The sequence below is a fragment of the Sphingorhabdus sp. 109 genome, assembly GCF_902506555.1.
Lineage (GTDB): Bacteria > Pseudomonadota > Alphaproteobacteria > Sphingomonadales > Sphingomonadaceae > Parasphingorhabdus.
The window spans coordinates 1,240,619-1,471,304 of sequence record NZ_LR732707.1 but is presented as its reverse complement, the minus strand read 5'-3'; the positions used below and the strand labels follow the sequence as shown (position 1 = coordinate 1,471,304).

The window sequence follows — 230,686 nt, the reverse complement described above, 5'->3', positions numbered from 1 at the left end:
CGGTGTCCCATATTCCGGTCAAAGTTGATCTGTCACTCGAGCCGAACAGCTACCGGATATCGATCGGAGGACTGGTGCTGGGTGAAGGCGTAGCCTGGCCTGACGAGATTTTGGCGGTCGATGACGGCGACGTGGAAACACCTATCGCAGGCCGTGCCTGCAAAGATCCGACCTTCGGAATGGATGCCGTCTGGATAGCAGCGAGACAGCGGACCTTGGCCCTCGCCAAGGGTTATCTGGTGGTGGATGCACCCACCGCCATAGCAACCCAATTACACGACATTGCGCAACGCCATGCGGCAAAATTGTTCGGTGCAGATGACGTGCAGCAATTGCTTGATTTCGTTGGACAATCATCGCCGAAACTGGCGGATAAACTTGCCGGCGAATTGCTGTCCCGGGACAAGATTACGACGATTTGCCGCGCCCTTCTCGCTGAGAATATTCCGGTCAAAGATTTTGGCCGAATATCCCTTGCGATGGTGCGGGCATGCGAGTCGCACAGCGATGCCGCCCGTATAGCAGAGGCGGTCCGGGCGGAGATCGGCGACCTGATTGTCGGGAACCTCGTGCCGGCCTGTCTTCCTCTGCCCGTTATGACGATGGATGCCTCGCTTGATGCCATGCTCGTGAAGGCGCTCAAGGCCGGTCAGGGTGAAAGCTATCCCCTTGACCCGCGCCTGGCGCGGCAAATCATCGATGGAGTGCATGTTGCCATTGACGCCTTGCCTCGGTGCGTACGCCATATTGCCCTGATCTGCTCACCGACGGTGCGCAAGCCGCTCAGCGCGTTGTTGAGACCGCGGTTCCCGGACCTAGCGATATTGTCCGACGCCGAGTTGCCGGAGCGCAAAACGGTCGAGGTCTTCGCCAAAATCGGCGTTCCGCCATCCAGCCGGACGATGGCTGCCACCAGCGCAAATCAATTTTAACGACCAAGGGAACAGGATATGTTGAAAACAGAAAGCCGTACGTCGCAATCTTATGGGGCCTTGCAAATAGACGAGAACCGGCTGATTGCAGAAAACCATTCTCTGGTCACGAAAATTGCCTGGCAGGTCAAGTCATTTGCACCCGACCAGATGGAGATTGAGGACCTGATCCAGGTTGGTCTTGTCGCCATGGTGGAAGCGGCAAAAAAATATGTGGATCAAGGACATAGCTTTAGCACTTATCTATATGTCCGCGTTCGTGGGGCGATGATCGATAGCCTGAGATCAACCTGCAATTTGCGCAGAACAACGGTCGACTGGCAGAAGAAAGTCAGGCGCTGCCGGGCCCAATTGCTGCAGGAACTGGGCCATGAACCAAGCGATTCAGAGCTGGCGCGCGCGCTGAAAATGGACGCAAGGGATTTCCGCAAAAATGCCGACCGGGCGATTGCTGTCCATGTCGGGTCGCTCGACGAAATTTACAGCGATTCAAGCAGCTGGTTCGTCGATGAGGAAGAGGACCAGCACGAAAAGCTGGAAAAGTCGCAAATGGCCGCCTTATTGTCTTCGAAACTGAAGCAGTTAAACGAGCGGGAGCAATTGGTGCTCAATTGCTATTTCGTCGAGGAGCTGCAGCTTGATGAAATCGGAGCGATTCTTGATGTATCCGCGGTACGCATCTGCCAGATCAAAAAGCGCGCATTGGAAAAGTTGCAAGCCGCAATGACCGCGGCGTGAGCATCACGCGATCGATCCTCTGCGGCTTTCCGGACCCGAACATGTCGGAGTCCCGACAGCCGACCTTGGGAAATGTCGGTTTTTCGACAGACGTGATGGATTTCCGACATCGGTTTTGACAGTAATAGGCGAATATCGGTAAATTCATAACTGGCACGCCTCTTGCTGATTATGATATTGAACGTCGGATTTCGGTTCGGTTGTTCAGTCGACAATATGAAGAAACGGCGATCGTCATATCGCGTTGAAGCCTGGTCTGGTCACTGGATTGCAACGAACGGACGATCTGCTGGCGATGGATGACATTATTCCGTCGCGCCACCACTACTCGTCTTCTGCCTGGCAAATATCCCCCGATAAAAGCAAGGCAGAAGGCGAGTTTGGTGGTTATTTTTTCTCTCTCATAGTCGGTCTGATCTTGCTTTCCCCAAATTTATACCGCCGCCGGCCCGTGCTACGGCTTGAGGGGCCCGCGCATCGTTCGGCAGGAAGAAGCGGAAACGGAGCAAATCTCCTCTATATCTGGCGAAAATTCGCTTGGTGCCGCCTGCGGAATGGTGACGGCAGATTTCCTGGATAAACTAACTTAATCCGCCGCCTTATCCGCCGTTATAAATTCTGAGAAAGTCGAGGATGTAAAAGCGTGCAAACGGTCTTTGCCGGTTGGGGGACGGTTGCGCTATTGTCTTATCCCCGGTGGACTCTCCGATTTGACGCCCAATACATTCAACTGTGGACCAGCACTTTTCCTTTCGACGACTATGAAAATTGTTCGGGAAAGCCATCAATATGACGTTTTCATGCCGCAATCCTCACACCGCAGGAAACAGGGGTTTCGCGAAGACAGGCAGTGCGTCGGCGACGGACTCTTATTGTCGGGCTGCAGGGCTGCTGGAGGAGCTGGGCGAGATTCTGGGCCTGATCACGGAAAGTGCCCGCCGCAGTGAGAAATCGGCCGTTATTCGCAACCGAACGATTGCTCGAAATTTGTTGGATGCGCTCGATGAGGAGCTGAAATTCGAACTGGCAGGCGACCTTTCGCAGACCTTGCGGATCATCTACTGCGAGGCGGCAAAGCGCATTCGATTGGAAGAATTGGAAGCATATATCGAACGGATGGAATCGGCGCGCGAAATGATTCTGGAGATCGAGAAAGCGTGGGGTGAGATCGCCGGACCAAGCCGGTCATAGTCGAGGCCAGTTAGGCTGAGATCGAACAAACAGCAGATTTATCAGTAGTTTGCTGGATATTATGCTTGCGCATCTTGTCGATCAGCGTGGTTCTCTTGATATTTATCGAGCGTGCGGCCTGCGAAACGACTCCGCGTGAACTGTCCAGGGCTGCCATGATTATCCGGCGCTCTTCATGCTGCAGGTGAACATTGAGATCCCGGACGATCGTTTCGCGCGGAGCGTCATGGGGGGCGGGCGCTTCGCCATGAAGAGCGGCGGATGAATCCTGAACCGCATTTTCGGACTGATGCGGTTGCGGGATGGCGCGCTCGGCCAGACAGGGCGCGATGTTGGACTGGATTAGCTTGGCCACATCTTCTGCCAGCACCTGTTCGCCGGAGAAGAAAACGCAGGCCCGTTCGACGGCATTGCGCAATTCGCGCACATTGCCCGGCCAGTCATATCGCTGCATCCGTGCGAATGCTTCGGCCGTGAACACGGGGAGAGGGCAGCTATCTGGCTGGTTTTTCAGGAAATGGTCTACCAGCGCCGGAATATCTTCCAGACGCTCGTTGAGCGCCGGCACCTCGATCGGCACGACACAGAGACGATAATAGAGATCTTCGCGAAACGCCTTGCTCCTGATGGAGTCCGACAGATTTTTATGCGTCGCGGTGATCACTCTGATATCGACCGCAATGTCGCGGTTTCCGCCCACCCGATTGACGATCCGGGTTTCCAGAACGCGCAGCAGTTTTACCTGCATGTCGATCGGCATGTCGCCAATTTCGTCAAGGAAGATAGTGCCACCGCTGGCCTGTTCAAACAGCCCGACGTGGCGGCTCACAGCGCCAGTAAAACTGCCCTTTTCGTGGCCAAAAAGTTCCGATTCTATCAATTGTTCGGGCATTGCACCGCAATTGACGGCAATATTGGATGCGTTTTTCCGGTCCGAAATAGCGTGGATGGCTTCGGCAACGACTTCTTTGCCGGCGCCGGAAGGTCCGGTGATCATGATCGAGCTGTTGCAGCGGCCGGCGAAGCTGACGATCGAACGCAACTGTTGCATCTTCGGACTGTCGCCGATCAGCTTCGCAGCAAGCATTGTCTCAATTTTTGAATCGGTCATTGAACTACCCAGATAACAATACGCATATCTCCCCGAAGATTTCGGGGGGAAGATGGTTCGAAGATCCCGCAATCGTCGAACCGTCACCTGGTACGGTCTGAAATGGACAAGGAACCTTAAATAAGGGTTAATGGATCCTTGCGGCATGGACGCTGTTCGTCATCGGGCAGTGTGCCAGGCCAAAAGATCCGGGACTGCGCCGGACCGGAAGCATAGCGGCGCGTTGCTATATTGTTCAGAAGGAAGCGCTATACAGCAGCTTTTCGATCTTGGCTTGGCACGCTTGGGAAACGGCAACGAATACCATGCGATTATCGGCCGGATTGGAGGATTTCTGGAGCAGTCCCTGTTCAACCATGACATTGATATAGCGCATGGCGGTTGTCATCGGAATGCCGGAACTATGCGCGATTGCCGACACGGTCACCGGCTGGTCCTTGAGGCCGCAAATATATATGTCGAGACACATATTCCAGCAGGAGTCGGTAAAAAGCCCGTTTCCGGTATCCAGCATGCCGGATTTCAATCGGCCCCATTGCAGAAATTGTTCGGCACGTTCGACCAGATTAACACCACCCGTACCCTTGCCTTTGCCGTTATTTCCCTGACCGGGGAGATCACGAAATTCCGAGACCCTCTTGTCCAGATTATCAAGTTTCTGGTTCGCCTGATCTATTGTCAAGCGAAGCTCAGCCAATTCAGCTTCGACACTATCCATTGATATTACGCTGCAATATTAGAGTTCTCCGGTCCTGACTGTCTCAAGAAAGAAAATATTTGATCGGTTCTTTTCTCACCTATCACTGCACTTGAATATTCTTTCAACGTAGCAAAATCGCCGAGAGTGGTAACATGATTTTTCAGTCTATCCACGGAGTGGCTACGCTGTCAACTTGACCGTTCCCGCAGGTCCCGCCATTTTACATATTCTATATTTTTGGTGTTTGGACTGGTTATCTCCCGATAATCGGGTGCTTGTACCGCCGCTGACAGGGCTGGATGTCACAGACAGGAATATATCCGGTCGGGTCAGGAGATATAGATGGAAATGCGGCTGCGTCCTCCCGTATGTCCGGTCGGCGGAAACCGGATTGTCGTCGGGCCGTTGCCACAAAACCGATCCCGCTCCGAATTATCGAGAAACCGCTCTTATTTTTTGACGGGATCGGCCGTCTCTAATCTTATGATATCAAAATCGAGCAAATCCATGCGCAATGGGAAGCGTTTGCTGTTCGAGGCCGAAGCCGCGCGCCAGTTTGCCCTGGACCGTTATGACATCGTCGACACGCCTGAAGAAGAGCGTTTCGATCATATCACTATGGTGATGAAACAGACGCTTGATGCCCCTTTTGCGGGAATTGCATTCATGGATGGCGACCGGCTGTGGTTTAAATCCAAAGCCGGCGTGACTGCGAACGAAATACCAAGAGATATAGCATTCTGCGATTTTGCCATCGCCCGGCAGGGGGTTACGATCATTCAGGATGCCTTGCAGGATGAACGCTTCCGCGAAAATCCTGTAGTGACCAGCAGCCCGTTCCTGCGCAGCTATATCGGCGTCCCGCTGATGACGCCCGACGGCTATAATATCGGGACATTGTTTGCGATTGATATTGTTCCCCGCCGATATGACGATGCCAAGGTCGAGCGGATCAGGCAGCTTGCAGAGCTGGTCATCCATGAACTGGAATTACGGCAGCAGTCTGAAAAGGACCGGCTCACCGGTGCGATGTCGCGTAGCGGTTTCGGTTTGGAAATGCAGAAGGCAATGTCTCTGCACGAACGTCAGGGCGTGAAGAGCACGATCGTGATTTTTGACGTGGATCTGGACAAAACCGCCAGCAAGCGCTTCGGCCATCCTTCCGGCAATGCGCTGCTGAAATCCATCATCCGGCCTCTGGTCCGGCGTTTGCGCCGGTCCGACCACATTGGCCGGCTGGGCGGGACGCAGTTCGCGGTGCTCCTGACCTATACTGTCGAAGCGCAGGCACGCGAGGCGTCGGAAAAAATGCGGAAGGAAGCGGAACTGGCCGATCGTGCGACATATGTCGATGTGGCCTTTTGCGAGGTTACTCCAGCGATGGGGGCCTGGGATGACTGGCTTGATCAGGCCAGTCTGAAACTGCTTGCTGCAAAAGGGACGGGGCGGATCGACACGGACGAAACGCCGGTCAGGCGGTATAATATGGCAGGGGGTGCCGGCTAAAAAGAGAAGGCTGGGCAGGGCGATGAAGGCCTTGCATTGCGAGGCCTGCTGCGCCCCGTACCCGAACGGGCCAGGATTGTCCTGTCTCCCTGCACCGTGCGATAGTTTGGTTGCCAATTTCCGGCAGGCATGCCAGTCTGAACCGAAGAGGAAATGGCTGATAAAGGAACCAAATATGGCAACCGCGATCCCCAAAGAAGAAACCGCGATGGGCGTTGGACCGGGATTTTCGATCCCCGACCCGCATGATATACCCAGTCTCAAGGGCAAGGTGTCCGATGTCGAGTGGCAATTGCGCTGCGATCTCGCAGCGACATACCGGCTGTGTGCGATGCACGCCTGGACGGATCTTGTATTCACCCATATTTCCGCACGCCTGCCCGACGAGGATGGTGAAGAGCGGTTCCTGATCAATCCTTATGGTGTGCTGTTTGACGAAATGACGGCATCTGCACTGGTCAAGATCGATCTCGAGGGCAATATCAAGCAGGATACGCCCTATTTCATCAATCCCGCCGGCTTTACCATTCACAGCGCGGTGCACAGCGCCCGAGAGGATGCGGGATGCGTTATCCATGTGCATACGCCTTATGGTATTGCGGTGTCCGTCCAGAAGGCGGGGCTCCGCCGCTACACCCAGTTTGCCATGCAGGTCCATGATGATCTGGCCTATCATGACTATGAAGGCATTGCTCTCGATCTCGACGAGCGGGACCGGCTGATCAACGATCTCGGCGAGAGAAACCTGCTGATCCTGCGCAACCACGGTACCCTGACCGTTGGCGAGAATTGCGCGATCGCCTTTCTCCGCATGTATATTCTCGAAAATGCCTGCAAGACGCAGATATTGGCGCAATCGGTTGGCGGTGAAGAGCATCTGCACGAGGACAGCGAAGACATGGGGCATCGCGTGTTCCAGCAGGCTTCTCCGGCGTTCCAGAGAGGACTGGGCGACAATTTGATCTGGCCGGGCCTGATGCGCAAGCTGAAGCGTAGCAACCCGGGGCATGACCACTAGGTCTCGTCGCCCGGATCCTCCGCGCTAAAGGTCGAAGGGCAGTCGGGAGAGTATCTCGACCTGCTTGGCCGCGAAAACGGCGGAACCCAGTTCCTGTTTCTTCTCTTTCAGGAAGAGGTCGCGCTTGCGGACCATATCGATGATCGGGTCATGAAAATGATGGACGGCGGCGGTCAGCCAGTCGTTGACCAGGGGGTCGCCCGGTGCGCCGGTCATGTTGAAACTGTGTAGCCGGGAAGCAATCGCTTCGGCCGGCATCATATATTCGTAGGTCACCCAATAGTTGGTCGTGAACCAGGTCAGCGGCATGCCATCCAGGCCGAAGTTCAGGGCACCGAAATGGACTACGCCTTGAGTTTTCTTGCCATTGGGCAGTCTGGCCGGGGGCTGGTAATAGGGTTCGACACCATCAAACATGTCGAGCGGCAGGAACATGTGAAAATGGCCATGCTCGCCGTCTTCGCGCTCTTCCGGCTTGTGCGCATGGTAGAACCAGCGCGACTTGTTGCCGGGCGCGATACAATCCCCTTTGGGATAATGCTGATATTGAACGAAAGGGGCGTCTGCCGGCACCACTCTGGGTACTAGCGAGACGCCCTCACTGGCTATCTGGCCGGTAAGCTCAAACAGCCTTTCTAATGCATTTTCCAATGCGAAATAAGCTGAGCTTACTCGGCAACTTCTTCTTCAGCTACAGCTTCTTCAGCTTCGCCGGTAGCTTCTTCAACAGCTTCTGCAGCAGCACAGGTTGCTTCTTCAGCAGCACAGGTTGCTTCTTCAGCGGCACAGGTAGCTTCTTCAGCAGCGCATTCAGCAACAGCAGCAGCATCGTCAGCCTGTTCTGCACAAGCAGAAAGAGCAGGAACAGCGAGTGCCAGGCCGCCAGCAACAGCAAGCATTTTGCGGAAGTTTGTTTCGGTAGTCATTTATAATATCCCCTTTGGATGAACTAGACTTGCCCCTTTATCTGGAAAGATACGGGCATGGCAAGTCTATTTCGTAAATATTGCATTAATCCGCTATATTGGCAGTCCATTGTCCTGTTTCGGGATGCGAACGGGTGTAAATCGGTTGTTTCCGCTGGATAATTTGACGTTCCTAACGCTCGCTGCCGCGAATCTTTCCCCATTGCCTGGCGACAGTATAGCCGAGATAACCGGTGCCGAAGAGCGCATAGAGCGGCTCCGGTATGCCGGAAAGATAAGCATTCATGCCGGCTGCAATATCGCGCGCCGCATCGGGACGGAATGCCGCGAGCAGCCCCATAGGAATGGACCAGAGCAACAGCAGATACATGACATAGAGGAAGCTGGGTCGTGCGCGGCTGGTCCATGGATCGGATGACCGGGCCTCGGCCAATATTGCCGACATTTGTACGCGGACTTCCTCCAGTTCCTGGCTGCCTTCCAGTTTCAGCAGTTCCAGCTTGGCCCGGTCGCGGGCCTCCTTGTCGGGGATGATCCTGTCGATGATGTTCGATACCGGACCGATGAGGGAAGAGAGAATAGACATTGTACGGATTTCCTTTCGATATTTCAGAGGGATATTTCTGTTGCAATGGCGGCCGGGAGGGGCCGAACCTGACAAACTTTACACTGTTAAAGGCAAAGCTGTTTCCGCCAGGGTTCAGCCGATCCGGTTGGCCAGCCAGCCGTATAGAAAAGCCTCGTTGGCCGGACGGTTTTCCGCCAGCGTGATATAGCGGGCGCCTTGCAGGGCATCGATCGCCTTGCGCAGCACGGTTTCGCCCTGGCGCCCGCGCTTGCGGAGAAACGCGTCGAGCGCGGCCAGAGTCTTGGCGCCGATCACGCGGTCTACGGCCAGATCGTCAAAGTCGCTGCCGTTGCGATTGAGCGCATTCAGAGCGCGCTGCAGGAAAGCGGTGGCGGTCGCTATTCCCATGTTGATCCCGGTGTCGAACAGTTCGGCCGCGATCCGCGGCGCGCGCTGCGCGATCTTGTCAAAGCCGGGGCGGTGCCAATATTTGCGCTTGTAGATAGCCGCTGCCTGCGCCCGCGGGAAATGCCGCATGCTGCCGGCATAGCCATGCGCGCGCGCCACCGCTTCGGTCACCCCCCATCGCGTGGGACCGCCGCGGTCGGCAGGATGATCGGAATAGCCGCCTTCCAGACTGATGACCTCGTCAATCAGCCGGTCGATGTCGTGCATGTCGGACATGGGAAATCTCCTTTCGGTTCGAAAGACTGATATATAACCTATCTGGTTAGTTGTAGGAAAGCACGCATTGCGGCATTCCGTCGGCTCAGGAAAGCAAGTCTCTGTCAGGATGCTTTCTGGCGCGCTTGTTTCTGCTTCTACGCAATATTGCGTATCGCGCCGAATTTGTTCGTGGTTCACATTGGCTGCATGACCTGGAAAACAATCCGCCTCGAACTGGCCCGAACCGCTGACCATCCCGACGGGTCGTCAGCCCATGCATATGTCTTTCGCGTTCCTCTGGATGATCAGGGGTTTATCGAGCCGAAAGCGCTGGCAAAGGCCGAGAAGCGGCCTGTCGTGCGGCGTTTCTGGCCGGGCGAAGCCGACCAGAGCGGGGTTGTGATAGCCTCGTCCAAGGGATGGGTATTTTCCTACAAGGTCGGTGACGAGGATGACGAAGCCATTTTCCGGCTCAAGGATCATCCGCTGAAAGTCGGTGAATATCTGACGATCACGGAAACCGACGGCAGCGAACTGCCGTTTCGCGTTGTCAGCTGCCATGAATAGGCGGGCGACTGAGCTGAGGAGAGTTGAAATGCTGACAAAATTGAAACTGGCCGGACTGGCTTCCGCCGCGCTGCTATCGCTGGCTCTTGCCAGCAGTCCTGCCGCAGCAGAATGTATGGTGGACAGCGCGCCGCCGGCGGATCCGTTCGCACCATATCAGGAAACAGGCGCGATCATACACAAGGAAAGCGGCTTTCTGTTCCCGGCAAGCATCGCCGGCTTTCGCCGCCAATGTGCAATGACCACCGATTTTTCCGGGAATAATTTCGAGATCGCTTATCTGCGCGACATAGACGATCATGAGATCGCGATCAGGATCGCGATCATCCATCTGGAAGAGCTGACCGCGCAGGACCATTATCAGATCGTGAAGCCGGATCTGTTGTCGCAATATTCCAGCGCTGCAGTTCTGTCCGAGGGGGACTATTTCGTCTCCGGCCGCCCCGATATCGCAGCCTATCAGGGCATTTTCGACGGCGACAAGGACAGTGTGCCCTGGCATTTCAGCGTGACAGCGCTCGACTATGGCTATTGGGACGCGCGGTTGACGGCTTCCTATCCGCTGGAAATCGATAGCGCCGCGCAAGAGGCGATCATGGAACTGATCACCGCCTTCCAGTGGCAGACGCCTGCTGCCGAGACGGCGGCAGCCGCAGCGCCGTGACCCGTATTGCGGTGATTGACGGTCATCCCGATCCGGCCCCCGGCCGTTTCGGTCATGCCATTGTCTCCGCTTATGCCGATGCAGCCCGTGCCGCCGGTCACGATGTGCGGGTGATCCGGCTGGCCGGCCAGAATATTCCGATCCTCGAAAGCCGCAAGCAATGGCTCGAAGAGGATGTTCCCGAAGCCGTCCGGCCGGGGCAGGATGCGATCAAATGGGCCGAGCATATCGTCTTCTACTATCCGCTCTGGATGGGCGACATGCCGGCCTTGCTCAAGGCGTTTATCGAACAGGCCTTTCGCCCCAATTTCGCGCTCGATTACGGGGTTGAAGGCAGCAAGCAATTGCCGAAAAAACTGCTCCGCGGCCGTTCGGCGCGGCTGATTGTCAGCATGGGCATGCCGGCGCTTTTCTACCGCGCCTATTTCGCTGCGCACAGCGTCCGCAGTTTCGAACGGAACATTCTCAAGCTCACCGGGATCGCTCCGGTCACCACGTCGCTGATCGGAAATGTCGACAGCAGCGAGCGGCACCGGGCGCGCTGGCTCAAGCGGATTGCCACCCATGGCGCGGCCGGAAACTGAGCGGAAGCTTCTATCCGTATAAACCCGTATACAGGGTCCGGCGGGGTGCCGCTACGCTCCTTCCCAAGACATTCTACCAAAGCGAATGAACAGGAAACAGGAGACCGATTATGAAATCCGTGCTGCTATATATTGCCGATGATGCAGGGCTGGAGGCCCGGCTTCAGGCGGCACTTGATCTGACCCGTTCGCTCGGTGGCCATCTCCACTGTCTGCGCGCCAATCCCTACAGTTCACAGGTCGCCTTTGACGGCGTGACCGGCATGTCGGTGATGTATGATGTCAGCGAAATGACCCGCGAGCAGGACCGGAAGCTTCGCGCCGAGATCGAGAAGCGTCTGGCGGGAGAGGATGTGTCCTGGGATTATCGTGAGGAATATGTTGATCCGTCCCGCGGCCTGTCGAAAAATTCCGCGCTGGTCGATATCATCGTCCTGAGTTCGGCCGGAGGCAACAAGGAAAATGCGCTGCCGCTTGGCATATTGGGCGATGTTCTCCTCAACACGACAACGCCGGTCGTGGTGCAGCCGGACAATGTGCAGAAATTTGATGCCTGCGGTCCAGCGCTTGTCGCCTGGAACGGGAGTTTCGAAGCCGGGAACGCCCTGCGCGCCGCCGTGCCGTTGCTCAAAATGTCGAGCGATGTTCATATCCTGACCGTCGAGGAGGACAAGGATCACGATCTGCCACAGCTCGCGGCGTCGGAATATCTGGCCTATCATGGCATCAAATCCGAAATTCACAGCCCCCCGCCGGGCAGGGACTCTGTGGAAGCCACTTTACTGGCAGAAGCGCAAAAAAGAAATGCGGACTATCTGGTGATGGGGGCTTATGGCCATAGCCGCGCGCGCGAGTTTCTGTTCGGCGGAGTCACGCGCAGTCTTTTCAAGAACAGTCCCGTCCCGCTGGTTGTGTCACACTGAATGTGTTCTTCTCCCGCCACTGACAATTCAAATTTCCTTATGGCAATGCGCGCATCTTGTGTAGGGTCCGACCGCTCGCAATCGGCGACCGGACGGACAGGGGAAAGACAAAGCAAGTGCGCGAAACGATCGTTCAAGGCACGGACCGGGCATTCCATCCGGATATTGTCCTGTCCGCCTTCCCGCATTTCGTCATGATAGTCGATCGCAACCTGCAGCCTATCAATTGCAGCGCGGTCGGGCTGAAGATATTCGGTGTGTCCAGCCTTGCAGATCTGCCGGATGGTGCGCCTGCCGCCTGTGTGGCACCGGACCACCGCCCGCTGTTCGAAAGCCGGATGGATAGCGCGTTTGCTTCCAGCACCGTCGACCCGTTCGACGTGTCGCTGCAACTGCCGGACGGCCGGCGGATATATGCGGAATGCAATATCGCTGGTCTGTCCAGTCCGCAGGGCGAGATAGATGCCGTGATGGTCACATTCCAGGACGTGACAGCGCTGCGGAACACGAAAAGCAAGCTGGATCAGGCCAATTCGATCTTGCGATCGATCCTGACGACGATTCCCGACGCTATGGTGGTGATTGACGAGGCCGGAATGATCAGTTCGTTCAGTGCGACGGCTGAAAAAATGTTTGGCTATGAACAGCAAGAGATCATCGGGCAGAATGTCAAGCTGCTGATGCCCGAACCCTATCGGGCGGCGCATGACGGCTATATCGAACGCTATCTCGAAACCGAAGAGAAGCGGATAATCGGCATCGGCCGGACAGTCGTCGGATGCCGGAAAGACGGCACGACCTTCCCGCTGCAACTGGAAGTCGGCGAAGCGAAAATCGGCGACGAACGGTATTTTACCGGCTTCATCATCGATCTGACCGAAAAAACCCAGACCGAGGCGGAGTTGCAGTCGCTGCAGCAGGATCTGGCCCATGCCTCGCGGCTCAGCGCGGTAGGAACTCTCGCATCCTCTCTGGCGCATGAAATCAACCAGCCATTGACCGCGATAGCCAATTATCTGTCGGCCGCGCGCGACATGATGGATGGCGATCTGACCGAGAACCGGGAGTTTTTCCTCGAGGCGCTGCAGGAAAGCGTGTCCGAGAGCCTGCGCGCCGGTACGATCGTCCGGCGGCTGCGGGAATTTGTCTCGCGCGGGGAGATCAACCGGCGGATTTTGTCGATTTCCCAGGTGGTGGAAGATGCGACCGTATTGGGCATGATCGGCGCGCAGGAACGGGGCGTGAAATTCTCCATCGATATCGCGCCGGACACCAGTTATGTGTTTGCCGATCGCGTGCAGATTCAGCAGGTGATGGTCAATCTGATGCGCAACGGCATCGAGGCAATGACCGACAGCGCCGAGAAAAAACTGCATATCGGCGTTCGGTCCATCGACGACGCGCGGCTGGAAATTGCCGTATCGGATAGCGGGTCCGGCATTGACGAGGAACTGGGAGAACGGATTTTCGACCCCTTTGCCAGCACCAAGGGAACCGGTATGGGACTGGGGCTTTCGATCTGCCGGACAATCATCGAGGCGCATGGCGGAACCATTACTGTGGAACCCAATCCGGAAGGCGGAACGATCTTCCGGATCACATTGGAAAAAGCGGAACGGGAGCAGAATGATGAGCAGTGAGCGGCTGGTCTATATTGTCGATGATGATGATTCCGTCCGGCGGTCGGCGGCATTCATGTTGCGGCACGCCGGGTTCAAGGTCGAACCGGTCGAGTCCGGCGTTGCCTTTCTGAAAATGGCAAAAGGCGCACAGCGAGGCTGTGTTTTGCTGGATGTGCGCATGCCGGAAATGGACGGGCTGCAGGTGCAGCAGCAGATGATCAAGGACGGCATCGACATGCCGGTGGTGATTCTCACCGGCCATGGTGATATCGAAATTGCGGTTCAGGCGATGCGGGCCGGAGCGGTCAACTTTCTCGAAAAGCCCTATGAGAAAGAAGCTCTGATCGCCGCTATGGAAGAGGCGTTCGTGCGGCTGGCAGACAGAGATCTGAAGGAAATGGCGGCTTCCGAAGCGAATGTCAGGCTGGCCTGCCTGACCGGAAGGGAACGGGATGTGCTCAATGGCCTATTGGCCGGACTGCCCAACAAGACCATTGCCTATGATCTCGGCATCTCGCCGCGAACGGTTGAAATCTATCGCGCCAACATGATGGAAAAACTGCGGGTACGCAGTCTGGCCGAAGCCTTGCGGATCGGTTTTGCGGCCGAACGCATTGAGGATCACGATCCTCCGGTCGATAGCTGAGCTCAGCTTTTCGAATTTTTTTTGCGCGAAAGGCAGGCGTGGCAGGGCTGCGCGCAATCCTTGTCGCCATTGTCCCGGTTCACGGGAATGGAAATATCGCGCACGGTTCCATCGGCAGAACATAGTTTGAATGTCATTACCTCCGGATTGGCCGCCAGCGGCGTGGCGGCCATCGGCAAGGCGACGGCGATAATCGCATAGCGGCTCAATCGGGATATCCTGATGCGGCCTATCATGATGGCTCGTCTTCCTCGTCGATCAGCACCCGCTGCGCCGCGCCGTCCAGATCCTCGAACTGGTCGTTGCGCATCGCCCAGAAGAAAAAGCCCAGACCGCATAGCCCCATCAATAGAGCCACCGGAATCAGGATCGCCAGGCCGCTCATTTTGCTGAGCCGTTCAGACGCAGGGCGTTGCCGACGACGATCAGGGAGGACAAGGACATGGCGATGGCGGCGATCAGCGGCGTAACCATCCCGGTCAGCGCCAATGGCACGGCGATGATATTATAGCCGATAGCCAAAGCAAAATTCTGGTGGACGATCTGCATGGTCCGGCGCGCCACCGTTACCGACAGCGCTACCGGCATCAGCGAAGCGCTGGTGAAGACCGCATCGGCGGCCTGCTGGCCGACGTCGCTCGCCGAGCCCGGCGCAATCGAGACATGGGCCGCAGCGAGGGCAGGGCCGTCGTTAAGCCCGTCACCGACCATCAGCACCTTGTGGCCGCTGTCGGACAGCCGCGTAATCGCTTCGACCTTGTCCTGTGGCGAAACCCCGGCCTTAGCTGCTAGGCCCAGCGCATCTGCAACACGTGAAACGGAGCCGATATTGTCACCGGAAATTATCGAGGCGGGCAGTCCGAGGGCTTGCAGTCTCGCCAGCGCAGCCGCTGCGTCCGGCCGGATCTCATCCTTCAGATGGAGGATCACTGTGTCGCTACCCACGCTTAGCTGGCTGGACAGATGATCCGCGGATTTCTCTGGTTTCCCGAGCATTACCGGCTGGCCGTCCCAGCGCGCCTTCATGCCTTCACCCGGCACTTCCTCTACATCGTCCAGCCTGGCCGGAATGATGTTTTCCGCCTGCAAGGCCGTGCGTATTGCTTTGCTGATCGGGTGATGGCTGGCCTGGGCGAGAGCGAGGGCAATTTGCTTCTGGTTGAGGCTCAGATCATCGAGATTGACCGGCACCGGATGACCCAGTGTCAACGTGCCGGTCTTGTCGAACAGTGCATAATCGGCTTCTGCCAGACGCTCCAGCGCGCTCCCGTCCTTCACCATCACGCCCTTGCGCAGTAGAGCACCCGAGGCGACGACTTGCGCTGCCGGTACCGCGAGCCCTAGCGCACAGGGGCAGGTGATGATCAGCACGGCGACCGCAATGAGCAGCGACTGGTGCCAGCCGGCGCCGACAATCATCCAATAGGCAAAGGCGAGCAGCGCGAGGCTGTGGACCGCAGGCGCATAATAGCGCGCGGCGCGGTCGGCAATGCGCACATAGAAGGAGCGGTGTTGACCGGCTTCATCCATCAATCGGGCAATGTCCGACAGGCTGGTGTCCTCGCCGGTGGCCGTGACCCGTACGACCACGGGTGAAGACAGATTCAATGTGCCAGCCAGCACCAGGTCACCTTCGCCTTTCGGCTGCGCTTCGCTCTCGCCGGTCATCAGCGAGCAGTCAAAGCTGCTGCTTCCTTTCTCGATCACCCCGTCGGCGGCAAGATTGCTACCGGCTGCGACCATCATCCGCATGCCCGGACGCAGGTCTCTGGTGGCCACCCATTGGGTCGACCCGTCATCTATCAGCACCATCGCGCCCGGGGCCGTCTGTTTCAGCAACGCGCCGATACCTTTGCGCGCGCGATCGCGCATCATGCCGTCCAGCACCCGCCCGGCGAGCAGGAAGAACAGCAGCATGACCGCGCCGTCGAAATAGGCGTGGGCACCGCCGGTAGCGGTCTCGTACAGGCTCAGGCCAGTGGCCAGCAAAATGCCGATCGAGATTGGCACATCCATATTGGTCCGGCCGTAGCGCAGTGCCATTGCTGCCGATGCAAAAAACGGGCGGCCCGAATACGCGATCACCGGAACGGCAATCAGGGCGGACAGCCAGTGGAACAGATCACGGGTCACGCCGGTCGCGCCGGACCAGACGCTGACCGACAGCAGCATGATATTCATCATACCGAAACCGGCGACAGCGAGCGCGCGGATCAGTTTGTCGGTGCTGCCCTTCTCCTCGGAGAGGGGATTGTCGGCGAGAATCTGGGCTTCGAACCCGAGCGCCTCGATTTTCTGCTTCAGCTGGTCTTCAGCCAGCTCGGGCAGATGCGAAATGGCGACTTGCTTGGTCGAAAAATTGACCCGTGACGAGAGGATGCCCGGTTCGCCGTTCAGACCGTTCTCGATCTTCGCTATGCACCCGGCGCAGCGGATCGCCGGTACAGCGAAGCGCGAAATGACCGCTTGCGTCTGGGCGTCGCCGAGGGGCGTGATCGCGTTCATCGGATATCCCGCACCACACGCATATCGTTGTCACCCCGTGAGATGATGATCTTCATTTTCCAGCGACCCTCCGGAATCGGCTGGACGCTGCGATAATCTCCGGCTGCGCTCTGGAAAAAGTCGATTTCAAAAGGATCGGTACGGCCGACAGGATGCTCCGCAAGGGCGGTAATTGTAGCGCCCTGCAGGGGTGTGCCATCGACGCTGCTGACGGTGAGGCTGGCCCTGTCTTCCTGCCGGACGGCCGGGGATACGGTCCAGCCGTGCGCTTGCTGCTTTCTGGCCTGCTCCAGCCAGTCGTTATATTTCTGGCTGGCGACATAGCTGTTATCGACGATCGTGCCGCTGAACGTCGAAAGGGCTGACCGCGCCATGAACAGGTTCACGCCCACCACCACCGCAAAAAAGGCGACGATCATCGCGGTGGCGTGATAGCCGGTAAATTTTTTCGTCACGCTTTCTTGCCCGCTCATTCGCCTGTCTCCGGTCGTTCGAAAAATACTTCGTCAACATCGTTCGCTTCGGCATCATCCGCGGCGGTCACGGTCAGGGCAAAGTCTTCCCGCACCGGACCTTCGCCTGGCGCCGCAACATAGAGGCGCAGCCGCGCGACGCTGTCGGCGGGAACCTTGGTGACCAGGGTCTTGCCCGCACCGTCGCGGGATCCGGCGTTTGACCACATCACCGCGCCCTTGAGCTCGGTCATGCCGATGACCATGTCGCGCGGACGGTTCTCCATATTGCGCAGATTGATCGTATAGCTGTTGCGGACATGGCCGTCGGCCAGCTGGACATAGACCGGGTTGCGGTCGTGATTGGCGCTGATATCGATGCGCGTCCGGTTGCCGACCGCGAACAGCATCGCCAGTCCGATCGCGCCCCAGATCGAGAAATAGAGGAGCGTGCGCGGCCGGAACAAGGTCTTGAGCACCGGATTATGGGCCTTGCCGGCTTTTTCCAGTTCGGCGTCTTCCAGCGTCGCATAGTCGATCAGGCCGCGCGGGCGGTTGACCTTCTCCATCACGGAATCGCAGGCGTCGATGCACAAGGCGCAGGTGATGCAGCCGATTTGCGGCCCCTCGCGAATGTCGATACCGGTCGGGCAGACCGCGACGCACTGGTTGCAGTCAATGCAGTCGCCAAAGCTGCCCGGCTGGGCCTCTGCCTTTTTCACGCTGCCGCGTGGTTCGCCGCGCCATTCCTTATAGGTGACGGTCAGCGATTTTTCGTCCATCATCGCGGTCTGAATGCGCGGCCAGGGGCACATGTAGATGCACACCTGCTCGCGCATGAAGCCACCGAAGATGAAGGTGGTGAGGGTGAGCACGCCGACCGTGGCATAAGCGACAAAGGCGGCCTCACCGGTCCAGAAGTCGACGGCCAGCGTGGGCGCATCGGCAAAATACATGATCCAGGCACCACCGGTCCAGAAGGCGATGAACAGCCAGACCGACCATTTTGCCAGGCGCTTGCCGATTTTCTTTGGCCCCCAGGGCGCGTCCTGCAGCTTGAACTGGGCGTTGCGATCGCCGTCGATGGCGCGCTCGACATGCTGAAACAGGTCGGTCCAGACGGTTTGCGGGCAGGAATAGCCGCACCAGGCGCGGCCGACGGCCGAGGTGACCAGGAACAGCCCGATGCCCGCCATCACCAGCATGCCGGCGACATAATAAAATTCATGCGGCCAGATCTCGATGCCGAACATATAGAAGCGCCGGTTGGCCAGATCGACCAGCACCGCCTGATCGGGAGCATAGGGCCCGCGGTCCCAGCGGATCCACGGCGTGATATAATAGATGGCGAGGGTGATCGCCATGATCACCCATTTCAGCCGCCGAAATTTGCCGTTTACCGCCTTGGGAAAGACGCTCTTGCGCGATTCATAGAGTTTCAGCTCGGGATCGAGAACTTCGTCAGGACTGCTCATCACCGTCACTTTCGACCGGTGTTGTCGCCGTTGCCTCTAGCGCCGGCAGCTTTTCACCGCCACCAAGCGAGTAGACATAGGCCGCCAGCATACGGATCGTCGCGCTATCCAGTCGCTGTCCCCAGCGCGGCATCACGCCGTAACGGCTGTTGGTGATCGTGTTGGTCAGCGACGCGCGGTCGAGACCATAGAGACTGATCGCATCGGTCAGATTGGGCGCGCCTTGCGTGCGGTCGCCGGTCCCATCGGAGCCGTGGCAGATCGCGCAATTCGCTTCGAACAGCATCGCTCCGCGGGTGGCCGCAGCGCTCTGCTTCTCCCGGCCCGCGAGGACGCGGACATGGGACACCAGATCCTGGATTTCGGTCGGCTGCAATATCCCGTCGCGTCCGAAGGCCGGCATTTGCGAGAAGCGCGTCTGTTCGTGGTCCGGGTTACGAATGCCGTGGATCAGCGTGTATTCTATGGCTTCCAGATCGCCGCCCCACAGCCAGTCGTCGTCGTTCAGATTGGGATAGCCCGCCGAACCGGCAGCACCGGAACCGTGACACTGGACGCAGTGGACCTTGAATGCCGACCGGCCGCCTTCGACGGCCTGTTGCATCAGTTCCGGACTACCGTGCAGCTTGCGGATATCGGTCGATACCAGCGCCTGCCGGATCGGCTCGAGTTCCCGTTCGCGAGCCGAAACGGCCTGTGCATATTCGCCGCGGCTGCTCCAGCCGAGCAGGCCTTCGCTGGCCGAATGTATCATCGGGATTGCGGGGTAGAGGATGACATAGCCAATCGCCCATATGATTGTGGCGTACAGGGTCCACAGCCACCAGCGCGGCATCGGTGTGTCGAGTTCCTCGATACCATCCCATTCGTGTCCGACGGTTTCGGTGCCGGTTGGTTTGTCGACGCGTTTGTTCTCAGACATCTGTTTTGTCCTCGTCAAAAATCATATGGGCGGCTTCTTCGTGGTTGCGGCCGGCTCCCGGGCGGAAAGTCCATCCCACCAGCGTCAGAAACACCAGGGTCATGAACAGCAGGCCCCAGCTGTCGGCGAAATGACGCAGCGCTTCATAGTTCATCGGGCCTGCTCCTGTGCTTCGCCCGCCTCGAAATCGACCAATGTGCCGATCATCTGCAGATAGGCCACCAGTGCGTCCATTTCCGTCAGCTTGTCGGGGTTGCCGTCAAAGTCGCGGATCTGCACCTTGGGATAGCGCTTTTCGAACTCTGCCGAACTTGCCATCGGGTCGGCCTGGGTCAGCAGATCTTCATTGGCCTTCTCGATTGCCTCTTCGCTATAGGGAACGCCGACCCGGGTCAGGGCGCGCAGATGGGCGCTCATGTCACCGGGTTCCAGCTCTTTCTCGGCGAGAAAGGCATAAGGCGGCATGATCGATTCCGGCACCACGGCGCGCGGGTCTTTCAGATGCTGGACATGCCATTCGTCCGAATAGCGGCCGCCCACCCGGGCCAGATCCGGTCCGGTGCGTTTGGATCCCCACTGGAACGGATGGTCATACATCGATTCTGCTGCCAGCGAATAATGGCCATAGCGTTCGACCTCGTCCCGGAACGGCCGGATCATTTGGCTGTGACAGGTATAGCAGCCTTCGCGGACGTAGATATTGCGGCCCGCCTGCTCGAGCGGCGTATAGGGGCGCACACCTTCAACTTCCTCGACCGTATTGTCGATCCAGAACAGCGGCGCGATCTCGACAATGCCGCCGATCATCACCGTTACCAGCGCCAGAACCGCCAGCAGCGTGATGTTGCGCTCGATCTTTTTGTGCTTTTGCGTGAGTGTGGTCATGTTTCTGTCTCCCTCACTCTGCCGGTGCCGCGACCAGCGGCTTGTCGGCGGCTTCGTCATAAGGCGTTTGGGTCATGGGCTTTTCGTCCCGGACCCGGCCGGCAAGAGTCATCCAGACGTTGTAGACCATGACAACAGCGCCAGCGAGATAGAGCAGGCCGCCGGTTGCGCGGATCATATACATCGGGAACATCGCCGAGACGACTTCGCTGAAGGCGTAGACGAGATAGCCGTCATCGCCATATTCGCGCCACATCAGACCCTGCATGATGCCGGCAACCCACATCGAGGCGGCGTAGAGAACGATGCCGATGGTCGCGAGCCAGAAATGCCAGTTCACCATGCGCAGGCTGTACAGGCGCGGATGGCCCCAGAGGCGCGGCACCATGTAATAGAGCGCGGCAAAGGTGATCATGCCGTTCCAGCCGAGCGCACCGCTGTGCACATGGCCGATGGTCCAGTCGGTATAGTGCGACAGGCTGTTGACGGCCTTGATCGACATCATCGGGCCCTCGAAGGTGCTCATGCCATAAAAGGCGAGGGCAAGGACCATCATCCGGATGATCGGATCGGTGCGGATCTTGTCCCAGGCGCCGTTCAGCGTCATCAGGCCGTTGATCATGCCGCCCCAGCTCGGCATCCACAGGACGATCGAGAAAACCATGCCCAGCGTCTGCGCCCAGTCGGGCAGCGCGGTATAGTGGAGATGGTGCGGACCAGCCCAGATATAGAGGAAGATCAGCGACCAGAAGTGGATGATCGACAGACGGTAGCTGTAGACCGGTCGTTCCGCCTGTTTCGGCACGAAATAATACATCATGCCGAGGAAGCCCGCGGTCAGGAAAAATCCGACCGCATTATGGCCGTACCACCATTGGGTGAGCGCATCCTGGACACCGGAGAAAGCGCTATAGCTTTTCGCGCCGAGCAGGCTGACCGGTATGGTCAGGCCATTGACCACGTGCAGCATGGCGACGGTCAGGATGAAGCTGAGGAAAAACCAGTTGGCGACATAAATATGTGGCTCGGACCGTTTGACGATGGTGCCGATATAGACAACCGCATAGCTGACCCAGACGATGGTCAGCCAGAGATCGACATACCATTCCGGCTCGGCATATTCCCGCGACTGGGTGACGCCCATCAGATAGCCGGTGGCGGCCAGCACGATGAACAGCTGGTAGCCCCAGAAAACGAAACGGGCGAGGCGGGGGAAGGCCAGCCTCGCCCTGCAGGTGCGCTGGACGACGTAAAAGCTCGTCGCAATCAGCGCATTGCCTCCGAAAGCGAAAATAACGGCAGAGGTGTGGAGCGGACGCAGGCGTCCGAAGGTGGTATACTCCAGCCCCAGATTGAGCACGGGAAAGGCCAGTTGCAGGGCGATATACAGACCGACGGCAAAGCCGGCCATGCCCCAGAACAGGGTAGCAATAACGCCCCAGCGGACCGGATCATCATCATATTTCCCGGGATCAGCGGGCGCCCTTAATATCCCGCGCCCGATGGCGGCATAATCAGCTTTGCTGATCGTCACCCATAGCGCGATCAGGCAGGCGGTCATGATAATGCCCATATGTACGGCGAAGCCGCCATCGGCGGCCATTACCATGGCAATGAATGATAAAAATACGAGCGCCAGCCATCCGCCGGCTTTCCCTAGTAAACTGTCCATAACGTCCTTCCCCGTTGTGTGGGAATGGCGCTACCAGCCAGTCGTGTCCGGCAATATAGGTAGAGTTACGTAGGCCGGAAAACTTTCCCGGCCAGGCGCCTAGCCGCGCATGAGATTGGCCCAGACGGGCAGATGATCGGAGGCTTTGCGCGCCGCCGGACTGTCATGCACGCCGGCGCCGGTGCAATCGAAACTGCCGGAATGCATGATCCGGTCGAGCGTGGCAATCGGGCTGCGTGAATGAAAGCTGCGCCCGCAATCGACCATATCGAACGCCTTGCCGAAATCCTTCAGGCAACCGCCGGCTGCGCTCCATTCGTTGAGATCCCCCATCAGCACCACCGGCACCTCGCGTTCCTTTTCCTGTGCGAGCTTGATGATGGCTGCGGCTTGCCGCCGGCGCCACAGTCCGGACAGATCGAGATGCATGCCGAAAACCGCGAGCTGCTGGCCCGCCAGTTCACAATGCGCCATGATCGCTCCGCGCGGTTCGAGACAGGGGATGTGCATGATATCATGCGCAATCACTTCGGCGGAATTGCGGACAAGTATCGCATTGCCGTGCCAGCCCATCGAATCGGTCTGCACGTCGAGCGGAATCGCGCGATAGTCGCTGTGCATTTCCAGCAACTTCTCCGGTATCGCGGCGGCGCGTGCTCCAAAGCGGCGATCCGCCTCCTGTAGCGCGATGATATCGGCGTCTATCTCGTTCAGGACATCGATGATACGGCCCGGATTGCGCCGGCGGTCCGTACCGATGCCCTTGTGAATATTATAGCTTGCGACCTTCAGCATGAGGCGTGTGATGCCGTTTCAGAAAGGATTGATGCTATAGCCCTGCTGTTGCAGCAAGGCATGGGCGGTCATCGCGGACAGGGACATTTTTACGCCCGGCAGCAGGTCGGCAATGCTGATGCCATGGGCGGCCGCGCTCTGGCCGCAGAGATAAAATTCTACACCATGTTGCTGCAACCGGGCGATGGCGGCGGCGCTGGCATTGGTTCTGCCATCCTTGTGCGCCCCGAAAAATTCCTGGCTGGTGAGATCGAAGGACGCACCGCCATGGACGACGATGGCAAGACGGATATTTTCCTGCGGAACGCCGGCGGCGACATGCATGTTGATGAAGCGGGCGGCGCTTTCAATCGTGCGGTTGATCTTGTCCGGTTCGGCCGCCGCTGACACGTCAAAGGCTATGGCAAAACGGGTTTCGGCGGACACGGGCTCGCTCTGCTGGACCGGTGCGGTCGGCCCGAATGTCTCGAATACCGGTCCGGTCTTGAAATTCTCCATCTGTGCGGCGGCGGGATAGCCCATCGTCAATAGAGGCAGCAGGATCGTCAGTCGTTTCTTGTACATTGTCATTCCCTTGAAAATTTCCTTTCGCACCGATCTCGCGCCGCTGTCAGAAACCGATCGCCTGACTGTCTTTCCGCATCTCCGTCGCACCGGTATAGACACCGCTTTCCGGATCCCGGCTGATCGCCTGATAGCCACCAAACATGATTCCGTCGTCAACGGTTTTGACGATATGACCCATGGCTTGGAGCCGTTCGACGGTTTCTGCCGAAATGCCCGGTTCGACATGGACTATACCCAGAAGATCGGCGTCGGTTCCCGCCAGATCGTCGGTGGGCTGGCGGCCGCCATCATGGTTGAGCCGCGCCGCGTCGCCCGCTTCCTGCAGGTTCATGCCATAGTCGACCATGTTGATCATCACCTGGACATGGCCCTGCGGCTGCATGCCGCCGCCCATCAGGCCAAAAGACATGAAGGGTTTTCCATCCTTCTTCATGAAGGCCGGGATGATCGTCTGGAACGGCCGCTTGCCGGGCGCGTAGGCATTGGCATGACCGGCATCGAGCGAATAGAGCTCGCCGCGGTCCTGAAACATGAAGCCGAGCCCGTCGGCAACGAGACCGCTGCCCATGCCGCGATAATTGGACTGGATCAGCGAGACCATCATGCCGTCCTTGTCGGCAACGGTGAGATAGGTCGTGTCGCCTTCGCCTTCCAGCTTGGGCTCGCCCGGGCCGAATTCTGCCGTGGCTTTTGCCGGGTCGATCAGCGCAAAGCGCTCCTTGCCATAATCATCCGACAGCAGCCATTCCAGCGGGGCAGGGGAGGCCTCCGGATCGGCGTAGAAGCGCGCGACATCTTCAAAGGCCAGCCGTTTGGCTTCGGTAATATAATGCAGCACCTCGGCGCTGCCACGCGGCCATTGGGCGAGATCGACATTTTTCAGGATATTCGCCATCTGCAGCGCCGCGAAGCCCTGCGAATTGGGCGGCAGTTCGCACAGTTCATAGCCTTTGCGATAGGAAACGCAGCCGGGTTCGACCCACAGGCTGCTGTGCGCGGCAAAATCCTCGTAGCGGAGATTGCCGCCAATCCGCTTGAAATAGCTGTCGATGGTCTTGGCAATGTCGCCCTTGTAGAAGGCATCACGCCCTCCGGCGGCGATTTTGCTCAACGTATTGCCGAGATCGGGGTTTTTGAAAATCTCGCCGGCCTTGGGTGCGCCTTGTTTGAAATAGGTGGCCCGCGCATTGTCGAAATCACCGATCATATCGAGGCTTTGTTCAAACCGCTCCAGGTTGCGTTCGAGATAATGACCGATCACCGGCGCGACCGGATGGCCCTCGTTGGCATAGGATATGGTCGGCGCAAGGATATCGGCCATGCTCAGCTTGCCGAACTTGCCGTGCATTTCGAACCAGGCGTCGACGGTGCCGGGAACGGTGACCGGCATCGGGCCGAATGGCGGTATGGTCTTGCGGCCTTTGAGCTGCTTGATAAACTGTTTGTAGCTGGTCCCCATGGAGCTTTTGCCGGAGCCGTTCAGGCCATAGAGTTTCTGCGTCTCCGGATCCCAGATGATCGCGAACAGATCACCGCCAATGCCGTTGCCAGTCGGCTCCATCAGGCCCAGCGCCGCATTGGCCGCAATCGCCGCATCGACCGCGGAGCCGCCTTTCTTGAGAATGTCGATGGCGATCTGGCTGGCCAGCGGATGGGCCGTCGCCGCCATACCATGCTGGGCATGGACCGGGCTGCGTGACCAGATCGCTCCAACCGGCCGCCCGCCCGCGCCGATCTCCAGTGCAGGCTTCTCCGGAGCCGCTGGTTCCTGCGCGGCGGCTGGACAGAATGTGAAGGCTGCCAGGGTCATGGCGGAGAGAATCAGGTGGCGCATAATTTCATCCATCTCACTGAAAGATTTCCGCTATCATTGGCGGGTTGTCATGCCCGCCACTCTAGACACTATGCCTATAGCATCAAGCCGGAACTGTGGTGAAATCACCAGTCGCGCCAAGCGAACGCTCCGGGGGCGTTCAATTCCTGTAGAAGCCACGTGATTTTCCGGTTTGCAATCGCGCGACATTAACCTCATAACGCTATCGAGGGGTGGCAAGATCGGGGGATTATATGTCATTGAAAGTGATTGGTGCCGGACCGGGTAGAACGGCGACCTTCTCGATGAAATTTGCGCTAGAGCATATTGGTTACGGTCCCTGCTACCATATGGTTGAAGTGTTCCGGAACGCCCGGCGCACTATCCCGCTGTGGCAGAATGTGGTCGACGGCAAGCCGGACTGGGACAGCATTTTTGCCGGGTATAGCTCTGTTACCGATAATCCGGCCTGTGTCTATTGGCGCGAGCTGGCCGCATTCTATCCGGAAGCGAAGGTCGTGCTGACCGTGCGGGATGCTGATGCCTGGGTTGAGTCCTGCAACGAGACGATCAATTCCCAGCGCATGCTCGCTTCTCTTGAGGGCAGCGACCTGCTGCAGATGCTGCAAGGCACCTATTTGCGGCAATTTGGCGAGCATATGAATGATCCCGCATGGATGGCTGACTGGTACCGCTCGTATAACGAGGAGGTGATCAATAATATCCCGTCCGACCGTTTGCTCGTATTCCATCCGAAGGACGGATGGGAACCCTTGTGCGATTTCCTGGGCGTGCCCGTTCCGCCGGAACCCTTTCCGCGGGTCAACAGCCGCGACGAACTTGGCGGCGCATCGGATGAACAGGGGGGCTTGCCCGCTGATCCCGAGCAGCTGGAGATCTTCGCCGGAGGGTATATCGACGAGCTTCGCCGGAAGGCGTTTGCGTGAGTGTCGTCGCGGCCAGCGAACCAGTCGACTGTTTCTGACCGGTCGTTGCGGGCCCCGTGTTGCCCGCACCATCGCCACGAAATCGGCAATATGGCCGAACCAGATCATCACAACGCTTGACTTAATCGCGGAACCACCTATGTTGCATCGCAGCAAGGGCGGCAATATCGATTGACCGTCTGGCGGAAGTTCTGCGTGAGAGGTGGCAAGATCATCTCGAACCTATCGCCTTCATTGCTTCTTTCTTTCCGGCAGCCTGATCACGCGGGTCGTCTTAACAGACGGCGAACACGCGTATAGCTTCCATGCTGTGCGCTGGACACTTGCTGCTATTACAAGGTATATACTATTGACCAAATTTTCTGATTTCGCACTGGCGGAACCTATTCAAAAACGCGTGGCCGAAGGCGGCTACACCACTCCGTCCCCGATCCAGCAGCAAGCCATTCCCCCGGCGCTGGAAGGCAAGGACATTCTTGGAATCGCGCAGACCGGAACCGGCAAGACCGCCGCGTTCTCGCTGCCGTCGATCCATCATTTGCTGAACAACAAGAAACGTGCCGGCCGCTTTGAATGCCGGATGCTGGTGCTCGCGCCGACCCGGGAACTGGCCCGCCAGATTGCCGACAGTATGATCGGCTATTCCAAGGGTCTGGGCCTTTACGTGACCTCGGCTTTTGGCGGCGTGCCGATCAACCGGCAGAAACGCGTGCTCGAACGCGGCGTCGACGTATTGGTGGCAACGCCCGGCCGTCTGCTTGACCTGGTCGACCAGCGCTATCTGAATCTCAGCAAGGTCGAAATTCTGGTACTCGACGAAGCCGACCAGATGCTGGACCTCGGCTTCATCGTACCGCTGAAGAAGATTGTGCCGTTGCTGCCCAAACAGCGCCAGAGCCTGTTCTTTTCGGCGACCATGCCGAAGACGATCTCGCAACTGGCCGACCAGTTTCTGACCAACCCTGTACAGGTGTCTGTTGCGCCGCAGTCGACGACCGCCGAGCGGGTCGACCAGAAGGTCACCTATATCAATCAGGACGACAAACAGCGTTTGCTGAAGGATTTCATCAACAAGGAGAATCCCGACCATATGCTGGTCTTCACCCAGACCAAACATGGCGCCGACAAGGTTGTGAAGAATCTGATGGCGGTCGGGATCCATTCTGCCGCGATCCACGGCAACAAGAGCCAGCCTCAGCGCGAGCGCGCCCTGGGTGACTTCAAAAAGGGCAAAATCAACATTCTTGTTGCCACCGATATTGCCGCGCGCGGTATTGATGTCGACGGTGTTTCCCATGTGATCAACTTCGATATGCCCAATGTGTCGGAACAATATGTTCACCGTATTGGCCGGACGGCGCGGGCAGGGGCGAGCGGCATTTCCTATTCGCTGGTCGCACCCGACGAGCGCCAGTTCCTGCGCGATGTGGTCAAGCTGACCGGTGTGAAGCCGGAGGTGATCGCTCTGCCGGAAGGCTATGACGAACCGCCACGCGAAGAAGTCGCGCCGCGGATATACGGTCAGAAGCCCAAGAAATATGGCGCAAAACCGACGCGCAGCGGACCACCGAAAAACAAGCATAGCTCCCGCAAGGGACGTCCGGGTGTCGGCGGTTCAGGTCGTGGTGGCCCGGGTTCGGCTGCGAAGAGCGACGGACCGAAGCACTGGAACAATGGTGCAAAGTCGTTCAAACGCCGTCAGGCGCGCAAGGCCGACGCCTAGGCTAATCCGAGATCAGCGCCTTGCTTTGTGCAAGCGCGCTGATTTCCTGATCATCCATATCCAGCCAATCCCGAAGCGCGGCGACATTATGTTCGCCGCGCTTTGCGGTTCTGGCATTGCTGTCTATGCCGCTTTTCGATTTCGAGAAACGATAGGGGGACTGGATGGTGCGGCGTGGATTTCCGACATCATCGGTCACATCGACGACCACACCATTCGCTCTCACGCTGGGCTGGTCGTAGATTGCAGGCCCAAAGGGATGGACTTCGCCCCAGGCGAGATTGAGCCGGTCGAGCGTGGCGGTGAGCGCCGCAAAGCTCTCATGCCCCAGGATATGCTGCTCCATGGTCTCGCGCCTTAACCGAACCTTGGTTTCAATATCCGCTCCCTCCGGGGTCGGGTCGGCAAGGCCACCGCGGGTCGAGAACATCACCCACATCCATTTCATATCGCCGGTGATCAGTATCTTCCGGTTTTCGGGTGCATCCCAGACGCTATTTTCTTCCGGTTTCGGCCATGCGTCCTCTAGTGCCCAGTAGGCATAATCGTCGACGGAATGGAGCACGTTGATCATCGCCAGATCGATATGCTGTCCTTCGCCTGTCTTGTCCCTGACGCGCAAGGCGGCAAGAATGGCCACGATACCGTGGAGCGAGCTATAGCTGTCTGCAACCGCAAGCTGGATATCGGTAGCTTGCCCGCCGCTCATTTCCTGCTGTCGCGCAATCAATCCGGTTTCGGCATGCAGCACGGGCGCATAGGCCGCCTTGTTCCGGTCCGGTCCGGTTTGGCCATAGCCCGAAATGGACAGCATGATCAGCCCGGGATTGACCTTCGAGAGGTCCTCCCAACCAATCCCGAATTTGTCCATCACGCCCGGGCGGAAATTTTCGGCAACGATATCGGCCTCGGCGGCCAGCTTGAGAATCAGCGCGCGCGCACCATCGGCTTTGAGGTCGATACAGATATTCCGTTTGCCGATATTCTGTTGCAGATAATAGCCGCTGGCTCCTTCTACGGGATTTCCGAGCTTGCGCGTGACATCGCCTTCCGGCGGCTCGATCTTGAGCACTTCTGCGCCAAGATCCGACAGCATGCGTGTGGCATAAGGTCCCGCAACCACGCGCGTAAAATCAAGGACTTTCAGCCCCGCTAACGGAAAATCTGCCATATTTGCCTGACGTTATAGCTTCATCTGCTGTTTCATTGTCTTTTCTGTACCCGCGCCATAAGGGGGAAGGAAACCAGCAATTTTGGCAATATTGATCTTCGGCTGGCGGAAGACGGCTTTCGCATGGCTGAATTCCTTGAAGCCGTCCGGACCGGTGTAGGCACCCATGCCGGAAGGTCCGATACCGCCGAAGGGCAGATCATGCTGGGCAACGTGGAAAACCACGTCATTGACGGTGACACCGCCGGAAATGGTCCGGTCCAGCACCTTGCGCTTGTCGCTTTCGGTGTCACCGAAATAATAAAGACCGAGCGGCCGGTCATGGTCGTTCACATAGTCGATCACTTCATCGAGATTGCGATAGGTCTTGACCGGCAGCACCGGACCGAAAATTTCTTCCTGCATCACGCGCATGTCGTCATTGACATTCTGCAGCACGGTTAGCGGCATCTTGTTGCTGTTGGTATTGGAGAAATCCTCGTCACCGGGATTGATGACGGTCTGCTTCGCGCCTTTTTTGACGGCATCGTCGATCAGCCCCTGCAGACGTTCCTTGTGCCGGCCGTTGATTACCGATGTATAGTCGTCATTGCCGATCAGGGTCGGATATTGTTCCGCGACATTGGAGGCAATGCCTTCGACAATCGCTTCTTCCTTATCCTGCGGCACCAACAGATAGTCGGGTGCCAGACAAATCTGTCCGGCATTCATCATCTTGCCCATGGCGATCCGCTGGGTTGATTTCTCGATATCGGCGTCCGGTCCGATGATGGTCGGCGACTTGCCACCCAGTTCCAGTGTCACCGGTGTCAGATTCTGTGCCGCGGCTGCCATCACATGTTTGGCGATCCCCCCACCGCCGGTAAAGATCAGGTGATCCCAGGGGATTTCGGAGAAGGCCTTGCCGGTATCCGGCCCGCCGGTGATTACGGTCATCTCCTCCGGCGCGAAATATTCGGCCACCAGCTTCTTTACCAGTTCGCCGGTTTCCGGCGTAAATTCGGAAAATTTTATCATGACCCGGTTGCCTGCACCAAAGGCGCCGATCGCTGGATCAAAGGCGAGATTGATCGGGAAGTTCCACGGAGAAATCACGCCGACCACGCCCTTGGGCTGATATTCGACCTGGCCGCTGGCTCCGAGCAAACCGAGCGGGAAATCCATTTTCCGCTTCTCGGGGCGCATCCATTTTTTCAGATTTTTCTTGTGATCCTTGGCATGGCCGACGATCGACATCAGGTCGGTCATCACGGTCTGGACGCTGCTGCGATGGCCGAAGTCGTTCGACACCGCCTGGCAAAGCGCATCCTGATTTTCGATGATCATCTTGGCAGTACGGTTGATCCGGTCCATCCGGGTCTCAAAGCTGACAGGCAGTTCGGCGTGAAACGCATCGCGTTGCGCCTGAAAAAGCTTCATGATTTCGTCTTTGCTGACTTCGCCGGCTGCTGCTTCCAATGCTTCCATATCTGCTCTCCAAAGGGCAGGGCTTCAACGCCCCGTCCCGTTCCATTTCAATTGGCCACTTAAACTATGTTTTTGGCGGCTTGTCGAGAGCGAAGCGTTTATTTTGCCAGTGCCTCGATGGCTGCGGCAGTGGCGACAAGCTGCCTGGCCTGCTTGAGGTGGAGCAATTCGGTCATTTTGCCGTCGACAACAATCACGCCCTTACCGGCATTGACCGGATCCCTGAACGCGGCGATGATTGCCTCGGCTTCGGCAAGGGCCTCTGCTTGCGGGGCAAAGATGCGGTTGGCGGTTTCTATCTGCACCGGATGGATTAGCGATTTGCCGTCAAATCCCAGTCTCCGGGCTTCCAGACATTCTGCTTCGAGACCGTCCGGATCGTTGAAATCATTATAGACGCTGTCGATCACTTCGATACCATAGGCGCGGGCAGCAATGACGGTCTGGGTCATGACCGAAGCAAAATTGGCGCGGTCGTGATCGGCATGCATCTCTTTGGCCAGATCATTGAAGCCCATGACAAAGCCGGTCAGCCGTTTCTGTGTCCCGAGCGCGGCAATTTGTGGCAGGTTGAGAATGGCGAGCGGCATTTCGATCATCGCCCAGAGTTTGCTGTTCCGCGCGGCGTCATATTCATCCATCAGATCGCTGATGGTCACGATATCTTCGGCAGACAGGATTTTTGGCACCAGCACCGCGTCGGCCCCGCTGCGGCAGGCTTTCTTGAGGTCCTGCGCAAACCAGGGGGTGTCGGTGGCGTTGATCCGCACGACCAGTTCCCGGTTGCCATAGGCACCGGACTGCAGGGCCGCGCAGGCTTGTTCGCGCGCGTCGTCCTTGGCATCCGGCGCAACGGCATCCTCGAGATCGAAGATAATCGTGTCGGCGGCGAGGCTTTTTGCCTTCTCCAGCGCCCGGCTGTTGGAAGCAGGCATGTAGAGGCAGGAACGGCGGGGGCGATAATTGGTCTGGGTCATGCTCCTTCCGTATCATCTCACCTGCCAGACGCAAAGCCAGTTATTCCGGAGATATATACGCTTTGTTAACCATAGGCTTTTAGGACATTTTTAACCGAATAATCCGGCGTGCGAAAACGGCCGAAAACCAGAGGAACCGGCGTCTTATGAAGCTGATTATCCAGATCCCCTGCTTTAACGAAGCGGAAAGCCTGCCCGAGACCCTGGTGGCGCTGCCGCGACAGATTGACGGTATCGACACAATCGAAATCCTGATCATCGATGATGGTAGCACCGATAATACCAGTGATGTCGCAACCCGCTTCGGGGTGCATCATATTGTGCGGCACCGGACCAATCGCGGTCTTGCCGCCGCATTCCAGTCCGGTATCAACCGGGCGCTGGCCGAAGGCGCCGATATCATCGTCAACACCGACGCCGACAACCAATATGAAGGCCGGGACATCGGCAAGCTGGTTGCGCCGGTTCTGGCCGGTGATGCCGATATTGTTGTCGGCGACCGCGGTGTCCGGAACAATGCGCATTTCGGTCCGTTCAAACGGCTGCTGCAGAGGTTCGGCAGCGCGACGGTCAAGAGACTATCCAACACCCATATTACCGATGCGGTCAGCGGATTTCGTGCGATCAGCCGGGCTGCGGCGCAGAAAATCAATATCACATCCAGCTTTTCCTATACCACGGAAATGCTGATCCAGGCCGGTCGGAAACGGATGGCAATCGTCTCCGTTCCGATCCGCACCAATGGCGCGGTCCGCCCGTCACGTCTGTTCAAGTCGGTGCCGCAATTCATCACCAATACCGGCGCGACCATGATCCGCTCCTATGCGATGTATAATCCGCTAAAGGTTTTTGTGCTGGCTGGAGCTGTCTCCGCGCTGATCGGGGTGACGCCGATTATCCGCTTCCTCTATTTCTATGCAATCGGAGAGGGCGGCGGACATATCCAGTCGCTGGTGATCGGCGGCTCGCTCATCGTTCTGGGCGTTGTCGCAATCATGTTCGGCGCCGTCGCTGATCTGGTCGGCCGCAACCGTCAGCTGCTGGAGCAGACGCTGGAGAGACTGCATAAGCTGGAGGACAAGCTGGACGGCAAGACCGGCTTCATTAAGCCCGTCAAGACAGATATTGAGAAAGATATGCTGGCCGAGCAAAAGCGGGCCTGACATGGCTTCGATGCTCTTGGATATTCCCTATTGGCGCACGCGGTCCCAGCCGATACGAGACTGGTTGCAACGCCATCGCAAGCCACTCACTCTGGTGGCGGGTGTCATTTTCTTTGCCGGTATCATCTGGTCGCTCCGTGACTTGCGGCTCGGATTGGATGATATCGCATGGGGACCGCTGGCGCTGCTGGCCTTCGTTCTTGTGCCCTTTTCGCTTCTGTACGGCGGGACCGGGTTGCAGCTTCTTGCCAAGGTCGCTGGATTGAAAATGACCGCATCCTTTGCTTTTCGCCGGTCCGCTCTGGCTCAGCTCGCCGAGATATTGCCGATACCCGGCGGTGCGATAGTGCGTGCCGGAGCCCTGATGTCTGTTGGCGCGAAGGTCGGGGAGGGGGCTGTTCTGGTCCTCGCGGCGGCGTTTCTCTGGATTGCCATCGCGGCTTCGGGTGCCGGAATTGCCATTTATGCCAATGGTGAGAACTGGGGGTGGGCGATTATATTGTCCGGTACCATGGTCACCGCGACCATTCTGATCTGGATCGGCAATCGGGCTGGCTGGATCGGGGCATTGCAAATTCTGGCCCATCGGCTCTTTGGAATCGCGCTTACCGCGCTGCGGGTCGTTTGTGCTTTTGCGGTCATCGGAACAATTCTACCCTTTGAAAGCGGCCTGCTCTTCGCCTTCGCGACGATCGCCGGGTCTGCCGCCGCCATCGCACCGGCCGGGCTTGGCATCAGCGAGATTTTTTCAGCGGCTCTGGCCCCGGTCGTTTCGATTCCTCCTGCGACGGCATTTCTGGCCGTTGCCATGAACCGCATGGTCGGGTTGTCCGTCACCGCCTTGTTCGTACTGCTCACCGGCGGCGGCAAGCCCGAGCCAGGAGGCGAAGCCGTTGAGTAAAGATCTTGTTTTCATCGCTTCAGGCGGACGGACCGGCACCCAGTTCCTCGGCGATCTTCTGGCGACGATCATCGAGGATTGCTGGTCGGAACATGAAGCCGACATGTTCGCCGGATTTAACGCCAAATCCTGGCAACGGATCCAGGATTTCGGACTATGGCATATGGTCATTGGCCGGGCACTCGGCCAGACCGGGCTACGTGTGGCCGGCACGAAGTTCCTCACCGGTGAGGCTGATATCAGCAAACTGGCGGAAAAACTCCGTCGCCAGCGATCGTCTTATCATGCCCGGATCGACGAGAATCTGGTCATAGAAAGTTACTGGCGCTGGTGGATGTTCTCCGGTGAAATGGCACAAATCTGGCCAGGAGCAAAGACGATCGGGATCATTCGGGACCCGAAAAGCTGGATCAGTTCCTGGCTGGCACATGACAAGTCCCATTCGGGGACGCCCTGGACATATTATTTCCCTCCGGGGCCGATTACACCGGCCAGAATAGGGGATGCGGAATGGACGAAACGCTGGAACAGCCTCAGCCCGGTTGGCCGTTTGGCATGGGAATGGCGTGAAATTTACCGGCGTATCGACGCGGCGGCGCAGTCTGCCGATAATACGATGATATTCCGTTTTGAAGATCTGTTTGATCGGGAAACGGGTGCGATGGAACGACTGGTGACATTCGCGTCCTCGCACGGCGGCAGACAATATCATACCGGCAATGTGGACGATATCATGCCATCGGTCCGCAATGCGAGCAGCAACCGGAAGGATGCGTGGAAAAGCTGGTCCAACCAGGACAAGGCTATCGTTGACGAGCTTTGCGGCCCGTGGATGGATAAATATGGCTATGCACAGATGGCCATCGCTTCACCGGTCAGGGAATCTTCCCTTGCTCTGTGATATTTGCCAGCCCAGCCTGTGGATCGAGATCGCCCGATGAATATTGTCCCTGAGCAAAATGCTGAAAGCGCAAAACAGAGATACCTCATTTTAGGCGTCCTGATTGCAATTGTGTGCTGCCAGATCTGGCTGATCTTCCAGAAAGCGATAAACTGGGACGAGTTTCTCCACTTCGGACAGATATACGAACTCGCCGACGGTCGGCTCAGTGGCAGTTTGCAATCCCTGCATGTACGGTTGTTTGGCTGGGCAGCGATGGCCGCCGAGAACGTGATCACGCAAATCCAGATTGCCCGAATCGCCATGCTGGCTTGCGTGTTGTTTACGACCGGATGTATTGTGCTTCTATCTCGGCGGCTGGTTGATGGTGAAACAGCCCTGTTGTCCGGGCTGGTCTATCTGACCGCAGGTTTTGTCTTTACAAACGCCTTTACCTACCGCCCCGATCCGGTTGCGGCGGCCGCCCTGATGGGGGCACTTTCTCTGCTGGTTTTCGGTTCATTTTCCTGGAAACGTGTCATTCTGTCGGGCCTGCTCGTCGGTCTCGCGGGGGCGCTTACGATTAAAAGCGTATTCTACGCGCCGTGCTTTGCCGCCGTTGCATATCTGCAGTGGCGCGACACCACCGATGGCCGGTTCCATATCGTTTATCGGTCGACGGCGGTGCTGGTCGTAGCCATGTTTGCGTTTGCGCTGATCGTCGGGTTGCACGGATCAAATCTGCCAGCGGCTTCAACCCAGGGGAGCAGTCTGGGTGGCAAGATAGACAGTTTCCTGCGCTTCTTCGAGTTTGAGCAGATACGATATGTTCTTGCGGAGATGGCTCTGGCCCCGCTGCTGACTCTCGGCCTCATCCTGCTTGTTCCGGTCGCGAGCGGATTGCCGAGAAACATCAAAATCCTGTTGTTGGGCCTGTGCGGGCCATTGCTTTGCATCCTGTTTTACCGCAACACATTCCCCTATTTCTTTACATTCCTGCTGCCACCGGTTTGCGTAGCAATCACGCCGGTGCTGGCACAGCTGGTGAGGCGCTATGGCTTCTTGCCTGTCATAATCTTCAGTCTGTTTGGTCCGGCATTCCTGCTGGCGAACGAGCCCTATGGCACCCTCGAACGGCAGCGGGCAACGATCAGCGAGATTGAGCGCCTGTTCCCCGAACCGACATCTTATCTGTCCTATTCCAGCTATATGCCGGAATATCCGCGCCAATTCCGATCCCTTATCTCCGGGGTCGCTCTGGGTCGCTATTGGCAGGAGCGCGAGGGTCAGATCGCCCGGGATACAGAAGACGGCCGGATCGCCTTTGTCATCGCGACCGGCGATGCGCTTGATCAGGTCTATCAGACTGACGGACCAGCCCCGCTGTTGCCCGCCAGCGATGTAGCGGCGCTGCGCAGCAATTTTCTGCGCTACAGCGATACGATTTTTATCGCGGGCAAAAACGTCTGCTCACAGGGGGAAGAGCAAGAATTGCGCATATTCCGCAGCGGGGTCTATTCGGTCGATGGGGGCGATCTTGTCATCGACGGCCGACATATCGCCGATCAGCATAGTGTTTCGCTCACCGCAGGAACGCATCTGGCGGGCCCTGTACAGGGCGGCTGCGTCAAATTATGGGCGCTCGATCATGTTCCGGAACTGCCGGAAGATTTTCCGGAAGGACCGATAGCGGGAGGATTTTGATCGTGCGCGCAAAACCAGAGGAACACGATGTCCGCTTCATCACCCGAAAATGGGCGCCGGCCATGGGTGGGATGGAAACCTATTGTCTTCGCCTGACGGAAGAACTCGGCAAAACCCACCGGCTGGACATAATCGCTCTGCCCGGACAAGCCGATGGCGCTGTTCCGTCAGTGGGTGCGCTGATCGGTTTCGGCGTAAAGACCGCGGTCCGTCTGCTTTTCGCCAGACCGGCGAAAATCGTGCATCTGGGCGACGTCGCGATCTGGCCGCTGGGTTGGATCGCATCGTTGCGCCATCCGCAGAGCCGCGTCATATTGTCGGCGCACGGTTCGGACCTGAATCTAGCGACAAAGAATAATCTCCCGGGCAGGCTTTATGCGGCCTATGTCAAAACCGGTGCCCGGATGATGCGCCGGTCACGGTTGATCGCCAACAGCACGTGGATCGCCGAACTGGCGGAGCAATTGGGCTTTGCGAATGTAGACAAGGTCGCGCTCGCCACGGATATGCGCTCCGATAATGTCACTTATGCGCATAACGGATGTCTGTTTTTTGCCGGCCGGATTACGCCCAGCAAAGGTTTGTCCTTCGTCGTCAACGAGGTGCTGGCGCGGATGGAATCTCCACCGGGAATAAGGGTTGCGGGCACAATCTGGGATGAAAAGGAGGCGCAGACGCTGGATTCGCCTCTGGTCGAATATCTGGGCAAGCTCGTACCCGAAAAGCTGATGGCGGAATATGGACAAGCCATGGCTGTCATCGTGCCCAGTCTGGGCAAGGAAGGTTTCGGACTGGTAGCCGCCGAAGCTGCCGCTTGCGGGGCTGTTGTCATTGCGTCCGATCATAGCGGTCTGGCAGAGGTGGTTACGCCCGATATTGGCCTGGTCGCAGATATTGATTCGCCGGATCAGTGGATCGCGGCGATCGAGAAAGTTCGCTCCTGGACAAGCGGCAAACGTGCTGCCTACACCCGGGATGCGCAGTCAGTGGCCAGCGCGCGCTACAACTGGGACCGGGTAGCCGAGGAAACGGTGGCGGTTTACGAAAAAGCCTGAGTCGACTGTTCAGCTGGCCAGTCGGAGCCCGCTGACCGCGTCCCGGTTGTCCGGCTGGTCCGGCCAGATTCCGCGCGTGTCATAGACGACCTTGTCGGCGCGCTCGTCGAGCGGGATCGATTTGAACATGTCGTGATCGGTAAGCGTGATCATGATCGGGCAGTTTTCCAGCGCCTGGTCGATGTCGATCAGTTCCGCGCCGGTGCCCTCGAACGCGGCTGGCAGTTCGCTGGCATAGGGCTCGACGATCTTTATCCTGCCGCCATAGCGCCGCGCCAGTTTGGCGGCGATCTTCAGGGCAGGGCTCTCGCGGAAATCATCGATATTCGCTTTGAACGCCAGACCGAAACAGGCGACGGCAACCCCGGGCAATTCGTCGATCAGCAGCGAAGCCTGTTCGAGGACATGGCCGGTCTTGCCGTCATTCACATCGCGAGCGATGCGGATCAACGGCGACTGTTCGGGTGCGCTGTGGATGATGAACCAGGGGTCGACCGCGATACAATGGCCGCCGACGCCGGGACCGGGTTGCAGAATGTTGACCCGAGGGTGACGGTTGGCGAGGCGGATAACTTCCCACACATCCAGATCCATATGATCGGCGATGATCGACAGCTCGTTGGCGAAGGCAATATTGACATCGCGATAGCTATTCTCGACCAATTTCGTCATTTCGGCGGCGCGCGCCGATGTTGTCACCAGTTCGCCGCGCACGAAGCGGCGGTAAAATCCGAGTGCCTTGCGCGCGCACCGCGGCGTGATACCACCGATGCTGCGGTCATTCTGGATCAGTTCCTCGAGTATCTTGCCCGGCAGCACCCGTTCAGGGCAGTAGGCGATGGCGATATCGGGTATCTCGTTGGACAGGCCGGGAATTTTCAGGTCCGGACGCAATTTCGCGATCAGGTCCCGCATCTTCTCGGTGGTACCGACGGGGCACGTAGACTCCAGAATCACGGTGTCACCCGCTTTCAGCGCCGCGGCGATATTGGTGGCCGCTTCCATCACATAGCTGGTGTCCGGGATATGGTCGGCGCCAAAAGGCGTCGGGACGGCGATCACAAAGACATCGGACGGTTCGACAAGCAGCGAGGCGCGCAGCGTGCCGCGCGAAACAACGCCTTGTACCAGTCCGTCCAGATCCACTTCCTCGATATGGATGCGACCCGAATTGATCGTTTCGACGACCTGTTCGTTGACGTCGATGCCGAGCACCGGGCATCCTGAACGGGCGATAACGGCAGCGGTTGGCAGGCCAATATAGCCGAGACCCATGACGCAGACGCTTGGTTTTTCTTCCGATAACATATGAGAGGCCACTCCACAGTGCGCCGATCCGGCGCGTTTTCTGCCGATTGCCTAGCCAATCATTGTAAATATTTAGGAAATATACGGATGGCCTGAAAAATATTCAGGTGGCAAGGCTGTCTTCGATTATGTCGGCAATCTGCCGGCTGGCCGTGCCGTCGCCAAAGGGATTGTGGGCCCGTGCCATGGCGAGATAATGCGCCTCGTCATCCAGAAGCCTGCTCGCTTCCGCTACCAGCACCGCTTCATCGGTTCCGACCAGCTTGGCGGTACCGGCCTCGACGCCTTCCGGCCGCTCGGTTGTGTCGCGCATCACCAGCACCGGTTTGCCGAGCGCCGGCGCCTCTTCCTGTACACCGCCGCTGTCGGTCATCATGAAGTGGCAATGGTTGAGCAGGCTGACAAAATTCGGATAGTCAAGCGGCTCGATCATCGCGACATTGTCAAGGCCGTCCAGGGCATCCTGCATGATCGTGCGGACTTTCGGATTGAGATGCACCGGAAAAATCAGCGCAACATCGTTTCGCTTCGCGATTGTCCGGAGCGCGCTGGCAATATTGGTCAGTCCGTCGCCCAGATTTTCCCGCCGATGGCTGGTTACACCGATGATTTTCCGATCGCAAAATTTTTCATATAACTCGGCAAGACTCTGGCCCAGGCTATCGGAATCTTTATATTTTTTGACGGTGGCTAGAAGCGCATCAATCACGGTATTGCCGGTGATATATATCTGATCCGCCGGAATATTCTCTTTTGCCAGAGCGTCGGCGGATGTCTTCGTCGGGGCGAAATGCTGATCGGCAATCGTGCCGATGATCTTGCGGTTTACCTCTTCCGGCCAGGGATGATAGATATTGTAACTGCGCAGGCCCGCTTCGACATGGCTGACGGGAATCTGGCGATAATAAGCGGCCAGCGCGCCGCACATTGCGGTGGCCGTATCGCCCTGGACCACGACCCGCTGCGGCTTTGTCTCGTCCAGTATCTGGCCGATCCCCGACAAAAGCCTGCCGGTAAGATCGTCGAGGTTCTGGTTGGCCTTCATCAAATCGAGGTCGAAGTCCGGGCGGATATCGGCAATATCCATCACCTGGTCGAGCATTTCCCGGTGCTGGGCGGTTACGCAGGTCACGGTTTCCAGACCGGTTCGTCCGGACAATGCCTGAACCACAGGAAACAATTTGATGGCTTCCGGTCTGGTGCCGAAAACGGTCAATATTTTGGGTTTTCTCATCGTCTCTTTTGTCATTCCGGCTGCCTAAACGCGTTTGGCTAAAATTTTCATAATGATATCATCTGCGATAATCGTTGACCCCGATCTCCGGCTAGCCCAATCGCGTGATGATGGATTGGTTTGAAATCAAAAACTGGCTGGAACTGTCAACCGGACTGCCGCGCGATTCGCTGCATATTTACGCGGGCATCGGGGTTCAGCTGGCTGCGGCCCTCGTCTGTCGGCGATCGCTGGCTAGTCCGGTGCCATGGCTGTTCGTCGCGGTCGCGGCTTTTGCCAATGAATTTTATGATTTTAGTCAGATCGACGCCCCGCAGGATCGGAAGATTTCCTACATTGACGAAGCGGTCAGCGATATCTGGAATACATTGCTGTTGCCGACATTATTTTTGATGATCGCGCGGTTCTGGCCGGATTGGCTGACCGGTAAGGCCGATGGCGACAGAAACTAGCGCTTGGCAGGCAGGGTAGGAATGCCTGACCCGTCTAGTCTTCGGCCTCAACCGTCTGCGCAATCTCTTTGACATTTTGCGACTGGCCGCGCGGCAGGATCATGACTTTATTGCCGTGGGTTACAATGATCAGGTCATTCACGCCGTGAACCGCAACCTGGATGTCTTCGCTGTGAATCAGATTGTTGCCGGAATCGATAGCCACCGCATTGCCGACGATCGCGTTTGAATGTTCGTCCTTGTTCGAGATGTCGAAAAGGGCATCCCAGCTTCCCACATCCGACCAGCCGGGATTGACGGGGGTCACCGCCACTTTGTCCGCCCTTTCCATGATTGCATAGTCGATGGAGTCGGACGGGGCCGAGGCAAATGCATCCCGATCGGGATAGCAAATATCCCCGTCGCTTTGGTGCCTGTCCATGGCAGACCGGCAGGCGGCGAGAATTTCCGGAGCATATTGTTCCATCGCCGCCAGATAGCTGTCGGCTCGGAACAGGAATATCCCGGCGTTCCAGTGATAGCCGCCTTCCGCCAGCATTTTTTCCGCATTTTCCCGGTTCGGTTTTTCGACAAATTTTCTGGCCGACAGGCTTCTGGCGCTGCCGACAATTCTGTCGCCCTGCTTGATATATCCATATCCGGTCGCCGGGCCGGTGGCTTCGATACCGAATGTCACCAGCCAGCGGGATTGCGCAACCGGTATCGAGGCAATCACGGATTTGCGGAAGGCTGCGAGATTTTCGATCATATGGTCGCTCGGCATCACCAGCAACAGATCCGTCGGATTTTCAGCCGACAGCGCGGCGAGGGCGATCGCAGGAGCGGTATTGCGAGGGCAGGGCTCGAGGATGATATCGCCGGACATCACGCCGACTTCCTGCATCTGGTCCCGGAGAAGTTCGATATGGCTGGCAGAACCCACGATGACCGGATTGCGGTACAGGCTCTGGTCCGCACAGCGCTGGAGGGTCAGTTGAAACATGCTCAGCGGGCCGAACAGGTTGAGAAACTGCTTCGGCTTTTCCGGGGTCGAAAGCGGCCATAGCCTTGTGCCGGAACCACCGGACAGGATGACGGGCGTTATCAGCGGATTTGAATGCATGGTCACTATCTCAACCTGTCACGCAGGCGATGAGGGTTTTTTTGTTTTTGGCCAGATCAATATCGGAATAATGCGCACAGATGCCGCATTCTCCCGCCTTGATAAGCTTGCCGCGGACGGTAACGGAACCTTCCAGCGGAATGACCTGCCATTCCTTGCTTGCGGTCTCCGCAACGATCCCATCGTCTGTGCCGATAATCTGAAACAGTCCGATCGGGGCATTGCTGATGAAGCTGCCGGTCTCGTCAGGCGCAATCTCGCTTGCATATTTCATGTCATAAGGGGCCAACTTGGCCACGCCGATCGCTTCGTCCAGATGCAGTTCGCGTGGCCGGCCATAGTCATACATACGGTATGTGATATCCACGTTTCGCTGGACTTCGACAAGTGAAATTCCCGGGCCGATGGCGTGGATCGTACCGGCCGGCACATGGAAAAAATCTCCCTTCTTGACCGGCTTCCAGTCAAGAAGTTGTTCAATCTCGCCCAATATTGCCGCAGTTTTCAATTTGGTCGCGCTGACGCTTTTCTTCAATCCAAGGCCGAGAATGGCATCCGGTTCCGCGTCTAGGATATACCAGCATTCGTCTTTGCCATGGGGAAACCCGACCCTGCGCGCCTGCCGGTCATTGGGGTGGACCTGAACGGACAGTTTTTCGCTGGTGAACAGATATTTCACCAGCAACTGCGGCGAGATACCCTTTGGCGCTTCATACCAGATTTCGCCAATCTTCTTGCCGTTCCCGCCATTGAATATGTCGGGCAGGCCTTCCTGCCCCCAAGGCTTCTCGACAAATTTTCTCTTCAGCTTCATATTCTGAAATTAGCGCTCACTGGTTTCAATCGATACTCGCATCCACGGGATCTGTTTGCGCAAATTCGAGTGGATTGTAAATGGCTCGCAAGGTGTCCGCTACGTTTCTGTTGCTGACCAAGGCGGATGTCTTTCGGAATTTTCCGGCCCAAAGACAGTTTGATCTGCATAATTTCAGGTTTCTGGCTGGTTGGGCAGAGAGGCACTGCCGTCTTTTGGATAACAGAATATTAGTTGCTTTAAGTTGTTGGCTAAACAGCGCCTGTTGGGTAAATGCCTGTTTCGGCGTTGCAGCTTCAAGAATCCAAAAGCCAGCTTTGAGAGCCACATGATCGAGAATGTCACAGCCGTCATAACGTCGTTGCTGGAAAGAATAGCCCAGCTGTCACGATGGAAAAAAAGAGCAATCGTACTTTTGCTGGACGTCTTGCTTTGCGTGCAGTCGATCTGGATCGCTTATTCCCTGCGCATCGGTGTCTGGGTCTTGTGGGATATCGCCATTCAGAAAACCGTGCTGGTCTGCCTGTTGCTGATGATCCCGATTTTTATTCTGAGTGGCGTATATAATGCCATTTTCCGCTATGCCGGTACCGGCATGATGCGAACATTGGTGCGTGCATTCGCATTCTATTCAGTGGTGACGGCCATTGCATTTGCGGTTGCCGGAATGGACGGTGTGCCACGGACCATCGGGCTCATCCAGCCAGTGGTATTTTTCATCCTTGTCGGCTTTTCCAGGGTCGCCGGACGCTATCTCATGGTCGATATCCTCGGCCGGAACAGGTTCGCCGGTGTGGTAAGAAACGTACTGATCTACGGAGCAGGCAGTGCCGGCCAGCAATTAGCGGCATCAATGCGGTCGGAACCCGCCATGCGGCTTCGCGGCTATATTGATGACGATCACCGGCTGAATGGACAGCGGCTGGATGGCGACAAGGTCTTCTGGAGCGGTCATCTTCCTGATCTGATCCGCAAATATGAAATCACCGACATTCTGCTCGCCCTGCCGCGGATCAGCCGGAGAAAGCGCCGGGCAATCGTCGACCAGGTCCGCGAGTTCACGGTGCATGTCCAGACATTGCCGAACATGCAGGAAATAATCTCCGGAAAAATCGCCTTCAGTGATATTCGCGAACTGGAAATTGAAGATTTGCTCGGACGTGAACCGGTCAAGCCCAATGAACTGCTGTTCGGGCGGACGATTGTCGGAAAGACGGTATTGGTTACGGGGGCCGGTGGATCAATCGGGGGTGAGTTGTGCCGGCAGATCGCGAGATCGGGTGCCCGTCGCCTGGTGATGCTGGATATCTCCGAATTCGCGCTTTATGAAATCGAGAAGGAACTGAAAAAACTCGTTGCCAGTCAGGCTGCGGTGAATCTGGAACTGATCCCCGTTCTCGGTTCGGTCGTCGATACCAAAAGGCTGGATGAAATACTCGGCCTGTGGAAGCCTGACACCGTTTTCCATGCCGCCGCTTACAAGCATGTACCGCTGGTCGAGGCCAATCCTATCGAAGGCATCCGCAACAATATATTGGGAACAAAAGCTCTGGCTGCCGCTGCAAAAGCTACCAAGGTCAAGGATTTCATCCTGATCAGCACCGACAAGGCTGTGCGCCCGACCAATGTCATGGGGGCGACCAAGCGGGCTGCCGAACAGATAGTCCAGAATTTTGCCGACGGTGCAGACGACACCAGATTCTCCATGGTGCGTTTCGGCAATGTCCTGGGCTCCAGCGGCTCCGTCGTACCGCTTTTCCGCAAGCAGATCGAGCAGGGCGGCCCGATCACCCTGACCGATCGCAAAGTCACCCGCTATTTCATGACCATCCCCGAGGCGGCGCAACTGGTGATCCAGGCGGCCGGCATGGCCAAGGGCGGAGAAGTTTTTGTGCTGGACATGGGCAAGCTGGTGAAAATCCAAGACCTTGCCGAAACATTGGTGCGGCTCTCCGGTTTGACGGTTCGCAACGAGACCAATCCCGACGGCGATATTGAAATTGTCGAAGTGGGGCTACGCCCCGGCGAAAAGCTCTATGAAGAGCTGATCATCGGCAACGACCCGCAAAAAACCCTGCATCCGCGGATTATGAAAGCGCATGAAACATTTCTTTCTCAGGACATGCTGGACGCGCTGATCGATGACCTGCTGGATTGTCGTGATCCCGACCGTGCGATTGACACTCTAAAGTCGCTGGTGCCGGAATTTGACCACGGCCGGGACAATGAGGGCAATCTGGACAAGGCGTCCTGATCCCGGAACGAGTGATTAGTCGACGCTGATAATCTCGTGACCGCTCAATCAGTTTTCCAGTCGCCCGAACGGCACGACCCGGTTCCGCACATCATGGCCGATTTCCGCCCGCCCGAGATAGGGGACTGCGTTGCCTTGGGCCCATCGATTTACAATTTCTTCGGGATTCTCGCCAAACGGACGATCATTCTCGGGAATGTCGTCAACGCGTCCCAATTTTATTCCGGCAAGGCCCTGATCCGCAAGATTGCTGCACAAATGAAACATGGCGCGATCAAAGGCGTAGAGATATTCCGATATTTCCTCGATAATCAGGATATGATCCCGCAGATCCGGCATCAGCCTTGTTCCGGTCATCATGGCGAGCGTGATCAGATTGAACGCGACGTGATTCTGGCCGCTGATCAGGCCGGGTTCGATCGCATCCGGCTTTCCGTGCACGATCCAGTCAAGCGCTCTCCTAACGGCGACCTCGCCGCCGGACCTGCCAATGTCGGATGGCATCGGGCCATGCGCGACGTTGCCGATGCCGGCGCGATAGAGTGCGCCAAGCATATTGCCGGCATCGCTATATCCGAGATAGATCTTGTCACTGGCAATATCGTTCAGCCGGTTGACTGCGGCCTCCGCGATTCGGGCCGCGCCATAGCCGCCCCGGACGAACCATATGGCATCTATACCCGGATCATTGGCCAAAGCGACGAAACTGTCGGTCCGTTCTCTGTCGCTGCCGGCGAAATGTCCTTGCGTGAAAAAACATTGCTCATGGAACAATAGTTCCGCCTGCGGGTGGCTTTGCGCCGCAAGCGCGAGGACGCGATCAGCGGCGTCCCTGGTGAAAGGGGTTGATGGCGCACAAATGCCGATGCGGACTGGTCGGGAGATCGATTTTGTTCCTTGCGCCATTGCCAAACAGATGGAGAAGCAATAGCGCGAAAAAATGACCGAAGACAAATCCTATTATTTTTGCGGAATCGGTGGTTCCGGCATGTTGCCACTGGCAATGATCGTCAAAGCAGCGGGGGCGCAGGTCGCCGGATCGGACCGGGCTTTGGACCAAGGCCGATTGGCGGACAAATTCCGGTGGTTGCAGGACAGGGGGATCAAACTGTTTCAACAAGACGGCAGCGGTCTTGGCGAAGGCAGCCAGATACTGATTGCTTCCGCAGCCATTGAAGAAACCGTGCCCGATGTTGCGCGGGCGACGGCTCTGGGGTGCAAGCGTATGACCCGGGCGGAATTGCTGGCAGAGCATTTCAATGCCATGGCGAGCAGCATCGCCGTGGGCGGCACCAGCGGGAAATCCACGGTTACCGGGATGATCGGCTGGATATTGACCGAAGCCGGCCGCGATCCGACCATCATGAACGGGGCGGTGATGAAAAATTTCGCCAATGATGATGCGCCCTTCACCAGTTCCCGCGTCGGGAGGAGCGCGCTTATGGTCAGCGAAGTCGACGAAAGCGACGGTTCCATCGCATTGTTCCATCCCGAAGTCGCGGTGCTCAACAATGTCAGCCTTGATCACAAGAGCCTGGAAGAACTGAGAATATTGTTTGGTAATTTTGTCGCTAAGTCGCGCCATGCAATCTGGAACCATGATGACGCGGAATCGCAGGCTCTGATGGACGGGCTTGTGCTGCCGGACAGCAGCAGCTTCGGATTTCTCGAGGGTGCGGATTATCGGGCGGAACACGTCGAGGAAAAACCGCTCGGCAGCACTTTTATATTGCGTAATGGCGGTACCGACCATGCGGTATCCCTACAGGTGCCCGGACGGCATAATATCGCCAATGCCTTGGCAGCGATCGCGGCAGGTTGTGCGATCGGGGTGCCGGTGGCAACGGCGATATCGGCGATCGGCACGTTTCAGGGACTGGCCAGGCGTTTCGATATTGTGGGGAGCGCGGGGGGCGTCACCGTGATCGATGATTTCGGTCACAATCCGGACAAGATCGCTGCCACGCTCAGGACATTGAAGGCGTTTCCCGGCCGGGTCATAGCCTTTTTCCAGCCGCACGGTTTTGGACCGATACGGAAAATGGGGGCAGAACTGGCATCGGTTTTTGCCGAATATCTTGATGGTGACGACCGCGTCATTCTGTGTGATCCGGTTTATTTTGGCGGTACGGTCGACCGGTCGCTGGGTAGCGAAACAATTGTCAACGCCATAAATGCGGCTGGCGGCAGAGCGGAATATATTCCGGTTCGCGAGGATTGCGGTGACCGAATGGCGGAACTCGCCGAATCAGGAGATAGAATCGTCATCATGGGGGCCCGCGATGACACGTTGCACGGCTTTGCCGAGTCGATCCTGGCAAAAAGCGCCCGGAAATGATCTGGCTTTCAGACCGAGAAACGCGGGGCTTGGCAAATTCAGCCAGCGGTTTTTGTCTCGACCGGATATCTCCCCTTGTCGGCAGACCGGCGCGTAGCAACCACTACCGCTATCCTGCACCGGTGCAGAGCCAGTGATGGTGTAGCGAACGCTATTGGCCTTTTCCCGCGGCCGTTGATGTTGTATATTCAGCCATATCGCGAGTCATATGGCCATAATCCTGTGACACACGCCTTTTTCGATCCCGAGTAACCGTATCACAAGGCAAATATTTGCGAGGATTTTGTTAACTATTGTGTAAAAAGAGTTAATCTTTCCGACCTGTTATCTTAAGCATCTTGCAAAAAACCCATTTTTACAGTGACTTAAAAATCTGCTACCGTAACATTGTGTAACTTTAGCCGTGTCTAACTGCTTTTTCCGGCCGTGCTCCGTCACAAAGGATAGGCAAGTGGGGCAATACGGCTTTTTGCCTGTGGTAACCCAATCAAGCGCCACAGTTGCCCCGGCACTGGTGCGATATTCTGGTCAATATCGCACCGATTGTTCCTGATGGAGCGGGTAGACATTCTATCCGCTCCATCATCGGACAAGCGTCTGTCGGGCTCCCTCTTGCAAACCAATAGGTGAGATGCGTGATGCAGGTAGGTGGTTCGATAATGTGGAAAGTGAAAGCCGATTTTTCTCGGTTGTTCCGCTCTTCCGAATTGCTCTCACTCTCTATTCTTGCAATCATGATACTGATCATATTGCCCGCTCTCGCTTCTGAAGCTTTTGCCACAGACCCGGCATCCGGCCCGCAAACCGGCCGCGCTACGGCGGTGGCTTCTGCCCGGGTTGTCAAACCATTCACCATGACTTCTGTGATGCAGGACACCCCTGATTCAGCGAATGCGGCGATAATGGTCTCGCACAGCACGAGTTTTCGGAATTGTGAAATTCTATTGGGTGCTGATGCCGGCAGAAGTCCCGGGGAATCCTGCGAGCTCCGTCTGGTCGAATTGCACTGAGCGGTCAAACAAGGGGAATGGTTATGTCGGTAAAAATATGGGGGCGGTAACCTTAATCTTCCGCTCAAACAGCAGTAAACAGGATATAACGGGATAAGATGATGCAGATACCGAGTGCGAAATACAGGTCTTCAGCGGTCCAGAGCGACCGTCGGACCATTCGCGCTACCGCCAGGCCTGGCGCCTTGCCATGTGCGATCGCGCTGGCCCTGGTCGCTGTTCCCCTGCCGGCTTTTGCCGAAGCCGAACCGAGCGAAAATGTCGCCATTGCACTGTCCAGCAATATCGTCGGCGGTCCAGCCGACAACCGCGGGACGAACGTTGCTCTTCCGGGATCGGTAATGGATTTTTTCGTATCGGTCAGCGGCCCGGGACAGCACGGAACGCCAGCGGCATCCTTTGCGGTTACCGACAAGGTCCCCGAACATCTTACCCTGTTCGTCGGTGATCTTGATCAGGCCGGAGCCGGTCCTGCGGTGTTCAACGACCATGACAGCGGTTTGAAATTCAGCTTTGCCGGTCTCTCCAGCGCCGAGGATTCGATCGAGTTCTCGAACGATGGCGGCAAAACATTCGACTATGTCCCGGTCGCCGACAGTGACGGCTTTGATGCGGCGGTCACGCATATCAAATTCCGGCCGACCGGCGCCCTCCTGCCGGCGGCAGGAAAATATGAACGGTTCTCCCTACGTTACCGAATGAAGGTCAAGTAAATGACAAATATGATCGAATCTGGAGCTTCCCCATCTTCATCTTTTCCATCGGATAATATCGTTGTGGAAGAGGATCGCAGAAAACAGGAGCGGCATATTGCAATGCTGCGGCTTGCCAAGATCAAGGGAGCAGCCGGTGAAGGCTGGGGGTTCATCAAGAATCTGTCCGCAACAGGCATGATGGTCGAGGTCCATCCCAATTTCGAACTGGGCGATACGGTTTCCGCCATGCTGACCGAAGAACAGGAACTGACCGGCACCGTGCGCTGGCGCAAGGAGGCCCTTGCCGGCGTCGAATTTTCCTCACCGATCGACATTGCCACTGTGCTGACAAAACCCAATGAGTCCAAACAGGGCCGGGTTGCGCGGCTGCCAAGGATCGAAATGAAGCATCCGATCAATATTTACCAGGGATCGCGCCTGATCCATGGCGATATTTGCGATATTTCTCCTGCCGGAATCTGCATCAGAACAGATCATGTTTTCGAAACCGGCAAGAATCTTCGGCTGTCGGTCCCCGAACTACTGGATATTAACGGTACGGTTCGCTGGCAATCGGGCGCGCGCGTCGGAATCGTATTCTCACGGCGGCTGCCGCTGGATGACCTGATGGTCTGGTTGTCCACCTTTTACCGGGCGACACGTGTCGATAGCGATGATCTTGCAGATCTCAGCAAGGATACTCAAAAAAACGGTTCGGGCGAAACGGCGGCCGATCGTCTGCCCTACAAGGTTATCGGACATGATGATCTCGGCAAGGAAATCCTGATCGACACGCTGGATTCGGCAACCGAAGCCCTGACCCAGTTCAAAGCGACGTCGAAATTTTTCTATCGGGTCAGTATCCGCAATGCGGATAATGAAGAATTGTCGATCGGCACAATCGTTTTGCGGGCATTTGACGAAGAACGGGCAGCGGCGAAGGCATAGCCGGATCTGTTCGTTCAGGCTGCGTCATCGCTCTATTCGAACGCTGGAATGGTCCTGATCTTAGCCAAAATAATGAGTGAAGGCCCGGGTGATTTGGTCTGAAATTTCCGCAGCGCTGTCCGGGAAAGTTCGGAGAACATTTATTCTCGGCTCAATCCCTGTCGATAATATCCGGGCCTGGATGCGCCTGGCTTCGCTTTCACTGCCCAGATGATGGAAAACGGTCATGGCCGCGATCAGGGCCAATGGGCTATGCTGTGAAAACTGAGCAAGTCTGCGCGACAGCGACAGCGCTTCCTCTTCCAGCCCCAGATTGAATGCGGCGTAAGTCTGCGTGGTTTCTGCCTCAAACCGCATGGGACAGTTTGGACTCAGTTTTATAGCCAGCTTGGCCGATTTATAGGCAGCGGAAAAGTCACCCTTCAACATCAGGGAAACCGCCTGTGAATTATAGGCTTCGGCATAGTTTGGACAAAATGAGATTGCTTTCTCATAATGGTCCAGCGCGCTGTCGATGTTGCCCGAAACCCGTTCCGCGCGGCCGTTGACGAGATGGGCAAAAGGATCGAGCGGGTCACAGCGCAATGCCTGCTCTCCCGACGTCAGCATATTCCGGATTGCGGCATCCTGGTCTCCACCGCGCGCAAGGTGGAAAAGCCCCAGACCATGAATATAGGCGGTGGCGGCATGCGCGCGCGCGAATGTCGGTGCTTGCGCACGGGCGAATTCGAAATGATCGAGGGCCTGTTTCAAGTCCATCTTCGCTCCGTTTACGCTCGACATGCCGAGGTGATAGGCCTCCCATCCGGTAAGTTGATCGGGAGCCCTCAACTTCGCATAGGATGCTTCGGTATCGCTGATCGACAGGTCGATTGCCGTGATAATATCCCGCACCATCTGCGCCCGCATTACGTGGATGTCGGCAAGCGGTGCCTCATAGCGTTCGGCCCAGACGACGCGATGTTGTCTTGTCTCGGTCAACTCGACCCCGACCAGCATTTGACGTCCGATCAGTTCAATCCAGCCGGTCAGCACATAGTCCACATCAAGCTCTCTGCGCATTGTTTCAAGGTCAGGGAGATTGGCCTCAAACCGGAAACTGGAGGCGCGGGCTATAACGAATAGCCAGCGCAACTGCGACAGGGCGGTCGTAATATCGGCCGGCAAGGCTTCGGACAGTCCGGCATGTTCATTCATTTTACCGATCTTGCAAAGCGGCAGCACAGCCACGACGGGGGGCTTGCCTGCTTTTTCGGTCAACGCGTCCGACACCAGCGGTCGTGATTGCGCTATATCCTGTCCCACCTTTAATGCGTGCGTTTCGACACGGGTAACAAAGCGGAAACCCCGTCCATAGACAGTCTGAATCACATGTTGCTCATGACCGCTATCGCCGAGAATGCGGCGTAGTGCCTTGATCTGGCTGGACAAGGCGCTGTCCGAGATGGAGCGGTTGTTCCAGAGTTGCCGGACCAGTTCCTCTTTCCGGACCAGTTTCCCGTGGTTGCGTACAAGTATCCCCAAAATGGCGAGAGCTTGGGGTTGTATCAGGAGTTTCTCCCCCCTACGGAGCAGCTCGAACCGTTCGGTATCAAGCTCAAAATGCAGGAAACGATATTTCATGTCATTGCTTCAATTTTCATCCTCCATGCCCGAATCCAGACTCTATCCAGATTTGATGGTTTGAAATTTCCTCCCGCCCAAGCTATGTTACAATTAGTTACACCTATCATGTGGGGCCGTCTTGCATCCCCAGATTGCCATTGCCCGTAGATTGAATCAGGGGAGGACATAAATACCATTATGGACGATTCCTCTGCATTACAATTATGTCTGGAACGCGATCGGTTGTTGAGTGATCCTGAATTTGTTCGCGCACCGAGCATGTCCAAATTGTTGCGATATCTGGTCGACTATAAACTGTCCGGAAACAGCGTCCCGCTCAAAAGCTATACGATTGCGACCGAAGCGCTTGGCCGTGATGCCGATTTTGATACCCAGACGGATAGCTATCCGCGTGTGCAAATGGGGCGCCTGCGGCGTATGCTCGATAGTTTCTATTTGCGGAAAGGCGGAGAAAACCGGCTGTCCATACCCCCGCAAAAATATGAAATCATGCTGGAGCCCAATATTACCCCTTCCGGCGATCAGGATAACCTGATCGGCGAGGGCACAAATTCGTCCACAGTCGATGGCAGGCCGTCAATGCGCGCGGATACCGACGCCGGTCCATCAAATGGAAAAGGTGCGGACGGGCCATGGGTCTGGAACAGGGGACTGTTAGCCATTCTGGCTGTGGTCGTGCTGTTGGTCGGAAGCAGTATTCTGACATATTATCTGTCCACCGGTCGGACTGGCAGCGAGATTGCCTATCCGCGTTTGGCACTGGATATGGCGGATGGCCCTGCCGGTGCGGGGCGATCACAATTTTCCGAATCCGTCGGCAATCAGCTGGTTCGCGGCCTGAACGGATTTGGTGGAATACGGATTTTCGAAGAGCAGGCTGGCGAATCCGGAATGTCCGATTATCTGCTCCGGCTGCACTTCCTTGAAGCGGCAGAAGACAAAATCGGTTTGCGTTTGCTGGATCAGCAGAGCGGCGAGATATTATGGTCGAGGGAGCTGGATACCGTTGATGACGACGCGTTCAGGCTAGAATTGGATCAGGCCATTATCGCATTGGCAGGACCGAATGGGAAAATTGCCCAGACCGAAATATCCAGGCTGGGAAATGATTATTCGGCGGGATATCCCTGCCTGCTGCAGTTTGATCTTTTTATCCGCTACCGTGATCCGGAAAAGCGTGCGCCCCTGCAGAAATGCCTGCAGAAATCGGTAGTGCTGTTCCCCACCGATGCCCATGTTCTGAGCGTGGCTGCCTTTGCCCTGAATATGGCGGAACGCTTCAACACTAACCCCGCAGCCCGAAGCGCTGGAATGTTGCTGGCCCGGAGGGCGGAAGCATTGGACCACAACAGTCCTGCGGCGAATTTTGCTGTAGCGCAGTCTGCCTTTTTTGCCGGTGATTGTGCAACCGGCGTGGCCTGGGGCAAGAAGGCCGTTGCATTGAATCCACTGAATTCCCGGATCATCGGATATCTCGGTCTTTATATGATCGGCTGTGATAACCCGGAAGGTGAGGACTATGCTGCACGAGCGCTGAAGCTGGATCCCAATGCGGATCTGTCGATCGCAGCGGCTGTCGCCCTGCAAATGCTGAAACGGGGGGAAGCATCGGCAGCCCGCAAACTGACCAGCGAATATATGGCGTCCTCGCCCCGCAAGGAACCGGCGCTCGAACTGGCCTATATGTTGTCTTCGGCTATGCTGGGCGAAAAAACAGAGGCGCGACGGGTCTGGAAAACCATGGCCGCGGACTACGGGCTGACAGAAAACAGCCCGCCGCGGGAAATGCTTCAAAAATGGATCGACAGTCCCACGCTGATCAATGAGATACTGGTGATTATCAACCGTTCGGGCATGTTCAAAAATAACGGTAGCTAAGCCGAAGCCTGTTTCTTCTGTCGCCCGCAAACTTTCGGGACATGTGAATCCACCCCGGATTGGCATCAAAAGCCATTGCTGTTTTCAATTGCAAAAAGATATCGAATTTATTGGTTCGATTTGTTACTAACCCCGTCACGTCAAATCAATGCTATTTGGCTTGCGTTTAGGAAAGCGGCTCCGAACGACAGAAGGACATGTAATGCAAGAAATACTATTGGCGTATTTTCCTTATTTTCTGGCGTTTGTTCTGCTTCTGGTGATTGCCTATCTGTGGCTACGATTGCGAAATGTCCGCGCTGATTTAACGACGGCAAGGCTCGACCTCAACCGGTGTCAGCTAACACTGGAAATTTCGGAAGACGTTGGACGCTTCGGTTCCTGGCACCTCGATGCGGCAACAAATATCGTGAAATGGTCGGATTATGTTTTCGACATGCATGAGCGCCGTCACTCGCTCGGCAATCCGATGCTTGAAAATGCCATTGACTACTATCACCCGGATGATCGTTCCATGGTAGAGGAAGCCGTTGCACGTTCTTTGGATGAAGGCGCGGATTTTGAATTTCGCGCGCGCATCCTGACCGAAAATGGTAACGAGCTTCCGGTGCTGGCCAGAGGCACATGCCAGATTGGCGGAAACGGAGCAGTTCTCGGGATTTTCGGTTGTTTTGTGGATCTGAGCACACCCGAAGAGCGGCAATACGCATGATATCCGGCATTTGATCGCGACCTTGTCGCAACCATCCTATGAAATATGCGTATATAGGGGCACAGCATATCGCTTGCGGCCAGATAATTTTTCCGGTTATGTTACCGTATCTTGAGGAGGAGATTTGCGAAACTTAACCGAAGCGGAAAAGCTCCAGCTCTGTTTGGAGCGCGATCGGCTGTTGTGCAGTTCCGAATTCGCCCGCTCTCCGACCATGAGCAAACTGCTTCGTTTTCTAGTCGATCACAAGTTGCGGGAAGACGGCAAGCCCTTGACGGCATATGCCGTAGCCGTCGATGCGCTTGGCCGCGATGACAGTTTCGATACCCAGATTGACAGCTATCCGCGCGTCCAGATCGGCCGGCTGCGGCGTATGCTTGACCATTTTTATCTGCGCGAGAATTGCGCAAACCGGCTGTATATTCCCTATCATAATTACGAGATCATTCTGGGGGCCAACGAGGCATCGGGCAGCGAGTCCGAAGGCGCAGAGCCCGAAGGGCAACCGGCGAAAAAGCCTGTACCAAAAAGCCGGCGGACCCAAGATATGTTTGGCAGACGGGTGGAGCGACACGCATTTGTACCGGAAAGCCCTGCCGAGCGGCAGGGACCGGTCAGTCGGCGATATATCTGGACGATTTTCGCTGTGTTTCTCCTGTTGGCCACTGCGGGAATATTCTATTTCCAGAAGAGCGACAGCAAAGCTGGCGTCGCTATTGGCTATCCCGCGATTATCGTGAAAGCGACCGACGGGCCCACCAATCCTGCCTCCCGCGCCAGATTGGAAGCCATTCACAGTCATCTGGTCGGAGCACTGGGAAAATTCGACCAGATTCGTGTATTCAACGAGACGGCCGAGCCATCCGTCGGATCGCGATATCTGCTCGAGTCCTCGAACCTCAATGATTCTGCCCGCCCGGTGCAGCTTCGTCTCGTCGACAGCGTTACCAGAGAGGTGATCTGGTCGAGCAGGATAGGAAATTCGAGCGATCAGGAACGCGCCGCAGAGCTCAACCAGGCCGTAATTGCTATGGCCGGTCCTTACGGTAAAATTGCCCAGCACGAACGGTCCAAATATCGTGTCGATTTTACGCCCGGCTATCCGTGCCTGCTGCAATTTCATCAATATATGCGCTACCGCGACGAGGCGGTGCTACCACGAGTATTGCAGTGCATGAATGAATCGGCGAAACAATTTCCGAATGACTCCTATTTGATGAGCGTGCTGGCATCGGCCAAGAATATCGCGGAGAAACAGGGCTTAGCCGATACGATAGAAGGCAGGCGTGATGAATTTGCAGCCAAGGCCGCAAAAATTGACAGCAACAGCGCATCAGCCACTTTCGCCGTGGCGCAGAGCGCATTCTACAAGGGCGATTGCCGCAGGGGTGTCTTGTGGGGAGAGCGCGCGGTTGGTCTGAATCCGCTGAATTCCCGGATCATGGGTTATCTGGGCATGTATATGCTCGCCTGCGACATGCCGGAAGGGGAAGCCTATGCGGATCAGGCCTTGCGGATGGATCCTAATGCAGAGCTGGCCATTGCGGCGACCGTAGCGATGCGTCAGTTGCGGCGCGGCGATGCACAGGCTGCACAGAAATTGTCCTTGAAATATCTCGATTCGATGCCGGGCGCCGCCGTGGGACTGGAGATCAGTTTCATATTGTCATCGGCGATGCTCGGTGAAAAGGATGAAGCGCGGAGGGTGTGGCGGCAGTTGGCAGAACGTTCCGGCTATCCCGCAACCGCTGCACCGGCTGATGTACTGCAAAAATTGATTTCGGACCCGGACATATTGCGCAAGCTCGTGGCCGACTTCGAGGCTGCGGCGCTCTACTAGACGGATCGCGATCGCGGTCGCCGCAAGGTCATTCGCAGACGATAGGCCGTGGCTAGAGAAAGACTAATGCGCGACGACCAGCGGAACCGGGCAATCCCAGAATAGGTTGCGCGTTACCCCGCCGAACAGGAATTCCCTTGCCCGGCTATGGCCATAGGCACCCATCACCATATAGCTGGCGTTCAACGTATCAATTGTCGACAGCAATATCGCGTGGACCGAGGATTTCTCGGCGGCAAGTTCGTGAATCCGAGACTTGATGCCATGTCTCGACAGATATTCCGATGCCTCCAGAGGGGGCAGGTCGTGCTGCTTCTCTTCCTCGACGACGACGATGTGCACATCGTTCGCCAGCCTGAGCAGCGGCACGGCGGCACGCAATGCATTGCCGGCTTCGAAGCTGCCGTTCCAGGCGATGATGGCGGAACCGGCTGCATCGAATTTCTGCACGCTGTCGGGCTGCACGACGACGGGGACATTGCAGTTGAAGATCACATCACCCAGAAGGCCGAACGGCAGGGTGTTGTCCTTTATTCCGCTGCACGAACTGAGCACCATGATGTCGGTCAGTGCCGAATTGCGGGCAAGGCCACGGGCCGGTTCCGCATTGGCTTCCTGATAGTCCCAGGGCACATCTTCACCGGTGAGCCGTTTTTCCATTTCGGTTTTCAGCAACAAATCGGACTCGCTCGCATATTTGCTGATATCATACATGACAGACATTCCGGTAACGCCGTCAAATGCCATTTGTGGTCTGTAAGGATCCGGGCGCAGGCAATGGAGATGTCCCTCCAGCGCGCGGGTGAGATCCAGTGCCGCCTGATAGCGGGCTTCTAGCCCGGAATCATCGTTGATATAAAGAAGCACGGATTTCATCTTGTCTCTCCCTTGTTGACCTTCCCGCTGCAATTGCAAGAAACAGCGAAGGCAAGCCATCCGTAGTGTTACCTAGCGGCAGCATGAAATTCCTCGCCCAGATATACATGCCGCACCAACTTGTTCTCCAGCATTGCCTGCGGCGTACCTTCAAAAACAATACGCCCCTCGTGCAGAACATAGACCCGGTCCAGAATATCGACCATTTCCCGCACATTCTGGTCGGTGATCAATATGCCGACATCATGGCTTTCCAGATTGGCAATCATCGCCTTGATATCCTTGACCGACATCGGATCAATGCCGGCAAAGGGTTCATCGAACAGCATGATGGCCGGGCTGGCTGCCATCGCCCGGGCAATTTCACAGCGGCGTCTTTCACCGCCCGACAACGCGCGTGCCGGTACCTGACGGACATAGTCTATATGAAACTCCTGCAGCAGGTCATCCAGCTTCTGCGCCCGGGCGACGGGATCCGGGACGACCGCTTCGAGTACGGTCATGATATTCTGTTCGACCGTGAGGCCTCTGAAAATCGAGGATTCCTGCGGCAAATATCCCAGGCCACGAAGCGCACGCCGGTCGAGTGACAGTCCGGTTATGTCCTCGCCATCAAGGAAAATATGGCCGGAATTGATCCGAAGCAATCCGAGGATCGAATAGAATGTCACGGTCTTGCCGGCCCCGTCCCGTCCAAGCAGACCCACAACCTCGGAAGGCCCGACTTCAAACGATATGTCGCTCAGGACCGTTTTTTTGCCAAATTTCTTGTTGATCGAGACAACCGAAAGGCCATGCTGTTCACACGACCTTGCTCGGTCTGGTTGAGACAGGATGGATGGAAGAATATGTTTCAAAGTCCTGCGTGATCCCGATTGGAAAGCCTTTAGATAAGCGGCGACGGGATGCGGCTACATCAGGGAGTGTACGTATCCTGCCGTGGCCCTCCGGTGCATGGCTCGGGAGAAGCGGCAACCAGACGCGACGGCCGGCCAGTTCATTCGGCCGTCATAGTCCGTTGGCAAGTTCGTCCCTGAATTTCGGATGGGCGAGGCCGATCAGAGCGTCGGCGCGCTGGTTCAGCGATTTTCCCTTCAGGTCTGCCGATCCATATTCGGTTACCACGATATGCGTGTCGTTGCGCGGCGTAGTCACTGGTCCGTCCAGTCTGGGAACGATGCGGGAGATGGTGCCGTTGCAGGCGATGGACTGGCAGGCGATGATCGACTTGCCGCCTTTGGACGCTGTCGCACCACGAACAAAGTCCAGCTGACCGCCCGAACCGCTATATTGCCGCCCCATCAAATGTTCCGAATTGCACGCGCCGCCAAGGTCGATCTGCAGGGTCGCATTTACCGACACCACATTTCGGTTTTTCGCGATATGGCGCGGATCGTTGACAATATTCACCGGGGCGCTGTGCATCGCCGGATTGTCATCGAGAAAATCGTAGAAAGGCTTGTCCCCCATAGCGAAGGTGAAGACGCTGCGGCCACGATAGGTGGTCTTGGCCTGATTGGTGACGGCGCCACACTGGATGAGGCTGGCGAGGGCAGGGGTCATCAATTCGGTATGGATTCCCAGATCCCGGCGGTCCTGCAACAAGGCGCAAACAGCGCCGGGAAGTGCGCCGATGCCCATCTGGAGACAGGCTCCGTCGTCAATCATGTCGGCGATGGTGGCTGCTACCCTTGCCTCTTGCGGTGACATATCGGGTGCATGGACCTCGGCCAGAGGCGCGCGATTCTCCACAATGGCATCGATTTCGGAAATGTGCAGAAGCGAGGCGCCGAATACCCGCGGCATATTCGGATTAACCTCGACCACGAGCTTTTTCGCGCTGCGCGCCGCGGCAGTGGAATAGTCGTTGCTGGTGCCAAAAGTGAACCAGCCATGTTTGTCCATCGGCGACACGGTCGTCACAAACAGATCGAGCGGAACCTCTTTTTCGAACAGTCGCGGGGAATCGCTGAAGGCGACCGGCACAAATTCGATCGGGCTTTTCTTGCCGGGCTCCTGGGTGCTTAGCAATTGGCGCTCGATCGAGCTCAGAAACATGCAGCGCGGGCGTATCCGGCCGAGCAGGTCGGGTCGCAATACCGTTGCGCCGGCATGGTCCATCGAATGGAAATACCAGAGTTTGATATCGTCGATATCACCCCTGATTGCCATGTCCGCCAGTGCGCCCAGCAGCGCAGGCGGTTCTGCGGTGGCCATTCCCATGGCAATATGCGCTCCGGAGTGTAATCCCTGCACGGCCCCGTCGGCATTCGTCAGGCGGGATTGGTAGGCCTCAATATGCGTCATATCCTACACCCCGGCTGAAGGAATAACATGGATTGGCAATGGGGGCTTTGCGTAGCGCAAGTCCGGGCGAGACTATCGACCGCGCAGCTCTCAAACTTCATGCGCGGCCAGCATCTTTGCCAGTGGTTCCGCTGCATCCGGTCCAAAATCCTTGGCGATTTCGGCAAGCAATCGCGCGCTCGTCTCGGGCCCGAGATGCTTGCGGATTACGCCCAGCGCGCGCGGCGCGGCAACCAGAATTATGCCTTCTTTTGTTCCCGACATGAGTTGCTCGACCCGCTGGGCCATTTCCGACACAAACCGGTCCTCTTCCTGCTGTTGCAGATCGGTTTGCTCATGGGCACCGCGGCTGGGAGACTTGCTCTGGAAACTGCGGCCCGGCTTGTCGGTGCCGAGTTCCGAAGTGCGCAGGGAAGGGTTTTTATGTTCCTCGATCAGCTCCAGTACCGGGGCGAAAGCTTCGCCACGATTCTTGAACATCGCCATGCGAGAGCCATCCACGGCGATCACCCTGCAATCCTTGCGCACCAGCATTTCATTCTCCCATCAACTTGTCGGCTGCAAACTTTCTAGGAAGCAGAAACCCCGCGGACGATAGGTATTGTTACGGACCGGCGACGGGTCTTACGAATAATTACGTAACGACAAATGGCAGAAATTTGCCGACAATCACGCATTGTCCGCCGCTATCGCGGTAATATCAGGAGTATCGATCATGACGGTTCACAAAAACATCGCGAAACCCGTCGCCCGTATGACGGCGATGCTTATGACATTGTTGCTCCTCGCCTGTGCTACCGCAACGCCCTACCAGCCGCAAATCCCGGGGCAGCGTGTTTCCGGCGGCTATTCGGAAGAGCGCATTGATGAAACCCATTTTCGCGTGCGATTTGCCGGCAATACCCTGACTGCACGCGATACGGTCGAAGGCTATCTTCTGTACCGGGCAGCGGAACTCACGATCCAGAACGGCTATGACTGGTTCCGGATTACTGATCATACAACGGAGACCGATCGTCACACGTATGTCGAGCGCTTCCCCCGCTACCAGCCTTATTACGGATCTCGCTATCTGAACTGGCGTCCGCACTGGCGCTATTATCGAGGCGGTGTCTGGTCGACGTGGCATCCCTACGGTCGCGATCCGTTCTGGTCCTTTGACACCGATGTGCGGACGGTCGAGCGGTTCGAAGCTGAGGCGGAAATCGTGATGGCCCGGGGGTCGATGCCTGCCAATGCTGCACGCGCTTTTGATGCAAGCAAGGTTCTCGCGGACCTCGGACCTTCGATCAAATGGCCTGACGAGAAATAGCAAAGCCGCCCGCCGCTGATCGCGCGAGAATGATCTGCAAGCTATATACGCGAATGGGCTGGATGCAATTCTGCCGGGCCTGTGCTGCCAGCGTCAGAGAATTTGCTGCTGCCGAGCGTAGACGGTGGGGATTGCCAGGCGCGCGTTACACCTTGTCGGCATAAAGCAGGCGGCCGGGTCCCAGACGCTCCAATATGACCGGCAGATCGCTTTCGGAAAAGGCAAAGCAGCCTTGGCTGCGGCCCAACTTTCCGTGGGATTCGACCATTTCCGGTTCTGCATACCAGGCGCCGTGGATCACGATAGCGCGCGGTTCGGCCATATTGTTGCTCGGGTCGAGACCCTTCAGCCGACGGGACGTGCCATGTTTCCCGACATAGCTTTCGCTGGTCATATAACTGCCGCCGGAAGACGCTTCCGATCCCGGAACATTGGAAAATTCCTGAAGCCATCCGGTATGCTTGGGGTCGGACCCCTTGCCATGGGCAACGAGAAAAGACTGGATAGCCCCGCTCGCCATGTCGACGATATGGAATCTTTCTTTCGCAGAATGCAGCGAATAATCGGCAATCCCGATCCGGTCGGTGTGCAAAAGGGATGACTCGTGGACCGCCATGGCCTGTTTTGCGCGATCAATCAGCGCGATCGAACCGTTACGCGCAATGTTTTTCGGGCGCGCCGGTATGGATGTTAAAGTCCTGCTGGCGGCCTGGGATCGGCTGCCAAGCCCATAAGCCGCGCCGGTCAGGCCAACCAGTCCGCCAGCGATAAAATTTCTTCTGTTCATCCTTCATGCATAGCATATTATTCCTGTACCCGGGATTAAGTATCAATACTTATTGTTTCGCCCGCCGACAGCCGGAAGAGAGACTGGATGAAAATATGCATAGCATTACTGAGCGGATTTCTGTTTGCTTCCGCCGCATTGGCCCAGTCCGCCGATCAGCGGGCAGATGATCCGCAAAATCATCTGATCTGGACCGAATCGCAAATCATCCAGTTGCAACAACTGGTCGATACGCGTGCATCCGAGGCGCTGGCACATTGTAGCATCAGCGATTTCAGTCAGCCGAATTCCGCAAGCGATCCTTATCGGCGGTCACGGCTCGCATCGGTCGCTGCGAATGAACTGATGCAGGCCTATCTCGAGGGATGTTCTCCGGCCTCCGCCCGGGCGAAATGGCATAGCGGCAGCGATGACCGCTATATCGACACACAGCAATTGCTGATGAAGGCTCTGCTGCATGATGATCTGGCCGGTTATTTTGACGCGCTCCGTCCGCGCAATCCGCATTACAAGGCGCTTCGCGCGGCTTATTCGACCGAAAGCGATGAGGAAAAGCGGGCGACCCTGGCGGTGAATTTGGAACGCTGGCGCTGGATGCGGCTGGTGATGGGCGAGAAATATCTGCTGGTGAATGCCGCCAGTTTCGAGGTCACTTTGTGGGAGAATGACCGAGCGATAAAAAGCTGGCCGGTGATCGTCGGCAAGACCACATCGCCGACGCCGGTTTTTGAAGCCACGGTCAGTGGCGTCATTCTCAATCCCTGGTGGGAAATTCCGACATCCATTGTTGCAGAGGGCATCGGCTCTCTGGTCCGCAACAACCCGGCTGCGGCACGGCGGAAAGGCTATGTCGTCCAGAACGGGCGCTACCGTCAACGGCCGGGGCCGGGCAACGCGCTGGGACAGATGAAGCTGGTCATGCCCAATCCCTATAGCATCTATTTGCACGACACGCCGAACAAGGAGCGGTTTAGCGAAGCCGTACGTACGTTCAGTCACGGGTGCATCCGGGTGGGCAATGCGATTGATCTGGACAAGACCTTGCTCGAGGGCAGCGCGACGCCGGCGCAGGTTGACGCAATATTGGCGAGCCGGAAGACGACCAAATTGTCGCTTCTCAAACCGATCCCGGTCTATATCGCCTATTTCACTGCCGAGGCAGGAGAAGGTGGTTCGATACGCTATTTTCCCGACGTCTATAAGCGCGACAGTCTGAAACTGGCGCAGAACGAACCACGTCTGGATTGTGCTGCATAACGAGTCCTGGCGGTCAGGCGCCGATAGGATCCGGTAAGGCCACAACCGACCCATAAATCTGTCCGTCCGGGTTCAGGCGCGGGCCCAGCGGCCATAGTCCGTGGTTCCTTATAATAACCGTCTTTGTCATCTTTCTATCTGTTCTTGTAACAAGCCTGCGGCGTCGGGCTGGCCTATCCGATTTTCATATTCAATGGATTTACAGGGGGCCTGAATGCGCTTTTCCAAAACGGTCGCGATCTCGACAATTGCGTTGAACACTTGCTTGCTGGCTTCCGCGCCTGCCGCTGCGCAAAGCGATCAACTTGTCAAAACTGCTATGGAACAATTGGACGCGGGGAAGGCTGAAACCGCCTATGCCGAACTCAAGGCTCGCGAAGATGATCGAGCGGGAGAACCGGACTATGATCTCGCCCTGGGGCTGGCCGCCCTCGAAAGCGGTCGCTATGGCGATGCGATCATCGCATTCCAGCGGATATTGGCAACGCAACCGGAGAATGCGCGCGCTCAAGCGGAACTCGCACGCGCTTATGCTGCGGCCGGTGACATAGACACGGCGCGTGCGGAATTCGCAACCGTCCGCGGCGATCTTTCCATTCCCGACCCGGTGCGCAACCGGATCGATGGCCTAGTCCGGACACTGGATCAGCAGATCGCCGGCGGCCCTTCGGAGATTACCGGCTATCTCGATGTGGAAGGCGGTTACGACAGCAATATCAACACCGCAACCGATGCGATTTCGATCACATTGCCGCTTTTTGCCTTTCTCGGGCCGGCAACATTAAACGGTGCCGCGCGAGAACAGGATGCCGGATTTTACCAGATTCAAGGCGGACTATCCGGCTCTACCCCGCTGAGCCGTCAGACGCGTCTGTTCGGCTCCGTTCTGGGAAACTGGCGTGACAATGTCGACACGCGTTTCGTCGACCAAGCATCGGCGGTCGGTACGGTAGGCGTCTCTCATAGCCTGGCCAAGGGCGACGTGATTTCCCTTTCCGGACAAGGGCAGCGATTCTGGCTCGGGCATAGCGGTTATCGCACCAGCATCGGTGGAGATGTTCGCTATACCAAGCGGCTCTCGGGCAATCGCGCCTTGTCGGTCAGCGGGCAATATTTCCGGCTGAACTATGATGGCAACCCACTGCAGGATGCAGAGCGTTTCTCCGGCAATATCACTTATGCCGATGACAGGATTTATGGTGGCATCGGTGGCGGCAAGGAAGATACTCGCCGTCCCGGAGCGGACCAGCTCAGCTATGGCTTTTTCAGTGCCCAGATGGGCGGCGAATTCGGTCTGGGCGCAAAAGCGGCGATTATCGCCGGCGCCAGCGTGGAACATCGTAACTATGATGCCAGTGACCCGCTGTTTCTCAAAGGTCGCAAGGATATGCAATATGATGCGTCGCTGGGGGTCCGGTACAGATTCACCGAAACGCTGAGCGTCCGACCCCGCGCGACCTATACCCGCAACGACAGCAATATCGGCCTGTACGACTATGACCGCTGGACCGCCTCGGTAGGCTTGCGCCTGAGCTTCTAATTTCAACAGAATTTTTCGGGAGACATATCATGACCCATGACAATCAGAGAAATACCAGCTTGCTGACCGACGCTAAACTGGCTGGTGCCAGCGCGCTGGTCACGACCCTCGCGGCCTTGCTCATCCCCTGTTCCCCGGTATGGAGCGCGGAAATGGTTTTTGCTTCCGCCGATGCCGGTAATCCATCGGTACAAAATGGAGGGGGCGAGCAACAGATTTCGTCTGGCACGGTGCAACTGAAGCTTGATGACGGGAGCATGATAAGCATCGTCGGTCCTGCCAGCTATTCGATCGATGCCAAGGGGCAGCTGAAAATAGCAAGCGGCAGTTTTACCGCATCTGCGCCCAAAGGCGGGACTTCCATGCCGATCCTGGTGGGGAATGGAAGCCAGCTTTCGTTGCGCTCCGGCAGCGGTGGCAGTGGAAAAATCGCCGCGGACGGGAGCTTTTCCGGCTTTCCGCTATCCGGATCGATGCAAATCAGCAGCAACGGTCGCAGCCGCAATTTCAGTGCGGGCAATGCATTTCGTGCCAGCGCGGGATCGGGACCTGCCGCTGTGGTAACCGCTGGCGTCCAACCCAATCGCAGCGGCGGACGAACCGCTTTGCAGCAGGTCCGGCGGGCCCAGACAGCAGCAGCCCAATATCTTGCAAACGCCAGCCAGACCACCCCGACATCGCTCGGATTTGCCGGCGTGTCACAAACCCAGAATTTCACACCCGGAACGTTGCAGTCCGCGACAACGCCAAGCCAGATTCAGGCGCTTGTCCAGGCCCAGACCGGAGCGATCGACCCAGCGCTCGCCGTGCAAATCATTCTCGATATTTTGACAGCGAGCGGAAGCGGCAGTCTTAACTCGTATAGCGGGCTGACTCCCGCCCAGATTCAGGCCTTCTTGCTCAATCTGCAAACCTATGGCGTGCCATCGGCCATTTCCCAGTTCCAGCTGGAAGAATTTCTGCGGGCGCTGGGGGCTGCCGGCTATACGATCACCGGTATTACCGGCAGTGGTCCGAGCTTCGGCTCGCTGGCAGACCTGCTGGCGCTGGTTGCTGCCGGCGGTACGATCCCGCCCGGCGATCCGACCGTGCAGGCGCTGATCGATATTCTGTTTGCCAACGCCTTCCCGGCGGGTCTCGATCCGGACGAGCTGGCACGCCTGTTCCGGCTGGCCGGATATACGGTTCCCCCACAGTTTGGCGGTAACACGGGGGGTGGCACGCCGACACCGTCGCCGACGCCTACACCGCCTCCGGTGTTGGTGGATTCGGACGGGATCCGGCCGGATAACAGCCGCGGCGATATCAATCTCGCTTTTGCCAAAATCACGGAGACCGGCCAGGATAGTCAGGTCACCCTGATCTTTGAAGGCGATGAATTTGTCGGCTACCGGCTCCGCAGTGGATTTGAAATCAAGTTTGCCGATCGAGATGAAATCGAAAAAGGCGGGGATCAGGGTATCATCGGCTGGTCGCGCCTCGCAGGCGGGACAAAGCTATTTGGCGCGCAGCGGGGTCCCGATAGCGGCGACCATTTTGTCTATGGCGTGCCGATGATCAATCCGCCATCGGGCGGTCTTCTGACTTATGACCTGATCGGCTATACCAGTCCGACGCTGCGCGACGACAGCATCGCACCCGGCACGTTTGACGGAAAATTCTCGGTCAACTTCGGTACCGCGCAAATTCGGGCAGGGCTCGAAGCGACGATATCGATATCCGACTCTGTTTATCAGGTATCTTCGGCGGGCGGTGTGCTGGCGCCGAGCATTTCTGTGCTGAGCGACGGCCGGTTCAATGGTACAATCGATCTGGAGGACGGCCTGGGTATAGCTTGCAACGTCGGTGATTGCCGTTTTGTCTATAACGGATTCCTCGCCGGTGACGGCGCCAGCCATGCGGGTTTTGCTTATACGATCCGCGATGATGCGCTCGACGTCTTCAAGTGGATTGACGGCAGCGCCGCCTTTGCCAAAGGAGACAATAGCGGCAGGACGCCCAATCCGATCACGAAGACTTTCCGCGGTGTCCGGATTGACGAGAGCTTCAGCCAGCCTGTGGCCGGCGACTTTGCTTCGGCAATCGGGGTTTCTGCGAATTTCATGACCCGTGGAGAAATACAGGGCGATGGTCAGGCTACCCGAATCTCCGGCTATGTCGATGGTGTATCGACCAACAAGTCGGCTCTGTCCGAGGTCAGGGTCGAGACCGGAATCGGCGGTACATTCCGCAATATCGGAACGGCCAAGAATGTCGACAATGGCGGGCTTGGCAATGTGTTGGGCTGGACCCGCTGGGCAGATGGTGAATATGACAATATCGATGGCGGCAAGCGGGTGCTGTCCGGCAGCGAATCCATCCATTATATTTACGGCGAACGCACCACCGGCATCTTGCCCACCGGTCGTGCGGAATATGCCGTAGGCGGCGGGACGCGTCCGACCCGGGTCGACGGACTGGGTGATCCGGGCTCATTTGAAGGCGAGATCGCGATCGATTTTGCGACCCTTAAAATGGGATGGGATACGGTGATTGGCATGGGCAATGACCGGTTTAATTTTCTTTCGGCCGGTGGCCTCGACGATCTGTCGATTGATGTCGTCAATGCCGGCAATGGTGTCTATGATTTTACTGGTGAGGGCATGGTCCTCTCCGAAATCGGTCGCTGCGAAGGATGTACGGGGACTGCCAGCGGCTTCCTGAGCGGCAAGGATGGTCGCTATATTGGCTTCAGTTATGAAATCGGGACCGCTGATTTTGGTGCCATTCACGGTGTCGCCGGCTTCGAACGCGCCGATCTGGAGGATGGGCCGGAGGAAATTACCCGCAATGAGCAAGTCATCAATGGCCTGGGTAACCGGATCCAGACGACAGGGTTCACCGATGGCCGCTTGGGCGAATATCGAGGCCTGGGCGGTGTGTCCGGCGTTCGTGATACAGCCGGGAATGTTGATTTTGGCAGCGCCGGGAACGGTGTTATCAACTGGACTCGCTGGGCGGATGGCACAGCAACGCTGTCAGACGCAAATGGCGCCAGAAACTTCGATTATCCCGAAAATGGCGGGGTGCATTTCGTTTATGGCAGCGCCGCGACAAATCTCCCGGCCAGCGGGACCATCGCCTATGATCTGGTGGGTTCCACGGCGCCGACATTGCGGGATGGATCACAAACACCCGGAACCTTTGCCGGGCAGTTGGCCATCGCTTTTGGCAGCACACCAAAAGTCGGACTGGAGTTTGCAGTCGGCATCGGCGGTTCGACTTATGGGATCGCCACAGAGGGGGGCATAGCGGGTACCGCTACCAATGGCCTGGTCATCTTTACCGACACCAGCACGGGCTTTGCCAATCATACATTTGCGAGCTTCAATGTTGCCGTTTCCGGCGATGGCCCCGTCTGTACCAGCGGCTGTCGCGCAACCATCGACGGATTCCTGGCCGGCGATGGAGCGAGCCATGTCGGAGTCAATTATACGTTCGGCAGTTCCGGGCAGATAGCGGAAGGGGCCGCAGCATTTGGCAAGGCCGGGGCGGCGGCAACTACAAGCCAGCCTGTTGGCAGCGACTGGTCCGCGTGGACTGGTGTGAATGGCAGAATCCTCCCGGGGATCGCTAATGCCAAGGGGATCGGCTCAACGCCGCGCCCCGGAAGGTGGCTGGAAGCTGGTCTCAACCCTGGGGACGGTATCGCCGCTATCAGGGAACGGCTCGGCCCGAACTTTTCCTTCCACTAGATGTCGGGACGATCGGGTCCGGCCGGCTGTTCGCACCTTGGCGGGGTAGGCCAGACCCGGTTTCTGCTGGAGTTCGCTGAATCTAACAGCGTCTGTCACGTCTCTAACAATATCTGTAACTGGCAAAAGGGCAGGCTTCCGGCCAATTTCTCTTTGCACAGAGAGCAAGGGGAACGGAAATCATGACAAAATTCAAACCAGTTACATCGATGTTGGCGGTCACCGCGATTGCATCGCTTGTTGTTTCGGCGGCACCAGCTGCCGCGAAAGAGAAAAACGTCGAAGTGGTAAAATGCGAGGCCTCCTATGGGACGATCGCGATTACCGATGGCGACACCCAGGGCTGGAGCAAATTCGGCCTGTCCAGTCCGCGCGGCATGCTTGGCGCGATCGTTCAGGAATCGGGTTGCTTCACGCTGCACAGCGGTGCCGGTGGCCAGCCTGCGGACTATCTGATGTCCGCCATTGCCGGTTCCCAGGAGGAAGTGGACCAGACAATGAACGTCGCCAAGACAGCGCTGACCGAGGGGCTGGTACGGTCGGGCGCAGCCGGCACCGTTCTGAGCAAGGTTCCGATGGGCGGCGCGCTGATGGGCATGTTTGGCGGTCTCGGCGGCAAGAAGAAGACGATCACGGCGGGTTTGCGGCTGATGAACCCGGCCAATGGCCAGACATTGATCGCTGGCAGCGGGCAAAGCAAGAAATCGACTATAAAGATCCTGGGCCGGAGCGACTGGGTTGCAGCCAGCCAGGGGCAGTTTGGACAATATGGCCGTTCGAAAGACGGAAAGATGGTCACCAGCGCATTTATCGAGGCGTTCAATGGCCTGGCTTCGCAGGCCGGAGCTCTCGCAACGGTGCGTCAGACCGCGGCCGTCGCTTCTCCCGCAGCCGTCAGCAGCGGCTATACGGTAGCCGTGGAAACCAAAATGCTGGCCAGTGCTTCGGCCACGGCGGCGGAGGTTCGGGCCCTGCGCGCGGATACCGAACTGCTTCCGACCGGCAACAAGGCCGGTCTGTTTGTCGAAGTTACCGACAATTACGGCACCAAAGGATGGGTTTCAGTCGAAGACTTGCGCTAGTGCGACCCGTGCGCAGGGACACCGCTGATTAGGAAGGGCGTCCTCCATCCCGGAGGACGCCCTTCTGTCTCGGCTCTAGTCGCCGATCAAGATGAATGGAGCCCAGACGGCAGGATGTGATGCTCCGGGGACAGTCGGGTCGGCCATCAGATCCAGTTGCGCCTGGCGCAAGGCTTTGGCCCGGTCCATTCCGCCGGCGGCGTTCTTGACGGTGTCCACCGTCAATCTCGCCGCGGCATCGTCACGAACGCGCCAGTGAGAGAGAAGCAGAGATCTGGCGCCGGCATAGGCGAATGACTTGGCAAGGCCAGAATAGGTCGGCGTGCCGATGCCGGAACCGGACGCCGAATTGCAGGCGGACAGAATTACCCAGTCGGCGTCGAGCCGCAATTGACCGATTTCCGAAGCCGTCAACAGACCGTCGTCCCTGCCGTCGTCGCTTTCCGGCGGGGTGAATACCAGCGCGGGCTCCCCCAAACCCCGCAATTCTCCGCTAACGAGTCCGTGCGTCGCGAAGGCGAGAACCGAATAAGGCCGCAGATCCATTGATTTGATCAGCGCTTCGGTAGCGGCATTGCCGGTGACGACCCGCGATCTGTCTTGCCCCAGCGCTTCCCCGATATTTTTCAGCTCGAGCGTGGCGGACGGCAGGCTGGGAAGATCGCGCACTTCGCTGATATCGACATTTCCGCTCCGTAACAGACTGGCAAAGGTTACCGGACCGTCTTTGGCACCGGAAAGGGAAGGCGCGCCAAATCCGGCAAAACGGATTTCCCGTTCACCGGCAGCTGGCGGCCGGACGAGATCATTCACGCTCATCGGATTGCTGACGGCGAAACGCTTGATCAGCCACGCTATCTCCGCATCGGCGGTCCGGTCGGACACCGGTTTGGTGATCAGCAACGAGGCGGGGATGGCCGCCAGAATACCTGCGCTAATCAGATGTATCTCGCTTTTGTCCTGCAACAGCTGCTCGACCTTGGGCGGGAAATAATAGCGATAGAGAGCATGCGCGCTTTGCATCGCGAAGTGTGTGGTCGAGCCATTTGTCTGGGCAACGCTGTTGCGGATGTCCATAACCCATTGCCTGAGTTGTCCGGGTGTGGCCGTAGTTTTGTGCCAGACATAGTCATCCTGCGTGACCGCCGCGACATAGACACCATCCAGCGCCGGGGTGACCATCAAGAGCGGCGCAGACCCCAGCGAAGCTTGCACCATTTCCAGGGCGACCGGCTCGGGTTTCACCAGGGACCAATATTGGGGAAGGGCGGTTTCGATCCTTGCCGACAATTCGGCAATCGCTCGGCTATTGTCTTCCCGCTCCCGAAGAAGAGCGGTTTGCCCGGGCGCGTCGCCATCGGTTGTTGCCTTGGTGAAGCTGGCATCAATTTTCTTGCCGTTTTGCACCAGGTCCTGAAGCTTTCTGACCTCGTCCCCCAGACCGGCTTTCTCGGCCATCGATCTGGCTGTCAAACTGCCCGATATGCTGCTCAAATCGGCGAATTGGGCCAGTTGCATGGTGTCGAAACTTCCCGCTATATTTCCTTCGCTGGCCAAGATACCGGCAAAACGCGCAAACTGGTCTGTCAGTCCGGTATCATCCGCGAAATATTCCTCGCTCGATATGGCACGATCCAATATGCTCTGGCGGACTTCACGATAGGCGGAAACTGCCTCCGATGACTTGTTGTCGATATGCCCCAATGCATTGGCAATCTCGGTTTGCATCAATGCGAATTTGAATTTTTCGGTTACCGCAAATTTGGCGACGACATCCTCTTGTGCTGCGATCTCGTTCATGACGGATCGAGCGGAATCGTAATTCCTGTTCAACAGATAGCTGTTTGCAAGTTCCAGACGCAGCTCGGCGACGGCAGGATGGTTGTCCGGCAGCGCGGACGATGTTAGCGTCACCGCTTTCTCAAGATAGGTCTGGCCTTGTTGCAACTTTCCGAGACGGGTGCTGAGCAATCCTGCTTTTGCAAGGCTGTTGCCGGTGAATCGGTTCTGGCTGTTGCCGGGACTGCTCCCGAAAATTCGCGCGGCTTCATCGAACATGGCCACCTGATCCGGGCCTGGCTCGGTTTTGGACAGGCAGTCGGCAAGATTGGTCAGCGTGATGGCCGTATCACGCTTGTCGCGGCCCAGAATCTCACTGCGCAGATCCAGCGCCCGGCGGAGCAGGGGGATCGCCTCTCCGCAGCGTCCCGCGCTGCTCAGGGCCGAACCCAGATTGTTCAATGCTCCGGCATAGACGGGGTGGCGGTTTCCCAGCCGGTTCTCGGCATATTGGGTAGCCAGGCGATTTTCCCTTAGTGACAGTTCGGTGTTACCCGTTGCATTGACGACCGCAGCGAGAGACATCCAATAGGTCACGGCCAGCGTATTGTCTGCGTCGGTGGGATTCTCGATGGCCCGCGCAATGTTCACGGCCTGCCGGATTTCTTCCACGGCTGATTCATAGTCGCCCAGCCGGTATTTGGTACTACCGATATTGAACAGCGCCGCTGCATAGGCGGAGCTTTCTGTCCCTTCGGTTTCCCGCCGGATATCCAGGACTTTCTGTTGTATCGCGAGCGCCTCTTCCGCTTTTCCGGTCATGCTCAGAACAACGCTGATATTGTTCAGTATCGAGATCATCTGCTTGTGGGTGTGCAAATTGTCCGCTTCCAGCAGAGCTTCCGCGGCCCGGAAATTGCTGAGGCTTTCATCGAAATCCTGAATGTAGAAATAGGCACCGCCCAGAGCGCCCAGCGCTGCGGCCCGGGCGAGCGTGCTGATCTCTTCGTCGGATTGAGATTCTTCCAGCATCGCCCGGATTTCATCAATAGCAACTCTTGGTTGCCGCGAAACATCGCGGTCGACCAAGGCCGTCATTCTGTCGTTGAGCGTCGCGCCATTTTCCGCTTGCGCGATGCCGGGCAGCACTCCGGCGGAGAGCAACAAAGCCAGTTTCCAATATCTGAGTGCCATTTTCTGCAACCTCTTCCAACAATGCTGATTATCGCCTGGCCATTGCTGGCAAAAGTCGAAACCGGTAAGCGTCCGCGCCAATTCTATGAAAGAAAACGCATGTTTGCAAACTGTTGGTTGGCATTTTCTAACAGCATTTGTCACTGCTCCATCTTGAGCTGAAGATGCTATGGGTCTAGCCATGAATCAATCATATCTGAAGATGAGCCAATTTCATGCCGGGTCTTAACATTCTGCATATCGAGGATGACGCGCAGACGGCGGAGATGGTTTCCGCCGCACTGGCCAAGACCGGCGCCACAACAGTCTGGGCGGCTGACGGGAGTGACGGTCTGCGGCTAGCTTCCGGTTCGCAATTCGACCTCGTGATTCTCGACCGGATGCTACCGGACATGAGCGGTATCGAGATTGTCGGCAAATTACGCGAGGCCGGTGTCGATATTCCGGTGCTGATGCTGTCGGCCTTGGGCCGCACGGAAAACCGGATCGAGGGCCTGGATGCCGGAGTCGATGACTATCTCGCCAAGCCGTTTGAGCAAGAGGAACTGATCGCACGGGTTCGGGCTTTGCACCGGCGGGCCAGCGGGCAATCCCATAGCGCGGTGATCATTTTCGGTGATATGGAATGCCATATCAAGGCACGAACCGCGCACCGCCAGGGCAGGCATCTCGCACTCAGCCCCAAAGAATTCGATCTGTTCCGGTATTTCATGCAGAATGCCGGGGAGATCGTCACTCGCGAAATGCTGTTGCTGAACGTCTGGAACCTGAAATTCGATCCGCAGACCAACGTCATAGACGTCAATGTCGGGCGGCTCCGGCGCAAACTCGAAGAAGGTTTCGACCAGCCGGTGCTCGAGACGATCTGGGGCGCAGGTTACCGGCTCCACGCCGTCTGATCATGAAATTACTGTCATCCTTGTTCGGTCGATTGAGTCTGGTCGTCATCATCGTGTCGATATTGTCTTCCGCAGCCCTGTTCGCGATGACGGAATGGATCGTACGAAGCGAATTCCGCGAGCAGATGGCGCGCAGCGTCGATACGGATATTGCCGGTCTTGCCGATATTTACATCACCGGGGGCGGCAGCGAACTGAGCCAGCGGATTTCGGACCGGCTGGCATTGCAATCGCCTGACGACAAGCGCTATTATCTGCTCGCGTCGCCAAGCGGGCGAGCAATCATTGGCAATCTACACTCCTGGCCGGAACTGTCGTCGGAAAATTCCGAAGCAGGGTTTTTCCGGCTGGCGGACGGAACGCAGGTCTACGGGCGTGCCACGCAGCTGAATCCTGACCTGAAACTGCTGGTCGGGCGCGACACGTTGGCTCGTTCAGCCTTGCTGGCGCGGATCAGAACCGCCTTTCTCGTCGCCGGGGTTCTGCTGGTGCTGATCTTCAGCATGATCGGCCATTATGCAACCCGCCGGCTCAGGACCCGGCTTGACAGCATGAATGATGCATTTCGCGAAATCGGCAGCGGCAATCTGGCCGCAACCATCCCGGTCGACTGGCGGGGAGACGAACTGGACCAGTTATCGGAGCATGGCAATGCCATGATCGAACGTGTTGCGTCGCTGATTTCCGCGCACCGGGATATTTCGGATCACACTGCCCACGAATTGCGGACGCCGCTGATGCATCTGGACAACCGTCTGGTCACGGCCATCGGCCAGAGCACGGACCCGCTGCACAGCGAAGCGCTCGGACGGGCGCGGCAGGATATTCGCGATATTATCGCCATGCTGGATTCGCTGCTCGACATAGCTTCGAGTCGCGCTCAAATTGGGGACCGTAGCGGATTATCGGAGTGCGACATCTCGAAAATCGCAGCCGAAATCACCGAACTGTTCGCCGAAAGCGCCGAGGATCTGGAAATAAAATTTGGCACCGATATTGCGCCCGGGGTCAAGATGATGGCCAATCCCGCCCATATCCAGCGAATTCTGTCTAATCTGCTCGACAATGCCCTGAAATATACGCCCAAAGGCGGGGAGGTCGAACTTGTCCTGCAACCGGGGCCGGTTATCACTGTGCGGGACAATGGTCCCGGTGTTCCGGAGAATATGCGCGAGAAGATTTTCGAGCGTTTCGTTCGTATCGATACCAACGGGGCGCAGGGGCACGGCCTCGGTCTCGCACTTTCACAGGCGCTGGCCGAACGGAACGGGCTGATCATAGTCTGCCGGGATGCCGGACCGGGAGCGTTGTTCGAGATCAAACCGGAAGGGAGTGCCTGATGTGAAGAACCGGTCGATTGTGGCCCTGGCGGGGGTGCTATGGTTTCTCTCAGCCTGCAATGGCAGGGCAACGAATGTGGCTGAGAAACCATCGCCGCCCCAGTCCGAACCTGTCGTGGCACCGGACGCTACCAGCGCGGTGACTCGCACGGCCGACGCGATCATTGCCGGGCAGGTGGCCCAGAGGAATGCCGACGCGGCCGGGTTGCGCGCGGCTGCCGGGAAGCTGGACAATCTGGGTGCCAGGCCGGACGATGATCAGCATGACGATCTGTCGGAAAGCTGGAGCCGGCAGGCCAGCGTGATCGATCCATCGACTCCGCCAGCAGTCTATCGCGGCAGGGCGCTAGGTCCATCCTATAAAAAGGGGGTGGTCTCGGCAACGTCGCGGGTCAGTATCAACCAGATATTTCTCGCGGGGAAAAAGGCATCTGTGGCGCTGGTGCCGGCTTCATCGAAACCGGTGTCGATCGAGATTAGTGACGGCGAGGGAAGGAAAATCTGCAGCCGGCTTACGTCGTTGAAGCCGGCGAACTGCGAATGGCTGCCGCTGTTCACCGAGCGATATCAGATCGATATCCGGACCAGTGAGAGCCGCCCCGTGTCTTATTATCTCGTGTCGAACTAGCTTGCGTTAGGCTTCCGACGCAGCCATATCCCACTTTTCGCGTTTCCGGTAGAGCGTCGACGGGCTTACGCCCAGTTGTCTCGCCGCTTTGGTCAGGCTGCCATCGCATCTGCAAACCGCTCGTTCGACGACCAGTCGCTCGATCTGGTCCAATGTCATGCCATCCAGTTTGCTCAACCCGTCGAACGGTTCCGGATCGATAGACGCTGCCCGCGCGATTGCCGGCTCCGGCGCTAAAGAGGGGCGTTCGGGCACCGGCGCGGTCTGGTCGACAAATTCCGGCAGCAGGCTCGAGTCCAGATGCGGGCCGGGAAACATGACTGCCGCCCGGCGCATCAGATTCTGTAACTCGCGGACATTGCCGGGCCAGTTGTGGCGCTCGAAGCTTTCTGCCAGGCTCGCGCTCAGCGGCAGGAATTTCTTCCCTTCCTCTTCTGCAAATCGCATCAGGAAGGAATTGGCGATCAATGTGATATCGCTGCCTCTTTCCCGCAGCGGGGGAAGGCCGATCGGAACTACGGCGAGCCGATAGTAGAGATCTTCCCGGAAGCGCCCCTGTTCGACTTCCCGCGCCGGATTGCGGTTAGTCGCGCAGATGATGCGCACATCTACATCCTCGGCCTGGGTTGCGCCCACTCTCTGAACCGTACCCGTCTGAAGGAAGCGCAGCAGCTTGACCTGCAGCTTCAACTGCATTTCGCAAATCTCGTCGAGAAACAATGTGCCACCGTGTGCGGCCTGCACCGCGCCAACCCGATCCGTGATCGCGCCGGTAAAAGAGCCTTTCAAATGACCGAAAAGTTCTGATTCCAGAAGATCCTCGGGGATCGCACCGCAATTTATCGCGACAAAGGGTTTTTTTGCTCTTGGTCCCGCCTTGTGGATCGCGTCGGCGCACACTTCCTTGCCGGTGCCACTTTCGCCGGTAATGAACACCGTAGCCTTTGAATTGGCGACATTCTTAATCTGGCGATAGACTTCCTGCATGGGCGGGCTGGCGCCAATAAAACCTGCAAAGTCGGTGGCTCCCGAACCGTTCTCCGGCGCCTTATCCTCATCGGTACGAACCGATTTTGTGACTTCGACAGCGCCTTTCATGACCGTTACCAGACGGGTGGGGGAGAGCGGCTTGACCATGAAATCATAGGCGCCGAGACGCATCGCATCGATGGCCCGGTTGATCGAACCGTCCGCCGTGGCGACGATCACCGAGACTTCCGACAGGATAGCCCCGTTATTCTCGAGCCAGTCCAGACCGTTGCCGTCGGGCAATTGCAAATCCAGCAAGACTGCTGAAAAGCCGGAATCTTCGCGACCCAGTTCGATATTGGCATCGGCAAGATTGTCGACAATGACGCAATGGAATCCCGCCGTTTCCAGATGGCCCGCATAGGCGATCGACAGCGACGCGATGTCTTCGATGATCAATATCTTGTGACTGGACACAAATTTATCCCTTTATCGTGAAAATGGCCGACTTCCCATCAACGGCACATTCCCAGTCGAGTGAACGCCGGTCATCATAATGTTCCATGCATCCCTGGACCAGTCCATGGGCGATCGCGGCCATGGGGCGATGCGACTGGTAGCGAATGACCGTCTGGCCTTCCTGTACGTCCGCCGTGACCTGGGGAGGCCGCGCATCGGGGTAGAGCACACAGACTTCGGTATGAATATGGCTGCCGACATGGGTCAACAGTGCTTCGGCCGACTTGTAGGATTCCATGATATGCGGGTATAAGATGTTGAATCGATCATAGAGATATTTGCCGAACAGACGGCAGAGCTCGGTGGCTTCGATACCGGATTGTTCGGACGCCTGGCCAACCATGGCGAGGGCATAATCTGCCGGATAATTGCCGATCGAGGTAAACGCACCATCATTGGGAAGCGCGGCTCCGGAGATTACCTGATCGGCGAATTCCGGTGACTGGACCTGTTCCATGAACCGAACCAATTCCGTAAAAATTATACCCTTCATCTTGTTCCATTCCTTTTTATTCCGGTTGTTAACCGGTTCAAAGCATCTTCCATGCCAAAATGCGAATGGCTGAATTCCGCGAAGTCTTGCTCAAGACCTGCATTTTGCAACAAGATCTATTCGCAATATGCGATAAAACCTTTGCAAATTGCAAATACCGACCAGAATAATTCGCATTATCGGAATGTTAACCATCGTAAGTCCTGCAAAACAGCTACTGGCACGGCGATTGCAAAGGATGACCTGAACTCAATTTGCAGGTGACATCATGACCCACAAGACTATCGCAATCCTGATCACGGCATCGCTTCTCGGTGGCTGCGCGACCATGGAACGGCCGGCGAATGCCATTGGCAGCCAATATGCGCCGCAGCAGGTCGAAGCGACCGGCGAGGGCTTTCGCTCATGCCACGCGACGATGACTCCGGCTGATCTGCTTGCGGGCGGCCAGGTCGCATCGCATATGTTTGCCAGCACTCCGGATCTTCTGGCATCCGGCGATCGGGTCCGTTTGAAAGTGGCCGGCGATGAGGACAGCCTGTCACGAACCTATGTGCTGGCCGCGAACGGCACGATCACGCTGGACGGTCGTGTAACAATCCTATTGGCCGGACGGTCCATCGTCGAGGCGGAAAGGGCCATTGCAAGCGAACTGGTCGAGGCGGGGCTCATCCGGGGCTTGCGGAACAGCGTCCGGCTGCAACTGCTCGAACTGGGCGGAATTAGCGTTGCCGTCAGCGGCGCGGTGTTCGAGCCGGGAATGATCCGGGTGGGCGAACGCAATCCGGAAACCCGCGGTGTCAATCTGAGCAATAGCGATTCCGGCGACAGCAATGCGAACCGGTCATTGACGACCACATTGCGCGCCGCCGGGGGTGTCCGGCCCGATGCCGATCTCTCCGCTGTATATCTTGTTCGGGGAAAGCAATGGACGAAGATAGATTTGAATGGCGCGATCTATGGCAGCGCAATTGAGGATATCGCGCTGACGGCTAACGACCGGGTGATTGTCGGATCGCGGGCCTGTTTTCAGGATGATCTGGTCAAACCATCGCAAATCACGGCTCCGGGGATCAGGGTCTATATGTCCAACCTGTCTCGGCCAGCCAGCAACAACGCCTCGTCCGCGATAAACCGCGACGCGACCAACCTGCCATATGGTACACGGTTGTCCCAGGCGATGGTGGCCGCCAATTGTGTTGGCGGATCGGCGATGAACGCGGCGCGAAAAGTAGTGCTGATGTCCCGCAACCCGATCAGCGGCCAATCGGTGGTGATCCAGCGCTCGGTTGAAAAACTGGTCCGTCAGGACGATCGTGACGGCAGGGATCCTTATCTCATGCCGGGGGACAGCCTTGCCTGCTATGACAGTTTCGCGATGAATATGCGCGATGTGATCAGCCTGGTCGGCGAAACCGCATCCCCCTATTTTCTGCTGAAGAATCTGGACTGATCATGAAACAGGAATTCATCGAGCAGCCGGGCCTGCACACACGGCTCTGGCACGCTTTGAAGAACCGCCGGCCGATGCGCCTGCGCCACAAACGCTATCTGAAGACCGCGGCTGTCTGGATCGTGGTAATCTGGGTTCTGACAGGTCTGTTTCTGGCGCTGGCTCCCGATCAGTATCGCAGCAAGTTCACCCTGATCCTGCCGGGTTCGGGTGCTGGCGGGTCTCTGAACGTGGAAAGTATCGGACAGGCGCAATCATCCGTTTCATCGGCCTTTTCCAGCGCGACCCTAAGCCCGACCGAGAATTACAAGCGTCTGTTGATGACAGATAAAACCTTGCGGCAGAGCGCCGAGAAATCCGGTGACGAGATGGACCGGTTTCCCGCGCCCAATGTGAAGCTGATCGACCAGACCAACTTGATCCAGGTGGAAGTGGTGGGCGCGAGCGGCGAACAGGCGAACAAACGCGCGCTTGCCCTGAAAGACACATTTCTCAACCAGCTCGATGAACTGCGCAAAAACGAAGCGGAAATGCGGGAAAATTCCGACAATAAAAACCTCGTCGTGCTGGAAAAGAAAGTCCGGACGACGCAACAGGCGCTACTTGATTTTCAGGCGAAAACCGGGCTGGTTTCCCTGGACCAGTTCAATACCCGGATTGCCAATATGGATGCGCTGCGCCAGCAGGAGCGGGAAGCCCGCATAATATTGCGCCAGAAATCCGCGGAATCAGGCCGTTTTGCTTCGATACTCGGCAAGAGCGTGAACGGGGCCAATAGCGCGCTGCGGCTGCGTTCGGACCCGGTGTTTCAGCAGCTGGCCGATCAATATGCCAAAGTGGAAGTCGATACCCGGGAAAAGGAAGCGACGCTTGGCGACAATCATGGTGATATGGTGCAGGCCAGATCCGAACGGGACCTGCTGAAAAATGCGCTGGTGCGTCGCGGTCGCGAACTGACCGGACTGGGCGCCAATGCAATTCTGAAAAATGTCGATATCGCGGTCGCGGACGGCAGAGCCAACATGATGCAGGGCATGATCGTCGCGAATTCGCAGAGCGCAGGCGCACAGGCTGGCCTTGCTGAAATCCGCAAGGATATTTCCAATGAGTCGCTGAAAAGCGGTGAACTGGTGAAACAGGCTTCGCAACTGGCGGATCTTGTGCGGGACCACCGCGTGGCAGAGGCCGTTTTTTCCTCGGCGCTGGCGCGGGTTGACACCAACAAGCAGGATCCCTTTGCATCTTACCCGCTGGTCCAGACACTCGAGCAACCTTCCTTGCCGCTATCGCCGTCGAGCCCCTCGGTCCTGCTGGCTCTGGCTGGCGCGACAGGCGCGACTATCATCATTCTTGTAGGACTGGCATTGCTATGGTTCAGACAGCCGATCATCCGCAGAATAGCTCCGAATATCTAGTCTATTACACCATATTGGCGACATGGCTTCTATGGCTGGTAGGCGGGCTCTATATTGCGGGGCCGGTGCTCGGCTGTGTGCTTTGCCTGCAGGCGCTATATTTCTACTATATCGGTCCAGTCTTGCCCGAGTCCAAGCGTCTGCAGATGCCGCGCTGGCCAATATCTGTCTGGCTTGTCGCAATGACGGTCATGCTGGTGATATTGATCGCCGGGCATCTCAATTTCAGCCTCGGGACCGGTGCAACCATCAAATCTTCCATAGGCTGGGCCAAGGGATGGCTGCTCATTGCATTGTTCATCTTTGCCGGTGCGGTGCTGCCGATCAGGCGGGAAATTGTCTATCGTGCCATTTGCCGGACCGGCAAATATACGATCATGCTGCTGCCGTTCGTTCTTGTCGCGCCCTTTGCCGGATTGCCGGCGACCTTGTGGGTTTCGCCGCTTCAGATTATCGGCGGATCCGGACCGGAATATTTTGCCACCATTCTCTATACGCTGGAGCCCGGATCGGGCGCGCCCCGCTGGCAATTTTTTGCACCCTGGTCGCCAGCGGCGGGGATGGTAGGACTGGTCTATCTGATCTGTGCCTGTCAGGAGCAGGATCGTCGCTGGAGAAACTGGGGCATTGCCGCGGCTCTGGCCATGATTCTGTTATCCCAGTCGCGGCTGGCGCTTGTCGGACTGGTCATCATCGCCCCCGTACCGCTGCTTTTCAGCCAGGCGACCCGTCCTCTCCTGTGGTTTCTCATATTGCCGATCGTTCTGCTGTCGGGCTGGTTCGCACTGGATATTCTTGACGCGCTGGATATGGCCAAATCCGAATTTTCCGGCGCGCGCGCGGACTCCACCAGAGTCCGGGAAACGCTGGGCCGGATTGCCGTGGAACGCTGGCAGGCGGAAGCTTTTTGGTTTGGCCACGGCGTTGTCGAACGGGGCCCCCATCTGGTCGAATATATGCCGATCGGCAGCCACCACAGCTGGTATGGGCTGTTGTTCGTAAAGGGTCTGCTCGGCCTGCTCGCGCTCGCGGTGCCGCTGACCATCACTCTTGCTCTGCTATTGCGCTCGGCCCTGCTTTCCCGTCTGGGCCAAACGGGATTTGCCATGACCTTGCTGCTGTTCATGTACAGTTTTGGCGAAAATCTGGAGTCGCTGGCCTATCTTTACTGGCCGGCGCTGCTGCTGATCGGCATGGCCCTTCAGGCTGCAACACAACGCAGAACCGCGAGCTGATATCTCGCCAGTCCGCGGTTATCCTGCGGCTGGGACCTGCCACCGATCCAATCTTGCTCTCATGGGGATGCCGGACATCATTGCCAACGGCTGAGACAATAGTCGCTACCGGTGTGCCAGGCCTACCATCCCTCCGATATCCTGATCTGGCTGTCGGAATGTGCAGTAGCCGATCTGGGGGGATGAGAAGGTTGGCATTGGCAGCCGTTATCGGTCGGGCGCGTGGCGTATCCGCAGGCAAAAAAAGAGCCCCCGCTTTCGCAGGGGCCCTGTTGCTGTCCGCCGGGGAGTCTGTACCAGACCGGCGTCTTAGGCTGCGCGGGGCATGGTCCGGCTGGACGCGATATCCCCGAGCAGCTGTAACCACGATTCGATGCGATGTTCGGTGATATCGAGGCAGGCGTCGCGGCCCGAGACCGACATTTTGACCAGCGGTAGATGACGGATGTTTTCCAGCAGTTTGACCGTAGCTTTCTCGTCGCCGAAGTCGGTGACCATGCCGGCCTCGCCGACCTGTTCCGACAGCCCGCCAACGCCGGATACAAGGATCGGGCGGGCCGCCATGCGTGCTTCGGTGGCTACCAGGCCATAGGTTTCGAATTTCGACGGGACCGCAACCAGGTCGCATTTGGCGAGAAAGTCGTCGACCCGGTCTATCTGCCCATAAAACGATATGTTGGAATTTGATCCGGCCAGACGTCTCAGCTTGTCCTCGTCGGGTCCAAAACCACCGAGCAACAGGCCGACCGCTTGCTGGTCGCCCAGCGCATTGATCGCGCCGATCAGCCGTTCAAAGCCCTTGTCCTCGACAAACCGGCCATAGGCACCGATGATTAGCGGTGCTTTCAACGAAAAATGCGGCCGTGGCAGCTGCGCCAGGCCCTGCATGTCGCTCCAGGGATATATGGTCTGACGCTTGGGGGCCCGGAGCCCGGTCGATTCCTCAAGCCAGCCGGCTTGCGCGTCAGAAACGCAAATCACCCGATCGAACATCCTGTGGGCCAGCTTCAGCATCGATCGGAAACGGGTCTGATCCGCGACATAAAGATTTTCCCATTCCCGCGAATAGCTGTGCTCGACCAGCACCAGCCTGGCCTGTGCATTGCGCGCCGCGAGCGAGTAGAGAAAGGGCAGGGTCTTCCAACTCATCGAGAAATGAACGACAATCACCGCAGCATTCATTTTTGGCGCAATGCTCCAGTCGGGATGAACCTCTTCGCTCGAGCATTCATAATGGCGTTGCAGGGCAGGGTGCTGAAACAGCGCGAGATTGCGCGTCACGCCTCCGATAGACAGGTCGTCGAGCAGATGAACGATTTTCGGCAAACTGGTCATCTCAGAACCCTCCCGCCGGTCCAGCCGTCCGCGAGCCTGTTCACGAAATCATTCGGCAGATAGCGCGCGGCAGCGGCGGCGACAAAAGTGAATGCCGACTTCACGGGCTCTCTGACAAGCGGCTTGAACGAGACGGCGAAAGCTTCTTTCAACAATATGAGAGCGAAGGCTCCATCACCCATCTGGACCGCACGACGGGCCAGATAGCGGAGCTGAAATGCCCGCGCCTCGTCTCCGTACCGGGCGACAAATTCCGGGGCATGGGCCATGGTCTTCACCATCACCCGGTTCCAGCTGTCATATTGTGCAGCGATGTTGGCCGACAGGCCACCGGAGACGATCCGATAATGGGTGAGCAACCCGTCAATCCCTTCAAAACGGAACCCGCCGGTCAGCGCCATGCGGATCCACAGTTCGATATCTTCGGACTGGCGAAACCCTTCGTCGAAGAAACATTCGCGTCCGCGCTCGTCAGGATGTTCGAACGCGATAGTGGCCAGAGCCGACTTTCGGATTACCGGAGCCGATCCGTTGCCGATGGGATTGCGGGTCAGGATATCCCGGGCGGTAATATTTTCCAGCTTCGGACGCTGTGCTTGACGGAGCAGCGTTCCTTCTGCATCCATGAACCGCGAACCGCAGTAACTGACGCCTACATAAGGGTTGTTGTCCAGATGGATTTTGTGCAGCGCGAGCTTTTCCGGAATCCAGCTGTCATCGGCATCGAGCAGCGCGATATATTCGCCGCGCGCGGCCGATATGCCGCTGTTGCGTGCGCCGGCAAGACCGCGGTTTCTCTGGGATATGATCCGGATCCGCGGATCCGCATAAGATGCGCAAATCTCCACGCTCCTGTCTGAACCGCCGTCATCGACAATGACAAGTTCGAAATCGCCAAATGTCTGGGCAAGCACGGATTCAATCGCCGCGGCGACGTAGCGCTGGACATTGTAAACGGGCATGATGATCGAGATGGATGGTTTGGTCATAGGATTGTCCTTTTTCAAGAATAGGGTTCAGGCAAAGAAGTGAATTCTGGCGGAGCGCGGGATCAGCAGGGCAGCAACCGCACTGATCAGGGTTAGCCAGCCGCGCCGGGCATCTTTCAGAAACGCCAGATGGTCCGACCTTATCCCCTGCATTGCGTAGGACAGGGCGACCCTCGCCGGGGCACCCGCCCGCAGCGCCCGACGGGACAGGTAGCGGCAATAAATCGCTTCGGCGGCAAGCACGGTGCCGCTATCTGCATATTGGCTCGCCAGCGAACGCCAGCCGGCGTACATGGCCGGCAGATCGACCGACAGGCCATTGGGGCTCATACGATAATCAACGAGATGATGATCCAGTCCGCAGACTTCATGACCATGCGAGACGATGCGGGCGATCCATTCCTGGTCTTCGGCATAGGACATTTCCGATCGAAAGCCGCCGACGGCGTCAATGATCGCTTTTGCCACCACCAGGTTCGACATGGTGCAGGTCGGGTTTTCCGCAATCACCTGCTCCACAGACAATGGAGCGGTTGTGACCGTGGAATAGGTCTTCGCTTTATCATCCGGTTTTGCGTCATGATCGATGAAGGCGATCTGGGCGTAGCTTGCAGCGACCTGGGGGTGCTTGGCATGAAAATATCCATGCATCTCGAGCTTCTCGGCTTTCCACAGATCATCCGAGTCAATGAAGGCAACAAGCTTGCCCCGAGCCTGAGCAAGGCCGAGATTGCGAGCGGCTGACACACCCTTGTTGGATTGTGCAAGCAGCTTTATCCGGTCGTCCTCGCCGGCCAGCGACAACATGATCGACAGGCTTTCGTCGGTTGAGCCGTCGTCGACCAGGATAAGTTCAAGGTCACCGTCCGTCTGCGTCAGAACAGATTCTATCGTCGCATAAAGATGCGATGCGGCGTTATAGACCGGCATGATCACGGAAAAATGAGGATGGTTCATAGGGAAATTTCCTGTTCGGTTTTAAAAAATTTGGTCATGATGACGAGGGAATATGCCGAGATGACGGAGGCTGTGCCGATCACCCAGCCTGCTGCGGCTTGCTGCAGCCCGAAATGAGCGCCGACAAACATCGCCGAGAGCGCCGCGACACAGACCGCAAGGCCGAGCCATGCATCGAGAGCCGCTCGGCCCGATGCCCGCAGATAGGCGGATGCGATGGCTCCGAGCAGCAGCGGGATGCCGGCGAGTGACAGGATCTGGATCAGTGGTATGGCCTGGAGCCATTTTTCTCCAAAAATCAGCGGTATATAAATGGGTGCCAGAATATATTGTGCGAGTGACAGGCCGCTGAAGATGATCAGTCCGGCGCCGAGAATGAAACGCAAGGTGCTGCCGGCATCAGCCAGCGATTTCTGGTTGCACAAATAAGGGTAGATCACTGTGCCAAATGCGGTGGCCAGCGTGCCGATAATGCCGATGCCGGCGTTGAAGGCAAAATAATAGCTGCCAAGAGCGGAAACGCCGAGCAGCGCGCTGATGATCAGCTTGTCGAGATTGTTGCGCAGGGCGAGCATTATATCGGTCGCCAGCACGGCCGCGCCGAAATTGATCATCTCAGACCGGTTGGCGTAACCATGGACCGGGTTGACGGACCAGTCCTCTGCCCGTCGCATCATGACCAGCCATAGCGGGGCTGTGAGCAGCTTTGGCAATATGATTGCCCAAGGGTTGGCCCAGGCGAGTATCAGGGCGCCGGTGAGCAAATGGTCGGAAATTGTCTGGACCGCGCCGATTTTCGCGACAGTCGCCATTTTTCTGGCACGCATCAGACGAAAGCACTGGACCAGACCGCCGGGCATGAAAAAATAGACGCCGCACAGGACGGCCAGCATCTGTGCGGCCAGGCCCTGTTGAAAGAAAGTGAAAAGCACCACGGCAACAACCAGCTGAATGCAGGCCACCATCGAGCACCAGAACCAGAATATGCGTCTGGCCGAATTGCAGACCGCTTCGAGGGTCTGGTCCGGAGCCGCGATGATTTTCTGGCCCACACCGATATTGGCAATCACCCGGGTCAGTTCGAAAAGGCTGAGGGTCAGTGCCGCGACACCGACCAGTTCGGGAACCAGCTGGCGTGCGATGATGACGACAACCAGTATCCGGACAATGCGATTGACCAGTTCTGCCGATCCATAGGCCAAGAGACCCTCTATGATGGAGCGCTTGCTGCTATGCTGCTTATCTGATGGTGCGGCGATCATGTTGCAATTCCCAAACTGGTTCGGAACAATCACTTCAATTGCCGTGCCAGTTTTGGGAAACGCCGGTTTTTCCGGCGTGATAATGCTTATCGCAAATTTAACGGTCTGCGGGTTGTTGCAGAGTGGGTGGTATTGTTCGCATTTTGCGAAAATTTTCGCATTTTGAACAAGATTGATTAGTAGCGAACGGCCGATTAACCAAATAGCTGTTTGAAATATAACAATAATCATATTCTGGCACGCGAAGTGCGAAGATGGGGGCAAATGAAATGGAGTCCCACAATGAGTATGTATCAATCTGCTGCCAGTTTTTCCGCCAATGACAGCCGCCGCATTTCGCCGCTTATTATAGGCCGTGATCATATCAGCGAATTGGCTGTTTCGACTTATGATGAATATGCCATTTCTTTGTTCGGGCTGGACCTGGCCAATGGCTGTTTGCCGGAGATTGCCGAAAAAATCGTCCGGGCGGCGTCGCAAGGCGAACGCAACGCAATTTATTTCATAAACGCCCACTGCATCAACATTGCAAAACGGGACAGACAATATGCGGCCGACCTGCAATCGGCCGATCTGCTGCTTCCCGATGGCTCCGGTCTCCGGCTGGCAGGCAGGCTGGCGGGGACAAAGCCCGTCGACAATCTTAATGGTACGGATCTTTTTCCGCATATTTGTGAAAAGGCAGCGGAGGCCGGGCAGAGCATTTTCCTGCTCGGCGGCAAACCCGGCATTGCCGCCGCAGCCGCGAAAAATATGCGCAACCGATATCCGGGCCTTCGCTTTGCGGGCACCCAGCAAGGTTATTTTGACCACGGAACGGACGAACAGATCATCGACCAGATCAACAGATCCGGCGCGTCGATCCTGATGATTGGCATGGGCGTCCCCGTGCAGGAAAAATGGATAGCCAGATATCGCGACCGGATCACGGTACCGGTAGTGATGGGTGTCGGTGGTCTGTTCGACTATTATTCGCACAGCATTCCGCGTGCTCCGGCGCCGGTACGGGACCTGGGTCTGGAATGGTGCTGGCGCCTGGCCATGGAACCGCGTCGGCTGGCGGGTCGCTATCTGGGTGGCAATTTGCGTTTTATCGGCCACGCCATCGCCAACGCCTTTGTAGCCCGCGGCCATGCCGAGCGCTATGCGGCCGCTTCAAAACGCACGCTGGATCTGTCGATCGCACTGGTCGCGCTATTGCTGCTCGGACCATTGGCCGCCGCTATATGTCTGTTGATCACCCTGGAAGACCGGGGATCGCCATTTTTCCGGCAGACCCGGATCGGTGCAGACGGCAAGCCGTTCCAGATTTGGAAATTCCGCTCGATGTACAAGGATGCAGAATCTCGAAAGGCGCAACTGGCAGAACAGAATGAACGCGATTCCGTCTGCTTCAAGATGAAAAGCGATCCGCGGATCACACGGATTGGCAAGTTGATCCGTCGCACTTCACTGGACGAGTTGCCGCAAATCCTGAACATTCTGGCCGGACAGATGTCGGTCGTCGGCCCTCGGCCGGCGCTGCCCGAGGAGGTGTTGGCCTATAAGGACAAGGAACGGGGCCGGCTCACCGGAAAGCCGGGCCTGACCTGTACCTGGCAAGTTTCCGGCCGTGCGGATATTCCGTTTGAAAAGCAAGTCGACATGGATCTTGACTATCTTTCCAGACAGTCTTTGGTGCGCGACCTGATCCTGATTACCCGGACGGTGCCGGCGGTAATTACGGGCAGGGGGGCCTATTGAGGTTTCCCGGTCAATCGGTCCCTTCACCGGCCGTCTGTAGCTGCGCCCGGTGAAGGGCCGCGATAGTGTAATCCAGCATGTCCTGGATCGGCAATAGCTCATCGGATGCGCCAAGTTTGCCACTTTGCCGGATGGAATCAACCTTCTCCAGCAAGGCATAGGCACCAAAGCCGGTACAGATGCCACGCAATGCATGATGGGCTGCGTTGACACCCTGCTGGTCCCGGGAAGTCCAGGACTGGCTGAACCTCTCGCACCATTTCCCGATATCATTGCCTACCGCATCAACCAGTGCCGCGCGGCGTCCTGCCGGCACGGCATCAATCTGTTCGGAAAATTTGGTCTGGTCGAGAAACGCGACCTCGCCGAAATCGGGAATGCGCTTTTGATGGTCCGACTCGCCCGTACCTTCCTCGATATCCAGCCCGCAAATCTGGCCGACGACATAGTGCAGGCCGGACAGGTTGATCGGTTTGGCAATAACACCGTCCATGCCGGAAGCGAGGATTGCGGTGCGTTCGCTGTCCGCGGCAAACGCGGTCACACCGAAAATCGGGATTTTTGCATATTTGCGGTTTGCTCTGACGAGACGCGCCGCATCCATGCCATTCATCGGCATCCAGACATCCATCAATATCCCGTCGAAATCCTCGCGGGCCAGCGCGTCCATCACTTTCGATCCGTCATCCACGACTGTGGTCTCACAACCCATATTCTCCAGCATCGCGGTAATCACGATCTGGTTTGCCTCTACGTCCTCGGCAACCAGCAATTTGGGTGCCCGGCCATCGATCCGGAACTTGGGGGTGACAAGTGCCTCGCTTTTTTCCGCAGCCAGTTCCGAACCGTCACTCATGGTGACAGGGATCATGAACCAGAAGACACTGCCGAAGCCGATCTCGCTCTCCACGCCGATCGTGCCGTCCATCTTCTGGACAATACGTTTGCAGATCGACAGCCCAAGGCCGGTTCCCTCAATCGCGCTTTCCTTGGCAATGCCGCGGTCCAGATCTTCAAACAGGCCGGCCTGGACATCCTCCGGGATGCCGCATCCGTCGTCCGACACGGAAAATTTCAGAAATGTTCCTTCGGCTTCGCTCACGATGTCCGCAATCAGTTCGATCCGGCCATCGCTGGTATATTTGATCGCATTGCTGACGAAATTGTCGATCATGTTCCGCACCCTTGTCGGGTCCGTCGTGATATGTTCCGGACAATCCGCCGGCAGGCTGGTGAAGATTTCCAGATTCTTTTTTCGGGCGAGCGGCTGCCAGGTGGCGGCCGTCTTTTCCACCAGATCGGGCAGGGCGACCTCGCGCATCTGCAAATCGAGTTTCCAGCCGTCGGCGCGGGCATATTCTATGATATCGGCCAGCAGGGACAACAACTGGTCACCGCTGTCCCGCGCCAGCTCGACATGTCTAAGCTGTTCGCGGGTCAGGTCGGTGATGCTGAGCAGCTCCAGCGTGGCCAGCACCGCATTCATGGGCGTGCGGATATCATGGCTCATCATCGCCAGAAACCGCGATTTCGACTTGTTTGCTTCCACAGCAGCAGCCCTGGCTTCTTCCAGCGCCGAGCCCATCAGTTCCATCTCGACAAGGCGTTGTGCGAGCTGCTTGCTCTTGTGCTCTTCTTCCTCGCGCGCGATTTTCAGGTCATTGGTCATATTCTGCAGCTGCCGCGCCCGGCGTTCACTCAGTTTCCGCAAGATCTGTTCCTGCCGCTCGGCCTGACGATCCTTGGTGATATCGCGAACGGCGCCAAAGCCGAAGAAGCGGACACCGTCCGGTGACCTTCGCTGTGTAACCGACCATCGCAGCCAGCGGATCTTGCCATAGTCATCGCAAAAGCGAAAATCGCCCTGACATTTTCGTCCACCAGCCGCCCCTCGGATGCGGCGATCAGGATTTCCGTCGCATTGGCCTTGTCGTGTGGATGCACCATGGCGGCAAATTGCATGAAACTGGTGACCGGCTTTTTCGAACCGATCACGCTGGCGAAATTGTCCGATCCAATGAATTTCTGGTTCTCGTCTCCGTAAAAAGTCGCCACATTGGCCAAATTCTGGGCGCTGACATGCGACAGAGTCTGCCGGTTGACATGTTCGAGTAACTCGACTTCCTTCTGGCGCAACTGTTCCTGCGCCTGCGTGAGGGAACGGCTTTTCGATTCCAGTAACTGCTCGGCCTCTGCGCGCGCCGCCTCGCTGCGGGCCAGTCGCCGTTCAATCAGCCGCATTTGCTGTTCTGCATCATGCGCCGGAGCATTTTCCGAGAGCTTCGCCATGGGGTTCGTTACCACATATTCGTTTATCCTTGGTGAACCAGCCTATCGTCTTGGCAGCAGAAGCAAAAGCCCGTTGCTCCATTTTACCGGTTGAAGCGTGGCGCTGCCTGCCTCGGGCAACCTGTCAAGCGGATTGTGTTGGCTCCAGGCGCCGCCGGATCAAAACCATCGTAGGACAATAGCAGGAACGTGATCCCGATCAGACGCGGCGCTGATAGGCGGCCGGATCTAAATCGCCGTCCCTGGTGGTTCGGGGGTCCTTGAAATTCATATCCCTGGTTCGCTTTTCTCGCTCCGAAGATATAAGCTTCTGTAACAACCGGCTGGCTGTAATCAAGCGAGCCGGTTACCGGTGCTCGCTACCCATCGCCGTGAATCGAACGAGCCGTTTCCCCTAACATCCCGTGCCTGCGCTCCTGCATATGGCCAGCAACAGCAACCTGCACAAATATTGATAGGGGAAAATATATTCTCGACCGGGAACCCGATGCGGATCTGAACGTAGACACGCTGAGGCTATTAATTGTGGAAATCTGCGACTAGCTCATTTTAACAGACGAAATCACGGCATTTGCTCTCCGAATGCGTTGAAACAGGTGCGGCACCCGAATGCGTTACATGAACAAGATACCGGCCTTCACCGCAATATTTTCGTTGGCCGGAATGAACGCAACGACCGTCCTGGCCCAGTCTCAGGATAGCGCCGGGACGACGGCAGAACGGCGCGCGCCGATTATCGATGATGCCGAATTTGACCGGACGATCCCGGCGATCGAAGAGAATATCGATGCCGCGATGGGAAGTGTCGACGACTGGGAGGCCGAGCAGCAAAGGCTAGAACGCGAGACCCTCCGGGACGATGCGGAGGCCGGTCTGTCTGTCTTGCCCGCGTTGCAGGACGAAGATACGAACGAGTTGATTGCCGATGCACCGGTCGATGATCCTGAAATAGATGATCCGCTGACGCCGATCGACAGCTTTGATGTCGAGCCGTTCGACGAGAGCCAATATACCGAAGCGGACGAAAGCGGGCAGACAGCCGAATTGCGATATGATTATCGTATAGAGGGTCTCGACAGCCTTGGCGAAAGCGGGGAGGCTCCGGTCCGCCCCGTTCGTGCCGATGATATCCGCAGCCTGTTCAAGGAGCTTTCTGCGCTGGAGGATGCTGACGGCAAGGCAGTGAACGGCGCCATGGTCTCGGCACGGATGCAGGAGGACCAGCAATTGCTGGTCGACATTATGACCGGGCAGGGATTTTTCGACGCCGTGGTGAACGGCACGGTAGAGCTTCCCGAGACGGACGGCGAGAGGCTGGCCGTGGTGCTGCAGGTCGAGCCGGGCCGGCGCTACAATCTCGGCACGCTCAAATTTGATGCCGACAACCCCGTTCCCGCAGATCTGATTGCCAGAAATTTTGCTCCCGCGACCGGAGAGCCGATCGTCGCCGAACGGATTCTGGCCGCCGAAGCGAATATTGCGGTGGTTCTGCCGCAGCAGGGCTATCCTTTTGCCGAAACGGGCCAGCGGGATATTCTGCTCGATCCCGAAGCCGGCACTGGCGATTACACGCTGCCCGTCGATATCGGCCCGCGCAGCAGCTATGGTGAAATCATAACCACCGGCACCACCGCTTTCGATGCCGATCATATTGCGGTGCTGAGCCGGTTCGACAAGGGCGAGCTATACGACAGCCGCATGGTCGATGACCTGCGTCAGGCTCTGGTCGCTACCGGCCTGTTTTCCATCGTATCGGTGAAGCCGACCGCAAGCGGAGAGACGGGACCGGACGGGACCGAATATGCAACAATCAATGTCGAACAGATGGCCGGACCGCCGCGCACTCTGGCGGGCAGCGCTGGCTATGGCACGGGCCAGGGATTTCGTCTGGAAGGCAGCTGGACCCACCGCAATCTGTTTCCGCCGGAAGGCGCCCTGATCGCCAGTGCAGTCGCCGGGACCCAGGAGCAGGGGGCCTCCCTGACATTCCGCCGCAGCAATGCCGGTCGCCGTGACCGGACGGCTGAACTGGGTATCTCGGCGTTACACAGCGACTTCGACGCCTATGAGGCCTTTACCGGCAGACTGGCCGGGCGCATCTCCTACGACAGTACCCCGATCTGGCAAAAACGGTTGAGCTACAGCTATGGTTTCGAGATTCTCGGCACCAATGAACAGGATTTCAATTTTAACACCGGTGAACGGGACCGGCGTACCTTTTACGTTGCCGCGCTACCCGGGCAGGTGACATTTGATACAACCGACAGTTTGCTGGATCCGACCCGGGGCTTTCGCCTGTCCGCGAAACTGTCGCCGGAGGCATCGCTCGGCAGCGGTACGCAGATCTATGGCCGTGGCTTGCTGGAAGGTACCGCATATTATCCGGTCGATGACGGCATTGTCATCGCGGGCCGTGCGCGCGTCGGATCCATAGCCGGTGCGGACCGCGAGCTGATCGCGCCGTCCCGACGCTATTATGCCGGTGGCGGCGGCTCTGTTCGCGGTTTTGGCTATCAGGAGCTGGGCCCGAAAGACATCGAAAATCGGCCGATTGGCGGGCGAAGCCTGGTCGAAGCGGCCGCGGAAGTCCGTTATCGCTTCGGCGATTACGGGATTGTCGGCTTCGTCGATGCCGGACAAGTCTATACCAGTTCCACGCCGGGCTTCGACAATCTGCGCTACGGCGTTGGCATCGGCGGGCGATTCTATACCAATTTCGGGCCGCTCAGGGTTGATGTCGCGACCCCGATAAACCGGCAGCCGGGAGAATCGCGCGTGTCGGTCTATATTTCTATTGGTCAGGCCTTCTGATGGCGGACAGCGAAACCATGGCTGAGCCGGAAAGCCAGTCCGGTATGGCTCGCAATGTCGCAATCGGCTCGGGCGTTCTGGTCACGTTTGTTCTGGCGTTCCTGATTGCCGCCTATCTCTGGCTGGACAGCAGCAGCGGACATCGCTTTGTCAAAGAACAGATCGAGGCGCTGGAGTTCGAAAATGGCATGCAGCTGGAAGTGGACCGGATTGACGGTTCCATCTATGGCGGCATGGAAATTTCCGGTGTGAAAATTCACGATCCGGAGGGGGTTTTTGCTACTGCCGAGACGGTCGCGCTGGACTGGCGCCCGTTCGCCTTTATCGGCGGTCATGTCGACATTCGCTCGCTGGCCATTCCCAGGGCGAATCTGCTCCGTCTGCCGGAGTTTCTGCCGACAGCGTCAGAGGGACCGCTTCTGCCCGATCTAGATATTGATGTCGGCAGATTGGAAATCGGTGAACTGGATATCGCCAGCGCAGTCACCGGCGAACGGCATCTGCTCAGTCTCGCGGCGGATGTTAAGATAGCGGATGCGCGTGCCATATTGAACGGTCATGCCCGGGCGCTGTCCGGTCCGGACATCGCGGGTGGCGACAAGATCGCATTCGCCATCAATGCCGTACCGGAGCAGAATATACTGGACCTTGCGCTCAAACTGGATGCTCCGGCCGACGGATTGCTGGCCGGATTGTCCGGCACGACCAAGCCGATAAGCCTTGTCCTTAACGGCGAGGGCGACTGGACGAAATGGGACGGCATCTTAAAGGGAATGAGTGGCGCGGACAGGCTCGCCGATCTTGCGATATCGGCGCGCGAAGGAACATTTGCGCTGCGCGGCGATGCGCGACCCGGATTGCTGGTAACCGGTCCCGGCCGGAACATGCTCGAGCCAGTCACGACAATCGACTTTACCGCCGCCGGCGCGGAACGGAAATTCGAAATCAAGGGACGTCTCGGCAGCGACAATTTCGTTCTGGCGACCGATGGATTTGTCGATCTGGGTACCAACAGGATGCAGGATCTCGATGTCGATTTCCGGCTACTTCAGCCATCGGCCATTGCAACCAATATCAGCGGCGCCGGTGTCGCCGCCAAAATGACCTTGAACGGCGATTTCGCCGCTCCGTCTGTCAATTATATGGTCGATGCAGCGCAGCTGGGCTTTGACGAGACACTTGTGATCGGCTTGCGTGCCAGCGGTAATGTTAAGCTGGAAGAGGATCAATGGCGCATTCCCTTGCAGGCCCGGGCGGAACGGATCGCCGGGCTGGACGAAAGCGTCGGCGCGTTGCTGACCAATGTCCGGCTGGAGGGTGATTTCGGATATGCGAACGGCAAGTTGCTTTCCGACAATCTCCAGATTGCCTCAGACAGGATTGACGCGACTGCGATCATCGTCGCCGACCTCGACGAGGGGCTCTACACGGGCGGGCTCAAGGGGCGCATCCACGGCTATCGCGTCGAAAGCGTCGGTGTCTTCAATATCGACAGCGATATCGATCTGATGTCCGGGAACGATGGAGGCTTTGCTTTGACCGGTACGGTCCGCGCGCGGTCGAGCCAGATATTCAACGACGGGGCACGGGAGTTTCTCGGCGGAAACAGCCTGATCGTCGCGAGATTGTCTTATGATACCAGCGGACTCGCGCGGATCAGAAGTCTGAATGTTGCCGCGCCGTCTTTCCGGCTGACGGAAGGCAGCGGTCGCTATTCGCCGTCAGGCGGGATCGATTTTACAGCCAGGGGCATGTCCGACCAATATGGACCGATCGGTGTGAAAGTGAATGGCAGCGCGGCTCGTCCGGTTGCCACGATCGCCGCCGCGCGGCCCGGTCTTGGCGTCGGCATGACGGATCTTTTCGCCACCGTCAGGGGCAGTGCGAGCGGCTATGCCATCGTTGCCAATGGCAACAGTGATTATGGTGCGTTCGATGCCGATGTCGATATTCTCGCGGGTAGCGGGCCACTAACCGTCGACGTGAACCAGGGAACGCAATTCGCTGGTGTCGGCTTGTCGGGCCGCATCCGGCAGGCTGCGTCCGGCCCGTTTTCCGGACAGCTGGTCGCGAACGGTTCCGGGATAGAGGGGAAAGTGGTCCTGAGCGCTTTCAGCGGCAAGCAGCGAGCGGTTGTCGACGCGACCGCCGCGCAGAGCTTATTGTCCGGCCCAGCTCAACTGGCCATCGAGCGGGCGATTATTGATGCGGATATCATTCTCTACAACCAGCCGCAGATTGTCGCCGATATCCAGCTTCAGGGTCTTGACATGCAAGATCTGCAAATTGCCGCCGCGCGGGCGAAAATCGACTATCGGGGCGGGCAGGGTACAGCGAAAATCATGGCGGAAGGCCGCAATCAGGTGCCGTTCCGATTTGCAGCCAATGCTGTGCTCGCGCCGAAGCTTTGGCGCGTGGCACTTGATGGCAGGGCCAATGGCATTGACTTCAAAACCCGAAAAGCCGCGCGCATCCTTCCCGGAACCGACAAATATAGCCTGCTCCCCACAACTATCGAATTGTCGGCAGGCAGCATACAGTTGGCCGGCGACTACGGGAGGGGCTTGAATATTCAAAGCCGCTTGAACAACGTCAATCTGGCGCTGGTCAACCCGATGATGCCCGGTCTGGGGCTCGGGGGAACGGCCACCGGCAGCCTCGACTTTTCACAGGATTCGCCGGATGTCTTCCCGGAAGCGGATGCGCGTCTGCGGATCGACAATTTTACCCGCACCAGCCTGGCCTCGGTTTCGCAACCGGTTGATCTCCACCTTGTCGGGCGTCTGCTCGCAGATGGTGGCAATGCCCGTGCGATAATCCGGCGGAGGGGCGCCGCGATCGGCCGGATGCATGTCAATCTGACGCCGCTGCCGCCCACCGCCGGACCGTGGACGACGCGATTGCTGGCCGCGCCCTTGTCGGGAGGTCTGCGTTATAACGGACCGGCCAGCACTTTATTCTCTCTTGCAGCGCTGCCCGATCAGGATCTGCAGGGGGCGATCGGCGTCGCGGCCGATTTCTCCGGCCGGGTGCAGGACCCGACCCTGACCGGGATCGTCCGAGCCAACAAGCTGGTCTACGAGAATAACGCTTATGGCACCCGCCTGACCGATATGAAGATACAAGGCAATTTCACCAACGACCGTCTCGAGGTCACCGCGTTAACCGCCAAGGCCGGAGACGGAACCATCAGCGGCAAGGGCTTTGTCTCTCTGAGTTCTGCCAAGGGCTATCCGTTGCAACTGGCGCTCGATCTGGACAATGCAACATTGGCACAGGGTAGCGATCTGGCTGCTCGGGCTACCGGTGAAATACAAGTCGTGAACAATTCGAATAATCCGGCGACAATCCGGGGCCGTATCCGCCTGCCCGAGACGCGGTACAAGATCGTCTATGAAGGATCGACGAAGGTCGCTACGCTCAGCGGCGTGCGACGCAAGCCCGCTCTGGGCCGCAAGAAAATCACCGGTGATGCAGAGCCGGTCAGCGGCGTACCCGGCAACTGGAAACTCGATATCGATCTGGTCGCCGACAACCAGATTTATGTCAGTGGCATGGGGCTCGATTCCGAATGGTCGGCCGATATCAAGGTTCGTGGCACCACTGGCAAGCCGGAACTGACCGGTGGCATCGACCTGATCCGCGGAACGCTGGGCTTTGCCGGCCGGTCGTTCGACCTTGAAACGGGGCGGCTGCGGTTCAATGGCGGGTCTATGACCAATCCGGCGCTGACGCTGGTCGCGAGTGGCGAGGCGGACGATGTTGATATCAGCATCAACATCACCGGCAGCGCCGAGAATCCGGAAATCGCATTCAGTTCCACGCCCGGCCTGCCGCAGGACGAAATCATGGCGCGGATTTTGTTCGGCAACTCCATCGGCGAGTTGACTCCGATCCAGGCTGTGCAACTGGCATCATCCCTCAACGGGCTTAGGGGCGGTGGCGGCGGCCTCAATCCGCTCGGCGTGCTGCAGTCCTCGGTGGGCATCGATCGCCTCCGCATATTGGGCGCAGACGAAGACACGGGGCGCAGTACGTCAATCGCCGCCGGTCAATATATATCCAATGACATATATGTGGAGATTGTCACGGACGCGCGCGGCTATACCGCGACCCAGCTGGAAATCAGCCTGACACCGGCGCTGTCTGTGCTGAGTTCGGTCGGCAGCTTCGGCGGTTCGAATGTTAATCTGCGATACCGGAAGGATTACTGATGCACAGGACCATTATCTCGCTGGCCTTCCCGTTGCTGTGCTTGAGCGCATGCGAAAAGGATTTTGACGAGAAATATCAGGATAATCTCGATCAGCTCAATGCAGAGGCCGAGGCGATTGAATCTGGCGTGAATAGGCACCTTTCCGAAGGGCGCAAGGCGGACGAGATCATGGAGTCGGCAAAACAGACGGAAGAGGCAAGCGGAGCGACGCAATGAGTGCTGCCCGTCGCGACGAAAATATTTCCGATAACCACGATACAGGCACTTCGAAACTGGAAGATATCGCTGCGCGGACTCCGGGCGCTAAGGCCAGAACCCCGCTCCATTTCCCGCTGAAAGCATGGTGGGTAATTTTGAAGCGTCTATATGTGATGAACGATTTTCACAATCTGCCGCTGCTGGCGGCGGGCGTTGCTTTCTTCGCCTTTCTCGCATTTGTCCCGCTGATTGCCGTTATCGTGCTGCTCTACGGTCTTGTCGGTGATCCCGATACGGTTACCAGAAGCATCGATCAATTGTCTCCGATTCTCCCGTCTGCCGTGTTGTCGATCTTGCGCGAACAGCTGCTGTCGATCGTCAACACCAGCAAGACCGCGCAGGGGGTCGGCCTGGCCCTTGCTCTGCTGGTATCGACCTATGGTGCGATGCGAGCGGCCAATGCGATGATGAAAGCGCTGAATATCATCTATGAAGAACATGAAACGCGGAATATTTTCGTGACGACACTGGTTGGCGCGCAGATTACCATCGGCATGGCGGGCGTCGCGGTCGTCGGTCTGGCAGCGATATCGATATTCACCTATATCAGCAACTTTCTGCAGGGCTATGTCGGCGACGCCGCTCTGATATTCCTGAAGCTGGCGATCTGGGTAACGGCCGGATTTCTGGTCAGCTTTACGTTCGGACTGTTCTTTCGCTATGCGCCGGACCGTCGGCCGGCCAAATGGCGATGGCTCTCGCTGGGATCGGTGGCGGCAACGCTGCTATGGCTCGCGATAACCGTCGGCTTTGGCTATTATGCCGCGAATATCAGCGACTATAACGCGACCTATGGATCGCTCGCTGCTGTTGTCATTTTCCTCATGTGGCTGTTTTTGTCCGCCTATTCGGTGTTGATCGGCGCGGAAATAAACGCGGAAACCGAAAGGCAGACCTTCCAGGATTCGACCATCGGAAAAGACCGGCCGATTGGCGAGCGCGGCGCGGTCATGGCAGATACCGTTCTGCTTGGCGAGGCCAGCCGCAAGATATTGGAGAAGAAGCAGCGGAGACGAGCCGACAGGTTGGCACGGAAAATGGCGGACGAAAATACCGAGGATGACGGTCGTCAGTAGATCCCGGACTATGGCGCCTGCGCTAACATTATTGCGTTTGTTCAATTCCGGCCAGGTACTGCCGGGTTGTCCGCATCGAGATATCCTCTTTGGCGCTGCAGACGGCAATTCTACCGGGTCGGATAGCGCAGGGACCACGCCCGCTTCTGATATGCGTCGGCGCAGCCGCTTTCTTCGAATATCGGCAGGATCGGTCTCCCCTCGATACGCGTTTTTACAATCGGGAACGGGGCGCTGATTCCCGTTTACAATGCAGAATTCCACGGGAATCCAGGCCTAATGAGGGCTCTCTACCCGCCTGTCGGATAGACTTCAACGCGGTGATATCAATCGGAATCGGCCTTCATATTTTGATGGGCAAGGATATCAGGGATAAAAGGACATCGATATGAACCATAAAAAAATAGTCGCACCATTGACAGCCACAACAATCCTGTCCGCATTCGCTCCTTTAGCAGCGCAGGCACAGATTCAGACCGAAGAAGCCGAGACATCATCATCAAATGTGATCGTGGTGACGGCGCAACGGCGAGAACAAAATCTGCAGGAAACACCGGTAACGATCACGGCGCTGGATTCCGACGCGCTCGATCAACAGGGCATTGTCGATGTTCAAGGTCTTGCCCGGGCGGTCCCCAATCTTCAACTGCTGCCGGCAACTGCAAACCCCTCTACACTGCAAATCGGTTTGCGTGGAGGGGCTGAACAAGTTGGCGGCCTGATCGTTTCCGAACCGGTGGTCGGCATATATATCGACGATGTGTATCGTGCTCGGCTACAAGGTTCCAATTCACAATTGGGCGATGTCGAGCGGATCGAGGTGCTGCGCGGACCGCAGGGAACTTTGTACGGGCGTAATAATTTTTCCGGCGCGCTGAAGATCATTACGCGCACACCGTCCGCCTCGGATGAGTGGGTCAATGGTTCCATCGGATACGGCAGCTATGACGAAGTGAAGGCAACCGCATCAGTCGGCACGGGGCTGACTGATACAATGGGCGCTTCGGTGTCAGTCCTCTACCGCGATGTGGGCGAAGGTTATATCTACAATCGCGCCACCGGCGAGGATATCGGCAAAGAAGAAAATATCGCTGTTCGCGGCAAACTGGCGTTTCAAGACGGTCCGTTTGAAGCAACCCTCTCAGCGACTTATTCGCGGGATAAAAATGATGGATATATTGCGGTCGCCGGCAATCTGCCGCGTGTGCCAACCGGCCGTACCGATTTTGTCACGACCGATGATATCACACCCCGGTTCGGCACCGATCCCTATATTGTCGAATATCCCCAGGAATCTAGCGGACGGACGGAAACCATCGCTGTATCGCTCAACGCAGCTTATGATTTCGGCGATGTCACTTTGCGTTCGATCACAGGATATGTCGACCTCGAAGATGACTGGAGATGGGATTTGGCAGGCGGTTTTGAACCCAGCCCGGGTGTCTATTCGGCTGCGTTTGATCGAAGTGCGGAGTCGACTGCGGACCAGTTTTCTCAGGAACTTCAGCTTCAGGGCGAGGCGCTTGACGGCAAGCTCAACTGGATTGTCGGCGGCTTTTATTTCCGCGAAACCGGGGATCAATCGATCACGGACGATATACCACTCTTCGGTTTGAATAATCTCGATCCGACATATCTGTCGATCAAGACCGAAAGCTACGCCGCGTTCGCGCAGGTGGATTATGCCGTGACCGACAGGGCGACGATTACCGTGGGCGGGCGATATAGTGTGGATCATAAGGATTTTGATGCGAGCATCCAATCCGGCTTTGGCACGCCCAATCCGCGAACGGCCGTGTCTTTGCGAGAAAAGTTCAGTTCCTTCACCCCGAAAATCGGGCTGGATTACGAAGTGAGCGATGATCTTTTTGCCTACGCCTCCATTTCGAAGGGATTTAAGGGGGGCGGCTTCAACGGCCTGTCGATCCTTGATCCGTCCGTATTGGCAACGGCCTATGAACCACAGAGCGTTTGGGCCTATGAAGGGGGTCTCAAAAGCACGTTCATGAACGGCTTCGGACGCGCCAATATCACTGTTTTCTACAATGATATTTCGGGCTTGCAGCAATCTAGCCTTATCAGCCCCGGTTCTTTTGCCATTCAGAATGTCGGCGATGCCACGGTATTCGGCGTAGAATTCGAATTGTCGCTGTCTCCGATCGAGGGTTTCAACCTGTTTGCAAATGTCGGTTATCAAGACGGAGACTACAGCTTTCTTGATCCGACATCACAGGCCGCCGCTGCCGGCGGTACCGATCTTCCTCTCGTGCCCGACTGGACATTTCAGACCGGTATGAATTTCGAGGAGAATCTGAATGACGATCTGGTGATGCGCATCGGGATCGACGGGTCCTATACGGGCGATTCCTTTTCTGAAGTTACCAATGCGATCGAGACGAAGGCCTATTTCCGATCCAACGCTTTTGCGGCCATTGCTACGGATGACCGGCGCTGGGAGCTGAAGTTCCAGGTCGATAACCTGACCGATGAAGCTACTTATGTTGCCGGTTTTACGGGAACGACCAGTCCCGGTTTTACCATCCTGAAACCACGGACATTCCTCGCGAGCCTGTCCTTCGCGATGTAGAATCGTTCGATTTGCGTTAGACCGGGGTGCCGATAAAGTGCATGATCAACATCATATGACGAACATCGTGCAGCCCGAATTGACCTCCGCAATGGGCAAATATGCCATTTGCGGAGGTCTGCGACCGATGACCATTCGAAGGCTCGATGGTCGTCCGGATGGTGGCGGAGCCAAGTTGACAACCGGTATCGCGGGTTGGCGAGATCTGGTCAGCGGTGGTTCCTGTCCGCGATAGGGTCACTTTGAACACGGTCTGACCGGACCATCACACCGGCCAATGGATCGGATCATATTGGAGGAATCGGCTTTTATGGATCGCAGAACATTTTTGGCAGTGAGCGCCGTATCGGCGTCGATCGGTGCGACCAGTCTTGATGCAGCGGCACCCGCAAAACTTCCCCCGATGACGGCGCCGGATGGCATTGACCGGGACCGGGCAAGCTCGCTGATGGAAAAATTCGGATTTTCTTTGCTGGTGCTAGAGCAACCGGTCAATGTCTATTATTTTACCGGCATCAGATCCGGCATGCACCGCCTCGGGTTTGAGAACCAGAGTTTCGCAGTTGTCGCCAAAGACAAGTCCGCTCCAATCCGCTTCATCACAGCCCAGTTCCCTTATTATTTCATGTCGGCCGATGAGGGACTTGCCCCCGGTGTCGAACCGATGCTGGTGACCGGGCCGGATGGAGACGAGGCCGCCGATGCCGTCATGCTGGCCACGCCCGAAGGGGAGAGCAAGACCGCCAGAGAACAGAACCGGCGTCGTGAAATACTGGGTGCCGCGCCCTATTATCAATCGACAGAGGATGCTTTCAAGGCTGCTCTAGAGGGCGTGGACCTATCAGGCGGTATCGTTGGATATGACACCATTCACGCGCATAATCTTGTCGCGAAATCCCTACCCGGAGCGCGGAAAGGCAACGGCCTGGATCTGGCAAAGCATATCCGCCTGATCAAAACAGAGCGGGAAATCGGCCTGATGAAGGCGGCATCGCGGGCCAATATTGCAGCCGCGCTGGAGACGACCGGCCAGTTCCGCAATCTCGGCACATTGCGCAACATCCGCAATCACTTCAATTCGCAAGTCGGTCTGTTGGGCAATGTGCCGGGATTTCTGGTGCTTAACGGCGCAATCGACGAAGCCTATGATGAAGATATTGTCGAGGGCACGGCGATCTTGATCGACGGGGTCAGTTCGCGGGCCGGCTATCATGGCGATTATGGCCGCACTGTTTTCATCGGCGAACCTGCGTCCCATATGATCCGCAAGGTTAAAACTATCGGCACCGCATGGGATGAAGTGCGTAACGGGCTGAAGCCGGGTATGCGTTTTTCCGACATTCGCGTGCAGGGGCAGGCGGTGTTACGCAAGCTGGGAAGCAGCATCCAGGTTCCGTTCAATCCCCATTGCGTGGGACTGGCGCACACGGAACATCCCGAATTTGATAGCGATGGCTCGGCGCTGGACCTGGTGCTCCAGCCCGGTATGATCATCAGCGTCGATTGCCCGTTGTTGGAAAGCGGTTCTGCCGGCACCGCTCACCTCGAGGACCTGGTGCTGATCACGGAATCGGGAAGCGAGGCGATCCACGATACCGGCAACCAGATCATCATTGCCTGAATAACAGAATTAGCCGCCGTGCATCGGGCTGGCCGGCCCGGTTGCGGTCATTCTATTCGTAGCAGATTCAATCTGCAGGATGGCCATTTTGTCGTCGAGCCAAGGCTTTGATCGGGTTCGTTCTGGGCATCTTCGCTCTCCGAAGCGGGACGAGCTTGATATGGAGTTCGCTCGCAAGAGAACAGCAAAGGCACAAATTACGGCGCGCCACAGCGCCCGTCACCGGATCATTAGCCGCAGGCTAGAACAATACCCCGCCCCGGTCGTCAACCCGCGACGGAGGCGGGCTACTCCAAAAGGCCTTGTTCAAGGGCGCGCCGGACAAAGTAGCGCGCGCCGTCCAACGTCCAGTGATGCCCGTCAAACATCGCCTTTTTCCCATCAGGCGTGATCAGATGACAAGACCCGACCGCATCGTCACACACCAAATCCCTGCGCGAGACAAACCGGATATCCAGTTGCTGGGCAAGATTACGCAAAGTCACATTGAGCGGCGCGACGCTGGCAACCTCATAGCGCGGAGCAAGCGCATTCAGTTTCTCAAGGCTTGCGTGATCCCCGGAACGCCGCAAGTACCAGTCGAATATTGGCAGCACCCCGGGTGATTCAAACTCTGCCGTGTTTCCAATCAGCAGAACCCTTTTTTCCCGCGCGCGCATGCCCTGAAGGGCGGCGGTCAGTTTCGCGATCTTGGTGGAATCATATTTTGTCGCGACCATGACAAGATCGGCTGCGGCAAAGTTCGGCGAAGCGAACAGTGCCTCCACGTCGGACTTGGCAAAATTGCTGCGAAGGCCATAGCGCGCGACTTCATACCCATTTGCGTTCAGGTACAGGCCATTGAAGAAATCCTTGCTGTGGGAATTTCCGACAACCAATATCTTCGGACCGCCTGTATCTTTGAACCAAAGATCCTCTTTCTCGTGGCGTGACGCCACATGGGCCAGTGGTTCGCCTTCACTAGAATTTTGATACAAACCCTTCAGGATGGACCAAGATTGCTTTTGCAGCACTTCGTTGTCGTAAGTGTTATCCTGATAGAGCGCGTCGAGCTTGGCAAGCCGATGCTGCGACAGCATATCGGTGAAACTGCTTAGCCCGGCAAAAATCGCGATTGCGAGAGTGGCCATGCATGTCGTCGCCACGAAGGCCCGACCCGGTATGCGAAAGCGAAACGGCTTTTCGACCGCATAGTAGCCCGCAGCCGAGAGGGCGAGGGTGACAACAATCCAGAGCGCGTGGTCCGCTGCGGTCACGCCGTCCAGGTTGGTCAGCCGACCGAAGGCAAACACAGGAAAATGCCAAAGGTAAATTGAATAAGAGAGCTTCCCGATGAACACGAAGGGAGTGGTGGATAGCACTTTCGTCACCGGCTCACCCGGCTGAGCAAACCACAAAAGCCCACAGCATGCCAAGATGAAAGGCAAAGTGGGTAGGCCAGGATGTGCGTGTTGGCCAAAGTGAAAGGCGACGAAATAGCCGATGATAACGATAAGAGAAAAGAGGGGAACAAAGCCCGCGAACCGCCTTGTGCGCAGAGCATCCGGTCGTTTTTGGGACAGATATGCCAGCCCGGAGCCGGCAAGCAATTCCCACGCCCGACTAGCCGGCGAGAAAAAGGACAGGTCTGCCCGATGGAGTGTGGTCAGATGAGCGATGACAAGACTGATAAGGGCCATGGCAACGATACCGATCCAGATCGCATTTCGTCTACCGATTTTGAACAAACCAAACAGAGCCAAAGGGAAAAGAAGGTAGAACTGCTCTTCGATCGCAAGGCTCCAGGTATGCAGGAACGGTTGCAGCAGACTCGACTGCGCTCCATAGCTGCCAAGCTGATCTGCCCAGAAAAGGTTGCTGACGAAGAATAGATTGGTGAGCAGCGACATGCCGAAACGGCTTAGCTCGCTCGGAAGCAAAACGGCCAAGGCCACCGGAACGCTGACCAGCATGACCAATAGCAGGGGAGGGAGAATACGTCGCGCGCGCCGCGCATAGAACCGGCCAAAGCCGATCCTGCCCCGCGTTTGCAATTCTTCCAGAAGGATTTTGGTAATCAGAAAGCCAGAAAGAACAAAGAACAAATCAACGCCAAGAAAGCCCCCTGGCAGAATAGAAGTTCCTGCAACCGTTATCTTCAGGTGATAAATCAGAACAGCCGCAACCGCGATGCAGCGCATACCGTCGATTTCCGGGCGATAGGTAAGTTTATGTCCTGAGCTATGCATTGGGAAACCGTTCCGTAAATGCCCAGCCTCTTGCCGAATTCCCCCGGCAAATGCAACTTCGACCTGCCCCTTATTCAGCGTCGCGCTCAGGCTTGTGTGACACATGCCTGAAAGCGGCCGTATTTCGACAAAACGAAGATTGGCGAAACCGGGACATTATGCGCAAGCCTGTTCGGCAAAGGAAAGATAAAGATGTCGCATGGACTATGTCGCTTGCCGATTTTCCCGGGAACGTTTCCTGAGCATGTTTTTCGCATCGCGACCCGGATTGGCGTCCCCTCGGAGGCTCTTGATCTCTCGTTGACCAGAACCTTGTTCTAACCATCGCACGCCGTGGGGTCACGCGGGAGTGTCGGCTTTGGTCAACTCGGATATGTGGAGTCGGCCCTGAATGGGCAGGGCTGCTCGTTTTGATGCCGACGTCGAAGCTGTTTCCCAAGGACCGCGAGGTGCCCCAGGATCCTGTGTGAGTGCGTGCCCCCGTAACATCCTTGTCCTCTAGAGTTTCCGTTTGGGTAACCTCGGCCTTCTTCATCGCCGATCAACCAACTCAATGGTTCGAGAACTGGATTCGCTTTGCATCGCCAAGATCTAACAAGGGCTGCCCACAACACTCTGGCAATCGAAGCGCTCTGCCAATCCCTGACCCTTCCCTCCCGGATAAGCAAGCGAGGCGCGCGAAATCCACCGCGCTCTTACAGAAGATATCGGGGATGTTGTGCGCTGGGCGCAGATCGGGACGCTTATTCGGTTCTGGACCGCGCCATTGAATGTCGCAAGCAGTTTAAAGCCTGTCCAACACACTAATCTATATAGATAAAAGTGGTGAGCCCTGCTGGGTTCGAACCAGCGACCTACTGATTAAAAGTTTTTTTAAGCCGATATTTTGATATCCCACATATTCCCTAAACGTCTGAAATAATTAGATAATAGAAAAATAATGTTCTTGATATGTTCCAGCCAATCCCATAGTATCCTCTCGAAACGCTACCCGGGTAGCACGTTTTTAAGAGGCCAAAATGCCAAATCAAATAAAGCTTACTGATGCTAAATTAAAAGCGGTGAAAACACCATTGCGAGGACGAGTGGAGCTCGCAGATAGTGATTGTGTTGGGTTGAGATTTGTAAAAGGATCGACAGGTAAATGTCGTTGGATTGTTCGAAAACGGGTTGCTGGAAAGTTCAGAAAGATCACTCTGGGAGACTATCCCGGGATTGGTCTGGCTAAGGCTAGGCAGAAAGCGCTCCAGGCTTGTGCTGACATTGAGAGCGGCCGGAAGCTGGCGAAGCCTGATAAACGATCGAACAAAACGGTTTCCGCACTGTGGAGTACTTACGATCAGCAGCGCGTTGAGAACAAGCGATCTGCAAAAGAAATACGGCGCATATTCAAAAAGTACGTTTTACCGGAGCTTGGCGGTCGTCCGGTGGACGCCATAACGCGCACGGATGTTACTCGGTTAATTGATGGCATCGCTTATGGCGAGCGTTCTGCGCCGGTAATGGCCCGGCTTGTTGCTGCGCAAATGTCAGTGTTTTTCAATTGGGTTTTACCACGAGTAGAAACTCTAGCGTACAACCCAGTAACAGCAGCAAGCAGACCACCAGCACCGAAACCTCGTGATAGGGTTTTGTCGAATGAAGAATTGAAAAGCCTTTGGAAGGCTGTTGAAAATCAGCCGTTTCCTTGGCAGCATAGTTTGAAACTCATGCTGTTCACCGCTGCACGGCGAAGCGAAGTATTTGGAGCTGAACGTGCGGAGTTTGATTTAGAAGAAAAAGTCTGGAACTTACCTGCGTCGAGCGCAAAAAATAACAACGCTGTTATCATTCCACTTTCCGAAGAAGCTTGCCGTGTCGTTTCAGGTTGCCTGGTTACTGATGGTAGCAGCAAGCTGTTTCCTTCTGCGACAAATCCAAAAACTAGTGCATCAGGTATATCCAAATTGTTGCGACGGTTGAGGGCCGACGTTCAATCTGACTTGCAACGTCCCGTTCTGCATTGGACATTACATGACATCCGGCGGACTGTTGCTACAAACCTGCAGCGGCTGGGAGTAAGGTTGGAAGTGACTGAGGCAATTCTCAATCACGTTAGCGGTTCTCAGGCTGGTATCGTCAAAGTTTACCAACGATATAACTGGATGAATGAAAAACGCGAGGCGTTGCAACTTTGGTCTGATGATCTTGTTCGTATCTGTGACTGCAGCCGACAATAGGTTATTTTGTTTCACCAACCCAATCAACCGCAATGGAGTCAACTCCAGTTTTCACACCCTCAACCAATACCATGTGATTATCTTCGGGAACTTCATTGTCTTGAAAATCCAGTTTCCAAACGCTTTTATCATCACATTGCAGGACATGTCGGCGGTCCCCTTTGATGAGTTTGCCAGTCAGCCGAAGGCGGTTTGAGTTTGAATGGTTCATGATCAAGTGTCGCGCGACAATCTAGGTGAAAAAGCGCCGTCAATCAGGATAAGAACTCACCTTTGAGGATGTTGCCTGCGGGCGTAGCCCGCAGGCAACATCCTCAAAGGTGACGGCGCGATCTTTAGGGACCGCGCCGTCGGTGATCATGGCCGATCGTGTAAGGAACGACTTCTCTCGTCCAAAAGGGAAGTTGTTCAATGCCAGGTCGACACATCAACGATCACCAAGTGNCCCCAGCATCGACTGCTCAGGATAACGCGATCATCTTTAGTCAGGATTGTTCAATCAGTGTTTATTTTTGTCAGAAAAAAAGATTACCATGACACATCTTATTCGTCTGCCCTCTGGTGTTGTTTCGCTGAACACCTAAAGCTCTTGTTCGCATCGCAATTTGAATCGTGATACAACGCAACTATGACCAAGCCAGATCAAGCAACATTGAAAATTGTGGCGGCGCTAATTCGAACCCGCATGGACCGCCTTTCCGGCGATCAGCGACTTGATGGTCTAGAGCGCCTTGGAGCATATCGTGAGTTCAATCAATTGGCGAAAGATCTTGACGCGACCGCAGTCGAGTTTACTCGCGACGAGAAATGGTAGCAGGCACCGCTACCAGAAATCGTTTTAACATTTATCACTGTTTTGTATCACTGTTTTGGGTTGGATGGTTCGTTGGTTTAGCAATCAACGCTGTTGTATTCCCTACCTTTGAAAGAACTGGTCCATCATCAGTTCTTTGAATATTGGAATTTCTTCCATTTGCTACCCAAAATGCTACCCAAGTTGCAAATATTGCAACTTCGAATATCATTCTGTCAGAAAATCGTTTATTTTCAACGTATTATGGTGAGCCCTGCTGGGTTCGAACCAGCGACCTACTGATTAAAAGTCAGTTGCTCTACCGACTGAGCTAAGGGCCCCCTCAACAGGCTGTGCGGTGCACGATGCCTTCGGGAAGCGCTTCCCTAGTGGCGCTTTGTTTCATGGTCAAGCGGCTTTGGCGCTTTTTCCGGACGTTTTTTGGGTCGGTGGTTGCGGGCGGCCAGCTGGGCGATGGTCAGGCCGGTCAGCGGGTCGCGCCAATCGGCAGCGATTTCCGTGGCTGGCCCGAGCACGAAGCTGCGTTGGCGCAGCATCGGGTGGGGGATTGTCAGGGCAGGGGAGGCGCCGGCAAAGGCGCCGCCGTCCCACATTATGATATCGAGGTCCAGAACCCTGCGCGACCAGGCCTGGCCGCGGCGCTGGCCGAATCCGGCCTCGATCTGCTTGAGCAGTGCCAGCAAAGCGGGCGGCTGCGCCCGTGTCCTGATGATCGCCGCGGCATTGGCATAGCTGCGCTGCGAGGGGCCGACCGGGCGAGACGTGATGGTGGAGGACGTGGCGCAGACTGTCAGGCCGTCATCGCCCATCCGCTCCAGTGCGGCGGTCAGCACGGCGCGCGGCGCGCCGAATCGCCGGTGGCGCTGGTTCGAACCGAGGGCGATCAGGTAGAGCATGGGCCGGTCGGGCATGGACGTTTATCTGGTTCCTGTGCGATGCCGGAAGGAAATTGCCGGAACAAATGGTTTCAAGCGGGCGGATCGGCTGCTATCATGCAAGCAATGCTATGGAAATCAAGGAGAAGCTTTGTGGGTCAGCTTAATGTCGGTTTGTCAGCCATGGTCCTGTTGTCGCTATCCGCTGCGGGGTGCAGCCAGAATGGCATATCCCCGGGCGAAGTCAGCGGCAATGTCGCGCGCGCGGCGCTGGCGGCAGCGGACGAGACGCCTCATGGCGAGGTGATTGTCGCCCAGGGTGACAACGGTCTGCTCGTCAATATTACGGCAAAGGGCCTGCCTCCGGGGCCGCATGGCGTGCATATTCACGAGACCGGCAAATGCGAAGCGCCCGATTTCAAATCGGCCGGTGGTCACTGGAATCCCTCCGACAAACAGCATGGCTTCGACAATCCGCAAGGCGCGCACGCGGGCGATTTCTTCAATCTGGATATTGGTGCGGATGGCAGCGGCGCGCTGGAAGCGACCATTTCCGGTGCATCGCTGAGCGACGGCGAGAATCCGCTGCTCGATGCTGACGGTGCAGCATTTGTCGTGCACGCCGGTCCGGATGACCTGAAGACGGATCCGTCCGGTGAAAGCGGTGGCCGGCTGGCTTGTGGCGTATTTGTCGGCGGACGCTGACCCCGCCCGTTTCGTTGTTTGCAATTTGTAGAGTAGTTTGATGAGTGCGTCTGTCCTGTTTGTCTGTCTTGGCAATATCTGCCGGTCGCCGCTGGCCGAAGCGGCCCTGCGGCGGGAGTGCATGAATTCCGCGCTGAATATCATCGTCGATTCCGCCGGCACCGGCGACTGGCATGCCGGGCAGCCCCCGGACGAGCGCGCGCAAGCGGTGGCGGCGCAAAATGGCGTGGACATCGGCCATTTGCGCGCGCGTCAGGTCAAGACATCGGACTTCCGCGATTTCGATCATATCATCGCGCTGGACAACCAGAATCTGCGCGATCTGGAAGCGCTGCAACCGGTGAAGGCGGTTGCGAAACTGTCGCTGCTCTTCGACCATGTCGAGGGCCGGGCGGGCGAGGATGTCGCAGACCCCTATTATGGTGGAGACCGCGATTTCGAACAGACCTGGGCAGAAGTGACCGAGGCGGCGCGCAATATCCGCAGATGGCTTGAGGCCGGCTGAGGCTATTGTGTTGTGGCCGCGGGGAACCCCGCAAAGACTGCCGGCCACAGCGGACCGGTGCTGATCCGGCAGGGTCCTGTTGTTTGCTGAAGTTTTCATTCGATTGACCATCTGGCCATAGATGGTATCTATCGACTCCGGCGGGAATATTTTATCCAGGCGCAGCGGTTTCCCTTGAAAAAAATGCGATGTTACCCGATATTGAAGCTAATCAGAGCCCGTTTTTCCGGCTCGCTTATTTGAGGAGTATGCAATTATGGCTTGGCAAGATCCAAGAACAACCTTCGGGCAGGCCCCTGTGGGCACCGCTCCACAGACGCAGGTCGCGTTTGATGCCGGCCTGCGCAGCTACATGCTCAAAGTCTATAATTATATGGCCAGCGGCGTGTTGCTGACCGGCATCGTCGCGATGCTGTTCGCCAGCTCCGGCCTTGCGCAGGATATCATGTTCGGCGGCGGACTGCTGAAATGGCTGATTATCCTTTCACCACTGGCGATCGTCTTTGCGATGACGCTCGGGCAGAACAAATTTTCCACGACCGCGCTGCAAGCGATGTTCTGGGGGTTTGCGACGCTTATGGGGCTGTCGATGTCGACCATCTTTCTGGTCTATACCGGCGCTTCAATCGCCCAGACATTCTTTGCCACGGCAGCGGCCTTCCTCGGCCTGAGCCTCTATGGCTACACCACCAAGAAAGACCTGTCCGGCTGGGGCAGCTTCCTGATCATGGGTGTTGTCGGTCTGCTCGTCGCGATGGTGATCAACATCTTCCTGCAGTCGACCATGATGCAGCTGGTGATCAGCGTGATCGGCGTACTGATCTTCGCAGGTCTGACCGCCTACGACACGCAGCGGATCAAGAGCATGTATGCTTATGTCGCAGGCACCGACATGGTCGGCAAGACCGTGGTCCTGAGCGCACTCAGCCTCTATCTGGACTTCATCAACATGTTCCAGTTCCTGCTTAACCTCATGGGCAGTCAGGAATAGGCCTCGTACCGACAGGCAATTTATTGATAGACAAAGAGCCCGGCAGGAAACTGTCGGGCTTTTTCTTTTGGCGCTTCGTCGAGATTTGCGCGCAAATGCTGGACATTCATTTCCGTGAATCATAAGGAATTGGCAGTTGTTCTGGGAGAAAATCACAATGCCGCGTTTGAAGGATTTGCGTCTTATTTTGGTAGCTGGCGGAGTGGCTCTGCTCGCGGCCTGTCAAACACCGGCACCGCCACCCCCGGCTCCGGCTCCGGTCGTCCAGCCGCAATATACGCCGCGCGCACCGACACCGCCGTTCGGCGCGAGCCATCTTTCGGTTATACCCGCGCTTCGCGCTGACGGCCTGCGCGAAACGATCAATCGCGATCTCGGACCGCTGGAGACTTTGTGGCATGTTCGAGCGGCTTTGAATGTCGCGGCGCTGAGCTGTACCGGCCCGCTCTACGAACGTCTGGTGGACGACTATAATGCGTTCATCAAGAATAACAGCGCCTCGCTGCGCAACGCGAATAACGCGATCATCAGGAAGTTCCAGCGGGATATAGGCAGCGGCTACAAGACCGAGCATGACCGTCACCAGACTCAGCTGTATAATTACTGGTCCTTCTCGCCGCTGCGCCGTCCCTTCTGCGACCAGGCCGTGCAGATCAGCCAGCGCGCTATCGTGACCAAGTCGGCGGATCTCAACCTGTTTGCGGCAGAGGCTTTGCCGGAACTGGAAAAGCCGTTTACCGATTTCTACCTCGCATACGAGGAATATGAACGCGACCTCAACGCGTGGCAGGTTCAATATGGCGATCCGACGACAGTTGCTGAGCAGCCGGCAGAGGGGCAACCGGTTCTCGAACAGCCCGTTCTCGGAGAAGATCAACCCGTTCCCGGTGAATGATTCATTCTTGAGCGGGCAAGAAAAAAGGCCAGACGGGAACGCCCCTCTGGCCTTTTTCGTCGCCCTGAACGGCTGGTCAGCTGTTCTCGGCAATCAGGCCGTCATCAATAGCCTTTGCTGCCTTATAGGCGTCACGGTCGATCAGTCGCGCCGCATAGGCGACGAAGCTTTCCCGGGTCGGCAAAGTGCCGAATTGCGTTCCCCAGATAACCTGCGCGCCGACATAGACATCCGCCATGGTGAAGCGAGAGCCGCAGACATAGGGATCGCTTTGAAACTTGTTGTCCAGAACGTCGACCACGCGATCATAATTGCCGTAACCGGCGGTCCTCTCCTTGTCGGGTGGCACGTCAAAACCTAGCGTGCGGTTGGTGATCGCCGCTTCGACGGGGCCGGCGGTAAAGAACAGCCAGCGGAAATAGTCCGCCTGCTCGTCGACGCCCGGAGCGAGGCCCGCTTCCGGGAAGGCCGCTGCAAGATAGGCACAGATGGCGGGGCCTTCGGTCACCACCTTGCCGTTGTGCGCTATCGCCGGAACCTTGCCCATCGGATTGATGGCGAGATAGTCATCCGCCTTCATCGTCGTGCCATAATCAAGCAAGACCTGTTCATAATCTGCCCCCGCCTCGTGCAGCGCCCAGCGCGCTATCTGGCCGCGTGACATCGGGTTGGTGTAAAAGCTGATAGTGGACATATTTTTCTCCCTCCTTTGGGATGGATGATTAACAGAGGACAGCAGCGAACGGGAGACCCTTAATGATCAAGCATTTCTTTCTGATATCGAAAAAACCGGAGGTGTCGGAAGCGGATTTTCGGGACTATTACGAGACCCGTCATGTGCCGTTGATCAAGCGGCTGCTGCCGATGTTCGCCCATTATCAGCGCCATTATCTGGACCGGTCGCAAAGCCGGATAGATGCGATGCAAGCCGATCCCGGATTTGATGTGATCACGGAAATCCATTTTGCGGGGCAGCAGGATTATGATCTGTTTCTGGCCAGGCTTTCCGATCCCGAGGTGATTGCCGCGATCCGGGCGGACGAAGCCAATTTCCTGATCAGCAATGCGACCCGCTCCCTGCGGATCGACAGCAGCGGTTGAATGCCGGGCTGTCGCATCCGCTATGCGCTGCCGGTAACGGCGACGCTGTTGGCGAATATATCCGGATGGTCCCGATTTAGCCAACAACGACTTGTTATTACTAGTGATCCGAATAAGGTGGGGAAAATATAGGGGCAAAACACAGCTAATGAAGCAATTTTATCTGGCGCTTGTCGGCGCTTTTTACTTGATGTCGGCATCCTCCGCGACTGCATCTGCCGACCTCCGGTTCGATCAGCCGGGATCATGGGTGGAATCCGCGGATATCAATCGTGTTCTCGACGATAATCCCGGGAGCGAAGCCATATTGGTAATTCTGGATATCCAGCGGCAACTGGAACATGGCAAGGTCTCTTCCTATCACGACGTAGCCGTGCGTATCGATTCTACCAAAACCATGGCGAATATGCTGTCGCTGTTAAGCCCTAGCTGGCATCCGGACCAGGGCGATCTGACTGTTCACCGATACCAGATTATCCGCGGTGACGACGTGATCGACCTTACGAAAGTCGACAATATTTTCGATGTGATCCGCCGGGAAAAAAATCTGGAGCGGCAACAGATCAACGGTATGCTCACTGCCATTTCGCAGGTCGAGGATCTGCAACTGGATGACATTGTCCGGATGAGCTACACCGTTACCTCGGCCAATGATGCGCTTGCCGGGCGGGTACAGGCCGCTGGCGGCTTCGCTAGCGAGGATGTCAAGGTCGATTTCGTTCGCCAGCGGATTCGCTGGCCGGTCGAGATGGATGTCAAATGGCGCGGTTCCAAGGCCGAAATCGTGCCGGTGATCACGAACGAGGCGGGCTGGACGAATCTGGAGGTCGATTATCGCTCCAAGGCACCGGACGTTGAAATCCCCAAAGATGCGCCAATGCGGTTCAAGGACCGCAGTCTTTTTGAAGTGGCCAGCTTTGCATCGTGGAAAGATGTCTCGCGCGTCAATGCGGCCCTATATCCCCGCAAGGACGGCATCGTGAAGGGGGGTGCCCTTGATCAGGAAATCCAGGCGATTGCCGCTCAGACGCGCGACAAGAAGCAGCGGACGGCGCTCGCGCTACGGCTGGTTCAGGACAAGATCCGCTACCTTTATAACGGCATGGGATTTGGCAATTACACTCCGCAGCAGCCGGAGGAAACCTGGAAGCTACGCTATGGTGACTGCAAGGCGAAAACCTATTTGCTGCTCGCAATCCTGCGCCGGCTCGATATCAAGGCTGTGCCGATGCTGGTCAGCGCCAGCCAGCGCGATATCGTCAAGGAAAGACTGCCTTCGTTCCAGGCCTTCGATCATATCATTGTGAAGGCGGAAATAGACGGTACGGATTATTGGCTCGATGGCACCGGCAGCGGTACGCGGATCGATGACATGGTCAACTCTCCGACCCATCGCTACGGCTTGCCGAGCGTCCGAAATGGTGCCGAACTGGAAGAAATTCCCATTCGCCGCCCGGGCCGGCCCTTTCAGACGGTCATCGTTACCTATGACGTGACAGCGGGTACCGATCTTCCGGCCGCCTTCGAACTCCAGGCCACACTTCGCGACAGCGATGCCACAGCACTGAAAAATGCCATGGCGCAGTTTTCGGAAGAGAAGGTGAAGGAACTGCGCGAGGAAACCGCCCTGGGGTACGTGCTCGACGGGCTTGTCTACGAAACCAGCTTCACCTTTGATGAGGAAGAGGAAACCGGATATCTGACGGCCAAGGGGCTGTCCTATCTTGACTGGGATATCAAAACCGGCAGGCACCGGCATGAACTGTGGAGTGTGTCTGACAATTTCAAGGTCCAGAAAACCCGTGATGAAGAAGAATTGCGCGGCTTGCCGGTCAATATGAGCTATCCGATATATTTTCAGTACCGGACCAACTACATTCTGCCCGAGCGATATAACGGAGCATCCCTCGAAGGTCTGGCGGAAAGCAGTTCGGAAATTGCCGGTTTCCAGTTCAGCCGCTCGGCATATAAGGACGGCAACCAGATTGTTTCGGAGGAAGAATATCATACCGGCCGTTGGGAATTGCCGGCGGAAGCGTTCGAGACCGAACGGCGAAAGCTGGCGCGCCTCAACCGGGATGGAGTGAAAATCATTCTCCCCGAGGACCGGGTATTACCGTGGCGCGAGGTAGAAGATTTCAAGCGGTCGGGACAAGTGGAGGGGCATCGCGCGGCTTTCGATCAGCATGTCGCCAATGCCAAGGAGGACGATGACGACGCCCTAATCAATCGCGCCTATTTCCATCAGATATTGGGGGAATATGATAACGCGATTGCCGATGTGGAAAGCGCTCTGGCGATCAACTCCGATGCCGAAAATTATAAATGGCTTGGTGACCTGAAGCTCGGCTCCGATCCGGCGGCCGCAATTGCCGCCTATTCCAGTGCGATCGAGATCAAGCCGGCCTATTTTGACGCCTTGCTTGATCTGATCAGGTTGCATGTGCGTCTGGGAGATTATGACGAGGCCCATGCGGTGTTGGAACGGGCAAAAGATGCCGGCCTCACCGAAACCAGCTTTGATTCGATCCATATCGAGATATTGCAGGCCGAAGGCAAATTCGACGAGGCCATGGCGATCATCAATGATCTGGTCGACGAGGAACCGGATAATGCGGGCTATCTCGCCGACCGCTGCCTGTTGCGGGCGATGGAGAAAACCGCTCTCGATCTGGCGCTGGCCGACTGTACCAATATGATCGAACTGGCCGAACGCAGTTCCTATTATCATTTCATCCGCGCTCTGGTCTATTACCAGCGCGGGGAATATCAGCTGGCCATCGATGATCTGGACAAATCGATCAAGGTCAGCGACCGCCGCGGCTATGTTTATCATCTCCGGTCGCGCGCACATCGCAAGCTGGGGCAGATCGAAGCGGCCGAAAATGACGAAAAGACCGCCCGGTTCCGCTACAAATATGCCGGCTGGTACTGGGGTCATTTTTCCGAGGATGCGGCGGCGAAGCAGTAATCGGCATCGTTGCGGGATGGACGCTTAGGTCCGTGATGCGGAACTGATTGGAATGGCCTTCCTGCCACCGGAGCGGTTGGCGCGGCATCATGACTGGTAAAAACGGCGCGGGATCAACCGCGCCGTTTTCGTTTTCAGGGGCTTGCCAGCCGCTTTCGGGGCGAATTACTTCGCCTTGCTGTCGGCGGTTTTCTTCGCCGGCTTTTTCTTCTTCTTCGCCTTGGGTGCGGCGGCGGTGACTTCAAATGTCAGTTCATTGTCCTTCAAATGCACCTTGACCTCGCCGCCGTTCTTGAGCTTGCCGAACAGCAGTTCCTCGGCGAGCGGCTGCTTGATCTTTTCCTGGATCAGGCGGCCCATCGGACGGGCACCGTAGAGCTTGTCATAACCGCGCTCGGTGAGCCATGCCTGGGCATCCTCGTCCAGCGTGATATGCACATTCTGGTCGGCCAGTTGCAGTTCGAGTTCGAGAATGAATTTCTCGACAACCCGCGACACCACTTCCGGCGGCAGATAGGCAAAGGGCACGATCGCATCCAGACGGTTGCGGAATTCGGGGGTGAACATTTTCTTCACCGCCTCGTCGCCGGCATCTTCCTTGGACATATTACCAAAGCCGATGCCTTCCTTGGCCATGTCGGACGCGCCGGCGTTGGTGGTCATGATCAGCACGACATTGCGGAAATCAACGGTCTTGCCGTGGTGATCGGTCAGCTTGCCGTTATCCATCACCTGCAGCAGGATGTTGAACAAGTCCGGATGCGCTTTCTCGATTTCGTCGAGCAGCAGCACGCAATGCGGATTCTGGTCGATCGCATCGGTCAGCAGGCCGCCCTGGTCATAGCCGACATAGCCCGGAGGCGCGCCGATCAGGCGGGAAACGCTGTGGCGTTCCATATATTCCGACATGTCGAAACGCTTGAGCGGAATGCCCATGATCGATGACAATTGCCGGGCGACTTCGGTCTTGCCGACGCCGGTCGGGCCGCTGAACAGATAGTTGCCGATCGGCTTGTCCGGTTCGCGCAGCCCCGCACGGGACAATTTGATCGCGCTGGACAGCTTGCTGATTGCAGCATCCTGGCCAAAGACCACTCGCTTGAGGTTCCGTTCGAGATTCTCGAGCGTCTGCTTGTCGTCTTTCGACACGGATTTCGGCGGGATGCGCGCCATCGTTGCGATCACGGCCTCGATATCCTTGGTGGTGATCATCTTCTTGCGACGCGAAGGTGGCAACAGCATCTGCATCGCGCCAACCTCGTCAATCACGTCGATCGCCTTGTCCGGCAGCTTCCGGTCGTTGATATAGCGGGTCGACAGTTCCACCGCCGATTTCAGCGCGTCCGGTGCGTAACGAACCTTGTGATGCTCTTCAAAGGCACCGCGCAGGCCGGCGAGAATCTTGATCGTATCCTCGACCGACGGTTCGTTGATGTCGATTTTCTGGAAACGCCGCAGCAGGGCGCGGTCCTTTTCGAAATGGTTGCGGAATTCCTTGTAGGTGGTCGACCCGATGCAGCGGATGACGCCGCCGGACAGTGCCGGTTTCAGCAGGTTGGACGCATCCATCGCGCCGCCGCTGGTGGCACCGGCACCGATCACCGTGTGAATTTCGTCGATGAACAGAATCGCATCCGGCATTTTTTCCAGTTCCGACACGACCTGCTTCAGCCGTTCCTCGAAATCGCCGCGATAGCGGGTTCCGGCCAGCAGCGCGCCCATGTCGAGCGAGTAGATGACCGCCGGTTTCAGGACGTCGGGGACATTTTCTTCGACAATACGCAGGGCCAGTCCTTCGGCGATGGCGGTTTTGCCAACCCCGGGCTCGCCGACATAGAGCGGGTTGTTCTTCGAACGCCGGCACAGGATCTGCACCGTGCGATCGACCTCTGCCTGCCGCCCGATCAGCGGATCAATCCGGCCGTCTTCGGCCTTGGCGTTCAGGTTAACCGTAAACTGGTCGAGCGCTGTCTCTTTCTTGTTCTTGTCCTTTTTATCCTCTTCGTTCTCCATGCCGGACAATTCGGCCGGCTCGGGCGTGTTGCCTCCCTTGCCGACACCGTGGCTAATGAAGCTGACCGCATCGAGGCGGCTCATATCCTGCTGCTGCAGAAAATAGACGGCATAGCTTTCCCGCTCGGAAAAAAGCGCGACCAGCACATTGGCGCCCGTGACTTCATCCTTGCCGGACGACTGGACATGGAGAATCGCCCGCTGCACGACCCGCTGGAATCCGGATGTCGGGGATGGGTCGATTGCTTTTTCCACTTTCAGCGAATCCAGTTCGCTGTCGAGATAGAGAATGACGGCGTCTTCCAGTTCACCCAGATCGACGCCGCAGGCGTTCATGACCTGGGAAGCATCGCCATCGTCAACCAGTGCGAGAAGAAGATGCTCGAGAGTCGCATATTCATGGTTGCGATCGGCGGCATTTTTCAGCGCCTGATGCAGGGTTTTCTCGAGCGATTCCGCGAATGATGGCATTAATAATACTCCAAATTTGGGACGTCTTGAGCGTCCCGCTTGCCGGAACAGATGCGGTTCATCCGGTTCCGGGCTTTAACCAATGACTTGCTTTCTAGATCGTGCGCCGCGCCCCAAAGATCAAGGGCGCCGGGCTTGTGATCTGCATCCATCCGGCCAAAGCTGCCAGTTTTTCGTCCCGCTTCTCCTATACGGTCCAAAATGAAACGTCTGAACCCGACTATTATTAAACAAGGTTAACAAATGCTTTAGCGAAAGCCAGCCTTTATCACTTTTTGAACAGATTTTCCGCGCTCGCGCGATGGCTTACCGCGAAGCTTTTCTTGGCTTCGCAACGGCTTATTTCCGATTTCAAAAGCGAAATCCGCTGGTCCAGTTCGTCCACCGACAACGGATCGAGATCCTGTTTGACCAATAAGGCCACGGGGTCGTTGGCGTTGCGGGGTAAATCCTCGTTATCATCCATGAATCGACAAACCTCCTGCATCGCAATGTTGACCGCCCGTGCTTTGCTGTCAATAAGGGCCGGGATTAAGGGAGCTCGCAAATTTCCTGGGGGACAATCAATGCCTGTATCTGAACTGTTGCAAAAAGAGATGACCGCTATCGCAATCAGCGAGCATGGCGGACCGGAAGTCCTGAAACCGGTGACCGTTGAAGTCCCTGAACCCAAGCCGGACGAGGTGCTGATCCGGGTCGCGGCCGCAGGCGTAAACCGGCCCGATGTGGTTCAACGCATGGGCTTTTATCCGGTACCGCCCGGTGCTTCGCCGCTGCCCGGACTGGAAGTGTCCGGAACCGTTGTTGCGATGGGTGAGGGTGTCGGGCCGGAATGGATCGGCCGCAGGATTTGCGCTCTGACCAATGGTGGCGGCTATGCCGAATATTGCGTTGCCCCGGTGGGACAATGTCTCGAGGTACCCGACAGCCTGACCATGGAAGAGGCAGCCGCGCTGCCGGAGACCCTGTTCACCGTATGGGGCAATCTGTTCAACCGCGGCTTCGCGCGTGAAGACGAAACCGTGCTGGTCCACGGCGGCACCAGCGGCATCGGCACAATGGCGATCAAGCTTGGCAAGCTGTTCGGTCTCAAGATGATCGTGACCTGTGGCAGCGACCAGAAATGCACCGCCGCCAAGCAGATCGGCGCCGATCATGCGATCAATTACAAGAGCCAGGATTTTGTCGAGGAAATCAAGAAAATCACCGACGGGCAGGGCGTCGAAATCGTGCTCGACATGGTGGCCGGCGATTATGTCGCGCGCAATCTGCAATGTCTGAAGGAAGACGGCCGTCATGTGACCATCGCGGTGCAGGGCGGGTTGCAGGCAACCATAAACATGGCGCACGTCATGATGAAACGGCTGACCCTGACCGGTTCGACGCTGCGACCACAGTCGGCCGAGCGCAAGGCGCTGATGGCGGACGAAATCTATCGCTATGTCTGGCCGGATGTCGAGGCGGGCAAGCTGAAACCGGTGATGGACGAATGTTTCCCGCTGGCCGATGCCGCCAGGGCGCACGCCCATATGGAAGCGGGTGACCATATCGGCAAGATCGTCCTGAAGGTCGAATAGAAGCAGCAATCGGGATGATATGGGGATGACCGGCGAGCCTGACTTTCATGGCGCCAAGGTCGCCCTGTTCATCGATGATCATATCCTGGTCTATCGCCGCGACAACCGGCCGGATATTCCCTTTCCCGATATGCTCGATCTGCCCGGTGGCGGACGCGAAAATGGCGAGAGCGGTGCGGAATGCGTCGCGCGTGAGACATGGGAAGAATTCGGCATAAGCATCGCGGTCGCCCGCTTCGAGCCGGTTCAATCCTATCCGAACTGGCGCGGCTCGGGTCATCAGGCTCTCTTCTTCGTCTGCCGCCTGTCGCGGGAGATACTGGACGACATTAAATTCGGCGACGAGGGGCAGGGCTGGACCACTATGCCGGTCGCCGAATTTCTGGCGACCGATCAGGCTGTTCCGCATCTCCAGACCCAGGTGCGATTATATCTCGAAGCCTGACTTTTCCGTCACCAAAGCTTCATAAATTCGGGACTTTGCTGTAATATACGACTGCTAGGGGCGGGGCCATGGGATAGTCTCCATGGGAGTTTTTATGGCCAAATATTTTCCCCCCTTCAACAAAGCTGATGTTCCGCTGCTCGATGTCGATCGCTACGAGGCGCGGCTCAAACGCAAACCCAGCGTGTCGGCAAGCGAACGGACCCGTTACCGGACGATCTGGATATCCGATATCCATCTCGGCACCCGCGGCTGCAACGCGGATCTGTTGATCGATTTTCTCGACCATGTCGACAGCGACACCCTCTATCTGGTCGGGGATATCATCGACGGCTGGCGGCTGAAGAAGAAGTTTTTCTGGCCGGACGGTCACAATGATATCATCTGGCGGATATTGAAACGGGCGCGGCGGGGGACCCGCATCGTCTATATTCCCGGCAATCACGACGAGATGTTTCGCCAGTTCACCGGGCTGAATTTCGGCGGTGTCGAAATCCGGCGGTCGGCGATCCACGAGACGGCTGACGGGCGGCGCCTGCTGGTCCTGCACGGCGACGAATTCGATACGGTGATGCTCGCGCATCGCTGGCTCGCTGTTATCGGCGACGCTGCCTATGTGTCGCTGATGCGGGTCAACTGGCTGGTCAACAAGGTCCGCAACTGGTTTGACCTGCCTTACTGGTCGCTTTCCAAAATGGCCAAGCACCGGGTCAAGAACGCGGTTGAATTTATCGGGCGTTATGAGGAAACCGTGGCCAAGGCTGCGGAAAGTCGCGGCGTCGACGGCGTTGTCTGCGGCCATATTCATACCGCCGAGCACCGTGTGATCAAGGGCGTCGAATATTATAATGACGGCGACTGGGTCGAAGGATGCACGGCGCTGGTCGAATGCGACGACGGCACGATGCAAATCCTGCATTGGGCCGATGAAGTCAACGCACGCAAGGGGCGCGAGGAGCGACCGGCCAGGCTGGTGTCGGTCGACGGCAATGGCATGGACCAGGCGGCATGAAAATCGCGCTGGTGACCGATGCGTGGCATCCGCAGGTCAATGGCGTCGTTCGAACCCTCGATATGGTGGTCACATTGTTGCGGGCCAGAGGGCATGAGATATTGGTGATTTCGCCCGATCAGTACCGGTCTGTTGCCGCGCCCAGCTATCCGGAAATCCGGCTGGCCTTTGCCCGGGCCCGAACCATTGGCAGGCGCATAGCGGATTTTGGCGCGGATGCTGTCCATCTCGCCACCGAAGGCCCGCTATGCATCCAGGCCCGGCGCTGGTGTCGCCGCAACAATCATCCTTTTACAACGGCTTATCATACACAGTTCCCGGAGTATATCGCACGACGCACGAAGTTGTCACCGCGTCTTTTCTGGCCCTATATCCGCTGGTTCCACCGGGCGGCGGAAGCAATCATGGTTTCGACCCAGAGCGTCCGTGACCAGCTGAAGCGCGAAAGTCTGTCCCATGTCCATCATTGGAGCCGCGGCGTCGACCTCGCAAATTTTCACCCCGACGCGGCTCGGCCGCCGGAATATGAACATCTCGTGCGGCCGATCCAGCTCTATGTCGGGCGGGTGGCAATCGAGAAGAATATCGAAGCTTTTCTCGACAGCAGTGAGCCGGGCACAAAGGTTGTGGTCGGCGATGGGCCGGCGCTGGAAGGACTGCAGGCGCGCTATCCCGGGGTGCATTTTGCCGGCAGAAAATCCGGTCAGGAACTGGCTGGCTATTATGCCGGCGCGGATGTTTTTGTCTTCCCCAGCAAGACCGACACCTTCGGTCTGGTGATCATCGAGGCGCTGGCCAGCGGCACGCCGGTTGCGGCCTTTCCGGTAACCGGCCCGGTCGATATCCTGACGCCGGAAAGCGGCGTCATGCACGATGACCTGAATCTGGCTATCCGGAATGCCCTGGCTCTGGATCCCGTCGATTGTATTGCCCTTGGCGCCCGATATAGCTGGGATGCAAGCGCCAGCCAGTTTGTCAGCGGGCTGGTATCGCAGGACCAGCGCGTCGATTGCCACATGTCCCGCAGGATCCTCGCAAAGGCAATATTTGCGCGGGTTTAGCCAAATATCTTGCCGACTCCCTCCGGATAACCTACATAGGCTCCCAACAGGCCGTCTCCGCAAGGGGGCGGCCCTTTATTTTTATAGTATCGCTGGCACAAAAACGCCAGTTATCAGAAGGATGCCATCATGGCCGAACAAGCAACCCCTCTTATGCCGCATGCAACCGCCAGCTGGCTTGTGGACAATACGGCGCTCAGCTTTGACCAGATCGCCGAATTTTGCGGTATTCATATTCTCGAAGTCAACGCGATGGCGGATGATCTCGCCAGCTCCAAATATACCGGACGCGATCCGGTGCAGGCGCACGAACTGACCCACGAGGAAATCGAGAAAGCAGAGAAAGACCCGGATTACCGCATGGTTATCCAGAAAGGTCCGGAGCAGGTACGCCGCACCAAGGGACCCCGCTATACGCCGGTTTCCAAGCGTCAGGACAAGCCCGACGGGATTGCCTGGCTGCTGCGCAATCATCCGGAAATTTCCGATGCGCAGGTCGGCAAGCTGATCGGCACAACCCGGACCACGATCAGCGCAATCCGCGATCGCGAGCATTGGAATATCGCCAATATCTCGCCCAAAGATCCGGTGACCCTGGGCCTCTGCTCGCAGCGAGAGCTCGATGCCGTGGTTGCCAAGGCCGCCAAAAAGGCCGGTATCGAACCGGATATCGCCGATGACGCCAAATTGGGCGGTGACAAGGAAGCGCTGATTGCCGAACTGCAGGAAGAACGGGCGCAGGCGGTCCGCGATGCCGAAGCCGCGCTGGCGGGCGAGGGCGAGGAAGAAGCCGCACCGGTCGAACATACTGCAGAAACGCTGTTCAAGGACCGCTGAGCAACAGGTCTGGCTTCGCGCCGCAATACAGGAATATTGAAAGAGTCGGTGCAGAAGCGCCGGCTTTTTCCGTTTGCGCAGAACGCATTGCGGGTTTTTGTCCTATCAAAAACAGGGTTTAACTAACCGGTTAAACTGCCTTGCGCTTGTCCGGACGATAGGTCTATGATCAATCCATGGATGCACCCCGAAAACCGCCTGCCTATGACGCCATGCTCGCCGATCACGGCTTTGATCCGATTGAATCGGATGGACTGACCTATCCGCTCGGCGACTATGAACCGAAATTCGGCGAATATTTTGAACTGATGCCCGGCATCGGCTGGACCCGGACGCCGGTGCCCGGGCCGCTTGGCCATATCAACAACTGGGTGCTCGCCGACCGGCATGCTGATGGCAGCACCGGCTTTGCGATAGCCGATACCGGACTGTTCATGCCGCAGGTGATCGACGCCTGGAAACATCTGTTCGACGAGGGCGCGCTGCACGGGCAGAGCGCCACCAAGATCATCGTAACCCATTATCATCCCGACCATGTCGGCTGCGCCGGCTGGCTGGCCAATCGGTTCAAGGCGCCCTTGCACATGAATCGCACCGAGTGGCTGCTGACCCGCATGCTGCTGGCCGACAAGCGCGATGGCGTGCCGCAGGAGGCACTCGACGAGTGGCAATTTTGCGGCTGGGAACAGCCTCTGATCGACGATTTCGCCAAAAAAGGCTGGGGCCGTTTCGCCCGCGCCGTGTCCGACCTGCCAATCGGCCATATCCGCATGGAAGAGGGCACTAGGCTCAAAACCGGCGATCATGAATGGCGGGTAATGATCGGCAACGGCCACACCCCCGAACATGCCTGCCTGATCGACGACAGCGCCAAGGTGATGATTTCCGGCGACCAGATTTTGCCGCGGATCACGTCCAATATCTCGACCATGCTCAGCGAACCGACCAGCGACCCGCTGGGCGAATGGCTGGCCAGTATCGACCGGTTCCGCGCGGAACTGGACAATGATTTGCTCATTCTGCCCGCCCATGGCCGTCCGTTTCTCGGTGCGCATCAACGGCTCGATGCGCTGGCCGAGCGGCATAATGAAGCGCTCGATGATCTGGAACAGGGGCTGCGCGAAAGCCCCAAGCGCGTGGTCGACAGCTTTCCCTATCTGTTCCGCCGCCCGATCACTCCGGACGTCATCGGCATGGCCAGCGGCGAGGCAATGGCGACGCTCCGGCATCTCGAATATACCGGCCGCGCCCGTCTGGAAATGAAGGATGGCACCGCCTGGTATAGCGCTGCCTAGCTGGTGATCGACCTGGCGTCGACCGGTGGCTCGACCTCGTCGCTGGAGCAGTGCATTGCATAGCCACGCAGGAAAACGCCCAGCGCGACGAGAGAAACAATCCCGGCCAGACCGAAGGGGGCTCCGGGCAGATAATAGAGAGATCCAGCCACGGTGAAAGCGGCGAACACGCCAGCAAACAGTGGCGGTCCGATCACCGAGGCGGTGCTTTGCAGACTGGCGACCGCGCCCTGCAATTCGCCTTGCGTCTCGTCCGACACGGCGTTGCTCATCAGCCCGTTGATCGACGGCTGGAACAATCCCTGCAGTGATCCGACCGGTATCGCGATGAAGATCAGCCAGCCCTGCTCGGGACCGGCCACGACATAGAATATCGAACTGGCGGCCATGGATATCGCGCCGAGAATGACCGCATTGCGTTCGCCGATCCGCGGGATCAGGACGCGGATCAGCAGGCCCTGGACGATGGCGGCACCGACGCCGACACAGGCCAGCGCCATGCCCACGGTCCACTCGCTCCAGCCAAAGGCTTCGATCGCATAAAAGGCAAATATGATCGGGTAGACGACATGGGCTGTCATCCAGATGGTCAGTGCAGATGCATACCACAGAACAATCCTGTTCTGGCCGCTCAGGCCTTTCAGCGCGACCAGCGCATTGGCGCGGGCCAGCTTGAAAGGCCGCCGTTTTTCGGCCGGCAGGCTTTCCTTGAGCAAGAAATAGCCGAACAGCAGATTGAGCGCAGCGAGCGCGCTGGCTGCGAAAAAGGGCAGGCGGGCGCCATATTCACCCAATAGGCCGCCGAGCGCCGGTCCGATAATGAAACCTAGTCCGAAGGCTGCGCCGATCAGGCCAAAATTCTGCGCCCGTTTTTCGGGCGGGGAGATGTCGGCAATATAGGCATAGGCGGTGCTGAAACTGGCGCCCATGATGCCGGCGATGATCCGCGCGGCGAAGAGCCATATTATCGAGGCGGCAAATCCCATCAGCAAATAGGCGATGGCATAGCCGCCCAGCGCGCCGAGCAACACCGGACGCCGGCCGAAACGGTCGGACAGATTGCCGATCACCGGACCAAAGACAAATTGCATCGCCGCATAGGCAAAGGCGAGCCAGCCGGCATAGACGGCCGCATCGGATATCGTGTCGCCGGTGATGCTGGTGATCAGCTTCGGCAGGACCGGCATGATGATGCCAAAGCCCAGCATGTCGATGAGCACAACGAGAAACACGAAGACCAGAGATGATCGGCCGGCGGCAGGTTGGGGAGCGGATTCGTTCATGGGCTTTGCCCTCTACACCCGAAGCCGCCGAAAAGGGAGCCATTTAGCGGCGCAATTTCCATTGTCAGACCAGCCGGTATCACTTACATGAATGTCAATGACAGACAGCAATTCCGACCAGCCACCGATCTGGAAATCGCATTATAATCATCCCACGCCCTGGGATCAGTTTTACTCGCCCCTGTCGATGCCCGGCATGTTTTTCCGCTCTGCCGGCCGGCGCGGGGAGGCCAATCTGCTTGATTTTATGGGCCGCAAATATAGCTATAGCGAAGTTGCGGCCGGCGTGGTCCGCGTGGCCAAGGGGCTGCAGGACATGGGGATTGGCAAGGGCGACCGGATCGGCCTGTTCCTGCCCAATGTGCCGCATTATGTGAGTGCCTATTACGGTGCGATGGCAATCGGCGCGACGGTCGTCAACTTCTCGCCGCTCTATACGGTGGAAGAACTCAATCATCAGGTAGAGGATAGCGGAACAAAAATTCTGTTCACGCTATCGGCTACCGCGCTGTTCCCGACCGCTTACAAGGTGCTGGAACAGTCAAGCCTCGAACGGCTGGTGGTCGGCAGCATCGCCGGGGCGCTGCCGGCGGGAAAGTCGCTGTTCTACTCGCTGTTTCGCCGCAAGGAGAGCAGTCCGCAACCCGAAGATGAGCGGATCACCACTTTTTCCGACCTGATCGATAATGATGGCGTTTACAAGGCGCCCAATATCCGTCCGGAACGGGATATCGCCCTGCTGCAATATACCGGCGGCACCACCGGTACGCCCAAGGGCGCGATGTGCAGCCATCAGAATCTCACTGCCAACGCGCGGCAGATCAACAATATCGATCCCTATATTGACCAATCCGACCGGCTGATGGGGGTGCTTCCGTTTTTCCATGTTTTCGCCAACAGCGCCGTGCTCAACCGCACGGTCCAGCGGGGCGGCGAAATCGTGATGCTGCCGCGCTTCGACGCGAAGCAGACATTGAAGGCCATCGGCCGGAACAAGATAACCGCCATGCCGGGCGTGCCGACCATGTATCAGGCGCTGCTCGACCATCCGGACATCGACAAGACCGATTTCTCGTCGCTCAAGGTCTGTGTTTCCGGTGGCGCGCCTTTGCCGATGGAACTGAAGACCAAATTCGAGGCCAAAACCGGCGCGAAACTGGTCGAAGGCTATGGCCTGACCGAAAGCTGCGGCGTGGTCAGCGCCAATCCCTACGAAGGGCTCAACAAGCCCGGCACGATCGGCCAGCCGGTCCCCGGCACATTGGTCAAGCTGGTCGACAAGGCCGACCCGACAAAGGCCGCACCGGATGGCGAGCCGGGCGAATTGATTTTCTCCGGACCGCAGGTGATGCAGGGCTACTGGAATCTGCCCGATGAAGACGAGAAGGTCTTTGTCGACGGATTTCTGCGCACCGGTGATGTCGCGACGATTGACGAAGACGGCTATATAAAGATTGTCGACCGGCTGAAGGACATGATCGCGGTTGGGGGTTTCAAGGTGTTTCCGAGCCAGGTCGAGGAAGTGCTGTACAAGCATGAGGCGGTCAGGGAAGCGCTGGTAATCGGCGTCCCCGACGACTATCGCGGAGAGAGCCCGAAAGCCTATGTCTCGCTGGAGCCGGGCAGCACGGTGACCGGCGAAGAACTGAAAGACTGGCTCAACCCGCAGCTGGGCAAGCATGAGCGCGTCGTCGGCGTGGTGGTCCGTGACAGCCTGCCCAAGACGATGATCGGCAAGCTGGACCGCAAGACGCTGCGAGCCGAAGAGCTGGACTAGGGCCGCGGCGCCGGGCCGGGATTATCCGGTAGTGGTGCGGAGTTTTTTGGCTTTCTTTGCCACGAAATGCTGCGCTTTGGCGCTATAGTCTTTCACGGCATAAAGCTGTTTGTCAGCGGCTTCGAGCAGGCTGTTCGCGCTTTTGCCGTCGACCGGCCAGGTGGCAATGCCGATACTTGCCCGTACGCGGATAACATGATCCTGAACGACGCAAGGGGGAACCAGCGCGGCCAGCAAATGGTCTGCGCAGGCCGTGTCGGTAATGGCCGATTCCGGTGACAGCAGAATGGCAAATTCATCGCCGCCCATGCGTGCAACGATGCCGTTGTCGCCGCAGGTCTGGCGGAGACGCCGCGCGACTTCGACCAGCAATTGATCGCCGACCGGATGGCCGAACTGGTCATTGACCGGCTTGAACCCGTCTAGATCCAGCAGGGCAACCGAAAATGGCCGTTCGTGATCACCCCCGTCGATCTGGCGAGCAAGCTTTTCGGCGAGAACCCGGCGGTTGAACAGGCCGGTCAGCGGATCGGTATGCGCCAGTTCGCTCATGTCATTCTGCAGGACCAGCATATGGATGAACTGGTCATTCTGCTGGGTGATCAGCCGGTATAGAAATGTCGTCACCATGATCAGGCTGGCGGCGGCCGACCAGTCGAGGGGATCACCCGACAGCAGCAGGATGATCGTGATCGGCATGATCCCTATGATGATGTTGAGAATTGCCGCGAGCCTGATCGTCGCCAGCGTGTAAATGGTCGTCAGCGAGCCCATGGCGAGGGTGAAGGGATAGAAAAGCTTCATATTCTCCGGTGCGTGGACATAGCTGAGCACGCACCAGATGCTGACGAGACCGCATATGGTGGCGGAAAAAAACGTTGCTTCGGCAATGAATTGCCGGGCCTGGTCCGGGCTGCCCGAAGCGTTGCGGTCCTTGATCAGCGAGATATAGCCGATCAGGCAGCAACTGCCCATGGCGAGCGGCATGCCGTAGCGAATCCACGGTTCGGCGCCGACGCTGGAGGCGTAGAGCACGAAGGGAATGGTCAGGAACATGGCGAGAAAAAGGGCCCGTGACTGATTCTGCAGCCTGGTCGCGCTCAATATCGCGAACTCGTCCCGGACAGCTTCCGGGACCGGCGGTATAAGACGTTTTAAAAACTGTCGGATGAATGACTGCATGCAGCGTTGCTAGCGTCTAAATGTAAACGTCGCGTTAAGCCTGGTAAATTGTGCTGAACCCCAGCTTTTGAAGGGTCTGCAGGGGAAATGTAAAATGCCTGTTTACGGCAAATTAACCAGAAATATTTAGCATGAGCCGGTCTCAAATCCAACGGGGGAGGTCATCATGTCCTTTGAAAATGCCAGCTCGATTATCGCCAGTCACACTGTCTCGGGAGGGCCGGTCAAACGCGGCCCAAGCGATCCCAGCCTGCCACAGAATGACACGCCGGAGCAGCGCGCGCAGCGCCGGGCACAGATCAATGCGACATCGACGCAATATCAGTGGACGACCGATATCGCCAGCCTGCCTGGCGTGCCCCTGGCCACGCATGTTCCGCCCGACGACCAGCCGTCGATCGAATGGTGGTTCAAGGTGCTCGAAGTCAGCATCGCCATACTCGAGAACGTCAAGGCGGTGCTGCTGAAACCGATCTATTCCGGTCTCGACGACGCGGCGAAGACAGTCATTGACGACGCGCTGGCCGATGCCGGCGAGATCAGGTCGAAGGTAGAAGCCCTGCGTGAAAAACACCGCGTGGCCAAAGCTGGTCCGGGCCTCGAAAGCAGCATCGAGGAAGCGGAACAGGGCGCGGACATCGAGGAACTGAAATCGCATGACAGCGCCCTGCGCGACATTCTCACCGTGATTATCGATGTGCTGAAGGCCGAAGAGGTCGCGCATAGCCGTTCGATCGAGGCCTATCGCGATCTGTACCAGACGCTGCCGGTCCCCGGTATCGCCTATACATTCCAGGATGACGACCAATTTGCCCGCTTGCGGGTTGCCGGCCCCAATCCGATGCTGCTGCAGGGGATCGACCGGATGCCCGACAATTTCCCGGTAACAGCCGCTCAATATGCGGCGGTCATGGGGGATGACAGCCTGAGCAAGGCGCTTGCCGAAGGACGGGTTTTTCTCTGCGATTACACCGATCTGGAAGTGCTTGTTGCCGGGGTCTGGAAAGGTCACGCAAAATATGTCTACCGGCCGATGGCGCTGTTTGCCGTGCCGCCGGGCGGATCGTCGCTGAAGGCGGTCGCGATCCAGTGCGGTCAGGACAACAGCCAGTATCCGGTGATGACACCCTCGGATGCCGCGTCGGAAAAATGGGGCTGGGAAATGGCGAAATTTGTCGTCCAGGTCGCCGACTGCAACTATCACGAACTGTTCGTCCATCTGGCCGGCACCCATCTGGTGAGCGAGGCGATTGCCGTGGCGACCCGCCGCAATCTCGCCGAAGTGCATCCGCTCTGGTCGTTGCTGGTGCCGCATTTCGAAGGCACATTGTTCATCAACAATCTGGCGGTCGAAACATTGATCAACAAGGGCGGTCCGATCGACGATTTCTTCGGCGGGACGATCGAGTCCAGCCAGTTGGCCGCCGTCCAGGCGCGCCTGTCTTTTGACTTCTACCGGAAGATGACGCCGGTCGATTTTGCTGCGCGCAAGGTCGCGGATCCGGCGATCCTGCCGGACTATCCCTATCGCGATGATGCCTTGCTGGTCTGGGATGCTATCCACGACTGGGCCTCGCAATATATCAACATCTATTACAGCGATGACGAGGCGGTGACCGCTGACAGCGAACTGGCTCTTTGGGCCTCTTCCATCGCTTCGGAGGGCCATATCGTCGGTTTCCGGCCGATCACCTCCCGGGCCCAGCTGATCGACGTTTGCACGATGATCATCTTCACCGCCAGCGCCCAGCATGCCGCGGTCAATTTCCCGCAGCGCACGCTGATGACCTTTGCGCCAGCGGTGACCGGCGCCGGCTGGACCGCCGCGCCGACCGAGCAGCAGAATCACAACAAGGAAGAATGGCTCGAATATATGCCGCCCATGTCTCTGGGATTGCTGCAATTGTCATCGCTGGAACTGCTGGGTTCGGTCTATTACCGACCGCTCGGCGATTATCGCACCAACCGTTTTCCCTACAAGCCATGGTTCCAGGATCCGGCGATCACCGGTGATGAAGGGCCACTGGCACGTTTCCAGGCCGGGCTACGCGCGGTGGAGTCGCGGATCGTCGCGCGCAACCAGCGCCGGATGCATCCCTATGTCTATCTGCAACCGAGCCAGATTCCCACGAGCACCAATATCTAGGGTGCGGGGCCTTGGCGGGGTCAATCTCCAGAAGCCTGGCGCAGTCCCGGATCAGTCCGGGCTGCGCATGGCCAAAATGCGCTTGTTTCGTTTCTCTACCGCCAGAAATGCCTTGAAAACGCCAAGTTTTGCGTCGGTTTTGCCGCTTTTTCCCAGATTTTCGAGCTGTTCATAGAACCAGAAAATGACCGCGAAACTGGCAACGGCCTTGACCGTCTGGAAACGCATCAGAAAGCCCAGCCAGTCGGGAAGCAGGTGAAGCCTGTCCTCGAACCGTGGCAATGCTTCCAATCCTTCCAGCAATTGCTTCGGCGCATCGGTTATCACGCACATCGGGCGGCCCAGTCCGATCAGGTCGGCAGCACCGTCGGCAAGCGCGGATTCCATCGCTTTCCGGGTCCGGAACCCGCCGGTCACCATCAGCGGCACCTTGACCGCATCCTGCATTGCCTTGGCGAAATCGACAAAATAGGCCTCGCGAGCCTTGGTCGACGGTGCGAGATTCTGCTCCTCTTTTTCCTCGATTCCGTCAGACCCCATCAGCGCCGGCTGTTCATAAGTGCCACCGGAGATTTCCACCAGATCGACACTGGCGTCCTCCAGCCAGCGGACGACCTGCAGGCTGTCCTCGAAGTTGAACCCGCCCTTCTGGAAATCGGCGCTGTTCAGCTTGACCGAAATCGGGAATTCGGGACCGACGGCTGCGCGGGTCCTCGCCACGACCGCGAGCAGAAAACGCGCCCGGTTTTCAAGGCTGCCGCCATAGTTGTCAGTGCGCTGGTTGGATCGCGGGCTGAGAAAGCTGCTCAGCAGGTAACCGTGGGCGGCGTGGATCTGCGCGCCGGTAAAGCCGGCTGTCTGACAGGTTTTGGCAGCCTGGGCGAAGCGGGCGACGAGATCTTCAATCTCGTCGATGGTCAGCGCTACCGGTTCGCCGAACTGGCCTCCGGGCAGGCCGAGCTTGACCGCCGATGGCGCCTTGGGATGTTGGTTGACATTGCTTTGTGTTTGTCTCCCGGCGTGGCTGATCTGTGCCCAGAAATGATTGCCGTTGCGCGTTGCCGCCTGGGCCCAGCTGGCGAGCGCTGCCATCATGGCGTCATCCGCCGGCCGGTCGATGACAACATTCCCCGGCCGTTCCAGATGGTCGCGGTCAATCTGGATATTGCCGCTGAGCAACATGCCCGCGCCACCGTCGGACCATAATCCGTACAACCGCTCCAGTGTCCTTGTCGGCGCCCCGTCCGGCGTGGCCATGCCTTCGGTCATCGCGGCCTTGGCGATCCTGTTGGGCAGGGCGGCGCCACAGGGAAGTGTCAGCGGGTCGGAAAGTGAAACGGTCATGGCAGGGCTCCCAAAATTTGCATTGCTTTTAAAAACTGATTCTGTCCGAAGTCGTAATTTATGGCAAGCAGAAGCGTAATTTTCCGACATATAATGCCGGAAAAACGGACTATTTGGCTTTTCTGATAATTGGGTTATAGTAATATCAGAAATTTGCATGGGGAACAGGATGTTGCACGGGGAAAACGTCCGGCAATCATCGGAGATGTTATTCTGAGGGGAATAGAAATGGTCGCAGCAGCGTCTCGAAATTCGGCAAGCAAGCATCCGGGGCACCATCACGGAAATCCGGATGTCGTCCGCTGGGACAAGAAAATGAGCAACAATTGCGCTGCGGCGTTGCTTGTCTATACGATGATGCAAATCTATTTCGTACTTGGTATGATCGAAACCCAGGGCGTTTCGATCGCCCCCTATTTCGGACTGATCGTACTCGTTGCCATTATCATTCCCTTTTGCCGCAATTTTGAAAAACGCTGGCAGACCATGAGCAGCAGCGGTCTGTCCCATCAAAGCATCGCAGCCAAGTTCCGGATGGACCAGTTGCTTCTGTGGTCATTGACTCTCGGTCTGCCATTTGTCTTTTGCGCCCTGATCAAGGCCGCCGGGACGCTATTCTAGAAACCGGCATTCCAAAACCGGCTTCCTTTCTTTCGCATTCGCGACCAGATCGTTGACCTTGCTGGACGCCATACCTATGTCCAGCTTATGCTAAAACCTACAGAAGCGCAGGATCGCGCCGACGCCCTGATCTCCCAAGCCAAAAAAGCCGGCGCCGATGCGGCGGATGCCATCTATGTATGCGATGCCGCAACGCAGGTGCAGATGCGTCTCGGCAATCTGGAAGATGTCGAAAGGTCCGAAGGCGAGGAAATCGGTCTCAGGGTGTTTGTCGGCAAGCGGTCGGCGACGGTATCCTCCTCCGACATGGATCCGCAGACCCTGTCCGATCTGGTCGGCCGTGCGCTCGACATGGCGAGGGAGGCTCCGGAAGATCAATATGCCGGTCTCGCACCCGAAGAATTGCTGCTGAAAACCGAACCCCATGCGATCGAGGGCGATGACGGGCAGGATCCCGATCCCGAATTTCTGCGCGAACTGGCGCTGAAAGCGGAGGATGCCGCTCGTGCCGTAAAGGGTGTCACCAACAGCGAAGGCGGCGGCGCCAGCGCCGGCCGAAGCATTGTTGCGCTGGCCACCAGCCATGGCTTTTCCGGTGCCTATTCAACCAGCGGCTATAGTCTCTCCGCCAGCGTTATTGCCGGCGAAGGCGATGGCATGGAACGCGATTACGCCTATGACAGCGTGCGTTTTCTCGAAGATCTCGACCCGGCCGAGGATATTGGCAGGGAAGCCGGAGAACGCGCCGTTTCAAGACTGAATCCGGTCAGCTTCAAATCGGGGGCGATGCCGGTGGTTTACGATCCCCGCGTCGGCAACAGCTTGCTCGGTCATTTCATCGGTGCTATTTCGGGAAGCGCCATCGCGCGCAAAACCAGTTTCCTGCTCGATGCGCTCGATAGCCAGGTGTTTGACAGTTCCGTGTCGATCATCGACTGTCCGCATCGCAAGCGCGGTCTCCGCTCCAAGGCCTTTGACGGCGAGGGATTGCCGACTGCGAAAACCAGGCTGATCGACAGTGGCCGGCTGACCCAGTGGATCATGGAAAGCGCGTCGGCGCGCCAGCTTGGACTGCAACCCACCGGCCATGCCTCGCGCGGGGTCGGCGGCGCACCGGGTGTGAGTGTCACCAATCTGCATATGGGCAATGGCTCGGTCAGCAAGGCGGAATTGATCAAGGATATCAAGCACGGTGTCTATATCACCGAACTGATCGGCATGGGCGTCAATCCGGTCACCGGCGATTATAGTCGCGGCGCCGGCGGCTTCCTGATCAGCGACGGCGAGATCGGTCCGCCTGTGTCGGAAATTACCATTGCCGGCAATCTGAAGGACATGTTCAAGAGCCTGGTAGCGGCGGATGATCTGGCATATCGCTATGCCGCCAATGTACCGACCTTGCGGACGGACAGCATGACGGTGGCCGGCGGCTGAGCAAATGCGCTAGTACCGTGACGCCCGGATCAGGCCTATCGCACCGGATAGGCTGGTGACAAGCTTGCACCCGATGGAGACACAATTGGCTGACATAGATTTTGACCGGGTTATCGCGATCGCCAGGGAAGGCGGGGCGCTTGCCATGCGGCAGTGGGCGCTGGGCAAGAAAGAAGCCAATATCTGGGAGAAATCCCCCGGTCAGATTGTTAGCGATGCCGATCTCGCGGTTGACAGCTTCCTGCGCGCAGAGCTGGAAAAGCTGGTGCCATCCGCCGGTTGGCTTTCCGAGGAAACCCATATCGACCATAGCGGGGCCGGTGATGAATTGACCTGGGTGGTCGATCCGATTGACGGGACCAAGGATTATGTCGCGGGCAAGACCGGCTGGTGCGTATCAATTGCCCTCGTCCAGAACGATGCGCCGATATTCGGAGTGCTCGATGCGCCGGCGATGCGGGAAACCTGGGTCGCCAGGGCCGGCAGCCATACCGAGGTCAATGGCCGAAAGCTGGTCGCCAGCTTGCGGTCCCAATATGACGGTTGCCGCATCCCCGCCGAGAGCCTGCCGCCGGACATGAAGTTCACCATTGTGCCAAAGCCGAACAGCATCGCGCTGCGCATGGCGATGGTCGCAGATGACCGGGCCGACGTCGTTGCTTCGACGCGCTGGGGCCATGAGTGGGATATCGCCGCCGCCCATGTCATCGCCACCGAAGCAGGGGCCAGCGTCACCGATGCGCTGGGCGAGCCGCTGGTCTATAACGGCACCCACGGCAAGGCGCTCGGCGTCTTGTGCTGTTCGCAGAATCTTTATCAGGAAGCGGTGCAGCGGATCGGCAAATATGTCAGCGAAAATGGTGCCAGCCGCTAAGCCAGCCGGGTGGTACGCGCTCTCGTCCACAGACCCTGACGGTCCCGTTGCGGTGCACTGAAAAGGGCCTGGCCAAGGGCTTTTAATATCGAGCCCAGTTTCTTGCCCTTGCTTGTATATATCCGGCGCTCGAGCGAAGCGCCGCCGCTTTTTCTGATCGCTCTGGCGATATCGCCATAGATGCCCGTCGCGGCCAGCACCGCCCAGCGCGACCGGAAGGGCAGGCTGGCTGCACCAACCCGCGCAGAGGCTTCATAGTCGCCCGCCAGATCGCAGATCCGGTTGACCAGCAGCACCAGTGCATCCCTGTTCTCGGGCTGCAGCAAATGGTCCGGATCTACCCCGGATTCCGCAAGCCATTTTTGCGGCAAATAGCACCGGCCCGCCTGCGCATCTTCGGCCACGTCGCGCGCAATATTGGCAAGCTGAAAAGCAAGGCCCAGATCGCAGGCGCGATCGAGTATCTCCTGGTCCCGTGACGAGACGCCCATCACCAGTGCCATCATGCATCCGACCGTACCGGCGACATGATAGCAATATTGATATAAGTCTTCTTCCGTTTCCGGCCGCCAGTCTCGTGCATCCAGCGCGAAGCCGTCGATCATGTCATCGGCAAGATATTTGGGAATATGACATTCCTGCGCGACCACACCAAACGCGTCGAAAGGCGGATTGCCGGTTTGCTCGCCGCCATGCGCACGTGCCGTCATCATCCGCATCGCGGCGATGGTTTTTCCCGGATGCGCTACGGTCGACATGCCGTGGCCATGATCCTGGCCATCGGCCAGATCGTCGCAGGCGCGGCACCAGTGATAGAGCAACCACGCTCGTTCGCGGGTCTGTTTCGAAAAGAGCTTCGAGGCCCGGGCAAAGGATTTTGATCCGCGTTCGATACTGTTTCTGGCGTGGAGGACAAGATTCTTGCGGTTCATCGTGGCTATCCGAGATCTTCCAGCATCAGTTCCGCGGTTGCCTTGGCGCTGCCCACCACGCCGGGGATCCCCGCTCCGGGATGGGTGCCGGCGCCCACGAAATAGAGGTTGTTGATGATATCGTCGCGATTGTGCATCCGGAACCAGGCGCTCTGGGTGAGCAGCGGCTCCAGGCTGAACGCGCTGCCGAGATGGGCGTTGAGATCACTGCCGAAATCCTGCGGGGTGTAATGAAAACTTGTGACGATCCGGTCGTGGATATCGGGGATCAGGCGGTGGCCGATTTCATCGAGAATGCGCTTCTCGTAGATCGGGCCCATTTCCTCCCAGTCGATCGGCAGCTTGCCCTGATGCGGGACCGGCGCCAGCACGTAAAATGTGCTATGCCCTTCGGGGGCCATTTCCGGGTCGGTGACCGTCGGATGGTGGAGATAAAGCGAAAAGTCGCTGGGCAGCACCCCATTGTCGTAAATATCCTCGAGCAGCCCTTTATAGCGGGGGCCAAACAGGATCATATGGTGCGGAATGCCCGGCCAGCTGCCCTTCATGCCGAAATGGACGACGAACAGGGAGGGTGAATAAGTCTTTCGTTTCAGCTTGCCGGTGACGGTCGCGCTGCGATGCTTGTGCGTCAGCAGATCGCGATAGCTGTGCATGACGTCGGCATTGGAGGCGACTGCATCAAAGCGTTCGCTCCAGCCCGATTTGCAGGTGATACCGGACACGCGATCACCGATCGTATCAATGCTGGTCACCGGATCATCAAGCCGGATCACCCCGCCGATCCGTTCAAAATGCTTGACCATTGCGGCAACCAGCATGTTGGTCCCGCCCTTGGCGAACCAGACTCCTCCTAGCCGTTCCAGCTTGTGGATGAGGCCATATATCGCGCTGGTCTTCATCGGATTGCCGCCGACGAGCAGGGTCTGGAACGAGAGGAATTCCCGCAGTTTTTCGTTTTTGACAAAGCCGGAAACCTTGGCATAGACCGAACGATAGGCCTGATATTTCATCAGTGCAGGGGCCGCCTTGATCATCGACTTGAAATCGAGAAACGCCTTGGTGCCCAGCTTGACATAGCCTTCTTCGTAGAGCCCGCCGCTATATTCGAGGAATTTCTTATACCCTTCGACATCGTCGGGTTCGATCGCCGCGATATTGGCGTAGAGCTCCTCCGGATCGTTGACATAGTCGAAATTCGTGCCGTCGGGCCAGTTGAGACGGTAGAATGGCGATACCGGCATCAGTTCGATATCCTTCGCCATGTCATGTCCAGTCAGATCCCATAGCTGGGAAAGACAGTCGGGATCGGTGATGACGGTCGGTCCGCCGTCAAAGATAAAGCCTTCCTTTTCCCAATAATAAGCGCGCCCGCCCGGCTTGTCGCGACCTTCCAATATGGTCGTCTGGATACCGGCCGACTGCAGCCGGATGGCAAGCGCCAGGCCGCCGAAACCGGAGCCGATAACGGCGGCTTTCTTGAACAGTTCATTCTGCGATTTGGCGAAATCACTCATCGGACAATCATACTCATCTATATTTCAACAAAAGCGGGATGGCGCGGGACACGGGGATCGGTGGTTTGCCGGTCAGCAGGCTGAGCTTGTCCATTCGGGTGGATTTACCGGAATAGAAACGGGCAAGCAATGACTCGTCCTTGGCATAGGTATGTTGCAGAGTCTTGTAACGTTTTGCCGGATCGGCGCCGAGGAACAGGAAAGCGCAGAGCAGCCGGTAGAATTTGCCGTCCTTCCAATGTTTTTGGGCAAGATTGCGCAGCATTTCATCCAGCTTCTGCTGGTCGATCTCGGGCGTTTCGGCAATCAGCATCGCGGTCCGTACCGCCATCGGAAGCGAATAGCTGGTGATCGGCTGGATCAGCGCCGCCCGCGCCCCGGCGCGCGCGTCGAGCGCCCCGTTGGCCTGCCAGAAAGCATCGAAATCGCCGCCGTAAATGACGGGAAGCTGACCCTTCTCCTCGCTGAGCACCGCTTCGATTTCCCATCCCCGCTGCGCCGCATAGTCGGCAATCCGGCCGTGGGAAGTCGCGCTGTCGAGATCGGGCATGTCGGCATAATAAGTGTCCTCGACAAAAATCTCGGTCTCGCTGAAAGGCAGGCAGTAGACGAACCGGTAGCCGTCAATTTGCTCGACTGTCGCATCCATGATCACAGGACGTTCCAGTCCGTGCGGCCGGCGCAGTTTCAGCATCTGGCCGCAGAATTTCTGCCAACCGGTTTCCAGCGCTGACATATCCCCGCCACCGCGCACATCCAGCACCGCCTTTGCGGTGATTTCTGTACCATCTGCCAGCTGAACCCGGCTGCTTTCCACGCTCTCGGCCCGTTGCCCGCTGAGCAATGCCTCTGGTGGTAATCGCTTTCGCAATTCGGCGTCGAGTTTGACGGATTCGATCGAAAAATAGCCGTTGTTCAGTCGGCGGCTATATTTCGGGAAATGGACGTCATAACCGTCCCATTGGCGAGAGATCAGCGGATCGAGCAGCCAGCGGTGCTCCGGCTCGATGTCACTTTCGAAAAAGGACCAGATATGGTTGCCGCCGAACTGGTTCTCCGCCTCGACCAAGGTGATATGCAGTTCCGGCCGCAATTTTGTCAGAGCAAGCGCAATCAGTCCGCCCGCCAGTCCACCGCCGGCAATCGCCAGATCATATTGCAGGGAGGAGGGCGCTTTCTTCGGCATTACCGTGCCTTAGCCGATGGGGGAAGCAGGGGAAAGCCTGTCTGAAAGCCGGTAGTGATGATAATCTATTATCGCTTGCTCCCGGCCGGTGCGCGCCATATTCCGGTGTCATGAACTATGCGCTTCCCGTGCTGCTATCAGCCGTTGCCATGACGATCATCGTCGGTGGCCGCTATCTGCTCAGCAGCGGCTTTTTTGCCTGGCTGACCGGGCGGGTGCATCCTGGCCAATATGAAACACTGAGACCGCAAATCGGCCGGGAAATTCGCTGGTCACTGCTGTCTGCCGCCATTTATGGCGTGCCTGCGGGTGTCGTTGCATGGGGCTGGCAAAATGCCGGCTGGACCCGAATTTATACCGACCTTAATATGTACCCCTTGTGGTATTTGCCGCTTTCCTTTTTTCTCTATCTTTTTTTGCATGACACCTGGTTTTACTGGACCCACCGGTTGTTTCACCGGCCGAAATGGTTCCGGATCGCCCACGCCGTCCACCACGACAGCCGGCCGCCGACCGCCTGGGCCGCGATGAGCTTTCACCCGGTCGAAGCGATCAGCGGGGCGATTGTCATTCCGGCTCTGGTGATCGCGATCCCGATTCATGTCGGCGTTTTGGGTTTGGTATTGTTGACCATGACGGTTATGGGCGTATCCAATCATATGGGATGGGAAATGTTTCCCCGCTGGATGGTTCGCGGGCAATTGGGCCAGTGGCTGATCACCGCGACCCATCATGAGAAACATCACGAAGCATATCGAGGGAATTATGGGTTGTACTTTCGCTTTTGGGACAAGGTTTGCGGCACGGATATCGGGCTTGCCGATATTGGGGGCCGTTTCGGCGCTTATGCTCGGAACGACCGCGTCCGCAAGTGAAGCACCGGCTGGTCCGGTACCAGGCATCTCGGCCTCGATCGATCTGGCGATCACCGGGCTTCGTTCCGACAAGGGCAATGTGCTGGTATGTCTGAGCGCAAATCCGAAATTTTTCCCGGATTGCAGCAAGGATAAGCAGGCCCGCAAACTCAAGATATCCGCGGTCAAGGCCCAGACCATCCAGATCGCCGACGTGAAGCCGGGAACTTATGCCGTGGCGCTGGTTCATGATGAGAACGCCAATGGGAAAATGGACCTGCGGCTGTTTCTGCCGCGCGAAGGTTTCGGCTTTTCCCGCAACCCTAGGATCGGCATGGGGCCACCGAAATTCAAGTCCGCGCAGTTCACGATCGGCAGCGATGATGCCCATTATGCGGTGCAGATGAAATATATCCTTTAATCGGATCGAAATTAACCGTTACCTAGGACTCTCGCGGCATTCTCCTGAGACCGATCAGGAGCCGCGTATAATGTATCAATCCCGCCATATGCTATTCAACCAGAAAGATGGGACGCAACAGGCCCGCCTGCCGGAGATTGTCGACGCCTTTTTCTTGGCGCTGGATCTCAGCGAGGGACAGTCCGCCGGACCAAGTATTCGCTCCTGCTGGATAGGCATCCAGATAGCAATGGCCAGGGGGATGAAGGGTGATAATCTGCGTGATGTCTGTTGCGCAGTGCTGTTGAAGGAACTTGACGATTACTGGACGGGTGTGGCCGGCGTCGGTGCGCCCGTCCACAGACGGGAGCCGCCGCAGGTTCCGAATGCCGAACATGGCGGCGGGAACAGGCCGGGAAGCAGGGCGCATCGTCGCGTGTACGGATCCGATCTCGCCCGGCAGCCGGACAGTTCAGAAGATGTGGCCATCGCCCTCGCGCATGTCGGTGAACATTGGGACAGCGGTGGTCTGCCGCTTGGACTTGGCGGTCGTGATATCCACATCGCTGCCCGCATTGCCCTTCTGGCGCAGACTGTTGATGATGTGTACAGCGCCCATGGGAGGGAAGCCGCGCTGGCCGAGGTCCGGAACCGGACCGGAAGCTGGCTTGATCCGGAGCTTTGTGTTTTATTCGAGAAATTGTCGGAAGCCAGCGGATTCTGGGAGGAGCTCGCACTCGATGATCTGCCGGAACAATTTTTGGGACTGTTGGCGATGATGGCAGAGAGACAACCGGCCTAGCAAAGCTATGCCTTTCTGGTTTCGGGCTTTATAGCGGGATGGAACCGTTCGGCGGTCCGCGCGTTAAACCAGCGCGCAACCAACAGGGAAACAGTCTTGAAACAATCGAAAATCTTCCGCCATGCCGTCGCACTCTCCCTTGGGCTCGGCTTGTCTTCTCCGCTTTTCGCACAGGAGGAGCCGGCACCGATGCCGGCCGGGGAAACGGTTTTTGACGGTGACTATCTGACCGCCGGAATCGGCGTGGCGGTGGGGTCTAGCTATGAAGGATCCGACGACTATACCGTATCGCCTCTGCCGGTGGTGCTGGGCAGTTTCGGAGGCGTGGATTTTCAGCCGCGGGGACCGGGCGTAGCCCTAGACTTCATCCCCGATCGCGATGGCGCAAAAGTCGATTTCATTTTCGGTCCGGTGGTCCGGGCGCGGTTTGACCGGCACAATTCCATCGAGGACGAGGTGGTCAAATCGCTCGGCAAGCTCGACTTCGCGGTCGAGGTCGGACCGTTTGCCGGCGTTCAGGTCAATCGCTTGCTCAATCCCTATGACTCGCTGACGGCGCAGGTTGATGTGCGCTGGGATGTCGCGGGCGCGCATGACGGCATGGTCGTCTTCCCCAGTCTGACCTATTTCACGCCGCTCAGCCGCGGCATCGCCACCAGCTTTTCGATCAACGCGGAATATGTCGACGATGATTATGCCGACTATTATTTCAGCATATCCCCGACCGGCTCGGCGGCCAGTGGCCTGCCGACCTTCTCCGCAGACAGCGGCTGGAAAAATGTCGGCGCGACGATGCTGACCGCGGTTGATCTGGACGGCGACGTCACCAACGGCGGTTTCAGCATGATTTTTCTCGGCGGCTATTCCCGCATGCTCGGCGACCCGAAACGGTCTCCGGTGACCTCGATCCGCGGCAGCGCCAACCAGTTTTTCGGCGCCATCGGCGTGGGATATACTTTCTAGCAGACCCGTGAATGGGGCGGCCGTTGACGGGCCGCCTGTTCAGTCCGCCTCCGGTTTTTCTCCAGGATCGCTTTCCGGAGCCGCTGCCTTGGCTGCGGCCGGGCCGTCATCCTTTTTGTCCGAGCGGAGCGCCGCTTTGGCCGGTTTCTCCTCCAGCGCGGTTTTGGCTGGAGCCTCAGCAGCGGATTCCTGCGTGACCTTGGTCGCCCCCGATACCAGATTTTCCAGCGAGGATCCGTCCAGGCCCAGTTCCTTCATCAGGCCATCAATGACCGGCGCTTGGGCGCGATAGGAGAGGGCGGCAGAAACCGCATCGGTTGCCAGATTGCCGCTGCTTCCATTGCCGGCTCCGCCCTTGCTGGCGACACCATTGCCGCCGCTGCCAGTCTGGTTGATCCCGTCGAGCTGGACGATTTTGATCGAATCGATCGCCTCCATTGGCTTGGCCGATTCCCGGATGACTTCTGGCAAAACCTTGAGCAAGGCCATTTTGGTCTGCAGCGAGATCTGGTCGGAGGACAATATGTTCGCCGCTTCGTTGATCGCGCGTTGACCGGCAGCTTCGACCTCGAAACGCACCCGCGCCGCTTCGGCGCGAAGCTTCTCTGCTTCTGCTTCGCCTTCGGCATCGAGGCGCATGGCGGCGGCCCGGTTCCCGGCGGCTTCCTTTTCCGCTTCGGCCTGGACCTTTACGCCAATGGCCTGACGCTCGGCCTGTTTCGACGCCTCGATCAGTTCGATGCGCTTGTCGCGGTCGGCGATTTCGGTTTCCCGTGCGCTGGTGACCTGTTCCTCGGCGGCGACGGCCTTGGCGCGGGCCGCGTCGGCTTCCGCCTTGGCCTGGCTTTCCTCGCGCGACTTGTTCTGGATCGCGATCTGCTGCTCCTGACGGGCGATTTCGATCGCCTGGGTCTGGGCGATCCGCGCCTCTTCGACAGCCCGGTCGGCCTCAATCTGGCTGCTGTCGACCTGCTGTTTCGCCTTGATCTGCGCGTCCTTGGCGTCGCGATCGCGACCAGCCTGTTCCTTGGCCACCTCCGATGCCTGGATGGCCCGGCGAACCTCGACCTCGCGCTCCTGCTCGAGCCGGGCAAATTCATTGTCCCGGCTGATTTCGAAAGAGCGCTGGTCGGCCTGGAGATTCTTCGTCTCGATCTGCACGCGGGTATCCTGCTCGATATCGTTGCGCGCTTTCTTACGCAGTTCGATCTGCTCGGTCAGCTTGGTCAGACCCTCGGCGTCAAAGGCGTTATTGGCGTTGAAATGTTCGATGCTGGTCTGGTCCAGCCCGGTGAGCGATACCGATTCCAGTTCCAGGCCGTTCATCGCCAGATCGCTAGACGAGGCCTGTTGCACCTTTTGAACGAAATCGGCGCGCTGTTCGTGCAATTCGTTCATCGTCATGCCCGCAGCAACCGAACGAAGCGCGTCGACGAACTTGCCCTCGACCAGGTCCTTCAGCATCTCCGGCTGCATCGTCCGCAGGCCGAGAGTCTGGGCCGCCATTGCCAGCGACTGGGCATCCTGACGGACGCGTACGTAAAACTCCGCCTTCACATCGATCCGCAGGCGATCCAGCGTGATCAGCGCGTCGACATTGTTGCGCTCGACCGCCAGCCGCACGGTGTTCATGTTCACCGGCATGGTTTCATGGAAGACCGGGAACACCATGGCGCCGCCGTTCATTACCACTTTCTCGCCGCCGAAACCGGTCCGGACGAAAGCGATTTCCTTCGACGCGCGCTTGTACAGGCGGGTGAGGATCAGCGCAAAGATGAGCAAACCGACCAAGGGAGTGCCAGCATAAATTGCGATCTGGCTTACATTTTCAAGCATATATTCTCTCTTTCTTTCGACGATGCTCGTTGATCCGGCATGGCGTCTTCTTCATCTGCTGTCCGGCCCGGCTGGATGCCGTCCGGTCTGTCAATTTTCGTTCAGCCAATGGGTACCCACGGCTACGGCTTTGAAAATATCGCCCTCGCGCCGCACCAGCAGTATTTCTTCCCCGGCGAGGAATATTCCATCCTCATTGTCCGGTTCCACCATCAGCACATGGCCGTGACCGTGGCGGTCCCTGACCTTGGCGCGGGCCGGATAGCCGGGCTTTGCGGTGCCGATGTCGATGATGGCGCGGCGTCCGGTAAGATCATCGATTGATACCGCGGACGTCTCGTCCCCGGGAATGATCCTGGCCAGAGGTCTAGACAGCAGGCCGGTCAGTGGCAGCGCCACAAGCAGCGCGCCGAGCCCGGCCAGAAGCGGCGGCAACAGGCCGCCGGTGAGGGACTGGATGAACTGTTGCCCGGCATATCCGGTCAGACCGAAAAGCATCAGGAACAGCACCAGCAGGATCATGAACGGCAATCGTCCCCATCCAAGGAACGAGAGCAGTCCGCCCGCGACCCCGGTGCCATCGACATCGGCATCCATGTCGAAGTCGCTGTCGAACCCGCCAAAGCCGATCAGTTGCAAGATACCAAGCGCGACCATCAGAACCAGGGCTGCTGCGAAAACGATGTTTTCGTCTGCCAGCCAAAAGTCGATCACCATCCTGCTCCCTGAAAAAATTATAGTATTGATCGGTTATTGGATAGAATATTCAGGATTCGGTCAATGTAATTCGATCATCATTTTCCTGTCTTGCCAAAGTGACAGTGGCTCTCGACAGACGCGATTATACTGCCTAAACTGGGTCCATTCCCCGGGGAGTCGTTTGACTGAGAGGGGCGCGTAACGTCGCCCGACCCGCAGAACCTGATCCGGCCCCGCTCGTGCGGGCTTACCGGCGTAGGGAGGGAGCGGTTATTTGGGCATCCCGGATACGCTCTTTCTCCCTCAGGACAGAAGGAGAGACGCGATGGGCAGTGCAGGCAATATTACCGGTTGGATCACCCTGTTTTTTGGTCTTTACGGTCTCGCCGCCGGCGTCGGCGAATTTCGCAACCCCGGCTTCTGGGGACGAATGGTGCGCGAAGTGCAGGCGAGCAGCGCGCTGCAATTTCTGACCGGCTTCATCACCCTGATTCTCGGCGCGACCATCTATCTGGTCAATCCTTTTGATCCAAGTGACTGGCTATCGATCCTGATCACCGTGATCGGCGGCTGGATATTGGTCGAAGGCATGCTGATCATGGCGGTCGGCGACTGGTTCATGGGCTTTGCCGCTCGCCTGATGGGCAAGGGCGGACGCGCCTGGGCGATGCTCGCCATCATATTCGGCCTCGCGGCCGCCTTCGCCGGCTTCGTCCGGCTCCAAGTTTAACCCGAAAAAGAAAGCAATATCTATGGCTGATCTTCCAGCAAAGACCGAAATTGGCGTAACCACCGGCCCGATCAGTGGCTCGAAAAAAGTCCATGTTGCGGCCCATAGCGGCAGCGGCATCCGCGTTGCGATGCGCGAAATCCATCTGGAAGGCGGCGAGGCGCCGGTGCGGGTCTATGACACGTCCGGCCCCTATACTGATCCCGAGGCGCTGATCGATATCCAGACCGGCCTCGACGAATTGCGGTCCCCGTGGATCCGCGCGCGCGGCGATGTCGAGGAAGTGACCCAGCGCGAGGTCAAGCCGGAAGACAATGGCCAGCTCGGCCCCGATCGCTCGGGCGGCGTCGCGCCATTCCCCAATGTCCGCCGCAAGGTGCTGCGCGCCAAACCGGGCGCGAACGTTTCCCAGATGCATTATGCGCGTCAGGGCATCATCACTCCCGAAATGGAATATGTCGCCGAGCGCGAAAATCTCGGGCGCGAGCGATTGAAGGAATATAAGCGCGATGGCGAGAGCTTTGGCGCGGCGATCCCTGACTATGTCACGCCGGAATTCGTTCGCGACGAGATCGCACGGGGCAGGGCGATCATTCCCAATAATATCAACCACCCGGAAAGCGAACCGATGGCGATCGGGCGCAACTTCCTCGTCAAGATCAACGCCAATATCGGCAACAGCGCGGTTGCTTCGGACGTCGCATCGGAAGTCGACAAAATGGTCTGGTCGATCCGCTGGGGCGCCGACACGGTCATGGATCTCTCCACCGGCCGCAACATTCACGACACCCGCGAATGGATCATCCGCAACAGCCCCGTGCCGATCGGCACCGTGCCCATCTATCAGGCGCTGGAAAAAGTCGGCGGCGTCGCCGAGGACCTGACTTGGGAAATCTTCCGCGATACGCTGATCGAGCAGGCCGAACAGGGCGTCGACTATTTCACGATCCACGCCGGCGTCCGTCTGCCTTATGTGCCGATGGCGGCGAAGCGCGTCACCGGCATTGTTTCGCGCGGCGGTTCGATCATGGCGAAATGGTGCCTCGCCCATCACAAGGAAAGCTTCCTCTACGAACATTTCGACGACATCACCGAGATCATGAAGGCCTATGACATTGCCTATAGTCTCGGCGACGGTCTGCGCCCCGGCTCAATTGCCGACGCCAATGACGAAGCGCAATTTTCCGAGCTTTATACGCTCGGCGAACTGACCCACCGCGCCTGGAAGTCGGACGTGCAGGTGATGATCGAAGGCCCCGGTCATGTGCCGATGCACAAAATCAAGGAGAATATGGAAAAGCAGCTCGAAGTCTGCGGCGAGGCGCCTTTTTACACGCTCGGCCCCCTCACGACCGACATCGCGCCCGGCTATGACCATATCACCAGCGGCATCGGCGCCGCCCAGATCGGCTGGTATGGCACGGCGATGCTTTGCTATGTCACGCCCAAGGAACATCTGGGCCTGCCCGACCGCGATGACGTGAAAGTCGGCGTTGTCACCTACAAGCTCGCCGCCCACGCCGCCGATCTCGCCAAGGGCCATCCGGCCGCGCAGGTCCGCGATGACGCGCTGTCCAAAGCCCGCTTCGAGTTCCGCTGGCGCGACCAGTTCAACCTCAGCCTCGACCCCGAAACCGCGATGCAATATCACGACCAGACGCTGCCCGCAGAAGGCGCGAAAACCGCGCATTTCTGCTCGATGTGCGGCCCGAAATTCTGCAGCATGAAAATCTCGCAAGAGGTCCGCGACTTCGCCTCCAAGCAGAACCAGAGCGCCGAAGGCTTTATCGCCTCGGAAAAACTGGGAGCGGACACCGCAGCAGCGAGCAAGGCCGCAGCGGAAGAAGGCATGCGCGAGATGGCCAAGGTCTACAAGGACAAGGGCGATCGCTTGTATTTGCCCGAGGATGAGGTGAGCGAGCCGGCGGAGTGATCAGCCGGACATGCGGGCTGGTTTTGTGCTCCGTGGCACTGGCCGGCTGCGCCGCACAAATGGCCGACGTAAACTGGAGCCTTGCCGGCCGCGACTTTAGCGCCGGAGAAGCGGTCGCCCCGATGGTCTTCAACCGGAAGGACGCTTCCCGTTGTGCGGGCCTGTGGATGCTGCACGGCGATGCGGTGGATGATGGCGCATTTTCATTGGAAGCCCACCGCGCCTTTCCGGCAGAATTGCGGCTGCCCTACGCGATCGACGCCGTCCAGTTTTTTGGCGAGGACGGGGTGAACGAAGTGGCCTATCGCGAGGCCGCCGATCGGGCCGAATCACAATTGCGCAAGCTTCTGGCCGGAGACAGAAAGGCGTTCCGGCGCTATTTCGATGCCCTTGGCCGCTGTTCCACCAAACCGGAGGCGGTCGGTGATGAAGCCGGAGATGCAATAGATGCGCCGGCGGATGGCTAGCTTGGGCGCGCCATAAAACTGCCCGTCATCCTGACCTGTCCCCCGTCATCTTGACATATCCCCGTCGTCATCCTGAACTCGTTTCAGGATCCATTTCTCCTGTTGCGCAGGCCTGTGACAGGGGCACGATGCATGCTGACACGAGCTCAGCAGGACGGTTCGCACTCCCGCACCCCACCGCTTGACGACAGCCAGCCGAAGAGCGCAGTATAACCCCCCTGCAACGGCTGGCCTTTTTCGCTAGCGAGTCGGTACAATCAAAGGGGGGAAACAATATGCGCAAATTTCTGATGGTCCTGCCACTGCTGGCCATGGCCGCACCGCTACAGGCGAAGGACGTCAAAGACGTCTTCATGCCGGAAGATGCGGAGAGTCTCGCCTTCCAGTCAGCGGTTGGCTATGCCGACGCGGTGATCGCCGGCGACAAGGTCTATCTGTCCGGCGTGATCGTCACGCCAGAGCCCGGCGAAAGCGACCTCCAACCCGCCTTCACCCGCGCCTTCAACCGGATTGGCCGGACGCTGGAACGGGCCGGAGTCGGCTGGGATGATGTCGTCGACCTGACCAGCTATCACACCGACCTGCAAAGCTCGATCAACGAAATGGTCGAAGTGAAGAATCTTTATGTCAAAGCCCCGTTCCCCACCTGGACCGCAATCGGCATCAGCGCGCTCTACGAAGCGGACGGCGTGGTCGAGATCAAGGTCGTGGCGCAGCGGGGGGAGTGATCCACTAAAGCCCTTCCTTTTTAGAGGATGGGTTGGGGTGGAAGATGTCGAGTGACCGCTAACTGTGATGTGGAAATTTCTCGGTAACATGCGATAGTGCTATGATATCGATTAGCGCTTCCTTGAACTCCACGCCATTGATGTCGCTAGTGCTTGAGACTGAGCACCAGCTTCTCCACCAACGCCCTTAGCTCGCGTTCATCTTATGCCCCGCCAACCAGTCCATAGCATTCAATCTTTGTCTAGCGCCGCGTTTCCACCAGCTTACCACCACACAGAAAAGCCGCCCCGCGAGGGACGGCTTTTCCGGGTGGCACTGCTGCATGGGAGGGAGTGGGAGAGCGAGCAGCGCCGGTTCAGGGAGGGATCGGATCTAGACCTTGTCGCCCAGAGCGCCCTTGACAGAGCCCTTGACTTGCTGGGCCTTGCCCTTGGTTTCCTGAGCCGCGCCTTCGGCACGGGTTTCCGGGTCATTGCTTTTCTGTTTGGCCTTGCCAACGGCTTCGTTCACATTGCCTTTTACCTTGTCTACCAGTTCGCCCATCGTCATCATCCTTCTGTTGTGGCCGGTTGTCCGGCCGGTGGGGGAGGCAGGCGTTGCGGCCTGCACAGTCTATCTATGCACGAGGCGGCGGATCGTTCCCGCCGCAAATTCGGACTGGCGCTCGTAAAAAACGGCTGGGCGCTCCGGCGGCATATTCCGGGGAAAACGCGGCGCGGGACCGCCGAAGATTTGGATTATCTTAACCAGCAGCCACTATCGCCACAGGCCAGACGAGCAGCAGGATCATATATTGCACAGCCAGCCTTTCACGCCCGAGACTATCGCCGCGCTTGCCACCGCCTATCCGCTGGCTCCGCGCCATTTGCAGCACCGGATCGCCGACCATCCGCTGCTGCAGCTGGACGCGCTGGCGGCGCTGGCTCGCCGGCTGCGCCCGGAATCGATCGAGTTTAACGCCGCCACCGACCTGCCGCTGGGCATCCGCAATGACGAGACGCCCTATACCGGCCTCGACGTCCACCAGACGATCGCGCAGATCGAGAGCGCCGGCTCCTGGGTGCTGCTCAAGACCATCGACCAGGACCCCGCCTATGCGCAGCTGATGCGGGACGTGCTGGCGACGATCGAACCGGTGGTCGAACCGCGCACCGGAAAAATGATGCGGCTCGAGGGGTTTATCTTCATTTCCTCGCCGGGCGCGGTGACGCCGCTGCATTTCGACCCCGACTATAATATCCTGTTCCAGGCGCGCGGCAGCAAAACGATGACCTTCTTCCCCGCCGGCGATACCGAGATGATCCCGGATCCGTTTTTCGAGCAATATTTCAATGGCGGCCCGCGTAACCTGTCATGGCGCGAGGAATGGGCGGATCGCGGCCAGCCGATCCGGGTCACACCCGGCGAGGCCATTTATGTGCCGATCCTCGGGCCGCACTGGGTCAAGGTCGATGACGAAGTCTCGATCTCGCTGTCGCTGACCTGGCGCAGCGAATGGAGCTTCCACCACGCCGACGCCTGCCGCTTCAACAGCCGTCTGCGCAAGCTCGGCCTCAGCCCGTCCTCGCCGCGCGGCTATCCGGGCGGCAATCGTCTGAAAAGCTACGCGCAGCGCGCGCTGGTCCGGGCGGAACGGATGCTGGGGCGGGGCACGGAATGATGAGGGGCGCAGCGAAGCGGAGCAAACCGTTCGTCCTGCGCTTGTCGAAGGACAGTTTGCGCGCGCCGCGCCTTGTCTATTCCCCCTCCGCCTCGATCATCGCGAACAGCTCCGCCCCGGTCAGCGTCTCGCTGTCCCCGGCAAAGCTGTAATAAGACGGCTTCTCGTCAATAAACACCTGCCGCCGCAAGCTGATGTCGGCCTTGTCGGTCGCGTCGTCGAACAGACCGGCGCAGACCATATGTTCGCCCGAGCCCTTCAGGCGATAGAAGAGATGCGACCCGCAATCCCCGCAAAAGGCCCGCTCCGCCCATTCCGACGAGCTGTAGACGGTCATCCGCTCCGCCCCGCCGATCGCCACATCCGTCCCGCAATCAATCTCGACAAACGGCCCGCCACCCCAGCGCCGGCACATCCGGCAATGACAGGCATCGACATGGCTGGCCGCCTGTGTCGCGGTGATGGTGATGGCACCGCAGAGGCAATGGCCCTGGCGGTGGGTCGGTTGGGGGGTGGTCATGATGGGGCCTCCTGTTGTGGTGGGTGGAGAGGAAGATATCATAAAGCGGGCTGCTTTTGCACGGGGCTATTCAGAGGAGTGTCGCGCAGCAGGGAGGGGAATGCAATCGGCTTTGTGGGGGTGGGGGCGGAGCACTCGTCATCCTGAACTTGTTTACCTGCGGTGGCCTTCGGCTCAGGACCTCCACCGATTGCGCGCTTGCCTTGCGGGGTCCTGAAATAAGTTCAGGATGACGACGCGCACAACCGAAAAAACCCGCGTCTGTGTGAAGTTCGCGGAGCGGCGTGGCGGGAAAAACGTGACTCGGGCTTTATTTCGCCGCAAGACGGACCGGTCCCCCGCGCAACAGACGAGGAGAATATCCGATGGAAGACGTGATCACCGCAACGCTCTGGTTCGCCGCGCTGTCGGTCGGGATCATGGCGGGGGTCTATTTTGCCTTTTCCGCCTTTGTCATGCAGTCGCTCGACGCGACGGGGCGGGCGACCGGCATGGTGGCGATGCAGGCGATCAACCGGATCATAGTGCGGTCGCTGTTCCTGCCGCTGTTTTTCGCCAGCAGTCTCGCCTGCCTGTTGCTCGTGGTCTTCGGGGTGATGCAGTGGGGCACGCCGGGCGCCGGGCCGATGGTGGTGGGCGGGGCGCTCTATGTCATCGGCATGCTGGTGGTGACCGCGGCGGCCAATGTCCCGCTCAACAATGCGCTCGAGACGACCGACGCAGCGGGGCCGGACGCCGAGGCGGTGTGGCGCCGCTATATGCAGCGCTGGCTGCCGTGGAACCATGTCCGGACGGTGAGCTGCACCGTCTCGCTGGCCCTGCTGATCGGCGCGATTGCCGCGCGATGAGCCTGGTCATTCGACCGGAAAAGCCCGCCGATCGGGAAGCGATCCACGATATTACCCGGCGCGCCTTTGCGCCGATGGACTATGCCGGTGGCAATGAGCAGGATCTGATCGACCGGTTTCGCGACGCTGGCGCGCTGGCAATTTCGCTGGTGGCGGAGCGGGACGGGGTCGTCGTGGGGCAGGTGACCTTTACCGAGGCTTTTGCCGCCGACGGGTCGCCCGGCTGGTATAGTTTGGGGCCGGTCGCGGTGGAGCCGGACTTGCAGGGGCAGCATATCGGCAGCCGGCTGATCGAGGCGGGCATCGCCAAGCTGCGCGAGTGCGATGCCGCGGGCTGCGTGCTGACCGGCGATCCCGCCTATTACAGCCGTTTCGGCTTTCGGATATTTTCCGATCTGTGCCCCGAAGGCGAACCCGCCGCTTATTACCAGATATTGCCCCTGCGGGTGGCGGTTCCCGAGGCGGTGGTCGCCTTCCATCCGCTATTCTACGGGCCATCCTGAGAGGGCGGGGCGCCATGCTCCGCGATGCTCAGCCGCCGGGCGACCAGTCTTCCGGAGCCAGTTCGAAGCCGGAAAATTCAAAGCCCGGCGAGACGATGCAGCTAACCAGCGCCCAGCCCTGATCGGCCTGCGCGGCCTGCCAATAGCCGGTCGGGATGCGATGCTGGGGCCTGTGTCCGGCGATGATATCGGGACCAAGGCGGATCGTCGACACTGGCCCGCTATCCTGTTCCGCTATGCCCAGCGCAAGCGGGCTGCCCGCGTGCCAAAGCCAGACTTCGGTGGCATCGACCCGGTGCCAGTGCGATCCCTGGCCCTCTTCAAGCAGGAAATAGATCGCGGTTGCACTCGCCCGCTCGCCATCCGCCGCCGGCGCGCGCCAGGTCTCGCGATACCAGCCGCCCTCGGGATGCGGTTGCAGGCCGAGCTGTTCGATGATGGTCCGCGCCTCGCTCATGGCCGCACCGGCACTTCGGCGTTGCGCGCGACGGTCGCAACCCTGGCGACCAGTCCGTCGGCCTGCCGTTGCCACGCGGCGCTCGCGCCGGCGGGCCAGTCGGCACCGGCGCGCCTGGCCATTGTCTCGATCACCAGCGCAAACCAGGCGGCATAGTCGTGCGGGGTGAAGTCGGCATAATTGTGATGCAGGTCGATGAAATTGGTGACCGCATGGTCGACCCACCATTCGTCCGCCGCCAGCCCGAGCATCGCCTCGAGAGTCTCCCGGGTCATCCGCTCGCGCGCCGCTTCGGGGTTGAGGAAGACCGGAGCGTAATGCGGATGATCGGCGATGAACCGGTCGAACAGTTCGGCGGCGATGCCGTCATAACGGTCGCCCAGCGCCTCGAGACTGTCCTCCATCACGGCATGGTCGGTCTGGTGCGCGGTCATCTCAGAAGGAACCCGGAACCTCGCGCTGGGCCGGGGTTGGTCGCGCCGGCATCAGCAACTGGCGGGGCAGGGACAGGGCTTCGCGCTGTCCGGCAATCGTACCGGATCCCGCGCTGCTGATCGGCGTGCAGGCGGCGCCGGACAGGAAGCCGAGAGCGCGGGCGGTAGAGGCTTCGCCTGGATCGCCCAGCGGCAGGCTGACATCATCGGCCGCCTGGCAACTGTTGGTCAGCGAACCGGCGAGACCGTCGAAATAATTGGCATTGCCGTCGGCATTCTCGGTGGCAAAGGCAACGATCCGCAACCGGTCGTCGCAGGCACTCCGGTCCAGCCCGATCTGGCCGACCGGCTTGCCATAGGTATTGCTGCCGACCAGCGCCATGTCGGCGTCGAGATAGGGGATCATCGCGTTGATCACCAGCTCGCTGGCCGAGGCCGAGCCGCCGGTGGTGATGAAGGCGATGCGGGTCGGGGCGATCGACTGGGCCTGGGGCTGGAAATTGCGGGTCTCGTTGTTCGCCGCCTTGCTGGCGCGGAAACGGGTCACGCCCTGGACCTGGTTGGTGAAGCGGTCGCGGCCGAGCAGATCGGCGAACAGCTCGGCGGTGCGGACCAGTCCGCCGCCATTGTAGCGCAGGTCGATGACCAGCTCGGTCACACCGGCGTTGCGGAACTGCTGGAACGCATCGCGCAATTGCGGCTCGGCGCTGTCGATGAATGTGCGCAGGTTGACATAGCCGGTCTGCGTGCCGCCATTGTCGATGATCTGCACGCCATAGCGCGGAGAGATGGGCTGGATCGCATAATCGGCTTTGCTCACCGTGGTGGTGGTCTCGACACCTGCTGCGTTGCGGAAGCGCAGCACGCGGCTGGTCCCCGCTGTCGAGGGACCGAGCGCCTCGCTGATCGCGCTGGCGCCACCCTGGGCGAAGAGCGCGGTGACGGTCTGGAGATTGCTGCTGCTGGTTCCGATCGCGAGCAGTTCCGCGCCGCGGTCGATACCGGCTGCAAGCGCGGGCGCGCCTTCATAGGCGTCGAGAATATAGACCCGCGAGGCATTGCTGTCATAGCTCAGCCGGATGCCAAAGCCTGCGGTCGCGCCGGAGTTCAGGAAGGCGTTCTCCTCGGCGATCGAGGTAATATAGGTGAAATAGCGATCCCGCCCCTGACCGCGCGCGGTGGCGGTGAGCGCATCGATATAGTCCTGCACCGATGCATAAGGCGCGGGGCTGAGGCTGGCGGGCAGGGTCTCGGGGAAGAGATACCATTCGTCGAGCAGGTCGAAGGCCCAGTTCTGGCGGCTTTGCAACGAGCAGGTCGTTCCGGTCGGCGTCGGGGTTGCGCCGCCCCCACCGCCGGATGGCAGGCTGACATTGTTGCTGCTGCCTCCGCTACCGCCGCCGCATGAAGCGAGCAACGCTGCCAAGGCCAGAATCGAACCGGATTTCCGTAATGTCATGCTGCCCCCATTTGCCAGACCGAACCCAGGCTAAGCGGACCAGGCTTAACCGGAGATGATCGATCCTGATGGCGTTCGGGGCATTTGTCCACACAGAAAAAATCCGCCGGCATTGCTGCCGACGGATAGTTTTTCCTCCCCAGGAAAACTGGTTTGGTCGGATGCCCCGAAAGGGGATGGGGCACCCGACCCGTCTGAATTATCCGAACTGGTTCATTGTGTTTTGCGCACCGCCAGCTTTCAGAGCGGCTTCACCGGCGAAATATTCCTTGTGGTCATCGCCAATATCGCTGCCGGACATGTTCTGGTGCTTCACACAAGCGATGCCTTCGCGGATTTCCTTGCGCTGGACGCCGAGAACGTAGCCCAGCATGCCGGCGTCGCCGAAATATTCCTTGGCCAGATTGTCGGTCGACAGGGCTGCGGTGTGATAGGTCGGCAGGGTGATCAGGTGATGGAAGATACCCGCGCGTTTCGACCCATCGGCCTGGAAGGTGCGGATGCGCTTGTCAGCCGCTTCGCCCAGTTCGGTGTCATCATATTTCGCATCCATCAGATCGTCGCGATTATATTCGGACACGTCGAGACCTTCTGCGGCCATCGCGTCATAAACCTGCTGACGGAAGTTCAGCGTCCAGTTGAACGAAGGCGAGTTGTTGTAGACCAGCTTCGCGTTCGGAACGACTTCGCGGACCCGGTCCATCATGCCGGCAATCTGCTCGACATGAGGCTTTTCGGTTTCGATCCACAGCAAATCGGCGCCATTTTGCAGTGAGGTGATGCTGTCGAGAACGCAACGGTCCTCGCCGGTGCCGGGACGGAACTGGAACAGGTTGGAAGGGAGGCGCTTCGGACGGAGCATCTTGCCATCGCGGTTGATGATGACGTCGCCGTTCTTCGCGGTGGCCGGGTCAATTTCCTCGCAATCGAGGAAGCTGTTATACTGGTCGCCGAGATCGCCCGGTTCGTTGGACACCGCGATCTGCTTGGTCAGACCGGCGCCGAGCGAGTCGGTGCGGGTGACGATGATGCCGTCGGTGACGCCCAGTTCGAGGAAAGCATAGCGGCAGGCGCGGATCTTCGCGAGAAAATCCTCGTGCGGCACGGTAACCTTGCCATCCTGATGGCCGCACTGCTTTTCGTCGGAAACCTGGTTTTCGATCTGCAGGGCGCAGGCACCCGCTTCGATCATCTTCTTGGCGAGCAGGTAGGTTGCCTCGGCATTACCGAAACCGGCGTCGATATCGGCGATGATCGGAACGACATGGGTCTGGAAATTCTCGACCTTGTCCATGGCCGCTTTCTCGGCCGCTGCATCGCCGGCTTCGCGCGCCGCATCAATATCGCGGAACAACAGGTTCAGCTCACGGGAGTCGGCCTGACGCAAGAAGGTGTAAAGCTCTTCGATCAGCGCAGGGACCGAAGTCTTTTCGTGCATCGACTGGTCGGGCAGGGGGCCGAATTCGCTGCGCAGTGCGGCAACCATCCAGCCGGACAGATAGAGATAGCGGCGTTTGGTATCGCCGAAATGCTTCTTGATCGAAATCATCTTCTGCTGCGCGATAAATCCGTGCCAGCAACCCAGCGACTGGGTATATTTGGAGCTGTCGGCGTCATAAGCGGCCATATCCTCGCGCATGATAGCGGCGGTATATTTGGCGATGTCGAGGCCGGTCTTGAACCGGTTCTGCAACTGCATGCGGGCAACGGACTCGGCGTCGATGCCGCTCCATGTACCATTCTGGCTGTTGATCAGGCTGTCGGCGTTGTTCTTGAGATCTTGATAGGACATGTTGCTCTTCCTTCACTGGGGAGGGGTTGAAATAAGATGGGCTGTCAAAAGATTTTCAGCTTCTGGAAGAGTGTTTGGCGGAGTTTCGGGGTTATAGCGAGTGCTATTTGTCAATTTTCGTGTGTGATTGTCGGGGCAGACGGCATATTTGGTGTTAACATGTAAATAAAATTACAGTGGCTCTGCTCTTTTATCGAGGCTGGCTGGCTGACCGTTAAGCGCCCCAATCTCAGTCAATCGGTTGACGGCGCCCGGCGACCGGCAGCGGACGGTGGTAAGCTGGCCTCAAATGACTGCTGACAATGTTTCTGTTCAACTTTAGAGAGCGGTGTAGATGACTTGTTTGCGAGCCTTGATTCGGGATCACCGCCATGTTGCACTAGCGCTGCTTTTGCTGGCGTTCTGCATTAAGGCCGTTGTTCCGTCTGGTTTCATGATCTCCGATTCCAATGACCGGTTGCTGACGATAACGTTCTGCTCCGATGGCAGTGGCGACGGTAAGACCTTGCAATTGGTCATCCCCGGCAAGGAAAGCGAACATTCCAACAGCGCGAACAAAGGGGAGCATTGCGCTTTCTCCGGACTGGCCAAGGTCGCAACGGGCGGTGCTGATGAAATCCTCCTGATGATGGCTTTTGCATTCATTCTGGTCCTCGGCCTCGCGCCGTTGCAGCGCCAGTCGAATCTGCAATTCTTCTATCTTCGTCCGCCGCTGCGCGGCCCACCGGCAGTAGCCTGACAATCTGATCTGATTTGTCGCCTCGACCGATCGCCCTGGCGGTAGGGTCCGCCGAGCGGCTAGCGATCGACCAAACCGCTGCTGTCTGTCTGATGACCGCGACGGCGAACTTTAGTCCAGCATCGAATGCTACGAAAGCCCGGAAGTCTCGCTCGGTAAGTTCGCGCGACAGATGGGCTGATTTCCAGAACACAGGAATATTATCATGTCACCCCAGCCCAGTTTTGCATCCAAGCGCCGTCGGCTGCTCAGAACAAGCTTATTCGCGTTATATGCTAGTGCAGCAGCGAACCCGGCGTTCGCGCAAGGCATTGGCCAGCGCCAAGAAGAGATCATCGTTACCGGCAGCCGCGATGGCACTCTTACCTCGCCATCAATTGAAGACGCGCGTGCCGAACTTCAACGCGTTCCCGGCGCGATCGGTTTGGTCGAGGATGAAGGTTTTGTCGATATCTTCGCCCAGAGCATCGGCGATACGCTTGAGCTTACACCTGGTGTCTTCGCCGACACTAGCGCCCAGCGGGAAAGCCGAATCTCGATTCGTGGATCTGGTCTTAACTCGAGCTTTGAGCGGCGCGGATTGATGGTTTTGCGCGATGGCGTGCCAATCAGTCGTGCGGCTGGCAATACCGAATTTCAAGAGATCGACCCGCTCACCGTACATTATATAGAAGTCTTCAAAGGAGCTAACGGCCTGCGATACGGATCGATGCAACTCGGCGGAGCAGTCAATGTCTCAAGCCCGACCGGACGGACTGCACGTGCGCCGGTTTCCTTGCGAGCCGAGAGTGGCAGCTTCGGAACTTTTAGAGCCAACGCTTCGATCGCCGGCAAGGGTGCGGAGACCGATTACTGGATCGGTGTGACCGGTCTTGCCAGTAACGGCTATCGCGAACATAGCAATGTGAAAAGCATCTATGGCCATGGCAATTTGGGTTGGCAAATCGCCGACAACATCGAGACACGCTTTTATGTCACTGCCCTGTCTGACAATTTCGAGTTGGCAGGATCGCTCACGCTCGAAGACGCGCTCGCCGATCCGCGCGCGGCCGGGCGCCCCGTGACGATCGGGCCATTTTTTCCGGGAGGTCCAGTAACGGTTCTCGATTCTGGTCCTGTGGCTGATGACTGGGATCGCAACCTGAATGTTGTTCGCATCTCCAACCTTACGGTGATCGATCTAGGCGGAGCGGAACTAGAACTCGGCGCATGGTATTCGCGCCGCTCGCTAGACCACGCAATCACCCGTTTTGCGGGAGTTATCGTACAAGGCGAGGACGAGATAGGTGGATCAATACGACTGAAGGGTGATCTGCCGTTTTTGGCCCCGCAAAGCCGCTGGCAGATCGGTGCAACCTATGCATTTGGCAGCAATGACGCTCAGGTCTTCGAAAATCTTTCGGGCGAACGCGGTGTCCTGACTTCTCGCTCCGACCAGGATTCATCATTGTTGATGACTTACGCGCAACTCGATCTTGGTCTTACTGACGCGGTAACGGTAATCGCAGGCGGACAATATGCGCGCGCCATGCGAGATGTCGAAGCGATCCTCAACACGGTGACCGGACGCGGGGAGTTCGACCAGTTCAACCCCCGTATAGGCTTGCTGCTCGATCTGTCCGAGAATATTCAGGTGTTTGGCAACATCAACCGCAGTTTCGAGCCGCCGAGCCTCTCGGACTTGACGGCAGGCGGCGCGTTCCCGTTCGCGCCACTCGAAGAGCAGCGTGCAACCGTTTTCGAGATAGGCACACGCGGTCAATCTGGTATCTTTTCCTGGGATGTTGCGGCCTATCGCGCCGAGCTTGAGAATGAATTCCTCGATTTTACGGTTCCGGCCGCCAGCGGCTTTGTCACTGTGACTGGGAATGGGGACCGGACCATTCATCAAGGGCTTGAATTCGGCATCGATGTGAGGCCGGCGCGCAAATATCTCGAGACGCGCGGCCAATCGCTCCGACTTTCCGTAGCATACACGTTCAGCGATTTCGTTTTCGATGACGATCCGATCTATGGCGACAATCAACTAGCCGGAGTCCCCCAGCACACGTTAATTGCCGAAGCGCGGTTCGATCAGATCGACAAGTGGTATCTCTCGACCACCCTGCGTTTCATTCCCGATGGACCCTGGGCAGACTATGCCAACACCCAGCGAGCTCCCGGCTACGAGACCGTCCAATTGACCGCTGGTTTTACAGTTTTCAAGGATTTCGAGATGTTCGGCTCGGTCGAGAATCTTTTCGACAGGGTCTTTATCTCGAACCTGACCACGGTTGCTGACCAGTCAATCTCGAACTCGGCAATCTATACACCGGGTCAGGGGCGCGCTTTTTTTGGCGGCATCCGGGTACGGTTTTGAAGGAGCGGAAAAAATGTCATTCAAAAACAAGAGCGCGCGCTGGTCCAATTCGAAACATCGCTGGCTGGCGCTGATCGGCGGATTTAGCCTGCTTGCATGGGGTCTTTCGGGCCTCACACATATCGCGATGGTTCTGTTTGGGCCTCAACAGGGACAGTTCATGCCACCTGCGGCGGCTATCGAACTGACCCAAGCACGGCCGATTACCGAAACGTTGGCGGCAAACGGAATCACTGAAGCTGTCGCGGTTAAAACTGTTCCGGCAGCGGATGGCACTGCGCTGTGGCAGGTCACCGAAGAACCGCTGGCGCCACGACGCTACTTCCAGCCATCCGACGGGATTGAGTTAGCCGATGGCGATCGCCAGCAGGCAGAGTTCCTCGCGCGTCACTACCTTGCGACCGACCGAGCGATCATCTCGGCAACGCTCCAGACTAAATTCGATGCAGACTATCCCTGGGTCAATCGCCTGCTGCCGGTCTGGAAGATCGAGTTTGAAGGCGACGATCAGCTAACCACCTATGTCCATACCGAGACATCAAGTCTTGCGGCGGTCAACAATAGTACCAAGAAGGCACTACAGACCGCCTTCCGTGCCTTGCACACCTGGGAATGGGTGCCGGAGGGTATGGACTGGCTGCGCGTCTTCGTGATCGCGCTGATGGTGGGGAGTCTGTTTGCGCTCGCGCTGACAGGAATTGTGATGCTGCTAACCGTACGTCGAAAGAAACATATTCCCGGTAGCAAAGGTTGGCACCGTGCCATGAGTTACATACTCGCGCTTCCGCTCATCATGTTTTCGGCGAGCGGTATCTATCATCTGGTGCAATCGGCGCTGGTGCCGCCTGGCAGTCAGCTGCTCATGGGTCAACCGGTCAATGTTGCGAGAGGCGCATGGCCAGTCGAGCGGGATTGGGCTGCCTTGAGTGCAGATCGCGACATTGCTTCGGTTTCGCTCGTGGAAGGCGCAGACCGGCAAGCTCTGTATCGTATCGGCCTGGCATCTACCAGAAGCACAATGGGCGGCGGCGACCATGATCATGGAGAGCACGGTCACAGTTTAAATGTCAGCTTTGCTTCTACCGAACCGGGGCACCCTACACCCACGACCGATGCCGAAATTCGCGAAGCACGGTTCACCGGTATCAAGCCCGATGCTTCTGCGATCTATATAGACGCAGCAACCGGCGAAGTTACTCCAGAGGGTGACCCTGATATCGCGCTATCGATTGCCCGCCGTTTTTCCGGGGCACGCGATGGCGCCGTCACCAGCATGGAACTGGTCACTCGGTTCAGTGATGAATATGATTTCCGGAACAAGCGCTTGCCGGTCTGGCGCATTGACTATGCCGAACCCGTCAACGCGACATTGTTTGTCGACACCGCATCCGGCGTGCTCGTTGATCGCGTGGCTGACTGGGAGAAACCCGAACGGCTCGTCTTCAGCATGGTCCACAAGTGGAACTTCCTGTTCCCGATAGGGCGGTTGGGACTGAATGCGGTAATCGGCGGTTTTGTGATCGCGTTGATCGTCTTCATGGCTATTTTGGGACTGCGAATGGATTGGAAGAACCGCAAGCGTCAGAAAAGGTCAAGGAGGTAGTCACTGATCGCACCGCTTGATTCAATGGCGGATTTTTGTCTTACAGGCTCAAAGCCGGACATTTGGCTATCGGCCCAACTCCCGCCAGAAAGATCAAGACCGCAAATAGTAAGCCCCAAAGCTCGTCACGAATAATTCCCAAACGCACAAACTCTTTCCTACAACCAACCAAATAGGTTAAGCTCTGCCCATGACAGAGAAGCCCTCCCCCCAAACCACACCCACTACCACTACTCCCGACGCATCCCAGTTGGACGCCCCCCAATTGGACGCCCACGGCCACGACCCCGCCGCCTATGACTGGGTGCCGGTGCTCCGCAAGCGCCGCAAGGATGGCTGGACGCCCGAAAAACAGCGCGCCTTTATCGGGGCGCTGGCGGATTGTGGGGTGGTGGCGGAGGCGGCGCGCAGTGTCGGGATGTCGGACAGGGCCGCTTATACGCTGCGACGGGCACCGGGGGCTGAGGGTTTTGCGGCGGCCTGGGACGCGGCGCTGGCGGCGGCATCCCGGCGGTTGATCGATATTGCCTTTGACCGGGCGATCAACGGCGTCGATGATGTGATAGTCGATAAGGAGGGCCGACATCTTTACACCAAGCGCAAATATAACGACCGACTGTTAATGTTCCTGATCCGCGCCCACGCGCCGGACCGCTATCGCCACGGCAACCGCGATGGCCGCGCCGCCGGAGAGGGGGCGGCAACCGTCCCCGCGCAGCCGCCGGTGGCCGAGGCGCTGAAGCTCCTTGGTCCCGAACCGCCGGCCGCACCGGAAAAATTGCTCTCGTCCGAAGCGCTCGACGACGCGCTGGAGATTGCCGATATCATGGACGGCGAACTGCCCCATTGGCAGCGTCAGGACGGGACTGGCGAAGAAGATGCGGCGATCCGTGACCATCAGTTAACAAGGCTTACCGCAAGTAAGCTTCAAGTCTCTGATAGGAATGATGAAACTGGCGACAGGGATTGAATGCATCAATCGCGCGAAACAGTGTTCTTGGCCTGAACTTTGACGAACTTTGGACCTGCGCTCGACAAGCTTTTCCCGCCGGATTTTCCGGGTGCCTGTCTTGTTACAATGGCCAGATGAGCGGGATGATTGTGATCGAGGTGACCGCGATGACCAGTGTCAACGGCAGGCCGTAGCGGGCAAAATCGAGGAAACGATAACCGCCGGCGCTGTAGACGAGCGTATTGGTCTGATAGCCGATCGGAGTGAGAAAGCTGGCACTGGCGGCGAACATCACAGCGACAACGAAGGGGCGGGGATCGACGCCCAGGGAAATGGCGAGCTGGATAGCAATTGGGGTAACAACGACGGCGACCGCATTATTGGTGACCAGTTCGGTCAACAGCAAGCTGAGCAGGTAGATGGCCGCCAACGCGTAGACTGGCGGGAATCCGGAAAGCCAAGGCGTTGCTGCTTGGACCAGCATCTCGACCAGGCCGGCGTTTTCAAGGGCCGTGCCAATCGCCAGCATGGCGACAATCAGGCCGATGATTCGCCAGTCGACCGAAGCAAATGCTTCGTCCGGTTCGATACAGCGGGTGACCAGCACAGCGGCCATGCCAAGCACTGCCAGGCCGGCAATCGGCATGATGTCGAGCGCGGCGGCAAATACCGCTGCAAGAATGACGGCGATGGCGATCGGCGCCTTGTGACGACGATATCCGCGTGTTTTGGGTTCGCTGACATTCATCAGATTTTCGCCCTGGACCAACCGGCGAATATTTGTCTTCGCACCCTCCAGCAAGAGAGTGTCGCCGACCTGCAATTTGGTGCTGTCATATTGTTCGGGTAGCTTGCTGCCTCTGCGATGCATGGCGATGGGCTGGACTCCATAGCGTTGCGACAGGGCTGCCTCCTTCAGCGTCTGGCCGATCAGATGTGCGCCGGGGAGCAATAATATTTCTGCCATCATCGACCGGTGCGAGGACATCGGTACGAAACGGTACGGGTCATCGCTATTGATCAGTGGCAATTTACCGCGTTCACGAATGGTCATCACGTCTGTTTCATGGGTGTTCAGTACCAGAACATCGCCTTGCCGGAGCATATATTCCGAAAGCGCTGTCCGGACCGGCGCATCGTTGCGGATGACGTCGACCAGTCGCCGTTCGCCGCTGCGGAAGAGATCGATATCGCTCGCAATCTGGCCCAGATAGGGTGACGTTACCCCGATGAAGATCGACATTGTATAGCGTTTGCTTTCGTTCTCATCCAGCAGAGAGGACATCGTATCTCGATCCGGCAGAAACCGCCGGGTCAATGCGAGATAGGTGACGCCAACGATGGCGATGATGATTCCTGCTGGTGCGATCTCGAAGATCGAAAAACCGGTCATGCCGTTTTTCTGGGCGACACCATCGACCAGAATGTTGGTCGAGGTGCCGATCAGGGTGCAGGTACCGCCCAGAATGGCGGCGAAAGATATCGGCATCAATATTTTGGAGGGACGGTCACCGAGTTCTTTCGCCAGGGTTATTCCGATCGGAATCATCATCATGACCAGCGGTGTATTGTTGGTAAAACCTGACAAGATGGCAATTGCGACCAGGAGCAATCCGGTCGCAAGCACTGGGGACGCTTTGGCAAGACCAGTCACCCTGAGCGCAAAAGCCTCCAGCGTTCCGGTCCTGACCAGTGCTCCGGAAATGATGAACATCGCGGCGATGGTCAGCGGGGCAGGGTTGCTCATCGCCACCAATATGTCGTCGGTCGAGATCAGGCCGAGCACGAGCAGAAGGCCGGCTGCTCCGATGGCGGTGACCTCCGGCGGGCGGATTTCGGTCGCAAAGGCGATCAACAACAGAAACAGGATCAGGGCGACGAGGGCAGGAGAATGAGGCGCGAGAACAGCAAGCATCAACAGGTCCGATCAAAGGAGCGCGCGGGAAAATAAAAGACTTAATAAAAGCCTCTATGACAGGGTGCTAGCCAGAAAGAGCAGAACCGCACAAAATATTGTTTCGATAGCTGAAGTTCTGGTTCATTAGCGACCGCTTCAGCCAGCCGATGTTCCTTTGTTTTATCGACTGGTTTTCGCAGAGCTCGAAGGAGGGAACACTGGCGGCCCCGTTCCCGTTATTGCTGAATGTTTATACGGAGCGAGCTAGCTCAGTGCCGGAATGATCCACGCCATGGACATCACAATGACCGCAAGCAGCAGCGATGCGGCGAGCACGATTCTGACATTGTGTGGCGCCCGCGGTTTGTTGCCCGCCTCGCGCTCGGTCACTTCGATCTGATCGCCGTGCTTTTCCATCATCTGCTCCTTTGCCGTTGTCAAAATAGCGAAAAGCATCATATCATAAATACCTGCCAAGGGGCAGGTTTACGAATTTTGTCGTCGAAAAGGCCAGTCGGTGACTCCGCCTGCAATCAGAGCCCACCAGATAATGACAGGCTGAAAGGCCAGACGGGGTGCGTGATAGAGCCAGCTCGCTGTTTGGCCGCCGATGGGGATATTGTTGACAGCGTGGTTGATATTAGCAGGAAAGACGAAGAGCGCGTAAAGCGCGAGGCCAATGCCGGCAGCATAGCGAAGCCTGGGTATCGTGCCGGGCGGGATTAGCAGGCCGATTGCGCCGGCAATCTCGGCAACGCCGGTCAACAGAATGACCTGTTCTGCAAATGGCACCCAGTCCGGCGTTATTGCCAGAAATCCGCCCGGAGAGCGGATGTGGGCTATTCCTGCAACGAGATAGATAAGCGCAAGCAACCCTCGGAAAAACCGTCTGGCGAGACTTTCCTTGTGTTGGGCGCGTTGCACTAGCGACGTCCCATACGGGCGACAACAGTGACAAAAAATGCGGTTGACCAGCCCAGCAGGATAAAGCCGTTCAACCCTTCAATCGCGGCAATCATCTGCCATTTTGTGTCAAGGGCATCGCTATTGTAGCCGGTGGTGGAATAGGTGATTGTGGAAAAATATACCGCCTGTTCAAACGTCGCTATGGCATCGACAAGCCGGTAGACGATTGCATAGGCCCAGATTTCTATGCCGTGGAGTACGAACAGGCCGAATACCAGGGCAAGCGTCACGACAATTCCGTGCGGCGACATCGGGTGGATATGCTCCGCCGACTCTTCGCGCGCTTCAATCCGCAGAAAACGACCAAGGCCGAATATACCCATACCATGGATGAGAACGGTCAGGAGAACCATGAAACCACCGACGGCTAGTTCTGCCAACATCGGTTCATCCGCCCCAGGGCGGGGGAGGAACGGCGACGGGTCTGGACAGGTCGAACTCGACGCGGAAATATCGTCCGTCTGCAGATTGCGGCCGCCGCAATTCGTAGGCGAACCGGGCATCACCCTGGCCGGGTTCGCTGACCTCGACGGCCCAGATGTTGGTGACCGACTGTTCCAGACCATTGGCTTTGAAGGATGTGATTGATTCTGCGTCTACCGGGAATTCCTGACGGTCCGCAGATCCTTGACCGGTGGTGTCGCCACCATAGTTGGTGACGCTGTCGAGACTGCCATCCTCATGCCGGTGCCGGTGCTTGAGCCGGAGGCCGTCATCGGTGCGCGAGATGAACCATGTCCGCGACCGGTTCCACCTGTCAGGCCCTTCTGCAATGTGGAAGGGAATCTGGATCTCGTTCAGGTCGCAGGATGCCGCGTGCATGATCATTGGTTTGCCCGCCATATCGGCGTCTGCATCCTGATCCGACACCAAAGTTCCCGCATAGGCTTTGCCGCAGAGGAGGCTTAGTCGCTCGAAAAACTGGTCTTGCGGGGACGGTTCCGGCACCGGAGGAGGCGATGAATCGCACGCAACAAGCGGGATACAGAAGAAAAGCGCTGCCGAACGAGTCAATATAGATTTTTTCATCGGCGCTATTGCTACACAATTTCGGTGACCCGTGAAACCTTGGAAATTGATATGTTTGCTTATTGAGGAATTGGTTGCTATAGAGCGAATAGCTAATAAATCGCGTTACGACGAAATCTAGGTCTCGCTACCCCTAAGGTTGCATACTCTTTTTCCCATTTCTCGAAGTTGGCCAATCCCGTTCGGTTCTGCATTTTGCAAAATCGGACATAATTAAGTTATGAATAGGAATAAGACTATGCCTACAGGCACCGTAAAATTTTTCAACACCGACAAGGGCTATGGTTTCATTGCTCCTGAAGATGGTGGCGATGACAGCTTCGTACACATTACCGCAGTTCAGGCTGCCGGAATGCAGACGCTCGAAAAAGAACAGCGTTTGACCTATGATGTCGAAACCGGAAATAACGGCAAGAAAGCCGCTGTGAACTTGCAGCAAGCTTAAGCCCAATACCGAATTTTGAAAAAGGGCGGTAGTGCTTGGCACTGCCGCCCTTTTTTTATCCTGATTCCGATACCATATTATCCCCAGTCGAAGGACAGGCTGCCCCGATTATAGAGCTTGGCGAGCAATTTTATCGCAGCGTCGGATGTTCTCCACTCAGGATCAATGACAAATTTGTCTTGTGCGCACAGTATTTCCGCGAACGATGCTGCTTCATCCTCGCACGGGAAGCACTCCCCGTCGACAAACAGCAACAGGCTGCGATCGTCTTCCCGAACAAAGGAAAATCGGCTGGCGGGATTGCGGAATAGCATTTGATCGCTTTTTAGCAGGTGCCGCAGATGCTCTGCCTCAATCGGTTGCTCGGGAGACCAATTGGTTTCCGGATACCTCGGCGTGCTGCTATATTCGCCGAACCAGCGCGCGAATTCCGCGCGATCCGCCAGTTTCTCCATGATCATGGCATGCAGCCGGTCGAGGGCCATGGCGGGTATCTCGCCGGGATTGTCCTGTAATGTCATGTCGGGATCGCGATAGCGGTCATCATCACCCAGTCCTGGAAGCAGGTCGTCGCACCAATGGCCGATCAGTTCCTTGCGCGACGGTGAACGGAAGCCGATGCTATAGGTCATGCAGTCCGTCCCGACCGCAATGCCATTATGGGCGATGCCAGGCGGGATGTAGAGCATGTCGCCGGGGTTTAGAACCCATTCTTCCACGGCTTCGAAATTGGCCAGAAGCAGTAAATCCTCGTGCTGGCGCAAAGCGGTTTGATCGTCGCACATGCCGCCAATCTGCCACCGGCGCTGGCCGAGTCCCTGGACTAGGAACACATCATAATGGTCGAAATGCGGTCCGGCCCCGCCGCCATCGCTGGCATAGCTGACCATCACATCATCGATCCGCCAATTGGGGATGAAACGGAATGGTGCGATCAGGGCGGCAACGTCTGGGACATGGTGGTCAACCGCCTGAACGAGCAAGGTCCATGGCGTCCTGCCCAGTTCACCAAAGCGCGCCTCCGGCAGGGGGCCATGTTCGGCGTTCCAGTCGTCGCTCGACTGGGTGATCAGGCGCGATTCCACATGATCCTCGCACGCAAGACCGGCCAGTTCATCCGGAGTCAGCGGATTGTGCCAAGAGCGCCAGGGATTTCTGATCAGGAGCGGACGTTTCTGCCAGTAATCGCGCAGGAAAGCGGCGGTATCGAAATTGTTCAATTGCATTGGCATGCGCTACACAATTTCGAGCCGGACCGGTAGTGATACCGGTCATCCACATCAGGCAGGCACATTACTTTATCGGCGCTGCTGATGTTCCGTTGCCCATTCCGCTCGCCACTGCCAAAGGAAGATCATGGCAAAATTGATCCTTTTCAACAAACCCTTCGGTGTATTGCCGCAATTCACCGATCGCGGCAGCGCAACCAAACGTCCGACGCTGTCGAATTTCATCGATGTACCCGGCGTCTATCCGGCTGGCCGGCTGGATCGGGATAGCGAAGGGCTGATGATCCTCACCGACGATGGCAAACTGCAGGCGCGGATATCGGACCCCAAATACAAGTTGCCGAAAACTTATCTTGTCCAGGTTGAGGGAGAGGCTGCGGAAGAGAGCCTCGACAAAGTGCGGAACGGTGTCGAATTGAAGGACGGTCTGACCAGACCGGCCGTTGTGGAACGCATCTCCGATCCCGATCTTTGGCCGAGAGACCCGCCGATCCGTGTGCGCAAGAATGTGCCCGATTGCTGGCTCAAACTCACCATAAGCGAAGGCCGGAACCGGCAAGTGCGCCGGATGACGGCTGCTGTCGGCCATCCCACGCTGCGGCTGGTGCGGTGGAGAATCGGAGAATGGACGCTAGAGGGATTGCAGCCCGGCGAATGGCGGGCCGGCGAATAGGCCATTTGCGCCGGCCCGCTTTTTCGATAGAACAGCCTATCGGGAGAGGGCCAAAATAATGAAAAAGATGATCCGCATCATTCTGCTGTTGCTGGTCGTGCTGGGTGCGGCTTTCTTCGTTTTTCGGACGCCGGACACCGGCCGCACCGAGATGATCGCCAAATATGGCAATGAAGCCTCGCGTTTTGTTGAAGATGGCCAAGGCGCAAAAATCCACTATCGCGATGAAGGCAACAAGGATGGCCCCGCGCTGCTGCTGATCCACGGGTCGAACAGCCTGCTCCAGACATGGGAGCCGATGGTGGTTCTGCTGGGCGACAAATATCGCCTCATTTCGCTGGATCTGTACGGCCATGGCCTGACCGGCCCTCATCCGACCGGTGCCTATGATGCCGACACCAATATCGCGGCGGCGGTCCGGGTGCTTGATACTGTCGGTGTCGACAGGGCCTATTGGGTAGGCAACAGCATGGGTGGCTGGCTGACTTGGCGTGCCGGTCTGTCGGTGCCGGAGCGTATTTCAGGGCTGGTTCTGATCGACGCTTCAGGCGCGCAGGTCACAGAAAAGGTCAAACCCTATCTCGGTGCGAGACTGGCCCGGTCATCCATCGGGCAAATCTTGCTGCCGGAAATTACGCCGCGCTTTCTGGTTAAATCCTCGCTTGCAGAAAATTTTGCCCGGCCCGAGCGGCTGACGGAAGAACAGGTAGACCGCTATTGGGAATTGCTTCGCTTTCCCGGCAATCGCAAAGCGGCAGTGGATCGGGGCAAGACTCCGCGCCAGCCGGAAAAATGGGACGAGATCGGTACTCTGGAAATGCCGGTGTTGCTACTCTGGGGGGAACAGGACCGGGTCATTCCCGTGTCTCATGCCCGCGCATTTGAAGCCGCTATCCCGGACAGCAAGCTGATTACCTATGCCGACGCCGGCCATCTGCCTATGGAAGAAACGCCGGAGCAGGTGGCACGGGATATTGATGTCTGGATACAGAGTCTGGACGGAGCGGCGGTTGAACCGGAATAAAATCCAAATCGTGTCGTAGCTGGGCTAGACGCCGACGTCGGGCAGGCTCCAGTCAATCGGTGCTACGCCGTTTTGTTCCAGAAACGCGTTGGTTTTGCTGAAATGCTTGCAGCCGAAGAAACCGTTATAGGCGGATAGCGGCGAGGGGTGAGGGGCTTTGAGTACGAGATGCCTTCCGCCCTGTTCTACGCTCTGCACGAAAGCGGCCTTTTTCTGGGCATAGCTTCCCCATAGCAGAAACACGACCGGTTCCGGCTTTGCCGCGATCAGACGGACGATGGCATCGGTAAATATCTCCCAACCCTTGCCGCGATGGGAAGCGGCATTGGCCATTTCGACCGTGAGGACGCTGTTGAGCAGCAGCACGCCCTGCTCGGCCCAATGTTCGAGAAAACCATGGGCTGGACGGGGCAGGCCGAGATCGCTTTCCAGCTCCTTGTAGATATTGACCAGCGATGGCGGCGGGCGGACACCCGGTTGTACGCTGAAGCACAGGCCGTGGGCCTGTCCCGGACCATGGTAGGGATCCTGGCCCAATATCACGACCCGGACCTTGTCGAGCGGGGTGAGGTCAAGGGCGCGAAAATATTCCTCGCCTTTCGGGTAAATCTGTTTGCCGGCCGCTTTTTCCTGCAGCAAAAATTCCCTTAAACCGGCCATATATTCACTAGCAAATTCTTTGGCGAGCGGCTCTTTCCAGCTATCGTTCAATTGGACACGGTCGTTCATATCCGGTTGATAGCAAGCCCGAATTGATAGGCAAGGCATGATCGACCCGGCTTGCCAGTTTCGTTCGGGGAGATTACCGTCACCTTTCAGACGCCACCAGAAGGCGCGAGCGCAAAAGGAACAAGTTCTTCCCATGACCGACAGCAATATTCCCGTCATTTCCACAACCGGCCTGTTCACGCCGGAGAACAGCATAAGCAACGAGGAGCTGGTGGCCAGTTTCAACGCCTATGTTGATCTGACAAATCGTGAAAATGCCAACGCTATCGCAGCAGGGGATGCGGAAGAACTGCAGCACAGCTCGGTTGAATTCATCGAGAAGGCGTCGGGGATCAAGTCGCGTTTTGTACTGTCCAAGGACCCTATTCTTGATCCCGAAGTCATGTGCCCCCGCTTGCCGGAGAGACCCGACAGCGACATATCCATCTTGGCCGAAATAGGTGTCAAAGCCGCGCTGCAGGCGCTGAAACGGGCAGGGCGCAAACCGGAAGATGTCGACGCGGTGCTATGCGCATGTTCGAACCTTCAGCGCGCCTATCCGGCGATTGCTGTCGAAATTCAGGATGCTCTCGGCATGGAGGACGGTTTCGGTTTCGATATGAATGTCGCCTGTTCCTCCGCGACCTTCGGCATCCAGACCGCAGCAGACTATATCCGCTCGGGCAGCGCCCGATCGGTGCTGGTTATCAATCCGGAGATTTGCTCCGGCCATCTCAACTGGCGCGACCGCGACAGCCATTTCATCTTTGGTGACGTGGCCACGGCGATCCTTGTCGAAGCCAAGGATATTGCGCCGGCCCAGCATTGGGAAATCGTCGGAACGAAGCTCAAGACCCAGTTTTCCAACAATATCCGCAATAATTTCGGGTTTCTCAACCGTACCCATCCGGAAACCCGCGACAACAAGGATAAGCTGTTCGTTCAGGAGGGGCGAAAGGTTTTCAAGGAAGTGGTGCCCATGGTCGCCAATATGATCAATGAACAGACGAAACGGCTCGGTATCGAGGCTGGAACATTGCGCCGTCTCTGGCTGCATCAGGCCAATGCCGGGATGAACCGGCTGATTGCCCAGCGGGTGCTGGGGCATGAAGCGAGCGATGACGAAAGCCCGACTGTTCTCGACACATACGCGAACACGTCATCCGCAGGTTCTATCATCGCATTTCACAAACATAGCGAAGATCTGGGCGACGGGGATATGGGGCTGATCTGTTCTTTCGGAGCAGGCTATTCGGCCGGCACGGTTTTCGTGCGCAAGGTTGCGTGATCAGGGAGAATTGAGATGACAATGACAGGCCAGTGCCTATGCGGTGCGGTGAGCTACACAATCGAGGGCGATCTGCAGATGTGCGGCGTATGTCATTGTAAGAACTGCCAGCGACAGGCAGGCAGTTCCTATTCGGTTCTCTTCGCCGTTGCGGACGAGCAGATCGTGATCGAGGGTGTTCTCACGACCTATGATGATCAGGCCGACAGCGGTAATGTGGTCCATCGCCATTTCTGCGGCACCTGCGGGTCGCCGGTGAAGACGTCGCTACCGAACCAGCCGGGTATTACTTTCATCAAGGCAGGAACGCTGGACGATAGCAGCGTTCTTGATCCGCAAGTGCATTTCTGGACCAGCAGCAAGCAAGCCTGGGTCGAGATTGACCCGAAAATTCCCCAGATCGAAGGAAATCCTGGCTGATCAGAGACAGCATGCCTGGTGTTGAAATTTTATCAGGCTCTGGCGAGGACGGATTTATCGGTGGTTTGCAACCGGACAACGGCGAAAATGCTGCGGTCCAAAATCTCTATTCCGGCACAAACTGCTTTTTCCGCCGAGCGGCGATTGGTGCATATCATTCGCCGTGGAAATTCAACTCGAGCAGCACACCATTGGGTTCGCAAAAGAACAACTGTTTGAGCTGAATGGAGGGAATGTCGTTGAGACGATAGTCAATTCCGCGGGCTTCCAATCGTTTGGTGAACCCCAGATGATCGCTACAGTCCAGCGCGACATGGTGAATCGCACCGGTGCTAGGGCCGGCCTGCGTGTCTCGTTGATAGGCCTGCGTCATCTCTCTGGAATTGATATGAAAAATAGCGCGGCCGCTGTCGTCATATAGCCATTGTACCAGTTCTGGCGGTAACGGTGCGGGACCGTCCCGTACATCAAGGTCAAACATGTCGACGAAGAAGCGGGCGGTGCCGGCGAGATCATCGGTAATGATGTTGATATGGTCCAGCGCGTTGAGTTTCATATCAGGTCGTCAGCTTGCGGCCCCGTTCGATGACAGCCTGCCGGCGCTGTTCGACATCTTCCGCTGACACATTCCCGTTCCACGCATCAGTCGTCTCTTTTTCCAATGCCAGCGCGTCTCTGAAATTGCGGTCATAGCCGTCGAAGATCAGCTTCTTGTAGGCTTTGAGAAATTGGGGATCGATGCTCGCCATATCCGCTGCCAGGGCGCGCGCTTTGGGCATCAGTTCTTCTGGCGCGTGGACATTGTTGACCAGACCCCAGTCACACGCCGTCCGGGCATCGAGAAACTGGCCTGTAAAGCTCAGTTCGCAGGCTCGGGAAAGGCCTATGAAACGCGACAGTTTTTGCGACAATCCCCAGCCGGGTATGATCCCGACACGCGCGTGGGTGTCGGCAAAGCGGGCATTGGTCGAGGCGATACGGATATCGCAGGCGAGGGCCAGTTCAAAGCCGCCAGTGATCGCGACGCCATTGATCGCGCCGATGACAGGAACGTTCAGTGATTCCAGCGCCCGACAGGGATTGCGCGCCGGATTCTGGTCGGTGGCCGCGCCAAGGCCCTGTTCTCCCAGTTCCTTGAGATCAAGACCGGCAGTGAAGGCACGCTCACCCGCACCGGTGACGATAACAGCACGAATATCTTCATCCCGGGCAATATCCTGGCAAGCGTCGAACAATTCTGTCCGTAATGCATGGGACAGGGCGTTCATCGCCTCCGGGCGGTTGAGCGTGATGGTTGCAATTCCGTCGGCCTTTTCCAGCAATATCAGGGCCATCAGTCGCTCTCTCCCGCTTCATATTTTTCCGCTATCTGTGCGCCCAGCGCTGCCGTCATGGCAAAACATTGCTCCGGATCGCTCTGCCGCAACAGTGCAATTTGCTGTTCCATTCCTTCGGCGATCAGCAGTTCCGGTACATTATTGGCTACAGCCTCCAGGATCTGCCGCGCACATTCGTCCGGTTCCATGCCATTGTCGATCGCCGCATCGGATTTTCCGCGGCGTTCGCCTTCATTGGTCAGCGCGTTGCGCGAGACGTTGGTACGGATCGAACCCGGCAGGATATTGGTGACATGGATATTGTGCAGCTTTTCCGTTTCGGCGCGCAGGGCATCCATATAGCCGATCAGCCCGTGTTTGGCGGCGCAATAGGCGGTGCGGAGCGGCACACCGACACGACCCGCCACAGAACTGATCCCGACTATATGGCCGCCACCCGCGGCAATCATGTGCGGCAACAAAAGCTGGGACAGCCAGATCGGCGCGAGCAGATCGACATTGATGATCTTGTGATGCACGTCGGGATGGGTGTCGAGCGCCAGGCTCCGCTGGCTGATGCCGGCATTGTTGACCAGGATGTCGACCTTGTCCCTCCAGCCGCGGGCTTTCTCGACCTTTGCGGGCAGGGTGTCATAGTCGGTGGTTTCGAAGGGCAGGATGAGAGTATCGGTCTTGATACCGGCAGCGACTTGTTCCAGCGCATCGGTGCGGCGGCCCGATAAAATGATATGCGCGCCCTGATTGGCAAAGGCCTTGGCCAGCGCCTCGCCAATCCCGGAGGATGCTCCGGTGATCCAGACGATTTTCCCGTCAAATGTCATAAGTCCGCTCCTGTTTCTGCCGCTTTGGATTTTTTCCAGCCGACATAGCATAATGCCAGCATGATCACATTGCCCACAGCGTCAAGCAGCCCCATGCTGGTGAACACAGGATCGTGGACGGTGAAATAATAGTTGAAACCGAAAAACGGCACCAGCGCGATTCCGTAAACCAGAAAGGTCAGCGACGAAAAGCGGGAAAAAGCGGCGAACAGGCCCGACAGCAGCGCTTGCGCGCCAAAACAGGCGACAACGAACGGCAAGATACGCCCGTCTTCGCGATATTCGGGCAGCAATGTTGTATCGATCACATGCTGCGGGAAAAAGGCGGCCCAGCCCCCCAGAATGAAAAACACCAGCGCAATGAAAAACTGAATGCGCCTCGGTGTCATGTCGCGTTCCGTCAGCTACGCGCTTTTGGCTGTCTTCGGGGCATCTTCGCCCAGGTCTTCAAACCAGGCTTCCACTTCGCCGTTCAGCTTGATCAGCAAGGGATTGCCCTTCCGGTCCATGGTCTTGCCGGCCTGTACCTTTACCCAGCCTTCGGAAACACAATATTCTTCTATATTATGTTTGCGTGTCCCGCGGAAGTTGATCCCGATACCGCGCGATAGCAGTTCGCCGCCGTAATGCGGGCTACGCGGATTGATCGCCAGCCGGTCTGGCGGGATATCCGGTCCGGAAGCTGCGCTATCGGCCTGATCGGGCTTTTGATCTTCGGTCATGATGAAATCTCGTAATTTTAAGTCGGGAGCGCTTTGCCATAACTGTCGCGAAAATCAAACAGATGTTGTCTGACGTGCGAAGCGAAGAAAAATGCCGGCCGAAGACATGACCGGCAATTCCGGTCATTCCCGACCGGATTTCCGATTGATGGGGAAGTTTACGCCGCAGCCGCTGCCTGACGAGATGCTTTCTTGCGCTCGTTAGGGTCCAGATAGCGCTTCCGCAGCCGGATATTCTTCGGCGTCACCTCGACCAATTCATCATTGTCGATATAGGCGATCGCCTGTTCCAGCGTCATCACCGTTGGCGGGGTGAGGCGGACAGCATCATCCTTGCCGGTCGAACGGAAGTTGGTCAGCTGTTTCGATTTCATCGGATTGACGTCGAGATCGCCCGGCTTCGCATTTTCGCCAATCACCATGCCCTCATAGACGGCGGTCTGGCCACCGATGAACAATATGCCGCGTTCTTCCAGCGCATTGAGCGCATAAGGCACTGCGTTTCCGGTGCCGTTGGAAACGAGTACGCCGACCGGACGGCCTTCGATGACGCCCTTGTAGGGGCCGTATTTTTCGAACAGGCGGTTCATGATACCGGTACCGCGCGTGTCGGACAGAAATTCTCCGTGATAGCCGATCAGACCGCGCGATGGCGCCGAAAAGGTAAGGCGCGTCTTGCCGCCGCCGGACGGACGCTGCTCGGTCAGTTCCGCCTTGCGACGCTGCATTTTCGAGACGACCGTGCTGCTGTGCTCGTCATCAACGTCGATGACAACTGTTTCATAAGGTTCCTGGCGTTCGCCATTCTCTTCACGATACAGCACGCGGGGACGGGATATACCCAGTTCAAAACCTTCGCGGCGCATGGTTTCGATCAGGACGCCGAGCTGCAACTCACCGCGGCCCGCGACTTCGAAGCTATCCTTGTCGGCGCTTTCGGTCACCTTGATTGCGACATTGGATTCCGCTTCGCGCAGAAGGCGATCACGAATCACGCGGCTGGTGACCTTGTCACCTTCGCGACCAGCCATGGGGCTGTCATTGACCGAGAAATTCATCGACAGGGTCGGTGGATCGATCGGCTGCGCGGCGATCGGATCGGTAACCGACGGATCACAAATTGTGTTGGACACGGTTGCATCGGTCAGGCCGGCAAGCGAAATGATATCACCCGCCTTGGCGCTCTCTACCGGAACCCGCTCCAGCCCGTTAAAGGCCATGATCTTCGTGGCACGGCCGGTTTCGACTACCTTGCCGTTCATGTCGATTGCATGGATCGGCATGTTCAGATCGATCTTGCCGCTCTCGACCTTGCCGGTCAGGATACGGCCGACAAAATTGTCACGGTCGAGCAAGGTGACAAGAAATTTGAACTTGGCGTCGGGATCGACATCCGGCTCGGGAACATGTTCGATGATCTTGTCGAGCAATGGCGTGAGATTGCCTTCACGCACATCGGGCGTGTCACCGGCATAGCCGTTGCGGCCGCTGGCAAAAAGCGACGGGAAATCGAGCTGATCGTCATTGGCGTCGAGATTGACGAACAGGTCGAACACTTCGTCAAGGACTTCTTCCGGGCGACCGTCGGGACGGTCGATCTTGTTGACGACGACGATCGGTTTAAGACCGAGGGCAAGTGCCTTGCCGGTGACGAATTTGGTTTGCGGCATGGCGCCTTCGGCACTGTCCACCAGCAGAATCACACCGTCGACCATCGACAATATGCGCTCCACTTCGCCACCAAAGTCGGCGTGACCCGGGGTGTCGACAATATTGATACGCGTGCCTTTCCATTCGACACTGGTACATTTCGCGAGAATCGTGATGCCGCGTTCTTTTTCGAGATCGTTCGAATCCATCGCGCGTTCTTCGACACGCTCGTTTTCACGGAATGTGCCGGATTGGCGGAAAAGCTGGTCCACCAGCGTGGTTTTGCCGTGATCAACGTGCGCAATGATTGCAATATTGCGAAGAGACATATCTGATTCTACCGTAAGAGAGGATAGGGCGGCCATAGGCAAAGCCCCAATATTGCCGCGCCCTTAGCCTGTTTGGTGCTGCGCCGCAACATCAGAAAGCTTGCCAAATGCTGTTGAGCCATTCATTTGGCCCAATCACGATGCAAACCCTCCGCCTGATCCTGACCGATAAATTCATCTGGCTGCTCAGCGGAGCGGTGCTGCTGGCCACATTGATGCCCGTTCAGGGGCCGGCAAAGGAAATCGCCGGGATCGTGTTCAACGCCGGTATCTTTACGGTATTTCTGTTGCACGGAATCCGACTCGAACGTCACGAAGTAAGATCGGGTCTGCGCAATATCCGGTTGCAGGGTACGATTTTCATCTGGGTTTTTGGCGTGATGCTGGCCATTGGCCTGGCGCTTTCGAAACTGGTGGATCAGGTCCTGCCCGCCGATGTCGCGCTGGGCTTTCTGTTTCTGGGTGTCTTGCCGTCCACGGTGCAATCAGCGACAAGCTATTGCGCGATTGCAAAAGGCAATGTCGCCGCTTCGGTTGTGGCCAGTGCCGCCATAAATCTCGTCGGTGTTTTTCTGTCGCCGCTCCTGTTTGCCCTGCTGGCCAGTGCGGCAGGGGTCGAGATTACGTCAGATACGGTGATCAAGCTCGCCGCAATATTGGTGCTGCCATTCGGTCTGGGCCAGGCTTTTCAGAAATGGCTGCGCCCCTGGGTCATGCAGCACAAGGACCTGACGGGCTGGATCGACCGGGGCGCGATCGCGCTGGCGGTCTATGTCTCCTTTTCCGCCGCGATCATTGCCGGCATGTGGAGCCGGGTGAGCGGCGTAGAATTTGCCTGGCTGGCAGCGGCCCTGCTTCTGTGGCTCGGCCTGGCTTTCGGCGGCAGCTGGCTGCTGGGCGGCGTTATGGGGTTCGCACGCGGAGACCGGAAAACATTGCTATTTTCCGGCGCCCAGAAGAGCGTCGCCATTGGCGCTCCGCTGGCGGCGATCATCTTTGTTCCCGAGCGGGCCGGCCTCGTGATCCTCCCGCTGATTTTCTATCATCTCGCGCAATTGTTCCTGTCCGCGCCGGTTGCGGTGCGGCTGGCCGGGGACGAAGATTAACGAATCCTCGTCCGTTCGTCCGGAGCCCGTCGAAGGACCGCGCGTGGCGGTAGAGGCAGTTCGACGAGCTCAGTGTGAACGGGAAATTCTAGAGTTCTCTTAGGGCTCTGGCCGGTTTGGCCGACAATACCGGGATAGAACCCAGCAACCCAATCCCGAGAGTAGCCACCGCGCCGATGCCGAGCGTCAGCAGGACAATTGCCCAATCCGGCTGCCAGGTGAACTCGAAAATCTGGGTGATGACGAACCAGCCGGCAAACAGGCCGAGGACAAGCGCCACTGCAGATAATAGAAATGCCAGCAGCGCATATTCAATGGCCTGAACCGACAATATCTGCGCGCGGGTGGCACCGAGCAGTTTCAGGATCACGCTGTCATAGACCCGGGCCTGACGCGATGCGGCAATGGCACCGATCAGAACCGCTATACCGGAGAAGATCGCGATCGAGGCGGCAGCGGCAATCGCAGTCGCCATCTGGTCGAGTATATCGCCGATCTGGGAGGCGATTTCCTTGACCTTGACCATCGAAATAGAGGGAAATTCCTTGGGCAGGATGTTGAGCAGTCTATCTTCTTTGGCCGCGTCCATCTGAATGGTCGCCGCGACATTATGCGGGACATCGGCGAGCACGCTGGGCGGGAAGACCAGCACATAGTTGAAGCCGAAATTGCGCCAGTTGACCTTGCGGAACGAAGCAACCGTGGCCGGGATTTCCACGCCCAGCAGGCTGACCGTCAGGCTGTCGCCGATCTGCAACCCCATTGCCGCACCTTGCTCTTCATCAACCGAGACCAGCGGCGGACCGTCATAGTCGGCAGGCCACCATTTTCCGTCGGCGATTTCGCTACCTTCGGGAATGGTGGCGCTATAGGTCAGCCCGCGATCACCACGCAGCACCCACGCACCTTCCGGCAATGTTTCGAGTTCCGACACGCGCTGGCCACGAAATTCGGTAATCGATCCGCGCAAAGTCGGTACGATATTCACGTCGGCCGCTGTGGACGTCTCGGCGACCTTGGAACGGAACTCGTCCGCCCGTTCAACCGGGATGTCGAGCACGAAGAAGCTCGGCGCATCGCGCGGTACCGTCGACTGGATTTCGTTGGTAAGGCTGGTCTGGATAGCGGCCAGTGTGGCGAACAGTGTCAGGCCCAGTCCCAAGGCCACAACCAACTGGCCCGTCTGTGCCCCGGGACGATGAAGGCTGGTGAGGGCGAGCCGCATGAGCGGATGTTTCGGCCGCGGCGCCTTGCTCGCCAGCCAGCGGATCAGCGCCCCCAGTCCCGTCAACAGCAGCAAGATAGCGGCCGCCGCGCCGATGAAGGAGGCCGAGAACAGAGGCTCGTTGGCCGTGCCCAGGGCGAGCGCTATGATCGCTGCTATCGCAAGGCCAACACCGATCCAGCTTTGCCGGTCGATCTGGCGCCAGGATTTGCCTTCTCCCCGGATGATGCCCGCTGCGGGGATGGTCTTGGCCCGCGACAGGGGCGGCAGGGCAAAGATGATCGCGATCAGCAGTCCGTAGAGCGCGCTGACCAGCAAGGGCAACGGATAGACCGCAAATTCCGGCTTGATCGGCAGGACATCGCCGGCGATCTGGATGATGGCCAGCGGCGCCAGGGCCCCGACCACGAGTCCCAGAGCAATGGCGCCCAGCGCCACCGCCATGATCTGGAACAGATAGATGCGAAAAATCATCGCGCTGTCGGCGCCGAGTATCTTGAGCGTCGCAATCGCGCCCTGTTTGCCGCGCAGGTAGGAGGCGACACCATTGCCGACGCCGATCCCCGCGATAACAAGCGAGGCGAGGCCAACCAGCGTCAGAAACTGCCCCATGCGCTCGATAAAGCGCCGCGTGCTGGGCGCGCCATCGTCGCGCGTCTTGATCTCCCACGAAGCGTTGGGGAATTGGTCGGAAAGCCGGTCGCCGACTTCGCGCGGAACCGCTGTTTCAGGTAGCTTGAGCCGATATTTGCTTTCAAACAGGCTGCCGGGCTGGATCAGTTGGGTGGCGCGCAGACCGTCCAGTGAAGTGATTGCAACCGGACCGAGGGAAAGACCCTCGCTGAGCCGGTCTGGCTCTTCGGCGATAATGCCCGAGACCGTGAATCGGGCCTCGCCAAAGTCTATCTGGTCTCCGCTTTTCAGTGCCAGCCGCTGCATCAGTGCAGGGGTGACATAGATGTCCTGAGGGCCGGGTGCTGAGACTCTCTGGCCATTCTCGAGCGTGAAATTGCCATAGAGCGGATAGGCGTCATCGACGCCCTTCAGTTCGACCAGTTGCGTGTCGCTGCCATCGGGCAGGCGGGCCATGGCCTGCATGCGCAGCGTTTCGGAGAGGGTTCCCGCCTGCTTGAGAGCAGCCAGTTCCTCGCTGGTCGCTTCGCGCTGGGCTACCGCAATCTCCAGATCGCCGCCCAAAATCGCCTGACCGCGATTGGCCAGTTCTTCGGTGATCGCGTTGGTCAGGCTGCCGATGGCGGCCAGGGTGGCGACACCGAGGAACAGGCAGATGATCAGCAGCCGCAGCCCGACGAACCGCCCCCGCAGATCGCGGCGGGCAATGGTCCAGGCTTTGCCGAGTTCAGCGCTCACGCGGCGCTGTCCCGTTCGATCAGGCCGTCGCGCAATTCGATAATCCGGTCGCAGCGCTTGGCCAGTTCCGGATCGTGGGTGATGATGAGCAATGTCGCCGCAGTGGCTTTCTGGCGATCAAAGAGCAAGGTGATGATTTTCTCGCCGGTCGCGCCGTCGAGATTGCCGGTGGGTTCGTCGGCGAAAATGATCGTCGGCCGCGACGCCATGGCGCGGGCGATCGCGACGCGCTGCTGTTCGCCGCCGGAAAGCTGGGTCGGATAATGGCCAAGCCGGTCACCGAGACCGACCGCCTTCAGTTCCTTGGCCGCAATGTCGAAAGGATCGGGTTGGCCGTCCAGTTCGAGTGGTACCGCGACATTTTCCAGTGCGGTCATCGTGGGAAGCAGGTGAAAGGCCTGCAATACGATGCCGACCCGGCCCCGCCGGGCAACCGCCAGTTGATCCTCGTTCATCGCGCCAAAATCAGCGCCCGCGATATTGACCTCGCCGCCGCTAGCCCGCTCTAGACCGGACAGGATAGCCATCAATGATGACTTTCCCGAACCGGAGGGGCCCAGCAAGGCCACCGTCTTTCCCTTTGTGATCGACAGATCGATGCCGCGCAAAATATCGACGCGGGCGTCGCCTTCCCCCAAAGACAGGGTGACATTCCGGGCGGCAATCGCGATATGGGGTTCAACGGTGGCGGCGTCGCTTGGTGCGGCGGTTTTCTGGATCATGGGGGTAAGGATATCCGATGTTGAAGAATTTTATTACATATGGGTTCACACTGGCGTTTCTGCAACTTCTGATCGCTTGTGGCCCTGCCGCGGACGAGCAGCAAGCTGTTCGAGAGGACGTAGCAGCGGTTCCGGCGGACATGGGCGGCGATCAATCCGCAGCGACAGAAGAGGCCGAATTTCTGGTCGTCGCCTTTGGCGACAGCCTCTACGCCGGCTATGGCCTGGACCCGAAAGAAGGCTTCGCTCCCGAGTTGCAGGCCGCTCTGAAGGCGGCGGGCAAGGACGTTCGGGTGCACAATGCCGGTGTTTCGGGTGACACCACGGCCGCCGGGTTGCGGCGGATGGATTTTGTCCTCGACAGCCTGGAGCGGAAGCCGGACCTGGTCATATTGGGACTGGGTGGCAACGACATGCTGCGCAGCCTGAAACCGTCGGAAACCCGCGCGAATATGGAGGCGATGGTTAGGAAGCTGCAGGATCGCGATATAGCCGTCATGTTAACCGGTATGTTGGCTCCGCCCAATCTGGGCGCAGAATTTACCGATGAATTCAATGTCATCTATCCGGCACTCGCCAAGAAATATGATGTCGCGCTCTACCCGTTTTTCATGGACGGGGTCTTCGGAAATCCAGAACTCTTCCTGCCTGATGGCCTGCATCCTACCGCCGAGGGCATCGATGTCATCGTCGGCAAGATCACACCGCAGGTGGCGGAATTGCTGGAAGGCTGAGCCTTGTAGGATAATGGAAGAATTGGAAGCATGTTGCGCGGGTCCGCAAAAACTGTATTATATTAATAATACAGCAGTTGAAACGCTTGAAACGCGGGGCATTTGCATCCATTTATAGAGAAAGCCCCGCACTGGTGCCGGGGCAGGGAGGCTGAACAGAATGGCGACCGAAACAATCACCGCGACCGACGAACTGAAATTGACTCCGCCTGATCCGGTGGTTCCCGTCGCACCCGAAAAGGCCGCTGGCCTGGTGCCGGTCGGTGACGAAATAAAATCGAAACTGGAAGAAAAAGTCGACAGTTTTATCGCAGATTTGATCGCTCAGGACGAAAATAGTCCCGAATTCGGCAAGAAAGTGGACCAGATTACCAATATGGGCCGCAAGGAAATCGCCGAAGCGGCGGGCCAGTCCAACCGCTTTCTCGATCGTCCGATCCGGTCGATGGACGAGGAAAGCGGTATTGGCTCCGATCTCGCCGAATTGCGCCGCACGGTCGAGGATCTCGATCCGGGCAAGCGGGGCAATCTGACAACCAAGAAGAAGCTGTTCGGCATCATTCCGTTCGGCAACAAGATGCGCAATTATTTCGATGGCTATAAAAGCGCGCAAGGCCATATCGGCTCGATCCTCGACCGGCTTCGTTCGGGGAAAGACGAATTGCTGATGGACAATGCGGCGATTGACGTCGAGCGCAAAAATCTCTGGGCGGCGATGGGCCGGCTGGAGCAGATGATCCACGTTTCCAAGGTCATGGACCAGAGGCTGGAAGACAAGGCTGCGGAACTGGACGCGATCGATCCGGCCAAGGCCAAGGCGATCCGCGAAAGCGCGCTTTTCTATGTCCGCCAGCGGACCCAGGACCTGCTCACCCAGATGGCGGTGACCGTGCAAGGCTATCTCGCTCTCGATCTCGTCAAGCGCAACAATGTCGAACTGGTCAAGGGCGTTGACCGGGCGAGCACCACCACCGTTGGCGCGCTGCGCACCGGCGTGACCGTGGCCCAGGCGCTGACCAACCAGAAGCTGGTTCTCGACCAGATCAGCGCGCTCAACACCACCACCGCTGGCGTGATCGACAGCACCAGCGAAATGCTGAAGAACCAGACCGGCCAGATCCACGAGCAGGCCGCGTCGTCGACAATCCCGCTCGAAACGCTGCAACGCGCCTTCCAGAATGTCTATGACACGATGGACAATATCGACACGTTCAAGCTGAAAGCATTGGAAAATATGAAAACGACGGTCAATTCGCTGTCCGGCGAGATCGAGAAATCGAAGGGCTATATCGCGCGGTCGGAAGGGCAGGCGAAGGCGCAGCTTGAAGCGCCATCCGAAAACCCCCTGACAGCGCTGGAGGAATAGAGGCTGGTGCCAGAGACTAATCAGCAGATATTGGACAGCGCCAAACGGGCGTTGCAGGATTCGCAATTCCGGCGGTCGATCGGCAATCGCTCCCATCAACTGAAACGCGGCCATTTTTTCAAGAAATTGGGCCGCGCGGCGATATGGACCGCCGCTGTGCTGGTTGGAGCCAGCGTGATTGGCGGGATATTGAGCGGCATTGGCTTCTGGGGTGTGATGATTTCTGCCGGTTTGATCGCCGGCGGCATCTGGGCGTCGATGAAATTCCCGAAAATGAAAATCCCGACGCCGGAAACGATCGTAAAGTCCGACCTCAAGTCCTTGGCAGGCAAGACAGAAATCTGGCTGGAAAGCCAACGTCCGGCTCTGCCTGCGCCTGCGGTGCAGATCGTCAACGGTATTGGCGTGCAGCTGGACATGTTGTCGCCGCAACTCAACAAGCTGAACGAGGGCGACGCAGCCGCTTATGAGGTGCGCAAGCTGGTTGGTGAACATCTGCCCGAACTGATTAACGGTTATAAGGCGATACCGCCCTCGATGCGCGGAAAGGCCAATGACAGCGGTAAATCGCCCGACGAACAGCTGATCGGCGGCCTGTCGCTGATCGAAAAGGAGATTTCGGGTGTTACCCAGCAGATTGCCAAGGGTGACATCGACAATCTCTCGATCCGCGGCCGCTATCTAGAACTCAAATATGACAAGAGCGCCGAAGCGGAATAGCGCCAGTCCAGAGGCTCACAGCTGATCGCGGATCGTGCGGCATAGCGTGAGAGTCTAACCGTTTTGTCCTGCCTGAGACGCTTGGGCAGAGGCTAGCGGGCGGCAACCTGCAAATGGACGGTTTAGCCCGCAGATATGATCCGAACATCCCAGGCAATGCGTGCGCTCGCCCGATCCTTCTCCAAATCGACAGTATCGGGCCGCGCGAAAAGACCTAGCATAGGCAAGAAATATCATTGTCGGATTGGAGAGGATCGGATGAGCCGGATATCGAAACTGCCGCCTGAGGAATGGGATCCGCGGATCAGGGATGCTGTCAATCCCGATGCCGCCACCGATCTGGAGCAGGGGCTGGTCCGCTATTTCGCACATTGCCCGGAACAGGCGATCGGTCTGATGCAATTTGGCGGCGCGCTCAAGGCAGGCCGCAGCCTGCCGGAGCGGCTGGTCGAACTGGTCCGGCTCCGTATCGCGTTCTTCAACCAGTGCCGCAGCTGCATGGCGATCCGCTACACCGATGCCGTCAATGATGGCGTCGACGAAGGCGCGGTCTGTTCGCTGGAAAAACCGCAGGAAGCCGACGATCTCAGCGATGCAGAGAAAGCGGCCGTTCACTATGGCGAGCTGATGGCCACCGATCATCTGGCCATTGACGACGCGGTCCATGCGGGCTTGCGAGAATATTTCAGCGAAGCGCAGATCGTCGAACTGGGGATGACCTGTGCCTTTTTCGTTGGCTTTGGCCGGCTGGCAGCGACCTGGCACATGGTCGATGAACTGCCCGAAGCGTTCCGGAAAGCCGAGCGTATTGCGCCGTGGGGCGAAGAGACAATTCAGGTGCGTTAGGGAGAAACAACATGGCAACCAAGGCTGATCTTGATATCAATCTGTTCGATGCAGAAACGCAGAAATGCCCCTATGATGCCTACAAGACGCTGTGCGACGAAGCGCCGGTCTACAAACAGCCGGGCACGGATATTTACGTGATTACCCGCTATGAGGATGTCCGCCGCGTCCTGCTCGATCCGACAACCTTTCCGAGCAGCCCGAAAAAATTTGCAGCCTTCAACAAGACCGGTGCGACCGAGCGGCAACAGGTGGTGCAGCAGCGTTTCAAGGACAATGGCTGGCTGCCGGAACCGACCCTCTCGAGCCGGGATGATCCCAATCACAAGCAGATGCGGGCGATGTTCAACGAGGCTTTCAAGCCGAGCAAGATCAAGACCATGGATCCGCTGGTCGAAAATCTCGCCTACGAACTGATCGACGGCTTTATCGACGATGGCCAGTGCAACTGGGTGAGCCAGTTCGCCGTGCCGTTGCCGCTCTATATCATCGGCGAGCAGATGGGCGCGCCGCGCGAGGATATGTGGAAGATCAAGAGCTGGACCGATGCCTTCTTCCACCGCATTTCGATGATGCTGGACGAGGAAGCCGAGCTGGAAATGGTCGACCGCGAGATCGAGGGGCAGCATTATTTCCATCCCATTTTTGAGCGGCTGCGCGAGCAGCCCGATGACAGCCTGCTCAGCGAGCTGGTCAACCGGGTGATCGAGGAATGGGGCCGGCCGCTCAACGATAATGAACTGCACGCCGAGATGATGGCGGACACATTTGTCGGCGGTAGCGAGACGACGACCAATGCGCTGGCTTCGGGCCTTCGCCTGCTGATCGAGAACAAGGACGTCTGGGAGCAGCTGAAAAGCGATCCCGACAAATATATGAAGACCTTTGTCGAGGAAGTGGTGCGGCTGGAGTCGCCGGTACAGAGCCTGATGCGATTTGCCGGCGAAGAGGTGGAGATGCACGGCATTACCATCCCCAAGGGTGCGTTGCTTAATATCCGCTATGCCGCTGCCAACCGCGACGAAAGCGTGTTCGAATGTCCCGAGAAAATCGATCTCGAACGCAAGCGCGCCGGGGCTCATATGGGCTTTGGCTCCGGTGTCCACCACTGCCTCGGCGCGCCGCTCGCCCGGCGCGAGCTGATCTGGGGCTTCACCGCTGTGGTCGACCGGTTCGAGGATATGTGGTTTCTCGAGGGCAAGAATGATTTTGCCATTCACCCGCACTTCCTGCTTCGCTCGCTCAAGGAACTGCATATCGGTTTCACACCGAAGGCGCGCTGAGCCCGACTGAATATCGGCACAAAGGAGACGATCTTTTTATCGGCTGTTCCGGTGAACCATCTCGCTCAACCTGCGTAGGTCTGGGAGAAGAGATATGTTCCCCAACGAAGGAAAAGCCCATGAAAGACCTGAAACTTGGCGAAAACGGCGAGCCACGCCAGACCGCAACCGGTGACGATGATGTCATGACCACGCAGCAGGGTGTGCCGGTGTCGGACGACCAGAACAGCCTGAAAGCCCATGCCCGCGGCGGCACGATGCTGGAAGACCAGGTCATGCGGGAAAAGATTTTCCACTTCGACCATGAACGCATCCCCGAGCGCGTCGTCCATGCGCGCGGCTATGGCGTGCACGGCCATTTCGAGCTGACCGAGGCGATCCCCGAATTGTCCAGCGCCGATATTTTTCAGCGGGTCGGCGAAAAGACGCCTTTATTCTGTCGCTTCTCGACGGTTGCCGGCAGTAAGGGCTCTCCCGATGTGGCGCGCGACGTGCGCGGCTTTGCGGTGAAATTCTACACCAAGGAAGGCAATTGGGATCTGGTCGGCAATAATATACCGGTCTTCTTCATCCAGGACGCGATCAAATTCCCGGATCTTATCCATTCGGTCAAGCCGGCGCCCGATCGCGGCTTTCCGCAGGCGCAGAGCGCGCATGACAATTTTTGGGACTTCATCTCGCTGAGCCCGGAATCCATGCATATGGTGATGTGGGTGATGTCCGACCGGGCCATTCCGCGCTCGCTGCGTTTCATGGAGGGTTTCGGCGTCCATACCTTCCGGCTGGTCAACGCAGACGGCAAATCCCATTTCGTCAAATTCCACTGGAAGCCGAAGCAGGGCATGCAGTCGGTGGTGTGGAACGAGGCGCTGAAAATCAACGGCATGGACCCCGATTTCCACCGCCGCGACATGTGGGATGCGGTCGATTCCGGTGACTATCCGGAATGGGAACTGGGCGTGCAGGTGTTCGACGACAAATTCGCCGACGAGTTTGAATTCGACGTGCTCGACCCGACCAAGCTGATTCCGGAAGAACAGGTGCCTGTGAAGATCATCGGCAAGATGGTGCTCGACAATAATGTCGACAATTTCTTCGCCGAGACCGAGCAGGTGGCGTTCTGCACCCAGAATATCGTGCCGGGCATCGACTTTACCAATGATCCGCTGCTGCAGGGACGGAATTTCTCCTATCTCGACACCCAGCTGAAGCGGCTTGGCAGCCCCAATTTCACGCATATTCCGGTGAACGCGCCGAAATGTCCGGTGCGCCATTATCAGCAGGACGGCCATATGGCGATGACCAATCCCAAGGGGCGGGTCAATTACGAGCCGAACAGCTGGGACGAAGGCGAGGGACCACGCGAGGATCCGGCCAAGGGTTTCAAAAGCTATCCGGAAGAAATGGACGGCACCAAGCAGCGCGTCCGCTCCGAGACTTTTGCCGACCATTATAGCCAGGCGCGGCAATTCTATATCAGCCAGACGCCAATCGAGCAGGACCATATTGCCGCCGCGATCACCTTCGAACTTTCCAAGGTGGGCAAGGCTGCGATCCGCGAGCGGATGGTGGGCCATCTGCGCAATATCGACGATGATCTGGCGAAAAATGTCGCCGACGGCATCGGCATGGACAAGCTGCCCGAGAGGATCAAACCTGCGCGCAAGCCGGTGGATGATCTCCCGGCATCGGATGCGCTCAGCATGCTCAAAAATCCGCCGGAACGCTTTTCGGGTCGCAAGCTCGGCATCTATATCGCCGAGGGCGGCGATGCCGACCTGGTCGAGGCGCTGAAAAAGGCGGTCGAGGATGAAGGCGGCACCACCGCAATCATCGCGCCGCATATCGCTGGCGCGAAACTGTCGGACGGCAAGATGATGCCGGCGGACGAAAAGATCGACGGCGGTCCGTCGGTGGTGTTCGACGCCGTGGCGCTGGTCATGTCCGAGGATGCAGCCGAGAAACTGGCGAGCAACAAGCCTAGCCAGGATTTCGTCAGCGACGCCTTCGCCCATGTGAAGTTCATCGCTTATTCCGCAGGGGCCATGCCGCTGCTGAAAGCGGCAGGGATCGCCGACAAGATCGACGACGGTGTCGTGGAAATCGGCGCGACGAAGGACGCTGCGGACTTCCTCGCCCAGTGCCGGCAATTGCGCCACTGGGACCGCGTCTCGGGCTAATAGCGCGCTTTATCGGTGGCGCTGTGGCGCGACAAGAAAACCATCGAAGCGACAAGCGATCAAACGTTTGTCGCTTCGTTGCGTTTCGGCCCAACGGCATAGCCTGAAAGAGACCATTAAAGCGCTGCCAAGGCGAAACGCATGATGTGGGAAAAATTGGATCCCCCGTGAGGATTCGAACCTCAATTGACGGAGTCAGAGTCCGTAGTCTTACCATTAGACGACAGGGGAGTGCCGGTGCGCGGCAATAGGCAGGGATAAGTCTGCGGTCAAGCTTTTTGCTGATCTTATTCTGCGATTGGTTGCAGCAGTTCGGGACCATTATTGCGGTTGCTGTTCACCAGACTGGAAATCCGTGTTGCATCGAGACCGCCCTGAAAGCTTTTCGTCAGCTTTTCCGCCTCTTTCCAGCCACCATCCATCCAGATGTCGACGTCGGCCCGTTCGAGAATGGCCGGCGCGCGGTCATGGATCGGCGCGAAGGCGGGCGGCGCGGCGGTGGTGATGACCGCATAGCTGTTGATGTCGAGCCGGTCATTGTGCGTCCACAGGCCGGCAAGCAGCATCGGCTGCTGATCGCTGCGCTCGACCTTATAGGGTATTTTCTCTGCTCCGGCGCGCTGCCATTCGTAAAATCCGGAGACCATGATGATACAGCGACGTTCCGCCAGCAGCGGCTTGAAGGAAGGCTTCTCCGCCAGGGTCTCGGCGCGGGCGTTGATCATCTTGGCGGCAAATTTCCTGTCGCGCGCCCAGTGCGGAACAAGGCCCCAATGCATCAGTTCGAGCCTCCGGCTACCGTCACCGGCGACGCACACCGGCACCCGCTGGGTCGGGCAGATATTATAATTGGGCTGGAAATTGCTTTCCGGAGGCGGCTGGACGATCGCCAATATGTCGCGATATTCCGCCCAGGTCAGTTCTTCGTGGCTGAATTTGCGGCCGCACATGCAATTTTCCGTTCGACTTGGTTACCGCCCCTTGCGTCTCAGCCGCTGCGGCGTTATCTTCCCCGGCAAGTACCGGCGGTATTATCCGATCCGGAGAACATAAGAGTACGGTTATGGCGGATCAAGCATCCCCATCGCCGCTAGATACAAAAGGCGGATCATCCGCAAGGAAATCCCGCCCGAATCATGCGGCGACACATAATGGACAGAGTCGAGTTGCGCCTCCTGTTCACGCAGGCAACGGCCGCTGGCCCAAATTGCGGTCCTATGCAGCAATCGATCTGGGCACCAACAACTGCCGCTTGCTGGTGGCAAAACCGTCGTCGGACGGTTTCATTGTCACCGATGCCTTCTCGCGCGTTGTGCGTCTGGGCGAAGGACTGGTCGAAACCGGAAAAATCAGCAATCGCGCCATGGACCGTGCGGTCGCCGCTTTGTCGATCTGCGCCGACAAGCTGCGGCGTCGCAATGTGACTTTGGCCCGCTCGGTGGCGACCGAAGCCTGCCGGCGTGCCAGCAACGGCGACAAGTTTATCGAACGGGTGCGCCGGGAAACCGGCATTGCGCTCGATGTAATCACGGCGGAAGAAGAAGCACGGCTGGCAGTGCTCGGCTGTCATATCCTGCTCGAACCGGGCAAGGGACCGGCGCTTATCTTTGACATTGGCGGTGGTTCAACGGAACTGGTGCTGGTTGATACCAGCGGCTCGGCGCCGGAAATTCTCGACTGGCAGAGCGCCCCCTGGGGTGTGGTTTCGCTGACCGAGAGCGAGAAATTCGATGGCGACGATCCGGTTGCGCGCCGCCAGGCCTTCGCCGCGATGCGGGCCCGGGTCACTGACAGTTTTGCGGAATTTGCCGCGCGCTTGCCGCGGCTCGACCAGTGCGACTATCGTCTGCTCGGCACCAGCGGGACGGTGACCACCTTGGCCAGCCTGCATCTGAAACTGCCCCAATATGACCGCAAGGTGATCGACGGTCTTATCGTTCCCACGGAATCGATGCGGGAGATCAGCACCATGCTGGCCCATGCGTCGCCGCAGGAGCGGGCGGACATCCCGTGTATCGGCCGCGAGCGTGCCGATCTGGTCGTCGGCGGCTGCGCCATATTGGAATCCATCCTGGATATCTGGCCGGCTAGCCGTGTCGGCGTCGCGGACCGGGGCATTCGCGAAGGCATATTGCGCTCGCTGATGTCGGCAAATGAACGGAGTCCGGCACGATGAGCAGGGGAAGGTCGGGAATCAGACAAAAAGTCAAAACCGCCAAGGGCCGGAAAATCGGTTCGACGCGCTGGCTCGAGCGACAGCTCAACGACCCTTATGTCAAACAGGCGAAAGCCGAGGGCTATCGGTCACGCGCCGCTTACAAGCTGCTGGAACTGGACGAGCGCTTCAAGCTGGTGCGCAAAGCCAAAGCAGTGGTCGATCTCGGCATAGCGCCGGGGGGATGGGCCCAGGTGATACGAAAATTCGCGCCCAAGGCAGCGGTGGTCGGTATTGACCTGCTCGATGTCGATCCGATCGACGGGGTGACCATTTTCAAGATGGACTTCATGGATGATGCCGCGCCGGACCTGCTGATCGAAGCGCTCGGCAGCGCGCCGGATCTGGTATTGTCCGACATGGCTGCCAATACGGTGGGCCACCAGCAGACGGACCATTTGCGAACCATGGGGCTGGTCGAGGCCGGTGCCTATTTTGCGGTTGAAAATCTGCAAAAGGGCGGTGCCTTTGTCGCCAAGGTGCTGGCAGGCGGGACCGATAACGAGTTGCTGACTTTGCTCAAACAGCATTTCGAAGTCGTCAAACATGCCAAGCCGCCGGCCAGCCGCAAGGGGTCGTCCGAATGGTATGTGATTGCCCAGGGTTTCAAGGGCAGGGCGGAAGACGCCTAGTTTGCAGCGCGCGCTTTCGCGACCATCGCTTTCAGCCCGTCATAACCAACCGCGCCGACTTCCGACTGGTTGCCGACCACCCAGGCCGGCGTGCCGGTGAAACGCAACTGTTGCGCGGCAGCAATATTGTCCTCGATCTCCTTCTTGGCTTCCGCAGAGGCGATGAAGGTGCGCGCGGCTGCCATATCGAGACCGACTTCATTGGCGGCAGCCTCGATGGTCGAGGGTGTCGGGCGTCCGGTGGCGAACATGGTCTTGTGAAAGGCATAATATTTGCCCTGCTTGGCCGCGGCCAGCGCCATCAGCGCGGCGTCGTTGCTGGCCTCGCTGAGAATGGGCAGTTCGCGGAACACCACTTTGACATTCTTGTCTTCGGCAATCAACCGGGCGATATCGCGTTCCGTCTGCTTGCAATAGGGGCAGTTGAAATCGGAATATTCTACCACCACCACGTCGCCATCGGGATTTCCGGCAAAGGCATTGCCGGCGAAGGGCTTTTCGATTTCTGCCCGAATCGTATCGATCGCGCCTGCCTTCTGGCGGTTCTGCAATATTTCAACCGCCTCGGGAATGATCTCCGGATTGTTGAGAATATAGTCGCGGACAATGGCCTCGATCGCTTTCTGCTCCTGGGCATTGATCCCCGCCGCCAGCGCGGCTTCGCTGGCCGCTTCGGTCGAGGCGCTGCTGCCGGTCTGCCAGAACCAGACACTCACTGCTGCCGCTATGGCCAATCCGCCACCCGCCATAATCATCCACTTTCTGTTTGAAATATTGTCCACAATCGGGTTCTTTCCTTGAAGCATGGCATTGGCCATGGCCGCCCGCCTTGTCCAGCCCAAACGGTGCGGACCGGCGCATCACGACTTAACGGCGGCGGTTGTTCTTTTCAAATTCGGCCTTGGCGATGAAGGATATATCCTGCGCCCGGATCCAGTCGGGGGTGTTTTCAGGGATGCCGGACATGGCAACCTGGGAGCTGCGGATGGCGCCGGCATAATTGCGCTCCAGCAAAGCGCTTTCCGCCGTCGCCAGTTGTGCCCGCGCCAGATCGCCTTTCTGGGAGTAGACCACGCCCAGCTGGTACCAGGCGAAGGGATTGCGGTTATCCTTGTTCACCGCCGCTTTCAGAACCTGCGCGGCCTCGTCCAGATATTGCGGATCTTCGGTGGCGATCAGGGCGTGGCCAAACAGACTGGCAATCAGTGGCTGGTTGTTGGTTAGCCGAACCGATTTGCGCAGCGATTTCAGAGCGCCGTCGGGATTGCCGGATTCGAGCAGGATCTGGCCTTGCAGCTCCAGAAAATAGGGGTCGTCCGGCGCCGTCTTGAGCAGATTATTGGCTTCATAGAGCGCCCGGTCCGGATAGGCGCTTTTGTGCCAGGCATAGGCGCGCGCATAGCGGGCAGGAACCGACTGGTCGCTTTCAGGATATTTACGCAAGGTCACGGCAGGGTCCGAGGTGAAGCCGAGCAGCTTGGCCTTGACCCGCTGGAACCGGGCTTCGATCTCCGGATCGGACGGTTTGTCCCAGGCCGGATCCTGTTGATAGACGTCGCGGAGCAGAGTGACCCGCTCGCCGGACAGCGGATGGGTCCGCCCGTAGCTGTCCTCTTGCGGTATGCCGAGACGGAATTCGTAATTTTGCAGCTTCTTGAAAAAGTTGATCGAACCTCTGCCGGATATGCCCGCGGCACCGAGATAGCGGGCGCCGGCGGAATCGGCGGACCGCTCCTGTACCCGGCTGAAGGCGAGGAATTTGCCCATGGCGGCTTGCTGGCCAGCGGCCAATATGCCCATACCGGCGTCACCGGCTCCTGCAGCGATGGCCGCCGCGCCGAGAACGAGGCTGAGAATGGTAATACCGGTCGCGGTTTTCGCGCCCTCGTCAAAGCGGATGATATGGCCGCCGGTGATATGACCGAGTTCATGCGCCATAACGCCTTGCACTTCATTGGCGCTGTCGGCTGTCTCGATCAGACCGGAATAGAAATAGATGCGCTGGCCACCGGCGACGAAAGCATTGATCTGGCTGTCGTTGATCAGGACAACCTCCACTTCGTCCGCATCCAGTTCGGAAACAGCCACCAGCGGCGCAACCATGTCGGTGAACAGGGCTTCGGTTTCGGCATCGCGCAAGATCGACTGGGCTGCGACGGGTTGGACGGCGATCGATAGGATCGCCAGAAAGGCAACCATCAGGCGGGACAGCCGGCCTGTGGTGGGCAGACCGATGCGGGAAAATGAAACAGCAAAAAAATTGCGCATGAAATTCCTTAGCATGAAAGTCTGGCTGGAGCCCTTTCTTCTGCCATTAACTGGCTGAACGGTGGATGAAAATCATGATGTTCCCGCCAGAAACATCTGGCGGGAGCATCAAATTCCAGTCATCCAAATGTGCGCTGCCACCAGCCCTGGCGCGGAGTTTCCCCGTCACCGGATTCCTTCGCGTCACTTTCGGGCGCCTTGACGTCCTCTTTTGGCTTCGCTGCGGTTTCCTTCGCGGGTTTGGCTGCGGCTTCTTCCTTCGGTTTGGCCGCCGCTCTTGGCTTCCGCGGCTTGGCAGGTGCCTTTGCCCCGGGTTCTTTCTCCCTGGTCGCTTTCGGCGCTTCGGTTGCAGCCTTGTCAGCATTCTCGGCACTGTCCGTTTTTTTCGCCCGCGATCGCGTCGCACGTTTCGCCGGCGCCTTCTTCTCGGCTGTGGCGTCCGCTGTCTCGCCTGCGGCTTCTGCAACAGGTGCATCGGCTGCCGGCTTGGCCTTGCGCGGTGCGCGGCGCCGTTTCGGCTTCTCTTCGGCTTCCGGCTCGGCGCTCGCTGCCGGCTGTTCGGCCGGGGCTTCGCTCTTGGCAGAGCGGCGTCTGGTGCGCGGCTTGGCTTCGGCTTTCTCGCCGTCTGCAGCCTCGCTATCCGCTACCGGCTCGGCATCGGCCTTGCGGGCGCTGGTACGGCGCGAGCGTGGCTTGGGCTTTTCGGTCTGCTCGCCGGCATCGCTATTTTCCGGTGCCGCTGCTGTCTCGCCCTTGTCATCGGCGCCCTTGTCATCGGCACCCTTGTCGCCGCCCTTGTCATCGCCGGAGGTTTCAGCGGTGTTTTCGCCGTTATTCTCGGATGTATTGGCTTCGCCGCGATCACCGCCCCGATTGCGTCTGCCGCGCCGACGCCGTTTGCGCTTCGGTCGTTCCTCGCCATCATTGCGGTCGCCGCGGGCATCGCTTCCGCTATTGTCCGTGTCCTCGCTCCGATCATCCTCGTCATCATCGATAATCGGCTCGAACTTCGGCATATTCTTTGGCGGGCTGCCGGAGGTCTGGATTTCCATCCGCGCGCCCTCGGTTTCGCCGTCCGGCACGATCTCGATCGAGACGCCGTAACGTTTCTCGATATCCTCGATTTCGTGACGCTTGCTGTTCAGCACATAGATGCAGGCTTCCTGGCTGGTGCGCAGGCTGATCTGGCTGGCCTTGCCCTTGGCGGCCTCTTCCTCGAGCAGACGCAAAACCGACAGCGCGGCAGAGGATGCCGTCCGCACCAGTCCGGTGCCTTCGCAATGCGGGCAGACTTTTGTGGAAGCTTCGAGCACGCCGGTGCGCAGGCGCTGGCGACTCATTTCCATCAGGCCGAAGCTGGAAATCCGTCCGACCTGAATCCGCGCGCGGTCATTTTTCAACGCATCACGCATCGCCCGCTCGACCTTGCGGACATTGCCGTTGCGGTCCATGTCGATGAAATCGATAACCACCAGTCCGGCCATGTCACGCAGGCGCAGCTGGCGCGCGATTTCGGCTGCGGCTTCCATATTGGTCTTGACCGCGGTTGCCTCGATGCCGTGTTCGCGGGTCGAGCGGCCCGAGTTGATGTCGATCGAGACCAGCGCCTCGGTCGGGTTGATTACCAGATAGCCGCCGGATTTCAGTTGCACTTCCGGCGAGTACATGGCCGAAAGCTGGTCCTCGACGCCATAGCGCTGGAACAGCGAGACCGGATCGGCATAGCTTTTCACCCGCTTGCTGTGGCTCGGCATCAGCAGTTTCATGAAATTCTTCGCCGCCGTATAGCCGTTGGCGCCCTCGACCAGCACTTCCTCGATCTCGCGATTGTAAATATCACGGATCGCGCGCTTGATCAGATCGCTGTCGCTGTGGATCAGGCTGGGGGCCGTCGCGCTCAGCGTCTTTTCGCGGATTTCGTCCCAGAGACGGGCGAGATAGTCAAAGTCACGCTTGATTTCCGGTTTGGTGCGGGACAGTCCGGCGGTGCGGACGATGCACCCCATGCTGGTCGGCAACTTCAGGTCTGCGATGATCGATTTCAACCGCTTGCGATCGCCAGCGTTATTGATTTTGCGGCTGATCCCGCCACCGTGCGAGGTGTTCGGCATAAGCACGCAATAGCGTCCGGCGAGGCTGAGATAGGTGGTGAGCGCTGCGCCCTTGTTGCCGCGTTCTTCCTTGACGACCTGAACGAGGACGACCTGCCGCCGCTGGATAACGTCCTGGATCTTGTAGCGCTTGCGCAGGGCCATGCGCTTCTGGCGGGCCTGGTCGCTGGCCTTGGGCATGCTACCCTTGCCGCGGCCCTTCTGGCGACCACCGCGACCGCGGCGACCGCCGCTCTTGGCCTTGGTTTCGCCTCCGGCTTCTTCACCGTCGTCCGAAGATTCGTCCTCGGACTCATCATCCTCGTCCTCGTCTTCGTCGTCGCCATTTTCTACCGGGATTTCGCCTTCGGTAACGTCGATCGTATCGACGCTTTCGTCCTGGTCGACTTCAACCAGCGCGGTGTCGAGTTCTTCGGTGGCTTCGCTGCGCACCATATCGGCGGGCGCGTCATCCTCTTCCTCTTCCTGCGCGCGCAGCGCGGCCTCTTCAGCCGCATGCTCGGCTTCTTCGGCCAGCAGCGCTTCGCGGTCTTCTCTCGGAATCTGGTAATAGTCGGGGTGGATCTCGGAAAAGGCGAGGAAACCGTGACGGTTGCCGCCATAATCAACAAACGCTGCCTGCAGCGAGGGTTCGACCCGGGTAACTTTTGCTAGATAGATATTGCCTTTAAGTTGTTTGTGCTCGGAAGATTCAAAATCGAATTCCTCAATCTTGTTTCCTTTTACGACCGCTACCCGGGTTTCTTCCTGGTGGCGCGCGTCGATTAGCATGCGCGTAGTCATTCAATAGTCTCCTGGCAGGGAGCGCCGGATCAGAGCCCGGCGGGTCCATGCAATATAATGGGGATGACGTTTTCGTGCGCGCGATCCTTTGATGAGGGGCGGGCGTCGTCATCCGGTTGATTTGAAATATTTTAGATAAAAATGCGTCTGCAACAACCGCATGGCTCTGGCCGTTAGCCAAAGTCTTTCCGCGCATGGAAGCGCCTCCTGAACGGAGAGCCTCTAAGCCGGAGATTTCATGCCTCATGTTGCGTCAACCTGGTAGATGCCGAATGATTTCCGGCATTTAGTCGAACCAATTCCGGATTCTTTCCGAACAGTTCAACAGCTGTGCTAGCACTGCTCGCGCGGATCGGCAACACAAACTGTGACAGGCTGGAAACATCGCCGACATTAGCTGACTTCGGCGAAACATGCCTAATGGCCCGTTAACCGCGTCATTTTACGGCGCCTTACGAAAGCATCCTTAATGCCGTCTTCACTCCGATTTGCGGGGTGAAATCAGCAGGACGCCGTGATCTATGAAAATTGACTGGACCAAAAAGGCACACCGGATGCATAAGCGGACCATGGCTCTGGTAACAATATTGGCGTCGGCACTGGCCACCGTTTCTCCAGCTCATGCAGGCTCTGTCAGCCGGATCGAGGCCAATGGCTCGCAAATTACGATCTCCTTTGATGATCTGGTAGAAGGGGCCTCTGCCTTTTCGCTGATCGGACCGGACCGCATTGCCATTGACGTGCGTGGCGGCAAGGCCGGGCGCGGCGGCTACGCAACCGGCATGATCAAATCGGTCCGCCAGGGGCAATATGATCCCGATACCGCACGGATCGTGTTTGATCTGGATCGCCCGGCCGTGGTCACGAGCGGCAGTTTTTCGAAAGACGGAAAAAGCCTGAACCTGAGTCTGAAGCCGGTAGGCCATGCCCAGTTGGCGAGTGGACGGCTGTCCTTTCTGCCGCCGGCACAGTTTCGTGCCGAACCGCCGAGGACCAAATATAGTGTGAAAGTGCCGCTGGGAAAGCCCGAGGATTCGGTCAAGTTGCCGAAAATCTATGGCCCCAGCGATCCGAACCGTCCGCTGGTGGTTATCGATGCCGGCCATGGCGGTCATGACCCGGGGGCAATATCTCCGCACGGAAGTGCGCGGGAGAAAAATGTCACGCTGGCCATTGCCAAAGCCATTCGCGACCGGCTGGTAGCCGGGGGCAGGGTCCGGGTCGCGCTGACCCGGGAAAAAGACGAGTTCCTGGTGCTCGAAGAACGCTATGGCATTGCCCGCCGGCTCGACGCGGACCTTTTCATGTCGATCCATGCCGATGCCGCTGGCAGCGAGACCGCATCCGGTGCCACTGTTTATACATTGTCTGAAGTTGCTTCCGACCGCGAAGCGGCCAAACTGGCCGCGCGCGAGAACAAGTCCAATATCATTAACGGCGTCAATCTGGGTGGTGCGACGAAAGATGTGTCCTCGATCCTGATCGACCTGACCCAGCGCGAAACCATGAATGTCTCCGCGGATTTCGCTAAGTTGCTCCACCGCGAAGGCAGTCGGCAGATGCCGTTCCGCAAGATTCCGCACCGCTACGCATCCTTTGTTGTGCTCAAGGCTCCCGACACGCCGTCGGTTTTGTTTGAAACCGGCTATCTGACCAACAAGAATGACGTGGCCTTCCTGAATTCGCGCGAAGGCCGGAGCAAGGTTGCGTCCGGTGTCGCCAGCGCAATCGAGTCACATTTTGCCCGCAAACTGGCGATGCGCTAGAGCAAAAAAGCCGGACCGGTCTGCCCGCTTGTCCCACGCCAAGCGCAGGCGCGTTTTTCATCGATAATCGCTGGAAAATGGTTGCGAGCCGGTTTAGATAGCGCAGCCTATGGTAAATGATGCGTCAGATACGGCTGGAGAAAGTCTCGCCTACAAGCTCGAACGAAGCACGGGCAGTTTTTTCGAGCGGATCGAAAGATTCTGGCAGAAGAAATGGTTTCGGCTGCTTGTCGCTTTTCTCGCGCTATGTGTGCTGGGCTGGCTGCTGATCTGGCTGATTTTTGCGCGCGATCTGCCCGATGCCACGGCCTTGCAATCCTATGAGCCGCCGCTGCCGACAATGGTCCGCGCCTATGACGGTGAACCGGTGCACAGCTATGCGCGCGAGCGGCGGGTCCAGCTGGAATATTCGGAATATCCGGCGTTGCTGGTCCGCGCCTATCTGGCGGCGGAAGACCGTACGTTTTTTGAACATGGTGGGCTGGACTATCCCGGCATCGCGACCGCGATCGTCACCAATATCACCAGAAGTGGCCGGCCCGTCGGAGCGTCCACCATCACGCAGCAGGTGGCCAAGAACCTGTTGCTGAGCAGCGAAGTTTCCTATCGCCGCAAGGTCCGCGAAGCGATTCTGGCGTACCGGATCGAGGATGTGTTGACGAAAGAGGAAATTCTCGAACTCTATCTCAACCAGATTTTTCTCGGTCGCAATGCCTATGGCGTGCAGGCCGCGGCACAGGCGTATTTCGGCAAGGATGTCGACGCGCTGGCTCTGCATGAAATCGCCTATCTGGCGATTCTGCCCAAGGGACCGTCCAACTATCGTCCGGAAGTGCACGAACAGCGGGCGATCAACCGCCGCAACTGGGTGCTTGGCGAAATGCACGAGAATGGCTGGATCACCGATGCGCAGCATCAGGAAGCCATAGCCCAGCCGCTGGGCGCGATCTCGCGTTCCGGTCCCCGCTTCGAGCGGGTTGGAGGATATTTCATCGAGGAAGTCCGCCGCCAGCTGATCGAGAAATTCGGCGAGAACGAGAAAGCAGGTCCTTATAGTGTTTACTCCGGCGGTCTTTGGGTGCGCACGTCGCTGAACCCCGAACTGCAGGAATATGCCAAGGACGCGCTGCGCGGCGGATTGCTGCGCTATAGCAGAGGCAAGGGTTGGAGCGGTCCGATCAACAAGATCGAGATGGACGAGCAATGGGCGCAGCGTCTCGCGTCGACCTTCATCAATACCGATTATGCCAACTGGCGGATCGCGGTAGCCATCCGGCGGACCGGTGGCGGCGCAGAAATCGGTTTTACCGACGGGACCACGGGCCGGATAAATTCCGTTCCGGGCGCCTTGAAGGCTGGAGATATTATCGCTGTCAGCCCGCAGGGTGGTAGCCGCTACCGGCTGGAAAATGTGCCGGAGGTCTCCGGCGGGATAGTGGTGCAAAACCCGCGCAACGGCCGGATATGGGCGATGCAGGGCGGCTTCGACGACCGGATGAGTTCATTCAACCGGGCCACCCAGGCCGAGCGGCAGCCCGGCTCGACGATCAAGCCCTTTGTTTATGCGACGGCGCTCGACCAGGGCATGACGCCTGCCACATTGATTGCCGACAGCCCGTTCTGTGTCTACCAGTCGGCTTCGCTCGGACGCAAATGTTTCCGGAACTTCGGCAATTCGCGTGGCGCCGGCGAGCAGACCCTGCGCTGGGGTGTCGAGCAATCGCGTAACCTGATGACGGTGCGTGCCGCCAATGATGCCGGCATGGAGAATGTCGTAAAAACGATCAAGACCATGGGTATCGGCGACTATCAGCCCTATCTCGCTTTTGCCCTGGGCGCTGGCGACACTACGGTGATGAAACTGACCAATGCCTATTCGATGCTCGCCAATCACGGGCGCGAACTGCAACCGACGGTGATCGATTTTGTCCAGAACCGGCAGGGCGAAGTCATTTTCCGCGCCGACAAGCGGATCTGCGAGGATTGCAATATGAGCGACTGGGATGGCGAGCCGATGCCGCGTCCGCGCCCCGCCGGCAAGCAGTTGATGGATCCGATGACCGCCTATCAGATGATCGACATTCTTCAGGGCGTCATCACGCGCGGTACCGCGCAAAATCTGAAAAGTCTCGACCGGCCGCTGTTCGGCAAGACCGGAACGTCCAGCGGCCCCACCAATGTCTGGTTTGTCGGCGGTTCGCCCGACATGGTCGCCGGTGTCTATCTCGGCTATGACCAGCCGCGCAACATGGGCGGCTATGCCCAGGGCGGTACGCTTGCCGCGCCGGTGTTCCGGCGTTTTGCCGAACGGGCGATGGTGGGCATGCCGAAAACGCCGTTTGTCGCTCCCAAGGGCGTACGGATGGTGCGGGTAGATCGCAGGACCGGCAAGCGTGTGTTCGGCGGCTGGCCGACCGATGATCCCAAGTCTGCGGTCATTTGGGATGTCTTCAAGCCTGAAACCGAACCGCGCCGTTCGATCCGCAAGGATGAGCTGCTGGCGAGGCTGGAAGCGCGCAAGGCGCAGCTGCTAGCCGAGCGGGCCGCTGCCCGGGCGCGCGCTCAGGAGGCCAATCGCAATCGTGGTCCGGCACAGAATGATGACGAATTCCTGCAGGCCGAAGGCGGTATCTATTAACAGCTACCGGCTCCAGTTCAGATGCTGACCGCATCGGACATTGCGCCTGTCGAGGGGATCGACAGGGTCGGTCCGGAACATGCCGGACCGCTTGCGGCGATCACCGCCGACGCTTTTCGCGATGATCCGTTCAACAAATGGCTGTTTGGCGGTTTCGATCCGATGCAGCGGACGTTTCGCGCGCTTGCGCGACATCTCTACGCGCCGAACGGATTCTGCCAGATATTGCAGGAGCATGGCCAAGGCCTTGCGGCTGCGATGTGGCTATTGCCCGGTGACAAGCCCGATATGGCGATGAGCGGAATGGTGCAGACCTATTGGGGGCTGTTGGCCAGCGGCGGCTGGGGCGCGCTGATGCGGGGCAAGGCGGCCGGCGAAGCGATGGAAGGCCATCATCCCGGCGAGCCGCATGCCTATCTGTTTACCATCGGCGTCGCCGGCGCGGGACGGGGCAGGGGGCTGGGGCGACGTTTGATCCAGCCGGTCCTCGATGCCTGTGACCGCGCCGGCACGATGGCCTATCTGGAAAATAGCAATCCGGCCAACCGCCGTTTCTACAACAGCCTCGGTTTCGAGCGGGTGGAATTGTTTCACGCTCGGCCGGATAGTCCGCCATTGGAGGCGATGAAGCGGCTGCCCCGATAGGGTTGCGGTTTCGCCAAGCGAGGCTGCAATATTTGTGAAATATTTCTGTAATTCAAAAGTCATTGTGCGGCAGTAGAGGCCTTGTTCGAGCGATCGTACGGATATTTTTCCTGCGCAATCCACCTTGAACAAGGGAATTATTGATGAAAACGAAATTTGCACTAATCGCGATGTCCGCACTAGCACTGGCCGGTTGTGAAAACCAGGCCGGCAACAGCGGCGGCGGCGGTAGCCGGGACCAGATCCGCATCGTCGGCTCCTCGACGGTCTTTCCGTTTGCCAAGGCTGTATCGGAAAATTTCGTCGCCATGGGCAGCTTCAAGGCCCCGGTATTGGAATCGACCGGAACCGGCGCGGGCATGAGCCTTTTCTGCTCGGGTGTTGGCGCCGATACGCCCGATATCGAAAATGCTTCGCGCCGGATGAAGGCTTCCGAATTTGAACTGTGCGAGACAAATGGGGTGACCGACATTGTCGAGATCAATATCGGCATCGACGGCATCGCTGTGGCGCAATCCAAAGAAGGGCCGAGCTTTGCCCTGACCCCCGAACAGATTTACAAGGCGATCGCCGCCAAGCCGTTCGGCAAGGAAAATACCACCAAGAACTGGTCGGATATTGATGCGTCGCTGCCCTCTCTGCCGATCAGCGTCTACGGCCCGCCATCGACATCGGGAACGCGCGACGCGCTGACCGAACTGATCATGGAGGTAGGCTGCAAGACCGACGCCGGAACCAAGGCGCTCAAGGAAAGCAACAAGGAGGAATATGAAGCCATCTGTCACGAGATTCGTACCGATGGCCCCTATCTGGACACGGGCGAGAATGACAATCTCATCGTCCAGAAGCTGAAGTCCAACCCCAATGCGGTCGGAATTTTCGGCTACAGCTTCCTCGAGGAAAATCTCGATACCGTGCGCGGGATTGATATTTCCGGCGTCACGCCAAGCTATGACGCGATCGCTTCGGGTGAATATCCTGGTGCACGGCCGCTTTATATCTATGTGAAGAAACAGCATGTCGGCGTCATTCCCGGTATCCAGGAATATGTCACCGAATTCGTCAACGCGGGTACCCGCGAAGGCTATCTGGTCAAGGCCGGGCTGATCGCTTCGCCCGACGCGACCCGGGAGTCGATGAAAAAAGCAGCCGAAACCCTGCCGCTGCTGAGCAAGGATGTTTTGAAATAGGTGACCCCTTATCGCCTGATCCAAACATGGGTCATCTCCCGAACTAGACATATGCGGATTTGATCCGAGGGGCCGTTGGTAACGACGGCCCCTTTTTCATGGGCGTTAGCGGGACCGAACCGGCCGCTCGGGATTGTTGCAATCCTGCCGGATATCGCCGCTCGAAAGGCGGGAAGGCAAATATATTGCTTTTTATATGACATTTTTGTTACAATAGCGGAAGCCGCAACAAGGATGTCTTATGAATCTCAGCACCGCCCAGCATACCGTGACCGCTTTTGATGCGGAAATTCACGATCTCCGGGCGATGGTTCTGGAGATGGGAGACAAGAGCACCGCCGCGATTGTCCGCTCGATCGAGGCGCTCGCGCACAATGATCTGGCGCTGGCCGAAACCGTTGTCGCCGACGATCGCGATATTGACGAACTGGAGCGGCGTATTGATGCCCTGTCAATCCAGACAATCGCCTTGCGCGCACCGATGGCGGATGACCTGCGCCATCTGATCGCAACCTTCAAGATTTCCAGTATTGCCGAGCGGATTGGCGACTATGCCAAAAATATTGCCAAGCGCGTGCCGCTGGTCTCCGAATCCAGCCGCAAGGTCGAGCCAGCTTCGCTGCTCCCCTCAATGGCAAACATCGCCGCCGAGCTGGTCCGGGATTCGTTCAAGGCCTATGCCGATGGCGACGCCGATCTGGCGGTTTCGGTCTGGGCGAGAGACCAGACGCTGGACCATTTTTACACCAGCATTTTCCGCGCGATTATCACCTATATGGTAGAGAATCAGGCCTATATCAGCGAATCCGCCCATTTGCTGTTCATCGCGAAAAATCTCGAACGCATCGGTGACCATGCCACCAATATCGCTGAACTGACCTATTTCGCGGAAACCGGACGGCAAATGCCCGATCGCCACAAGGGCGACGATGTTGGCGCGATATGGCCCGAGCAGCAGGCAGCCGAATAGCGGTAAGCGGCTGGCCCGCAGCAGGGATGACTATCAGAAGCTGATCTGGAATCGTCCGGCGAGACTGTCGACCGAATAGTCGTTATCGCCGGCCGCCAGGATCGCCGCATTGTCATAGTCCAGCCGGGAATAGCTCAGCAGGAAGCGGACATAGTCGACCGGCGTCCAGATAAGCGACGCCTGATAGGCATCCTGCGTGCCGCCGACAAAGCCGGCATTGATCAGGTCGAGCCGGTCATAGCGGACATTGACCTGCCACGCGCCAAGACCGCCCTGGCCGACGGGATTGGACACTTTCACGCCCTTGAATACGCCTTCCTTGTAGCCGCGTGTGTCGTCGGTGAGGAACAGGCCGGCCTCGACCGCACCACCGAAGAAGGTCGGATCGGCAAGCGCGCCGCTACGGTTCAGGTTGAGCCAGTGGCCCTCTGCAGCGGCGTGGAACCGTCCGGATATGACCGCAGCCTCCAGCCCGTAGCTGGTCTCTGATTCAGCGTCCGCGATATTGCCGGTGTCGATGAAGCGCGTGTCGGTAAAATGGACTGCCGGGCGCTGGCGATAGCGGCGCGAGCTGACCGCGTCGCCCAGATCGCGATAATGGTAGGACGCCCCGAAATGCGCCTGTGCGTCGCCAAATTTAGGCATCGCCACCGCGCGCAGGTCAAAGCCGATGCTGTTGTCCTCGTCATTGTTCAAATCGTCGATATCGGTGGTGAAGACGCCCGCCTGGAAAAGCAGGTCCGAAACACTATATTGCGCGGAAAGCCCGACCCGCCGTTCGAAACCGAAAGCGTCTGTATAGGCAGCGCGCTCGATAAAGCTGGTGTCATTGCTGCTCGAAAGCTCTTCCAGCCCCTGGAAGGTGTTGTGCTGGCCCGCCGTCACCGTCAGCCCGCCGTCCTGATAGGTAAAAAAGGCATCCGTCAGGTTGATCTCGTTGCCGGCAAAATCCGCTTCCAGCTTGTAGCCGAAACCGCCCGGGATCGATCCCGAAGCGCCGAGCCGGATGCGCCGGGCTTCATTGGCAAAACCGAGACCGGCGTCGTTGATCGTATCCGGCGCATTGACTGTGCCAAAGTCATAGAGCATCCGTCCGCGCGGTTTGAAGCTCCAACCGTCTTCGCCCTTGATCTCCGGCGCGCCCTTGAAGGCGACCTTGACCGGCTTCTGCTGCTCCAGCTTTTCTTCGGTCGCAGACAGCTTGGCCTCGGTCGCAGCGATCGCGCTGGTCGAGGCCTGCTGCGTCTGCTGCACATTGCCGAGCTGCGCCTTCAGATCGGCGACTTCGCGCTCGAGCTGGTTCAGCTTGCTCAGCAGGGCCGCAGCCTGCTCGGCGGAAATCGGTTCCGCCATCGCCGATGCCGGATGAAGCGCGATCGCCGCGGTCCCGGCCAGCAGGCCTATGGTCTTAAGCACAGTTTTAGTCATAATCACTGGTCCACTGCATTTGCATTGCATGTTGGTGAGCGAAATATGACCAATGCATTTCCCTTTCATGGCATATTTATTTCATCTTTGTGACAGAAGGCAAAGATGCGCCGGGAGGGCCAATTGCAGCCAGGACCTCATCCACCGCGGGCAAGGCCGCAGGTCAATCTACATCAGGTAGCCGTCGCTTGCCCTTGGTCCGGCTGGTCAGATGATATTGGAAGCAGCGATCACAAGCATAGGGGCGCAGATCGATGGTCGCAACTTGCGCCGCTTCGATAGCGTCCGCCTCGCTGGCAAAGCGCTTTTTCTTGCGGCAGATGGCGAGGCGGGTGCGCATGGGGTGGATTTAGCGGCTTGCGGAGAAGCGGGCAAGCGACCCTTTCCTCCGTGCCGAGCAGCGGTGGGGAGGGGGCATCCGGAGGATGGTTGAGGGGTTCCAAAAGGCTTTCCTACAGGTTCTGGCTTGTGGCATATCCCCAGGCGGCTCTTTGACAATCAAATCCTCTTCGCCCGTTCCTGGAAAAGCGGAGCGGGACGGTCTGTCACTGCCTGCGGTTTTCCCGTTTCCGCCTCGTTCAGTCTCACTGCTCCGAAACTGAACAGGCGGCTTTTGCGGACCGGAAGTGCTGCGCGAATCCCGCCCGAAAAACCCCGGAAGTTTTGCGATTCATAACAGTGTAAAGTTTGTAAAGTTCGATTGGCGGCGCGGGATGAAATCGCGGCGAAAATGTCGGGTGCGGGGCGGACGTTTCCTGCTGACAAGGGCTTACGCCCCTGCTAACGGCTGGCCATGACCGAACGTTCCCATATCCGCAATTTCTCCATCATCGCCCATATCGATCATGGCAAATCGACGCTCGCCGACCGGCTGATCCAGCATACCGGCGGGCTGACCGAGCGCGAGATGAGCGCGCAGGTGCTCGACAATATGGATATCGAGCGCGAACGCGGGATCACGATCAAGGCGCAGACGGTGCGGCTGAACTATACGGCGAAGGACGGTGAGACCTATGAGCTCAGCCTGATGGACACGCCTGGCCATGTCGACTTTGCCTATGAGGTTTCGCGGTCGTTGGCGGCCTGCGAAGGGGCGCTGCTGGTGGTCGATGCGGCGCAGGGCGTGGAAGCGCAGACTCTGGCCAATGTCTACCAGTCGATCGAGCATGATCACGAGATCATTCCGGTGCTCAACAAGATCGATTTGCCAGCCGCCGAGCCGGAGCGGGTGCGCAACGAGATCGAGGAAATCATCGGGCTCGACGCCTCGGACGCGGTGATGGCAAGCGCCAAGTCGGGGATCGGCATCGAGGATATTCTCGAGCAGATCGTCACCAAAATCCCCCCGCCTGGGGGCGACCGCGACAAGCCGCTGAAGGCGATGCTGGTCGACAGCTGGTATGATCCCTATCTCGGCGTGGTCATTCTGGTGCGGGTGATCGACGGGGTTCTCACCAAGGGGCTGAAGATCAAGTTCATGGCGCAGGGCACCGAGCATCTGGTCGACCGCGTCGGCTGCATGCGGCCGAAGATCGAGCAGCTGCCGGAACTGGCGGCGGGCGAGATCGGCTTTATCACGGCGCAGATCAAGGAAGTCAGCCAGACCGCGGTCGGTGACACGATCACGACGGTGAAAAATCCCGCGACCGAGCCGCTGCCGGGCTTCAAGGAAGTGCAGTCGGTGGTCTTCTGCGGTCTGTTCCCGGTCGATGCTGCGGATTTCGAGAAATTGCGCGAGAGCATCGGCAAGCTGCGGCTGAACGACGCGAGCTTCACTTTCGAGATGGAGACCAGTGCGGCATTGGGACAGGGATTCCGCTGCGGTTTTCTGGGGTTGCTGCATCTGGAGATCGTTCAGGAACGGCTGACCCGCGAATATGATCTCGACCTGATCACCACCGCGCCGTCGGTGGTCTACCGGATCGAGATGAACGATGGCAGCGAGATGTTCCTGCACAACCCGGCGGATATGCCGGACGTGGTCAAGATCCGCGAAATCGAGGAGCCGTGGATCGAGGCAACCATCTATTGCCCCGACGAATATCTCGGCGGGATATTGAAGCTTTGCCAGGACCGGCGCGGGGTGCAGAAGAATCTGACCTATGTCGGCGACCGGGCGCAGGTTGTCTACGAACTGCCGCTCAACGAGGTGGTGTTCGACTTTTACGACCGGCTGAAGAGCATCTCGCGGGGCTATGCCAGCTTCGACTATCACCAGATCGGCCTGCGCACCGGCCAGCTGGTCAAGATGAACATCATGGTCAACGGCGATCCGGTCGACGCGCTGAGCATGATCGTCCACCGCGACGCTGCCGAGGCGCGCGGCCGGCACATGTGCGAGCGGCTGAAAGACCTGATCCCGCGGCATCTGTTCAAGATCCCGGTGCAGGCGGCAATCGGCGGCAAGGTGATCGCCCGCGAGACCATCTCGGCTATGCGCAAGGACGTCACCGCCAAATGCTATGGTGGCGATATCAGCCGGAAGAAAAAGCTGCTCGAGAAGCAGAAGAAGGGCAAGGCGAAGATGCGCGAATATGGCAATGTCAGCATCCCGCAGGAGGCCTTTATCGCCGCGCTGAAAATGGGTGACGAGGGCTAGGCCAGCGATCCGGCAAGGATATTGTATCACCATATATCTTCGTGCATCATATCGTAAAGAGGCTTGAAACCATATGTAACATTCTGTATGCTGCACCTGCGAGATACGCATCAGGGTCGCATCTGACTTGCGGGAAGCATTGAATGTTCGATTTTTTCGAATCCGATTATCGCCGGGCCAAGGATGCCCGGGAAATCAAGTCCTATTTTGCGAGATATGGCGAGCAAGCCATTGATATTCTGGCAGAACGGGCGAGCGATAGAGACCTGTGCAGCCGGGACCGGCGTCACTGGCGGCGCTTGGCGCGAAAGGCACGGCGCAGACAGGGCAAATCGGGCACCCGGCTAAGTGCCGGCTGATATCAGCCCTTGTCCGGTTGATAGGGGCAGGGCGTGATGTCGCCCGGTGCCAGAGCCGGCCCCTTCGCCCGAAATCGCGCGAAATAGCCGCCGAGTTCTGGCCGTTCCATGAAGCCGACGAGTTCGTAACCGACGGCCTCGAACTCGCAGAACAGCTGTTTGGGCGGGATACCATGCTGCGAGAAATCACGATTGACGTCGACCACGATTACCTCGCCCGGATCCTGATTGTCCGTCTTGCCAAGCAGGGCCGGTCGCAGGCGGGACAGGAAGGCATAAGGTTCGCGGACCTCATGATACATGTGGACCAGGAATATCCGGTCGAAACTATTCTCGGGCAGCCGTGGATCATCCGGCGCGCCCAGCTTGATCGAGACATTGTCCAGGCTTTCCCGGTTGACCCGCTCGGCCAGACGGTCGATCGCTTCCTCGTCGATATCCTGCGCCAGAACCCGTCCTGAAGCACCCACTTTTTCGGCCAGACGCACCGTATAATATCCTTCACCCGCGCCGATATCGGCGACCGTCATCCCGGTCTCCAGTCCTGCAGCCTTCATAATCTCTTCCGCCTCGCCGCGCTTGTCGCGGGCGGTCTCGGTCGACCACTGGTTGCCGGCCAGTTCCGATACCGGTCGCGAGGCAGGCGGATAGGCGCGGGCGGTTTCTGCGCGCAGATCATCCTCGTCCGGCAGCCGCTTGCAGGCTCCGAGTGGTGCGGTCATCAGCATCAGGACGATCAGGGCCGCAATCGGCCGGGCAGGCGACCATGCTATTCGGTTCGGATAATTTCTCATCACGAGAAGACTAGGCGAGCAGAAGGTCCGGTTCAATCCCTGTTTGCCCACCATGCTGGCATGGCATTCTCCCCCGCTCCGGCTAACGATGGACAGCTAATATCATTGCTGCTGATCGGGCAATCCCTCCAGCAGCTTGTCGAGCGTCGCAGGATAGTCGCGGACCCGGATCCCGGTGGCGTTATAGATCGCATTGGTGACCGCGGCGGCGGCTCCGCAGATGCCCAGTTCGCCGATTCCCTTGGCCTGGATCGGGCTGGCAAATTCGTCGCGCTCCTTGAGCAGGACAACCTCGATCTGCGGCACGTCCAGATTGACCGGGATATGATATTCGGCGAGATCATGGTTGACGATATGGCCGTCGCGGTTGTCGAAGGCCAGCTCTTCGGTCAGCGCGCTGCCGATGCCCCAGATCATGCCGCCGTAGCATTGCGATGTCGCGGTTTTCTCGTTCAATATCCGACCTGCGCCAAATACGCCGAGCATCCGCTTTACCCGTGTTTCCCCGGTGATCGCGTTGACTGCAACTTCGGCAAAATAGGAACCGTAGGTCGCCTGTTGCCAGTCCTCCAGCGTCTTGCCGGGTTCGATATGGCCAATCGCGGAAATCTCTTCTCCATCCAATATGACGGCCAGCGATTGCGCCGGTTCTCCCGTTCCCGCCTTGCCGTCTGCAAGTTCGAGGTCACGTTCGTCGCTGCCCAGCTTGTCGGCGAGTTTGCGGCGGATTTCCTCGCAGGCCAGAAAGACCGCCGAGCCGGATGAGGAAGCCCCCCAGGACCCGCCCGAGCCCGGTCCCGCCGGAAAATCGGTGTCGCCAAGCTTCGTTTCAACCTTGTCCGCCGGCAGACCCAGCATGTCGCAGGCAATCTGAGTCAGTATCGCGTAGGTTCCGGTACCGATGTCGGTCATGTCGGTTTCGACCACGGCGCTGCCATTTGCCAGCAACGTGACCTTGGCCTTGGCTTCGGACAGGATATTGATCCGGGCGGCGCCAGCCATGCCGTGACCGATCAGCCAGTCGCCTTCACGCAGGTTTCCGGGTTTTGCGTTACGCTTGTCCCATCCGAACCGTTTCGCGCCCTCGTCGAGCGCCTCGGTGAACCGGCGGGACGAATAGGGTATATCCTTCTCCGGATGCTGTTCCGGGATATTGCGCTTTCTGAGCTCGACCGGATCGATACCTGCGGCTTCCGCCAGTTCGTCCATCGCATTTTCCAGAACCTGCATGCCGACCGCTTCGCCCGGCGCGCGGACCGAGCCGCCGCAGGTTCGGTTGAGACGAGCGACTTCGATGCCGAGCTTGCGATTTTTACCGCCGTACAGGAAATGGGTGGCCTGGGTGACCGGTTCGTAAAATTCCTCGCCCGGCAGATTGGATACCAGGCATTCGTGCCCGAGTCCGGTCAGAACGCCGTCCTCGCCGCAGGACAGCCGTACATGCTGATGGGTTTCGGAGCGGCGCATGGTGGTTTCGAAAACCTGCTGGCGCGACAGGGTCACACAGACAGGCAGACCGATTTCCTTCGCCGCTATGGCTGCCGCGACGGCTTCCGGTGAAAGACCCAGTTTCGAGCCAAAGCCGCCACCGACGAAGGGCGAGAGCATGCGGATATTATCCGCGCTGATATGCAGCGCGTCGGCCAGTTCGTTGATGTTGAAATTCAGCATCTGGTAACTGCCGCGCAGGGTGAGCTTGTCGCCCTCCCAGCTGGCAATCGCGCAATGCGGCTCCATTGCGGCGCTGTTATGGCCGGGTGTGCGATAAACCTGATCGACGGTGAAAGCGGCGTTGCGCATCGCCTGATCAAGGTCGCCCTGATCCAGCTGGTCATCTTCGGGCTTGTCTGTTTCCGTGGCGGCCGCCTCGGGGTCAAAGGCCGCATTGCCTTCTGTTTCGTAGCCGATTTTCAGATTGTTCGCGGCGTGGCGCGCCTGTTCGAAAGTGTCGGCTACCACCAGCGCGATCGGCTGACCGAAATAATCGACCTGTTTCGATCCCTGCGGTGGCGCTTCATTGGCACCGCCTTGCGCTGGTCGCCGCAGCAGGCGATCATCAGTTATCACGGCGTGAATCGCATCATCTGCCAGAATTTCGTCGCTGGCCACATCGGTAACGCGGCCCTTGGAGATCGTCGCGCGCACCAGAACGCCGTGGACCATGTCCGGGACCTCCCATTCGTGCGCATAGGTTGCCTGGCCGGAGACCTTGAGCGGGCCGTCGGGGCGGTCCATCGCTGTCCCGACCAGTCCCTGACTCATATCATCCAGCCGGTTGCGAGTATCCGGTTTGTCCATTTTCCGATGCGCGTTCATGATGCGGCTCCTGTCTGTGTCGCTTTTTTCAGGACGGAAATCAGAACGCGTCTGGTCAGCGGTACCTTGAAATCATTGCTGCCATAGCCCTGTGCTTCGGCGAGCAATAGGTCGGCAGCCTTGCCGAACAGTTCGGCGGACGGCTGTTGTCCGACCAGCAATTCCTCAACCGCCTCGTCACACCATGGCTTGTGGGCCAGTCCGCCAAAAGCCAGCGCGACGCTGGCTATTGTGTCGCCATCCATTTTTACGATGGCAGCCACCGAGCAGAGCGCGAAAGCATAAGAGGCGCGATCGCGGACTTTCTGGTAAATCTGTTTGCCCTCGACCGGAGGTGGCAGGATCACCGCGGTGATCAAGTCGCCGGGCTCGAGGATATTGTCCTTCTCCGGATGGTCTCCGGGCAGCAGGTGAAATTCCCGCACCGGAACGTGTCGGATATCGCCGGATTTGTCCTCGATTTCGACCTGGGCATGCAGCGCCGTCATCGCCACGGCCATGTCGCCGGGATAGGTGGCGATGCAGGCGTCGCTCGCGCCCAAAATGGCGTGGATGCGGTTGAAACCTTCCATCGCCTGACAGCCGGAACCCGGCTCGCGTTTGTTGCAGGGCATCGCTGTGTCGTAGAAATAGTAGCAGCGGGTGCGCTGGCACAGATTTCCGCCGGTGGTCGCCTTGTTGCGCAGTTGCCCGCTCGCGCCGGCAAGAATGGCGCGCGACAGGACAGGGTAATCATCACGGATGCGCTTATCGGCGGCGCAATCGCTGTTGGTTACCAAGGCACCGATCCGCAGACCGCCATCATCGGTCTGGCTGATCTCGGAGAGATCGAGCCGGTTGATATCGACAAGTTTGCCGGGCGCCATCACCTCGAGCTTCATCAGGTCGAGCAGATTGGTGCCGCCGGCGATGAAGGTCGCATTATTCGCCGCCTGGGCGGTCGCATCGGCGTGCGCGGTGGCTTTCGCATATTCAAAGGGCTTCATGACTGTTCTCCGGCGGCCTGACGGATCGCATTGACGATATTGGGATAGGCGGCGCAGCGACAGAGATTGCCGCTCATCCGTTCCGATATCTCTTCGTCGCTCAATTCTGCGGGACCGTCGAGGTCGTCGGAAACAAAGCTTGGCCATCCGGCCCTGGCTTCCTCGATCATAGCCGTGGCGGAGCAGATCTGGCCTGGTGTGCAATAGCCGCACTGGAAACCGTCATGCGCGACAAAAGCGGATTGCAAAGCAGACAGATTGTACGGCTGGCCGATGCCCTCGATCGTCGTGATTTCGTCACCGTCATGCATGCAGGCCAGAGTCAGGCAGGAATTGACCCGCCGTCCCTCGACGATGACGGTGCAGGCTCCGCATTGACCATGGTCGCAACCCTTCTTGGTGCCCGTCAGGCCGAGATGGTTGCGCAGCGCATCGAGCAAGGTGACGCGGCTGTCGGCCTCCAGCTTGTGCGCTTTTCCGTTTACGACAAGTTCGGTGCTTTCCATTTAACGGCGTCCTTCCCAAGAGTGGCGACGTAACATGCGCGAACTGGCCGGAGACAAGGTCTCGTATCGATGATCATGGTCAGCTGCGGGTCGATATCGCGTAGTGTCTGCCTGTCCTACGTTTTGGACGGGCCATGGGTTCCATTCGGGATGGCTTTAGGCGCGGCTTGCGGATGTGATGTAGCGCAGCTTTATCTATAACCTGTGTTTTCAGGTTGTATTTCTGGAGATGGGCCCCTGCCTGAGCAGGGGCAAACGCTCCCTAATCCACATCCTCGACATCGACCGCTTCGCCCGTCACCTTCTGTGCGAGCGTCGCGGCGATGAAATCGTCCAGCGCGCCGTCGAGCACATCACCGGGGGCGCTGCTGGTGTGGCCGGTGCGCAGGTCCTTGACCATCTGATAGGGTTGCAGGACATAACTGCGAATCTGGTGGCCCCAGCCGATTTCAGTCTTGGCTTCATATTCGCCCGAGGCTTCGGCTTCGCGGCGCTGCAGTTCGGCCTCGAACAGGCGCGCTTTCAACATGCCCATCGCGGTGGCGCGGTTCTTGTGCTGGCTGCGGTCATTCTGGCTGGCGACGACGATCCCGGTCGGCTGGTGGGTGATGCGCACGGCGCTGTCGGTGGTGTTCACGTGCTGGCCGCCGGAACCGGAGGCGCGATAGGTGTCGATTTTGAGGTCGCTCTCGTTGATCTCGACCTCGAAACTGTCGTCGATCACCGGATAGACCCAGACGGAGGAAAAGCTGGTGTGGCGCTTGGCGGCGCTGTCATAGGGCGAGATGCGGACCAGCCGGTGCACGCCGCTTTCGGTCTTGGCATAGCCATAGGCATTTTCGCCCTTGACCTCGATCGTTGCGGATTTGATGCCGGCCTGGTCGCCGGCCTGATAATCCACCATGGTGACCTTGTAGCCGCGTGCCTCGGCCCAGCGCTGGTACATGCGCAACAGCATTTCGGCCCAGTCCTGGCTTTCCGTGCCGCCGGCGCCGGCGTGGATTTCGATATAGGTGTCGAGACCGTCGGCCTCGCCGGAGAGCAGAGCCTTGACCTTGTCGCGGTCGGCGCGGGTCGCGAGTTTCTCGAGCGTGGCTACGCCTTCGTCAGCGAGGGCGGCATCGCCTTCTTCCTCGGCCATTTCAATGAATTCAATTGCGTCGTCGCGTTCCTGCTGGATTTCCTGCGCAGCGCTGATCGATTCATCGAGGCGGCGGCGTTCGGTCATCACCGCCTGGGCAGCGCTCTGGTCGTCCCACAGCGTCGGATCCTCGACCCTAGCGTTGAGCTCGTCGAGACGGCGCAGGGCAACGTCCCAGTTGAGGGCGGTCTTGATCAGGGAAAGGGCGGCGTCGATCCGGTCGACAAAGGCTTGCGCGTCGGCACGCATGATATTCTCCAAAAATAGTCGCAGCAGCGATTAGACGATATCGGCGGGAAGTAAAGTATTGTGGAGCCTAGCCGGATGACGAAAGCGCCATAGAGCGAACCGAGATCGTCCGGGATCGCAGGCAGGGCGGCGCGCTTTTCAACTTCTCCCCGCAAATGCGTGCCGATCCTGCTGCCGGATTTCTCTATTTCCTTTGCTTCCCATGGTCTGTTGCGTTAGCTTCGATGCGGGAGGACAGGTTTTCACGCTTCGATTGAGGGGGAATTTGCTTGTTCGATGAAATGCTGGGTAGCGGGGACGACGTCCGACCACCGTACCGAGACTATAAAAGCTGGCTTGACCGGGAGAATGTCAAGCGTCTGCACCGCAAATCTGCTGACGCGGAAGCTTTTTTCCGGAAAACCGGGATCACCTTCAATGTTTACGGAGAGGACGAGGCCGACGAACGGCTGATTCCCTTCGACGTTGTACCGCGGGTGCTGTCCGCGCGCGAATGGCGCAAGTTGTCAAAGGGGATAGAACAGCGAGTCCGGGCGATCAATGCATTCCTCTACGACATCTATCATCGGCAGGAGATATTGCGGGCGGGCAGGGTGCCGGTTGAACTGATCGCGAACAACGAAGCCTTTCTCCCGCAAATGATCGGCGTAAATCCGCCGGGAGGCATTTACACCCATATCATCGGCACGGATATTGTCCGGACCGGTGACGAGGAATTCTATGTTCTCGAGGATAATGCGCGGACCCCGTCAGGGGTCAGCTATATGCTCGAAAACCGCGAGACCATGTTGCAGATGTTCCCCGAGCTATTCGCCAGGATCAAGGTTCAGGAAGTCAGCAATTATCCCGGACAGTTGCGGCGGTCGCTCGCCGCTTGTGCACCACCGAAATGCGAAGGCAAACCGGTCGTTGCGGTGCTGACTCCGGGTATTTACAATAGCGCCTATTTCGAACACAGTTTTCTTGCCGACCAGATGGGCGTTGAACTGGTCGAGGGCCATGATCTCAAGATTGTCGACGGTCGCGTCGCCATGCGAACGACCGAGGGATATACCGCGATTGACGTGCTTTACCGCCGGATTGACGATGAATATATCGACCCGCTCAATTTCAATCCGCAATCGATGCTGGGCGTACCGGGAATATTCGATGTCTATCGATCCGGTGGCATCACCATCGCCAATGCGCCCGGTACCGGAATATCTGACGACAAGGCGCTCTATAGCTACATGCCGGATATCGTCGAATTCTACACCGGCGAAAAACCGTTGCTAGAAAATGTGCCGACCTGGCGCTGTTCGGAAAAGGATCAGCTCGCTTACGTGCTGGAACATCTGGAAGAACTGGTCGTCAAGGAGGTGCACGGATCGGGCGGCTATGGCATGCTGGTTGGACCGGCGGCTTCGAAAAAGGAAGTCGCCGCCTTCCGGGCCAAGCTGATCGATAATGCCAGCAACTATATCGCCCAGCCAACCCTCGCGCTCTCCACCGTGCCGATCTTCACCAAGAAAGGGCTGTCGCCGCGTCATGTCGACCTCAGGCCGTTTGTGCTCGTCTCTCCCAGCGGTATCAGTATCACCCCTGGCGGTCTGACCCGGGTGGCGATGACCAAAGGTTCGCTGGTCGTGAACAGCAGTCAGGGCGGAGGCACCAAGGATACTTGGGTGCTGGAAGAATGAGGGAGCGTATCTGATGCTGGGAAAAACAGCCGCCAGCCTGTTCTGGATGTCGCGCTATCTCGAGCGGGTTGAGAATAGCGCACGCTTTATCGAAGCGGGATTCCGGATCGCACTGACCCGCTCCGCTTCTGCGAGTGACGAATGGTCTTCGGTGCTCAAGTCTTCCGGCGTGTTGCAAGCCTATCGCCGCAAGCATGTCGATTTCGATTCGGTCAATGTCATCGATTTTCTGCTCCGCGACAGGGACAATACCAACAGTGTCATGGCATTAACGAAAAAGGCCCGGGACAGCGCGCGAACGGCGAGAACCGCGCTGACACGAGAAGTTTGGGAAGCAACCAACGAGAGCTGGATTACATTGAATGCGGCTATGGCCAAACCGGTCAGGGAACAGGATCTTCCGGAAACGCTGGGGTTGATCCGGAATCAGAGCGCCCTGGTTCGGGGTGCGACGCTCGGCACGATGCTGCGCAATGACGGTTTCAATTTCCTCAGGCTCGGCAGCTTCCTGGAACGGGCAGACAGTACCGCCCGCATTCTCGACGTGAAATATTATCTGTTATTGCCATCGGTCGCCCTAATCGGATCATCGGTCGATAATGTACAATGGGAGACGATCCTGCGATCGGTTTCGGCGCATCGCTCGTTTCGCTGGCTCAATGGTCCGGATATCAGCGCGCAAGCGGTTGCCGACTATCTGATCCTGCACCGTCAAATGCCCCGATCGCTGACATTCTGCTATGCCAAGATCAGCGACAATCTGAACTATATCGATGATAATTACGGGATCAAAAGCCGCTCCGGTGAATTGGCGCACGAAATTTGCACTGACATTCTGAGACGGCCAATCGAGGCGATTTTCGATTATGGTCTGCACGAGTATATCGCGGATTTTATCCGGGCCAATAATGGTCTTGCCGCGCAAATCGAAACAGACTTTAATTTTCACGACAGGGTCGGATAATCATGCTGCTGAAGATCAATCACGAAACCCGTTATGTTTATGACACGCCAGTGCAATATGCATTGCAACAGGTCCGTTTGCGGCCAAAGCAACGGCCGGGACATGATATCAAGAACTGGGATATCGAAATCGAGGGTGGCAAGGTGGAGCTGTCTTTTGAAGACCACCATTGCAATCATGTCGACCTGATCAGCATCGAGCGGGGCCGCAAGCAAATTGCGATCCGGTGCACCGGCGAGGTTGAGAATAGCAATGGCAGCGGCATCATGGGATCGCATGCAGGCTTTGCGCCCCTCTGGTATTTCAAAGGGGCGACCGAGCTCACCAGGCCCGGTTCGCGAACCAAAAAGCTGGTGAGATCAATCGGCGATGATTTCGAGAGCGATGTTGCCAAGTTGCATGCCCTGTCGGCAGCTGTGCTGGACAAAGTTGCCTATCGCACGGGTAAGACGGATGCCGGTACGGACGCCGAAACCGCGCTCAAGGCAGGAGAAGGGGTCTGTCAGGATCACAGTCAAATATTTTGCGCCGCAGCGCGTTTGCTCGGATTTCCCGCACGCTATGTTTCCGGATATCTTATGATGAGTGACCGAATAGATCAGGATGCGACCCACGCATGGGCAGAGGTTCATGTGGATGGACTGGGCTGGGTCGGTTTTGATGTTTCCAATGGCTATTCTCCCGATGAGCGCTATGTACGCATCGCTACCGGGCTTGATTACCGGGAAGCATCGCCGATTTCCGGACTGCGATACGGGGCCGGAAATGAAGATATGATTGTCACGCTGCAGGTTCAGCAGTAATCCTGTTTTCAAGCTAGTTCGGGAATTCAAAAATGACTTATTGCGTAGGTTTGCGGATGAAGCGCGGCCTTGTCTTCATGTCGGACACGCGCACCAATGCCGGCGTCGACGATATTGCCCAGGTCAAGAAAATGACCAGTTGGGAAGTGCCCGGCGAGCGGGTCATCACGCTGCTTTCTGCGGGCAATCTGGCGACTACTCAGGCCGTGGTCAGCCTGCTCGACGAGCGCGGAAAGCATCCCGATGAACGAAATCCCTCTATTCTGCAGGCGCCGTCGATGTTCCAGGTCGCCACGATCATCGGCGAGACCCTGCGGGAGGTGGTTAAAACCTATTCCCGTGAAGGACAGGAATCCAAGTCTCCCTTTGGCGCTACGCTCATTCTTGGCGGCCAGATCAAAGGCAGCGATCCGAGGCTGTTCCTGATCTATCCTGCCGGCAACTTCATCGAGGCCAGCGATGACAGCCCCTTTTTCCAGAGTGGAGAAACCAAATATGGTCGTCCAATTCTGGTTCGCGGCTTTGATCCGGACATGTCCTTTGAAAATGCCGTGAAATTACTTCTGGTTTCTTTCGATTCGACTATTAGGGCTAATCTTGCGGTGGATCTGCCGCTTGACATGCAGGTTTATGAAACCGACAGGTTCGCGATCAGTCACCAGCAACGGATCGAAAAAGAGGATGCCTATTTCCAGGCAATCTCGACCGGTTGGGGGGATGCGTTGAAAAACGCGTTTCAGTCGTTGCCCGATTTCACTTTCCAGAACTAGCCGAAACGTCTTTTGCCCGCCATCGCCCTGTGCGCCATAGCCATCGTGGTCAGTTGCGCGTTGACCCGGATGCAACTGGGCATCACGCTGGCATCGGTGACATAGCAATTGGTCGTATTATGCACGCGCTGGTTGAGATCGACGACGCCCCGGTGCGGGTCTTCGTTGATTGCATTGCCACCATGGGGATGGGAGCTTGACAAGACGACATCGTCGGGCTCGACGATCGCTTTTTTGTAAAAGGCATCGATCGCCTCATGGCTCATATCGGCAGTCAGCGTCTGGCCGCGGAGCAGGGCAGGGTAGACTTCGATCGCGCCATTGAGGAAGTGGACCTTGGTCATGGTCGCCAGCGCGCGGCGCAGCAATGCCAGTTCCGGCTCGCCGATCTTGAGCTTGAGCTTCCCGTTTTTCATGTGGCCGAGCCGGTCAGCAGGGAACAGGACTCCGGCCGAGACCAGCCGGCTATAATTTTTCATCCGTTCATAATGATCCTCAAACCAGCCCGGTACCAGCATGGCCATGCTCATTGGCGGCTGGAAATGGCTTTCGATCAGGAAGTCACCGCGATCGATATAGGTCGCCATCTGGTCTTCGTCCCATGCGTTGACTCTCGTGCCTTCGGGCATCAGCGCAACGACGGGGCAGGCAATGTTGAGCGAAATATTGCTGCCCGATTGGAGGATGCCGCTGTTGTACAGCAAATTGCTGGAGGCCAGCGCACCTGCCGCAACGACCACACCCTTTCGGGCGCGAATGACCCGCTTGCCACCCCCTTTCAGAGTGATTTTGACAGCATCGGCAATGCGTTTTCCGTTGGCACCTTCGGTCCATAAAATTTCGGTTGCTTCTGCCCGGTCCAGTATACGAGCCGGTTTCTCGCGCGCATTGCTGGTCGCGTGCGCCAAGTAGCTTTCCGGCATGGCTTTCTTCCGGCCATAGGGGCAGCCGGTGTTGCAATAGCCGCAATAGACACACTGGCTGTCTGGTGTCGGCGGACCATAATTTTTTCGAAACCAGGCGGTGATGGCGGTCTTGTCCATCGGGTCGCCCGATTGGGCAGCATATTTTGTCCAGCCGTTGATCAGATGCGGGCCATTGTTGCGGCCGGTGATTGTGTCGATCTCGGAAACATTGAGCATCTGTTCGACCGCATCATAGCTGGCAGCCAAACTGGCTTCGCTTATCGGCGCGCCCAGCCGAGCCCAAGTTTCATAAACATCTTCCGCATCCGGGTGGACTAGGCCATCCTGTTTCATGCGCAGACAGATGCCGTTGTTTATGACGGTAGAACCGCCCACCACGCGGCCTTGAAACACGATGATGTCACGGTCGGCCGTGGTCTGCAGTCCGCCATCCTTGAATAGCCGCGCGGTCATTCTGGCTTCTTCGTGGGTCAGCCGCGATGATGGATAGTGGCTGCCGGCCTCGATGATCAATGCCCCATGTCCTTCGTCGGCCACCGCAGCTGCCGCGACGGCACCACCGGCACCCGAACCGATGACTATGACATCTGCCTCTTCCGGGATCGCGCCATGCCCGACAAACACGTCTGCAGTCAGATCGCGGTGCGTTTCGCGGCGGACCGGTCGCTCGCCCGGGGCCGATCGGTCACGCTGTGCCGGCAGTTGGAAATCGAGGTCGACCAGGACCGGATTGTCGAAATTCTCCTCTTCATCACCATGCTGCCAATGGCCGTAATATCCAGCCAGTATGACGCCCTTGGTGCGGGCAATGTCCTGAAGAAAATCGATCCGAGATTTCTGCAGGCGTCTGCCGATCAGCTTCTTCCGTATTCTGGGCGACGCCGCGAGAAAGAACGGGCCGCCGAGGACCATGAACAACCCGTAAAGGGCCAACCGGATTTCGTCCGGCTTCTGGCCGTCGATATTGGTAAAATGTTCCTGCAGATTCTCCACGACCTGATCGGCTGAAACTGCCATCTTCCGGTTATAGAATAGCGCCTCCGCCATCGCCTTTATCATCAGCGCCTGTAGTCGATTGAACGGCTTCCGCACTTTTCCTCTCCCTCAATGCGACCGGGTCAGCAGCCTAGCCAAGTTTTCCCCTTGCGGGCTTGCCACTGCCAAATGGACCCGATCTTTGTCCGTCGCTATCCACGGATCGTCCTCTGGCCGCTATTGGAGAGCACGGGATTCTGATAGAAACCCGGCGCCAGAATTGAAGGCGCCGGGTCTGTCTTTTCGTGTATTGACTGGGCCTATTCCGCTTGGGGTGCTGCTGCGCTCGGATCCGCCGGGAGCCCGCCTAGCTGGGTAACAAGCAAGGTATATGCGTCGAGATAGGCGAGCGCCATGACCCGGCCTATTTGGGTGTCGGTATATCCGCCGCCTGCTGCACCGACGAGAGCACCGCCAAGAAAGGCACCGCCGCCACCGCCAAAGCTGACGTCGGATGTACGCTTATAGCCTTCCACCGTTCGTTCGATCTCGGTCGTGCGGACATTGACCAGAGAAAGCGTGACATTCGCTTCCTTTTTGTTGACTTTGAGTCCGCCAACCAGACCGCCAAACGTGCGTCCGCCGAGCGCACCGGCCAGTCCGCCAAGGGCTCCGCCACCGCCGGAGTTGCTGTTGGCCGAAATGATATCGGGTATGAGGACATAGTCTGCGGCCTTGACCTGACGTTTGCCGAGGTTTGATCCTCTCTGCAACTCTCCATCATCGCCGAGCGCCCGTTCGACCGCGCGCGCGGCCAGGCCCGAACCACGGTCGACCAGGCCGAAGCATCCCGATCGTTGCACAAAAGTCTTGATCAGTGCTTCCGGCGAACCGATCTTATAGCTTCTCCACCACTTTACCTCTGGTTCCACGACCGCGATCGTTCCCAGCTTGACTGTGCAAATGGGGATTTGTGCGGTAGCGCGATCTTGCGCCTTTTGGCCTTTGGATTTTCCGGCTGCCATTGCCGTTCCGCCCGTTAATGCAAGCGACGAGACCGCAGCAAGGGTCAAAATTCTCTTCAACATGTGTATTCCTCCGGTTTGATCCCGACTTCAAAACTTCCCCGTGCGGAAGCTTGTCTCTAAATCAGGATGAATGGTTTGCGACCCCGTGGCTTACAATTTGAAATATACTGAATAATCCTCCCAGACTATGACTTGGATCATAGTATCGTCATATTTTTAAGGTCAAGGCCGGTTTTCAATATCATTCAACCATGTTATCGCATTTTCTCACGGGAACGATTGAAACGGTAGTTCACGCCATGATTAGAATTGTACGAAATATTATTGCCGGCTGCGTGCTTGTCGCAAGCGCCGGACATGCGCAAGAGCCGATTGATCCCGATAATCCCACCTGTCCGATCGCGCCGAACTGGTCGAATAACGAGACAATGGTGCTGACTCCCAAAATGGTTGGAGACACCAAGATTTTGCTGGCTGAAGGAGCCGTAGATGCAGACTTGCCGGACCGGATGCGAAAGATGCTGTCTGATAATCCGGACATAACCGAAATCTGGTTGCGGTCTTCCGGCGGGAATGCGCGGGCCGGAAATGAAGCCGGCAGAGTGATCCGGGAAGCCGATGCGCTCATCATCACCCGTATTCCTCAGGGCTGGACCTGTTTTAGCGCCTGCAATTTTGTGTTCATGGGCGGCAGGGCCCGGATCGTCGAGCCCGGTGCCCACTTCATGGTGCATATGTTCACCATGACCAACGACCGCAACGCGATCAACTACAGCATCGAAATGGGCACGGATTCGACCGTCGGGCTGATTGGCGAAGTCGAGCAGCAGAGCGCGCTGCTGGCGACCGAAGATAATGACTTCCTGATCCGGATGGGAGTATCGCGAAAATTGCTTTCGGAGATCATGTACCAGACCAATGCGGTGAAAACCGAGGATGGGGACGGATCGACCCGGCGCTGCCTGACCAATGAGGAAGCATTGCGCTATAATGTCGCCAATGTCAGCGGCTAGGCGGCCTTCTGCAACAATCCGGCCTCATGAAATTGACAGCACCCTTTTGCTTTTCTTTTGTAATTAAGACGTTAGCATGACCGCATAATCGGGCAACCTAATGGGGGAGGCAGAACGATGCGGCATATTGCGATCATAGGATCTGGGCCAGCTGGCTATTATTCGGCGGAAGCGGCGCAGAAGAAATTCGGCGAGGAAGTCGCTGTCGACATCATCGATCGCTTGCCCGTTCCCTTCGGCCTGATCCGCACCGGCGTCGCGCCTGACCATCAGTCGATCAAGGCCGTGTCGCGGCGTTATGAAAAAACCAATCTCGGCGACAATGTCCGCTTTGTCGGTAACGTCACCGTTGGCGAGGATGTCAGTATTGCGGAACTGCAGGACCTCTACGATGCCGTGGTTCTGGCAACCGGTGCACCAAATGACCGGGCCCTGGATATTCCTGGCAGCGACCTGAAGGGTGTCATCGGCAGTGCCGCCTTTGTCGGATGGTATAACGGTCATCCGGATTTCAAGGATCTTGATCCGCCACTGGATGCCAAATCGGTGGCGATCATCGGCAATGGCAACGTCGCACTTGATGTCGCGCGGATATTGGCAAAGACGGAAGATGAGTTTGCGGGCAGCGATATTGTCGGTCACGCGCTCGACGGGCTGAAGCAGAGCAAGGTCGAGAAGATCACCTTTCTCGGACGGCGCGGTCCGCATCAGATTGCAATGACTCCGAAGGAACTGGGCGAACTGGGGCAACTGGAACGAGCGAGACCGGTAGTTGACGGGGAAGATTTTCCGGACCCCGGTGATGATGCCATGCTCGAGCCGGGAATGCGGAAATCGGTGACGCATTTGCGCAATTTCCAGAGCGAGGCGGCCGATGCGCAGCATAAGCCAATCGAGATTGTCTTCGACTTTTTTGCAATGCCGGTCGAAATTCGCGGCGATGATACAGTCGAAAAACTGATCGTTGAGAGAACCGAGCTCGACAAGGACCTGCGCTCCACCGGTACCGGAGAACGCTACGAACTCGAATGCCAGATGGTGATCAGCTGCATCGGCTATCGGACGCCGCCGATTGAGGGCGTGCCCTATGAACATGGTCGTGGTCGCTTCGCCAATACGGATGGACGGATATTGCCGGGCCTCTATTGCGTCGGCTGGGCGCGCCGCGGGCCGTCGGGTACGATCGGTACCAACAAGCCGGACGGTTTTGCAATTGTTGATGCCATCGCGGAAGATATCGGTGCTGGTGGACGAAAAGCAGGTCGCGCAGCGCTGGATCGTCTCTTTGCAGAACGCGGCGTTGAAACCGTAACCTTCCGCGACTGGAAGAAAATCGAGGAAGCCGAAATCGCCCGCGCCAGAGAAGGCTCGCCGCGCGAGAAATTCACCGATATCGCCGATATGATCGCGGCGCGGGATTAGCCGGGTAACCACTCTCGCAAAATCGCGTTGACTTTCTCTGGCGCTTCCTGTTGCACCCAGTGGGAAACAGCGGGCAGACGTTGCAGTTCCAGATCGGATACCCATTCTTCCGTGCCGTCGGTGCAGCGGATGTCGATCGCGGCGTCTTCCTCACCCCAGACCATCAGCGTTGGTATGTCGATCATACCATCGCCAATCTCCCGTGCATCGAGGGTGCGGAGCAGGGCGCGATAATAGTTTATCATTGATCGCAGCGCGCCGGGGCGGTTGGCGGCGTCGGCATAGACTTGCAACTCGCTATCCGGGAAACGACTCTTGTCGACGGCCATTTTGGAAAAGGCCTGTTTGACCGGCTGCGCTTCGTTTCGGCCGAGCATCTTCTCCGGCAGCCAAGGCAACTGGAAAAAGAAAATATACCAGCTTTTCTTCAACTGATACCAATGTTTCATTTCCCGCTTCGCGCATTTGGGATGAGGAACATTCATGATCACCAGTCGGGTCAGCGGACGGATTTTCAGAATGGCGAAATGCCAGGCAACGATTGCGCCCCAGTCATGGGCGATCAGGGTGACATCCTCTGCGCCGCTGGCGTCGATCAGCGCGGCGACATCCTGAACCAGAATGTTCAGCCGATAGGAATTCACTCCCTCCGGCTTGCTGGAACCACCATAGCCGCGCAGATTAGGTGCCCAGACCATATAGCCCATTTCCACCAACAGCGGGATCTGGTGCCTCCACGAATAATTGAGTTCGGGAAAGCCGTGCAGACAGAGCGCCAGTTTCCCGCCGCTGCCGGCTTTTGCGACTTCAAAAGTCTGTCCATTGGCTTCGACCCGGTCGATCAAAATGCCGCTCGCCGGATCGGGCTGCCATGATAATTTTTCTACCATGCAGCAGAGGGTAACAGCAGATTGCTTTAATCATCTAGTTAAATCTGCTACGCTTGGCGGAAATATACAGGAGAGACTCGATGCATGATTTGGTAATTCGTGGTGGTACGGTTGTGGATGGCACAGGCGGAGCGCCGTTTGTCGCCGATGTGGCGATCGACGGCGATCGCGTATCTCTGGTCGGGACGGTCGCGGCAAAGGGCCGTGAAGAGATCGATGCATCAGGAAAATTTGTTACGCCGGGCTTTGTCGACGTGCACACCCATTATGACGGGCAGGCGACCTGGGACGATGAAATGGCGCCTTCGAGCTGGCACGGCATCACCACAGTCGTGATGGGCAATTGCGGCGTCGGTTTCGCGCCGGCGCGGCCCGACCGGCACGAATGGCTGATCAATCTGATGGAAGGCGTCGAGGATATCCCCGGCACCGCTTTGGCCGAAGGCATGAGCTGGAACTGGGAAACATTCCCTGAATATCTTGACGAGTTGGAAAGAATGCCGCGCACCGTCGATGTCGCAACCCATGTGCCGCATGGTGCGGTTCGTGCCTATGTGCTGGGTGACAGAGAGAAGCCCGGCGCGGTTCCTACCGAAGACGAGATCGAGCAGATGTCGAAGATCGTCGAGGATGGCCTGAAAGCGGGCGCTCTCGGATTCTCGACTTCGCGGACCATCCTGCATCGCAGCATTGACGGCGAGTTGGTTCCCGGCACGACCGCGACCAAGGAAGAATTGATCGGTATCGGCCGCGCGATGGGCCGGGTCGGCTACGGCGTATTCGAAATGGCGAGCGATCTCAACAAGGAATGGGACGAATTTGGCTGGATGGGCGACCTCAGCCGTGAAACCGGAATGCCGGTGACCTTCGCGGCGTTGCAGTCGATTGCCAAGGAGCAGTCGCTCGACGAGCAGATCGCCAATATGCGGGCGGAAAATGACAATGGCGCCAATATCGTTGCGCAAATCGCGCTGCGCGGAAACGGCATTGTCATGGCCTGGCAGGGCACGGTGCATCCCTTTGTCCGTCACCCGAGTTGGATGGCGATGGAAGAGCTGAGCTGGGACGAAAAATATGCCAAGCTCAAGGATCCGGCGTTCAAGGCGCAATTGCTGAGCGAGACTGCCGAAATGCCCGAGCAGGTCGATATGGTGCCGGTCTTCATGGTGATCACACAAGGCTGGGCGGCGCAGTTCGAGATGGACGAGGATTTCGACTATGAACCGCAGGCCGATGAAAGCATCGCCGCGCGCGCCGAAGCCGCCGGAAAATCCGGCGCGGAATATGCCTATGACCTGATGATGGGAGATGACGGCAAGGGATTTATCTATCTGCCTCTTCTCAACTATATGGATGGCAATCTCGATTTTCTGGAGACATTGCAGCAGGCCGACGACACGGTGAACAGCCTGTCCGATGGCGGCGCGCATTGCGGCACCATTTGCGACGCGGCCAGCCCGACCTTCATGCTCGAACATTGGGTGAAGAACCGCAAGCGCGGTACGATCAGCATTGAGAATGCGATCAAACGGCAATGTCTGGATACGTCGCGGCTTTACGGTTTGAACGACCGCGGGGTTTTGAAGCCCGGCTATCTGGCGGACGTCAATGTGATTGATATGGAACGAATCAAGCTTGGCAAGCCTTGGCTGGCCTTTGACTTGCCAGCGGGTGGCAAGCGCCTGCTGCAAAAGGCGAACGGCTATGATTACACGATCAAGTCGGGGCAGGTGACCTTCGAGGGCGGTGTCGTGACCGACAAGCGTCCTGGTGGGCTGATCCGTGGTCCGCAGGCTGTCGAAATGCGGGAAGCGGCGGAGTAGCGCGCAGCCGGAAAACCGGCTGCGCTCGAAATTGGATGGAATCTATTACATGCCCGTCCAGCGTAGCCGGATAAAGGCGCTTCTGCCTGATCCAGGCAAGCGAGCACCCAAGACCACATCTGATCCGCTGACGCGGTTATAGCCAGCGAGATGATCGGTATAATGTTTGTTGAATAGATTTTCCACGCTGGCGTCGATCGACAAAGTACTGGTCAGTGCCACATGACCGAATAGCCCGGCGAGCAAATAGCCATCGCTGGGCTGTTCGCTGTTGGTAGCAGACACTTTGTTTTGCTCTGCATATGCTTGCAGTTCCGCGCCCAGATGCCAGGCTTTTTCCTGCCAGCTAACAGCCAAGCGCGCATTTGGAGGGGCGATCCGATAGAGATTGTCGTCAATATCGCGCCGTTTCGCCCGGACGTAACTGGCCGTTCCGTCGAGATGCAAGGGGCCGCCTATATGCCAGCCGAAATCGAGGTCGGCACCATAGAATTCCGCATCGACATTGGCAAAGCGTAGCGGCGTCGAATCGCCGTTCATATTCGCAACCATTTCCACCGGATTGTCGATAATGCCCGGCGTGTCATCAAAAGGAACCCCCTGAATAAAATCATCGATACGCCGGTAAAAGAGCGTCGGCCGGGCGTAGAACCTGCTGTCCTGATAGTCGAAGCCGATCTCGGCAATCCAGGCCTTTTCGTTGTCGAGATTCAGATCTCCGACGTAGATATTCCCGTCTGCAAGACCGCCGCTGGCACCAGTTGGCAGCCATGAGAATCGCTCGAGGGCATTGGCAACGCGGGTCTTGTAGGCAAAGGATAGGCGGGGCTTGATATTTCCAATCTCGCTCCAGAATCGTGCTGTGACATCGACTGTATTATCGGACCAGCTGCGATCCGATGCGGTAAACGCATCGGCGAGAATGCGAGGCCCCATTGGAACTGCACTGCCCAATTGCGGCGAACTCGCTTCCATCTGGTGATGATCAAAACGTGCGCCAACTTCGGCTTCCACCGGTCCGAATCCGAGACGGCTTTCGACGAAGGCTCCAACCCGGCTGCCGGAAATATTGCTGAGTGAAGTCAGGAAAAAGGCGTCATTGGACGGATTGGTGATACGCGCGTCCTTGTCCGTAGTCTCGACATCGGCGCCGATCCGGACATGGCGGTCCGCGGTGCCGATGCGCAGTGATACGGCAGCCGTGCTGGTGTCCGCATCCGCGTATGTGGCGCGCTGATCCATCGTGCTGGCCGGACCTTGGCGCGATGAAAAATTGTCCATCAGATGCCTGACCGCAACATGCCCCGCGTCCAGCTCCAGATATAGACTATCCCGGATTTGCCCCTCGTAAGAGAGGTTCAAAAAGTCTGTGTTGACAAATTGAATGTCCATCGGGAAGGGCGGATTGCCGGTCGGGTCGGTTTCCTGTCGCCGATATGAGAGCGTCAAGCTGCCGTCCCCTACTTTCAGGCCTGCATGGGCGCCCACACTCAGACGCTCGAAGTTCGAAGACGCGATGGTGCCGCCCGGAAATTGCAGGTCTTCACCTTTTTCATAGGATGCGATGATGCCCAGTTTGACCCGTTCGCTGGACAGGCTGGCCAGTCCTCCCAGCAGATAGCTGTTGTCGCCGCTGCGATAGCCTGCGGTGAGATCGGCTTGCGGCTGCAGTGTCGCGCCGTCCGAGAATTGTGCTTGCTTCAAAACGGCATTCACACCGCCACCGATCCCCGGCCCCTTGCGTACCGGGCTGATACCGCGATCCACTTCGATCCGGTCGACCAGAGCCATCGGTGCGTAGTGAAGCGGCGGGTCCATCAAATTGGGACCGCCCGACGAAAAGCGCTGACCATCGACGCGGACCAGAATATGATCGCCAAACAGGCCGCGATACTGGACTTGACCGGATAGCCCTCCATTGTCGATCAGGGCAGCACCTGGTGCCCGCGCGACCAGAGCCGCGGCGTCGGGTGTGGAAACGATTTCCTTATCATTTTCAACCCGGTCGGTAGTGGCGGTGTCGCGCTGTCCGATGACGATGATGTCGGTAAGCGGGTCGGCTTGGGCGAAAAGGGGGGTAGCGCCAAGGGCTACGTTGGCGGTGAATGCGGTAAGTAGTATTTTTTTCATGATATATCCCAAACGGCCACTGCCCAATGGTTGGGAGGCCGCGAAAAATGCAACGGATGCGATCAGTCACCGTTCAAGATGACGATAGCGCGCTTTGTCAGATGTATTGGGACGCTATTGGTGGCCCGGTTGCAGGCGGAATGTTGATCCGGTTGCGCAGCACGAAGCGGCGCGGTTCGGAGGGTTCGTGCGTGGCCGAAGCCAATTTTGAAAACTGGAATTCCGGCGTGGAAGAGGCCAGGCCGAAGCCAGCGCTTCCGGCAAAGGCACAAGCAGGCGACGATTGTTCCGGTTCGGGTTCCGGAGTGTTTTTCTCCTGTTCGCCGTAGACCAGCGTTAGCAGGTCGAAGTCGGGATGGTCAGGGGCTATCGCGAGTTTGCTATCGGCATGGCCCGAACAGAGTTTGATCACGAACCCCTGGTCAGCCTGATCCGGCATGAAGCCTTGCGGAGTGAGTAAGCTCAGCAAAATTGCGAGCAGCGCCATAGCGTGAATCGCCAGGCTGGTCTTCAGGAACCGGGAGAGAGAAATTTGCCGAGTCATGATCAATGAGCGCGCTATATTGCGCGCTGTAAGGAAATACCAGCCCCTCTCGTGAACCAAAGGGCTGGCAAATATTCTCTCTGTGATTTTGCGCTATAGGGAGAAGTGACGATGCCACGCAAGTTGCCACAAAATTTGCCGGGCATCAGAGATATACGCAATCGGAGTCTTCAAGCGAGACGGTTTCCGATCAATTGCAGACGGTCCTCAAACCCGCATCGGCATCAGCACATAGAGCGCCGTTGACTTGTCGTTTTCGCGAATGAGCGTCGGCGCGCTGGCGTCGGCCAGATGCAACTCAACGGTGTCGCCTTCGATCTCTCCGAGAATATCCATCAGATATTTCGAATTGAAACCGATTTCGAACGTGTCGTCACTATAGGAGCCCGGGACTTCTTCCTCTGCCTTGCCATTTTCGGGCGAGGTGACGGAAAGCGTGATCTTGTCGGTACCCAGCGCCATTTTGACGGCCCGGGTTTTCTCGGTAGCGATGGTCGAGACGCGGTCTACGCCCTGGGCGAAGCTCTTTGCATCGATCTTGAGCAGCTTGTCATTGCCGGTCGGAATAACCCGGGTGTAATCGGGGAATGTCCCGTCGATCAATTTACTGGTCAGGATCGCCGTGCCGAGCGTGAAACGTATCTTGCTAGCGGACAAATCGACCTGCACCGAAGATTCAGCATTTTCGTCGAGAAGCTTGCGCAGTTCGTTGACGCATTTGCGGGGAACGATCACGTCGGGCATGCCTTCCGCGCCGGCAGGGCGGGGCAGGGTAACGCGGGCGAGGCGGTGGCCATCGGTCGCGGCGGCTTTTAGCACCGGTGTTTCCTCATCCTGCACGTGGAGGAAGATGCCGTTGAGATAATAGCGGGTTTCTTCGGTCGAGATCGCGAAACGAGTTTTGTCGATGATCTGGATCAACGAAGAGGCAGGCAGTTCGAAACTGGTCGGTAAGTCGCCTTCGGCGATGATCGGAAAGTCGTCGCGGGGAAGCGTCTGCAAATTGAAGCGGGCGCGACCGGCGTTGACCTTCATCTTGCCATCGGCTGCGTCCAGCTGGACTTGCGAACCATCGGGCAACTTGCGGGCAATGTCGAACAATGTATGGGCGGACACGGTGGTGGATCCAGCGGTCTCGACCTGAGCTTCGACCGTTTCAACGACCTGAAGATCGAGATCGGTTGCCATCAGCTTGATGCTGCCGTCGGCGCTGGCTTCGATTAGCACGTTGGAAAGAATGGGGATGGTGTTGCGCCGTTCAACCACGGACTGGACATGCCCCAGGCTCTTTAGCAATGCCGCGCGTTCAATGGTCGCTTTCATAAACCGTCCTTCTTGTTCCCGATCGTCCGTGAAAATTGTCGAGGCAAAGACTCTCCACAGGTTCACGGATAGTTCATGGCTTCATTAACAATAAAGTGCCGCAGGGCAAGCCTGATCGCCTTTGCCGCCGGATAATGCCGTGAAAAACTGTGGAAAAAAGCAACAAGGTGGCTAAAGCCGCAGAAGCAGCGGATGGATTTCGCCATTTCGGGAAAGAACAGGGTTAATAGGAGCGGCATGGACACCAAGGGAAAACGACTGTTTATCGCGCGGCACGGCGAGACCATATTCAATCTGGCGGGCCGGTTGCAGGGTGATCACGTCCATACGCCACTGACCCGAACCGGATTTGCCCAAGCCGACGAAATGGGCAAGGCGTTGGCCCGCCATCTGGCGGACGAGCAGCCAGAGCTAGATCTTATAGCGTCAAATACCGACCGCGCTCTGCAGACGCTTTCGGTGATCGCCGAGCATGTCGGTGCGGACTGGCACCAGGCGCGCAGCGACGAGCGTCTGCGCGAAATCGACATGGGTGAATGGGGCGGTGCCTGGTATCGCGATCTGGCCGGCCAGCTGGAAATCGACGAGACCGAAAGGCTGTTTGTCACCGTCGCGCCCGGTGGCGAAGATTATCGTGCCATCGCGAGGCGGCTCGAACATTGGCTGGCAGAACAGGAATTTGCCCGCGATGCGGTGCTGATCAGCCATGGCATGACCAGCCGGGTGTTGCGTGGCCTGCTGGTCGGTGCCGATCCGCACCCGCGCTTAGGCGCGCCGATAGCCGAAGGCTTGCCGCAGGGCTCTATCGTCCAGATCAGGGATGGTGTCGAGGATGTGATCCATATCGGCGGAGGGGAAGGGGAGAAAGCTTGAAAAAGCAGTATATTCTCCTGGGACTGGCGGTGTCGTTTCTCTCGATTCCGGCGATGGCCAAGGATTCTCTCGGCATATTCAACAGCTGGGGCGCGTTCCGCGATCCCGAAATCCCGCGCTGCTATGCGATTGCAGAATCAGAGGAAATTACCGGCAAGGCGGAACGAAAATCCTTTGCCACCGTCGGTTTCTGGCCCAGCCGCAAGATCCGGCGACAATTTCATGTCCGGTTGAGCCGGGACCGGTCGACCAACAGCCGTCTGATGGTCAGTATCGCCGGTCGGCGTTTTCAGTTGACCGCTACCCGTTCGGATGGCTGGTCGCAGGACAAGCGTATGGATGCCGCAATCATCGCCGCGATCCGTTCGGCCACCAGCATGACGGTGGAAAGTGTTGGTCGGGACGGAAAACCGATCGTCGATGCCTACCGGTTGCGCGGAGCGGCAACAGCGATTGACGCGGCATCTTTGGGATGTTCGCGGTTGCGGTAGATTTTCCCCGGGACTCGCACTATATGCGCTCCCATGCAGATTCCCGGCCATATTGATCCCGTTCCCTTGCCCGCCAAGGTCACCCCGCGCGCTGACGGTCGCGTCGACCTGATAGGTCTCAGCGTTGCGGAGATCCGCGATGTGCTTGTCGAGGCCGGGTTGGAGGAGAAGCAGGGAAAACTTCGATCCAAGCAACTTTTCCACTGGATGTATCATCGCGGCATCAGCGACTTTGCGGTGATGACCGACATGAGCAAGACGCTGCGGCCGTGGCTGGCGGAACGCTTCGTTATCGGTCGTCCGGAAGTGGTCGAGGCGCATCTGTCGGAAGACGGTACGCGCAAATGGTTGCTGCGGTCTGCCGATGCGCAAGATTATGAAATGGTCTTCATTCCCGACGAAGATCGCGGAACGCTTTGCATTTCGAGCCAGGTTGGTTGCACGCTCAACTGCCGCTTCTGCCATACCGGCACGATGCGGCTGGTACGCAATCTGACGCCCGGCGAGATTGTCGGACAGGTGATGCTGGCCCGCGACGCGCTGGGCGAATGGCCCAAGGGCGTGATGGACTTTGCCGACGAAGAAGACATGGAGAATACCAAGGTCTATAATCAGGCCTATAAATCCGACGGCCGGTTGCTCACCAATATCGTGCTGATGGGTATGGGCGAGCCCCTGTATAATT

Annotated in this window: 202 protein-coding genes, 2 tRNA genes and 1 riboswitch (2 of these 205 cut by a window edge); of the genes, 109 read left to right on the top strand and 95 right to left on the bottom strand. The window is 57.9% G+C overall.

The window, feature by feature from the left end:
- The 3 genes from BOSE62_RS06975 to BOSE62_RS06965 all read left to right on the top strand — a co-directional run.
- A protein-coding gene (locus tag BOSE62_RS06975) for an FHIPEP family type III secretion protein (RefSeq protein WP_159643642.1) crosses the window boundary here: on the top strand, window positions 1-932 show its 3' portion. The gene continues 382 nt to the left of window position 1, outside the view; the window shows 932 of its 1,314 coding nt (coding positions 383-1,314); the start codon falls outside the window, past its left edge; the stop codon is at window positions 930-932.
- An 18-nt stretch (window positions 933-950) separates the two neighbouring features.
- Window positions 951-1,670: a sigma-70 family RNA polymerase sigma factor gene (locus BOSE62_RS06970; RefSeq protein WP_159643640.1), complete on the top strand. Its 720-nt coding sequence runs from the start codon at window positions 951-953 to the stop codon at window positions 1,668-1,670.
- Window positions 1,671-2,438: 768 nt separating this feature from the next.
- A complete protein-coding gene (locus tag BOSE62_RS06965) occupies window positions 2,439-2,861 on the top strand; it encodes a hypothetical protein (RefSeq protein ID WP_236553889.1) in 423 nt (140 codons plus the stop codon).
- 10 nt (window positions 2,862-2,871) lie between these two features.
- On the opposite strand, the gene BOSE62_RS06960 is transcribed toward BOSE62_RS06965, so the two are convergent.
- Window positions 2,872-3,972 (bottom strand): sigma-54 interaction domain-containing protein, encoded by a 1,101-nt coding sequence (locus BOSE62_RS06960; protein WP_159643636.1) that lies wholly within the window; start codon window positions 3,970-3,972, stop codon window positions 2,872-2,874.
- 235 nt (window positions 3,973-4,207) lie between these two features.
- Window positions 4,208-4,654, bottom strand: coding sequence for a helix-turn-helix domain-containing protein (locus BOSE62_RS06955; protein ID WP_159643633.1), 447 nt, complete (start codon window positions 4,652-4,654; stop codon window positions 4,208-4,210).
- Between the two features lie 525 nt (window positions 4,655-5,179).
- Between BOSE62_RS06955 and BOSE62_RS06950 the strand changes: the two genes are divergently transcribed.
- Complete coding sequence (locus tag BOSE62_RS06950) at window positions 5,180-6,178, top strand: GGDEF domain-containing protein (protein WP_159643631.1); 999 nt, start codon at window positions 5,180-5,182, stop codon at window positions 6,176-6,178.
- 175 nt (window positions 6,179-6,353) lie between these two features.
- Window positions 6,354-7,196, top strand: a complete 843-nt coding sequence (locus BOSE62_RS06945) for a class II aldolase/adducin family protein (RefSeq protein ID WP_159643620.1) — start codon at window positions 6,354-6,356, stop codon at window positions 7,194-7,196.
- 24 nt (window positions 7,197-7,220) lie between these two features.
- Here the strand turns inward: BOSE62_RS06945 and BOSE62_RS06940 are convergent, their stop codons facing one another.
- The 4 genes from BOSE62_RS06940 to BOSE62_RS06925 all read right to left on the bottom strand — a co-directional run bounded on the left by BOSE62_RS06940 (window position 7,221) and on the right by BOSE62_RS06925 (window position 9,374).
- Window positions 7,221-7,847 carry a DUF6969 family protein gene (locus BOSE62_RS06940; protein WP_159643618.1) on the bottom strand — a complete coding sequence of 209 codons (627 nt, stop codon included), beginning with the start codon at window positions 7,845-7,847 and terminating at the stop codon, window positions 7,221-7,223.
- A 17-nt stretch (window positions 7,848-7,864) separates the two neighbouring features.
- Window positions 7,865-8,122 (bottom strand): hypothetical protein, encoded by a 258-nt coding sequence (locus BOSE62_RS06935; protein ID WP_159643616.1) that lies wholly within the window; start codon window positions 8,120-8,122, stop codon window positions 7,865-7,867.
- A 172-nt stretch (window positions 8,123-8,294) separates the two neighbouring features.
- Window positions 8,295-8,708, bottom strand: a complete 414-nt coding sequence (locus BOSE62_RS06930) for a holin family protein (protein WP_159643614.1) — start codon at window positions 8,706-8,708, stop codon at window positions 8,295-8,297.
- 114 nt (window positions 8,709-8,822) lie between these two features.
- Window positions 8,823-9,374 (bottom strand): glycoside hydrolase family 108 protein, encoded by a 552-nt coding sequence (locus BOSE62_RS06925; protein WP_201295639.1) that lies wholly within the window; start codon window positions 9,372-9,374, stop codon window positions 8,823-8,825.
- A 189-nt stretch (window positions 9,375-9,563) separates the two neighbouring features.
- Here BOSE62_RS06925 and BOSE62_RS06920 point away from each other — a divergent pair, with 189 nt between their 5' ends.
- The 6 genes from BOSE62_RS06920 to BOSE62_RS06895 all read left to right on the top strand — a co-directional run bounded on the left by BOSE62_RS06920 (window position 9,564) and on the right by BOSE62_RS06895 (window position 14,362).
- Window positions 9,564-9,923: a hypothetical protein gene (locus tag BOSE62_RS06920; RefSeq protein WP_159643612.1), complete on the top strand. Its 360-nt coding sequence runs from the start codon at window positions 9,564-9,566 to the stop codon at window positions 9,921-9,923.
- A gap of 28 nt (window positions 9,924-9,951) precedes the next feature.
- Window positions 9,952-10,587, top strand: a complete 636-nt coding sequence (locus tag BOSE62_RS06915) for a hypothetical protein (protein WP_159643610.1) — start codon at window positions 9,952-9,954, stop codon at window positions 10,585-10,587.
- Window positions 10,584-11,171, top strand: a complete 588-nt coding sequence (locus tag BOSE62_RS06910; protein ID WP_159643608.1) for an NAD(P)H-dependent oxidoreductase — start codon at window positions 10,584-10,586, stop codon at window positions 11,169-11,171. Before BOSE62_RS06915 ends, BOSE62_RS06910 begins: the two co-directional genes overlap by 4 nt.
- A 110-nt stretch (window positions 11,172-11,281) precedes the next feature.
- Window positions 11,282-12,094, top strand: a complete 813-nt coding sequence (locus tag BOSE62_RS06905) for a universal stress protein (RefSeq protein WP_159643606.1) — start codon at window positions 11,282-11,284, stop codon at window positions 12,092-12,094.
- A gap of 116 nt (window positions 12,095-12,210) precedes the next feature.
- Window positions 12,211-13,734, top strand: coding sequence for a PAS domain S-box protein (locus BOSE62_RS06900; RefSeq protein ID WP_159643604.1), 1,524 nt, complete (start codon window positions 12,211-12,213; stop codon window positions 13,732-13,734).
- Entirely contained in the window at window positions 13,724-14,362 is a 639-nt protein-coding gene (locus BOSE62_RS06895) for a response regulator transcription factor (RefSeq protein WP_159647934.1), read from the top strand. The genes BOSE62_RS06900 and BOSE62_RS06895 overlap by 11 nt, the downstream gene beginning before the upstream one ends.
- A gap of 2 nt (window positions 14,363-14,364) precedes the next feature.
- On the opposite strand, the gene BOSE62_RS06890 is transcribed toward BOSE62_RS06895, so the two are convergent.
- The 12 genes from BOSE62_RS06890 to ggt form a co-directional block, all read right to left on the bottom strand.
- On the bottom strand, window positions 14,365-14,571 hold the full coding sequence (locus tag BOSE62_RS06890) for a hypothetical protein (protein ID WP_159643601.1): 207 nt from the start codon (window positions 14,569-14,571) through the stop codon (window positions 14,365-14,367).
- A 23-nt stretch (window positions 14,572-14,594) separates the two neighbouring features.
- On the bottom strand, window positions 14,595-14,747 hold the full coding sequence (gene ccoS / locus BOSE62_RS06885) for a cbb3-type cytochrome oxidase assembly protein CcoS (RefSeq protein WP_159643599.1): 153 nt from the start codon (window positions 14,745-14,747) through the stop codon (window positions 14,595-14,597).
- A complete protein-coding gene (locus BOSE62_RS06880; protein ID WP_159643596.1) occupies window positions 14,744-16,867 on the bottom strand; it encodes a heavy metal translocating P-type ATPase in 2,124 nt (707 codons plus the stop codon). The genes ccoS and BOSE62_RS06880 overlap by 4 nt, the downstream gene beginning before the upstream one ends.
- Entirely contained in the window at window positions 16,864-17,340 is a 477-nt protein-coding gene (locus BOSE62_RS06875; protein WP_159643594.1) for a FixH family protein, read from the bottom strand. Before BOSE62_RS06875 ends, BOSE62_RS06880 begins: the two co-directional genes overlap by 4 nt.
- On the bottom strand, window positions 17,337-18,794 hold the full coding sequence (gene ccoG, locus BOSE62_RS06870; protein WP_159643592.1) for a cytochrome c oxidase accessory protein CcoG: 1,458 nt from the start codon (window positions 18,792-18,794) through the stop codon (window positions 17,337-17,339). Before ccoG ends, BOSE62_RS06875 begins: the two co-directional genes overlap by 4 nt.
- Window positions 18,781-19,716: a cytochrome-c oxidase, cbb3-type subunit III gene (ccoP, locus tag BOSE62_RS06865; RefSeq protein ID WP_159643590.1), complete on the bottom strand. Its 936-nt coding sequence runs from the start codon at window positions 19,714-19,716 to the stop codon at window positions 18,781-18,783. The genes ccoG and ccoP overlap by 14 nt, the downstream gene beginning before the upstream one ends.
- A complete protein-coding gene (locus BOSE62_RS06860; protein WP_159643588.1) occupies window positions 19,709-19,870 on the bottom strand; it encodes a cbb3-type cytochrome c oxidase subunit 3 in 162 nt (53 codons plus the stop codon). The genes ccoP and BOSE62_RS06860 overlap by 8 nt, the downstream gene beginning before the upstream one ends.
- Window positions 19,867-20,601, bottom strand: a complete 735-nt coding sequence (gene ccoO / locus BOSE62_RS06855) for a cytochrome-c oxidase, cbb3-type subunit II (protein ID WP_159643586.1) — start codon at window positions 20,599-20,601, stop codon at window positions 19,867-19,869. The genes BOSE62_RS06860 and ccoO overlap by 4 nt, the downstream gene beginning before the upstream one ends.
- Before the next feature lie 13 nt (window positions 20,602-20,614).
- A complete protein-coding gene (gene ccoN / locus BOSE62_RS06850) occupies window positions 20,615-22,273 on the bottom strand; it encodes a cytochrome-c oxidase, cbb3-type subunit I (RefSeq protein ID WP_159643584.1) in 1,659 nt (552 codons plus the stop codon).
- Between the two features lie 99 nt (window positions 22,274-22,372).
- Window positions 22,373-23,068, bottom strand: coding sequence for an endonuclease/exonuclease/phosphatase family protein (locus BOSE62_RS06845; protein WP_159643582.1), 696 nt, complete (start codon window positions 23,066-23,068; stop codon window positions 22,373-22,375).
- Window positions 23,069-23,086: 18 nt separating this feature from the next.
- On the bottom strand, window positions 23,087-23,632 hold the full coding sequence (locus BOSE62_RS06840; protein WP_159643580.1) for a DsrE family protein: 546 nt from the start codon (window positions 23,630-23,632) through the stop codon (window positions 23,087-23,089).
- A 46-nt stretch (window positions 23,633-23,678) separates the two neighbouring features.
- The gene (ggt, locus tag BOSE62_RS06835) at window positions 23,679-25,469 is read right to left on the bottom strand and encodes a gamma-glutamyltransferase (RefSeq protein ID WP_159643578.1); all 1,791 of its coding nucleotides are present in this window, start codon (window positions 25,467-25,469) and stop codon (window positions 23,679-23,681) included.
- 233 nt (window positions 25,470-25,702) lie between these two features.
- Here ggt and BOSE62_RS06830 point away from each other — a divergent pair, with 233 nt between their 5' ends.
- Both BOSE62_RS06830 and BOSE62_RS06825 read left to right on the top strand, forming a co-directional pair.
- Complete coding sequence (locus BOSE62_RS06830) at window positions 25,703-26,395, top strand: sulfotransferase family protein (protein ID WP_159643576.1); 693 nt, start codon at window positions 25,703-25,705, stop codon at window positions 26,393-26,395.
- Between the two features lie 349 nt (window positions 26,396-26,744).
- On the top strand, window positions 26,745-28,118 hold the full coding sequence (locus BOSE62_RS06825) for a DEAD/DEAH box helicase (RefSeq protein ID WP_159643560.1): 1,374 nt from the start codon (window positions 26,745-26,747) through the stop codon (window positions 28,116-28,118).
- Window position 28,119: 1 nt separating this feature from the next.
- Here BOSE62_RS06825 and BOSE62_RS06820 read toward each other — a convergent pair whose 3' ends face one another.
- The 3 genes from BOSE62_RS06820 to BOSE62_RS06810 all read right to left on the bottom strand — a co-directional run bounded on the left by BOSE62_RS06820 (window position 28,120) and on the right by BOSE62_RS06810 (window position 31,733).
- Complete coding sequence (locus BOSE62_RS06820) at window positions 28,120-29,289, bottom strand: CaiB/BaiF CoA transferase family protein (RefSeq protein WP_159643558.1); 1,170 nt, start codon at window positions 29,287-29,289, stop codon at window positions 28,120-28,122.
- A 12-nt stretch (window positions 29,290-29,301) separates the two neighbouring features.
- Window positions 29,302-30,756 carry a coniferyl aldehyde dehydrogenase gene (locus BOSE62_RS06815; RefSeq protein WP_159643556.1) on the bottom strand — a complete coding sequence of 485 codons (1,455 nt, stop codon included), beginning with the start codon at window positions 30,754-30,756 and terminating at the stop codon, window positions 29,302-29,304.
- A 98-nt stretch (window positions 30,757-30,854) separates the two neighbouring features.
- A complete protein-coding gene (locus tag BOSE62_RS06810; protein WP_159643554.1) occupies window positions 30,855-31,733 on the bottom strand; it encodes an HpcH/HpaI aldolase/citrate lyase family protein in 879 nt (292 codons plus the stop codon).
- A gap of 146 nt (window positions 31,734-31,879) precedes the next feature.
- Between BOSE62_RS06810 and BOSE62_RS06805 the strand changes: the two genes are divergently transcribed.
- The 5 genes from BOSE62_RS06805 (at window position 31,880) to BOSE62_RS06785 (ending at window position 37,436) form a co-directional block, all read left to right on the top strand.
- Window positions 31,880-32,896 carry a glycosyltransferase family 2 protein gene (locus BOSE62_RS06805; protein ID WP_159643552.1) on the top strand — a complete coding sequence of 339 codons (1,017 nt, stop codon included), beginning with the start codon at window positions 31,880-31,882 and terminating at the stop codon, window positions 32,894-32,896.
- Window position 32,897: 1 nt separating this feature from the next.
- The gene (locus tag BOSE62_RS06800) at window positions 32,898-33,797 is read left to right on the top strand and encodes a hypothetical protein (RefSeq protein WP_159643550.1); all 900 of its coding nucleotides are present in this window, start codon (window positions 32,898-32,900) and stop codon (window positions 33,795-33,797) included.
- Window positions 33,790-34,698: a sulfotransferase domain-containing protein gene (locus tag BOSE62_RS06795; protein ID WP_159643548.1), complete on the top strand. Its 909-nt coding sequence runs from the start codon at window positions 33,790-33,792 to the stop codon at window positions 34,696-34,698. Before BOSE62_RS06800 ends, BOSE62_RS06795 begins: the two co-directional genes overlap by 8 nt.
- A 111-nt stretch (window positions 34,699-34,809) precedes the next feature.
- Window positions 34,810-36,381 carry an ArnT family glycosyltransferase gene (locus BOSE62_RS06790; RefSeq protein ID WP_159643546.1) on the top strand — a complete coding sequence of 524 codons (1,572 nt, stop codon included), beginning with the start codon at window positions 34,810-34,812 and terminating at the stop codon, window positions 36,379-36,381.
- 2 nt (window positions 36,382-36,383) lie between these two features.
- The gene (locus tag BOSE62_RS06785) at window positions 36,384-37,436 is read left to right on the top strand and encodes a glycosyltransferase family 4 protein (protein WP_159643544.1); all 1,053 of its coding nucleotides are present in this window, start codon (window positions 36,384-36,386) and stop codon (window positions 37,434-37,436) included.
- 9 nt (window positions 37,437-37,445) lie between these two features.
- Here the strand turns inward: BOSE62_RS06785 and wecC are convergent, their stop codons facing one another.
- Window positions 37,446-38,744, bottom strand: a complete 1,299-nt coding sequence (gene wecC / locus BOSE62_RS06780) for a UDP-N-acetyl-D-mannosamine dehydrogenase (RefSeq protein WP_159643542.1) — start codon at window positions 38,742-38,744, stop codon at window positions 37,446-37,448.
- 103 nt (window positions 38,745-38,847) lie between these two features.
- A complete protein-coding gene (gene wecB / locus BOSE62_RS06775; protein ID WP_159643540.1) occupies window positions 38,848-39,978 on the bottom strand; it encodes a non-hydrolyzing UDP-N-acetylglucosamine 2-epimerase in 1,131 nt (376 codons plus the stop codon).
- 107 nt (window positions 39,979-40,085) lie between these two features.
- On the opposite strand from wecB, the gene BOSE62_RS06770 reads away from it, so the two are divergent.
- Window positions 40,086-40,430 carry a hypothetical protein gene (locus tag BOSE62_RS06770; RefSeq protein ID WP_159643538.1) on the top strand — a complete coding sequence of 115 codons (345 nt, stop codon included), beginning with the start codon at window positions 40,086-40,088 and terminating at the stop codon, window positions 40,428-40,430.
- A 34-nt stretch (window positions 40,431-40,464) separates the two neighbouring features.
- Here the strand turns inward: BOSE62_RS06770 and BOSE62_RS06765 are convergent, their stop codons facing one another.
- Window positions 40,465-41,532, bottom strand: coding sequence for a mannose-1-phosphate guanylyltransferase/mannose-6-phosphate isomerase (locus BOSE62_RS06765; RefSeq protein ID WP_159647933.1), 1,068 nt, complete (start codon window positions 41,530-41,532; stop codon window positions 40,465-40,467).
- Between the two features lie 10 nt (window positions 41,533-41,542).
- Window positions 41,543-42,346, bottom strand: a complete 804-nt coding sequence (locus tag BOSE62_RS06760) for a class I mannose-6-phosphate isomerase (RefSeq protein WP_159643536.1) — start codon at window positions 42,344-42,346, stop codon at window positions 41,543-41,545.
- A 328-nt stretch (window positions 42,347-42,674) separates the two neighbouring features.
- Here BOSE62_RS06760 and BOSE62_RS06755 point away from each other — a divergent pair, with 328 nt between their 5' ends.
- On the top strand, window positions 42,675-44,600 hold the full coding sequence (locus BOSE62_RS06755) for a polysaccharide biosynthesis protein (protein ID WP_159643534.1): 1,926 nt from the start codon (window positions 42,675-42,677) through the stop codon (window positions 44,598-44,600).
- 48 nt (window positions 44,601-44,648) lie between these two features.
- On the opposite strand, the gene BOSE62_RS06750 is transcribed toward BOSE62_RS06755, so the two are convergent.
- Window positions 44,649-45,506: an LD-carboxypeptidase gene (locus tag BOSE62_RS06750; RefSeq protein WP_159643532.1), complete on the bottom strand. Its 858-nt coding sequence runs from the start codon at window positions 45,504-45,506 to the stop codon at window positions 44,649-44,651.
- A 34-nt stretch (window positions 45,507-45,540) separates the two neighbouring features.
- Between BOSE62_RS06750 and BOSE62_RS06745 the strand changes: the two genes are divergently transcribed.
- From BOSE62_RS06745 to BOSE62_RS06735, 3 genes are all read left to right on the top strand, one after another.
- On the top strand, window positions 45,541-46,938 hold the full coding sequence (locus BOSE62_RS06745) for a glutamate ligase domain-containing protein (RefSeq protein WP_159643530.1): 1,398 nt from the start codon (window positions 45,541-45,543) through the stop codon (window positions 46,936-46,938).
- A gap of 1,108 nt (window positions 46,939-48,046) precedes the next feature.
- Window positions 48,047-48,661 (top strand): hypothetical protein, encoded by a 615-nt coding sequence (locus BOSE62_RS06740; RefSeq protein ID WP_159643528.1) that lies wholly within the window; start codon window positions 48,047-48,049, stop codon window positions 48,659-48,661.
- Complete coding sequence (locus tag BOSE62_RS06735) at window positions 48,662-49,591, top strand: PilZ domain-containing protein (protein WP_328799763.1); 930 nt, start codon at window positions 48,662-48,664, stop codon at window positions 49,589-49,591.
- Between the two features lie 60 nt (window positions 49,592-49,651).
- Here BOSE62_RS06735 and BOSE62_RS06730 read toward each other — a convergent pair whose 3' ends face one another.
- Window positions 49,652-51,214, bottom strand: a complete 1,563-nt coding sequence (locus tag BOSE62_RS06730) for a winged helix-turn-helix domain-containing protein (RefSeq protein WP_159643524.1) — start codon at window positions 51,212-51,214, stop codon at window positions 49,652-49,654.
- A 261-nt stretch (window positions 51,215-51,475) separates the two neighbouring features.
- Between BOSE62_RS06730 and BOSE62_RS06725 the strand changes: the two genes are divergently transcribed.
- From BOSE62_RS06725 to BOSE62_RS06715, 3 genes are all read left to right on the top strand, one after another.
- Complete coding sequence (locus tag BOSE62_RS06725; protein WP_236553888.1) at window positions 51,476-53,095, top strand: tetratricopeptide repeat protein; 1,620 nt, start codon at window positions 51,476-51,478, stop codon at window positions 53,093-53,095.
- Window positions 53,096-53,297: 202 nt separating this feature from the next.
- The gene (locus BOSE62_RS06720) at window positions 53,298-53,807 is read left to right on the top strand and encodes a PAS domain-containing protein (RefSeq protein ID WP_159643520.1); all 510 of its coding nucleotides are present in this window, start codon (window positions 53,298-53,300) and stop codon (window positions 53,805-53,807) included.
- Window positions 53,808-54,021: 214 nt separating this feature from the next.
- Window positions 54,022-55,647, top strand: a complete 1,626-nt coding sequence (locus BOSE62_RS06715) for a hypothetical protein (protein ID WP_159643518.1) — start codon at window positions 54,022-54,024, stop codon at window positions 55,645-55,647.
- A gap of 63 nt (window positions 55,648-55,710) precedes the next feature.
- Here the strand turns inward: BOSE62_RS06715 and BOSE62_RS06710 are convergent, their stop codons facing one another.
- The 4 genes from BOSE62_RS06710 to BOSE62_RS06695 form a co-directional block, all read right to left on the bottom strand.
- Window positions 55,711-56,523 carry a universal stress protein gene (locus tag BOSE62_RS06710; RefSeq protein WP_159643516.1) on the bottom strand — a complete coding sequence of 271 codons (813 nt, stop codon included), beginning with the start codon at window positions 56,521-56,523 and terminating at the stop codon, window positions 55,711-55,713.
- Window positions 56,524-56,591: 68 nt separating this feature from the next.
- On the bottom strand, window positions 56,592-57,380 hold the full coding sequence (gene lptB, locus BOSE62_RS06705) for an LPS export ABC transporter ATP-binding protein (RefSeq protein WP_328799762.1): 789 nt from the start codon (window positions 57,378-57,380) through the stop codon (window positions 56,592-56,594).
- 151 nt (window positions 57,381-57,531) lie between these two features.
- Window positions 57,532-58,830, bottom strand: coding sequence for an acetyl-CoA hydrolase/transferase family protein (locus BOSE62_RS06700; RefSeq protein ID WP_159643514.1), 1,299 nt, complete (start codon window positions 58,828-58,830; stop codon window positions 57,532-57,534).
- A gap of 90 nt (window positions 58,831-58,920) precedes the next feature.
- Window positions 58,921-59,364: a host attachment protein gene (locus BOSE62_RS06695; RefSeq protein ID WP_159643512.1), complete on the bottom strand. Its 444-nt coding sequence runs from the start codon at window positions 59,362-59,364 to the stop codon at window positions 58,921-58,923.
- A gap of 181 nt (window positions 59,365-59,545) precedes the next feature.
- On the opposite strand from BOSE62_RS06695, the gene BOSE62_RS06690 reads away from it, so the two are divergent.
- Complete coding sequence (locus tag BOSE62_RS06690; protein WP_159643510.1) at window positions 59,546-60,142, top strand: CC0125/CC1285 family lipoprotein; 597 nt, start codon at window positions 59,546-59,548, stop codon at window positions 60,140-60,142.
- Window positions 60,143-60,287: 145 nt separating this feature from the next.
- On the opposite strand, the gene BOSE62_RS06685 is transcribed toward BOSE62_RS06690, so the two are convergent.
- Window positions 60,288-60,929 (bottom strand): murein L,D-transpeptidase catalytic domain family protein, encoded by a 642-nt coding sequence (locus tag BOSE62_RS06685; protein ID WP_159643508.1) that lies wholly within the window; start codon window positions 60,927-60,929, stop codon window positions 60,288-60,290.
- Window positions 60,930-61,016: 87 nt separating this feature from the next.
- Here BOSE62_RS06685 and BOSE62_RS06680 point away from each other — a divergent pair, with 87 nt between their 5' ends.
- The 4 genes from BOSE62_RS06680 (at window position 61,017) to BOSE62_RS06665 (ending at window position 68,542) form a co-directional block, all read left to right on the top strand.
- A complete protein-coding gene (locus BOSE62_RS06680; protein ID WP_159643506.1) occupies window positions 61,017-62,186 on the top strand; it encodes a L,D-transpeptidase family protein in 1,170 nt (389 codons plus the stop codon).
- A gap of 214 nt (window positions 62,187-62,400) precedes the next feature.
- Window positions 62,401-63,726, top strand: coding sequence for a surface lipoprotein assembly modifier (locus BOSE62_RS06675; protein ID WP_159643504.1), 1,326 nt, complete (start codon window positions 62,401-62,403; stop codon window positions 63,724-63,726).
- Between the two features lie 29 nt (window positions 63,727-63,755).
- Window positions 63,756-67,460 carry a hypothetical protein gene (locus BOSE62_RS06670; RefSeq protein ID WP_159643502.1) on the top strand — a complete coding sequence of 1,235 codons (3,705 nt, stop codon included), beginning with the start codon at window positions 63,756-63,758 and terminating at the stop codon, window positions 67,458-67,460.
- 182 nt (window positions 67,461-67,642) lie between these two features.
- Window positions 67,643-68,542, top strand: coding sequence for an SH3 domain-containing protein (locus tag BOSE62_RS06665; RefSeq protein WP_159643500.1), 900 nt, complete (start codon window positions 67,643-67,645; stop codon window positions 68,540-68,542).
- Window positions 68,543-68,617: 75 nt separating this feature from the next.
- Here the strand turns inward: BOSE62_RS06665 and BOSE62_RS06660 are convergent, their stop codons facing one another.
- Entirely contained in the window at window positions 68,618-71,515 is a 2,898-nt protein-coding gene (locus BOSE62_RS06660) for a CHAT domain-containing tetratricopeptide repeat protein (protein WP_159643498.1), read from the bottom strand.
- Window positions 71,516-71,730: 215 nt separating this feature from the next.
- Between BOSE62_RS06660 and BOSE62_RS06655 the strand changes: the two genes are divergently transcribed.
- The 3 genes from BOSE62_RS06655 to BOSE62_RS06645 all read left to right on the top strand — a co-directional run bounded on the left by BOSE62_RS06655 (window position 71,731) and on the right by BOSE62_RS06645 (window position 74,382).
- Window positions 71,731-72,414, top strand: coding sequence for a response regulator transcription factor (locus tag BOSE62_RS06655; RefSeq protein WP_159643496.1), 684 nt, complete (start codon window positions 71,731-71,733; stop codon window positions 72,412-72,414).
- A gap of 2 nt (window positions 72,415-72,416) precedes the next feature.
- A complete protein-coding gene (locus tag BOSE62_RS06650; RefSeq protein WP_159643494.1) occupies window positions 72,417-73,754 on the top strand; it encodes a sensor histidine kinase in 1,338 nt (445 codons plus the stop codon).
- Between the two features lie 76 nt (window positions 73,755-73,830).
- Window positions 73,831-74,382 carry a hypothetical protein gene (locus BOSE62_RS06645; protein WP_159643492.1) on the top strand — a complete coding sequence of 184 codons (552 nt, stop codon included), beginning with the start codon at window positions 73,831-73,833 and terminating at the stop codon, window positions 74,380-74,382.
- A 6-nt stretch (window positions 74,383-74,388) separates the two neighbouring features.
- Here BOSE62_RS06645 and BOSE62_RS06640 read toward each other — a convergent pair whose 3' ends face one another.
- A complete protein-coding gene (locus BOSE62_RS06640; RefSeq protein ID WP_236553887.1) occupies window positions 74,389-75,828 on the bottom strand; it encodes a sigma-54-dependent transcriptional regulator in 1,440 nt (479 codons plus the stop codon).
- Window positions 75,829-75,832: 4 nt separating this feature from the next.
- A complete protein-coding gene (locus BOSE62_RS06635; protein WP_159643490.1) occupies window positions 75,833-76,363 on the bottom strand; it encodes a heme NO-binding domain-containing protein in 531 nt (176 codons plus the stop codon).
- A 268-nt stretch (window positions 76,364-76,631) separates the two neighbouring features.
- Here BOSE62_RS06635 and BOSE62_RS06630 point away from each other — a divergent pair, with 268 nt between their 5' ends.
- From BOSE62_RS06630 to BOSE62_RS06620, 3 genes are read left to right on the top strand one after another with little or no spacing between them, the layout of a single operon-like run.
- Complete coding sequence (locus BOSE62_RS06630; RefSeq protein ID WP_159643488.1) at window positions 76,632-77,816, top strand: polysaccharide biosynthesis/export family protein; 1,185 nt, start codon at window positions 76,632-76,634, stop codon at window positions 77,814-77,816.
- Window positions 77,817-77,818: 2 nt separating this feature from the next.
- The gene (locus tag BOSE62_RS06625) at window positions 77,819-79,231 is read left to right on the top strand and encodes a GumC family protein (protein ID WP_159643486.1); all 1,413 of its coding nucleotides are present in this window, start codon (window positions 77,819-77,821) and stop codon (window positions 79,229-79,231) included.
- Window positions 79,186-80,466 (top strand): O-antigen ligase family protein, encoded by a 1,281-nt coding sequence (locus BOSE62_RS06620; RefSeq protein ID WP_159643484.1) that lies wholly within the window; start codon window positions 79,186-79,188, stop codon window positions 80,464-80,466. Before BOSE62_RS06625 ends, BOSE62_RS06620 begins: the two co-directional genes overlap by 46 nt.
- A 309-nt stretch (window positions 80,467-80,775) precedes the next feature.
- Here BOSE62_RS06620 and BOSE62_RS06615 read toward each other — a convergent pair whose 3' ends face one another.
- From BOSE62_RS06615 to BOSE62_RS06600, 4 genes are read right to left on the bottom strand one after another with little or no spacing between them, the layout of a single operon-like run.
- Window positions 80,776-81,801, bottom strand: coding sequence for a glycosyltransferase family 4 protein (locus tag BOSE62_RS06615; RefSeq protein WP_159643482.1), 1,026 nt, complete (start codon window positions 81,799-81,801; stop codon window positions 80,776-80,778).
- Complete coding sequence (locus BOSE62_RS06610) at window positions 81,798-82,790, bottom strand: glycosyltransferase family 2 protein (protein WP_159643480.1); 993 nt, start codon at window positions 82,788-82,790, stop codon at window positions 81,798-81,800. The genes BOSE62_RS06615 and BOSE62_RS06610 overlap by 4 nt, the downstream gene beginning before the upstream one ends.
- A gap of 27 nt (window positions 82,791-82,817) precedes the next feature.
- Window positions 82,818-83,747 carry a glycosyltransferase family 2 protein gene (locus BOSE62_RS06605; protein ID WP_159643478.1) on the bottom strand — a complete coding sequence of 310 codons (930 nt, stop codon included), beginning with the start codon at window positions 83,745-83,747 and terminating at the stop codon, window positions 82,818-82,820.
- Window positions 83,744-85,009, bottom strand: coding sequence for an oligosaccharide flippase family protein (locus BOSE62_RS06600; protein WP_159643476.1), 1,266 nt, complete (start codon window positions 85,007-85,009; stop codon window positions 83,744-83,746). The genes BOSE62_RS06605 and BOSE62_RS06600 overlap by 4 nt, the downstream gene beginning before the upstream one ends.
- Window positions 85,010-85,291: 282 nt before the next feature.
- Here BOSE62_RS06600 and BOSE62_RS06595 point away from each other — a divergent pair, with 282 nt between their 5' ends.
- Window positions 85,292-86,752, top strand: a complete 1,461-nt coding sequence (locus BOSE62_RS06595; protein WP_159643474.1) for a WecB/TagA/CpsF family glycosyltransferase — start codon at window positions 85,292-85,294, stop codon at window positions 86,750-86,752.
- 10 nt (window positions 86,753-86,762) lie between these two features.
- On the opposite strand, the gene BOSE62_RS06590 is transcribed toward BOSE62_RS06595, so the two are convergent.
- Window positions 86,763-88,463 carry an ATP-binding protein gene (locus BOSE62_RS06590; protein WP_159643472.1) on the bottom strand — a complete coding sequence of 567 codons (1,701 nt, stop codon included), beginning with the start codon at window positions 88,461-88,463 and terminating at the stop codon, window positions 86,763-86,765.
- On the bottom strand, window positions 88,451-89,056 hold the full coding sequence (locus BOSE62_RS06585; protein ID WP_159643470.1) for a hypothetical protein: 606 nt from the start codon (window positions 89,054-89,056) through the stop codon (window positions 88,451-88,453). The genes BOSE62_RS06590 and BOSE62_RS06585 overlap by 13 nt, the downstream gene beginning before the upstream one ends.
- 603 nt (window positions 89,057-89,659) lie before the next feature.
- On the opposite strand from BOSE62_RS06585, the gene BOSE62_RS06580 reads away from it, so the two are divergent.
- From BOSE62_RS06580 to BOSE62_RS06555, 6 genes are all read left to right on the top strand, one after another.
- The gene (locus tag BOSE62_RS06580) at window positions 89,660-91,852 is read left to right on the top strand and encodes an autotransporter assembly complex protein TamA (RefSeq protein ID WP_236553885.1); all 2,193 of its coding nucleotides are present in this window, start codon (window positions 89,660-89,662) and stop codon (window positions 91,850-91,852) included.
- Entirely contained in the window at window positions 91,852-96,066 is a 4,215-nt protein-coding gene (locus BOSE62_RS06575; RefSeq protein WP_159643466.1) for a translocation/assembly module TamB domain-containing protein, read from the top strand. Before BOSE62_RS06580 ends, BOSE62_RS06575 begins: the two co-directional genes overlap by 1 nt.
- On the top strand, window positions 96,066-96,284 hold the full coding sequence (locus BOSE62_RS06570) for a hypothetical protein (RefSeq protein ID WP_159643464.1): 219 nt from the start codon (window positions 96,066-96,068) through the stop codon (window positions 96,282-96,284). Before BOSE62_RS06575 ends, BOSE62_RS06570 begins: the two co-directional genes overlap by 1 nt.
- A complete protein-coding gene (locus BOSE62_RS06565) occupies window positions 96,281-97,402 on the top strand; it encodes a YihY/virulence factor BrkB family protein (RefSeq protein ID WP_236553884.1) in 1,122 nt (373 codons plus the stop codon). The genes BOSE62_RS06570 and BOSE62_RS06565 overlap by 4 nt, the downstream gene beginning before the upstream one ends.
- Window positions 97,403-97,790: 388 nt before the next feature.
- Entirely contained in the window at window positions 97,791-99,989 is a 2,199-nt protein-coding gene (locus tag BOSE62_RS06560; protein ID WP_159643462.1) for a TonB-dependent receptor, read from the top strand.
- 310 nt (window positions 99,990-100,299) lie between these two features.
- A complete protein-coding gene (locus BOSE62_RS06555) occupies window positions 100,300-101,610 on the top strand; it encodes a M24 family metallopeptidase (protein ID WP_159643460.1) in 1,311 nt (436 codons plus the stop codon).
- A 287-nt stretch (window positions 101,611-101,897) separates the two neighbouring features.
- On the opposite strand, the gene BOSE62_RS06550 is transcribed toward BOSE62_RS06555, so the two are convergent.
- On the bottom strand, window positions 101,898-103,838 hold the full coding sequence (locus BOSE62_RS06550) for an acyltransferase family protein (RefSeq protein ID WP_159643458.1): 1,941 nt from the start codon (window positions 103,836-103,838) through the stop codon (window positions 101,898-101,900).
- Between the two features lie 1,019 nt (window positions 103,839-104,857).
- On the opposite strand from BOSE62_RS06550, the gene BOSE62_RS06545 reads away from it, so the two are divergent.
- Window positions 104,858-106,057, top strand: coding sequence for a tyrosine-type recombinase/integrase (locus BOSE62_RS06545; RefSeq protein ID WP_089132013.1), 1,200 nt, complete (start codon window positions 104,858-104,860; stop codon window positions 106,055-106,057).
- Window position 106,058: 1 nt separating this feature from the next.
- On the opposite strand, the gene BOSE62_RS17605 is transcribed toward BOSE62_RS06545, so the two are convergent.
- Complete coding sequence (locus BOSE62_RS17605; protein WP_443028805.1) at window positions 106,059-106,268, bottom strand: DUF5818 domain-containing protein; 210 nt, start codon at window positions 106,266-106,268, stop codon at window positions 106,059-106,061.
- Window positions 106,269-106,685: 417 nt separating this feature from the next.
- Here BOSE62_RS17605 and BOSE62_RS06540 point away from each other — a divergent pair, with 417 nt between their 5' ends.
- Window positions 106,686-106,871 (top strand): hypothetical protein, encoded by a 186-nt coding sequence (locus BOSE62_RS06540; protein WP_089132093.1) that lies wholly within the window; start codon window positions 106,686-106,688, stop codon window positions 106,869-106,871.
- A gap of 244 nt (window positions 106,872-107,115) precedes the next feature.
- Here BOSE62_RS06540 and BOSE62_RS06535 read toward each other — a convergent pair.
- Together BOSE62_RS06535 and folK are read right to left on the bottom strand one after the other, a co-directional pair.
- Window positions 107,116-107,191, bottom strand: a tRNA-Lys gene (locus tag BOSE62_RS06535).
- A 45-nt stretch (window positions 107,192-107,236) separates the two neighbouring features.
- The gene (gene folK / locus BOSE62_RS06530) at window positions 107,237-107,782 is read right to left on the bottom strand and encodes a 2-amino-4-hydroxy-6-hydroxymethyldihydropteridine diphosphokinase (RefSeq protein ID WP_159643456.1); all 546 of its coding nucleotides are present in this window, start codon (window positions 107,780-107,782) and stop codon (window positions 107,237-107,239) included.
- A 117-nt stretch (window positions 107,783-107,899) separates the two neighbouring features.
- Here folK and BOSE62_RS06525 point away from each other — a divergent pair, with 117 nt between their 5' ends.
- The 4 genes from BOSE62_RS06525 (at window position 107,900) to BOSE62_RS06510 (ending at window position 110,842) form a co-directional block, all read left to right on the top strand.
- Window positions 107,900-108,451 (top strand): superoxide dismutase family protein, encoded by a 552-nt coding sequence (locus BOSE62_RS06525; protein WP_236553882.1) that lies wholly within the window; start codon window positions 107,900-107,902, stop codon window positions 108,449-108,451.
- Window positions 108,452-108,491: 40 nt separating this feature from the next.
- Entirely contained in the window at window positions 108,492-108,956 is a 465-nt protein-coding gene (locus BOSE62_RS06520; protein ID WP_159643454.1) for a low molecular weight protein-tyrosine-phosphatase, read from the top strand.
- Window positions 108,957-109,212: 256 nt separating this feature from the next.
- A complete protein-coding gene (locus BOSE62_RS06515) occupies window positions 109,213-109,947 on the top strand; it encodes a Bax inhibitor-1/YccA family protein (RefSeq protein ID WP_159643452.1) in 735 nt (244 codons plus the stop codon).
- 157 nt (window positions 109,948-110,104) lie between these two features.
- Window positions 110,105-110,842, top strand: coding sequence for a hypothetical protein (locus BOSE62_RS06510; protein ID WP_159643450.1), 738 nt, complete (start codon window positions 110,105-110,107; stop codon window positions 110,840-110,842).
- A gap of 76 nt (window positions 110,843-110,918) precedes the next feature.
- Here BOSE62_RS06510 and BOSE62_RS06505 read toward each other — a convergent pair whose 3' ends face one another.
- Window positions 110,919-111,536 (bottom strand): glutathione S-transferase family protein, encoded by a 618-nt coding sequence (locus tag BOSE62_RS06505; RefSeq protein WP_159643448.1) that lies wholly within the window; start codon window positions 111,534-111,536, stop codon window positions 110,919-110,921.
- 62 nt (window positions 111,537-111,598) lie between these two features.
- Here BOSE62_RS06505 and BOSE62_RS06500 point away from each other — a divergent pair, with 62 nt between their 5' ends.
- Both BOSE62_RS06500 and BOSE62_RS06495 read left to right on the top strand, forming a co-directional pair.
- Window positions 111,599-111,943 (top strand): EthD domain-containing protein, encoded by a 345-nt coding sequence (locus tag BOSE62_RS06500; protein WP_159643446.1) that lies wholly within the window; start codon window positions 111,599-111,601, stop codon window positions 111,941-111,943.
- Between the two features lie 148 nt (window positions 111,944-112,091).
- The gene (locus BOSE62_RS06495; RefSeq protein WP_159643444.1) at window positions 112,092-114,914 is read left to right on the top strand and encodes a DUF3857 domain-containing protein; all 2,823 of its coding nucleotides are present in this window, start codon (window positions 112,092-112,094) and stop codon (window positions 114,912-114,914) included.
- Window positions 114,915-115,079: 165 nt separating this feature from the next.
- On the opposite strand, the gene clpA is transcribed toward BOSE62_RS06495, so the two are convergent.
- Together clpA and BOSE62_RS06485 are read right to left on the bottom strand one after the other, a co-directional pair.
- A complete protein-coding gene (gene clpA / locus BOSE62_RS06490) occupies window positions 115,080-117,398 on the bottom strand; it encodes an ATP-dependent Clp protease ATP-binding subunit ClpA (protein WP_159643442.1) in 2,319 nt (772 codons plus the stop codon).
- A gap of 268 nt (window positions 117,399-117,666) precedes the next feature.
- Window positions 117,667-117,864 carry a DUF1192 domain-containing protein gene (locus BOSE62_RS06485; protein WP_159643440.1) on the bottom strand — a complete coding sequence of 66 codons (198 nt, stop codon included), beginning with the start codon at window positions 117,862-117,864 and terminating at the stop codon, window positions 117,667-117,669.
- Window positions 117,865-117,994: 130 nt separating this feature from the next.
- On the opposite strand from BOSE62_RS06485, the gene BOSE62_RS06480 reads away from it, so the two are divergent.
- The 6 genes from BOSE62_RS06480 (at window position 117,995) to BOSE62_RS06455 (ending at window position 123,625) form a co-directional block, all read left to right on the top strand.
- Window positions 117,995-118,975 (top strand): NAD(P)H-quinone oxidoreductase, encoded by a 981-nt coding sequence (locus BOSE62_RS06480; protein WP_328799761.1) that lies wholly within the window; start codon window positions 117,995-117,997, stop codon window positions 118,973-118,975.
- Window positions 118,976-119,000: 25 nt separating this feature from the next.
- On the top strand, window positions 119,001-119,420 hold the full coding sequence (locus BOSE62_RS06475) for an NUDIX hydrolase (protein WP_159643436.1): 420 nt from the start codon (window positions 119,001-119,003) through the stop codon (window positions 119,418-119,420).
- Window positions 119,421-119,514: 94 nt separating this feature from the next.
- Entirely contained in the window at window positions 119,515-120,432 is a 918-nt protein-coding gene (locus BOSE62_RS06470) for a UDP-2,3-diacylglucosamine diphosphatase (RefSeq protein WP_159643434.1), read from the top strand.
- Window positions 120,429-121,493 carry a glycosyltransferase family 4 protein gene (locus BOSE62_RS06465; RefSeq protein WP_159643432.1) on the top strand — a complete coding sequence of 355 codons (1,065 nt, stop codon included), beginning with the start codon at window positions 120,429-120,431 and terminating at the stop codon, window positions 121,491-121,493. Before BOSE62_RS06470 ends, BOSE62_RS06465 begins: the two co-directional genes overlap by 4 nt.
- A gap of 153 nt (window positions 121,494-121,646) precedes the next feature.
- Complete coding sequence (locus tag BOSE62_RS06460) at window positions 121,647-122,330, top strand: DUF1013 domain-containing protein (RefSeq protein ID WP_159647928.1); 684 nt, start codon at window positions 121,647-121,649, stop codon at window positions 122,328-122,330.
- A 176-nt stretch (window positions 122,331-122,506) separates the two neighbouring features.
- Window positions 122,507-123,625 (top strand): MBL fold metallo-hydrolase, encoded by a 1,119-nt coding sequence (locus tag BOSE62_RS06455; protein WP_159643430.1) that lies wholly within the window; start codon window positions 122,507-122,509, stop codon window positions 123,623-123,625.
- Here the strand turns inward: BOSE62_RS06455 and BOSE62_RS06450 are convergent.
- Entirely contained in the window at window positions 123,622-124,908 is a 1,287-nt protein-coding gene (locus tag BOSE62_RS06450; RefSeq protein WP_159643428.1) for a TCR/Tet family MFS transporter, read from the bottom strand. The genes BOSE62_RS06455 and BOSE62_RS06450 overlap by 4 nt on opposite strands.
- Before the next feature lie 97 nt (window positions 124,909-125,005).
- On the opposite strand from BOSE62_RS06450, the gene BOSE62_RS06445 reads away from it, so the two are divergent.
- Entirely contained in the window at window positions 125,006-126,685 is a 1,680-nt protein-coding gene (locus tag BOSE62_RS06445; protein ID WP_159643426.1) for a long-chain-fatty-acid--CoA ligase, read from the top strand.
- A 21-nt stretch (window positions 126,686-126,706) separates the two neighbouring features.
- Here the strand turns inward: BOSE62_RS06445 and BOSE62_RS06440 are convergent, their stop codons facing one another.
- Window positions 126,707-127,867 carry a GGDEF domain-containing protein gene (locus tag BOSE62_RS06440; RefSeq protein WP_159643424.1) on the bottom strand — a complete coding sequence of 387 codons (1,161 nt, stop codon included), beginning with the start codon at window positions 127,865-127,867 and terminating at the stop codon, window positions 126,707-126,709.
- A gap of 166 nt (window positions 127,868-128,033) precedes the next feature.
- On the opposite strand from BOSE62_RS06440, the gene BOSE62_RS06435 reads away from it, so the two are divergent.
- The gene (locus tag BOSE62_RS06435; protein WP_159643422.1) at window positions 128,034-130,013 is read left to right on the top strand and encodes a lipoxygenase family protein; all 1,980 of its coding nucleotides are present in this window, start codon (window positions 128,034-128,036) and stop codon (window positions 130,011-130,013) included.
- Window positions 130,014-130,064: 51 nt separating this feature from the next.
- Here BOSE62_RS06435 and BOSE62_RS06430 read toward each other — a convergent pair whose 3' ends face one another.
- Window positions 130,065-131,357 carry an NADH:flavin oxidoreductase/NADH oxidase family protein gene (locus BOSE62_RS06430; RefSeq protein ID WP_159643420.1) on the bottom strand — a complete coding sequence of 431 codons (1,293 nt, stop codon included), beginning with the start codon at window positions 131,355-131,357 and terminating at the stop codon, window positions 130,065-130,067.
- A gap of 228 nt (window positions 131,358-131,585) precedes the next feature.
- Between BOSE62_RS06430 and BOSE62_RS06425 the strand changes: the two genes are divergently transcribed.
- The 3 genes from BOSE62_RS06425 (at window position 131,586) to BOSE62_RS06415 (ending at window position 134,286) form a co-directional block, all read left to right on the top strand.
- Window positions 131,586-131,978: a hypothetical protein gene (locus BOSE62_RS06425; RefSeq protein ID WP_159643418.1), complete on the top strand. Its 393-nt coding sequence runs from the start codon at window positions 131,586-131,588 to the stop codon at window positions 131,976-131,978.
- Window positions 131,979-132,065: 87 nt separating this feature from the next.
- On the top strand, window positions 132,066-133,412 hold the full coding sequence (locus tag BOSE62_RS06420) for a TldD/PmbA family protein (RefSeq protein WP_159643416.1): 1,347 nt from the start codon (window positions 132,066-132,068) through the stop codon (window positions 133,410-133,412).
- A gap of 85 nt (window positions 133,413-133,497) precedes the next feature.
- Entirely contained in the window at window positions 133,498-134,286 is a 789-nt protein-coding gene (locus tag BOSE62_RS06415) for an inositol monophosphatase family protein (RefSeq protein WP_236553880.1), read from the top strand.
- On the opposite strand, the gene BOSE62_RS06410 is transcribed toward BOSE62_RS06415, so the two are convergent.
- The 3 genes from BOSE62_RS06410 to crtY are packed head-to-tail and all read right to left on the bottom strand — an operon-like array spanning window position 134,283 to window position 137,921.
- Window positions 134,283-135,218, bottom strand: coding sequence for a phytoene/squalene synthase family protein (locus BOSE62_RS06410; protein ID WP_159643414.1), 936 nt, complete (start codon window positions 135,216-135,218; stop codon window positions 134,283-134,285). The two genes, BOSE62_RS06415 and BOSE62_RS06410, sit on opposite strands and share 4 nt — an antisense overlap.
- A 5-nt stretch (window positions 135,219-135,223) precedes the next feature.
- Window positions 135,224-136,735 (bottom strand): phytoene desaturase, encoded by a 1,512-nt coding sequence (locus BOSE62_RS06405; protein ID WP_159643412.1) that lies wholly within the window; start codon window positions 136,733-136,735, stop codon window positions 135,224-135,226.
- 13 nt (window positions 136,736-136,748) lie between these two features.
- Entirely contained in the window at window positions 136,749-137,921 is a 1,173-nt protein-coding gene (gene crtY / locus BOSE62_RS06400) for a lycopene beta-cyclase CrtY (RefSeq protein ID WP_159643410.1), read from the bottom strand.
- Window positions 137,922-138,031: 110 nt separating this feature from the next.
- On the opposite strand from crtY, the gene BOSE62_RS06395 reads away from it, so the two are divergent.
- From BOSE62_RS06395 to BOSE62_RS06380, 4 genes are all read left to right on the top strand, one after another.
- Window positions 138,032-138,796: a sterol desaturase family protein gene (locus tag BOSE62_RS06395; RefSeq protein WP_159643408.1), complete on the top strand. Its 765-nt coding sequence runs from the start codon at window positions 138,032-138,034 to the stop codon at window positions 138,794-138,796.
- Entirely contained in the window at window positions 138,768-139,196 is a 429-nt protein-coding gene (locus BOSE62_RS06390; RefSeq protein ID WP_159643406.1) for a DUF2141 domain-containing protein, read from the top strand. The genes BOSE62_RS06395 and BOSE62_RS06390 overlap by 29 nt, the downstream gene beginning before the upstream one ends.
- A 70-nt stretch (window positions 139,197-139,266) precedes the next feature.
- Entirely contained in the window at window positions 139,267-139,977 is a 711-nt protein-coding gene (locus BOSE62_RS06385; protein WP_159643404.1) for an HD domain-containing phosphohydrolase, read from the top strand.
- Between the two features lie 96 nt (window positions 139,978-140,073).
- On the top strand, window positions 140,074-140,940 hold the full coding sequence (locus BOSE62_RS06380; protein ID WP_236553878.1) for a MipA/OmpV family protein: 867 nt from the start codon (window positions 140,074-140,076) through the stop codon (window positions 140,938-140,940).
- 39 nt (window positions 140,941-140,979) lie between these two features.
- Here BOSE62_RS06380 and BOSE62_RS06375 read toward each other — a convergent pair whose 3' ends face one another.
- On the bottom strand, window positions 140,980-142,776 hold the full coding sequence (locus tag BOSE62_RS06375) for a flotillin family protein (RefSeq protein ID WP_159643402.1): 1,797 nt from the start codon (window positions 142,774-142,776) through the stop codon (window positions 140,980-140,982).
- Between the two features lie 90 nt (window positions 142,777-142,866).
- Window positions 142,867-143,493 (bottom strand): YqiJ family protein, encoded by a 627-nt coding sequence (locus tag BOSE62_RS06370; protein WP_159643400.1) that lies wholly within the window; start codon window positions 143,491-143,493, stop codon window positions 142,867-142,869.
- 142 nt (window positions 143,494-143,635) lie between these two features.
- Window positions 143,636-143,754, top strand: a riboswitch (TPP riboswitch).
- A 46-nt stretch (window positions 143,755-143,800) separates the two neighbouring features.
- Here BOSE62_RS06370 and BOSE62_RS06365 point away from each other — a divergent pair.
- The 4 genes from BOSE62_RS06365 to BOSE62_RS06350 all read left to right on the top strand — a co-directional run bounded on the left by BOSE62_RS06365 (window position 143,801) and on the right by BOSE62_RS06350 (window position 147,333).
- Window positions 143,801-144,205 carry a hypothetical protein gene (locus tag BOSE62_RS06365; RefSeq protein ID WP_159643398.1) on the top strand — a complete coding sequence of 135 codons (405 nt, stop codon included), beginning with the start codon at window positions 143,801-143,803 and terminating at the stop codon, window positions 144,203-144,205.
- Between the two features lie 22 nt (window positions 144,206-144,227).
- Entirely contained in the window at window positions 144,228-146,138 is a 1,911-nt protein-coding gene (thiC, locus tag BOSE62_RS06360) for a phosphomethylpyrimidine synthase ThiC (protein ID WP_159643396.1), read from the top strand.
- A complete protein-coding gene (locus BOSE62_RS06355; RefSeq protein ID WP_159643394.1) occupies window positions 146,135-146,605 on the top strand; it encodes a hypothetical protein in 471 nt (156 codons plus the stop codon). The genes thiC and BOSE62_RS06355 overlap by 4 nt, the downstream gene beginning before the upstream one ends.
- Before the next feature lie 275 nt (window positions 146,606-146,880).
- Entirely contained in the window at window positions 146,881-147,333 is a 453-nt protein-coding gene (locus BOSE62_RS06350) for a Rid family hydrolase (RefSeq protein ID WP_159643392.1), read from the top strand.
- A 373-nt stretch (window positions 147,334-147,706) separates the two neighbouring features.
- Here BOSE62_RS06350 and BOSE62_RS06345 read toward each other — a convergent pair whose 3' ends face one another.
- Window positions 147,707-147,877 carry a CsbD family protein gene (locus BOSE62_RS06345; RefSeq protein WP_159643391.1) on the bottom strand — a complete coding sequence of 57 codons (171 nt, stop codon included), beginning with the start codon at window positions 147,875-147,877 and terminating at the stop codon, window positions 147,707-147,709.
- Window positions 147,878-148,127: 250 nt separating this feature from the next.
- Between BOSE62_RS06345 and BOSE62_RS06340 the strand changes: the two genes are divergently transcribed.
- Window positions 148,128-148,994 carry a transcriptional regulator gene (locus tag BOSE62_RS06340; protein WP_159643389.1) on the top strand — a complete coding sequence of 289 codons (867 nt, stop codon included), beginning with the start codon at window positions 148,128-148,130 and terminating at the stop codon, window positions 148,992-148,994.
- Window positions 148,995-149,070: 76 nt separating this feature from the next.
- Here BOSE62_RS06340 and BOSE62_RS06335 read toward each other — a convergent pair whose 3' ends face one another.
- A complete protein-coding gene (locus BOSE62_RS06335; protein ID WP_159643387.1) occupies window positions 149,071-149,514 on the bottom strand; it encodes a GFA family protein in 444 nt (147 codons plus the stop codon).
- 365 nt (window positions 149,515-149,879) lie between these two features.
- Here BOSE62_RS06335 and BOSE62_RS06330 point away from each other — a divergent pair, with 365 nt between their 5' ends.
- Both BOSE62_RS06330 and BOSE62_RS06325 read left to right on the top strand, forming a co-directional pair.
- Complete coding sequence (locus tag BOSE62_RS06330) at window positions 149,880-150,362, top strand: anthrone oxygenase family protein (RefSeq protein WP_159643385.1); 483 nt, start codon at window positions 149,880-149,882, stop codon at window positions 150,360-150,362.
- Window positions 150,359-150,865 carry a GNAT family N-acetyltransferase gene (locus BOSE62_RS06325; protein ID WP_159643383.1) on the top strand — a complete coding sequence of 169 codons (507 nt, stop codon included), beginning with the start codon at window positions 150,359-150,361 and terminating at the stop codon, window positions 150,863-150,865. Before BOSE62_RS06330 ends, BOSE62_RS06325 begins: the two co-directional genes overlap by 4 nt.
- A gap of 28 nt (window positions 150,866-150,893) precedes the next feature.
- Here the strand turns inward: BOSE62_RS06325 and BOSE62_RS06320 are convergent, their stop codons facing one another.
- The 4 genes from BOSE62_RS06320 to BOSE62_RS06305 form a co-directional block, all read right to left on the bottom strand.
- Window positions 150,894-151,322 carry a cupin domain-containing protein gene (locus BOSE62_RS06320; RefSeq protein WP_159643381.1) on the bottom strand — a complete coding sequence of 143 codons (429 nt, stop codon included), beginning with the start codon at window positions 151,320-151,322 and terminating at the stop codon, window positions 150,894-150,896.
- Entirely contained in the window at window positions 151,319-151,756 is a 438-nt protein-coding gene (locus BOSE62_RS06315; protein WP_159643379.1) for a globin, read from the bottom strand. The genes BOSE62_RS06320 and BOSE62_RS06315 overlap by 4 nt, the downstream gene beginning before the upstream one ends.
- Window position 151,757: 1 nt before the next feature.
- Window positions 151,758-153,215 (bottom strand): S41 family peptidase, encoded by a 1,458-nt coding sequence (locus BOSE62_RS06310; RefSeq protein ID WP_159643377.1) that lies wholly within the window; start codon window positions 153,213-153,215, stop codon window positions 151,758-151,760.
- Window positions 153,216-153,414: 199 nt separating this feature from the next.
- Window positions 153,415-155,007 (bottom strand): isocitrate lyase, encoded by a 1,593-nt coding sequence (locus tag BOSE62_RS06305; RefSeq protein ID WP_159643375.1) that lies wholly within the window; start codon window positions 155,005-155,007, stop codon window positions 153,415-153,417.
- 433 nt (window positions 155,008-155,440) lie between these two features.
- On the opposite strand from BOSE62_RS06305, the gene BOSE62_RS06300 reads away from it, so the two are divergent.
- The 4 genes from BOSE62_RS06300 to BOSE62_RS06285 all read left to right on the top strand — a co-directional run bounded on the left by BOSE62_RS06300 (window position 155,441) and on the right by BOSE62_RS06285 (window position 160,678).
- Complete coding sequence (locus tag BOSE62_RS06300; RefSeq protein ID WP_159643373.1) at window positions 155,441-155,746, top strand: hypothetical protein; 306 nt, start codon at window positions 155,441-155,443, stop codon at window positions 155,744-155,746.
- Window positions 155,747-155,951: 205 nt separating this feature from the next.
- Window positions 155,952-158,105 (top strand): TonB-dependent receptor family protein, encoded by a 2,154-nt coding sequence (locus BOSE62_RS06295; RefSeq protein ID WP_159643371.1) that lies wholly within the window; start codon window positions 155,952-155,954, stop codon window positions 158,103-158,105.
- Between the two features lie 13 nt (window positions 158,106-158,118).
- Window positions 158,119-159,708: a PepSY domain-containing protein gene (locus tag BOSE62_RS06290; RefSeq protein ID WP_159643369.1), complete on the top strand. Its 1,590-nt coding sequence runs from the start codon at window positions 158,119-158,121 to the stop codon at window positions 159,706-159,708.
- A gap of 190 nt (window positions 159,709-159,898) precedes the next feature.
- A complete protein-coding gene (locus BOSE62_RS06285) occupies window positions 159,899-160,678 on the top strand; it encodes a hypothetical protein (RefSeq protein WP_159643367.1) in 780 nt (259 codons plus the stop codon).
- Window positions 160,679-160,781: 103 nt separating this feature from the next.
- Here the strand turns inward: BOSE62_RS06285 and BOSE62_RS06280 are convergent, their stop codons facing one another.
- The 5 genes from BOSE62_RS06280 to BOSE62_RS06260 form a co-directional block, all read right to left on the bottom strand.
- Entirely contained in the window at window positions 160,782-162,575 is a 1,794-nt protein-coding gene (locus BOSE62_RS06280) for an SLC13 family permease (protein WP_159643365.1), read from the bottom strand.
- Between the two features lie 246 nt (window positions 162,576-162,821).
- Window positions 162,822-162,977, bottom strand: coding sequence for a hypothetical protein (locus tag BOSE62_RS06275; protein WP_236553876.1), 156 nt, complete (start codon window positions 162,975-162,977; stop codon window positions 162,822-162,824).
- Between the two features lie 66 nt (window positions 162,978-163,043).
- The gene (locus BOSE62_RS06270; protein ID WP_236553875.1) at window positions 163,044-163,481 is read right to left on the bottom strand and encodes a DoxX family protein; all 438 of its coding nucleotides are present in this window, start codon (window positions 163,479-163,481) and stop codon (window positions 163,044-163,046) included.
- Window positions 163,481-163,906 (bottom strand): ion channel, encoded by a 426-nt coding sequence (locus tag BOSE62_RS06265; protein WP_159643361.1) that lies wholly within the window; start codon window positions 163,904-163,906, stop codon window positions 163,481-163,483. The genes BOSE62_RS06270 and BOSE62_RS06265 overlap by 1 nt, the downstream gene beginning before the upstream one ends.
- Window positions 163,907-163,910: 4 nt before the next feature.
- The gene (locus BOSE62_RS06260) at window positions 163,911-164,366 is read right to left on the bottom strand and encodes a hypothetical protein (RefSeq protein ID WP_236553873.1); all 456 of its coding nucleotides are present in this window, start codon (window positions 164,364-164,366) and stop codon (window positions 163,911-163,913) included.
- 424 nt (window positions 164,367-164,790) lie between these two features.
- Between BOSE62_RS06260 and BOSE62_RS06255 the strand changes: the two genes are divergently transcribed.
- The gene (locus BOSE62_RS06255) at window positions 164,791-164,997 is read left to right on the top strand and encodes a cold-shock protein (RefSeq protein WP_089132154.1); all 207 of its coding nucleotides are present in this window, start codon (window positions 164,791-164,793) and stop codon (window positions 164,995-164,997) included.
- 77 nt (window positions 164,998-165,074) lie between these two features.
- On the opposite strand, the gene BOSE62_RS06250 is transcribed toward BOSE62_RS06255, so the two are convergent.
- Window positions 165,075-166,223 carry a cupin domain-containing protein gene (locus tag BOSE62_RS06250; protein WP_159643359.1) on the bottom strand — a complete coding sequence of 383 codons (1,149 nt, stop codon included), beginning with the start codon at window positions 166,221-166,223 and terminating at the stop codon, window positions 165,075-165,077.
- 130 nt (window positions 166,224-166,353) lie between these two features.
- On the opposite strand from BOSE62_RS06250, the gene BOSE62_RS06245 reads away from it, so the two are divergent.
- Window positions 166,354-166,899: a pseudouridine synthase gene (locus BOSE62_RS06245; protein ID WP_159643357.1), complete on the top strand. Its 546-nt coding sequence runs from the start codon at window positions 166,354-166,356 to the stop codon at window positions 166,897-166,899.
- A 58-nt stretch (window positions 166,900-166,957) separates the two neighbouring features.
- Window positions 166,958-167,923, top strand: a complete 966-nt coding sequence (locus BOSE62_RS06240) for an alpha/beta fold hydrolase (protein ID WP_159643355.1) — start codon at window positions 166,958-166,960, stop codon at window positions 167,921-167,923.
- Window positions 167,924-167,947: 24 nt separating this feature from the next.
- Here BOSE62_RS06240 and ung read toward each other — a convergent pair whose 3' ends face one another.
- Window positions 167,948-168,652, bottom strand: coding sequence for a uracil-DNA glycosylase (gene ung, locus BOSE62_RS06235; RefSeq protein WP_159643353.1), 705 nt, complete (start codon window positions 168,650-168,652; stop codon window positions 167,948-167,950).
- Between the two features lie 133 nt (window positions 168,653-168,785).
- On the opposite strand from ung, the gene BOSE62_RS06230 reads away from it, so the two are divergent.
- Together BOSE62_RS06230 and BOSE62_RS06225 are read left to right on the top strand one after the other, a co-directional pair.
- Window positions 168,786-169,919 (top strand): beta-ketoacyl-ACP synthase III, encoded by a 1,134-nt coding sequence (locus BOSE62_RS06230; RefSeq protein WP_159643351.1) that lies wholly within the window; start codon window positions 168,786-168,788, stop codon window positions 169,917-169,919.
- 15 nt (window positions 169,920-169,934) lie between these two features.
- Window positions 169,935-170,339 carry a GFA family protein gene (locus BOSE62_RS06225; RefSeq protein WP_159643349.1) on the top strand — a complete coding sequence of 135 codons (405 nt, stop codon included), beginning with the start codon at window positions 169,935-169,937 and terminating at the stop codon, window positions 170,337-170,339.
- A gap of 154 nt (window positions 170,340-170,493) precedes the next feature.
- Here BOSE62_RS06225 and BOSE62_RS06220 read toward each other — a convergent pair whose 3' ends face one another.
- The 6 genes from BOSE62_RS06220 to typA form a co-directional block, all read right to left on the bottom strand.
- On the bottom strand, window positions 170,494-170,895 hold the full coding sequence (locus BOSE62_RS06220; protein ID WP_159643347.1) for a VOC family protein: 402 nt from the start codon (window positions 170,893-170,895) through the stop codon (window positions 170,494-170,496).
- Between the two features lies 1 nt (window position 170,896).
- Window positions 170,897-171,673, bottom strand: a complete 777-nt coding sequence (locus BOSE62_RS06215) for an enoyl-CoA hydratase (protein ID WP_159643345.1) — start codon at window positions 171,671-171,673, stop codon at window positions 170,897-170,899.
- On the bottom strand, window positions 171,673-172,497 hold the full coding sequence (locus BOSE62_RS06210; RefSeq protein WP_159643343.1) for an SDR family NAD(P)-dependent oxidoreductase: 825 nt from the start codon (window positions 172,495-172,497) through the stop codon (window positions 171,673-171,675). The genes BOSE62_RS06215 and BOSE62_RS06210 overlap by 1 nt, the downstream gene beginning before the upstream one ends.
- Window positions 172,494-172,886, bottom strand: coding sequence for a hypothetical protein (locus BOSE62_RS06205; RefSeq protein WP_159643341.1), 393 nt, complete (start codon window positions 172,884-172,886; stop codon window positions 172,494-172,496). Before BOSE62_RS06205 ends, BOSE62_RS06210 begins: the two co-directional genes overlap by 4 nt.
- Before the next feature lie 15 nt (window positions 172,887-172,901).
- Complete coding sequence (locus BOSE62_RS06200; RefSeq protein ID WP_159643339.1) at window positions 172,902-173,219, bottom strand: DUF3297 family protein; 318 nt, start codon at window positions 173,217-173,219, stop codon at window positions 172,902-172,904.
- Between the two features lie 158 nt (window positions 173,220-173,377).
- Window positions 173,378-175,198 carry a translational GTPase TypA gene (gene typA, locus BOSE62_RS06195; RefSeq protein ID WP_159643337.1) on the bottom strand — a complete coding sequence of 607 codons (1,821 nt, stop codon included), beginning with the start codon at window positions 175,196-175,198 and terminating at the stop codon, window positions 173,378-173,380.
- Between the two features lie 140 nt (window positions 175,199-175,338).
- Between typA and BOSE62_RS06190 the strand changes: the two genes are divergently transcribed.
- Window positions 175,339-176,304, top strand: coding sequence for a bile acid:sodium symporter family protein (locus tag BOSE62_RS06190; RefSeq protein ID WP_159643335.1), 966 nt, complete (start codon window positions 175,339-175,341; stop codon window positions 176,302-176,304).
- An 88-nt stretch (window positions 176,305-176,392) separates the two neighbouring features.
- Here BOSE62_RS06190 and BOSE62_RS06185 read toward each other — a convergent pair whose 3' ends face one another.
- Entirely contained in the window at window positions 176,393-178,900 is a 2,508-nt protein-coding gene (locus BOSE62_RS06185) for an ABC transporter permease (RefSeq protein WP_159643333.1), read from the bottom strand.
- Window positions 178,897-179,622, bottom strand: a complete 726-nt coding sequence (locus BOSE62_RS06180) for an ABC transporter ATP-binding protein (RefSeq protein WP_159643331.1) — start codon at window positions 179,620-179,622, stop codon at window positions 178,897-178,899. The genes BOSE62_RS06185 and BOSE62_RS06180 overlap by 4 nt, the downstream gene beginning before the upstream one ends.
- A 17-nt stretch (window positions 179,623-179,639) precedes the next feature.
- Here BOSE62_RS06180 and BOSE62_RS06175 point away from each other — a divergent pair, with 17 nt between their 5' ends.
- The 6 genes from BOSE62_RS06175 to BOSE62_RS06150 all read left to right on the top strand — a co-directional run bounded on the left by BOSE62_RS06175 (window position 179,640) and on the right by BOSE62_RS06150 (window position 186,751).
- On the top strand, window positions 179,640-180,356 hold the full coding sequence (locus BOSE62_RS06175; protein ID WP_159643329.1) for an arylesterase: 717 nt from the start codon (window positions 179,640-179,642) through the stop codon (window positions 180,354-180,356).
- A gap of 160 nt (window positions 180,357-180,516) precedes the next feature.
- A complete protein-coding gene (locus tag BOSE62_RS06170) occupies window positions 180,517-181,722 on the top strand; it encodes a toxic anion resistance protein (protein WP_159643327.1) in 1,206 nt (401 codons plus the stop codon).
- 6 nt (window positions 181,723-181,728) lie between these two features.
- A complete protein-coding gene (locus tag BOSE62_RS06165) occupies window positions 181,729-182,442 on the top strand; it encodes a hypothetical protein (protein ID WP_159643325.1) in 714 nt (237 codons plus the stop codon).
- Window positions 182,443-182,700: 258 nt separating this feature from the next.
- On the top strand, window positions 182,701-183,288 hold the full coding sequence (locus tag BOSE62_RS06160; protein WP_159643323.1) for a carboxymuconolactone decarboxylase family protein: 588 nt from the start codon (window positions 182,701-182,703) through the stop codon (window positions 183,286-183,288).
- Window positions 183,289-183,299: 11 nt separating this feature from the next.
- Window positions 183,300-184,571 (top strand): cytochrome P450, encoded by a 1,272-nt coding sequence (locus BOSE62_RS06155; RefSeq protein WP_159643321.1) that lies wholly within the window; start codon window positions 183,300-183,302, stop codon window positions 184,569-184,571.
- 119 nt (window positions 184,572-184,690) lie between these two features.
- Entirely contained in the window at window positions 184,691-186,751 is a 2,061-nt protein-coding gene (locus tag BOSE62_RS06150) for a catalase (RefSeq protein WP_159643319.1), read from the top strand.
- 157 nt (window positions 186,752-186,908) lie between these two features.
- Here the strand turns inward: BOSE62_RS06150 and BOSE62_RS06145 are convergent.
- Window positions 186,909-186,982 (bottom strand) — tRNA-Gln (locus BOSE62_RS06145).
- 56 nt (window positions 186,983-187,038) lie between these two features.
- Entirely contained in the window at window positions 187,039-187,701 is a 663-nt protein-coding gene (locus BOSE62_RS06140; protein WP_159643317.1) for an SOS response-associated peptidase, read from the bottom strand.
- 113 nt (window positions 187,702-187,814) lie between these two features.
- Between BOSE62_RS06140 and BOSE62_RS06135 the strand changes: the two genes are divergently transcribed.
- Entirely contained in the window at window positions 187,815-188,927 is a 1,113-nt protein-coding gene (locus tag BOSE62_RS06135; RefSeq protein WP_159643315.1) for a Ppx/GppA phosphatase family protein, read from the top strand.
- Window positions 188,924-189,598: an RlmE family RNA methyltransferase gene (locus tag BOSE62_RS06130; protein ID WP_159643313.1), complete on the top strand. Its 675-nt coding sequence runs from the start codon at window positions 188,924-188,926 to the stop codon at window positions 189,596-189,598. The genes BOSE62_RS06135 and BOSE62_RS06130 overlap by 4 nt, the downstream gene beginning before the upstream one ends.
- Here the strand turns inward: BOSE62_RS06130 and BOSE62_RS06125 are convergent.
- The 3 genes from BOSE62_RS06125 to BOSE62_RS06115 all read right to left on the bottom strand — a co-directional run bounded on the left by BOSE62_RS06125 (window position 189,595) and on the right by BOSE62_RS06115 (window position 194,760).
- The gene (locus BOSE62_RS06125; RefSeq protein ID WP_236553871.1) at window positions 189,595-190,416 is read right to left on the bottom strand and encodes a DsbA family protein; all 822 of its coding nucleotides are present in this window, start codon (window positions 190,414-190,416) and stop codon (window positions 189,595-189,597) included. The two genes, BOSE62_RS06130 and BOSE62_RS06125, sit on opposite strands and share 4 nt — an antisense overlap.
- 49 nt (window positions 190,417-190,465) lie before the next feature.
- Complete coding sequence (locus BOSE62_RS06120) at window positions 190,466-191,866, bottom strand: M48 family metalloprotease (protein ID WP_201295638.1); 1,401 nt, start codon at window positions 191,864-191,866, stop codon at window positions 190,466-190,468.
- Between the two features lie 119 nt (window positions 191,867-191,985).
- On the bottom strand, window positions 191,986-194,760 hold the full coding sequence (locus BOSE62_RS06115; protein ID WP_159643311.1) for an Rne/Rng family ribonuclease: 2,775 nt from the start codon (window positions 194,758-194,760) through the stop codon (window positions 191,986-191,988).
- A 521-nt stretch (window positions 194,761-195,281) separates the two neighbouring features.
- Here BOSE62_RS06115 and BOSE62_RS06110 point away from each other — a divergent pair.
- From BOSE62_RS06110 to phoU, 5 genes are all read left to right on the top strand, one after another.
- On the top strand, window positions 195,282-196,526 hold the full coding sequence (locus tag BOSE62_RS06110) for an N-acetylmuramoyl-L-alanine amidase (RefSeq protein ID WP_159643309.1): 1,245 nt from the start codon (window positions 195,282-195,284) through the stop codon (window positions 196,524-196,526).
- A gap of 109 nt (window positions 196,527-196,635) precedes the next feature.
- A complete protein-coding gene (locus BOSE62_RS06105; protein ID WP_159643307.1) occupies window positions 196,636-199,164 on the top strand; it encodes a penicillin-binding protein 1A in 2,529 nt (842 codons plus the stop codon).
- Between the two features lie 21 nt (window positions 199,165-199,185).
- Window positions 199,186-199,809 carry a GNAT family N-acetyltransferase gene (locus BOSE62_RS06100; RefSeq protein WP_159643305.1) on the top strand — a complete coding sequence of 208 codons (624 nt, stop codon included), beginning with the start codon at window positions 199,186-199,188 and terminating at the stop codon, window positions 199,807-199,809.
- A 143-nt stretch (window positions 199,810-199,952) separates the two neighbouring features.
- Window positions 199,953-200,999 (top strand): substrate-binding domain-containing protein, encoded by a 1,047-nt coding sequence (locus BOSE62_RS06095; protein WP_201295637.1) that lies wholly within the window; start codon window positions 199,953-199,955, stop codon window positions 200,997-200,999.
- 241 nt (window positions 201,000-201,240) lie between these two features.
- Window positions 201,241-201,969 carry a phosphate signaling complex protein PhoU gene (gene phoU / locus BOSE62_RS06090; RefSeq protein WP_159643301.1) on the top strand — a complete coding sequence of 243 codons (729 nt, stop codon included), beginning with the start codon at window positions 201,241-201,243 and terminating at the stop codon, window positions 201,967-201,969.
- A gap of 33 nt (window positions 201,970-202,002) precedes the next feature.
- Here phoU and BOSE62_RS06085 read toward each other — a convergent pair whose 3' ends face one another.
- Window positions 202,003-203,397 (bottom strand): OprO/OprP family phosphate-selective porin, encoded by a 1,395-nt coding sequence (locus tag BOSE62_RS06085; protein WP_159643299.1) that lies wholly within the window; start codon window positions 203,395-203,397, stop codon window positions 202,003-202,005.
- Window positions 203,398-203,560: 163 nt separating this feature from the next.
- The gene (locus BOSE62_RS06080) at window positions 203,561-203,737 is read right to left on the bottom strand and encodes a hypothetical protein (RefSeq protein ID WP_201295636.1); all 177 of its coding nucleotides are present in this window, start codon (window positions 203,735-203,737) and stop codon (window positions 203,561-203,563) included.
- Window positions 203,738-204,190: 453 nt separating this feature from the next.
- Between BOSE62_RS06080 and lepA the strand changes: the two genes are divergently transcribed.
- Both lepA and BOSE62_RS06070 read left to right on the top strand, forming a co-directional pair.
- Complete coding sequence (gene lepA, locus BOSE62_RS06075; RefSeq protein WP_159643297.1) at window positions 204,191-205,996, top strand: translation elongation factor 4; 1,806 nt, start codon at window positions 204,191-204,193, stop codon at window positions 205,994-205,996.
- A gap of 143 nt (window positions 205,997-206,139) precedes the next feature.
- Window positions 206,140-206,355 carry a hypothetical protein gene (locus tag BOSE62_RS06070; protein ID WP_159643295.1) on the top strand — a complete coding sequence of 72 codons (216 nt, stop codon included), beginning with the start codon at window positions 206,140-206,142 and terminating at the stop codon, window positions 206,353-206,355.
- A 2-nt stretch (window positions 206,356-206,357) separates the two neighbouring features.
- Here the strand turns inward: BOSE62_RS06070 and BOSE62_RS06065 are convergent, their stop codons facing one another.
- From BOSE62_RS06065 to prfB, 5 genes are all read right to left on the bottom strand, one after another.
- Window positions 206,358-207,149, bottom strand: coding sequence for a class I SAM-dependent methyltransferase (locus BOSE62_RS06065; protein WP_394700008.1), 792 nt, complete (start codon window positions 207,147-207,149; stop codon window positions 206,358-206,360).
- Window positions 207,150-207,251: 102 nt separating this feature from the next.
- The gene (locus BOSE62_RS06060) at window positions 207,252-209,465 is read right to left on the bottom strand and encodes a xanthine dehydrogenase family protein molybdopterin-binding subunit (protein WP_159643293.1); all 2,214 of its coding nucleotides are present in this window, start codon (window positions 209,463-209,465) and stop codon (window positions 207,252-207,254) included.
- Window positions 209,462-210,451, bottom strand: a complete 990-nt coding sequence (locus BOSE62_RS06055; RefSeq protein ID WP_159643291.1) for an FAD binding domain-containing protein — start codon at window positions 210,449-210,451, stop codon at window positions 209,462-209,464. The genes BOSE62_RS06060 and BOSE62_RS06055 overlap by 4 nt, the downstream gene beginning before the upstream one ends.
- Window positions 210,448-210,957 carry a 2Fe-2S iron-sulfur cluster-binding protein gene (locus BOSE62_RS06050; protein ID WP_159643289.1) on the bottom strand — a complete coding sequence of 170 codons (510 nt, stop codon included), beginning with the start codon at window positions 210,955-210,957 and terminating at the stop codon, window positions 210,448-210,450. Before BOSE62_RS06050 ends, BOSE62_RS06055 begins: the two co-directional genes overlap by 4 nt.
- A gap of 262 nt (window positions 210,958-211,219) precedes the next feature.
- A complete protein-coding gene (prfB, locus tag BOSE62_RS06045; protein ID WP_159643287.1) occupies window positions 211,220-212,347 on the bottom strand; it encodes a peptide chain release factor 2 in 1,128 nt (375 codons plus the stop codon).
- 281 nt (window positions 212,348-212,628) lie between these two features.
- Here prfB and BOSE62_RS06040 point away from each other — a divergent pair, with 281 nt between their 5' ends.
- From BOSE62_RS06040 to BOSE62_RS06025, 4 genes are read left to right on the top strand one after another with little or no spacing between them, the layout of a single operon-like run.
- Window positions 212,629-214,026 carry a circularly permuted type 2 ATP-grasp protein gene (locus BOSE62_RS06040; protein WP_159647920.1) on the top strand — a complete coding sequence of 466 codons (1,398 nt, stop codon included), beginning with the start codon at window positions 212,629-212,631 and terminating at the stop codon, window positions 214,024-214,026.
- A gap of 13 nt (window positions 214,027-214,039) precedes the next feature.
- Entirely contained in the window at window positions 214,040-214,990 is a 951-nt protein-coding gene (locus BOSE62_RS06035; protein WP_159643285.1) for an alpha-E domain-containing protein, read from the top strand.
- Window positions 214,991-214,992: 2 nt separating this feature from the next.
- Window positions 214,993-215,793 (top strand): transglutaminase family protein, encoded by an 801-nt coding sequence (locus BOSE62_RS06030; protein WP_159643283.1) that lies wholly within the window; start codon window positions 214,993-214,995, stop codon window positions 215,791-215,793.
- A 32-nt stretch (window positions 215,794-215,825) separates the two neighbouring features.
- Window positions 215,826-216,563 carry a peptidase gene (locus tag BOSE62_RS06025; RefSeq protein WP_159643281.1) on the top strand — a complete coding sequence of 246 codons (738 nt, stop codon included), beginning with the start codon at window positions 215,826-215,828 and terminating at the stop codon, window positions 216,561-216,563.
- Here BOSE62_RS06025 and BOSE62_RS06020 read toward each other — a convergent pair.
- Both BOSE62_RS06020 and BOSE62_RS06015 read right to left on the bottom strand, forming a co-directional pair.
- On the bottom strand, window positions 216,560-218,581 hold the full coding sequence (locus BOSE62_RS06020; protein WP_236553869.1) for a GMC family oxidoreductase N-terminal domain-containing protein: 2,022 nt from the start codon (window positions 218,579-218,581) through the stop codon (window positions 216,560-216,562). The genes BOSE62_RS06025 and BOSE62_RS06020 overlap by 4 nt on opposite strands.
- Window positions 218,582-218,784: 203 nt before the next feature.
- Window positions 218,785-219,552: a CsgG/HfaB family protein gene (locus BOSE62_RS06015; RefSeq protein WP_159643279.1), complete on the bottom strand. Its 768-nt coding sequence runs from the start codon at window positions 219,550-219,552 to the stop codon at window positions 218,785-218,787.
- A gap of 239 nt (window positions 219,553-219,791) precedes the next feature.
- On the opposite strand from BOSE62_RS06015, the gene BOSE62_RS06010 reads away from it, so the two are divergent.
- Window positions 219,792-220,505, top strand: coding sequence for a hypothetical protein (locus tag BOSE62_RS06010; protein WP_236553868.1), 714 nt, complete (start codon window positions 219,792-219,794; stop codon window positions 220,503-220,505).
- Between the two features lie 117 nt (window positions 220,506-220,622).
- Window positions 220,623-221,927 (top strand): FAD-dependent oxidoreductase, encoded by a 1,305-nt coding sequence (locus BOSE62_RS06005; protein WP_159643277.1) that lies wholly within the window; start codon window positions 220,623-220,625, stop codon window positions 221,925-221,927.
- On the opposite strand, the gene BOSE62_RS06000 is transcribed toward BOSE62_RS06005, so the two are convergent.
- Entirely contained in the window at window positions 221,924-222,817 is an 894-nt protein-coding gene (locus tag BOSE62_RS06000; RefSeq protein ID WP_159643275.1) for an alpha/beta fold hydrolase, read from the bottom strand. The two genes, BOSE62_RS06005 and BOSE62_RS06000, sit on opposite strands and share 4 nt — an antisense overlap.
- A gap of 80 nt (window positions 222,818-222,897) precedes the next feature.
- Here BOSE62_RS06000 and BOSE62_RS05995 point away from each other — a divergent pair, with 80 nt between their 5' ends.
- The gene (locus BOSE62_RS05995; RefSeq protein ID WP_159643273.1) at window positions 222,898-224,640 is read left to right on the top strand and encodes an N-acyl-D-amino-acid deacylase family protein; all 1,743 of its coding nucleotides are present in this window, start codon (window positions 222,898-222,900) and stop codon (window positions 224,638-224,640) included.
- Window positions 224,641-224,685: 45 nt separating this feature from the next.
- Here the strand turns inward: BOSE62_RS05995 and BOSE62_RS05990 are convergent, their stop codons facing one another.
- The 3 genes from BOSE62_RS05990 to dnaN all read right to left on the bottom strand — a co-directional run bounded on the left by BOSE62_RS05990 (window position 224,686) and on the right by dnaN (window position 228,637).
- Complete coding sequence (locus tag BOSE62_RS05990; RefSeq protein WP_159643271.1) at window positions 224,686-226,770, bottom strand: TonB-dependent receptor; 2,085 nt, start codon at window positions 226,768-226,770, stop codon at window positions 224,686-224,688.
- A gap of 97 nt (window positions 226,771-226,867) precedes the next feature.
- Complete coding sequence (locus BOSE62_RS05985; protein ID WP_159643269.1) at window positions 226,868-227,257, bottom strand: hypothetical protein; 390 nt, start codon at window positions 227,255-227,257, stop codon at window positions 226,868-226,870.
- A 264-nt stretch (window positions 227,258-227,521) separates the two neighbouring features.
- Window positions 227,522-228,637, bottom strand: coding sequence for a DNA polymerase III subunit beta (dnaN, locus tag BOSE62_RS05980; RefSeq protein WP_159643267.1), 1,116 nt, complete (start codon window positions 228,635-228,637; stop codon window positions 227,522-227,524).
- A 237-nt stretch (window positions 228,638-228,874) separates the two neighbouring features.
- On the opposite strand from dnaN, the gene BOSE62_RS05975 reads away from it, so the two are divergent.
- The 3 genes in view from BOSE62_RS05975 to rlmN are tightly spaced (at most 33 nt apart) and all read left to right on the top strand, a layout consistent with a single transcriptional unit that may run on beyond the window.
- Entirely contained in the window at window positions 228,875-229,510 is a 636-nt protein-coding gene (locus tag BOSE62_RS05975) for a histidine phosphatase family protein (protein WP_159643265.1), read from the top strand.
- Window positions 229,507-230,001 carry a hypothetical protein gene (locus BOSE62_RS05970; protein WP_236553866.1) on the top strand — a complete coding sequence of 165 codons (495 nt, stop codon included), beginning with the start codon at window positions 229,507-229,509 and terminating at the stop codon, window positions 229,999-230,001. The genes BOSE62_RS05975 and BOSE62_RS05970 overlap by 4 nt, the downstream gene beginning before the upstream one ends.
- 33 nt (window positions 230,002-230,034) lie before the next feature.
- Window positions 230,035-230,686, top strand: partial view of a 23S rRNA (adenine(2503)-C(2))-methyltransferase RlmN gene (rlmN, locus tag BOSE62_RS05965; protein ID WP_159643263.1) — the 5' portion only. The gene runs 596 nt beyond the window's last position; 652 of the gene's 1,248 nt are visible here — the first part of the coding sequence; its start codon is at window positions 230,035-230,037; the stop codon falls past the right edge of the window.

Excerpts from the sequence above, each read along its gene's own strand:
- BOSE62_RS06970 (WP_159643640.1), top strand. The coding sequence starts at position 951 with ATGTTGAAAACAGAAAGCCGTACGTCGCAATCTTATGGGGCCTTGCAA.
- BOSE62_RS06960 (WP_159643636.1), bottom strand. The coding sequence starts at position 3,972 with ATGACCGATTCAAAAATTGAGACAATGCTTGCTGCGAAGCTGATCGGC.
- BOSE62_RS06950 (WP_159643631.1), top strand. The coding sequence starts at position 5,180 with ATGCGCAATGGGAAGCGTTTGCTGTTCGAGGCCGAAGCCGCGCGCCAG.
- BOSE62_RS06945 (WP_159643620.1), top strand. The coding sequence starts at position 6,354 with ATGGCAACCGCGATCCCCAAAGAAGAAACCGCGATGGGCGTTGGACCG.
- BOSE62_RS06935 (WP_159643616.1), bottom strand. The coding sequence starts at position 8,122 with ATGACTACCGAAACAAACTTCCGCAAAATGCTTGCTGTTGCTGGCGGC.
- BOSE62_RS06930 (WP_159643614.1), bottom strand. The coding sequence starts at position 8,708 with ATGTCTATTCTCTCTTCCCTCATCGGTCCGGTATCGAACATCATCGAC.
- BOSE62_RS06925 (WP_201295639.1), bottom strand. The coding sequence starts at position 9,374 with ATGTCCGACATGCACGACATCGACCGGCTGATTGACGAGGTCATCAGT.
- BOSE62_RS06920 (WP_159643612.1), top strand. The coding sequence starts at position 9,564 with ATGACCTGGAAAACAATCCGCCTCGAACTGGCCCGAACCGCTGACCAT.
- BOSE62_RS06915 (WP_159643610.1), top strand. The coding sequence starts at position 9,952 with ATGCTGACAAAATTGAAACTGGCCGGACTGGCTTCCGCCGCGCTGCTA.
- BOSE62_RS06905 (WP_159643606.1), top strand. The coding sequence starts at position 11,282 with ATGAAATCCGTGCTGCTATATATTGCCGATGATGCAGGGCTGGAGGCC.
- BOSE62_RS06895 (WP_159647934.1), top strand. The coding sequence starts at position 13,724 with ATGAGCAGTGAGCGGCTGGTCTATATTGTCGATGATGATGATTCCGTC.
- ccoS (WP_159643599.1), bottom strand. The coding sequence starts at position 14,747 with ATGAGCGGCCTGGCGATCCTGATTCCGGTGGCTCTATTGATGGGGCTA.
- BOSE62_RS06880 (WP_159643596.1), bottom strand. The coding sequence starts at position 16,867 with ATGAACGCGATCACGCCCCTCGGCGACGCCCAGACGCAAGCGGTCATT.
- BOSE62_RS06875 (WP_159643594.1), bottom strand. The coding sequence starts at position 17,340 with ATGAGCGGGCAAGAAAGCGTGACGAAAAAATTTACCGGCTATCACGCC.
- ccoG (WP_159643592.1), bottom strand. The coding sequence starts at position 18,794 with ATGAGCAGTCCTGACGAAGTTCTCGATCCCGAGCTGAAACTCTATGAA.
- ccoP (WP_159643590.1), bottom strand. The coding sequence starts at position 19,716 with ATGTCTGAGAACAAACGCGTCGACAAACCAACCGGCACCGAAACCGTC.
- BOSE62_RS06860 (WP_159643588.1), bottom strand. The coding sequence starts at position 19,870 with ATGAACTATGAAGCGCTGCGTCATTTCGCCGACAGCTGGGGCCTGCTG.
- ccoO (WP_159643586.1), bottom strand. The coding sequence starts at position 20,601 with ATGACCACACTCACGCAAAAGCACAAAAAGATCGAGCGCAACATCACG.
- ccoN (WP_159643584.1), bottom strand. The coding sequence starts at position 22,273 with ATGGACAGTTTACTAGGGAAAGCCGGCGGATGGCTGGCGCTCGTATTT.
- BOSE62_RS06845 (WP_159643582.1), bottom strand. The coding sequence starts at position 23,068 with ATGCTGAAGGTCGCAAGCTATAATATTCACAAGGGCATCGGTACGGAC.
- BOSE62_RS06840 (WP_159643580.1), bottom strand. The coding sequence starts at position 23,632 with ATGTACAAGAAACGACTGACGATCCTGCTGCCTCTATTGACGATGGGC.
- ggt (WP_159643578.1), bottom strand. The coding sequence starts at position 25,469 with ATGCGCCACCTGATTCTCTCCGCCATGACCCTGGCAGCCTTCACATTC.
- BOSE62_RS06830 (WP_159643576.1), top strand. The coding sequence starts at position 25,703 with ATGTCATTGAAAGTGATTGGTGCCGGACCGGGTAGAACGGCGACCTTC.
- BOSE62_RS06820 (WP_159643558.1), bottom strand. The coding sequence starts at position 29,289 with ATGGCAGATTTTCCGTTAGCGGGGCTGAAAGTCCTTGATTTTACGCGC.
- BOSE62_RS06815 (WP_159643556.1), bottom strand. The coding sequence starts at position 30,756 with ATGGAAGCATTGGAAGCAGCAGCCGGCGAAGTCAGCAAAGACGAAATC.
- BOSE62_RS06810 (WP_159643554.1), bottom strand. The coding sequence starts at position 31,733 with ATGACCCAGACCAATTATCGCCCCCGCCGTTCCTGCCTCTACATGCCT.
- BOSE62_RS06805 (WP_159643552.1), top strand. The coding sequence starts at position 31,880 with ATGAAGCTGATTATCCAGATCCCCTGCTTTAACGAAGCGGAAAGCCTG.
- BOSE62_RS06800 (WP_159643550.1), top strand. The coding sequence starts at position 32,898 with ATGGCTTCGATGCTCTTGGATATTCCCTATTGGCGCACGCGGTCCCAG.
- wecC (WP_159643542.1), bottom strand. The coding sequence starts at position 38,744 with ATGTTATCGGAAGAAAAACCAAGCGTCTGCGTCATGGGTCTCGGCTAT.
- wecB (WP_159643540.1), bottom strand. The coding sequence starts at position 39,978 with ATGAGAAAACCCAAAATATTGACCGTTTTCGGCACCAGACCGGAAGCC.
- BOSE62_RS06770 (WP_159643538.1), top strand. The coding sequence starts at position 40,086 with ATGATGGATTGGTTTGAAATCAAAAACTGGCTGGAACTGTCAACCGGA.
- BOSE62_RS06765 (WP_159647933.1), bottom strand. The coding sequence starts at position 41,532 with ATGCATTCAAATCCGCTGATAACGCCCGTCATCCTGTCCGGTGGTTCC.
- BOSE62_RS06760 (WP_159643536.1), bottom strand. The coding sequence starts at position 42,346 with ATGAAGCTGAAGAGAAAATTTGTCGAGAAGCCTTGGGGGCAGGAAGGC.
- BOSE62_RS06755 (WP_159643534.1), top strand. The coding sequence starts at position 42,675 with ATGATCGAGAATGTCACAGCCGTCATAACGTCGTTGCTGGAAAGAATA.
- BOSE62_RS06750 (WP_159643532.1), bottom strand. The coding sequence starts at position 45,506 with ATGGCGCAAGGAACAAAATCGATCTCCCGACCAGTCCGCATCGGCATT.
- BOSE62_RS06745 (WP_159643530.1), top strand. The coding sequence starts at position 45,541 with ATGACCGAAGACAAATCCTATTATTTTTGCGGAATCGGTGGTTCCGGC.
- BOSE62_RS06740 (WP_159643528.1), top strand. The coding sequence starts at position 48,047 with ATGATGCAGATACCGAGTGCGAAATACAGGTCTTCAGCGGTCCAGAGC.
- BOSE62_RS06735 (WP_328799763.1), top strand. The coding sequence starts at position 48,662 with ATGACAAATATGATCGAATCTGGAGCTTCCCCATCTTCATCTTTTCCA.
- BOSE62_RS06730 (WP_159643524.1), bottom strand. The coding sequence starts at position 51,214 with ATGAAATATCGTTTCCTGCATTTTGAGCTTGATACCGAACGGTTCGAG.
- BOSE62_RS06725 (WP_236553888.1), top strand. The coding sequence starts at position 51,476 with ATGTCCAAATTGTTGCGATATCTGGTCGACTATAAACTGTCCGGAAAC.
- BOSE62_RS06720 (WP_159643520.1), top strand. The coding sequence starts at position 53,298 with ATGCAAGAAATACTATTGGCGTATTTTCCTTATTTTCTGGCGTTTGTT.
- BOSE62_RS06715 (WP_159643518.1), top strand. The coding sequence starts at position 54,022 with ATGAGCAAACTGCTTCGTTTTCTAGTCGATCACAAGTTGCGGGAAGAC.
- BOSE62_RS06710 (WP_159643516.1), bottom strand. The coding sequence starts at position 56,523 with ATGAAATCCGTGCTTCTTTATATCAACGATGATTCCGGGCTAGAAGCC.
- BOSE62_RS06700 (WP_159643514.1), bottom strand. The coding sequence starts at position 58,830 with ATGACGCATATTGAGGCCTACCAATCCCGCCTGACGAATGCCGACGGG.
- BOSE62_RS06695 (WP_159643512.1), bottom strand. The coding sequence starts at position 59,364 with ATGCTGGTGCGCAAGGATTGCAGGGTGATCGCCGTGGATGGCTCTCGC.
- BOSE62_RS06690 (WP_159643510.1), top strand. The coding sequence starts at position 59,546 with ATGACGGTTCACAAAAACATCGCGAAACCCGTCGCCCGTATGACGGCG.
- BOSE62_RS06685 (WP_159643508.1), bottom strand. The coding sequence starts at position 60,929 with ATGAACAGAAGAAATTTTATCGCTGGCGGACTGGTTGGCCTGACCGGC.
- BOSE62_RS06680 (WP_159643506.1), top strand. The coding sequence starts at position 61,017 with ATGAAAATATGCATAGCATTACTGAGCGGATTTCTGTTTGCTTCCGCC.
- BOSE62_RS06675 (WP_159643504.1), top strand. The coding sequence starts at position 62,401 with ATGCGCTTTTCCAAAACGGTCGCGATCTCGACAATTGCGTTGAACACT.
- BOSE62_RS06670 (WP_159643502.1), top strand. The coding sequence starts at position 63,756 with ATGACCCATGACAATCAGAGAAATACCAGCTTGCTGACCGACGCTAAA.
- BOSE62_RS06665 (WP_159643500.1), top strand. The coding sequence starts at position 67,643 with ATGACAAAATTCAAACCAGTTACATCGATGTTGGCGGTCACCGCGATT.
- BOSE62_RS06660 (WP_159643498.1), bottom strand. The coding sequence starts at position 71,515 with ATGGCACTCAGATATTGGAAACTGGCTTTGTTGCTCTCCGCCGGAGTG.
- BOSE62_RS06655 (WP_159643496.1), top strand. The coding sequence starts at position 71,731 with ATGCCGGGTCTTAACATTCTGCATATCGAGGATGACGCGCAGACGGCG.
- BOSE62_RS06650 (WP_159643494.1), top strand. The coding sequence starts at position 72,417 with ATGAAATTACTGTCATCCTTGTTCGGTCGATTGAGTCTGGTCGTCATC.
- BOSE62_RS06635 (WP_159643490.1), bottom strand. The coding sequence starts at position 76,363 with ATGAAGGGTATAATTTTTACGGAATTGGTTCGGTTCATGGAACAGGTC.
- BOSE62_RS06630 (WP_159643488.1), top strand. The coding sequence starts at position 76,632 with ATGACCCACAAGACTATCGCAATCCTGATCACGGCATCGCTTCTCGGT.
- BOSE62_RS06625 (WP_159643486.1), top strand. The coding sequence starts at position 77,819 with ATGAAACAGGAATTCATCGAGCAGCCGGGCCTGCACACACGGCTCTGG.
- BOSE62_RS06620 (WP_159643484.1), top strand. The coding sequence starts at position 79,186 with ATGGTTCAGACAGCCGATCATCCGCAGAATAGCTCCGAATATCTAGTC.
- BOSE62_RS06615 (WP_159643482.1), bottom strand. The coding sequence starts at position 81,801 with ATGACCAGTTTGCCGAAAATCGTTCATCTGCTCGACGACCTGTCTATC.
- BOSE62_RS06610 (WP_159643480.1), bottom strand. The coding sequence starts at position 82,790 with ATGACCAAACCATCCATCTCGATCATCATGCCCGTTTACAATGTCCAG.
- BOSE62_RS06605 (WP_159643478.1), bottom strand. The coding sequence starts at position 83,747 with ATGAACCATCCTCATTTTTCCGTGATCATGCCGGTCTATAACGCCGCA.
- BOSE62_RS06600 (WP_159643476.1), bottom strand. The coding sequence starts at position 85,009 with ATGATCGCCGCACCATCAGATAAGCAGCATAGCAGCAAGCGCTCCATC.
- BOSE62_RS06595 (WP_159643474.1), top strand. The coding sequence starts at position 85,292 with ATGAGTATGTATCAATCTGCTGCCAGTTTTTCCGCCAATGACAGCCGC.
- BOSE62_RS06580 (WP_236553885.1), top strand. The coding sequence starts at position 89,660 with ATGAACAAGATACCGGCCTTCACCGCAATATTTTCGTTGGCCGGAATG.
- BOSE62_RS06575 (WP_159643466.1), top strand. The coding sequence starts at position 91,852 with ATGGCGGACAGCGAAACCATGGCTGAGCCGGAAAGCCAGTCCGGTATG.
- BOSE62_RS06570 (WP_159643464.1), top strand. The coding sequence starts at position 96,066 with ATGCACAGGACCATTATCTCGCTGGCCTTCCCGTTGCTGTGCTTGAGC.
- BOSE62_RS06565 (WP_236553884.1), top strand. The coding sequence starts at position 96,281 with ATGAGTGCTGCCCGTCGCGACGAAAATATTTCCGATAACCACGATACA.
- BOSE62_RS06560 (WP_159643462.1), top strand. The coding sequence starts at position 97,791 with ATGAACCATAAAAAAATAGTCGCACCATTGACAGCCACAACAATCCTG.
- BOSE62_RS06555 (WP_159643460.1), top strand. The coding sequence starts at position 100,300 with ATGGATCGCAGAACATTTTTGGCAGTGAGCGCCGTATCGGCGTCGATC.
- BOSE62_RS06550 (WP_159643458.1), bottom strand. The coding sequence starts at position 103,838 with ATGCATAGCTCAGGACATAAACTTACCTATCGCCCGGAAATCGACGGT.
- BOSE62_RS06545 (WP_089132013.1), top strand. The coding sequence starts at position 104,858 with ATGCCAAATCAAATAAAGCTTACTGATGCTAAATTAAAAGCGGTGAAA.
- BOSE62_RS17605 (WP_443028805.1), bottom strand. The coding sequence starts at position 106,268 with ATGAACCATTCAAACTCAAACCGCCTTCGGCTGACTGGCAAACTCATC.
- BOSE62_RS06540 (WP_089132093.1), top strand. The coding sequence starts at position 106,686 with ATGACCAAGCCAGATCAAGCAACATTGAAAATTGTGGCGGCGCTAATT.
- folK (WP_159643456.1), bottom strand. The coding sequence starts at position 107,782 with ATGCCCGACCGGCCCATGCTCTACCTGATCGCCCTCGGTTCGAACCAG.
- BOSE62_RS06520 (WP_159643454.1), top strand. The coding sequence starts at position 108,492 with ATGAGTGCGTCTGTCCTGTTTGTCTGTCTTGGCAATATCTGCCGGTCG.
- BOSE62_RS06515 (WP_159643452.1), top strand. The coding sequence starts at position 109,213 with ATGGCTTGGCAAGATCCAAGAACAACCTTCGGGCAGGCCCCTGTGGGC.
- BOSE62_RS06510 (WP_159643450.1), top strand. The coding sequence starts at position 110,105 with ATGCCGCGTTTGAAGGATTTGCGTCTTATTTTGGTAGCTGGCGGAGTG.
- BOSE62_RS06505 (WP_159643448.1), bottom strand. The coding sequence starts at position 111,536 with ATGTCCACTATCAGCTTTTACACCAACCCGATGTCACGCGGCCAGATA.
- BOSE62_RS06500 (WP_159643446.1), top strand. The coding sequence starts at position 111,599 with ATGATCAAGCATTTCTTTCTGATATCGAAAAAACCGGAGGTGTCGGAA.
- BOSE62_RS06495 (WP_159643444.1), top strand. The coding sequence starts at position 112,092 with ATGAAGCAATTTTATCTGGCGCTTGTCGGCGCTTTTTACTTGATGTCG.
- clpA (WP_159643442.1), bottom strand. The coding sequence starts at position 117,398 with ATGCCATCATTCGCGGAATCGCTCGAGAAAACCCTGCATCAGGCGCTG.
- BOSE62_RS06485 (WP_159643440.1), bottom strand. The coding sequence starts at position 117,864 with ATGGATGATAACGAGGATTTACCCCGCAACGCCAACGACCCCGTGGCC.
- BOSE62_RS06480 (WP_328799761.1), top strand. The coding sequence starts at position 117,995 with ATGACCGCTATCGCAATCAGCGAGCATGGCGGACCGGAAGTCCTGAAA.
- BOSE62_RS06475 (WP_159643436.1), top strand. The coding sequence starts at position 119,001 with ATGACCGGCGAGCCTGACTTTCATGGCGCCAAGGTCGCCCTGTTCATC.
- BOSE62_RS06470 (WP_159643434.1), top strand. The coding sequence starts at position 119,515 with ATGGCCAAATATTTTCCCCCCTTCAACAAAGCTGATGTTCCGCTGCTC.
- BOSE62_RS06465 (WP_159643432.1), top strand. The coding sequence starts at position 120,429 with ATGAAAATCGCGCTGGTGACCGATGCGTGGCATCCGCAGGTCAATGGC.
- BOSE62_RS06460 (WP_159647928.1), top strand. The coding sequence starts at position 121,647 with ATGCCGCATGCAACCGCCAGCTGGCTTGTGGACAATACGGCGCTCAGC.
- BOSE62_RS06455 (WP_159643430.1), top strand. The coding sequence starts at position 122,507 with ATGGATGCACCCCGAAAACCGCCTGCCTATGACGCCATGCTCGCCGAT.
- BOSE62_RS06450 (WP_159643428.1), bottom strand. The coding sequence starts at position 124,908 with ATGAACGAATCCGCTCCCCAACCTGCCGCCGGCCGATCATCTCTGGTC.
- BOSE62_RS06445 (WP_159643426.1), top strand. The coding sequence starts at position 125,006 with ATGACAGACAGCAATTCCGACCAGCCACCGATCTGGAAATCGCATTAT.
- BOSE62_RS06440 (WP_159643424.1), bottom strand. The coding sequence starts at position 127,867 with ATGCAGTCATTCATCCGACAGTTTTTAAAACGTCTTATACCGCCGGTC.
- BOSE62_RS06435 (WP_159643422.1), top strand. The coding sequence starts at position 128,034 with ATGTCCTTTGAAAATGCCAGCTCGATTATCGCCAGTCACACTGTCTCG.
- BOSE62_RS06430 (WP_159643420.1), bottom strand. The coding sequence starts at position 131,357 with ATGACCGTTTCACTTTCCGACCCGCTGACACTTCCCTGTGGCGCCGCC.
- BOSE62_RS06425 (WP_159643418.1), top strand. The coding sequence starts at position 131,586 with ATGGTCGCAGCAGCGTCTCGAAATTCGGCAAGCAAGCATCCGGGGCAC.
- BOSE62_RS06420 (WP_159643416.1), top strand. The coding sequence starts at position 132,066 with ATGCTAAAACCTACAGAAGCGCAGGATCGCGCCGACGCCCTGATCTCC.
- BOSE62_RS06410 (WP_159643414.1), bottom strand. The coding sequence starts at position 135,218 with ATGAACCGCAAGAATCTTGTCCTCCACGCCAGAAACAGTATCGAACGC.
- BOSE62_RS06405 (WP_159643412.1), bottom strand. The coding sequence starts at position 136,735 with ATGAGTGATTTCGCCAAATCGCAGAATGAACTGTTCAAGAAAGCCGCC.
- crtY (WP_159643410.1), bottom strand. The coding sequence starts at position 137,921 with ATGCCGAAGAAAGCGCCCTCCTCCCTGCAATATGATCTGGCGATTGCC.
- BOSE62_RS06395 (WP_159643408.1), top strand. The coding sequence starts at position 138,032 with ATGAACTATGCGCTTCCCGTGCTGCTATCAGCCGTTGCCATGACGATC.
- BOSE62_RS06390 (WP_159643406.1), top strand. The coding sequence starts at position 138,768 with ATGCTCGGAACGACCGCGTCCGCAAGTGAAGCACCGGCTGGTCCGGTA.
- BOSE62_RS06385 (WP_159643404.1), top strand. The coding sequence starts at position 139,267 with ATGTATCAATCCCGCCATATGCTATTCAACCAGAAAGATGGGACGCAA.
- BOSE62_RS06375 (WP_159643402.1), bottom strand. The coding sequence starts at position 142,776 with ATGCTTGAAAATGTAAGCCAGATCGCAATTTATGCTGGCACTCCCTTG.
- BOSE62_RS06370 (WP_159643400.1), bottom strand. The coding sequence starts at position 143,493 with ATGGTGATCGACTTTTGGCTGGCAGACGAAAACATCGTTTTCGCAGCA.
- BOSE62_RS06365 (WP_159643398.1), top strand. The coding sequence starts at position 143,801 with ATGGGCAGTGCAGGCAATATTACCGGTTGGATCACCCTGTTTTTTGGT.
- thiC (WP_159643396.1), top strand. The coding sequence starts at position 144,228 with ATGGCTGATCTTCCAGCAAAGACCGAAATTGGCGTAACCACCGGCCCG.
- BOSE62_RS06350 (WP_159643392.1), top strand. The coding sequence starts at position 146,881 with ATGCGCAAATTTCTGATGGTCCTGCCACTGCTGGCCATGGCCGCACCG.
- BOSE62_RS06345 (WP_159643391.1), bottom strand. The coding sequence starts at position 147,877 with ATGGGCGAACTGGTAGACAAGGTAAAAGGCAATGTGAACGAAGCCGTT.
- BOSE62_RS06335 (WP_159643387.1), bottom strand. The coding sequence starts at position 149,514 with ATGACCACCCCCCAACCGACCCACCGCCAGGGCCATTGCCTCTGCGGT.
- BOSE62_RS06330 (WP_159643385.1), top strand. The coding sequence starts at position 149,880 with ATGGAAGACGTGATCACCGCAACGCTCTGGTTCGCCGCGCTGTCGGTC.
- BOSE62_RS06325 (WP_159643383.1), top strand. The coding sequence starts at position 150,359 with ATGAGCCTGGTCATTCGACCGGAAAAGCCCGCCGATCGGGAAGCGATC.
- BOSE62_RS06320 (WP_159643381.1), bottom strand. The coding sequence starts at position 151,322 with ATGAGCGAGGCGCGGACCATCATCGAACAGCTCGGCCTGCAACCGCAT.
- BOSE62_RS06315 (WP_159643379.1), bottom strand. The coding sequence starts at position 151,756 with ATGACCGCGCACCAGACCGACCATGCCGTGATGGAGGACAGTCTCGAG.
- BOSE62_RS06310 (WP_159643377.1), bottom strand. The coding sequence starts at position 153,215 with ATGACATTACGGAAATCCGGTTCGATTCTGGCCTTGGCAGCGTTGCTC.
- BOSE62_RS06305 (WP_159643375.1), bottom strand. The coding sequence starts at position 155,007 with ATGTCCTATCAAGATCTCAAGAACAACGCCGACAGCCTGATCAACAGC.
- BOSE62_RS06300 (WP_159643373.1), top strand. The coding sequence starts at position 155,441 with ATGATCTCCGATTCCAATGACCGGTTGCTGACGATAACGTTCTGCTCC.
- BOSE62_RS06295 (WP_159643371.1), top strand. The coding sequence starts at position 155,952 with ATGTCACCCCAGCCCAGTTTTGCATCCAAGCGCCGTCGGCTGCTCAGA.
- BOSE62_RS06290 (WP_159643369.1), top strand. The coding sequence starts at position 158,119 with ATGTCATTCAAAAACAAGAGCGCGCGCTGGTCCAATTCGAAACATCGC.
- BOSE62_RS06285 (WP_159643367.1), top strand. The coding sequence starts at position 159,899 with ATGACAGAGAAGCCCTCCCCCCAAACCACACCCACTACCACTACTCCC.
- BOSE62_RS06280 (WP_159643365.1), bottom strand. The coding sequence starts at position 162,575 with ATGCTTGCTGTTCTCGCGCCTCATTCTCCTGCCCTCGTCGCCCTGATC.
- BOSE62_RS06275 (WP_236553876.1), bottom strand. The coding sequence starts at position 162,977 with ATGATGGAAAAGCACGGCGATCAGATCGAAGTGACCGAGCGCGAGGCG.
- BOSE62_RS06265 (WP_159643361.1), bottom strand. The coding sequence starts at position 163,906 with ATGTTGGCAGAACTAGCCGTCGGTGGTTTCATGGTTCTCCTGACCGTT.
- BOSE62_RS06260 (WP_236553873.1), bottom strand. The coding sequence starts at position 164,366 with ATGGCGGGCAAACCAATGATCATGCACGCGGCATCCTGCGACCTGAAC.
- BOSE62_RS06255 (WP_089132154.1), top strand. The coding sequence starts at position 164,791 with ATGCCTACAGGCACCGTAAAATTTTTCAACACCGACAAGGGCTATGGT.
- BOSE62_RS06250 (WP_159643359.1), bottom strand. The coding sequence starts at position 166,223 with ATGCAATTGAACAATTTCGATACCGCCGCTTTCCTGCGCGATTACTGG.
- BOSE62_RS06245 (WP_159643357.1), top strand. The coding sequence starts at position 166,354 with ATGGCAAAATTGATCCTTTTCAACAAACCCTTCGGTGTATTGCCGCAA.
- BOSE62_RS06240 (WP_159643355.1), top strand. The coding sequence starts at position 166,958 with ATGAAAAAGATGATCCGCATCATTCTGCTGTTGCTGGTCGTGCTGGGT.
- ung (WP_159643353.1), bottom strand. The coding sequence starts at position 168,652 with ATGAACGACCGTGTCCAATTGAACGATAGCTGGAAAGAGCCGCTCGCC.
- BOSE62_RS06230 (WP_159643351.1), top strand. The coding sequence starts at position 168,786 with ATGACCGACAGCAATATTCCCGTCATTTCCACAACCGGCCTGTTCACG.
- BOSE62_RS06225 (WP_159643349.1), top strand. The coding sequence starts at position 169,935 with ATGACAATGACAGGCCAGTGCCTATGCGGTGCGGTGAGCTACACAATC.
- BOSE62_RS06220 (WP_159643347.1), bottom strand. The coding sequence starts at position 170,895 with ATGAAACTCAACGCGCTGGACCATATCAACATCATTACCGATGATCTC.
- BOSE62_RS06215 (WP_159643345.1), bottom strand. The coding sequence starts at position 171,673 with ATGGCCCTGATATTGCTGGAAAAGGCCGACGGAATTGCAACCATCACG.
- BOSE62_RS06210 (WP_159643343.1), bottom strand. The coding sequence starts at position 172,497 with ATGACATTTGACGGGAAAATCGTCTGGATCACCGGAGCATCCTCCGGG.
- BOSE62_RS06205 (WP_159643341.1), bottom strand. The coding sequence starts at position 172,886 with ATGACACCGAGGCGCATTCAGTTTTTCATTGCGCTGGTGTTTTTCATT.
- BOSE62_RS06200 (WP_159643339.1), bottom strand. The coding sequence starts at position 173,219 with ATGACCGAAGATCAAAAGCCCGATCAGGCCGATAGCGCAGCTTCCGGA.
- typA (WP_159643337.1), bottom strand. The coding sequence starts at position 175,198 with ATGTCTCTTCGCAATATTGCAATCATTGCGCACGTTGATCACGGCAAA.
- BOSE62_RS06190 (WP_159643335.1), top strand. The coding sequence starts at position 175,339 with ATGCAAACCCTCCGCCTGATCCTGACCGATAAATTCATCTGGCTGCTC.
- BOSE62_RS06180 (WP_159643331.1), bottom strand. The coding sequence starts at position 179,622 with ATGATCCAGAAAACCGCCGCACCAAGCGACGCCGCCACCGTTGAACCC.
- BOSE62_RS06175 (WP_159643329.1), top strand. The coding sequence starts at position 179,640 with ATGTTGAAGAATTTTATTACATATGGGTTCACACTGGCGTTTCTGCAA.
- BOSE62_RS06170 (WP_159643327.1), top strand. The coding sequence starts at position 180,517 with ATGGCGACCGAAACAATCACCGCGACCGACGAACTGAAATTGACTCCG.
- BOSE62_RS06160 (WP_159643323.1), top strand. The coding sequence starts at position 182,701 with ATGAGCCGGATATCGAAACTGCCGCCTGAGGAATGGGATCCGCGGATC.
- BOSE62_RS06155 (WP_159643321.1), top strand. The coding sequence starts at position 183,300 with ATGGCAACCAAGGCTGATCTTGATATCAATCTGTTCGATGCAGAAACG.
- BOSE62_RS06150 (WP_159643319.1), top strand. The coding sequence starts at position 184,691 with ATGAAAGACCTGAAACTTGGCGAAAACGGCGAGCCACGCCAGACCGCA.
- BOSE62_RS06140 (WP_159643317.1), bottom strand. The coding sequence starts at position 187,701 with ATGTGCGGCCGCAAATTCAGCCACGAAGAACTGACCTGGGCGGAATAT.
- BOSE62_RS06135 (WP_159643315.1), top strand. The coding sequence starts at position 187,815 with ATGGCGGATCAAGCATCCCCATCGCCGCTAGATACAAAAGGCGGATCA.
- BOSE62_RS06130 (WP_159643313.1), top strand. The coding sequence starts at position 188,924 with ATGAGCAGGGGAAGGTCGGGAATCAGACAAAAAGTCAAAACCGCCAAG.
- BOSE62_RS06125 (WP_236553871.1), bottom strand. The coding sequence starts at position 190,416 with ATGGCCAATGCCATGCTTCAAGGAAAGAACCCGATTGTGGACAATATT.
- BOSE62_RS06120 (WP_201295638.1), bottom strand. The coding sequence starts at position 191,866 with ATGCGCAATTTTTTTGCTGTTTCATTTTCCCGCATCGGTCTGCCCACC.
- BOSE62_RS06115 (WP_159643311.1), bottom strand. The coding sequence starts at position 194,760 with ATGACTACGCGCATGCTAATCGACGCGCGCCACCAGGAAGAAACCCGG.
- BOSE62_RS06110 (WP_159643309.1), top strand. The coding sequence starts at position 195,282 with ATGAAAATTGACTGGACCAAAAAGGCACACCGGATGCATAAGCGGACC.
- BOSE62_RS06105 (WP_159643307.1), top strand. The coding sequence starts at position 196,636 with ATGGTAAATGATGCGTCAGATACGGCTGGAGAAAGTCTCGCCTACAAG.
- BOSE62_RS06100 (WP_159643305.1), top strand. The coding sequence starts at position 199,186 with ATGCTGACCGCATCGGACATTGCGCCTGTCGAGGGGATCGACAGGGTC.
- BOSE62_RS06095 (WP_201295637.1), top strand. The coding sequence starts at position 199,953 with ATGAAAACGAAATTTGCACTAATCGCGATGTCCGCACTAGCACTGGCC.
- phoU (WP_159643301.1), top strand. The coding sequence starts at position 201,241 with ATGAATCTCAGCACCGCCCAGCATACCGTGACCGCTTTTGATGCGGAA.
- BOSE62_RS06085 (WP_159643299.1), bottom strand. The coding sequence starts at position 203,397 with ATGACTAAAACTGTGCTTAAGACCATAGGCCTGCTGGCCGGGACCGCG.
- BOSE62_RS06080 (WP_201295636.1), bottom strand. The coding sequence starts at position 203,737 with ATGCGCACCCGCCTCGCCATCTGCCGCAAGAAAAAGCGCTTTGCCAGC.
- lepA (WP_159643297.1), top strand. The coding sequence starts at position 204,191 with ATGACCGAACGTTCCCATATCCGCAATTTCTCCATCATCGCCCATATC.
- BOSE62_RS06070 (WP_159643295.1), top strand. The coding sequence starts at position 206,140 with ATGTTCGATTTTTTCGAATCCGATTATCGCCGGGCCAAGGATGCCCGG.
- BOSE62_RS06065 (WP_394700008.1), bottom strand. The coding sequence starts at position 207,149 with ATGAGAAATTATCCGAACCGAATAGCATGGTCGCCTGCCCGGCCGATT.
- BOSE62_RS06060 (WP_159643293.1), bottom strand. The coding sequence starts at position 209,465 with ATGAACGCGCATCGGAAAATGGACAAACCGGATACTCGCAACCGGCTG.
- BOSE62_RS06055 (WP_159643291.1), bottom strand. The coding sequence starts at position 210,451 with ATGAAGCCCTTTGAATATGCGAAAGCCACCGCGCACGCCGATGCGACC.
- BOSE62_RS06050 (WP_159643289.1), bottom strand. The coding sequence starts at position 210,957 with ATGGAAAGCACCGAACTTGTCGTAAACGGAAAAGCGCACAAGCTGGAG.
- prfB (WP_159643287.1), bottom strand. The coding sequence starts at position 212,347 with ATGCGTGCCGACGCGCAAGCCTTTGTCGACCGGATCGACGCCGCCCTT.
- BOSE62_RS06040 (WP_159647920.1), top strand. The coding sequence starts at position 212,629 with ATGCTGGGTAGCGGGGACGACGTCCGACCACCGTACCGAGACTATAAA.
- BOSE62_RS06035 (WP_159643285.1), top strand. The coding sequence starts at position 214,040 with ATGCTGGGAAAAACAGCCGCCAGCCTGTTCTGGATGTCGCGCTATCTC.
- BOSE62_RS06030 (WP_159643283.1), top strand. The coding sequence starts at position 214,993 with ATGCTGCTGAAGATCAATCACGAAACCCGTTATGTTTATGACACGCCA.
- BOSE62_RS06025 (WP_159643281.1), top strand. The coding sequence starts at position 215,826 with ATGACTTATTGCGTAGGTTTGCGGATGAAGCGCGGCCTTGTCTTCATG.
- BOSE62_RS06015 (WP_159643279.1), bottom strand. The coding sequence starts at position 219,552 with ATGTTGAAGAGAATTTTGACCCTTGCTGCGGTCTCGTCGCTTGCATTA.
- BOSE62_RS06010 (WP_236553868.1), top strand. The coding sequence starts at position 219,792 with ATGATTAGAATTGTACGAAATATTATTGCCGGCTGCGTGCTTGTCGCA.
- BOSE62_RS06005 (WP_159643277.1), top strand. The coding sequence starts at position 220,623 with ATGCGGCATATTGCGATCATAGGATCTGGGCCAGCTGGCTATTATTCG.
- BOSE62_RS06000 (WP_159643275.1), bottom strand. The coding sequence starts at position 222,817 with ATGGTAGAAAAATTATCATGGCAGCCCGATCCGGCGAGCGGCATTTTG.
- BOSE62_RS05995 (WP_159643273.1), top strand. The coding sequence starts at position 222,898 with ATGCATGATTTGGTAATTCGTGGTGGTACGGTTGTGGATGGCACAGGC.
- BOSE62_RS05990 (WP_159643271.1), bottom strand. The coding sequence starts at position 226,770 with ATGAAAAAAATACTACTTACCGCATTCACCGCCAACGTAGCCCTTGGC.
- BOSE62_RS05985 (WP_159643269.1), bottom strand. The coding sequence starts at position 227,257 with ATGGCGCTGCTCGCAATTTTGCTGAGCTTACTCACTCCGCAAGGCTTC.
- dnaN (WP_159643267.1), bottom strand. The coding sequence starts at position 228,637 with ATGAAAGCGACCATTGAACGCGCGGCATTGCTAAAGAGCCTGGGGCAT.
- BOSE62_RS05975 (WP_159643265.1), top strand. The coding sequence starts at position 228,875 with ATGGACACCAAGGGAAAACGACTGTTTATCGCGCGGCACGGCGAGACC.